This is a genomic window from Streptomyces sp. NPDC048504 (assembly GCF_043200035.1).
Taxonomy (GTDB): domain Bacteria; phylum Actinomycetota; class Actinomycetes; order Streptomycetales; family Streptomycetaceae; genus Streptomyces.
Genome location: NZ_JBICXA010000002.1, coordinates 237,016 through 464,430 on the forward strand (window position 1 = coordinate 237,016; position 227,415 = coordinate 464,430).

At 70.0% G+C, this 227,415-nt stretch carries 206 protein-coding genes, 1 tRNA gene and 3 pseudogenes (1 of these 210 only partly in view); 94 read left to right on the top strand and 116 right to left on the bottom strand.

What is annotated here, in order from left to right:
* Window positions 1-153: 153 nt before the first annotated feature.
* The gene (locus ACGFY9_RS05330) at window positions 154-2,904 is read right to left on the bottom strand and encodes a penicillin acylase family protein (protein ID WP_393752170.1); all 2,751 of its coding nucleotides are present in this window, start codon (window positions 2,902-2,904) and stop codon (window positions 154-156) included.
* A 194-nt stretch (window positions 2,905-3,098) separates the two neighbouring features.
* On the opposite strand from ACGFY9_RS05330, the gene ACGFY9_RS05335 reads away from it, so the two are divergent.
* The 6 genes from ACGFY9_RS05335 to mscL all read left to right on the top strand — a co-directional run bounded on the left by ACGFY9_RS05335 (window position 3,099) and on the right by mscL (window position 8,941).
* Window positions 3,099-4,679 (top strand): potassium/proton antiporter, encoded by a 1,581-nt coding sequence (locus ACGFY9_RS05335; RefSeq protein WP_393752172.1) that lies wholly within the window; start codon window positions 3,099-3,101, stop codon window positions 4,677-4,679.
* A 270-nt stretch (window positions 4,680-4,949) separates the two neighbouring features.
* Window positions 4,950-6,212 (top strand): MFS transporter, encoded by a 1,263-nt coding sequence (locus tag ACGFY9_RS05340; RefSeq protein WP_393752174.1) that lies wholly within the window; start codon window positions 4,950-4,952, stop codon window positions 6,210-6,212.
* Window positions 6,213-6,282: 70 nt separating this feature from the next.
* Window positions 6,283-6,606 (top strand): FmdB family zinc ribbon protein, encoded by a 324-nt coding sequence (locus tag ACGFY9_RS05345; RefSeq protein WP_033285671.1) that lies wholly within the window; start codon window positions 6,283-6,285, stop codon window positions 6,604-6,606.
* A 110-nt stretch (window positions 6,607-6,716) separates the two neighbouring features.
* Window positions 6,717-7,550 carry an S-methyl-5'-thioadenosine phosphorylase gene (locus tag ACGFY9_RS05350; protein ID WP_393752175.1) on the top strand — a complete coding sequence of 278 codons (834 nt, stop codon included), beginning with the start codon at window positions 6,717-6,719 and terminating at the stop codon, window positions 7,548-7,550.
* 173 nt (window positions 7,551-7,723) lie between these two features.
* A complete protein-coding gene (locus ACGFY9_RS05355) occupies window positions 7,724-8,305 on the top strand; it encodes a hypothetical protein (RefSeq protein ID WP_393752177.1) in 582 nt (193 codons plus the stop codon).
* 174 nt (window positions 8,306-8,479) lie between these two features.
* Window positions 8,480-8,941: a large conductance mechanosensitive channel protein MscL gene (mscL, locus tag ACGFY9_RS05360; RefSeq protein ID WP_033285674.1), complete on the top strand. Its 462-nt coding sequence runs from the start codon at window positions 8,480-8,482 to the stop codon at window positions 8,939-8,941.
* A gap of 44 nt (window positions 8,942-8,985) precedes the next feature.
* Here mscL and ACGFY9_RS05365 read toward each other — a convergent pair whose 3' ends face one another.
* Complete coding sequence (locus ACGFY9_RS05365) at window positions 8,986-9,162, bottom strand: hypothetical protein (protein ID WP_366496909.1); 177 nt, start codon at window positions 9,160-9,162, stop codon at window positions 8,986-8,988.
* Window positions 9,163-9,211: 49 nt separating this feature from the next.
* Here ACGFY9_RS05365 and ACGFY9_RS05370 point away from each other — a divergent pair, with 49 nt between their 5' ends.
* The 4 genes from ACGFY9_RS05370 (at window position 9,212) to ACGFY9_RS05385 (ending at window position 14,533) form a co-directional block, all read left to right on the top strand.
* Complete coding sequence (locus tag ACGFY9_RS05370; RefSeq protein WP_393752180.1) at window positions 9,212-10,444, top strand: low temperature requirement protein A; 1,233 nt, start codon at window positions 9,212-9,214, stop codon at window positions 10,442-10,444.
* A gap of 501 nt (window positions 10,445-10,945) precedes the next feature.
* Entirely contained in the window at window positions 10,946-11,974 is a 1,029-nt protein-coding gene (locus ACGFY9_RS05375; RefSeq protein WP_393752182.1) for a P1 family peptidase, read from the top strand.
* A gap of 428 nt (window positions 11,975-12,402) precedes the next feature.
* A complete protein-coding gene (locus tag ACGFY9_RS05380; RefSeq protein WP_393752184.1) occupies window positions 12,403-13,629 on the top strand; it encodes an Ig-like domain-containing protein in 1,227 nt (408 codons plus the stop codon).
* 157 nt (window positions 13,630-13,786) lie between these two features.
* On the top strand, window positions 13,787-14,533 hold the full coding sequence (locus ACGFY9_RS05385) for a DUF6227 family protein (RefSeq protein WP_393752186.1): 747 nt from the start codon (window positions 13,787-13,789) through the stop codon (window positions 14,531-14,533).
* Window positions 14,534-14,545: 12 nt separating this feature from the next.
* Here the strand turns inward: ACGFY9_RS05385 and ACGFY9_RS05390 are convergent, their stop codons facing one another.
* The 8 genes from ACGFY9_RS05390 to ACGFY9_RS05425 all read right to left on the bottom strand — a co-directional run bounded on the left by ACGFY9_RS05390 (window position 14,546) and on the right by ACGFY9_RS05425 (window position 23,261).
* A complete protein-coding gene (locus tag ACGFY9_RS05390; protein WP_393752188.1) occupies window positions 14,546-14,800 on the bottom strand; it encodes a hypothetical protein in 255 nt (84 codons plus the stop codon).
* Window positions 14,801-14,914: 114 nt separating this feature from the next.
* Window positions 14,915-16,978: a fructose-specific PTS transporter subunit EIIC gene (locus tag ACGFY9_RS05395; RefSeq protein WP_393752190.1), complete on the bottom strand. Its 2,064-nt coding sequence runs from the start codon at window positions 16,976-16,978 to the stop codon at window positions 14,915-14,917.
* Window positions 16,979-17,120: 142 nt separating this feature from the next.
* Window positions 17,121-18,068 carry a 1-phosphofructokinase gene (gene pfkB, locus ACGFY9_RS05400; RefSeq protein ID WP_393752192.1) on the bottom strand — a complete coding sequence of 316 codons (948 nt, stop codon included), beginning with the start codon at window positions 18,066-18,068 and terminating at the stop codon, window positions 17,121-17,123.
* Entirely contained in the window at window positions 18,065-18,826 is a 762-nt protein-coding gene (locus ACGFY9_RS05405) for a DeoR/GlpR family DNA-binding transcription regulator (protein WP_393752194.1), read from the bottom strand. The genes pfkB and ACGFY9_RS05405 overlap by 4 nt, the downstream gene beginning before the upstream one ends.
* A 165-nt stretch (window positions 18,827-18,991) precedes the next feature.
* Complete coding sequence (locus ACGFY9_RS05410; RefSeq protein ID WP_393752196.1) at window positions 18,992-19,477, bottom strand: hypothetical protein; 486 nt, start codon at window positions 19,475-19,477, stop codon at window positions 18,992-18,994.
* Between the two features lie 60 nt (window positions 19,478-19,537).
* Entirely contained in the window at window positions 19,538-20,269 is a 732-nt protein-coding gene (locus tag ACGFY9_RS05415; protein WP_393752198.1) for a Crp/Fnr family transcriptional regulator, read from the bottom strand.
* A gap of 2 nt (window positions 20,270-20,271) precedes the next feature.
* Window positions 20,272-20,418 carry a hypothetical protein gene (locus ACGFY9_RS05420; protein ID WP_393752200.1) on the bottom strand — a complete coding sequence of 49 codons (147 nt, stop codon included), beginning with the start codon at window positions 20,416-20,418 and terminating at the stop codon, window positions 20,272-20,274.
* Between the two features lie 1,289 nt (window positions 20,419-21,707).
* Entirely contained in the window at window positions 21,708-23,261 is a 1,554-nt protein-coding gene (locus tag ACGFY9_RS05425; protein WP_393752202.1) for an MFS transporter, read from the bottom strand.
* Between the two features lie 62 nt (window positions 23,262-23,323).
* Here ACGFY9_RS05425 and ACGFY9_RS05430 point away from each other — a divergent pair, with 62 nt between their 5' ends.
* Window positions 23,324-24,304, top strand: coding sequence for a helix-turn-helix transcriptional regulator (locus ACGFY9_RS05430; RefSeq protein ID WP_393752204.1), 981 nt, complete (start codon window positions 23,324-23,326; stop codon window positions 24,302-24,304).
* Between the two features lie 25 nt (window positions 24,305-24,329).
* Here ACGFY9_RS05430 and ACGFY9_RS05435 read toward each other — a convergent pair whose 3' ends face one another.
* A complete protein-coding gene (locus ACGFY9_RS05435; protein WP_393752206.1) occupies window positions 24,330-25,091 on the bottom strand; it encodes a TetR/AcrR family transcriptional regulator in 762 nt (253 codons plus the stop codon).
* A 436-nt stretch (window positions 25,092-25,527) separates the two neighbouring features.
* A complete protein-coding gene (locus ACGFY9_RS05440) occupies window positions 25,528-26,526 on the bottom strand; it encodes a sigma-70 family RNA polymerase sigma factor (RefSeq protein ID WP_329251568.1) in 999 nt (332 codons plus the stop codon).
* A 170-nt stretch (window positions 26,527-26,696) separates the two neighbouring features.
* On the opposite strand from ACGFY9_RS05440, the gene ACGFY9_RS05445 reads away from it, so the two are divergent.
* Window positions 26,697-27,227: a GNAT family N-acetyltransferase gene (locus ACGFY9_RS05445; protein WP_393752208.1), complete on the top strand. Its 531-nt coding sequence runs from the start codon at window positions 26,697-26,699 to the stop codon at window positions 27,225-27,227.
* 27 nt (window positions 27,228-27,254) lie between these two features.
* Here ACGFY9_RS05445 and ACGFY9_RS05450 read toward each other — a convergent pair whose 3' ends face one another.
* Complete coding sequence (locus ACGFY9_RS05450) at window positions 27,255-28,058, bottom strand: dioxygenase (protein ID WP_393752210.1); 804 nt, start codon at window positions 28,056-28,058, stop codon at window positions 27,255-27,257.
* A gap of 121 nt (window positions 28,059-28,179) precedes the next feature.
* On the opposite strand from ACGFY9_RS05450, the gene ACGFY9_RS05455 reads away from it, so the two are divergent.
* On the top strand, window positions 28,180-28,707 hold the full coding sequence (locus ACGFY9_RS05455; RefSeq protein WP_393752212.1) for a MarR family winged helix-turn-helix transcriptional regulator: 528 nt from the start codon (window positions 28,180-28,182) through the stop codon (window positions 28,705-28,707).
* Window positions 28,708-28,818: 111 nt separating this feature from the next.
* Here the strand turns inward: ACGFY9_RS05455 and ACGFY9_RS05460 are convergent, their stop codons facing one another.
* Together ACGFY9_RS05460 and ACGFY9_RS05465 are read right to left on the bottom strand one after the other, a co-directional pair.
* Window positions 28,819-30,381, bottom strand: coding sequence for an MFS transporter (locus tag ACGFY9_RS05460; RefSeq protein ID WP_393752214.1), 1,563 nt, complete (start codon window positions 30,379-30,381; stop codon window positions 28,819-28,821).
* A gap of 129 nt (window positions 30,382-30,510) precedes the next feature.
* Entirely contained in the window at window positions 30,511-31,155 is a 645-nt protein-coding gene (locus ACGFY9_RS05465) for a TetR/AcrR family transcriptional regulator (RefSeq protein ID WP_393752215.1), read from the bottom strand.
* A gap of 321 nt (window positions 31,156-31,476) precedes the next feature.
* On the opposite strand from ACGFY9_RS05465, the gene ACGFY9_RS05470 reads away from it, so the two are divergent.
* Complete coding sequence (locus tag ACGFY9_RS05470; RefSeq protein WP_393752217.1) at window positions 31,477-32,760, top strand: M6 family metalloprotease domain-containing protein; 1,284 nt, start codon at window positions 31,477-31,479, stop codon at window positions 32,758-32,760.
* Between the two features lie 39 nt (window positions 32,761-32,799).
* Here ACGFY9_RS05470 and ACGFY9_RS05475 read toward each other — a convergent pair whose 3' ends face one another.
* Together ACGFY9_RS05475 and ACGFY9_RS05480 are read right to left on the bottom strand one after the other, a co-directional pair.
* Window positions 32,800-33,825, bottom strand: a complete 1,026-nt coding sequence (locus ACGFY9_RS05475) for a CU044_5270 family protein (RefSeq protein ID WP_393752219.1) — start codon at window positions 33,823-33,825, stop codon at window positions 32,800-32,802.
* Window positions 33,822-34,472 carry an RNA polymerase sigma factor gene (locus ACGFY9_RS05480; protein ID WP_393752221.1) on the bottom strand — a complete coding sequence of 217 codons (651 nt, stop codon included), beginning with the start codon at window positions 34,470-34,472 and terminating at the stop codon, window positions 33,822-33,824. The genes ACGFY9_RS05475 and ACGFY9_RS05480 overlap by 4 nt, the downstream gene beginning before the upstream one ends.
* Before the next feature lie 126 nt (window positions 34,473-34,598).
* Here ACGFY9_RS05480 and ACGFY9_RS05485 point away from each other — a divergent pair, with 126 nt between their 5' ends.
* The 3 genes from ACGFY9_RS05485 to ACGFY9_RS05495 all read left to right on the top strand — a co-directional run bounded on the left by ACGFY9_RS05485 (window position 34,599) and on the right by ACGFY9_RS05495 (window position 38,637).
* Entirely contained in the window at window positions 34,599-36,725 is a 2,127-nt protein-coding gene (locus ACGFY9_RS05485; RefSeq protein WP_393752223.1) for an acyltransferase family protein, read from the top strand.
* A 62-nt stretch (window positions 36,726-36,787) separates the two neighbouring features.
* Window positions 36,788-38,470: an IclR family transcriptional regulator C-terminal domain-containing protein gene (locus ACGFY9_RS05490; protein ID WP_393752225.1), complete on the top strand. Its 1,683-nt coding sequence runs from the start codon at window positions 36,788-36,790 to the stop codon at window positions 38,468-38,470.
* Between the two features lie 94 nt (window positions 38,471-38,564).
* Window positions 38,565-38,637, top strand: a tRNA-Arg gene (locus tag ACGFY9_RS05495).
* 229 nt (window positions 38,638-38,866) lie between these two features.
* Here ACGFY9_RS05495 and ACGFY9_RS05500 read toward each other — a convergent pair.
* Window positions 38,867-40,030, bottom strand: coding sequence for an epoxide hydrolase family protein (locus ACGFY9_RS05500; RefSeq protein WP_393752227.1), 1,164 nt, complete (start codon window positions 40,028-40,030; stop codon window positions 38,867-38,869).
* Window positions 40,031-40,132: 102 nt separating this feature from the next.
* Here ACGFY9_RS05500 and ACGFY9_RS05505 point away from each other — a divergent pair, with 102 nt between their 5' ends.
* A complete protein-coding gene (locus ACGFY9_RS05505) occupies window positions 40,133-40,732 on the top strand; it encodes a TetR/AcrR family transcriptional regulator (RefSeq protein WP_393752229.1) in 600 nt (199 codons plus the stop codon).
* A gap of 217 nt (window positions 40,733-40,949) precedes the next feature.
* On the opposite strand, the gene ACGFY9_RS05510 is transcribed toward ACGFY9_RS05505, so the two are convergent.
* The 5 genes and pseudogenes from ACGFY9_RS05510 to ACGFY9_RS05530 form a co-directional block, all read right to left on the bottom strand.
* Window positions 40,950-42,059, bottom strand: a complete 1,110-nt coding sequence (locus ACGFY9_RS05510; protein ID WP_393752231.1) for a DUF475 domain-containing protein — start codon at window positions 42,057-42,059, stop codon at window positions 40,950-40,952.
* 179 nt (window positions 42,060-42,238) lie between these two features.
* A complete protein-coding gene (locus tag ACGFY9_RS05515) occupies window positions 42,239-43,360 on the bottom strand; it encodes a GNAT family N-acetyltransferase (protein ID WP_393752841.1) in 1,122 nt (373 codons plus the stop codon).
* A gap of 149 nt (window positions 43,361-43,509) precedes the next feature.
* Window positions 43,510-43,851 (bottom strand): annotated as a pseudogene (locus ACGFY9_RS05520) (M23 family metallopeptidase); the annotation flags it as partial.
* A gap of 18 nt (window positions 43,852-43,869) precedes the next feature.
* Window positions 43,870-44,685 (bottom strand): hypothetical protein, encoded by an 816-nt coding sequence (locus ACGFY9_RS05525; RefSeq protein ID WP_393752233.1) that lies wholly within the window; start codon window positions 44,683-44,685, stop codon window positions 43,870-43,872.
* Window positions 44,686-45,076: 391 nt separating this feature from the next.
* Window positions 45,077-46,264 carry an MFS transporter gene (locus ACGFY9_RS05530; RefSeq protein WP_393752235.1) on the bottom strand — a complete coding sequence of 396 codons (1,188 nt, stop codon included), beginning with the start codon at window positions 46,262-46,264 and terminating at the stop codon, window positions 45,077-45,079.
* Between the two features lie 72 nt (window positions 46,265-46,336).
* On the opposite strand from ACGFY9_RS05530, the gene ACGFY9_RS05535 reads away from it, so the two are divergent.
* From ACGFY9_RS05535 to ACGFY9_RS05545, 3 genes are all read left to right on the top strand, one after another.
* Entirely contained in the window at window positions 46,337-47,302 is a 966-nt protein-coding gene (locus ACGFY9_RS05535) for an ArsR/SmtB family transcription factor (protein WP_393752237.1), read from the top strand.
* A 136-nt stretch (window positions 47,303-47,438) separates the two neighbouring features.
* A complete protein-coding gene (locus tag ACGFY9_RS05540; RefSeq protein WP_033287308.1) occupies window positions 47,439-47,942 on the top strand; it encodes a glutathione peroxidase in 504 nt (167 codons plus the stop codon).
* Between the two features lie 97 nt (window positions 47,943-48,039).
* On the top strand, window positions 48,040-48,888 hold the full coding sequence (locus ACGFY9_RS05545; RefSeq protein ID WP_393752239.1) for a MerR family transcriptional regulator: 849 nt from the start codon (window positions 48,040-48,042) through the stop codon (window positions 48,886-48,888).
* Window positions 48,889-49,079: 191 nt separating this feature from the next.
* Here the strand turns inward: ACGFY9_RS05545 and ACGFY9_RS05550 are convergent, their stop codons facing one another.
* The 3 genes from ACGFY9_RS05550 to ACGFY9_RS05560 form a co-directional block, all read right to left on the bottom strand.
* Entirely contained in the window at window positions 49,080-49,289 is a 210-nt protein-coding gene (locus ACGFY9_RS05550; RefSeq protein ID WP_327403331.1) for a DUF397 domain-containing protein, read from the bottom strand.
* Between the two features lie 242 nt (window positions 49,290-49,531).
* Window positions 49,532-50,389, bottom strand: a complete 858-nt coding sequence (locus ACGFY9_RS05555; RefSeq protein ID WP_033287311.1) for a helix-turn-helix transcriptional regulator — start codon at window positions 50,387-50,389, stop codon at window positions 49,532-49,534.
* A gap of 374 nt (window positions 50,390-50,763) precedes the next feature.
* A complete protein-coding gene (locus ACGFY9_RS05560; protein ID WP_318016929.1) occupies window positions 50,764-51,516 on the bottom strand; it encodes a GPP34 family phosphoprotein in 753 nt (250 codons plus the stop codon).
* 314 nt (window positions 51,517-51,830) lie between these two features.
* Here ACGFY9_RS05560 and ACGFY9_RS05565 point away from each other — a divergent pair, with 314 nt between their 5' ends.
* Window positions 51,831-55,022, top strand: coding sequence for a D-alanyl-D-alanine carboxypeptidase (locus tag ACGFY9_RS05565; protein WP_393752242.1), 3,192 nt, complete (start codon window positions 51,831-51,833; stop codon window positions 55,020-55,022).
* Between the two features lie 188 nt (window positions 55,023-55,210).
* Window positions 55,211-57,091, top strand: coding sequence for an MFS transporter (locus ACGFY9_RS05570; RefSeq protein WP_393752244.1), 1,881 nt, complete (start codon window positions 55,211-55,213; stop codon window positions 57,089-57,091).
* Window positions 57,092-57,094: 3 nt separating this feature from the next.
* On the opposite strand, the gene ACGFY9_RS05575 is transcribed toward ACGFY9_RS05570, so the two are convergent.
* Entirely contained in the window at window positions 57,095-57,934 is an 840-nt protein-coding gene (locus ACGFY9_RS05575; RefSeq protein ID WP_393752246.1) for a hypothetical protein, read from the bottom strand.
* Between the two features lie 81 nt (window positions 57,935-58,015).
* Here ACGFY9_RS05575 and ACGFY9_RS05580 point away from each other — a divergent pair, with 81 nt between their 5' ends.
* Both ACGFY9_RS05580 and ACGFY9_RS05585 read left to right on the top strand, forming a co-directional pair.
* Window positions 58,016-58,804: an SDR family oxidoreductase gene (locus tag ACGFY9_RS05580; RefSeq protein ID WP_393752248.1), complete on the top strand. Its 789-nt coding sequence runs from the start codon at window positions 58,016-58,018 to the stop codon at window positions 58,802-58,804.
* 135 nt (window positions 58,805-58,939) lie between these two features.
* Complete coding sequence (locus ACGFY9_RS05585; RefSeq protein WP_393752250.1) at window positions 58,940-60,517, top strand: sodium:solute symporter family protein; 1,578 nt, start codon at window positions 58,940-58,942, stop codon at window positions 60,515-60,517.
* 6 nt (window positions 60,518-60,523) lie between these two features.
* On the opposite strand, the gene ACGFY9_RS05590 is transcribed toward ACGFY9_RS05585, so the two are convergent.
* Together ACGFY9_RS05590 and ACGFY9_RS05595 are read right to left on the bottom strand one after the other, a co-directional pair.
* Window positions 60,524-61,645 (bottom strand): ADP-ribosylglycohydrolase family protein, encoded by a 1,122-nt coding sequence (locus tag ACGFY9_RS05590; protein WP_393752252.1) that lies wholly within the window; start codon window positions 61,643-61,645, stop codon window positions 60,524-60,526.
* Window positions 61,646-62,408: 763 nt separating this feature from the next.
* Entirely contained in the window at window positions 62,409-62,834 is a 426-nt protein-coding gene (locus ACGFY9_RS05595; protein WP_393752254.1) for an ATP-binding protein, read from the bottom strand.
* Window positions 62,835-62,947: 113 nt separating this feature from the next.
* Here ACGFY9_RS05595 and ACGFY9_RS05600 point away from each other — a divergent pair, with 113 nt between their 5' ends.
* Window positions 62,948-63,760, top strand: coding sequence for a helix-turn-helix domain-containing protein (locus ACGFY9_RS05600; RefSeq protein WP_393752256.1), 813 nt, complete (start codon window positions 62,948-62,950; stop codon window positions 63,758-63,760).
* On the top strand, window positions 63,757-63,948 hold the full coding sequence (locus ACGFY9_RS05605; protein WP_393752258.1) for a DUF397 domain-containing protein: 192 nt from the start codon (window positions 63,757-63,759) through the stop codon (window positions 63,946-63,948). The genes ACGFY9_RS05600 and ACGFY9_RS05605 overlap by 4 nt, the downstream gene beginning before the upstream one ends.
* Before the next feature lie 17 nt (window positions 63,949-63,965).
* Here ACGFY9_RS05605 and ACGFY9_RS05610 read toward each other — a convergent pair whose 3' ends face one another.
* Entirely contained in the window at window positions 63,966-66,386 is a 2,421-nt protein-coding gene (locus ACGFY9_RS05610) for a tetratricopeptide repeat protein (RefSeq protein ID WP_393752842.1), read from the bottom strand.
* A gap of 178 nt (window positions 66,387-66,564) precedes the next feature.
* Here ACGFY9_RS05610 and ACGFY9_RS05615 point away from each other — a divergent pair, with 178 nt between their 5' ends.
* Window positions 66,565-67,068: a DUF2165 domain-containing protein gene (locus tag ACGFY9_RS05615; RefSeq protein ID WP_393752260.1), complete on the top strand. Its 504-nt coding sequence runs from the start codon at window positions 66,565-66,567 to the stop codon at window positions 67,066-67,068.
* Here ACGFY9_RS05615 and ACGFY9_RS05620 read toward each other — a convergent pair.
* Window positions 67,061-67,612 carry a hypothetical protein gene (locus ACGFY9_RS05620; protein WP_393752843.1) on the bottom strand — a complete coding sequence of 184 codons (552 nt, stop codon included), beginning with the start codon at window positions 67,610-67,612 and terminating at the stop codon, window positions 67,061-67,063. The genes ACGFY9_RS05615 and ACGFY9_RS05620 overlap by 8 nt on opposite strands.
* Before the next feature lie 93 nt (window positions 67,613-67,705).
* Entirely contained in the window at window positions 67,706-70,291 is a 2,586-nt protein-coding gene (locus ACGFY9_RS05625) for a bifunctional FO biosynthesis protein CofGH (RefSeq protein WP_393752262.1), read from the bottom strand.
* A gap of 338 nt (window positions 70,292-70,629) precedes the next feature.
* On the opposite strand from ACGFY9_RS05625, the gene ACGFY9_RS05630 reads away from it, so the two are divergent.
* Window positions 70,630-72,174 (top strand): CehA/McbA family metallohydrolase, encoded by a 1,545-nt coding sequence (locus tag ACGFY9_RS05630; protein ID WP_393752264.1) that lies wholly within the window; start codon window positions 70,630-70,632, stop codon window positions 72,172-72,174.
* 9 nt (window positions 72,175-72,183) lie between these two features.
* On the opposite strand, the gene ACGFY9_RS05635 is transcribed toward ACGFY9_RS05630, so the two are convergent.
* Entirely contained in the window at window positions 72,184-72,996 is an 813-nt protein-coding gene (locus ACGFY9_RS05635) for an endonuclease/exonuclease/phosphatase family protein (RefSeq protein ID WP_393752266.1), read from the bottom strand.
* A 50-nt stretch (window positions 72,997-73,046) separates the two neighbouring features.
* Here ACGFY9_RS05635 and ACGFY9_RS05640 point away from each other — a divergent pair, with 50 nt between their 5' ends.
* Entirely contained in the window at window positions 73,047-73,442 is a 396-nt protein-coding gene (locus ACGFY9_RS05640) for a nitroreductase/quinone reductase family protein (protein ID WP_393752268.1), read from the top strand.
* A 42-nt stretch (window positions 73,443-73,484) separates the two neighbouring features.
* Here ACGFY9_RS05640 and ACGFY9_RS05645 read toward each other — a convergent pair whose 3' ends face one another.
* The 4 genes from ACGFY9_RS05645 to ACGFY9_RS05660 all read right to left on the bottom strand — a co-directional run bounded on the left by ACGFY9_RS05645 (window position 73,485) and on the right by ACGFY9_RS05660 (window position 78,784).
* The gene (locus ACGFY9_RS05645; protein WP_393752270.1) at window positions 73,485-74,960 is read right to left on the bottom strand and encodes an aldehyde dehydrogenase family protein; all 1,476 of its coding nucleotides are present in this window, start codon (window positions 74,958-74,960) and stop codon (window positions 73,485-73,487) included.
* Window positions 74,957-76,678 (bottom strand): amidohydrolase family protein, encoded by a 1,722-nt coding sequence (locus tag ACGFY9_RS05650; protein WP_393752271.1) that lies wholly within the window; start codon window positions 76,676-76,678, stop codon window positions 74,957-74,959. The genes ACGFY9_RS05645 and ACGFY9_RS05650 overlap by 4 nt, the downstream gene beginning before the upstream one ends.
* Window positions 76,679-76,780: 102 nt before the next feature.
* Window positions 76,781-77,899: an LLM class flavin-dependent oxidoreductase gene (locus ACGFY9_RS05655; RefSeq protein ID WP_393752273.1), complete on the bottom strand. Its 1,119-nt coding sequence runs from the start codon at window positions 77,897-77,899 to the stop codon at window positions 76,781-76,783.
* 108 nt (window positions 77,900-78,007) lie between these two features.
* A complete protein-coding gene (locus tag ACGFY9_RS05660) occupies window positions 78,008-78,784 on the bottom strand; it encodes an SDR family NAD(P)-dependent oxidoreductase (RefSeq protein WP_393752275.1) in 777 nt (258 codons plus the stop codon).
* Window positions 78,785-78,984: 200 nt separating this feature from the next.
* Between ACGFY9_RS05660 and ACGFY9_RS05665 the strand changes: the two genes are divergently transcribed.
* Together ACGFY9_RS05665 and ACGFY9_RS05670 are read left to right on the top strand one after the other, a co-directional pair.
* Window positions 78,985-79,719 carry a hypothetical protein gene (locus ACGFY9_RS05665; RefSeq protein ID WP_393752277.1) on the top strand — a complete coding sequence of 245 codons (735 nt, stop codon included), beginning with the start codon at window positions 78,985-78,987 and terminating at the stop codon, window positions 79,717-79,719.
* A gap of 72 nt (window positions 79,720-79,791) precedes the next feature.
* Window positions 79,792-80,586, top strand: coding sequence for a hypothetical protein (locus ACGFY9_RS05670; protein WP_393752279.1), 795 nt, complete (start codon window positions 79,792-79,794; stop codon window positions 80,584-80,586).
* A 39-nt stretch (window positions 80,587-80,625) separates the two neighbouring features.
* On the opposite strand, the gene ACGFY9_RS05675 is transcribed toward ACGFY9_RS05670, so the two are convergent.
* The 3 genes from ACGFY9_RS05675 to ACGFY9_RS05685 form a co-directional block, all read right to left on the bottom strand.
* Window positions 80,626-81,276 carry a response regulator transcription factor gene (locus tag ACGFY9_RS05675; protein ID WP_393752281.1) on the bottom strand — a complete coding sequence of 217 codons (651 nt, stop codon included), beginning with the start codon at window positions 81,274-81,276 and terminating at the stop codon, window positions 80,626-80,628.
* Window positions 81,277-81,372: 96 nt separating this feature from the next.
* Window positions 81,373-82,275, bottom strand: coding sequence for an LLM class F420-dependent oxidoreductase (locus tag ACGFY9_RS05680; RefSeq protein ID WP_393752844.1), 903 nt, complete (start codon window positions 82,273-82,275; stop codon window positions 81,373-81,375).
* 17 nt (window positions 82,276-82,292) lie between these two features.
* Entirely contained in the window at window positions 82,293-83,546 is a 1,254-nt protein-coding gene (locus ACGFY9_RS05685) for an amidohydrolase family protein (protein WP_393752283.1), read from the bottom strand.
* A 210-nt stretch (window positions 83,547-83,756) separates the two neighbouring features.
* Here ACGFY9_RS05685 and ACGFY9_RS05690 point away from each other — a divergent pair, with 210 nt between their 5' ends.
* The gene (locus ACGFY9_RS05690; RefSeq protein ID WP_393752285.1) at window positions 83,757-86,717 is read left to right on the top strand and encodes a BTAD domain-containing putative transcriptional regulator; all 2,961 of its coding nucleotides are present in this window, start codon (window positions 83,757-83,759) and stop codon (window positions 86,715-86,717) included.
* Between the two features lie 267 nt (window positions 86,718-86,984).
* Complete coding sequence (locus ACGFY9_RS05695) at window positions 86,985-87,170, top strand: hypothetical protein (protein WP_393752287.1); 186 nt, start codon at window positions 86,985-86,987, stop codon at window positions 87,168-87,170.
* Window positions 87,171-87,300: 130 nt separating this feature from the next.
* On the opposite strand, the gene ACGFY9_RS05700 is transcribed toward ACGFY9_RS05695, so the two are convergent.
* Window positions 87,301-88,881 (bottom strand): FadD3 family acyl-CoA ligase, encoded by a 1,581-nt coding sequence (locus ACGFY9_RS05700; RefSeq protein WP_393752289.1) that lies wholly within the window; start codon window positions 88,879-88,881, stop codon window positions 87,301-87,303.
* Between the two features lie 113 nt (window positions 88,882-88,994).
* Between ACGFY9_RS05700 and ACGFY9_RS05705 the strand changes: the two genes are divergently transcribed.
* From ACGFY9_RS05705 to ACGFY9_RS05715, 3 genes are read left to right on the top strand one after another with little or no spacing between them, the layout of a single operon-like run.
* Window positions 88,995-90,143, top strand: coding sequence for a lipid-transfer protein (locus tag ACGFY9_RS05705; RefSeq protein ID WP_393752845.1), 1,149 nt, complete (start codon window positions 88,995-88,997; stop codon window positions 90,141-90,143).
* A 6-nt stretch (window positions 90,144-90,149) separates the two neighbouring features.
* Window positions 90,150-90,566: a Zn-ribbon domain-containing OB-fold protein gene (locus ACGFY9_RS05710; protein WP_393752291.1), complete on the top strand. Its 417-nt coding sequence runs from the start codon at window positions 90,150-90,152 to the stop codon at window positions 90,564-90,566.
* Window positions 90,563-91,336 (top strand): enoyl-CoA hydratase/isomerase family protein, encoded by a 774-nt coding sequence (locus tag ACGFY9_RS05715; RefSeq protein WP_393752293.1) that lies wholly within the window; start codon window positions 90,563-90,565, stop codon window positions 91,334-91,336. The genes ACGFY9_RS05710 and ACGFY9_RS05715 overlap by 4 nt, the downstream gene beginning before the upstream one ends.
* 16 nt (window positions 91,337-91,352) lie before the next feature.
* Here ACGFY9_RS05715 and ACGFY9_RS05720 read toward each other — a convergent pair whose 3' ends face one another.
* From ACGFY9_RS05720 to ACGFY9_RS05730, 3 genes are all read right to left on the bottom strand, one after another.
* Window positions 91,353-91,889: a hypothetical protein gene (locus ACGFY9_RS05720; protein ID WP_393752295.1), complete on the bottom strand. Its 537-nt coding sequence runs from the start codon at window positions 91,887-91,889 to the stop codon at window positions 91,353-91,355.
* Window positions 91,890-91,925: 36 nt separating this feature from the next.
* Entirely contained in the window at window positions 91,926-94,265 is a 2,340-nt protein-coding gene (locus ACGFY9_RS05725) for a PQQ-binding-like beta-propeller repeat protein (protein ID WP_393752297.1), read from the bottom strand.
* Between the two features lie 179 nt (window positions 94,266-94,444).
* A complete protein-coding gene (locus ACGFY9_RS05730; RefSeq protein WP_393752299.1) occupies window positions 94,445-95,167 on the bottom strand; it encodes a VOC family protein in 723 nt (240 codons plus the stop codon).
* A 134-nt stretch (window positions 95,168-95,301) separates the two neighbouring features.
* Here ACGFY9_RS05730 and ACGFY9_RS05735 point away from each other — a divergent pair, with 134 nt between their 5' ends.
* Window positions 95,302-95,937: a TetR family transcriptional regulator gene (locus ACGFY9_RS05735; RefSeq protein ID WP_318021707.1), complete on the top strand. Its 636-nt coding sequence runs from the start codon at window positions 95,302-95,304 to the stop codon at window positions 95,935-95,937.
* A gap of 90 nt (window positions 95,938-96,027) precedes the next feature.
* Here the strand turns inward: ACGFY9_RS05735 and ACGFY9_RS05740 are convergent, their stop codons facing one another.
* Together ACGFY9_RS05740 and ACGFY9_RS05745 are read right to left on the bottom strand one after the other, a co-directional pair.
* Complete coding sequence (locus tag ACGFY9_RS05740; protein ID WP_393752301.1) at window positions 96,028-96,492, bottom strand: nitroreductase/quinone reductase family protein; 465 nt, start codon at window positions 96,490-96,492, stop codon at window positions 96,028-96,030.
* Window positions 96,489-97,679, bottom strand: a complete 1,191-nt coding sequence (locus ACGFY9_RS05745; RefSeq protein ID WP_393752303.1) for an acyl-CoA dehydrogenase family protein — start codon at window positions 97,677-97,679, stop codon at window positions 96,489-96,491. The genes ACGFY9_RS05740 and ACGFY9_RS05745 overlap by 4 nt, the downstream gene beginning before the upstream one ends.
* A gap of 77 nt (window positions 97,680-97,756) precedes the next feature.
* Here ACGFY9_RS05745 and ACGFY9_RS05750 point away from each other — a divergent pair, with 77 nt between their 5' ends.
* Window positions 97,757-98,929 (top strand): acetyl-CoA acetyltransferase, encoded by a 1,173-nt coding sequence (locus tag ACGFY9_RS05750; protein ID WP_393752305.1) that lies wholly within the window; start codon window positions 97,757-97,759, stop codon window positions 98,927-98,929.
* Here the strand turns inward: ACGFY9_RS05750 and ACGFY9_RS05755 are convergent.
* The 9 genes from ACGFY9_RS05755 to ACGFY9_RS05795 form a co-directional block, all read right to left on the bottom strand.
* The gene (locus ACGFY9_RS05755) at window positions 98,827-100,005 is read right to left on the bottom strand and encodes an acyltransferase family protein (protein WP_393752307.1); all 1,179 of its coding nucleotides are present in this window, start codon (window positions 100,003-100,005) and stop codon (window positions 98,827-98,829) included. The genes ACGFY9_RS05750 and ACGFY9_RS05755 overlap by 103 nt on opposite strands.
* A 201-nt stretch (window positions 100,006-100,206) precedes the next feature.
* On the bottom strand, window positions 100,207-100,392 hold the full coding sequence (locus ACGFY9_RS05760; protein WP_393752309.1) for a hypothetical protein: 186 nt from the start codon (window positions 100,390-100,392) through the stop codon (window positions 100,207-100,209).
* A gap of 123 nt (window positions 100,393-100,515) precedes the next feature.
* A complete protein-coding gene (locus ACGFY9_RS05765; protein WP_393752311.1) occupies window positions 100,516-100,767 on the bottom strand; it encodes a hypothetical protein in 252 nt (83 codons plus the stop codon).
* 147 nt (window positions 100,768-100,914) lie between these two features.
* Complete coding sequence (locus tag ACGFY9_RS05770) at window positions 100,915-101,094, bottom strand: hypothetical protein (protein WP_393752313.1); 180 nt, start codon at window positions 101,092-101,094, stop codon at window positions 100,915-100,917.
* A 748-nt stretch (window positions 101,095-101,842) separates the two neighbouring features.
* Window positions 101,843-102,532, bottom strand: coding sequence for a pyridoxal 5'-phosphate synthase (locus ACGFY9_RS05775; protein WP_393752315.1), 690 nt, complete (start codon window positions 102,530-102,532; stop codon window positions 101,843-101,845).
* A gap of 10 nt (window positions 102,533-102,542) precedes the next feature.
* On the bottom strand, window positions 102,543-103,421 hold the full coding sequence (locus ACGFY9_RS05780) for a GNAT family N-acetyltransferase (RefSeq protein ID WP_393752316.1): 879 nt from the start codon (window positions 103,419-103,421) through the stop codon (window positions 102,543-102,545).
* The gene (locus tag ACGFY9_RS05785; protein WP_393752318.1) at window positions 103,418-104,017 is read right to left on the bottom strand and encodes a GNAT family N-acetyltransferase; all 600 of its coding nucleotides are present in this window, start codon (window positions 104,015-104,017) and stop codon (window positions 103,418-103,420) included. Before ACGFY9_RS05785 ends, ACGFY9_RS05780 begins: the two co-directional genes overlap by 4 nt.
* A 12-nt stretch (window positions 104,018-104,029) precedes the next feature.
* Entirely contained in the window at window positions 104,030-104,455 is a 426-nt protein-coding gene (locus ACGFY9_RS05790; protein ID WP_393752319.1) for a Zn-ribbon domain-containing OB-fold protein, read from the bottom strand.
* Window positions 104,452-104,904 (bottom strand): DoxX family protein, encoded by a 453-nt coding sequence (locus ACGFY9_RS05795; RefSeq protein WP_393752320.1) that lies wholly within the window; start codon window positions 104,902-104,904, stop codon window positions 104,452-104,454. The genes ACGFY9_RS05790 and ACGFY9_RS05795 overlap by 4 nt, the downstream gene beginning before the upstream one ends.
* Window positions 104,905-105,121: 217 nt before the next feature.
* On the opposite strand from ACGFY9_RS05795, the gene ACGFY9_RS05800 reads away from it, so the two are divergent.
* From ACGFY9_RS05800 to ACGFY9_RS05835, 8 genes are all read left to right on the top strand, one after another.
* Window positions 105,122-106,714 (top strand): subtype B tannase, encoded by a 1,593-nt coding sequence (locus tag ACGFY9_RS05800; RefSeq protein WP_393752321.1) that lies wholly within the window; start codon window positions 105,122-105,124, stop codon window positions 106,712-106,714.
* Window positions 106,715-106,987: 273 nt separating this feature from the next.
* A complete protein-coding gene (locus ACGFY9_RS05805; protein ID WP_393752322.1) occupies window positions 106,988-108,181 on the top strand; it encodes a flavin-containing monooxygenase in 1,194 nt (397 codons plus the stop codon).
* Between the two features lie 145 nt (window positions 108,182-108,326).
* Window positions 108,327-110,552 carry an acetate--CoA ligase family protein gene (locus ACGFY9_RS05810; protein ID WP_393752323.1) on the top strand — a complete coding sequence of 742 codons (2,226 nt, stop codon included), beginning with the start codon at window positions 108,327-108,329 and terminating at the stop codon, window positions 110,550-110,552.
* Window positions 110,549-111,334 carry an enoyl-CoA hydratase/isomerase family protein gene (locus tag ACGFY9_RS05815; RefSeq protein ID WP_393752324.1) on the top strand — a complete coding sequence of 262 codons (786 nt, stop codon included), beginning with the start codon at window positions 110,549-110,551 and terminating at the stop codon, window positions 111,332-111,334. Before ACGFY9_RS05810 ends, ACGFY9_RS05815 begins: the two co-directional genes overlap by 4 nt.
* A gap of 67 nt (window positions 111,335-111,401) precedes the next feature.
* Window positions 111,402-111,893, top strand: a complete 492-nt coding sequence (locus ACGFY9_RS05820) for a nucleotidyltransferase domain-containing protein (RefSeq protein ID WP_393752325.1) — start codon at window positions 111,402-111,404, stop codon at window positions 111,891-111,893.
* Window positions 111,894-112,242: 349 nt separating this feature from the next.
* Complete coding sequence (locus ACGFY9_RS05825) at window positions 112,243-112,848, top strand: flavin reductase family protein (protein WP_393752326.1); 606 nt, start codon at window positions 112,243-112,245, stop codon at window positions 112,846-112,848.
* A 78-nt stretch (window positions 112,849-112,926) separates the two neighbouring features.
* Window positions 112,927-113,478 carry a VOC family protein gene (locus ACGFY9_RS05830; protein ID WP_393752328.1) on the top strand — a complete coding sequence of 184 codons (552 nt, stop codon included), beginning with the start codon at window positions 112,927-112,929 and terminating at the stop codon, window positions 113,476-113,478.
* Between the two features lie 102 nt (window positions 113,479-113,580).
* Complete coding sequence (locus ACGFY9_RS05835; protein WP_393752330.1) at window positions 113,581-113,874, top strand: SCO0607 family lipoprotein; 294 nt, start codon at window positions 113,581-113,583, stop codon at window positions 113,872-113,874.
* Window positions 113,875-113,877: 3 nt separating this feature from the next.
* Here ACGFY9_RS05835 and ACGFY9_RS05840 read toward each other — a convergent pair whose 3' ends face one another.
* Entirely contained in the window at window positions 113,878-115,245 is a 1,368-nt protein-coding gene (locus tag ACGFY9_RS05840) for an MFS transporter (RefSeq protein WP_393752332.1), read from the bottom strand.
* A gap of 72 nt (window positions 115,246-115,317) precedes the next feature.
* Between ACGFY9_RS05840 and ACGFY9_RS05845 the strand changes: the two genes are divergently transcribed.
* Window positions 115,318-116,403: a GlxA family transcriptional regulator gene (locus tag ACGFY9_RS05845; protein WP_393752334.1), complete on the top strand. Its 1,086-nt coding sequence runs from the start codon at window positions 115,318-115,320 to the stop codon at window positions 116,401-116,403.
* A 14-nt stretch (window positions 116,404-116,417) separates the two neighbouring features.
* Here ACGFY9_RS05845 and ACGFY9_RS05850 read toward each other — a convergent pair whose 3' ends face one another.
* The 4 genes from ACGFY9_RS05850 to ACGFY9_RS05865 form a co-directional block, all read right to left on the bottom strand.
* Complete coding sequence (locus ACGFY9_RS05850) at window positions 116,418-117,683, bottom strand: MFS transporter (protein ID WP_393752336.1); 1,266 nt, start codon at window positions 117,681-117,683, stop codon at window positions 116,418-116,420.
* A gap of 98 nt (window positions 117,684-117,781) precedes the next feature.
* Window positions 117,782-118,831, bottom strand: a complete 1,050-nt coding sequence (locus ACGFY9_RS05855) for an alcohol dehydrogenase catalytic domain-containing protein (protein WP_393752338.1) — start codon at window positions 118,829-118,831, stop codon at window positions 117,782-117,784.
* Window positions 118,831-119,985 carry an acyl-CoA dehydrogenase family protein gene (locus ACGFY9_RS05860; protein WP_393752340.1) on the bottom strand — a complete coding sequence of 385 codons (1,155 nt, stop codon included), beginning with the start codon at window positions 119,983-119,985 and terminating at the stop codon, window positions 118,831-118,833. The genes ACGFY9_RS05855 and ACGFY9_RS05860 overlap by 1 nt, the downstream gene beginning before the upstream one ends.
* A gap of 110 nt (window positions 119,986-120,095) precedes the next feature.
* Window positions 120,096-121,007 (bottom strand): SDR family oxidoreductase, encoded by a 912-nt coding sequence (locus ACGFY9_RS05865; RefSeq protein ID WP_393752342.1) that lies wholly within the window; start codon window positions 121,005-121,007, stop codon window positions 120,096-120,098.
* Between the two features lie 95 nt (window positions 121,008-121,102).
* Here ACGFY9_RS05865 and ACGFY9_RS05870 point away from each other — a divergent pair, with 95 nt between their 5' ends.
* Window positions 121,103-122,050 (top strand): cyclase family protein, encoded by a 948-nt coding sequence (locus tag ACGFY9_RS05870; protein WP_393752344.1) that lies wholly within the window; start codon window positions 121,103-121,105, stop codon window positions 122,048-122,050.
* 348 nt (window positions 122,051-122,398) lie between these two features.
* Here the strand turns inward: ACGFY9_RS05870 and ACGFY9_RS05875 are convergent, their stop codons facing one another.
* The 4 genes from ACGFY9_RS05875 to ACGFY9_RS05890 all read right to left on the bottom strand — a co-directional run bounded on the left by ACGFY9_RS05875 (window position 122,399) and on the right by ACGFY9_RS05890 (window position 126,605).
* Window positions 122,399-122,869: an ATP-binding protein gene (locus tag ACGFY9_RS05875; protein ID WP_393752846.1), complete on the bottom strand. Its 471-nt coding sequence runs from the start codon at window positions 122,867-122,869 to the stop codon at window positions 122,399-122,401.
* Between the two features lie 509 nt (window positions 122,870-123,378).
* A complete protein-coding gene (locus ACGFY9_RS05880; RefSeq protein ID WP_393752346.1) occupies window positions 123,379-124,272 on the bottom strand; it encodes an acyl-CoA dehydrogenase family protein in 894 nt (297 codons plus the stop codon).
* Between the two features lie 3 nt (window positions 124,273-124,275).
* On the bottom strand, window positions 124,276-125,409 hold the full coding sequence (locus ACGFY9_RS05885) for an acyl-CoA dehydrogenase family protein (protein WP_393752348.1): 1,134 nt from the start codon (window positions 125,407-125,409) through the stop codon (window positions 124,276-124,278).
* Window positions 125,409-126,605, bottom strand: coding sequence for an amidohydrolase family protein (locus ACGFY9_RS05890; RefSeq protein ID WP_393752350.1), 1,197 nt, complete (start codon window positions 126,603-126,605; stop codon window positions 125,409-125,411). The genes ACGFY9_RS05885 and ACGFY9_RS05890 overlap by 1 nt, the downstream gene beginning before the upstream one ends.
* Window positions 126,606-126,691: 86 nt before the next feature.
* On the opposite strand from ACGFY9_RS05890, the gene ACGFY9_RS05895 reads away from it, so the two are divergent.
* Window positions 126,692-128,209 carry a class I adenylate-forming enzyme family protein gene (locus tag ACGFY9_RS05895; RefSeq protein WP_393752352.1) on the top strand — a complete coding sequence of 506 codons (1,518 nt, stop codon included), beginning with the start codon at window positions 126,692-126,694 and terminating at the stop codon, window positions 128,207-128,209.
* Here ACGFY9_RS05895 and ACGFY9_RS05900 read toward each other — a convergent pair.
* Window positions 128,188-128,700 (bottom strand): EF-hand domain-containing protein, encoded by a 513-nt coding sequence (locus ACGFY9_RS05900; protein WP_393752354.1) that lies wholly within the window; start codon window positions 128,698-128,700, stop codon window positions 128,188-128,190. The two genes, ACGFY9_RS05895 and ACGFY9_RS05900, sit on opposite strands and share 22 nt — an antisense overlap.
* A gap of 167 nt (window positions 128,701-128,867) precedes the next feature.
* On the bottom strand, window positions 128,868-129,257 hold the full coding sequence (locus ACGFY9_RS05905) for an STAS domain-containing protein (protein ID WP_328682391.1): 390 nt from the start codon (window positions 129,255-129,257) through the stop codon (window positions 128,868-128,870).
* Window positions 129,258-129,578: 321 nt separating this feature from the next.
* On the opposite strand from ACGFY9_RS05905, the gene ACGFY9_RS05910 reads away from it, so the two are divergent.
* Together ACGFY9_RS05910 and ACGFY9_RS05915 are read left to right on the top strand one after the other, a co-directional pair.
* Entirely contained in the window at window positions 129,579-130,151 is a 573-nt protein-coding gene (locus ACGFY9_RS05910) for a sigma-70 family RNA polymerase sigma factor (protein WP_393752356.1), read from the top strand.
* A gap of 152 nt (window positions 130,152-130,303) precedes the next feature.
* Entirely contained in the window at window positions 130,304-131,617 is a 1,314-nt protein-coding gene (locus ACGFY9_RS05915) for a zf-HC2 domain-containing protein (protein WP_393752847.1), read from the top strand.
* Window positions 131,618-131,870: 253 nt separating this feature from the next.
* On the opposite strand, the gene purU is transcribed toward ACGFY9_RS05915, so the two are convergent.
* Both purU and ACGFY9_RS05925 read right to left on the bottom strand, forming a co-directional pair.
* Window positions 131,871-132,752, bottom strand: a complete 882-nt coding sequence (gene purU, locus ACGFY9_RS05920) for a formyltetrahydrofolate deformylase (RefSeq protein ID WP_033286536.1) — start codon at window positions 132,750-132,752, stop codon at window positions 131,871-131,873.
* A gap of 137 nt (window positions 132,753-132,889) precedes the next feature.
* Window positions 132,890-133,390 carry a hypothetical protein gene (locus ACGFY9_RS05925; protein ID WP_393752358.1) on the bottom strand — a complete coding sequence of 167 codons (501 nt, stop codon included), beginning with the start codon at window positions 133,388-133,390 and terminating at the stop codon, window positions 132,890-132,892.
* A gap of 117 nt (window positions 133,391-133,507) precedes the next feature.
* Here ACGFY9_RS05925 and ACGFY9_RS05930 point away from each other — a divergent pair, with 117 nt between their 5' ends.
* Window positions 133,508-134,818, top strand: a complete 1,311-nt coding sequence (locus tag ACGFY9_RS05930) for an ABC transporter substrate-binding protein (protein WP_393752360.1) — start codon at window positions 133,508-133,510, stop codon at window positions 134,816-134,818.
* Window positions 134,819-134,852: 34 nt separating this feature from the next.
* Here the strand turns inward: ACGFY9_RS05930 and ACGFY9_RS05935 are convergent, their stop codons facing one another.
* Both ACGFY9_RS05935 and ACGFY9_RS05940 read right to left on the bottom strand, forming a co-directional pair.
* Window positions 134,853-136,634: a hypothetical protein gene (locus tag ACGFY9_RS05935; RefSeq protein WP_393752362.1), complete on the bottom strand. Its 1,782-nt coding sequence runs from the start codon at window positions 136,632-136,634 to the stop codon at window positions 134,853-134,855.
* A gap of 200 nt (window positions 136,635-136,834) precedes the next feature.
* Complete coding sequence (locus ACGFY9_RS05940; RefSeq protein ID WP_393752364.1) at window positions 136,835-138,220, bottom strand: transcriptional regulator; 1,386 nt, start codon at window positions 138,218-138,220, stop codon at window positions 136,835-136,837.
* Window positions 138,221-138,476: 256 nt separating this feature from the next.
* Here ACGFY9_RS05940 and ACGFY9_RS05945 point away from each other — a divergent pair, with 256 nt between their 5' ends.
* The 3 genes from ACGFY9_RS05945 to ACGFY9_RS05955 all read left to right on the top strand — a co-directional run bounded on the left by ACGFY9_RS05945 (window position 138,477) and on the right by ACGFY9_RS05955 (window position 141,601).
* The gene (locus ACGFY9_RS05945; protein ID WP_393752366.1) at window positions 138,477-139,139 is read left to right on the top strand and encodes a bifunctional DNA primase/polymerase; all 663 of its coding nucleotides are present in this window, start codon (window positions 138,477-138,479) and stop codon (window positions 139,137-139,139) included.
* 84 nt (window positions 139,140-139,223) lie between these two features.
* Complete coding sequence (locus ACGFY9_RS05950; protein WP_393752368.1) at window positions 139,224-139,997, top strand: ABC transporter ATP-binding protein; 774 nt, start codon at window positions 139,224-139,226, stop codon at window positions 139,995-139,997.
* Entirely contained in the window at window positions 139,994-141,601 is a 1,608-nt protein-coding gene (locus tag ACGFY9_RS05955; RefSeq protein ID WP_393752370.1) for a transporter, read from the top strand. The genes ACGFY9_RS05950 and ACGFY9_RS05955 overlap by 4 nt, the downstream gene beginning before the upstream one ends.
* Window positions 141,602-141,760: 159 nt before the next feature.
* Here ACGFY9_RS05955 and ACGFY9_RS05960 read toward each other — a convergent pair whose 3' ends face one another.
* Together ACGFY9_RS05960 and ACGFY9_RS05965 are read right to left on the bottom strand one after the other, a co-directional pair.
* A complete protein-coding gene (locus ACGFY9_RS05960) occupies window positions 141,761-142,618 on the bottom strand; it encodes an alpha/beta fold hydrolase (protein WP_393752372.1) in 858 nt (285 codons plus the stop codon).
* A gap of 597 nt (window positions 142,619-143,215) precedes the next feature.
* On the bottom strand, window positions 143,216-143,908 hold the full coding sequence (locus ACGFY9_RS05965) for a metal-dependent transcriptional regulator (RefSeq protein WP_019057324.1): 693 nt from the start codon (window positions 143,906-143,908) through the stop codon (window positions 143,216-143,218).
* Window positions 143,909-144,168: 260 nt separating this feature from the next.
* Between ACGFY9_RS05965 and ACGFY9_RS05970 the strand changes: the two genes are divergently transcribed.
* Window positions 144,169-144,924, top strand: coding sequence for an SIS domain-containing protein (locus tag ACGFY9_RS05970; RefSeq protein ID WP_393752374.1), 756 nt, complete (start codon window positions 144,169-144,171; stop codon window positions 144,922-144,924).
* Between the two features lie 19 nt (window positions 144,925-144,943).
* Here ACGFY9_RS05970 and ACGFY9_RS05975 read toward each other — a convergent pair whose 3' ends face one another.
* Window positions 144,944-146,359, bottom strand: a complete 1,416-nt coding sequence (locus ACGFY9_RS05975) for a PAS domain-containing protein (protein ID WP_393752375.1) — start codon at window positions 146,357-146,359, stop codon at window positions 144,944-144,946.
* Window positions 146,360-146,511: 152 nt separating this feature from the next.
* Here ACGFY9_RS05975 and ACGFY9_RS05980 point away from each other — a divergent pair, with 152 nt between their 5' ends.
* The gene (locus ACGFY9_RS05980; protein WP_393752377.1) at window positions 146,512-147,129 is read left to right on the top strand and encodes a nucleotidyltransferase family protein; all 618 of its coding nucleotides are present in this window, start codon (window positions 146,512-146,514) and stop codon (window positions 147,127-147,129) included.
* Here ACGFY9_RS05980 and ACGFY9_RS05985 read toward each other — a convergent pair.
* Window positions 147,110-147,580: a GNAT family N-acetyltransferase gene (locus tag ACGFY9_RS05985; protein WP_393752381.1), complete on the bottom strand. Its 471-nt coding sequence runs from the start codon at window positions 147,578-147,580 to the stop codon at window positions 147,110-147,112. The genes ACGFY9_RS05980 and ACGFY9_RS05985 overlap by 20 nt on opposite strands.
* 574 nt (window positions 147,581-148,154) lie before the next feature.
* Here ACGFY9_RS05985 and iscB point away from each other — a divergent pair.
* Window positions 148,155-149,510, top strand: coding sequence for an RNA-guided endonuclease IscB (gene iscB / locus ACGFY9_RS05990; protein WP_393752383.1), 1,356 nt, complete (start codon window positions 148,155-148,157; stop codon window positions 149,508-149,510).
* A 275-nt stretch (window positions 149,511-149,785) separates the two neighbouring features.
* On the opposite strand, the gene pdxH is transcribed toward iscB, so the two are convergent.
* Window positions 149,786-150,466, bottom strand: a complete 681-nt coding sequence (gene pdxH, locus ACGFY9_RS05995) for a pyridoxamine 5'-phosphate oxidase (protein WP_393752385.1) — start codon at window positions 150,464-150,466, stop codon at window positions 149,786-149,788.
* 222 nt (window positions 150,467-150,688) lie between these two features.
* On the opposite strand from pdxH, the gene ACGFY9_RS06000 reads away from it, so the two are divergent.
* Window positions 150,689-151,801: a citrate synthase 2 gene (locus ACGFY9_RS06000; protein ID WP_393752387.1), complete on the top strand. Its 1,113-nt coding sequence runs from the start codon at window positions 150,689-150,691 to the stop codon at window positions 151,799-151,801.
* Window positions 151,802-151,876: 75 nt separating this feature from the next.
* Here the strand turns inward: ACGFY9_RS06000 and ACGFY9_RS06005 are convergent, their stop codons facing one another.
* The 14 genes from ACGFY9_RS06005 to ACGFY9_RS06070 form a co-directional block, all read right to left on the bottom strand.
* Window positions 151,877-152,494, bottom strand: a complete 618-nt coding sequence (locus ACGFY9_RS06005; protein WP_393752389.1) for a TetR/AcrR family transcriptional regulator — start codon at window positions 152,492-152,494, stop codon at window positions 151,877-151,879.
* On the bottom strand, window positions 152,482-153,219 hold the full coding sequence (locus tag ACGFY9_RS06010) for an enoyl-CoA hydratase family protein (protein ID WP_393752391.1): 738 nt from the start codon (window positions 153,217-153,219) through the stop codon (window positions 152,482-152,484). Before ACGFY9_RS06010 ends, ACGFY9_RS06005 begins: the two co-directional genes overlap by 13 nt.
* Window positions 153,216-154,784: a 4-coumarate--CoA ligase family protein gene (locus ACGFY9_RS06015; RefSeq protein WP_393752393.1), complete on the bottom strand. Its 1,569-nt coding sequence runs from the start codon at window positions 154,782-154,784 to the stop codon at window positions 153,216-153,218. Before ACGFY9_RS06015 ends, ACGFY9_RS06010 begins: the two co-directional genes overlap by 4 nt.
* 61 nt (window positions 154,785-154,845) lie before the next feature.
* On the bottom strand, window positions 154,846-155,976 hold the full coding sequence (locus tag ACGFY9_RS06020) for an acyl-CoA dehydrogenase family protein (protein ID WP_393752395.1): 1,131 nt from the start codon (window positions 155,974-155,976) through the stop codon (window positions 154,846-154,848).
* Window positions 155,977-156,019: 43 nt separating this feature from the next.
* Window positions 156,020-157,873, bottom strand: coding sequence for an acetyl/propionyl/methylcrotonyl-CoA carboxylase subunit alpha (locus ACGFY9_RS06025; protein WP_393752397.1), 1,854 nt, complete (start codon window positions 157,871-157,873; stop codon window positions 156,020-156,022).
* A gap of 26 nt (window positions 157,874-157,899) precedes the next feature.
* Window positions 157,900-159,498, bottom strand: coding sequence for an acyl-CoA carboxylase subunit beta (locus ACGFY9_RS06030; RefSeq protein ID WP_393752399.1), 1,599 nt, complete (start codon window positions 159,496-159,498; stop codon window positions 157,900-157,902).
* Entirely contained in the window at window positions 159,495-161,222 is a 1,728-nt protein-coding gene (locus ACGFY9_RS06035) for an acyclic terpene utilization AtuA family protein (protein ID WP_393752401.1), read from the bottom strand. Before ACGFY9_RS06035 ends, ACGFY9_RS06030 begins: the two co-directional genes overlap by 4 nt.
* On the bottom strand, window positions 161,219-162,019 hold the full coding sequence (locus tag ACGFY9_RS06040; RefSeq protein ID WP_393752403.1) for a TIGR03084 family metal-binding protein: 801 nt from the start codon (window positions 162,017-162,019) through the stop codon (window positions 161,219-161,221). The genes ACGFY9_RS06035 and ACGFY9_RS06040 overlap by 4 nt, the downstream gene beginning before the upstream one ends.
* Before the next feature lie 1,304 nt (window positions 162,020-163,323).
* Entirely contained in the window at window positions 163,324-164,283 is a 960-nt protein-coding gene (locus ACGFY9_RS06045; RefSeq protein WP_393752848.1) for a DMT family transporter, read from the bottom strand.
* 64 nt (window positions 164,284-164,347) lie between these two features.
* Window positions 164,348-166,387 (bottom strand): ABC transporter ATP-binding protein, encoded by a 2,040-nt coding sequence (locus ACGFY9_RS06050; RefSeq protein ID WP_393752849.1) that lies wholly within the window; start codon window positions 166,385-166,387, stop codon window positions 164,348-164,350.
* A 104-nt stretch (window positions 166,388-166,491) separates the two neighbouring features.
* Complete coding sequence (locus ACGFY9_RS06055; protein ID WP_393752405.1) at window positions 166,492-166,623, bottom strand: hypothetical protein; 132 nt, start codon at window positions 166,621-166,623, stop codon at window positions 166,492-166,494.
* A 248-nt stretch (window positions 166,624-166,871) separates the two neighbouring features.
* Entirely contained in the window at window positions 166,872-167,999 is a 1,128-nt protein-coding gene (locus tag ACGFY9_RS06060; protein WP_393752407.1) for a lipid II:glycine glycyltransferase FemX, read from the bottom strand.
* A 52-nt stretch (window positions 168,000-168,051) separates the two neighbouring features.
* Window positions 168,052-168,813, bottom strand: a complete 762-nt coding sequence (locus tag ACGFY9_RS06065; RefSeq protein ID WP_393752409.1) for a metallophosphoesterase family protein — start codon at window positions 168,811-168,813, stop codon at window positions 168,052-168,054.
* Window positions 168,810-171,737 carry an FAD-binding and (Fe-S)-binding domain-containing protein gene (locus tag ACGFY9_RS06070; RefSeq protein WP_393752411.1) on the bottom strand — a complete coding sequence of 976 codons (2,928 nt, stop codon included), beginning with the start codon at window positions 171,735-171,737 and terminating at the stop codon, window positions 168,810-168,812. The genes ACGFY9_RS06065 and ACGFY9_RS06070 overlap by 4 nt, the downstream gene beginning before the upstream one ends.
* Window positions 171,738-171,992: 255 nt before the next feature.
* Between ACGFY9_RS06070 and ACGFY9_RS06075 the strand changes: the two genes are divergently transcribed.
* The 8 genes from ACGFY9_RS06075 (at window position 171,993) to ACGFY9_RS06110 (ending at window position 179,927) form a co-directional block, all read left to right on the top strand.
* Entirely contained in the window at window positions 171,993-173,720 is a 1,728-nt protein-coding gene (locus ACGFY9_RS06075) for an ATP-binding protein (protein ID WP_393752413.1), read from the top strand.
* Entirely contained in the window at window positions 173,717-174,124 is a 408-nt protein-coding gene (locus ACGFY9_RS06080; RefSeq protein ID WP_393752415.1) for a roadblock/LC7 domain-containing protein, read from the top strand. Before ACGFY9_RS06075 ends, ACGFY9_RS06080 begins: the two co-directional genes overlap by 4 nt.
* Window positions 174,121-174,465 carry a DUF742 domain-containing protein gene (locus tag ACGFY9_RS06085; RefSeq protein ID WP_393752416.1) on the top strand — a complete coding sequence of 115 codons (345 nt, stop codon included), beginning with the start codon at window positions 174,121-174,123 and terminating at the stop codon, window positions 174,463-174,465. Before ACGFY9_RS06080 ends, ACGFY9_RS06085 begins: the two co-directional genes overlap by 4 nt.
* Entirely contained in the window at window positions 174,446-175,123 is a 678-nt protein-coding gene (locus ACGFY9_RS06090) for an ATP/GTP-binding protein (RefSeq protein WP_393752418.1), read from the top strand. The genes ACGFY9_RS06085 and ACGFY9_RS06090 overlap by 20 nt, the downstream gene beginning before the upstream one ends.
* Complete coding sequence (locus ACGFY9_RS06095; RefSeq protein WP_393752420.1) at window positions 175,120-176,325, top strand: cytochrome P450; 1,206 nt, start codon at window positions 175,120-175,122, stop codon at window positions 176,323-176,325. The genes ACGFY9_RS06090 and ACGFY9_RS06095 overlap by 4 nt, the downstream gene beginning before the upstream one ends.
* A 69-nt stretch (window positions 176,326-176,394) precedes the next feature.
* On the top strand, window positions 176,395-177,630 hold the full coding sequence (locus tag ACGFY9_RS06100; protein WP_393752422.1) for a cytochrome P450: 1,236 nt from the start codon (window positions 176,395-176,397) through the stop codon (window positions 177,628-177,630).
* Window positions 177,631-177,726: 96 nt separating this feature from the next.
* Window positions 177,727-178,845 (top strand): phosphoserine transaminase, encoded by a 1,119-nt coding sequence (gene serC, locus ACGFY9_RS06105; protein WP_393752424.1) that lies wholly within the window; start codon window positions 177,727-177,729, stop codon window positions 178,843-178,845.
* A 269-nt stretch (window positions 178,846-179,114) separates the two neighbouring features.
* Window positions 179,115-179,927: an acyl carrier protein gene (locus ACGFY9_RS06110; RefSeq protein ID WP_393752426.1), complete on the top strand. Its 813-nt coding sequence runs from the start codon at window positions 179,115-179,117 to the stop codon at window positions 179,925-179,927.
* Window position 179,928: 1 nt separating this feature from the next.
* Here the strand turns inward: ACGFY9_RS06110 and ACGFY9_RS06115 are convergent, their stop codons facing one another.
* Window positions 179,929-180,114: a DUF397 domain-containing protein gene (locus tag ACGFY9_RS06115; protein WP_393752428.1), complete on the bottom strand. Its 186-nt coding sequence runs from the start codon at window positions 180,112-180,114 to the stop codon at window positions 179,929-179,931.
* On the bottom strand, window positions 180,111-180,980 hold the full coding sequence (locus ACGFY9_RS06120) for a helix-turn-helix transcriptional regulator (RefSeq protein WP_393752430.1): 870 nt from the start codon (window positions 180,978-180,980) through the stop codon (window positions 180,111-180,113). Before ACGFY9_RS06120 ends, ACGFY9_RS06115 begins: the two co-directional genes overlap by 4 nt.
* A 187-nt stretch (window positions 180,981-181,167) precedes the next feature.
* Between ACGFY9_RS06120 and ACGFY9_RS06125 the strand changes: the two genes are divergently transcribed.
* From ACGFY9_RS06125 to ACGFY9_RS06140, 4 genes are all read left to right on the top strand, one after another.
* Window positions 181,168-181,587 carry an ATP-binding protein gene (locus ACGFY9_RS06125; RefSeq protein ID WP_393752432.1) on the top strand — a complete coding sequence of 140 codons (420 nt, stop codon included), beginning with the start codon at window positions 181,168-181,170 and terminating at the stop codon, window positions 181,585-181,587.
* A gap of 402 nt (window positions 181,588-181,989) precedes the next feature.
* A complete protein-coding gene (locus ACGFY9_RS06130) occupies window positions 181,990-182,670 on the top strand; it encodes a hypothetical protein (RefSeq protein ID WP_393752434.1) in 681 nt (226 codons plus the stop codon).
* Window positions 182,667-183,098: a PPOX class F420-dependent oxidoreductase gene (locus tag ACGFY9_RS06135; RefSeq protein ID WP_393752436.1), complete on the top strand. Its 432-nt coding sequence runs from the start codon at window positions 182,667-182,669 to the stop codon at window positions 183,096-183,098. The genes ACGFY9_RS06130 and ACGFY9_RS06135 overlap by 4 nt, the downstream gene beginning before the upstream one ends.
* A 187-nt stretch (window positions 183,099-183,285) precedes the next feature.
* On the top strand, window positions 183,286-183,468 hold the full coding sequence (locus tag ACGFY9_RS06140; protein WP_393752438.1) for a hypothetical protein: 183 nt from the start codon (window positions 183,286-183,288) through the stop codon (window positions 183,466-183,468).
* Window positions 183,469-183,508: 40 nt separating this feature from the next.
* Here ACGFY9_RS06140 and ACGFY9_RS06145 read toward each other — a convergent pair whose 3' ends face one another.
* From ACGFY9_RS06145 to ACGFY9_RS06155, 3 genes are read right to left on the bottom strand one after another with little or no spacing between them, the layout of a single operon-like run.
* Entirely contained in the window at window positions 183,509-184,360 is an 852-nt protein-coding gene (locus ACGFY9_RS06145) for a helix-turn-helix domain-containing protein (protein WP_393752439.1), read from the bottom strand.
* A gap of 23 nt (window positions 184,361-184,383) precedes the next feature.
* Window positions 184,384-184,911: a DUF6879 family protein gene (locus tag ACGFY9_RS06150; RefSeq protein ID WP_393752441.1), complete on the bottom strand. Its 528-nt coding sequence runs from the start codon at window positions 184,909-184,911 to the stop codon at window positions 184,384-184,386.
* Window positions 184,883-185,143: a hypothetical protein gene (locus tag ACGFY9_RS06155; protein ID WP_393752850.1), complete on the bottom strand. Its 261-nt coding sequence runs from the start codon at window positions 185,141-185,143 to the stop codon at window positions 184,883-184,885. The genes ACGFY9_RS06150 and ACGFY9_RS06155 overlap by 29 nt, the downstream gene beginning before the upstream one ends.
* Window positions 185,144-185,398: 255 nt before the next feature.
* Here ACGFY9_RS06155 and ACGFY9_RS06160 point away from each other — a divergent pair, with 255 nt between their 5' ends.
* Together ACGFY9_RS06160 and ACGFY9_RS06165 are read left to right on the top strand one after the other, a co-directional pair.
* Window positions 185,399-185,623 (top strand): DUF397 domain-containing protein, encoded by a 225-nt coding sequence (locus tag ACGFY9_RS06160; RefSeq protein ID WP_393752443.1) that lies wholly within the window; start codon window positions 185,399-185,401, stop codon window positions 185,621-185,623.
* Between the two features lie 144 nt (window positions 185,624-185,767).
* Window positions 185,768-186,238: a hypothetical protein gene (locus ACGFY9_RS06165; protein WP_393752445.1), complete on the top strand. Its 471-nt coding sequence runs from the start codon at window positions 185,768-185,770 to the stop codon at window positions 186,236-186,238.
* An 87-nt stretch (window positions 186,239-186,325) separates the two neighbouring features.
* Here ACGFY9_RS06165 and ACGFY9_RS06170 read toward each other — a convergent pair whose 3' ends face one another.
* The 3 genes from ACGFY9_RS06170 to ACGFY9_RS06180 all read right to left on the bottom strand — a co-directional run bounded on the left by ACGFY9_RS06170 (window position 186,326) and on the right by ACGFY9_RS06180 (window position 189,914).
* Window positions 186,326-187,849 carry a cellulase family glycosylhydrolase gene (locus ACGFY9_RS06170; protein WP_393752851.1) on the bottom strand — a complete coding sequence of 508 codons (1,524 nt, stop codon included), beginning with the start codon at window positions 187,847-187,849 and terminating at the stop codon, window positions 186,326-186,328.
* A 143-nt stretch (window positions 187,850-187,992) separates the two neighbouring features.
* Window positions 187,993-188,904: an ABC transporter permease gene (locus ACGFY9_RS06175; protein ID WP_393752447.1), complete on the bottom strand. Its 912-nt coding sequence runs from the start codon at window positions 188,902-188,904 to the stop codon at window positions 187,993-187,995.
* Entirely contained in the window at window positions 188,901-189,914 is a 1,014-nt protein-coding gene (locus tag ACGFY9_RS06180; protein ID WP_393752449.1) for an ATP-binding cassette domain-containing protein, read from the bottom strand. Before ACGFY9_RS06180 ends, ACGFY9_RS06175 begins: the two co-directional genes overlap by 4 nt.
* 106 nt (window positions 189,915-190,020) lie before the next feature.
* On the opposite strand from ACGFY9_RS06180, the gene ACGFY9_RS06185 reads away from it, so the two are divergent.
* Window positions 190,021-190,848, top strand: a complete 828-nt coding sequence (locus ACGFY9_RS06185) for a TetR/AcrR family transcriptional regulator (RefSeq protein ID WP_393752451.1) — start codon at window positions 190,021-190,023, stop codon at window positions 190,846-190,848.
* On the opposite strand, the gene ACGFY9_RS06190 is transcribed toward ACGFY9_RS06185, so the two are convergent.
* Complete coding sequence (locus ACGFY9_RS06190) at window positions 190,829-191,827, bottom strand: WD40 repeat domain-containing protein (protein WP_393752453.1); 999 nt, start codon at window positions 191,825-191,827, stop codon at window positions 190,829-190,831. The genes ACGFY9_RS06185 and ACGFY9_RS06190 overlap by 20 nt on opposite strands.
* Before the next feature lie 99 nt (window positions 191,828-191,926).
* On the opposite strand from ACGFY9_RS06190, the gene ACGFY9_RS06195 reads away from it, so the two are divergent.
* Window positions 191,927-192,706: an SGNH/GDSL hydrolase family protein gene (locus ACGFY9_RS06195; protein WP_393752455.1), complete on the top strand. Its 780-nt coding sequence runs from the start codon at window positions 191,927-191,929 to the stop codon at window positions 192,704-192,706.
* Here ACGFY9_RS06195 and ACGFY9_RS06200 read toward each other — a convergent pair.
* Window positions 192,665-193,480 carry a Stf0 family sulfotransferase gene (locus ACGFY9_RS06200; RefSeq protein ID WP_393752457.1) on the bottom strand — a complete coding sequence of 272 codons (816 nt, stop codon included), beginning with the start codon at window positions 193,478-193,480 and terminating at the stop codon, window positions 192,665-192,667. The two genes, ACGFY9_RS06195 and ACGFY9_RS06200, sit on opposite strands and share 42 nt — an antisense overlap.
* Window positions 193,481-193,628: 148 nt before the next feature.
* On the opposite strand from ACGFY9_RS06200, the pseudogene ACGFY9_RS06205 reads away from it, so the two are divergent.
* Both ACGFY9_RS06205 and ACGFY9_RS06210 read left to right on the top strand, forming a co-directional pair.
* Window positions 193,629-194,220 (top strand): annotated as a pseudogene (locus tag ACGFY9_RS06205) (Uma2 family endonuclease).
* Between the two features lie 44 nt (window positions 194,221-194,264).
* Window positions 194,265-195,260: an aldo/keto reductase gene (locus tag ACGFY9_RS06210; RefSeq protein WP_393752459.1), complete on the top strand. Its 996-nt coding sequence runs from the start codon at window positions 194,265-194,267 to the stop codon at window positions 195,258-195,260.
* Between the two features lie 210 nt (window positions 195,261-195,470).
* Here the strand turns inward: ACGFY9_RS06210 and thpR are convergent, their stop codons facing one another.
* Complete coding sequence (gene thpR / locus ACGFY9_RS06215; RefSeq protein WP_393752461.1) at window positions 195,471-196,028, bottom strand: RNA 2',3'-cyclic phosphodiesterase; 558 nt, start codon at window positions 196,026-196,028, stop codon at window positions 195,471-195,473.
* Between the two features lie 114 nt (window positions 196,029-196,142).
* Here thpR and ACGFY9_RS06220 point away from each other — a divergent pair.
* Together ACGFY9_RS06220 and ACGFY9_RS06225 are read left to right on the top strand one after the other, a co-directional pair.
* Window positions 196,143-196,785: pseudogene (locus tag ACGFY9_RS06220) on the top strand (transposase); the annotation flags it as partial.
* Between the two features lie 83 nt (window positions 196,786-196,868).
* Window positions 196,869-197,624 carry a hypothetical protein gene (locus tag ACGFY9_RS06225; protein WP_393752463.1) on the top strand — a complete coding sequence of 252 codons (756 nt, stop codon included), beginning with the start codon at window positions 196,869-196,871 and terminating at the stop codon, window positions 197,622-197,624.
* 371 nt (window positions 197,625-197,995) lie between these two features.
* On the opposite strand, the gene ACGFY9_RS06230 is transcribed toward ACGFY9_RS06225, so the two are convergent.
* Window positions 197,996-198,988: a hypothetical protein gene (locus tag ACGFY9_RS06230; protein WP_393752464.1), complete on the bottom strand. Its 993-nt coding sequence runs from the start codon at window positions 198,986-198,988 to the stop codon at window positions 197,996-197,998.
* A 193-nt stretch (window positions 198,989-199,181) separates the two neighbouring features.
* Here ACGFY9_RS06230 and ACGFY9_RS06235 point away from each other — a divergent pair, with 193 nt between their 5' ends.
* Window positions 199,182-199,694, top strand: coding sequence for a GNAT family N-acetyltransferase (locus ACGFY9_RS06235; RefSeq protein ID WP_393752852.1), 513 nt, complete (start codon window positions 199,182-199,184; stop codon window positions 199,692-199,694).
* A gap of 37 nt (window positions 199,695-199,731) precedes the next feature.
* On the opposite strand, the gene ACGFY9_RS06240 is transcribed toward ACGFY9_RS06235, so the two are convergent.
* Window positions 199,732-201,084, bottom strand: coding sequence for an MFS transporter (locus ACGFY9_RS06240; protein ID WP_393752466.1), 1,353 nt, complete (start codon window positions 201,082-201,084; stop codon window positions 199,732-199,734).
* Between the two features lie 149 nt (window positions 201,085-201,233).
* The gene (locus ACGFY9_RS06245) at window positions 201,234-201,671 is read right to left on the bottom strand and encodes a MarR family winged helix-turn-helix transcriptional regulator (RefSeq protein WP_019072529.1); all 438 of its coding nucleotides are present in this window, start codon (window positions 201,669-201,671) and stop codon (window positions 201,234-201,236) included.
* A gap of 154 nt (window positions 201,672-201,825) precedes the next feature.
* Here ACGFY9_RS06245 and ACGFY9_RS06250 point away from each other — a divergent pair, with 154 nt between their 5' ends.
* Window positions 201,826-202,008 (top strand): BrnA antitoxin family protein, encoded by a 183-nt coding sequence (locus ACGFY9_RS06250; RefSeq protein ID WP_262064267.1) that lies wholly within the window; start codon window positions 201,826-201,828, stop codon window positions 202,006-202,008.
* Between the two features lie 19 nt (window positions 202,009-202,027).
* Here the strand turns inward: ACGFY9_RS06250 and ACGFY9_RS06255 are convergent, their stop codons facing one another.
* Window positions 202,028-203,422 carry an NCS2 family permease gene (locus ACGFY9_RS06255; protein ID WP_393752469.1) on the bottom strand — a complete coding sequence of 465 codons (1,395 nt, stop codon included), beginning with the start codon at window positions 203,420-203,422 and terminating at the stop codon, window positions 202,028-202,030.
* Window positions 203,423-203,565: 143 nt separating this feature from the next.
* Here ACGFY9_RS06255 and ACGFY9_RS06260 point away from each other — a divergent pair, with 143 nt between their 5' ends.
* Both ACGFY9_RS06260 and ACGFY9_RS06265 read left to right on the top strand, forming a co-directional pair.
* On the top strand, window positions 203,566-203,892 hold the full coding sequence (locus ACGFY9_RS06260; RefSeq protein WP_393752471.1) for a DUF2530 domain-containing protein: 327 nt from the start codon (window positions 203,566-203,568) through the stop codon (window positions 203,890-203,892).
* A gap of 113 nt (window positions 203,893-204,005) precedes the next feature.
* Window positions 204,006-206,402: an HAD-IC family P-type ATPase gene (locus ACGFY9_RS06265; protein ID WP_393752473.1), complete on the top strand. Its 2,397-nt coding sequence runs from the start codon at window positions 204,006-204,008 to the stop codon at window positions 206,400-206,402.
* Between the two features lie 230 nt (window positions 206,403-206,632).
* Here the strand turns inward: ACGFY9_RS06265 and ACGFY9_RS06270 are convergent, their stop codons facing one another.
* From ACGFY9_RS06270 to ACGFY9_RS06295, 6 genes are all read right to left on the bottom strand, one after another.
* Window positions 206,633-207,580: a hypothetical protein gene (locus tag ACGFY9_RS06270; protein WP_393752475.1), complete on the bottom strand. Its 948-nt coding sequence runs from the start codon at window positions 207,578-207,580 to the stop codon at window positions 206,633-206,635.
* Between the two features lie 227 nt (window positions 207,581-207,807).
* Window positions 207,808-208,587 (bottom strand): calcium-binding protein, encoded by a 780-nt coding sequence (locus tag ACGFY9_RS06275; RefSeq protein ID WP_393752477.1) that lies wholly within the window; start codon window positions 208,585-208,587, stop codon window positions 207,808-207,810.
* A 125-nt stretch (window positions 208,588-208,712) separates the two neighbouring features.
* Entirely contained in the window at window positions 208,713-211,838 is a 3,126-nt protein-coding gene (locus ACGFY9_RS06280; RefSeq protein ID WP_393752479.1) for a sacsin N-terminal ATP-binding-like domain-containing protein, read from the bottom strand.
* A 258-nt stretch (window positions 211,839-212,096) separates the two neighbouring features.
* Entirely contained in the window at window positions 212,097-212,276 is a 180-nt protein-coding gene (locus ACGFY9_RS06285) for a DUF397 domain-containing protein (RefSeq protein WP_393752481.1), read from the bottom strand.
* Window positions 212,273-212,464 (bottom strand): DUF397 domain-containing protein, encoded by a 192-nt coding sequence (locus tag ACGFY9_RS06290; RefSeq protein ID WP_393752483.1) that lies wholly within the window; start codon window positions 212,462-212,464, stop codon window positions 212,273-212,275. Before ACGFY9_RS06290 ends, ACGFY9_RS06285 begins: the two co-directional genes overlap by 4 nt.
* Window positions 212,461-213,330, bottom strand: coding sequence for a helix-turn-helix domain-containing protein (locus ACGFY9_RS06295; protein WP_393752485.1), 870 nt, complete (start codon window positions 213,328-213,330; stop codon window positions 212,461-212,463). The genes ACGFY9_RS06290 and ACGFY9_RS06295 overlap by 4 nt, the downstream gene beginning before the upstream one ends.
* 154 nt (window positions 213,331-213,484) lie before the next feature.
* On the opposite strand from ACGFY9_RS06295, the gene ACGFY9_RS06300 reads away from it, so the two are divergent.
* The 3 genes from ACGFY9_RS06300 (at window position 213,485) to ACGFY9_RS06310 (ending at window position 215,425) form a co-directional block, all read left to right on the top strand.
* Window positions 213,485-213,988, top strand: a complete 504-nt coding sequence (locus ACGFY9_RS06300) for an ATP-binding protein (RefSeq protein ID WP_393752487.1) — start codon at window positions 213,485-213,487, stop codon at window positions 213,986-213,988.
* Window positions 213,989-214,202: 214 nt separating this feature from the next.
* A complete protein-coding gene (locus ACGFY9_RS06305; RefSeq protein ID WP_393752489.1) occupies window positions 214,203-215,081 on the top strand; it encodes a helix-turn-helix domain-containing protein in 879 nt (292 codons plus the stop codon).
* Window positions 215,078-215,425 carry a hypothetical protein gene (locus tag ACGFY9_RS06310; protein ID WP_393752491.1) on the top strand — a complete coding sequence of 116 codons (348 nt, stop codon included), beginning with the start codon at window positions 215,078-215,080 and terminating at the stop codon, window positions 215,423-215,425. The genes ACGFY9_RS06305 and ACGFY9_RS06310 overlap by 4 nt, the downstream gene beginning before the upstream one ends.
* 96 nt (window positions 215,426-215,521) lie before the next feature.
* Here ACGFY9_RS06310 and ACGFY9_RS06315 read toward each other — a convergent pair whose 3' ends face one another.
* Both ACGFY9_RS06315 and ACGFY9_RS06320 read right to left on the bottom strand, forming a co-directional pair.
* Window positions 215,522-216,082 (bottom strand): Uma2 family endonuclease, encoded by a 561-nt coding sequence (locus ACGFY9_RS06315; RefSeq protein ID WP_393752493.1) that lies wholly within the window; start codon window positions 216,080-216,082, stop codon window positions 215,522-215,524.
* 23 nt (window positions 216,083-216,105) lie between these two features.
* Window positions 216,106-217,032 carry a DUF3027 domain-containing protein gene (locus tag ACGFY9_RS06320; RefSeq protein ID WP_393752495.1) on the bottom strand — a complete coding sequence of 309 codons (927 nt, stop codon included), beginning with the start codon at window positions 217,030-217,032 and terminating at the stop codon, window positions 216,106-216,108.
* A 400-nt stretch (window positions 217,033-217,432) separates the two neighbouring features.
* Between ACGFY9_RS06320 and ACGFY9_RS06325 the strand changes: the two genes are divergently transcribed.
* The 4 genes from ACGFY9_RS06325 (at window position 217,433) to ACGFY9_RS06340 (ending at window position 220,914) form a co-directional block, all read left to right on the top strand.
* Window positions 217,433-218,857, top strand: coding sequence for an MFS transporter (locus ACGFY9_RS06325; RefSeq protein ID WP_393752497.1), 1,425 nt, complete (start codon window positions 217,433-217,435; stop codon window positions 218,855-218,857).
* 73 nt (window positions 218,858-218,930) lie between these two features.
* Window positions 218,931-219,395, top strand: a complete 465-nt coding sequence (locus ACGFY9_RS06330; RefSeq protein ID WP_266771202.1) for a DUF2771 domain-containing protein — start codon at window positions 218,931-218,933, stop codon at window positions 219,393-219,395.
* Window positions 219,365-220,063, top strand: coding sequence for a futalosine hydrolase (locus ACGFY9_RS06335; RefSeq protein WP_393752499.1), 699 nt, complete (start codon window positions 219,365-219,367; stop codon window positions 220,061-220,063). The genes ACGFY9_RS06330 and ACGFY9_RS06335 overlap by 31 nt, the downstream gene beginning before the upstream one ends.
* Entirely contained in the window at window positions 220,060-220,914 is an 855-nt protein-coding gene (locus ACGFY9_RS06340) for a 1,4-dihydroxy-6-naphthoate synthase (RefSeq protein WP_393752501.1), read from the top strand. The genes ACGFY9_RS06335 and ACGFY9_RS06340 overlap by 4 nt, the downstream gene beginning before the upstream one ends.
* Before the next feature lie 213 nt (window positions 220,915-221,127).
* Here ACGFY9_RS06340 and ACGFY9_RS06345 read toward each other — a convergent pair whose 3' ends face one another.
* Window positions 221,128-221,511: a cold-shock protein gene (locus ACGFY9_RS06345; protein WP_019057239.1), complete on the bottom strand. Its 384-nt coding sequence runs from the start codon at window positions 221,509-221,511 to the stop codon at window positions 221,128-221,130.
* Window positions 221,512-221,662: 151 nt separating this feature from the next.
* Between ACGFY9_RS06345 and ACGFY9_RS06350 the strand changes: the two genes are divergently transcribed.
* Complete coding sequence (locus ACGFY9_RS06350) at window positions 221,663-221,911, top strand: hypothetical protein (protein WP_327403192.1); 249 nt, start codon at window positions 221,663-221,665, stop codon at window positions 221,909-221,911.
* Here the strand turns inward: ACGFY9_RS06350 and ACGFY9_RS06355 are convergent.
* Both ACGFY9_RS06355 and ACGFY9_RS06360 read right to left on the bottom strand, forming a co-directional pair.
* Complete coding sequence (locus ACGFY9_RS06355; protein WP_393752504.1) at window positions 221,890-222,531, bottom strand: HAD family hydrolase; 642 nt, start codon at window positions 222,529-222,531, stop codon at window positions 221,890-221,892. The two genes, ACGFY9_RS06350 and ACGFY9_RS06355, sit on opposite strands and share 22 nt — an antisense overlap.
* Before the next feature lie 44 nt (window positions 222,532-222,575).
* Entirely contained in the window at window positions 222,576-223,571 is a 996-nt protein-coding gene (locus ACGFY9_RS06360) for a hypothetical protein (protein ID WP_393752506.1), read from the bottom strand.
* A gap of 396 nt (window positions 223,572-223,967) precedes the next feature.
* On the opposite strand from ACGFY9_RS06360, the gene ACGFY9_RS06365 reads away from it, so the two are divergent.
* Complete coding sequence (locus tag ACGFY9_RS06365) at window positions 223,968-226,694, top strand: helicase-associated domain-containing protein (protein WP_393752508.1); 2,727 nt, start codon at window positions 223,968-223,970, stop codon at window positions 226,692-226,694.
* An 8-nt stretch (window positions 226,695-226,702) separates the two neighbouring features.
* Here ACGFY9_RS06365 and ACGFY9_RS06370 read toward each other — a convergent pair whose 3' ends face one another.
* Window positions 226,703-227,185, bottom strand: coding sequence for an NUDIX hydrolase (locus ACGFY9_RS06370; RefSeq protein WP_393752510.1), 483 nt, complete (start codon window positions 227,183-227,185; stop codon window positions 226,703-226,705).
* A 135-nt stretch (window positions 227,186-227,320) separates the two neighbouring features.
* Between ACGFY9_RS06370 and ACGFY9_RS06375 the strand changes: the two genes are divergently transcribed.
* Window positions 227,321-227,415, top strand: the start of a protein-coding gene (locus ACGFY9_RS06375; protein WP_393752512.1) for a DNA repair helicase XPB. 1,549 nt of this gene lie beyond the right edge of the window; 95 of the gene's 1,644 nt are visible here — the first part of the coding sequence; its start codon is at window positions 227,321-227,323; the stop codon falls past the right edge of the window.

Genomic DNA, 227,415 nt, shown 5'->3' on the forward strand with positions numbered 1-227,415 from the left:
CGCCCCCGGCTGGGGGGGGGGGGGCGCCGCCGGGGGGGGGGGGGGGGGGGGGGGGGGGGGGGGGGGGGGGGGGGGGGCGGGGGCCCGCCCCCCCCCCCCCCCCCCCCCCCGGCCCCCCCCCCCCACTTCAGGGGTGTTCGGTAGTTCAACGCGTCACGGTTTCAGCACCAGGGTGTCGCTCGTGCTGCCGTCGACCGCCTTGGACGAGAACGACCAGGGCAGCAGCTCGCCGTCGACCCACTTGCTGGTCTGGTCGGTGTAGTGCGCGCTGAAGGCGTGCCCGGAGGCTCCGGTGAGGTTGATCCACTTGGACTTGTCGAAGTCGTCCAGGTTGACCACCATGCGCATCGACGGCACCCAGACGACTCCGTAGCCGCCTGCCGCGTTCCAGCCGGTCGCGTTGACCGTGGCCTCGCCGCCGCTGAGCTTCCAGGGGCCGCGGTTGAGGGCGTACTGGACGATAGCGGGGCCATCGACCCCCAGGGTCTGGTTCTTCAGGAACAGGCGGTGCAGCCGGCCCCAGCTCCAGGTGTCGATGTCCTTGCCGAGCTTGGCGGTCAGCTCCCAGCGGGCGTCGATCATGGCGCGCTTGAACAGCTGGTTCATGTTGCTCGCACCCGGGCGGTTGAACGACTTGGGGGTCTTCCACCAGTCGCTGGTGGGGTCGTCCATGAGCTTGCGGACGACCTCGAACCAGCGGTCGCCGCCGTCCGGTTGGGCCTGGTCGGCGTCACGCTCGCCGCACTCGCGCACCTTCTGGTTGTCCTCGTCGGCGGGACCGGTGGTGTCGACCGGCGAGACGAACAGGCACTGGCCCTCGACCCGCAGCTCCTTGGGCAGCTTGTTGCCGAACGCGAGCTTGAGGATGTTGCGCCACACCGAGTTGAAATAGGCGGCCGCAGCCGAATCGGCGTCCTGGGTGTAGTCCCAGCCCTCCAGGAGCTTCTGCGCCTCGCGCACGTCCGGGTCGGGCTCGTCGATCTTCAGCAGCTTGGGCACGAGCAGCTTGGCGATCTCGCTGCTGTCGTCGAGCTGCATCTGCCGCATGTCGTCGGTGGAGATCTTCCCGCCGCCGTCGATCTTCGACTGGATCAGATCGGTGATGCGCTGACTGCGCGTGCCGTAGCCCCAGTCCGTGGTGAGCGTGTACGGGTACTTGTCCTTGTCGATCACGGCCTGGTTGGCGGTGACGATGTAGCCGCGCTTCGGGTTGTACTCGTACGGCAGGGCGGCCTGCGGGATGTAGCCGGTCCAGTCGTACTTGGAGTCCCAGCCGGGCACCGGCAGCGAGCCGTCGCCCTTCCCGCGCGTGGGGATCTTGCCGGGCAGCGTGTAGCCGATGTTGTTCTTGGTGTCGGCGTAGACGAGGTTCTGCGAGGGCACGTCGAACTGCGCGGACGCGGAGCGGAACTCGCTCCAGTCGGACGCCTTGTCGATGGCGAAGACGGCGTCCATGGTGTTGCCCGGGTCCTCGGCGGTCCAGCGCAGGGAGATGCCGTAGCCGTCGCCTCTGTCGGGTGCCGCGGTGTCGACGGTGGCCTTCTTGCCGACCTTCACGAGTTCGTCGTCGCGGTCGGACACCAGCGGTCCGTTGTTGGTCTCCCGGACGACGATCTTCTTGGACGCGCCGCCGGCGACCTTGATGGTCTCCGTGCGGGTCGTGAAGGGCTTCGTGGTGCCGTCGGACAGGTAGCCGTCGCCGGAGAGCTTCTCCAGGTAGAGGTCGGTGACGTCGACCCCGGAGTTGGTCATGCCCCACGCGATGTCCTGGTTGTGGCCGATGACGACGCCGGGCATGCCCGCGAAGGTGTAGCCGCTGACGTCGTACTGGCACTTGCTGGAGATCGCGCGGCAGTGCAGGCCCATCTGGTACCAGACGGACGGCAGCGAGGCTTCCAGGTGCGGGTCGTTGGCCAGGAGGGGCTTGCCGGTGATGGTGTTCTTCCCGGCGACGACCCAGGAGTTGGAGCCGATGCCCTGGCCGTTCACGCCGACGGCCGTCGGGAGGTCGTCCAGGACGTTCGAGAGGCCCGCCAGCTGGCTCGTGAGGGCCGAACCGGACGAGGACGACGTCGAGCCCGTCGTGCCGCTCGTGGACGTGCTGGAGGAGCTGTCACCGCCGTCGAAGGTCTTGGTGTACTCGTCGTACTCGCCCTCGGTGACGATCGGCTGGTTGCGGCTGTACGGATACTCCGGGTACAGGTCCGCGATCTGCTGGGGGCCGAGACGGCTGGTCATCAGGGCGCGGTCGATCTCGTCCTGCATGTTGCCGCGCAGGTCCCAGGCCATCGCCTTGAGCCACGCGACCGAGTCGACCGGGGTCCACTTCTGGGGCTTGTAGTCGTTCTTGAAGCCGAGTGCCGCGTACTCCAGGGAGATGTCCTTGCCGTCCTTGCCCTGGAGATAGGCGTTGACTCCCTTGGCGTACGCCTGGAGGTACTTCTTCGTGGAGGCCGACAGCTTGGTGTCGTACTCCTTCTGAGCCACCCGGCCCCAGCCCAGGGTGCGCAGGAATTCGTCGTCCTTCACCTGGCTCTTGCCGAACATCTCGGACAGCCGCCCGGCGGTCATGTGCCGGCGCACGTCCATCTCGTAGAACCGGTCCTGCGCCTGCACGTAGCCCTGCGCCATGAACAGGTCCGCGTCGGAGGACGCGTAGATCTGCGGGATTCCGTAGCTGTCGCGCTTGACGTCGACGGGCCCCGACAGGCCGTCGAGCGTGATCGAGCCCGTGGTCTGCGGAAGCGAGGCACGGACCGTGCTGATCGACCAGTACGCGCCGTAGGCGATGCCCCCGATGATGGCCATTACCAGAACAAGCACCAGTACACGGGCTTTGCGCCCCTTTTTCCTGCCGGACTTGCCGGGCTTATGACCCGATGAGGCGGTGGTGTTGGGGGGCATCGCTGTCCTTGCTGTCCTAACGCGAGCGGCAGGGCGGGCTGTGCTTTTGACTGAGCGCTGGAGCAACCATAGGCGCAGGGTCCCGAGCGACTTGACGCGGAGTCGGGTACCGACGCGGACGGGAGTTCGATCTTGCCTCGCGAAGTGTCAAGAAAGCGTCAAGAGTTAGGTAAGGTAACGAAGTACTTGGATGCATGGCGCCGCAGCCTCGCGTCCCCTGTACAGGTGCTGCCGCTCCGTACGCGCGTCAGCCGAGGAAGGGAAGGCCACTGACTGTCCACCACCTCGACCAGCTGCTGCTCGTCTGCTCGCTCGTCCTGCTCGTCGCCGTCGCGGCGGTCCGGATCTCCTCGCGCAGCGGGCTCCCCAGCCTGCTCGTGTACCTGGGGATCGGCGTCGCCATGGGCCAGGACGGCGTCGGCGACATCCACTTCGACAACGCCGAGCTGACCCAGGTCATCGGGTACGCGGCCCTGGTCGTGATCCTGGCCGAGGGCGGCCTCGGCACGAAGTGGAAGGAGGTCGGGCCGGTCCTGTCCTCCGCGGCCACACTGGCACTGGCGGGGGTGGCGGTGAGCGTCGGCGTCACGGCGGCGGGCGCGCACTATCTGGTCGGCCTGGACTGGCGGCAGGCGTTCATCATCGGGGCGGTGGTGTCCTCGACGGATGCGGCGGCGGTCTTCTCCGTGCTGCGCCGGATCCCCCTCCCCGCGCGCGTGACGGGCACATTGGAGGCGGAGTCCGGCTTCAACGACGCCCCGGTGGTCATCCTGGTCGTCGCCTTCTCCACGGCCGGCCCGGTCGAGCACTGGTACGTGCTGGTGGCCGAGATAGCCCTGGAGCTGGCCATCGGCGCGGCCATGGGCATCGCGGTGGGATGGCTCGGCTCCTGGGGCATGCGGCACGTGGCGCTGCCCGCCTCCGGCCTCTACCCGATCGCCGTCATGGCGATCGCGGTCACCGCCTACGCGGCGGGCGCCCTGGCGCACGGCAGCGGCTTCCTGGCGGTCTATCTCGCCTCGATGGTGCTCGGCAACGCCAAGCTGCCCCACTGGCCCGCCACGCGCGGTTTCGCCGAGGGGCTCGGCTGGATCGCGCAGATCGGCATGTTCGTCCTGCTCGGCCTGCTCGTCACCCCGCACGAGCTGGGTGACGACGTCTGGCCCGCGCTCCTCATCGGCCTGGTGCTGACAATGGTGGCCCGGCCACTCGGCGTGGTGGTGAGCCTCTCGCCGTTCCGGGTGCCCTGGCAGGAGCAGACCCTCATGTCCTGGGCCGGGCTGCGCGGCGCCGTGCCCATCATCCTGGCGACGATCCCCATGGTGAACGGCGTCGAAGGCAGCCGCCGCATCTTCAACATCGTCTTCGTCCTGGTCGTCGTCTACACCCTCGTCCAGGGGCCGACGCTGCCCTGGCTGGCCCGCAAGCTGAAGCTGGGCGAGGGGGCCGAGGCCGCCGACCTCGGCATCGAATCGGCGCCCCTGGAGCGGCTGCGCGGGCATCTGCTGTCCGTCGCGATCCCCGGGGAGTCGAAGATGCACGGCGTCGAGGTCAACGAACTGAGGCTGCCGGCCGGGGCCGCGGTCACCCTCGTCGTACGCGACGGAAAATCGTTTGTCCCGCTCCCCTCGACGGTCCTGCGACGCGGCGACGAACTCCTCGTGGTCGCCACGGACCCCGTCCGCGACGCGGCGGAACGGCGGCTGCGCGCGGTGGGCCACGGCGGCAAGCTGGCGGGGTGGCTGGGCACGGACGGCGCCGGAGCCGGTCGTTAAGGGCACGTTTCGTACGATTCACATGTTCACCAATCACAGGTGAACGCGCGCATGGTGCCCGCTTTCACAGGCCCAGCGGGTCCCATCGCCTGTATGATGAAGGCACATTCTGATCGAACCAACTCTGCCTGACGCAGTGCTGGCGCGACCGTATGGCGGCCGAATCCCTCTCCGCGTGGGCACCGGTATCTACCGCAGTTCCGCGCAAGAGGACAGTGCTCGGCGCCCTCCGCACGGGGCGCGCCACCAGGTGGCAGAAAGGCACGGGCCGTGGCATCCACGGTCACCTCCCGCCCGGGATATGGACAGTTGCTGCGCACGCGTGGCGCCTGGACGTTCCTGCTCCCCGGCTTCGCGGCACGCCAGCCGTTCGCGATGCTCACCATCTCCATCGTGCTGCTCGTGCAGCACACCACCGGCTCCTACGGCGCGGCCGGCGCCGCCGCGGCCGTCACCGGCGTCTCCATGGCCCTGTTCGCGCCCTACAGCGGACGGCTGGCCGACCGGCACGGACAGCGGGCCGTCCTGCTCCCCGGCGTACTGGTGCACACCCTGTCGGGCCTGACGTTCACGGCGCTCGCGCTCGGCCACGCGCCTCTGTGGGCGCTGTTCGTGGCGGCCGTACCGACCGGCGCCTCTGTGCCGCAGATCGGCCCCATGGTGCGTGCCCGCTGGGGCGTCAAGCTCCAGGACTCCCCGCTGCTCAGCACCGCCGCGGCCTTCGAGTCCGTCACGGACGAGCTGACCTTCGTCTTCGGTCCCCTCCTGGCGACCGCCCTGTGCACCACCGTGAACCCGGCCGCGGGCCTGATCACGGAGGCGGGGCTCACCCTGATCGGCGGCCTGCTGTTCGCCGCCCAGAAGAGCACCCAGCCCAAGGCGGCGCTCATCGGGCACGCACGCGTGGAGCACGTTTCCGCACTGGGCATCCCCGGGGTGCGCGTGCTGATCGTGACCTTCCTGGGCATCGGTTCCGTCTTCGGCGGCATGCAGGTCTCCCTGGCCGCCTACACCGAGTCGATCGGCGAACCCGGCCTGAACGGCGTCCTCTACGGCACGTTCGCCGCCGGCAACATGCTCTCCGGGATCGTCTGCGGTGCCGTCGCCTGGAAGGTCGCCCCGCAGCGCCGCCTCCTGGTCGGCTACGCGGCGCTCGCGCTGACCGCGTCCGCCCTGTGGACCGCCCACTCCGTACTGCTGCTGGCCGGCCTCGGTCTCCTGGTCGGCATGTGCATCGCCCCCGCCCTGATCACCGGCTACACGCTGGTCGAGGGGCTCGTCCCGGCCGGCGCCCGCACCGAGGCCTTCACCTGGCTGACCGGCGCGGTCGCCCTCGGCCAGGCCGCCGCCGTCACGGTCGCCGGACAGTTGGAGGACCGCCTGTGGGGCGGCGCCGGTTTCCTGGTCCCGATGGCCGGTACGGTGCTCGCCCTGGGGACCCTGGTGGCCCTCCGGTCGCACCTGGCGACCCGGCCCCACAGCCGCACCGTGGCACGTGGCGTCGGTCACCGCGTGCCGGTGGCAGTGGACTGATCCCCGGGAATACGTCACTATGGACGCTCGTTAGCACTCATTGAGTGAGAGTGCCAGGAGGAAGACAACAGTGCCGACCTACCAGTATCAGTGCACCGAGTGCGGCGAGGGCCTTGAGGCGGTGCAGAAGTTCACCGATGACGCCCTGACCGAGTGCCCCAATTGCGGTGGCCGCCTGAAGAAGGTGTACTCCGCGGTCGGCATTGTCTTCAAGGGCTCCGGTTTCTACCGGAACGACAGCCGCGGCTCCTCGTCGAGCAGCTCGCCGGCCACCCCGAAGCCGTCGACGTCCTCGGACTCGAAGCCGTCCGCCCCCTCGACCTCGTCGTCCTCCTCGGACTCGAAGTCGTCGAGCTCGGGCTCCTCGTCCAGCAGTAACAGCTCCGCCGCGTAGGACTTTTCCGCGGGACCCTGTCGTCGTACGACGACAGGGTCTTCGGCGTTTCCGGAGCCGGTTCCCCCATCCGTTCCTGTGGCTTTTCGACGGCGGCTAGGGTGCTGGCCATGGCGAACGCAGAGATCGGCGTAATCGGTGGCTCCGGGTTCTACTCGTTCCTCGACGACGTGACCGAGATCCAGGTGGACACCCCCTACGGACCGCCCAGCGACTCCCTCTTCCTCGGCGAGATCGCCGGCCGGCGGGTCGCGTTCCTGCCCCGGCACGGGCGCGGCCACCATCTGCCGCCGCACCGCATCAACTACCGGGCCAACCTCTGGGCGTTGCGCTCCGTCGGCGTGCGCCAGGTCCTCGGCCCGTGCGCGGTGGGCGGGCTGCGCCCCGAGTACGGGCCGGGCACGCTGCTGGTGCCGGACCAGCTGGTGGACCGTACGAAGTCCCGGACGGGCACGTACTTCGACGGACTCCCGCTGCCCGGCGGCGCGGTGCCGAACGTGGTGCACGTGTCCCTGGCCGACCCCTACTGCCCGACCGGCCGGGCGGCCGCGCTGAAGGCTGCGCGCGGGCGGGACTGGGAGCCGGTGGACGGTGGCACGCTCGTGGTCGTCGAGGGCCCGCGCTTCTCGACCCGCGCCGAGTCGTTGTGGCACCAGGCGCAGGGCTGGTCGGTGGTCGGCATGACCGGCCACCCCGAGGCGGCGCTCGCGCGTGAACTGGAGCTCTGCTACTCCTCGTTGACCCTGGTCACCGATCTCGACGCGGGCGCCGAGACCGGCGAGGGCGTCTCCCACGACGAGGTCCTGCGGGTGTTCGCGGCCAACGTGGACCGGCTGCGGGGCGTGCTGTTCGACACGGTGGCCGCGCTGCCGGAGACCGGGGCGCGGGACTGCCTGTGCGCCAAGGCGCTGGGCGGGATGGACCCGGGCTTCGAACTGCCGTAGCCGCGGCAGCCGCCGCGGCTGGGGATTCGGAGAGGGCCGGAGCTGCGGAACTTCCCGTTCGAGTGAGGGAGTTGTCCACAACCGGCCGGTAACACACGGGCTCCGGCAGGCCTCGGCGGATTGCCGCATCGTGGGGACCGCAAGCCGATCCCTCGTCGCAGGTGGTGGTCCCCATGTCCCTCTCCCCTCCCTCCCCGCTCTCCTTCACGGGCCCGTCGGGTACGGATTTCTTTCCGCGCCCGTTGGGCACCGACGCTCCGCCCACATGCGAGGTGCCGCACTTCGCACCGGTGCGGGTGCGCGGCGGGCGCTATCAACTGCGCCGACTGCTACGGCATCGGAGGCGGGCCGTGGCCGCCGGGCTGGCGCTGACCGCGGCCGCGCTCGTGGCAGCAGGTCCGCGTGACGCGGCGGAGGCGCGGCACAGCGAGCGGCCTCGCGGGCATCCGGTGATCGATCCGGTACGGCAGCGCCGGGCGGTCGAGTGGGTGTCGGCGCCGGTGCGGATCGCCGACGCCGGCACGGTCCGGCTGCTGCGGGCCGGTGACCGGGTCGATGTGATCGCCGCCGAGGAGTCGGCGGCGGGCGGTGACGCTCACGTGGTCGCGCGCGGGGCGCGGGTGACGAAGGTGCCCGAGCCGCTCGAAGTGGCGGACGGCGGCGGGGCGTTGGTGGTGCTGTCGGTGCCGCGCTCCACGGCGGCGCGGCTGGCCGGCGCGAGCGCCACGGCACGGTTGGCGGTGACGATGTGTTGATCGGTCGGTTGGTCCGTGGGGTGGTCCGTGGGGTGAACCATGCCTTTCGGCGCCTCGGCGACTTGCTGTCAAGTCCCTCGTTCGAGTTACTGAATTGGACAGGGCGGCCGTGCCTTGACGTAGGTTGCGGAGCTGTTGGTTCCACCCCCTGCACGTGCGAGAAGAGGCTCCGAGTTGAGCGAGAAGAAGAAGGAACCGGGCGTCTGGCAGGGCTTCAAGGCCTTCCTGATGCGCGGGAACGTCGTCGATCTGGCAGTCGCGGTCGTTATCGGCGCCGCCTTCACGAACATCGTCAACTCGGTGGTGAAGGGCATCATCAACCCGCTCGTCGGGGCGATCGGCACACAGAACCTGGACACCTACAGCTCGTGCCTGAGCAGCAGTTGCTCGGGCGACAAGGGCATCCAGCTGATGTGGGGCTCCGTGCTGGGAGCCGCCCTCAGCTTCGTGATCACCGCGGCGGTCGTCTACTTCCTGATGGTCCTGCCGATGTCGAAGTACCTGGCCCGGGCGGAGGCCCAGCGCAAGGCCAAGGAGGGCACGCAGGAGGTCATCGAGATCACCGAGCTGGAGGTGCTCAAGGAGATCCGCGACGCGCTGGTCGCGCAGCGCGGCGAGGGGCACCGGGAGCCGTAGCCGACGGCGCTGGGGCGACCGGCGGCTCTAGCGTGGCCGACGGCTCAGATGTGGTGGGGCGGCTTCTCGTCGAGGAAGCGCTTCAGGTCGGCCGCGCTGTCGCCCTCGGGCCGCTCGCCCCACCCGCGGTCCGTGTCGTCCGAGGACGGCCGGCTCAGCGGGTCGTCGAAGACCAGCGCGGGCTTGGGATCGCGCGGCTCGGGTGCGGGGGCGGTACTCATGTCTCTAGGGTACGGCCCCCGGCGGACGTTATCTGCTGTGCTTGGCCCCATGACGTCCGAGACTCACAGTCCCCAGCGCCCCCTAAGACCCCTACGACCCCTGCGCCCGCTCACCGCCCGGGGCCGGGACGAGCCGCACCGGGTCGCCTCGCCGCTGGAGCTGTTCTTCGACCTGTGTTTCGTCGTGGCCATCGCCCAGGCGGGCCTCCAGCTGGCGCACGCCGTCGCGGAGGGGCATGCGGGCGAGGGGGTCCTGAACTACGCGATGCAGTTCTTCTCGATCTGGTGGGCCTGGATGAATTTCTCCTGGTTCTCCTCGGCCTACGACAACGACGACGTGCTGTACCGGGTCGTCACCCTGGTGCAGATCGCCGGCGTCCTGGTCCTCGCGGCCGGGGTCTCGCGGGCCTTCGACCAGCACGACTATGTGGTCGTCTGGCTCGGCTACCTGATCATGCGGCTGGCGATGGCCGCGCAGTGGCTGCGGGCGGCGCGGGCGGCCCGGGGCCCGGAGCGGACGATGGCCCTGCGGTACGCGGGTGGCGTACTCCTCTGCCTGGTCGGCTGGCTGGGGCTGGTGGTCCTGCCGGAGCACGCGCGCGGGTGGGTGTTCCTGGTGATGGTGATCGCGGAGCTGTGCGTGCCGCTCTACGCGGAGAAGGACTACACGACGCACTGGCATCCGCACCACATCGCCGAGCGGTACGGGCTGTTCACGATCATCGTGCTGGGCGAGACGATCGCGGCGGCGACGGTCGCCGTGAAGTCGGGGGTGGACGAGAACGACGCGCTGGGCGAGTTGCTGCCCATCGCGGCGGGCGGCCTGTTGATCGTGTTCGCCGCCTGGTGGATCTACTTCGTGGTGCCGATCCACGGGCACCTTCGCTCCAACCAGCAGGCGTTCCTGTGGGGTTACGGCCACTACCTGATCTTCGCCTCGGCGGCCACGATCGGCTCGGGCCTGGAGGTGGCGGTCACACAGGCGGTCGGCAAGGCGCACATCTCCACGCTGGCGGCGTCCGCCGCGGTGACCCTGCCGACGGCGCTGTACCTGCTCACCGTCTGGGCGCTCCACGCCCGCCACTACAAGGTGGGTATCACCCAGCAACTGGTGCTCCCCGTGGCCGCGTTGCTGGTGATCTGCTGCACGTTCCTGGGGCAGTGGGCGGTGCTCGGGGCGGGGCTGGTGTCGGCGCTGACGGTGGCGGTCGGGGTGACGCTCACGGCACGGATGGCTGCCACCGGGGAGAGCGGGGCCGAGGCGACGGCACCGGTGGACTGACGGCCACTGGCCCGGCCGGGCACGCTGAACGGACCGGCACGGCAACGGCTACGCGCGCTGGGTCGGCCGCCGCCCAAAGGGCCACGCGTGCTGAATCGGCCGCCGCTGCAACGGCCACAGGCCCTGGACGGACCGGCACGGCAACAGCCGCACGCACTGGACCGACCGCCCCCGCAAGGCCCACCCGCACTCGGCCGACCGCCGTCGGATCAGCCAAGCGCACGGGCCCAACTGCCCCTGGCTCAGCGGCGCGTACCGAACCGGCCACCCCCGGATCAGCCGCGCCCGCTGGACCGACCGGCACGGCAACGCCCACACCCGCTGGGCCAGTCGCCACCGCCCACCCGACCCACCGGGCAGGCCGCCACCGGAACAGTCGCCGAAGCTCAGCCGACCCCCACGAGAACAGTGGCCCAAGCCGGGCTGGCTATCCCCGGATCACCGGCGCGCACCGCGCCGACAGTCCCCGAATCAACCGGACGCTGGGCGAGACTGAGCCGCATGACAGTTGACGCGTTGACGGATGTGGCCGGGGTGCGGGTGGGGCATGCGACGCGGTCGGGGGACGGTTGGCTCACCGGGACCACCGTCGTACTCGCGCCGGAGGGCGGGGCGGTGGCCGCCGTGGATGTGCGGGGCGGCGGGCCCGGCACCAAGGAGACCGACGCGCTCGATCCGCGGAACCTGGTGCAGCGGGTCGACGCGATCGTGCTCACCGGTGGCAGCGCGTACGGGCTCGACGCCGCGTCCGGGGTGATGGCCTGGCTGGAGGAGCAGGGGCGCGGGGTGCGGGTCGGCGCGGATCCGGCGCACGTCGTACCGGTGGTGCCCGCGGCCTGTGTCTTCGACCTGGGGCGGGGCGGTGCCTTCCGGGCCAGGCCGGACGCGGCCACCGGGCGGGCCGCCGTAGAGGCTGCCGCGATCAGCGGGCCCGGGGTGCGGGTGCGCGAGGGGTGTGTGGGCGCCGGTACGGGGGCGGCGGTCGGGCAGTTGAAGGGCGGGGTCGGGACCGCGAGTGTCGTGCTGGATTCGGGGATCACAGTGGCGGCGCTGGTGGTGGCCAACGCGGCGGGGTCGGCGACGGATCCCGAAACAGGCGTGCTGTACGGGGAGTTGTTCCGGGGGCGGGTGGAGTATCCCGAGCCGCACGTCCACGAGGCCGCGCAACTGCGCCTCGCCGAGGCCGCCGCGAAGAACGCGCCTCCCCCGCTGAACACCACGCTCGCGGTGGTCGCCACGGACGCCGAACTCACCAAGGCGCAGGCCCAGAAGCTGGCCGGCACGGCACACGACGGCATCGCGCGCGCCGTACGTCCGGTGCACCTGCTGAACGACGGGGACACGGTATTCACGCTCGCCACCGGCTCCCGCCCGCTGGACGCCGAGAACCCCCTAGCCCTCAACGCCGTCCTGGCGGCCGGCGCGGACGTCGTAACCCGCGCAATCGTGCGCGCGCTACGCGCCGCCGAGCCGGTGGACGGACCGGGCGGAACATGGCCGTCGTACGAGGAGCTGTACGGGAGACGGTAGACACCCCGCAGCGACAGACACCCCGCGCTCACCTCACTCCCTGCTCCGCCCCTGCCACCTCTGGAGGCTGGGATCATCTCTAACCAGTCAGATCAGTTACAGTGGTTAGATTTACCCCCAGCTTCCAGCAACCACCCACCCACCGTTGGCCGCTAAGCCCACCCGGCGTGCTGGCGAGACGCGAACGCGCCCCCGCCACACCGGTCGGCAGCACAGTTCAGGCAAGGGATCCCTACCTGGCCACCCATCCCCGCCTCCAGCTCTCTCACCCCTCGCCCCCCGCCCCGCATATGTCCCGGTTCTGTCACCGGACGGCGTTCATGAAGAACGCAGGGAACCCACGCGGGGCCGCGGCCCCTCTTTGTCCACGCATCGCAGCGGATCACGCATCACGCATCACGTACCTCACCACGAACCTGGAGCAGCCCGTGACAACGCCGGACATAGCAGCGCGGCGCGTACTGGGGGCCATCGCCGCCCTGGTGGTCGGCACCCTCACCCTCAGCGCGTGTGGTGGCAACGCCAGCGCGGACGCCAACACCGACAGCAAGGGCGGCAGCAAGGCGACCGCCAGGACGTCCACCGCGAAGATCACCATCTCCGCCAAGGACGGCGCGACGAACGCGTCCATCAACTCCACCGGCGTGCAGGTCAGCGACGGCACGCTGACCGAGGTGAAGATGACGGTCGCGGGGTCAGGGCAGGCCGTGGACGGTGCGATATCCGCGAACGGGAGCTCCTGGAAGCCCAAGGAGCAGTTGGAGCGCGGGACCAAGTACCAGATATCGGCCACCGCCAAGGACTCCAGCGGCAAGACCGCCGCGGCCAACTCCATCTTCACCACCGTCACTTCGAGCAACAGCTTCATCGGGACGTACACCCCGGACAACGGGACGACGGTCGGTGTCGGGATGCCGGTGTCGTTCAACTTCGACAAGGTGATCAGCGACAAGAAGGCCGTGCAGTCGCACATCACGGTGACGTCCAGCAGCGGGCAGCAGGTCGTGGGGCACTGGTTCGGCGCGCAGCGGCTCGACTTCCGGCCGCAGGACTACTGGAAGGCCGGTTCCAAGGTCACGATGAAGATAGACCTGGACGGCGTGCAGGGCGCGAACGGGGTCTACGGCGTGCAGAAGAAGACCGTGAGCTTCACCATCGGCCGTTCGCAGGTGTCCACGGTCGACGTCAACACGCAGACCATGACGGTCGTACGGGACGGCCAGACCCTCAAGTCGCTGCCGATCTCCTCCGGCAGCCCCGAACACACCACGTACAACGGGCAGATGGTGATCTCCGAGAAGTTCACCCAGACCCGGATGAACAGCCAGACGGTCGGCCTGGGCGGGGAGTACGACATCCCGGACGTGCCGCACGCGATGCGCCTGACGTCGTCGGGGACGTTCATCCACGGCAACTACTGGTACAACAAGTCCAACCCGCCCTTCGGCCAGACGGGCACCAGCCACGGCTGTGTCGGGCTCGCGGACGTACAGGGCGCGCAGGGTGCGACGAACGCCGCGTGGTTCTACGACAACTCGCTCATCGGCGACGTCGTCATCGTGAAGAACTCCCCCGACAAGACGGTCGCCCCGGACAACGGGCTCAACGGCTGGAACATGGCGTGGAGCGAGTGGACCGCCGGAAGTGCCGCCTGACCGGCGGGTTTTGACGGAACATCGGGCCGCGCGGGAACATCTCGCGCGGCCCGCGCGTTTTCCGGGCATACGTTTTCTCGGTTCACAGGAATGATGTCCGACCGAGGGGCTACGGTATGCACCCACAAGGTGACATGCAGCAACGCCGGGAGAAGCCTTGAGCGTTCCGTACGACACGGCAGCGTACGAACAACCCGAGTCGCCCGAGTCTCCGGAGGAGCACCTCGCGCGGCTCCTCGGCCGTGCCCTGAACTCCTTCGAGTTGCCGGACGAGACGATACGGCGTCTCGACTGCGCGCTGGCGCACGACAGTTCGCTGCACTCCGCACACCACAGCGCCGGCCTGCACCGGGAGACGTACCGGCACACCTGGCTGCTCCCCGACGGCTCCGCGCTCACCCTGTGGGAGCTCGTCCACAACACCGTGCTGGGCCACGAGACCCAGCACGAGGTGTACGTCGACGAGGACGAGCTGCGCGTCGCGACCGCGCGTCTGCCGCTGCCGCCGGACACCCCGGACTTCGAACTGCCGGTGCTGGTGCAGCTGTCACCGATCCCGGAGCCCCGGCACACGTATCTGGCGGACGACTCCGCGGATCACGCGCGCCGTTTACTGCGCCGGGCGGAGAACGTGGACCGGCCGGACGAGGAGACGTCCGCGCTGCTGGAGACGGCGTTCGCGCACCAGATCACGCAGGCCTTCGGCCGCCCGTTCCGAGCGGGCCGTGCGGCGCTGTGCTTCTCGCTCTACGAGCACGCGTTCCTGCTGCAGGACGGCGCGGAGATCTCCCTGTGGGAGGTCGAGCACACGGCGACGCCGGACGGCCGTCACATGTGCGAGGTGTACGTCAGCGAGGACGCGGCCCGCGACGCGATGGAGCGCCGGGCGGCACAGCTTTCCTGAACGGGGAAGGCTTCAACGCCCGTCGCTGAGCTGTCGTACCAGACCCGCGAAAGCGTCCCGCTCCGCCGGGGTCAGTTCGACGGACTCCACGTGCGGAGCGGTGTGGCGCTGGTTCGGGAGGCCGTGGAGCGGGTGGGCCGCGTGCCACGTGGTGGGCTCCACGAGGGAGCGGCGCAGGACGCGCGTCAGGCCGAACACCCAGGCGACGGTCGCCAGGGCGAGAACGGCCACACCGGTCAGCTGGAGGATCGAGACGTGCTCAGGCATGCGTTCCAGTAGACACCACGGTCCGGGACCGTGGTCCCGGACCGTGACGTATCTCGCAGTTGCCGTGAACACCTCACCATGGCCCAAAAGAGGCCCAACGAGGCCGGAAAGAGCCTAGGCGGCGACCGGCTGCTTCGTGTCCGCCGTAGGGGCGGATATGTCCTCCGGTGCTCCGGGGGCCGCGCTGCCCGCAGGCGACTTGCGCATGCCCTTCAGTACGACGACCAGGGCCGCCGTGACGCACATACCGACCGCGATGGCGATCAGGTAGAGGAACGCGTGGCCGATCAGCGGGACCACGAAGATGCCGCCGTGCGGGGCCCGCAGGGTCGCGCCGAAGGCCATCGACAGGGAGCCGGTGATCGCGCCGCCCACCATCGCGGACGGGATGACCCGCAGCGGGTCGGCCGCCGCGAACGGGATCGCGCCCTCGGAGATGAACGAGGCGCCCAGCACCCAGGCGGCCTTGCCGTTCTCGCGCTCGGTCTCGGTGAAGAGCTTGCCGCGCACGGTCGTGGCCAGGGCCATCGCCAGCGGCGGGACCATGCCGGCCGCCATCACCGCGGCCATGATCTTCATCGCGGAGTCGCTCGGGTTGGAGACCGCGATACCCGCCGTGGCGAAGGTGTACGCGACCTTGTTGACCGGGCCGCCGAGGTCGAAGCACATCATCAGGCCGAGCAGGGCACCCAGCAGGATCGCGTTCGAACCGCTGAGGCCGTTGAGCCAGTCGGTCATGCCCTTCTGCGCCGAGGCGATCGGTTTCCCGATGACCACGAACATCAGGAACCCGACGATCGCCGTGGAGATCAGTGGGATCACCACCACCGGCATGATCCCGCGCACCGCCTTGGGGATCTTCACCTTCTGGATCGCCAGCACCACACCACCGGCGATCAGACCAGCGGCGAGACCGCCGAGGAAGCCCGCGTTGATGGTGGAGGCGATCATGCCGCCGACGAAGCCGGGCACCAGACCGGGCCGGTCCGCCATGCCGTAGGCGATGTAGCCGGCCAGCACCGGGACCAGGAAGCCGAAGGCGACGGCGCCGATCTGGAACATCAGCGCAGCCCAGCTGTCGGTCTGCGTCCACACGAAGTGCTGCATGACGGAGGGCGCGGACTTGATCTCGTAGCCGCCGATCGCGAAGCCGAGGGCGATCAGCAGACCGCCCGCCGCGACGAACGGGACCATGTAACTGACGCCGGACATCAGCCACTTGCGGAGCTTGGAGCCGTAGCCCTCGCCCGCCTCACCGCCGCGCTCGACCGGCGTCGGCGCGGATCCGCCGGCGACCTCGCCGCGCTCCGCCTTGCCGCGGACCTCGGTGATCAGCTCGGCGGGACGGTTGATGCCCGCCTTCACGCCGACGTCGACGGTCGGCTTGCCGGCGAAGCGCTCCTTCTCCCGCACGGGCACGTCGTGGGCGAAGATCACGGCGTCCGCCGCCGCGATCACCGCCGGGTCGAGCCGGGTGAAACCGGCCGAACCCTGCGGCTCCACGACGAGTTCGACACCGGCGTCACGGCCCGCGTTCTCCAGCGCCTCGGCCGCCATGTAGGTGTGCGCGATGCCGGTCGGGCAGGAGGTGACGGCGACGATACGGAACGGCTGCTCGTCGGCGCCGGCGTCCGTGGCGGCCGTAGAAACATCTGCCGTGGAACTGCCCGCCGCGGCGCCGGCGGAGGCCGCCACCGGCGTCGCGGCGGAGTTTTCGGGGGTGCTCGGCGCGGGGGTCTCGTCGCCGCGGATCAGGGCCGCCGCGCTCTCCGCGTCGCCCACCGAGCGCAGGGCGGAGGTGAACTCTGCGTTCATGAGCTGGCGGGCCAGGGCGGAGAGGATCGTCAGGTGGGCGTCGTCGGCCCCGGCGGGCGCGGCGATCAGGAAGATCAGGTCGGCGGGGCCGTCGGGGGCGCCGAAGTCGACGCCCTCGGCGCTGCGGCCGAAGGCGAGCGACGGCTCGGTGACGTACTCGCTGCGGCAGTGCGGGATGCCGATGCCGCCGTCCAGGCCGGTCGGCATCTGCGCCTCGCGGGCGGCAACGTCGGCGAGGAAGCCGTCGAGGTCGGTGACCCGGCCCTGGGCGACCATGCGCTCGGCGAGGGCACGTGCCGCCGCCTCTTTGGTATCGGCGGACAGGTCGAGGTCGACCAGGTCCGCGGTGATCATCTCACTCATCGCGGGCTCCTTCGCACGCGTATCGCCCGGGGACTGCCGTGGGCGGGGGTGGGGACGGGGACGGGGGTACTACGGGACTGCCGGAAGGGGGCGGCAGTTAACGGGGAGCGGGGGTGAGCGGTCGTAGAGACCATGGGCGCACTCATGTCACCGGCTCCGTCAGGACGCGGTCCACCGGGACGTCCGCCGTGACCGTCACCGCCGCCGGGTCCAGGTCGGCCGGGGTGGGCATCACGCTGCCGGGGAGCTGAACAGCGGCCGCGCCGTGGGCGACCGCCGAGGCCAGGGCCTCCGGGCCGTGGCCGCCGGCGATCAGGAAGCCGGCCAGCGAGGAGTCCCCCGCACCGACATTGCTGCGTACGACGTCGACGCGCGCGCTGCCGTACCAGGCACCGGAGCCGTCCACGAGCAGCTGCCCGTCCGCGCCGAGGCTGGCGAGGACGGCGCCCGCGCCCAACTCCCGTAGTTCTTCGGCCGCTTTGACCGCGTCGCCGACGGTGGCGAGGGGGCGGGAGACGGCCTCCGCGAGTTCCTCGGCGTTGGGCTTCACCACGTCCGGGCGTTCGCGCAGGGCCTCGATGAGCGCGGGGCCGGAGGTGTCGAGGGCGATACGGACGCCGACGGCGTGCGCGCGGGCGACCAACTCGGCGTACCAGGACGGCGCGAGGCCGCGCGGGAGGCTGCCGCAGCAGGCGATCCAGTCGGCGTCACGGGACTGCTGCCTGACCGTCTCCAGGAGCAACTCCTGTTCGGCTGCGGTCAGTTCGGGGCCGGGCGCGTTGATCTTCGTGAGGACGCCGTCCGCCTCGGCGAGGGCGATGTTCGACCGGGTGGCCCCGGCGACCGGGACCGGCGCGACCTCGATGCCCTGCGCGTCGAGCAGGTCCGCGACCAGCGCGCCCGGCGCCCCGCCCAGCGGCAGGACAGCGACCGTACGGCGGCCCGCGGCGGCGACCGCGCGGGAGACGTTGACGCCCTTGCCACCCGGGTCCATGCGCTCGCCGGTGGCCCGTATGACCTCGCCGCGGTCCAGCGAGGGGACCTCGTAGGTGCGGTCGAGGGACGGGTTCGGGGTGACCGTGAGGATCATGCGCGCACTACTTCCATGCCGCCGCGCTCCATGGCGGTGGCGTCTTCTGGGCTCAGCCCGCTGTCGGTGATCAGCAGGTCCACGTCGCTCAGGGCGCCGAAGCGGGCGAAGTGCTCCTGGCCGTGCTTGGCGGAGTCGGCGAGCAGCACCACGCGGCGGGCGGCGGTCATCGCCGCGCGCTTGACGGCGGCCTCGGCGAGGTCGGGGGTGGTCAGCCCGTGCCCGGCGGAGAAGCCGTTGGCCGCGACGAACACGACGTCGGCGCGGATCTCGCCGTACGCCCGCAGCGCCCATGCGTCCACGGCGGCGCGCGTACGGTGCCGCACGCGCCCCCCGACGAGGTGGAGCTGCATGCCCGGGTGGTCCGCGAGGCGGGCCGCGATGGGCAGGGAGTGCGTGACGACGGTGAGCTCGGCCTCCAGCGGGATGATGCCCGCGAGGCGGGCGATCGTCGTACCGGCGTCGAGGATCACCGTGCCCTGCATCGGCAGCTCGGCGAGGGCCGCCTTGGCGATCCGGTCCTTCTCGTCGGCCGCCGTCGACTCGCGCTCGGCGAGATCCGGCTCGAAGTCCAGCCGCCCGGCGGGTATGGCACCGCCGTGCACCCGGCGGACGAGTCCCGCGCGGTCGAGGGCCTTCAGATCCCGGCGGATCGTCTCCGCCGTGACCTGGAACTCCTCGGCCAACGACACCACGTCCACCCGGCCGCCGTCACGGGCCAGCCGGAGGATCTCCTGCTGCCGCTCCGGTGCGTACATGTCCGTTCGCCTCCGACCTTTGCCCGAACTTGTGGTTTCGCTCGGAGGCTACGCCCGGATTTCCGGAAAGTAAACAGGTTCGGGCATCAGGTGGACATGAACGGGCAGAGGGGATCTTTTTTGGGGCTGCTCGCGGTGTTCTTTGGGGCCGCTTGCGGTGTGCGGTCAGCCGTGGCGCAGGTCCTTGATCCGCTGCTCGGCGGCGAGGATGGCGTGCGCCAGTTCGTCGCGGGCGGCCTCCTGGCGCATCGCCTGTTCGAGCCGGGCGCGGTGCTCCGGGAGGCCGACGCGTACGGCCGGGCCTTGCGCGGGCAGGGCGGTGGCGACATAGCCCCGCACGCTCTCGACGACCCTCGTCAGCTCGAACCGGACGCCCGGGGTGTGATCTGCTATGCCCGCGAGCATCTTGCCGATCGTGGCGATGTCCTTGAAGTCCTCGGCGACACAGGGCTTCTGGGCGAGGCCGCACTGCGCCTCGTAGAGGTCGGCGAGCCACACGCCGGGCTTGTCGTAGTCGGTGTTCGTCTCGTCCTTGCGGCGCATCTTCCGCGTCCAGGCGAAGACCTGCCTGTGGTGCCGGTACATCAGCACGGCGAGGAAGGCCCCGGCAAGGGCGGACGCGGCGGGCACCAGGAAGGCGCTGGTCATCATGCGGTGATCCGTTCGGGGATGAAGCGCGAGCGGGGAGGGTGAACGGTGCGCCGGGCGGAGTCAGGCCGCGGCGGCGAGGTGGCGCAGCGCGTCGACGTCATGGACCAGGAACTTGCGGTACCGGGCCTCGACGATCCCGTGGTAGCGCAGGGTGCGGAGCGCGTTCTCCGTTGTGGACACAGCGAGTTGGAGCGCGGCAGCGATGTCCTTCTGACCCGGGCCGGTGATGGTGGTGGAGCCCGTCCGGGGGTCGGGGGAACCCGCGGTGTCGGCGAGATGCGCCAGGAGGGTACTGGTGCGCTCCAGGGGCGGCCGGGTGGTCAGGGTGTAGACGAGTTCGTCGCTGCGGTTGCGGTCCTCAAGGCTGCGCAGGAGCGCGAGTTTGATCCTGGGCCTGTTGCTCAGCAGGACGTTGAAGCGGCGCGCGCGACAGGGGATGACCACGGTCCTGGTCAGGCACCGGGTGCGGACGGCGGAGTCGGGGGTGATGAGTTTGGCCTCGCCGACCAGTTGGCCGGCGCCCCGGAACCGGGTGACGGCGGGGGCACCGTCCCAGTCGCCGAGCGGAAAGCGGTCCTGTCGTACGACGCCGTCCCAGATCATGTACACGTTCCGGTCGTCCGACTCCATCGGCAGGTACTCGTCCTGGCCGAAGCTGCGGCCCCGCAGATCGTCCTCCAGCAGAAAGCGCCAGTCCTCGGCCGACAGGCGCCGCAGGAAGCTTCCCGCCGGCTTTTCCTCGTGGCCCATGAGAAGGTCGGTCGGCCGGTTGGTGTCGGCGGTCGAGGGCACGCTCACTCCCCCGCACCGGCGGCCGTGACGGCGCGTGAACCGGCGTACACGCCCTGAGGCGCGCGGTGGTGACGATGCGTCACGAGCAGGGTGCCGCGGGAGCCGCGGCTCGACAGCGGGAATCCGCCGTCGTCGTTGACGGTGCTCATCCAGTCCAATCCTCTTGGCGGTTACGCAGGGGAGCCCCGCTGGTCAGCGGGGTTCCGGTGGTGGGTCCGGAACGTTCCGGGAGGTACGGCACCGCCCGGCTGGTGGGGCCCGGCGGGTGGAAGCGGGTGGAAAGAGTGCGCGGGATAGACCGTACCCCTCGCCACGAGCCAAGAGCCAGTCGTGTTTTCGAAGGCGCGTGTCGAGAATGTAGATCGTTTCGGGAACCCCTGACCGTGGGGCTTTATTACAGAAGATCACGGGTAATTTGGAGGGGAAAGAAATTGCCCTTTACCCATACGTCGATCGCGGCCGCCCCGGTTATCCGCACCCTCCCAGAGGTGCGACCGAGCCCTTCCCCGGGTAGCCGGGATATGACGTCCGCACAAACCGACGGCAAAAACGAGAGGCCCCAGGGCACCACCCCTGAGACCTCCCGAAATGGTCCGGACCCACCAAGGATCAGACCGGTGCCCAGTAAACACCACGGACGCCGTTTGGGTCACTCCCCGCCTGCCGACAATGGGCCCCCGACGGCGGATAGCCAGGCGAAACCCCCTCCTGCGGGGATTGTCACCGACAGCACACCTCTCCGCACACGCCGTCGGGACGCCTCGACGGGCCGCGTTTTTTGTCCCCTTTATCCACACGAGAGCAAGGCGCTCAGGCCTCTCACGGGTACATGACAGCGTTATCAAATGACTGCCATCGATCAGGAGTAAACAGATTCCGCCAACACGAGCCCGGGCGGCCGACTCCACCGCCCAACGGAAGCACGCCCGACAAAACCAGCGGAGCGCGCCGCTCCGGTCCGCCCGATTAACTGGCAGCCGTCGCAGCAATTCCTTTTCTTGAGGCAATCCAGGACGACAGGAAATGCGGTGAGCCCGGGCGGGAGGCGGAATCCTGAACGGAAATCAAGAGTTCGCCGCCGCACATCGTAAAGGTCGACTAATAAATAAGGTCACCGCTCTCGGCGCCGCGCCGACACCCCCGCCGCACACGCCCGGCCCACGCGTCCCACCCGCACCTTACGCACTGTCAGCTTTCTTGTGGCGCAGGCCAGTTGGGCACACGAGACACCCGAAGTCGGCGTGTTCCGCACAGAACAGATCATTCGGGTACGTAGTACGACGTTCGGTCCGCAGTGCGCCGCCGAACCGCCCGGCGTACGCCTCCCCCCGCGCACCGGCGTACGCCATCGCCCGGTCGTTTGCGTCGAGCGCCCCGCCCCCGTACTGCCTCGGGGCGGGGGGCTGTCGTACGACATCTCGTGGGGCGGTGGTCGGCGTCAACTCCCGCTCGGCACAGCCGACTTGTCCGCAGGCGTCGGCATCTCCGCGGCCGCCCCGTTCTCCGCGGCCGCCTCCGTGGCAGCCCGCCCCGCCGCCCGCCCCGGCAACGCGAACATCAGCAGGAAGATCGAGAACATCACCGCAGCCACCCAACCCAGCGCGTTCTGGAAGGCGTTGACGAACGCCGGCCCCACCTCCGCGGGGGTCAGCCGGTCCCCGATCGAGCCGAAGAAGACCACCGACACCAACCCCAGCCCCAGCGCATTGCCCATCTGCTGAACGGTGTTGATGAGCCCGGACGCCGAACCCGCGTGCTCGCGCGGCACCTCGGAGAGGATCGTGTCGGTCAGCGGGGCGAAGATCAGGCCCATGCCGGCGCCCATCACGACGAGCGGCAGCGCCATCTGCCAGGAGGCGATGGCCAGTTGGTACCGGTCCGCCTCCCAGAGGTAGAGCAGCACGCCCGCGGCCATCACCAGCGCGCCGGTCTGGAGCACATTGCGTCCGCCGAGCCGGGGCACCAGCTTCTGCACGGACATCCCGGCCGCCACCGAGACCGCGATCGAGAACGGCACACCGGTCAGCCCCGCCCGCAGCGGGCTCCAGCCCAGCCCGATCTGCATGTACAGCGTCCAGACCAGGAAGAAGATGCCGAGTCCGATCCCGAAGACGGTCTGTACGGCGATGCCCGCCGCGAAGCTCTTCACCTCGAACAGCGACAGCTCGACGAGCGGCGAACCGTCCCGCGACGCCTTCCGCTTCTCGTACGCCACCAGTGCGGAGAAGACACCGATCGAGCCGGACATCGACACGAACCCCCAGGCGGGCCAGCCCAGTTCGTCGCCCCGGGTGAGCGGATAGAGCAGCATCAGCAGGCCCAGCGTGACCAGGGTGACGCCGACGAGGTCCAGCTTCAGGGCGCGCGGCGCCTTGGACTCCGTGATGAAGCGGCTGCCGAGGACCAGGCCGGCGATTCCCACCGGCAGGTTGATCAGGAAGATCGGGCGCCATTCCAGGCCGAAGAGATTCCACTCCGTGAGCAGCGCGCCGAGCAGCGGGCCCGAGACCGCGCCCAGGCCGACGATCGCGCCGAACAGCCCGAACACCTTGCCCCGTTCGTGCGCCGGGAAGGTCGCGTGCACGATCGACAGCACCTGCGGCACCATCATCGCCGCCATCCCGCCCTGCAGGATGCGCGAGGCGACCAGCATCTCCGGGTTCGCGGCGAAGCCGCACAGCGCGGAGGCGAGCGTGAAGCCGCCGATCCCGACGAGGAACAGCCGCTTGCGGCCGTGGATGTCACCGAGCCGCCCGCCGGTGATCAGCCCGGCGGCGAAGGCGAGCGCGTAACCGGCCGTGATCCACTGGATCTGGCTGAACGAGGCGCCCGCGTCCCGCTGGATCGACGGGATCGCGACATTGACGATCGTGACGTCGACGAGGTCCATGAAGGCCGCGGTCATCACGATCGCGAGGGCGAACCAGCGACGCCGGTCACTCGCGGCAACCACGGGGGCTGGGCTGTCGACAAGGGTTTCGGTGGAAGTCATGGCTTGAAGCTATGACCCCATTAGGTCAGATCATGTCCTAGTTCTACGGCATCCTCGAACTCATGACGACGGACACCCCGGCCCGGCTCCTCCAGCTCCTCTCACTGCTCCAGACGCCCCGCGAGTGGCCCGGCGGCGAGCTGGCCGACCGGCTCGGGGTCTCCCGGCGCACGGTCCGGCGGGACATCGACCGGCTGCGCGAACTCGGCTACCCCGTGCAGGCGACGCTCGGCTCCGACGGCGGCTACCGGCTCGTCGCGGGCAAGGCGATGCCCCCGCTGGTGCTGGACGACGAGGAGGCGGTGGCGATCGCGGTCGGCCTGCGCGCGGGCGCCGGGCACGCGCTGGAGGGCGTGGACGAGGCGTCCGTACGGGCGCTGGCGAAGCTGGAACAGGTACTGCCCTCGCGGCTGCGGCACCGGGTCGCCACCCTCCAGGCCGCCACCACTCCGCTGACCAGTGGCGACGGCGCGAGCATCGCCCCCGAGACGCTGACCGTGATGGCCTCGACGGTGGCCGGCCGGGAGCGGCTGCGCTTCGCCTACCGCGCCAAGGACGGCACCGAGTCCCGCCGACAGACGGAGCCCTACCGCCTCGTCTCGACCGGCCGGCGCTGGTACCTCGTCGCCTACGACCTCGACCGCGAGGACTGGCGGACGTTCCGGGTCGACCGGGTGAGCCAACCCTTCGCCACCGGGGCCCGGTTCACCCCGCGCGAGCTGCCGACCGGAAGCGCGGCGGAGTACCTACGGCAGTCGATGCACCGGCGTCAGGAGACGTATGAGTACGCCGTCACCTTCGCCGCCCCCGCCGACGTCGTCGCGGCCCGCATCCCGTCCTGGCTCGGCACCCCGGAACCGCTCGACGAGCACAGCTGCCGTCTGCGCGCCACGACCGGCGACGCGGTGGACTGGCTGGCCGTACGGCTGGCCATGCTGGGGTGCGAGTTCACGGTGCAGGAACCGGAGGAACTGGTGCGGTCCGTAAGGGAGTTGGGGGAACGGTTGAGCCGGGCGGGCAGTGCGGGCGGGCCGCGGGCGTGAGCCTCGGCGGGTACGGGAGCGGAGCTCACACCGTGCCCCGTCCCGTCCCCAGTTCCCCCCAGGGAAAGTCCCGCAGCGCCCGCAGATTCCGCAGCGCCAGTTCCACCGGCCCCGCCACCGAACTCGCACCCTTACCCGCACCCGCTTCCCCGGACGCCCACCCCTCAACAGCCGTACGCACGGCGGCACTTGCCACGGCGGCGGCGAAGCGCACCTCGGAGGACAGCACGGACGGAGCCGGGTCGGTGTCGGCGTCGTCGCCCTCGGGAAGGCGTTCCGCGGTGAGGCGTTCCGCGAGGATCTCGCCCAGAGTGCGTTCCGAGGCCTGGTAGACCTCCGCCCACACCCGGCGCAGGGCGGGGCTGGATTCGGCCATGCCGATCAACGTGCGTACCCAGGTCCAGGAGTTGATGGAGACGCCCACCCCGGGGGTCAGCGTGTAGCGGATCCCGTGTTCCAGGGCCTCCGGCACCGACAGGGCGGCCGGGGCCGCGCGGACCGCCTCCACCCAGCGCTGGGCGCCGGCCGCGTAGAGCGGGGCGACGGCCTCTTCCTTGGTGGCGAAGTAGCGGTAGAAGGTGCGGGGGGCGATGCCCGCGCTCTGGGCGATGTCCTCGGCGCGGGTGGCCCGCAGCCCGTGTCTCACGAAGAGTCCGGCAGCGGCCCGGGCGATCTCCATCCGGGTCTCGGCCTTGCGCCGCTCGGTCAGCGAGAGCGGTACGGAGGAGGCAGAGGAGCCGGAGGTCGAAGCAGGGCTGGAATCCGGTGCTGGGGTGGGGCTGCTCACATCGGCAGGCTATGCCGCTGTGGCACAATCTGCCATTCGGCGGGCCACCCCGGGGTTCAGGTACGGGGTGCCCCGCCGTCCCGGCATGCCGACGCCCCGTCCACCCCGCAGGCGAGAAGAACCGGGCCCCGGCGCCTGGGGGGACAGGCGCCGAAGCCCGGTTCGGGAGAGTCCCGGCGCCGGGGGGGGTATGTGCGTCGGGACTTGGCTCAGGGGTCTCGGAGCATGGCCTCGGACCCGAACTCCTGGGCCCTGAAGTCTTGTTCCCAGGGTCCAGCAGCTTGAAGCGGCGTTACACAGCCATGTTCGCGCGGCCTCCCGCCACCGGGCGTACGCGGTCCGGCACGCAGCTCGTCCGGTACGCGCCCCCGCGTCCACCGGGCCGGAGGCCGGGGGCTCACGCCCCCGGCACAGCTCCCGCCACGCTCACTACCGCTTACGCCGCCGCGTCGAAGCCGGTCTGGCTCGCCAGCTTCTTCAGTTCCAGCAGTGCGTGCTTCTCGATCTGGCGGATGCGCTCGCGGGTCAGGCCGTGCTCCTTGCCGACCTCGGTGAGCGTGCGCTCCCGGCCGTCCTCCATGCCGTACCGCATCTTGATGATGGACGCCGTGCGCTGGTCGAGGCGGCCGATCAGGTCGTCCAGTTCCTCGCTGCGCAGCAGGGTCATGACGGACTGCTCGGGCGAGACCGCGGAGGTGTCCTCCAGGAGGTCACCGAACTGCGTGTCTCCGTCGTCGTCCACCGACATGTTCAGCGAGACCGGGTCACGGGCCCAGTCCAGGACGTTCGTCACGCGCTCCGGGGTGGTGTCCAGCTCGGCGGCGATCTCCGCGTGCTCGGGCTCCCGCCCGTTCTTGCGGTTGAACTCGCGCTGCACCCGGCGGATCCGGCCCAGCTCCTCCACGAGGTGGACGGGCAGGCGGATGGTCCGGGACTGGTCGGCGATGGAGCGGGTGATGGCCTGGCGGATCCACCAGGTCGCGTACGTCGAGAACTTGAAGCCCTTGCGGTAGTCGAACTTCTCGACCGCGCGCACCAGGCCCGCGTTGCCCTCCTGGATCAGGTCGAGGAGGGGCAGGCCGCTACGGGGGTAACGGCGGGCCACGGCCACGACCAGGCGGAGGTTGGAACGGATGAAGACGTCCTTGGCACGCTCCCCCTCGGCGACCAGGGCCTCCAGCTCGGCGCGGGAGGCGTCCGCCTGGGACTTCTCCTCGCCGTCGAGGACCTGGCGCGCGAACACGCCCGCTTCGATGGTCTGTGAAAGCTCGACTTCCTTGGCGGCGTCGAGCAGCGGTGTACGCGCGATTTCGTCGAGATACATGCCGACCAGGTCGCGGTCGGCGATCTCGCCGCCATGGGCGCGAACACTGCGTGCCACGCCGGAGGTCTCGCCGGAGGCGGACTTACGACGGGCGACGGCACGGGTTGCCATGCGTGCTCCCTTGCGATGGTGGGTCAGCAGGTGTTCGTCTGATGCCTTGGCACTCTTCTCGTGTGCCCTGCATCTGATGGAAACAACGACTGGAATCCGGACAGAATTCCCAACCCGCTCCCCTATTTTTCTGATCTTGCAGTACCCTGTCCGGCCACAAGGGGGTAACGATGCCGTCGGAACATACAGAGGTGCAGGTCAGGCCGGGAGTCGAGAGTGACCTCGACGCCCTCACGGACATCTACAACCACTACGTACGCGAAACCCCGATCACCTTCGACACCGTCCCCTTCACACCGGAGGAGCGTCGCCCTTGGCTGCTCTCCCACCCTGAAGACGGGCCATACCGGCTGAAGGTTGCCGTGGACGGGACCTCCCAAGGAAACTCACAGCGAATCCTCGGCTACGCCACATCCAGCCCTTACCGGGCGAAGCCCGCCTACTCGACCTCGGTCGAGGTCACGGTCTACCTCGCCCCCGACGCGGGCGGCCGGGGCATCGGCACGCTGCTCTACAAGGCCCTGTTCGAGGCTCTGGCGGACGAGGACGTGCACCGGGCGTACGCGGGCATCGCACAGCCCAACGAAGCGTCCACGCGGCTGCATGAACGCTTCGGGTTCCGGCATGTCGGCACCTACCGGGAGGTGGGCCGCAAGTTCGGCCGCTACTGGGATGTCGCCTGGTACGAACGGGAGTTGTAGCTCCAGGAGTACGCAGTTCCAGGCGCCTCAGCCGAACTGCACCGACCGCTTCGCCATCCCCATCCAGAACCCGTCGATCACGGAGGGGTTGAAGGACTCCCGCGCGTCCAGGTCACCGCCCGCCTCCGCCGCGCCCATGGCGACGAACAGCGGGGCGAAGTGCTCGGTGCGCGGATGGGCGTAGCGCCCGGCCGGGGCCTTGTGGAGGAAGTCCAGCAGGCCGTCCCAGTCGCGGGACTCCAGTGCCCGCCTGCCCCAGTCGTCGAACTCGGAGGACCAGGTGGGCACTCCCCCGCCGGTGTGGCGCAGCGCGGCGAGGTTGTGGGTGAAGAAGCCGGAGCCGACGATCAGGACGCCCTCGTCGCGCAGGGGCGCCAGCTTGCGGCCGATGTCCATCAGCTTCGCCGGGTCGAGGGTCGGCATGGAGACCTGGAGGACCGGGATGTCGGCGGCCGGGAACATCTCGACGAGCGGGACGTACGCCCCGTGGTCGAGGCCGCGGTCCGGGACGTCCTGGACCGGGACGCCCGGGGCGCGCAGCAACTTCCGTACGGACTCGGCGAGTTCGGGGGCGCCCGGGGCGTCGTAGCGGACCTGGTAGTAGTGCTCGGGGAAGCCCCAGAAGTCGTAGACCAGGGGGACCGGGTCGACCGCGCCGAGGGCGAGGGGGGCCTCCTCCCAGTGGGCGGAGACCATGAGGATCGCCTTGGGGCGGGGGAGGCCGGCGGACCAGGCGGCGAGTTCGCCGGGCCAGATCGGGTCGTCCGCGAGGGGCGGGGCGCCGTGGCTGAGATAGAGGGCGGGCATGCGCTCCGGTGCGGCGGTGGACATGACGGTCACTCCCCTGGTCGAACCTTGATCGAACTGAATGCTTGAACTCTCAAACTTCCTGCGTGAGAGCTTACGCCCCATTTGTTTAACCTTCAAGGAGAGCTCTCGTACAGTGGAGTGCATGAACACGGCACCCGCACCCGCTGACGAAACGGCACCCTCCGACGAACCCCGCTGGCTCACCGCCGAGGAGCAGCACGTCTGGCGTTTCTACATGCACGCCAGCACCCTCCTGGAGGACCATCTGGACCGCCAGCTCCAGCGCGACGCGGGCATGCCGCACATCTACTACGGGCTTCTCGTGCAGCTCGCCGAGGCTCCGCGCCGCCGGCTGCGGATGACCGAGCTGGCCATGAACGCGAAGATCACCCGCTCCCGTCTCTCGCACGCGATCGCGCGCCTGGAGAAGAACGGCTGGGTGCGCCGCGAGGACTGCCCCTCCGACAAGCGCGGCCAGTTCGCGGTGCTGACCGACGAGGGCTACGGCGTGCTCAGCCGGACCGCGCCGGGCCATGTGGCCGCCGTACGGCAGGCGTTGTTCGAGCGGCTGACGCCGGAACAGCAGAAGTCCCTCGGCGAGATCATGGAGATCGTCGCCGAGGGACTTCAGCCGAACGAAGCGGGTGCGGACCTGCCCTGGCTCCGCTGAGCCGCTCAACTCAGGCGAGAACCAGGGCAGTTCCTGGGAGTCGTACCTACGGGGCGTCCCCTTCCCCGTAGGCACGGATGGTGCGAAGGGGGTACGACCGGCCGGGCGTCGTCAGTGGGCGACGACCGGGATCTTGAACTCGTCCTCGACGTCGTCACCGGAGGCGACCGGGTCGGAACCCTGCTTGCCGGCGTTGACGAGGACCCCGACGATCACCGCGGCCGCGACCAGCATGCCGACCGCGAACCAGATGGCGTTGGTGTAGCCGTGCACCTGGCCCTGCAGCGCGACGAGCTGCTGCTGGGTCTTGGAGGTACCCGCCGAGGCGATGTGGTCCTTGATGTACGCGGTCGTCGCGGACGCGGCGATCGTGTTCAGCAGGGCCGTACCGATGGCGCCGCCCACCTGCTGCGAGGTGTTGACCATCGCGGAGGCGACACCCGCGTCCCGGGGCTCGACGCCCAGGGTGGCCAGGGACATGGCCGGCATGAACGCCGTACCCATGCCGAGACCGAGCAGCAGCATCGCGGGCAGGATGATCGAGGCGTAGGACGAGCCGATCTCCAGCTGCGTCATCAGCAGCATGCCGACCGCGGCGACCAGGAAGCCGGGGCCCATGAGCAGGCGGGCCGGCAGGCGGGTCATCAGGCGGGTGCCGATCTGGGTCGAGCCGACCATCATGCCGACGATCATCGGCATGAAGGCGAAGCCGGTCTTGATGGGCGAGAAGCCCTTCACGACCTGCAGGTAGTAGGTGAGGAAGAGGAACGTGCCGAACATCGCGATGATGGCGATGCCGAGCGAGAGGTAGATACCGCCGCGGTTGCGGTCGGTGATCACGCGCAGCGGCAGCAGCGGGGCCTTGACCCTGGACTCGACGATCACGAACGAGACCAGCAGGACCGCGGAAGCGATGAAGAGCGCGATGGTTGAGGAGTCGCCCCAGCCGTCGGTCTCGGCGCGGGTGAAGCCGTAGACGAGCGAGACCAGGCCGAGGGTGGAGAGCAGGACACCCGGGATGTCGAGCGGGTTGCGGTTGCGGCCGCCCTCCGGCTCGCGGATGACGAAGTACGCGCCGAGCGCGGCGACGATCGCGAACGGGATGTTCACGAAGAACGTCCAGCGCCAGTCCAGGTACTCGGTCAGCACGCCGCCGAGGATGAAGCCGACGGCGCCGCCGCCACCGGCGATCGCGCCGTAGATGCCGAACGCCTTGGCGCGTTCCTTGGCGTCCGTGAACATCACGGCGAGCAGGGAGAGCGCGGCGGGCGCGAGCAGTGCGCCGAAGGCGCCCTGGAGGGCACGGGCGCCGAACATCATGGCGCCGGTGGTGGCCACACCGCCGAGGGCGGACGCGGCGGCGAAGCCGGTCAGACCGACGACGAAGGCACGCTTGCGGCCCCACAGGTCGGCTATGCGGCCGCCGAAGAGGAGGAGTCCGCCGAAGGCGAGGGCGTAGGCCGTGACGACCCACTGCCGGTTGCCGTCGGAGATGCCCAGGTCGGTCTGGGCGGACGGAAGGGCGATGTTCACGATGGTCGCGTCGAGCACGACCATCAGCTGGGCGAGCGCGATGAACGCGAGCGCCTTCCAGCGGTTGGAATGGGCTTCGTGCTCGGCGGCCTCGGAGGCCTTGTCGAGAGCGCCTGGGGCGCTTCGAGCTGTTTCAGACATGGTGGTACCCACTTCGGGACTTCGTGACGGAAAAATACGGAAGAAGGACGTGATCGGGGACGGCTCGTCTACGTCGACGAGAGCCGGAAACTTGTTGTTGAGACAGGCGTGATGCTCTGAACTAATCGGTCAGGGCTGCCGGAGATCCTCCATCGTCGCAGCGGTGCCGGGCAGGACCGAGCGGGCCGGGGCCCGCAGTCCGTCCAGGAACAGCTGCAGGTGTCGGTGTACGAAGCGGTCGGCGCTGAGGCAACCGGTGCCGGCCGGCGGCCGGCTGAGCTGGGCCACGGCGACCATCAGGTCGCCGACACCCACGTCGGACCGGAGCTGCCCGGCCCTCCTGGCCCGTTCCATGACCTCGTCGATGAGCTCCTCGACCCGCTCGCGCGCGGCTTCCAGGTCCGGGTGGAACTGGTTGAAGGTGCCGGAGATCATCGGGCACAGCGCGCTGATCCGCTCGTCCGCGGAGACGTGCACGAAGCGCTCCAGAGCGGCGAAGGCGTCGCCGGTCTCGTTGAGCGCCTGCTCTGCGGCCTCCGCCGTACGGTCCATGACCGAGACCACGACCTCGCGAACGAGGGCGTCACGGTCCGGGAAGTTGCGGTAAAGCGTGGCGTTGCCGACGCCGGCCCGGCGGGCGATCTCGTCGAGCGGCACATCGGGGCCGAACTCGACGAACATCTCGCGGGCGGCGGTGACGATCCGCTCCCGGTTGCGCAAAGCGTCGGCGCGCGGCCGGGTCACCTTTCGCTGTACGGGGGTCGCGGTCGTCACGGCGTGCTCCTGAAGGTCTTGGACTGCTGAGGCGATCCGGGGACCGAATCCCCGTTTCGCTCGGACACATGGCTAAACGGGGAGACGCTCCCCGGTTATTTCCACCTCCACGATTGTTCTGATGTGACCTGAGTCACATTCACCGGGATCCCGGTTTGGATCTTCGCCCGGCGCCCCCGCGGAGCTCCCCGTTCGGCCCCCTACCAGCGAGAAACACACGGTCGGTCTCCTCCAGCGCGCGCCCTCGCGGCACACGACACAGGGTGATCGAAAGGGTGCAGCCGGAGACCGGCGGCTGCCGTTGGCGCGAAGGGTCCCTGCATGCAGCCCAGCCGTCGGATACGCCCGCGCCGCGTGGCCGCCCTCGCGTCCGTGACCGTCCTGACCCTCGCGGTCAGCACCTCGGCCGGTACCGGACACCTCACCCCGGGCGCCACGACGGCGGCGGGCCCGGTCGCGCTCGCCCGCACCTCCGCACTCGGCTCCTGCATGATCAACGGCCCCCTCGACGTCCAGATGTCCGAGGGCATCCCCACCCCGGGCGGCTACTCCCGCTCCACCGGCACGGTCCACGCCCTGACCCTGATGGTCGACTTCTCCGACGCCCCCGGCGAGGGCACCGCCATGGACCGGTACCGCGAGTTCTTCCCCAAGACCCAGGAATGGTTCGCCACCAGCTCCTACGGCCGCCTCGACTACCGCCCCGAGACCCCGGTCACCCACTGGCTCCGCATGCCCAAGTCCTTCAAGTCCTACGGCATAGAGCGCGGCGCGCCCTTCGACCCCGGGTACCGGCAGCTCGTCCAGGACATCGTGGCCGCCGCCGACCCGACCGTGGACTTCCGCCAGTACGACCTCCTGAACGTCCTGGTCACCCCGAACGCCGGCCCCTCGGCCCTGGACACGGTCCTGTCGGTGACGTTCGCGGGCAACACGGAGGCCCCGGTCGCGGACGGCGTCCCGGTCTCCAACGCGTCCTTCGTCTACTCCCGCCAGGACGACGGCTCCGGCTCGTACTCCCAGACCGGCTACCGCGTCCTCCCCCACGAGAACGGCCACGTCTTCGGCCTGCCCGACCTCTACACCCAGTCGGGCGGGAGCGCGGTCGGCCACTGGGACATCATGAGCGAGGACTGGGGCGCCAACAACGACTTCCTCGGCTGGCACAAGTGGAAGCTCGGCTGGCTGGGCCCGTCCCAGGTCAACTGCGCGATGAGCAGAGGGACTTCGGAGTACACCCTGACCCCGCTGGAACACCCGGGCACCGCCGGCACCCGGCTGGTCTTCGTCCCGCTCACCCGACGCACGGGCTACGCCCTGGAGCTGCGCACCCGCGAGGGCAACGACGAGGCGGTGTGCCGGCCGGGCGTCCTCATCTACAAGGTCGAAGCGGACGTGGACACGGGCATGGGCCCGGTGAAGGTGTACGACGCACACCGGGACAGCGGGGGCTGCACCCGGAGCCCCAATGTGCAGGCCGAGCTGTCGGACGCGCCGTTCACGGCGGGCGAGAGCTTCAACGACCCGGGGCGGGGGATCCGGGTGGCGGTCATGGGGGCGGATGCGGCGGGGGACTATCGGGTGACGGTGACGCGGACGCAGTAGGGGGGCGCCTGCCAGGGCGGACGCCCCCTGGCGGCTCACTCAGGACGAGCTGACCGGTACCTCACCCGCCTTGTCCGCGATGCCAACTCCCAGGAGAGCGGCGTCGGTTGTGCCGAGGTAGACGAGACTCGACGAGTCGAAGACCCAGGCGTAGCCCTTCGGGGCGCCCTTGAACGTGAGGCCGACGCCCTCCCGCCCCGCGGCGTCCTTGACGTGGTCGACGACGTTCACGCCCGGGAGCTCGGCGGTGGCACGGTAGATCGCGGCGCTGAGGTCGGGGAGCAGGGTGGCCTCGTCGATGATCGCGCCGAGGTTCTCGACCACGACTTCCGTGCGGCGGGCCGCCGTCACGTTCCTGGCGTCGCCGGAGAACTTCTTCAGCAGCGCGTCGGGGTCGGTGGGCAGGGCCTGGAGCTGCCGGAAGGTCAGGTATCCGGTTCCCCTCATGTCCATGGTCATCTTCTGGGAGGGGTCGGCGAGCGCCACGCCCTTCCGCAGACCGTCCCGCCCGCCGTCCACGGAATCCCACTGCTCCTGCCGGACGGCACCCTTGTACGGCTTCGGCGTGAAGGGCCCCTTGTGCTTCGCGAGCTCCTCGGCACTGCTGAAGTCGACGCCCAACTCGGCCGCCGATCCTTGGGACTTGGTGTAGATGTACTGGTCGTCGCGGACCGTGACCGCCGGGCGGTCGGCCGCCGCCAGGGCGATCCGGTCCAGCAGTCGCGTGGCATTCCGACGGTCGGCGGTGACTCCCGCGGCGGCCGTACCGTGCTTGCCGTCCCGCGCGTTGTCGACCGCCACCGCTCCCAGGCCCACGACGGCGGCCAGGGCCAGCGGCGCGGCGACGAGAACGAGGCGCCGGCGGGCGGGGGACGGACGTGAGGTGGTCGTCGTGGCGGACTGCTCGTGGATGGTCTCGTGCTCGTGGGTGATGTACCGCATCAGGTGTTCCCTCAGTACGCGGTGGCGGCCCTGAGCGAGCACCGGACGGCCCGGCGCGGGCAGCAACTCGGCCAGGTCGTGGTGGTCGGCCGGCTGATCGCGTCGTAGCGGGTCGGTGTTCATCGCTTCGTCTCCTGCGTGGACCGAGCCGCCTGATGGCGGCTATCCGGTGACTGTCCGGCCGCGGCCGGGCGTTGCACTTCGCCGTTCCCCGTGCCGCCCCTGCCTCGGAGTTCGAGTTCGGTGAGCCTGCGCAGGCGTTTCCTCGCGCGCGAGAGCCGGGCCCGTACGGTGCCGACGGCCACGCCCAGGGCCTCGGCGGCCGTGGCGGCGTCCAGGCCCTCCCACACGCAGAGCGTGAACACCTCGCGCTCCCCGCGCCGCATCGTGCTCAACGCCCGCTGCGCGGCGGCCAGTTCCTCGGTGTCGGCCAGGCGCCGGGTCACCTCGTCGGCGAAGTCCGGCACGGGGTCGGGCGGCGGAATCCTGCTGAGCGCGGCCTGGTGTCTGCGCGCCGCCCGCGCGGTGTTGCGCGTGACGTTCGTCGCGATCCCCAGCAGCCACGGGCGCAGGCTGTCGTCACCGGGAAGCACCCGCTCGCGCAGCCGCCACGCCTCCAGGAAGGTCAGCGAGACGATGTCGTCGGCCGTGCCCCAGTCGCCGGTCATCCGGACGGCGTGCCGGTGGACCACCGCGGCGTGCTCGTCGAAGAGGTGCCTGAACGCGTCCGGATCCCCGGCTCGCACACGGGCACGCAGTGAGTTCTCCACACCCTCCCCTGTCCGCCGCCGAGACCGCGCTGCGGTGACCCGCGTCACACGACGACCATGCCTGGGATCGGGAGAGGTGTGGCGCGAGTCACTCGAACTCCCGCTGTCCTGCGGACAGTTCCAGGCATGACGCACACTCCCACGACCGCCGGTCCACCGCGCGACACGGCGCCGGACCGGCGCCCCGGCGGATCACCGCCGTACGGACCCGGCCGCCCCGGCCCTCCGCCGAAGCCGCCGCTCCGGCCCGACATCCAGGGGCTGCGCGGCCTGGCCGTCACGCTCGTGGTGCTGGCGCACGCCGAGGTCCCGTACGTCGCGGGCGGCTATGCAGGGGTCGACGTCTTCTTCGTGATCTCCGGGTTCCTCATCACCTCGGGCCTGCTCCGCGAGGCCGACCGCTCCGGATCGCTCTCCCTGCGGCGCTTCTACGCCCGCCGCGCCCTGCGCATCCTCCCCCTGGCGACGCTGGTGTCGCTGGCCACCATCGCCGGCTGCCGGCTCTTCGCCTCGAAGATCCGCTACGCCGAGTTCATGCACGACGCGCTGGCCGGCGCCCTGTACTTCGTGAACGTCGACCTGGCGCGGTCGGGCACCGACTATCTCCGCGAGGGAAGCTCGCCGTCGCCCTTCCAGCATCTGTGGTCGCTGTCCGTGGAGGAGCAGTTCTACCTCCTGTGGCCCGTACTCCTGCTCGTCAGCTGGAAGTCGACACGGCGACGGTGGCTGCGGGCCCTCCCACTGGGCGCGTTGTGCGTGGTGTCGTACGTCCTGGGTGTCCGGGCGACCCAAACCTCCCCCTCCTGGGCGTACTTCGGCCCGCACACCCGGCTGTGGGAACTGGGCGTCGGTGCCCTACTGGCCTTCGGCACAGAGGCGTTGGAGCGCCTTCCCCGTCAACTGGCCGCCGCAGGAACTTGGTTGGGGCTGGCGGGCATCGGCGCGGCGGCGGTCCTGTACGGCGACGACACCCCGTTCCCGGGCCACTTCGCGCTGCTGCCGGTACTCGGTGCGGCCCTGGTGATCGCGGGCGGCTGCCGTGCCCCGTCGGGATCGATCGGGCTGCGCCCCTTGGCCCGGCTGGGCGACCTGTCGTACGGCTGGTACCTGTGGCACTGGCCGCTGCTGATGATCGGCCCCGCGGCCCTGGGCCGGACCGCCGGGCTCCGGCTGAACCTCGCGCTGTGCGCGGCCGCCCTGCTCCTGGCCTGGGCGAGCCTGCGGCTGGTCGAGAACCCGGTCCGGTTCAGCGCCTCGCTGCGCCGCAGACCGACGACGGCGGTGGCCCTGGGCCTCGGCCTGTCCGCGACCGTCGTGTCCGTCGCCCTCGTCTCGACGTCCTTCCCGCCACCGATCAGCTCCACCGTCCGCGTACCCGGGCTGGCCGAGGCCCTGACGACGACACAGGACCCGGAGTCCCGCCTGACCGCCCTCCTCTCCACCTCCACGACCGCGCTGCCGCGCAACCTGACCCCACCACTCGCCGACATCAAGAAGAAGCGCTCGGCCGTCTACCGCGACAACTGCCACGTCGACTACACCGGCACCCGCTCCCCCGCCTGCGTCTACGGCGACCCCGCCGCGGCCGAGACCGTCGTCCTCTACGGCGACTCCCATGCCGCCCAGTGGTTCCCGGCGCTGGAGCGGCTGAGCCGCCGGTACGGCTGGAAGCTGGTGTCGCTGACCAAGTCGTCCTGCAAGACCGCCGACATCACGACCGTCAACGGCCATGGCCCGTACACCTCGTGCGACACCTGGCGGAAGGACGCGCTGGCACGGATCGCCCGGCTGCGCCCGATGCTGGTCCTGGCCTCCTCCTCCGAGGTGGCCACACCCCTGAAGCCGATGAAGGACCCGCGGCGGGACTGGACGGCTGGCTACGCACGTGTCTACGACCGCCTGGCCCGCGCCGCTGACCACGTGGCCGTCCTGCTCGACACCCCCTGGCCGAACGGCGACCCCGTCGAGTGCGCCGCGACCCACCCCCTCCGCCTGGAGAAGTGCGAGCCGGACCAGCGCGACGCGATCAAGGACCCCACCCTCCGGGAGGCCAACCGCCAGGGCGCCCACCACGCCGGTGCCACCGTGATCGACCCCGAGTCCTGGCTGTGCCCCCGCTCGGGCCGCTGCCCCGTGGTCGTCGGCGACACCTTCGTCTACCGCGACGAGAGCCACATGGCGGAAACCTATGCCGGGGCGCTGGCTCCGGTCCTGGGCCAGGAGCTGCGGAAGCTGGGTCTCGTCGGACGGTGACCCCGGGTTCAGGGGCCCGGGGCTTACCGTAGGGCTGCCGAGATTGCCGTACCGGAGAATCGATGCCCACTGACGCCGCTGACCTCACGCTGGTCGATCCTGCCTCCGCCGTGCCCGCCGAGGCGGTCGCGCCGTTGATCCGGGGGGTCGCGGTGGTGCGTCAACTGACCGAGGCGGGTGGGATGTTGAGCCTCAGCGGGCTCGAACGGGCCACCGGGCTGGCCCGTTCCACGGTCGACCGGATCACCGCGACGCTCGCCCGCATGGGATACGTCCGTCTCGACGGCCGGGACGCGGTTCTCACCCCTCGGATCATGGAGCTGGGCAACGCCTATCTCGCCGCCCTGCGCCTGCCCTCCGTCCTGGACGCCCGCGCGGACGCGCTCGCCGACGAACTGGACGAGTCGGTGTCGCTCGCGGTCGCCGACCGGGACGGCATCCGTTTCATCCACCAGGCCACCCGCCGCCGCGCGATGTCCCTCAGCTTCCGCATCGGCGACCTGCTCCCGGCCGAACGCACCGCGCCGGGACCGCTGTTCGCGACGGAGTGGACGGACCTGGAGTGGCGGCACTGGCGGGAGCGCCGGGCGGTGGACCCGAGGGACGAGGGCTTCCCGGCCGTTCCCCAACGGTCGTCGCCGGGGCCCGATTTCGAGCGGTGGGCCGTCCAAGTGCGGCAGGACGGCTGGGCGTTGGACGACCAGTTGATCGAACCGGGGTTGGTCGCGGTGTCTGTTCCGGTGCGGGACCCCCGTACCGGCACCATCGCGTGCGTGGCGAGCGTCGTGAGCCACACGAGCCGGCACACCGCGCAGGATCTGCGGAACTCCCTGCTGCCCAGGCTGCGTTCGGCGGTACGGGCGATGGAGGAGGACCTGGCGGCGGACCTGCGCGAGGCTTCGCGGGGCGAGTCCGTCGCCGCCCCCTCCGGGCTCGCGACCTGGACGGGGGCGTCCAAGCAGGAGCTCGGCCGGGAGTTCGTCGAGTCCCTCGCCCGCGGGCTGACGGTCCTGACGGCGTTCGGCGAGGACCGCGCCGAGCTGACCCTCACGGAGGTCGCCCAGGCGACGGGGCTGGCGCGGGCGACAGCCCGCAGGGCCCTGATCACGTACGAGCACCTGGGCCTGGTGACCCCGTCGGGCGACCGCCGTTTCGCCCTCACGCCCCGGGTGCTGTCCCTCGGCTTCCCGCCCCTCTCCCGTACGACCCTCCCCGACCTGGCGCTCCCCCACCTCACCGCCCTCGCCTCCCGCATCCACGAGTCGGCGTCCCTGGCGATCCTCGTCGGCGACGACATCCAGTACACGGCCCGGGTCGCCACGAGCCGGGTGATGAGCGTGAACATCGCGGTCGGGACGCGGCTGCCGGCGTATGCGACGGCACTGGGCCGGGTGCTGCTGGCGGACAGGCCGCCGGAGGAACGCTCGGACCTGGGCGAGCTGCGCGCGCTGACCCCTCGCACACTGACGGACCCGGCGGCGCTGGCGGCGGCCCTGGAGACGGTCCGTTCGCAGGGGTACGCGCTGGTCGACGAGGAGTTGGAGGCGGGGCTGCGTTCGATCGCCGTACCGATCCGCGACCGTACGGGCAGGGTGGTCGCGGCGCTGAACACGCCGACCCATGTGGCCCGCCGTACGGTCGAGGAGGACGTCCGGGACATCCTCCCCGAGCTGACGGCGACGGCGAGCGCGATCGAGGCGGACGTGCGGGTGGCGGGCCGCTTCACGCGGGTGTCGGCGTCCTGAGCCCGGTGCCCGTCCCCGCCTTGCCCTCCCCCACCGAACCGACTCCCCAAATCCGCTACCCTGTCCTGGACCGCCTTCCGGGGCGATCCGTCCCGCCTTCGTAGCTCAGGGGATAGAGCACGGCTCTCCTAAAGCCGGTGTCGCAGGTTCGAATCCTGCCGAGGGCACTTCACAGATGGTTGCAAGACCGTGATTGGTTTTCATCCCGGTCTTCCCCTTCTGGTGGTCCTTGTCGCGAGCGGCGGCATCCCGTGCCCACGGGATGACCGCCGTTTCGTGTGCAGCCCGCGTCACTGCTTCGATCGTGTCGCCGGTCAGGGTGATACGGCACGCACAGCCCGGCCCTCAGGCCCGTGAGAAGACTCGCTCATTGCCCGCCGAGCTCACGCGGTGGTGTCAGGAACGAAGGGTGCGCAGGCCGGTGCGGATTTCGCTGACCAGGATCTCGGGCTGTTCCAAGGCCGCGAAGTGGCCGCCCTTGCCGGCCTCGCCGTAGTGGATCAGATTGCTGTAGGTGTCTTCGATCCAGCTGCGTGGCAGGCGTGGGATGTCCCTCGGGAAGACGGTCACCGCGACCGGAAGTGTCACCTTCGGGCCGGCGAAGGTGAGCGATCTGTTCTCCCAGTAGATGCGGGCGGACGACGCCGCGCTGTTGGTGAACCAGTAGAGGGATATCGCGTCGAGCATGTCGTCGATGCTGAGGGCGTCCTCGGCGAGCCCGTGGTTGTCGGTCTTGGACTGGAACTTCTCGTAGATCCAGGCTGCCTGGCCTGCGGGAGAGTCCGCCAGGGCGAATCCGACGGTCTCCGGCTTCGTGCCCTGAAGGTGGTTCGACCCACCGAGATCGCCGGTGTAGAGGGCGAGGGTCTCCACGGCGTGGCGCTGTTCGGGCGACAAGGTGTCGGGTATTCGCGTGGGAAAGGCGTACTGGGTGTTCAGATGAATTCCGAGAAGCCCCTCAGGTCGCATGGCCCCGAGGGCGGTGGTGATGACGGCACCCCAATCGCCGCCCTGCGCGGCCCAGCTCGTGTAGCCGAGACGCTTCATCAGCTCCGCCCACGCGCCGGCGATGCGCGGGACGGTCCACCCGGTCTCCGTGGGCTTCTGGGAGAACCCGAACCCGGGGAGCGACGGGACGACGACGTCGAATGAATCGGCGGCGTCTCCTCCGAACGCAACCGGATCGGTCAGCGGGCCGATCAGCTTCAGGAACTCGACGATCGAGCCCGGCCATCCATGCGTGAGGATCAGCGGCATCGCGTGGGGATTCTTGGACCTGACGTGGATGAAGTGGATGTCCAGCCCGTCGATCTCCGTCAGGAATTGGGGAAAGCGATTGAGCTCGGACTCGAAGCGCCGCCAGTCGTAGCCGCGCTCCCAGTGGTCGACCAGAGACCTGGCGTTCTCTACGCGAACCCCTTGCGACCAGTCGTCCACCGTTTCCGGATCCGGCCACCGAGTTCTGGCCAGTCTCTGCTTGACGTCGTCGATCTCCGATTCCGGGATCGAGACGGTGAACGGGCGGACGAGCGTCGAGGCAGGCGGCGTCGGTGCGGTCATCGCCTTCTTCCCCTCTCCTGGGCTTCGAAGCACAGCGCAACCCTCCGCTGCACACGGCTGTACAGTCAATCTCACTGTACAGCAGTGTGCAATACTGGGGCCATGTCCACCGAGTCCGCCCGTGTGCGCTCGACGATCGAGACACGCAATCGCATCCTCGACGTCGCCCTCGATGTGCTGGGAGAGAACGCCGACGCCGGAATGGGCGACATCGCCTCCGCCGCCGGCGTCGTCCGTCGCACGGTCTACGACCATTTCCCCTCGCGCCTCGACCTGGTTTCGACACTCACGGAACGGGCCGTCACCGAGATGACAGCCGTGCTCACCGAAGTCAACGCCTCCGGCGCGGAAGCGGACGCGACGTGGGCCGAATTCATCGCCCGCCTCTGGCCGGTCACGCACCGGTACCGAGTGCTGCTGGCGCTGCGCCGCGGCGAGTACGGCGAGGCGATCCACGGCCTGCTCGGGCCGGTCGACGAGCTCCTCGCCGACCTCGTGAAACGGGGCCAGGACGGCGACGTGTTCGCTCAGCACCTGCCGGCGGACATGCTGAGCCAGGTCGCCTACGGCGTCGTGTTCGCCGTCGCGGACAGCGACCAGTCGAACGGGACCGTCGGCGCCCGAGCGGCGACGATCACGAGCCTGCTGATGCTGGGAGTTCCCGAGACACGCGCAATCGCTCTCGTGGGCGACCGTCCCTGACCCGCGGCACTCAGTATCCGGCGAGAACAGTGTGATCCCGCCGATGTCGGCGGGTCTCCAGTCGCGAAAAGGCCACACTCCGCGCGCTTCGAGGAACACGACAACCCTCGTACGCCGGTGCCGACCGCCAGATCAACAGCCCGGCCATGGCCGTCGCCGCCATGGCCATGGCCGTCGCGCCTCTGTTCCGGAGAGCAAGGTGCCGTGGGGCGAGGGCTCAGGGGACCTTCGCCGTATCCACAGCCTCCGCCGCCCCCTCGGCTTCCGCGAGTGCCTTGTTCCGGCGGACCGAGGACCAGAAGGACCAGCCGATCAGGATGACGCCGACCAGGCCGGTGATGACCTCGTTGATCTGGTACTGGATGGTGACCATGAGGATCACGGCCAGGGCGCCGATCGCGTAGTGCGCGCCGTGCTCCAGGTAGACGTAGTCGTCGAGCGTGCCCTGGCGGACCAGGTACACCGTCAGGGAACGGACGTACATCGCGCCGATGCCCAGGCCGAGGGCCATCAGGACGATGTCGTTGGTGATGGCGAACGCGCCGATCACGCCGTCGAAGGAGAAGGAGGCGTCCAGGACTTCGAGGTACAGGAACATGAAGAAGGCCGCCTGGCCGGCGAGGACGACGGCCGAGCGCTCGCTCTCCCGTTCCCGTTCCTCCTCCGCCTCCAACCGGTCCTCGAAGAAGCCCGAGAGGCCGCCGACGATCATGTAGGTGATCAGGCCGGCGATGCCGGAGACCAGGACCGTCTGGGCCTTGTCCGCGTGGGCGCCGCCGTGCTGGTGGGCGTGGGTCGCGAAGGTCATCGAGGTGATCAGGAGGACGATCAGCGCGATGCAGACCGACAGCATGTCGACCTTGCCGAGCTTGGCCAGGGGGCGTTCCAGCCAGTCGAGCCACTTGATGTCGCGGTCCTCGAAGATGAAGTCGAGGAAGATCATCAGCAGGAACATGCCGCCGAAGGCCGCGATCGCCGGGTGGGCGTCGGTGACCAGCTGTTCGTAGCGGTCCTTGTCGGTCAGGGCCAGGTTGACCGCGTCGTACGGATTGAGCTTCGCGGTGACCGCGACGATCACGACCGGGAACGCCAGCCGCATGCCGAAGACCGCGATCAGGACGCCGACCGTGAGGAAGATCTTCTGCCAGAAGGCCGACATCTTCTTCAGGATCCCGGCGTTGACCACCGCGTTGTCGAAGGACAGCGAGATCTCCAGGACGGCGAGGATCGCGATGACGCCGAACGCCGTCCACCCGCCGTACCAGACTCCTGCGGCCAGGCCGAGCGCGGTGACCGCGAACGACCAGCGGAAGGTCTTCAGAAGCACGGGTTGCCCCTTCCTGTTGTCGCGCGGTCGCCCGCGGGCCGGGCACAACAGCCCTGACCATCATCGGCGTTGTCTACCACGACCGCCTGTCGTACAGGTGACGGGGGAGGCCCGGAGAGCGCGGAAGGGGCCCCGACCTTCAGGTCCAGGGCCCCTCGCCGATGGATCGTGCCGCATCGTCACTTCTTCGTCGGCACCTTGCCCGTCGTACGCAGGGTGCCCACCGTCTTGAGGAGGCGGTCCGCCGGGTCGCGCAGGGACTCGTGGGCCAGGACCGTGTTGCGCAGGCCGCGGACCGGGCGGCGCCACAGGCGGTGGGCCGCCGCGACCGGGTGGGGGCGGGTGGCGAAGCCCTCGCCGACCCGCAGTTCGCGGGTCTTGAGCCAGTCCTTCCACTCCTTGTCGCCGCGCCCCAGGTCCATGAGGCGTACGCCGTGCCGGCCCGCCTCCTCGGCCATCCTGAGGTGCATGATCAACCCCGGTGAGTAGTACCGGAGTTCGGGGTCGTACGCCGTGAACCAGGCGGCGAACAGCGTGCGGGACGTCGGGCCGAAGTGGGCGGCCACGGGGCGGTCACCGGCGTAGAGGACCGACAGGATGCCGGTGAAGTGTTCCTCGCGGACGCGGAACAAGTGGTCCACCAGGTCCACGATCCACTGGCGCGCGAAGCGGTCCATGCGGCCGGTCCTGCGGTACTGGGCCGACTTCCAGCGCATCAGCGTGTGCAGCACCTCGGGGTCGCGTTCGTCGTACACGAAGCGCATCTCGCCGAGGTCGCGGCCGAGGCGGCGTTCCTTCTTCAGGGTCGTCTTGGCGATGCCCGGGTACGCGCCGCGCAGCCACTCGGGGTAGGGGATCTCGCCGTCGCCGTCCTTGAGGTCGATCACCGGGGACGCGAAGGTGCCCGTGACGTGGCGGCCGAACGGCTGTTGTTCCTCGACGAGATGGTCGAACTCGAAGACCGACAGGCCGCAGGCCCGCAGGAGTTGCTGGACGTCCCAGGTGACACCGGGCCGGTGCACCAGAGCCTGGCAGTCGGAGAGGCCCAGGCCGATGGCCCGGCCGACGCCGACGGGGTTGCGCTCGTACGGGAAGAAGCCGACCGGCTCCCCGCCCTCGTGCAGAACCGCCACCTGCGCGCCGCCGCGGTGCCGGCCGACGCCGTCCGCGAACTCCGGTGCCAGGAAAGGGTTCGCGTAGTCCGGCGACTCGTCCATCGCCTTGTGCCAGGCCTGGCGGAGCGTGGTACCGAGCTCCTCCGGTCTGTGGATCGTGATGTCCGCCTTGCCGGCGGATCGCATGGATCGCATGGGCGACCGTCCCCCCACATTTCCCCCACGACGCGTCGTCCGCGTCCTGCCTACGTATCCCAAGGTACGACGAGACACGAACAGTTCGGCAGGGCTCAAACGTCGCGAAACAGTACGGACGCTGTCAAGGATGCCTGTGGTCACGGAAAGGCACGGATCACCCTTCCCCGGTACAGCCGCCCCGGAATCCCCGTGAACCGCAGGTCCAGGCCGACCCCGTCACGCTCCGCGTGCAGGTGGAGGTGCGGCTCGGTGGTGTTGCCGGAATTGCCTGTCTCTCCTATGAGTTGACCCACGCGCACCGTCTCCCCCACGCTCACCGTCAGTGAACCGGCCCGCAGATGGGCCAGTTTGACGATCTCCCGCCCGGTGTCGATGAACACGTGGTTCCCGTAGGCGGGTTGATAGCGAGCGCGCCCGCCCGGCCGCGTGTCCTGGTCCTCGAACGCGTCCTCGGCGGAGACCACCAGCCCGTCGCACGGGGCCCGTACGGCCCGCCGTTAAGCGGCGAACGCGGTCAGTTCGCGGTCGCGGCGCGTACGGGTCCCGTAGCGCCCCAGGCCCACCAGGTCGACCGCGCCCCGCTGTTCGGACACCCGGGCGTGATGGTTGAGCGGCCGGCCGCCGCCCTGCACGACGTACCACTCCCCCTCCAGCGGAAACCGCAGCGGCCGCGAGAGCGGCGCACGCCAGGTGTACGTCCGCGCGACGCCGACCAGCACGAGGAGCGCCACCAGCAGTACGACCCCGCCCGCGAGCCCCAACACCCCGTCCCCCGACGGCAGTCCGGCCGGCCGCGAAGCGGAGCCGAGGGCGGCTACGGCGACTCCCGCCTCGACCGTACGGCGCGGGAGGCGCGGCTGCTGGGCGGGGGCGCCGAGGCCTTCGGCGAGGACGTAGCAGGCGGCGAGGACCGCCAGGTCATTGAGCCAGGCGGTGCGGTCCGGGGCCGTCCAGAGGGCGACGACGTTCCAGAGGACGAGGAGGAGGACCAACAGGCCGTACGGCGGGCGGAGTCGGCGCCTGCGGGGCGGGGGGTGGCGGGCGCCTTCGAGGGACAGGGCGGTGAGTTCACCGTCCGGCGCCGCACGGGCCCAGGCACGCACCTGACCCTCCTCACCGGTCACGAGAAGGCCGTCGGGACTGTCCGTCACGGTGACGGGACGGCCGGTGCGGGTCAGGATCGCCTGGACGATGCGCTCCAGGGGCTCGGCACCGACCGCGTCCGCCACGCGTGGGGCGAGACGGGCTCTCTCCTCCGGGGCAGCCGCGAGGAACCTCAACAGGGCGTCGGCTTCCGGGGGTTGGGTCGTCAACGGGGACTCCCCTCGGCAGGCACGGCGATGCGACGGCTGGCACCGGGAAGCGGGACGCCGCTCCGAGCCCGCCATGGAGACTCCGGCAACGCGCCGGACTCGGGCGGCCGGGGCGACGACGGCTCGGGAATCGACGGGGCTCCCGCGGCAGACCTGGTCATGGGACGGCTCGCGCGGGGAAGTGGGGTCGCGGCTCCGGGGCAGTGGCAGCCGCAGTGGCTCAATGAGGCGTCGGCGCGCGGCTGTTGAGGTGACGAGGAGTGCGGCGGCAACAGGTGCTCCCTCGGCGTGTGCGACTCTGCGACCGACGGTCGGGTAGGGAAAAGGAAGACGACAGGGCGCCCGGCGCGGTTCTTACCCCTCCCGGCGGGCGCCCCAACACCCTGTCCCCTTACGCCGTTTGCACCTCCGGGACCTCACTCCGTACCTGTCGGCCGAGCGCCGCCAGAGCCAGAGTCACCGCTACCGATGCCAGTGCCACCAGGGTCATCGCCGTCGCCGGTGTGGTGAGTTGGGCAATCGTGCCCGCGACGGCCGCTCCCACGCCCTGCATGGTGAGCATGCCCGCGGAGCGCAGGCCGAGGGCGTGGCCCGCGAGTTCGTCGGGGGTGAGTTCCATCAGGCGCTCCTGGAGGACGAGGCTCGCGCCGTAGCCGATGGAGGCCACGCCGACCGCCATGGCGGCCCAGGGCATGCCCGGGCGGAGGGCGAAGAACAGGTACGGGGTGGCCAGGAGGAGGCGGAGGGGGATGTCCAGGCGCGTGCGCAGGGTGCGCGGGACGAAGCGGCCCAGGGTCAGGTCGCCCACGAACATGCCCAGGGCCGCGCTCGCGAACAGCGCGCCCGCGGACCCGGAGTCGTAGGAGACGTAGAGGGATTCGCAGCCGACGATCAGGCCGTTGGGGACCCACATGCCGAGGTAGGTGAGGCGGCGGGGGCGGGAGGACCACAGGAGGGCGTTCGTGCGCCAGGTCGCCGCGACGGAAGGGCGGCCCGCCGCGCGGGGTGGGCGGGCGGTCAGGCCGAGGCGGATGACCAGGGCCGTCGTCGCGTACAGCGCCGCCGACATGAGGAGACAGGCCCTCGGGGAGAGCAGGGCCAGCAGGGCCCCGCCTGTCGCGAAGCCTGTCACCTGCATCAGGCCCGAGGCCATGTTGAAGACCGAACGGCCCAGCAGATAGCCGTCCTTGGGCAGGATCTCGTTCAGCAGGCCGCCGCTCACCCCGCCGCCCAGGGAGGCGATCAGGCCCTGGAGGAACACGATGCCGAAGATCGCGCCGATCGGCAGACCGGGGAGTGCCAGCAGGGCCGTACAGACGGCGAAGGCGGTGTTGATGCCGGTCAGGGTGACCCGCGGGGGCAGGCGGTCGGCGCCGGAGAGGAAGAAGGTCGCGCCCAGCATCTGGGCGAGCTGCGGCCCGAACATGCTCACCGCCGACAGTAACGGGGACTCCGTCGCCTTGTAGACGAGGGTGGCGAGCGCCAGGCCGCTGATCGTCAGGGCCGCGTTCTGGGCGGCGAAGGAGAAGAAGAACGGGGTGTACTCGGGGGTGCGGAAGAGCTCGCGGTAGCTGCGCATTCGGGGAGTCTGCGGGGGTGCGGGTGAGGGTCCTATTCTTTCGCTCGGACGCGAAACAGGGAGGGTGCGCTGATGGGGTTGTGGCAGCTCAACGCGGACACTCTCGCGCGGAGCCGGTTCGTGCTGTCGTCGTTCGCCGAGACCTTCGCCGCGCTGAAACTGCTGCACGCGGGGGTGGGCGCGCACACCGGTGAGCAGGTGTGGCTGCGGGACCATCTGCCGCACTACCGGGGCCTGTTGGCGGCCGATCCGGTCACCGGTCTGCTGGTGCGGGCGGGGCTCGGCCGCACCTGGGGCGCCGACTTCCTCTGCCCGACGCAGACGGACCGGGAGTCGTTCGCCGAGACCGTCGCCCGGGTGCGGGAGACCCGGCCCGAGGACGCGCGGGACGACCTCCGCGTCTCGCTCGCCGGACCGCTCCCCGCCGCCCTGGAACGCGACGATCTGCCCGAGCGGGCGGCCCGGCTCCTGGAGTACGTCTGGGAGGAGACCGTACGACCTTACTGGGCGCGGCGACGGCGGGTGCTGGAGGCCGATGTGGTCGCCCGGACCGCGCAGGTGAGCCAGGGCGGCTGGGCGGCCGTGCTGGACACGTTGTCGCCGGGGCGGACGCGGTGGCTCGGGGAGAGCCGGCTGCAGATCAATCTGCACGCGAATCCGCCGCGGGAGATCTCCGGCGCGGAGCTGCTCCTCATGCCCGTGACGCCGAAGGGCGGATGGGTGTCGTGGGAGGCGCCGGACCGGTACGCCATCGTGTACCCGTGCGCGGGCGTCCTCGCCGACCACGGCGGACGGCCCGTGCCGGAGAGCCTGGGGGCGCTGCTGGGTCCCTCACGGGCGGCCGTGCTGATGCTGCTCGGGTCACCGATGAGCACCAGCCAGCTGACCGCCGTGACCGGGCAGGCGCTCGGCTCGGTGGGGCGGCATCTGCGGGTGCTGCTGGACGCGGGGCTGGTGGAGCGGCGGCGGGCGGGGAGGTCGGTGCTGTATTCGCGGACGGCTGCGGGGGAGGTCGTGGTGAAGGCGGCGGGGCTCTAGAGGCACGGCCGGCCGGTGGAGCTTTGGACGCACGGCTGCCGGCAGACCCGTAAGTCCAAAGGCGCATAAGCCCCTAGACCGGTAGGCACATGGGCCCCGTGGGGAGAACGACATTTACCGGAGTTAGCATCCGGTTATGACGACTACAGAGAACACGGGTCCCCTCGGTGTCGAGATCGGGTCGCTCACGGGCGGCTCGGCGGACCTCTCGCAGTACGCGGGCAAGGCCGTCCTCGTGGTGAACGTGGCCTCCAAGTGCGGGCTGACCCCCCAGTACACGGGCCTTGAGCGGCTCCAGGAGCGGTACGCGGCGCAGGGCTTCACCGTGCTGGGCGTGCCCTGCAACCAGTTCCTCGGGCAGGAGCCCGGCAGCGCCGAGGAGATCGCCGAGTTCTGCTCGGCGACGTACGGCGTGACCTTCCCGCTGACCGAGAAGGTCGAGGTCAACGGGGACGGCCGGCACGAGCTGTACGACCGCCTCGTCGGCTTCGCGGACGGCGAGGGCCACACCGGTGACATCCGCTGGAACTTCGAGAAGTTCCTGATCGGCCGCGACGGCACGGTGCTCGCCCGCTTCTCCCCGCAGACCGAGCCGGAGTCGGCCGAGGTCGTGGCGGCGGTGGAGACGGCCGTCGCCTAGGACTGTCGTAGACAGGTGTTGACCTTGCCCTTGGGGCAAGGCTGAGCGTCCTTGTCGCCGGGCGGACAGAAACCGCCCGGTGACGGAGGATGCGAGGGTGGACGACGACCTGCTGACCATCGGCGCGTTCGCGGCCCGGGCACGGCTTTCGGCCAAGGCGCTGCGGCTGTACGACCGGCTCGGGCTGCTGGCGCCGGCTCACGTCGACGAGGTCAGCGGCTACCGCTACTACCGCGCCGGCCAGGTCGAGCGGGCCCGACTCGTGGCGCTGCTACGGCAGTTGGACATGCCGTTGGCCCGGATCGCCTCGGTGGTGGAGGCCGACGGGAGCGACGCGGCCGATCTCCTCGCCGCGTACTGGACGGACGTGGAGACCCGGGTCGCCGGGCAGCGCACGCTCGCCGAGTACCTCCGTGCACGACTGTCGGGGAGGAGCTCCGAGATGTACGGAAAGTTCGTGGTCGAGACGGTCGAGGTACCGGAACAGGTACTGATCACCGAGACCCGGCACACCCTCGCGGACGAGTTGCCGGCCTGGATCGGCGCCTCCCTGGGGCGACTTGAGGCGGCGGCGGAGGAGTGCGGGGGCGTGAGCGCGGCTCCGTTCGTCGTCTACCACTCCGAGGTGTCCATGGAGAGCGACGGCCCGGCCGAGTCCTGTGTACCGGTCGCGGACGAGGCGGCCGCGCGGGCGTGGGCCGCACGGCAGGGGCGGGCCCGGCAGACGGCGGTCCGGGTGGAGCCCGCAAGGACGCTGGCGTACGCCCGGATCACCAAGGCGCAGGTGGCGCATCCGCAGATCCTGGCCGCGTTCGAGGCGGTGGAGCAGTGGGTCGCCACACAGGGGCTGCGGTACGCCGGGCCGTGCCGCGAGGTGTACTTCGCGGACTGGGAGGCGGCGGGGCCCGGGGACCCGGTGTGCGATGTGGCGTTCCCTGTGGAGTGAGGCACCGGTCGGCGTACGGCGCCCGGCACAAGCCGAGCCCCCTCGGCCAGGACGGCGGGCCAGTCGAGAGGGCTCTTCTTGAAGCGCTTGTACCGCGTGTACCGCCTGTACTGCCTGTACTGCATGTACTGCCTGTCGTGCATGAACTGCACTGTGCTGCTTATGGAGTTGTGAAAGGTGAACCAGCCGCATCAGTGAAGGTCGTGCGCCCCCCGCGCGACATCTGCCACGAAGGCGTTCCACGAGTCGGCGGGGAAGGCCAGCGTCGGACCCCCGTCGACCTTGGAGTCCCGTACGGCCATGGCCGCGAGAACCGGCGACTTGATCTCGACGCATGCGCCGTTACCGGTGGAGTACGAGGACTTGGTCCACATGTCCGCGGCGCCCTGACGAATTGCCATTTTTGCTCCGGTTATGCCAGTTGATGAGTTGCTGTCACCGCGCGTCACGTCCGACCACGAACGCATCGGACGTACAACACGGTTTGCGCCAAAGCCTGTTGCTCGATGGCGTGATCGACGCTACTCGCCAACATCGGCGCGCGAAGCGGCCATTCACTCGACCGGGTGGCATATACCCCTGGTGTCTTCCATCCCGACCGGCGGAAGGTGTATTCTGCGGCACCTTCCGCCAACGGGGCCCCTCAGCGCGCGTATTCCTTCGCGATGTCCGCGATGAACTGACGGGACTGGTCCACGTTCAGGGCCTGCGCCCTCAAGTGCTCGTACATCACGCTGTACTTCTGGACGTCGTTCGCCTTCTCCAGGTACAGGTCGCTGGTGACGCCCTCGATGTAGACGACGCTGGAGTCCGCCGCGTCGGGGAACTCCAGGATCGCGTACTGCCCGTTGAGCCCCGGATGGGCGCCCATGTCGAACGGGATCACCTGCACGGTCACGTGCGGCAGCTGGGACTGCTCGACGAGATGCTCCAACTGGTCCCGCATCAAAGAGCGGTTGCCGACCACGCGGCGCACCGCGGACTCGTCCATCACGGTCCACAGCCGCAGCGGGTTCTCCGGCGCGGAGATCCGTTCCTGCCGGCGCAGCCGCACCTGGACCCGCTTCTCGACATCGGCCAGGGCGGTCTCGGGCAACGCCCCGGTGATGAGCGCCTCGGCGTACTGCCGGGTCTGCAGCAGACCGGGGACGACCTGGGGATCGTAGACGCGCAGGCTCGCCGCGTCCGTCTCCAGCCCGATGTAGACGCTGTACGGGATGTCGCCGAAGGAGTGCCACCAGCCTTGCTGGCGTGAGTCCTTGGCCATCTGCATGAGCGAGTCGACGATGCGGACGTCCTCGACCTCGTAGACCCCGCACAGGTCGCGGACGTCGCGCTGGCTGATGCTGCGCCGGCCGTTCTCCAGCCGGCTGATCTTCGACTGCGACACCAGCAACCGCTCGGCGACTTCTTCGGCCGTCATGCCCTTGAGCTCTCGGAGTCGACGCAACTCCTGGCCCAACCGGCGTCTCCTGACGGTGGGATTGACACTTGACGCCACGGGAACGTGCACCTCCGGCTGCATGCCTCTGCTTGCCACTGCTTACTGCTGCGTACTGCTCACTGCTTGCCACTTGCTTGCCACTTTGCGTATCTGCTGTTGAGCAGACTGCCACCAAGGTGGTTTCTACCGCTGGGAAACGGTGGATATGCGGCAGGTACGAGCCGGGTTCGGGTTGCCCGAGGCGTCCGCGAAGGCGGCCGTAGATGCGGCCGAGCGGGGTGGAGAGACGTTACGTCTACTCCACCCCGCTCGGACCAGCGGCTCCCGAACCGGGTCTTGGGGACTGCGGTGCGGCGTGTACTGCGGTCGTGCGGTGGTGCCGGTCGTGCGGTGTGCCTCCGCGGTGCCGGCGTGTGCCGTGGGACTGCGGCTCAGTGAGCCACGGCGCGCGCCATGGTGCCGCGGTGCGGCTGCATCGGAACACCACGAGCCGGTTCCGGTGGCCTTGATCCGGGCGCGGCCTGACGGCCGGCCGGGGCCGGGCTACGGCGTGGCTGTGCCGCCACTCCGTTCTGGACGTCCATCACGGCGTGCGCCACGAGTCCGCCCATGGGGTCGTGCCTGATCAGGTCCCGCAGCCGGGAGCGGGACGAACGTCCCTCGTTACCCGGATACAGGTGTTTGCCGAGACCGACCGCGTGCGCCAGTGCGGCGAGCGCGGCTGTCCGCGGGTCCGGTGGCACACCGGTGCGGATCGCGGAATCCAGCCGGGCCCTGATCTCCCGGCTGATGTCGTTGTCCGTCGCTTGGTAGCGAGTCGTCGGCAGCACCCCGCACATCTGTCCCGCCACGGCATGCACCATGCCGCACCGCTCCAGATGCGAGAGGTAGGTCTGGCGAAGTCCCAGTCGGGGCCCGCCAATCCAGTTCACTGCACGTACAGGAGCGCCACGCCTTCGCAGCAACTCCAACGCGCAGTCCAAAGTCGGATCTCCGGTCGGCCGTGGTACCACCACGGCGATACGATCCCCGTCTGGGGCTATCCGTCCGGCCAGCGCCAGCTCCACTAGCTGTGCTCCGGCCAGACCGAGGTCGAGCGACTGCGGCTGTGCAGTGGTACCCGTGGCCGGGTCCAATGCCAGCAACAGAAGCTCTTCCGGAAGTGTTCTGCGGCTCCTGCCCATCCATGCCTCCCCGCGTGGATGAATGACAGGGTGACCCCTCTCACATTGGTCTGTCGAGGGTGCGTGACCGCTTCGTAGTGGAACCGGTAGGTATGTCGTTCTCGTCTACCGGTGGGGTTAAGCCCGCACACAGGACACTGGTACATGGTTCGGACAGCGGTGTTGATGCGTTGTCCGGACGACGGGTAAGAGATTTCCCAGCCGACATCCAGCTGGCTTCCAGCTGATTTTGTTGCTGTTTTTGTAGCTAACTCGGTTATCTCGGTCGGTTCGGTTGACGCACGCGGCGCGTGCGGCGCATGGAGGAGGCATCGGTGGCGGGCGAGTCCCCCGACAGGTCGAAGAAGCGCGAGTCGTCGGCAGAACCGACGCCGGGGAGCGCGAGTCCGGTTCCTGAGGCCAGGGGCGAGCGCGATCCCCGGTTGGCGGTGGCCCGCGAGGACGCGACGCCGTCCACGGCTCAGCGCGGGGGCGTGGACACGGCGACGAAGATCTTCTCGATCCGGGAGCTGCGGGAGGAGACGGAGACCGGCGGGTCCGGTGACGCCGCCGACGCCGCTGCCGCCTCCGAGGACGCCGATTCGCAGAACCCTTCCGCCAAGGGCGGGCCGAGCGGATCGGCCGGGCCGGGCGGCTCCGAGGGCGATGCGCGGTTGCGTGCGGCTGTGGCGGCCTGGGTGTCGTCGGGGTCGGACGGGGCGAGGCCGACCGGCACCGAAGGCTCCGAGGACGCGGAGAGGTCTGCCGGGGGCGAGACGGCTGACGTGACGGAGGGCTCGGGGGACGTTGCTACGGCCGAGGGTCCCGAGGACGTGGAGGCGCCGGCCGGGGGCGAGACGGCTGACGTGACCGAGGACTCGGGGGACGTTACTACGGCCGAGGGTCCCGAGGGCGCGGAGACGCCCGCTGGAGCGCCGGAGACGGAGGACGGCGAGGACTCGGGGGAAACTTCCGTCTCCGGCGCCTCCAAGGGCGCTGAGGCCGCTCAGGAGGCCGACACGGGCGAGCGGGCCGAGGGCGCGGGTGCCGGGGTGACTGGCGACCCCGAGGACGCCGAAGCACGCGATTCGGCTGACGCCGAGGGCGGGTCCGAGGACGCCGACGATGACGTGACCGAGGGTGAGCAGGTCGCTGCCGCTGCCGCCGACCCGGAGGACGACTCCGAGGCGGACGGGGCTCCTGCGACCGCGGAAGCCGACGAAGCCGACGAAGCCGACGCGGATGCCGACCCGCACCCGGAGGCCGCCGACAGCGAGCCGGTCTCCAAGGCGGACAAGACCCCCGTGGCCGCGACGACCGGCGAAGCCAGTACGGATGCCGACGCGCGCCCGGAAGCCACCGACAACGAGCCGGTCCCCAAGGCGGACAAGGCTCCCGTGGCCGCGACGACCGTCGATTCCCACTCGGGTGCCGACGCGCGCCCGGAAGCCGCCGGCACCGCCTCGGGCGATGACCCCAAGGCGGGCGAGAGCGCTGAAGCCGGGTCCGCGGAAGCCGAGGTGGACGAGGCCGCGGCCGGCGCCACCCCGGAGTCCGCCGAAGGCAAGACGTCTGCCCGAGCGACCGACGCGAAGCCTGACGGTCGGCCGGAGGAGTCCGCCGAAGGCGACACGTCCTCCGGCGCGAGCGGGCCGGAGACCGATGAGAGCCCGGAGTCAGCCGAAGGCAAAGCGTCGACCGACGCGGGCGGGCCGAAGACCGAAGACCGCCCGGAGTCCGCCGAAGGCAGGACACCCTCCGACGCGACGCCCCCGAGGACCGACAGCCGCCCGGAAGCCGCCGAAGGCGACACGGCCGCGGACCCCCGGACCACCGGCACCGGCACCGGCACCGAAGACGCCGTCCCCTCCGGCGCGGAGCCGAAGGCCGCCGACGGCGGGAAGGCCCCCGAGGGGCCACCCGCACCCGGCGACGAGACCCGCACGGGCGGTGCGGGTGGGAACAGCAAGACGGCCGATGGCGGAGCCGAGGCCGTCGATCACCCGACCACCGTCTTCAAGGCCGTACGACCGCCCAAGCCCGCGGTGGACCAGCCCACCACCATGCTCAAGGCACCCCCGGCTCCGAAGACCCCCGAAACCCCCGCCGAACGCACCAGCAGGTTCGTCGCCCTCAAGCCCCTCGACGAGCCCCGCAGGGAATCGCCCCGCAGGGAAACACCCCCGAGGGACGCCACCCGCCCCGTCCCCCAGGTCGGCCCGGAGCACACCACCCAGCAACCGCTCCCCCCGAAGCCCCCGCTGGACCTCCTCGCCGAACTGACCAACACCCCGCCGCCCCCGGAAACCCCGGTCCGCACAGCGATCCGCAGGGTCAAGATCTGGACCCCGCTGGTCATCCTCCTGGCGATCGTGTTTGCAGTAGTACAGGCCGTACGCCCGCTGCCGACCCCCTCCCTCACCCTCACCGCCGACGACTCGTACACCTTCGCCGGCGCCAAGGCGAGCCTCCCGTGGCCCAGCGAGGGCCAGGGCTGGATGGACGTCAACGGCATCGGCACGATGGGCAGCTTCGGCAAGCAGACCCCGGTCGCGATCGGCTCCGTGGCGAAGGCGATGACCGCGTACATCGTCCTCAAGGACCACCCGCTGAAGGCCGGCGCGGAGGGCGAGAAGATCACCGTCGACGCCACCGCCGAGAAGGAGGGCGGCTACGACAAGGACGGCGAGTCCACGCTCAACACCGTGAAGGCCGGCGACGTCCTCACCGAGAAGCAGGCGCTCTCGGCGATCATGATCCCCTCGGCGAACAACATCGCGCGCCTGCTGGCCCGTTGGGACGCGGGCTCCGAGGCTGCGTTCATCAAGAAGATGAACGACACCGCGAAGTCACTGGGGATGACGAACACGACGTACACCGACGCGTCCGGTCTCAAGGAGACCACCGTCTCCTCCGCCGAGGACCAGGTGAAACTCGGCAACCAACTGGTCAAGATCCAGGCGCTGATGGACATCACCAAGCTGCCGAGCTGGGTCGACCCGTCCGGTCACAAGTGGACCAACTACAACCGCCTGGTGCCGTACAACAACTCGCTCGGCATCAAGACCGGCACCACCACCGCGGCCGGCGGCAACCTGCTCTTCGCCGCCACCAAGGAGGTCGGCGGTGAGACGGCCGTCGTCGTCGGCGCGATCCTCGGCCAGCACACCGCGCCGATCATCGACACCGTCAACGCGGTCAGCAAGACGGCGATGCTCGCGGCGCAGGACGCGATGACCTCGGCGAAGATCCTGAAGAAGGGGACCGTCGTCGGGTACGTCGACGACCAGCTCGGCGGTCACACACCGGTCGTCGTCACCAAGGACGTCGCGGCGGTCGGCTGGGCGGGCCTGAAGGTGAAGCTGTCCTTCGCCCCCGACGCCGTACCGCACACCGCGAAGGCCGGCACCAAGGTGGGCACGCTCACCGTGGGCGACGGTTCGAGCGGTGCCGTCAAGGTGCCGGTCGCTCTCCAGAAGGACCTCGCGGAACCGGCCTTGACGTCCAAGCTGACCCGCCTCGGCTGACCCACGAGGCGCCGCACGTCACCCCACCCCGCCGGCCGGGCACCCGCCCGGGAGCTCACCGGCGGGGTGCGTGCTAGCGTCGCGAATCGGGGCACGTCGCCGGTCGAGCGGGACGCGGCGTCGAACAGGCCGGGAACGGGACGGAACGCGGCCGGGAACAGAAGACGGGACACGGGGAGTGCCTTCAGGTGGCCACAGCGGAGCCGACACGTGCCGACGATGCCGATCCGGGCCCGGTGACCGGCCCGCGAATACGCGTGCCCGCGCACACCGCGCCAGATGACGCGGCGGACAGCGCTCAGCACACGGACGACGGCCGAACCCGTGGGAACAGCACACGCCTGACGCGGTTCGTCGACCGTCTCCGCGCCCCCTTCCTCCGCCACCCGGTGATCGGCTTCACGCTCCTCTCCGGTGTCCTCCACGTCGTCTGGTTCTTCACGTTCGCGAACAGTGGCGGCGACCTCGCGGCGCAGGACGCGTGGGCGGAGTTCGTCGGCCGCCACCCGGACTCGGCGTACAACCTCGCCTGGTACGGCGGCATGCACCCGGTGTCGTACAGCGTGGTCTCGCCGTATCTGATGTCGGTCCTCGGTGTCCGTACGACGATGATGATCGCCGGGACGATCTCGGCGGGCCTGCTCACCATGATCCTGATCCGCAGCCGCTCGGTGAAGAACCCGCTGTGGGCCTCGCTCGCGGGCGTCTTCGCGCTGCTGTGCAACGCGGCGTCGGGCCGGGTGACGTACGGCCTGGGCCTGGTGTTCGGGCTCGGCGCGGTGGCCGTGGTGTTCTGCTGGCCGTACCGCTGGCGCTACAAACGCTGGGCGAAGGCCCTGTGCGCCGCGCCGCTGGCCGCGCTCGCGACCATGTCGTCGCCGGTGGCCGGGCTGTTCGTGGGGCTGGTCGCCGTAGCCCTGTTCCTGCAGAAGCGGCGTCCCGGCGCGTGGGCTCTCGGGCTCGCGCCCGCGGCCGTGGTAGCCGTGTCCGCATGGCTGTTCCCGTTCTCCGGTACTCAGCCGATGCTGTTCGGGTCGATGATCCTGCCGCTGGCGTCCGGGGTGATCGTCTACTTCCTGGTGCCGCGCGAGTGGACGACCGTACGGATCACGTCGGCCGTGTACAGCATCGGCGTCATCCTGGTCTGGCTGGTCAGTTCGCAGATCGGCTCGAACATCAGCCGGCTGGCGATGCTGTTCGCCGGGGTGGCCCTGATCGCCGCGCTGCCCTTCGCGGTGCCGCGCTCGCGCAAGTGGTACGCGATCGCGCTGGCCTTCGTCGGCTTCAACGGGTGGATCGGCTTCAAGTCGGTCGACGACGTCATCAACACCGCCCCGGCCGCGTCCTGGTCGCACGAACTCGCGCCGCTCGTCAACGAACTCCAGACCGTCGGCGCCGAGCGCGGCCGCGTCGAGGTCGTCCCGGCCCGTTCCCACATCGAGGCCTCCGCCCTCGCGCCGTACGTCAACCTCGCGCGCGGCTGGAACCGCCAGGCCGACATGGAGCGCAACCCGCTCTTCTACGACGACACGCTCAACTCCGCCAACTACCACGAGTGGCTTCAGCGTTGGGCCGTGCACTACGTCGTGCTGCCCAAGGACAAGCCGGACGGTGACGGCGGTGAGCGCGAACGGGCCCTGGTGCAGCGGGGGATGCCGTATCTGAAGCAGGTCTGGGGCGACGCGAACTGGCAGCTGTTCCAGGTCACCGACCCGGCGCCGCTCGCCGAGCCGAACGCGGTCGTGGACCGGGCGGAGCAGGGCGAGTTGACCATTGAGGTGAAGAAGAAGGGGCGGATCCTCATCCGTATCCCGTACTCGCCGTGGCTGAGCATCGTCGACGCGAAGGGCAAGAGCCTCAAGCCCCCGCAGGAGACCGACGCGTCCAAGCACCGCGCCGAGGGCACGCCGAAGACGTACGACAACCTCAACGGGTGTCTGATGGAGACGGAGGAGGACTCCAAGGGCGACAAGTGGACGATGTTGCTGGCGCCGAAGACGGGGACGTATCGGCTGGCGGCGCCTTACCAGTTGCCTCGGGGTACTCCGTGTCCGGATGAACTGAAGTAGTGGTCAGCGGAGTTGGTCCACGTACCTGTCCGTGCCCGGCACCGTCGGGATGAAGGGTGCCACCAACTCGACGCGCCCCAGGCCCGATTCGGCCACCGGCGTCTCCAGGTCCGCGAAGTACTCCTCCCAGCAGTCGCGCGGGTCCGCCTCCAGGAACCACAGCAACGTGAGCCGGGTGTCGACCCCCTCGACCTGCTTGACGTAGGTCATGCGGTCGCCCGGCAGTGGGGTCGGCCGGAAGACGGTCACCATCGCGGCCGGTGACCCGGCGAGCCGCTTGGGGAGGTGCCGGGAGCGGAGCCACTCCAGCAACTCGGCGCGCTGCTCGGCCGATTCACTGTCGACGACCTCCAACACCAGCCCGGCGTAAGGGTGGTCGAGGGCGTGGAAGTCCCTCGGTCCTGCCGCGCCGTCGCGGTAGACGGTCGCCTCGTGGTCCTGGAACGCGGTGAAGACGTGCGTACGGTCCTGGTAGACGCGGCCGTCGCGGTTGAGCCGTTTGTTGATGCCGACGGTCCACTTCATGTGGTCGTCGTAGCGGCCTTCGGTGACCCAGTACGTGGAGAGGTAGCAGCCGGCGGTGACGGGCTCGGCGACGGCCGACTTCTCGGGCCGGCGCAGGAGTTGGAGGTCCCGGGTGGCGATCCAGCGGCGGCCTGAGTACATCCAGGGCATGGCCATCGCGCCCGCGTAGTAGTGGTCGTCCTCGTACCAGCGGTTGTAGGCGTACTCGTGGCCGGGATGCGGTTCGACCATGGTGATCAGCGCATGCCCCGGCCGGACTCCGTACGGTCCTACGGCTGCCAGTTCGGCGTACACGTCGCTCCGGGTTTCCTCGCCCACGTCGCTCCCCTTCCGTCCTCCGCCGGTCGCCCATACTCTGACGCCCCGTCAGATAAATCGCCAGACCCCGGGAGGGATCGGATGTCGCTGCTCGCGGGCAAGACCGTCGTCGTCTCGGGGGTCGGTGCCGGACTCGGCCACCAGGTCGCCGCCGCCGTGGTGCGGGACGGGGGGAACGCCGTCCTCGGCGCGCGCACGGAGGCGAATCTCGCCAAGTCGGCCGCCGAGATCGATCCGGACGGCACGCACACGGCGTACCGGGCGACGGACATCACGGACGAGGGGCAGTGCGAGGCGCTCGTGGCGGTGGCGCGGGAGCGGTTCGGGCGGGTCGACGCGGTGGTCCAAGTGGCCGCGTGGGACAGCTACTTCGGCGGGGTCGAGGACGCGGACTTCGCGACCTGGCAGTCGGTGATCGACGTGAATCTGCTGGGGACGCTGAAGATGACACGGGCCTGCCTGCCGGCGTTGAAGGAGGTGGGTGGCGGCTCGGTCGTCTTCATCGGGACGCAGTCGGCCGTCGCCGCGCCCTCACAGGTGCGGCAGGCGGCGTACGCGGCGTCGAAGGGGGCGCTGACGAGCGCGATGTACTCGCTGGCACGGGAGTTGGGGCCGTCCCGGATCCGGGTGAACACCGTGCTGCCGGGGTGGATGTGGGGGCCGCCGGTGGAGGCGTACGTGCAGTTCACCGCGCACACGGAGAAGGTGCCGGAGGCGGAGGTGCTGCAGCGGTTGTCCGACCGGATGGCGCTGCCCGAGCTGGCGACGGACGGGGATGTGGCGGACGCGGCGGTGTTCCTGGCGTCGGACCGGGCGCGGGCGATCACGGGTCAGTCGTTGCTGGTCAACGCCGGTGAGCTGATGCGATGAGTTCACATAGCTGAACACGGAACATCAATCCGAACGATTTTACTCCCCCTTGACCGCACGCTTACTTGTCGTGCTCACGCGCGACCGCCCACGATGAGCCCCGGGCTGAACCGGCTCAATCGTGGGAGGGCGCATATGAACGGGCTCGACTGGGCCGTGCTCATCGGCTATTTCGGCGTGATGGTGGCGATCGGCGTGTGGTCGCACAAACGCGTCGACAACGTGAGCGACTTCTTCACGGCCGGCGGGAAGATGCCTTGGTGGCTGTCCGGCATCTCGCACCACATGTCGGGCTACAGCGCGGTGATGTTCACCGGCTACGCGGGCATCGCCTACACCTACGGCGTCACGTCGTTCATCACCTGGTCGTTCCCGATCGCGCTGGGCATCGCCATCGGCTCCAAGCTGTTCGCGCCGCGCATCAACCGGCTGCGCTCACGGCTCCATGTGGCGTCCCCCTTGGAGTACTTGAAGAACCGCTACAACCTCAAGACCCAACAGGCGCTCGCCTGGTCCGGGATGCTGCTGAAGATCGTGGACGTGGCGGCCAAGTGGGCGGCGATCGCGACCCTGTTGTCGGTGTTCACAGGTGTGTCCCTGAACCAGGGCATCCTCATCACCGGCGCCATCACGGCGGTCTACTGCACGATCGGCGGTCTGTGGGCGGACGCGCTGACCGAACTCGGCCAGTTCGTCATCCAGTTGCTGGCCGGCGTCTCCATGTTCGTGGCCGTCGTACTGAAGTTGAACGACAAGGGCATCGGCTTCCTCGGCGCCTGGGACGAACCCGCCCTCCAGGGCCACGGCAAACCGCTCGTCGGCCCCTACGGCACGGTGTTCCTCCTCGCGTTCCTCTTCATCAAGCTCTTCGAGTACAACGGCGGCATGCTCAACCAGGCCCAGCGCTACATGGCCACCAAGAGCCCCTACGCGGCGGAGCGTTCGGCCCGGCTGTCGGCGGCGCTGTGGCTGATCTGGCCGACGGTCCTGTTCTTCCCCATGTGGATGTCACCGCTCCTGGTCCACGCGCAGAAGCCGGACGGCTCCGACTCCTACGGCCTGATGACCGAACAGCTGCTGCCGCACGGCCTGTTGGGCCTGGTGGTCGTCGGCTTCTTCTCCCACACGATGGCGATGTGCTCGTCCGACGCGAATGCGATCGCGGCGGTCTTCACCCGGGACGTGGCACCGGTGGTCTCCGCCAAGGCCCGCGCGTGGAACGACCGTTCGGGCCTCATCGCGGCCCGCGTGACCACGGTCGTCTTCCTCGGTCTGTCGATGGCGGTGGCCACCCAGGTCAACTCGCCCACGTTCAAGGACATCATCACGGTTGTCATCAAGTGGGTCGCGGGCTTGATGGGCCCGATCGCGATCCCGATGATGCTGGGTCTGCTCCGCCCGTTCCGCAGGTCCGGTCCCACGGCGGCGCTGACGAGCTGGGCGGCGGGCCTGTTCGCCTTCTGGCTGGTCAACTACCCGATCAACTGGGAGGTGGACGGCGGGGTACCGCTCCAGTACCAGGTGTCGATACCGCTGGCGGTCTCCCTCGTCCTCTACATCCTCATCGGCTATGTGAAGCCCGAGGACACCCCGGAACGGGACGCGCTGATCGAGAAGATCAACGGCGGCGGGGACGACGACGGGGAGGCTGCGGCGGTTGCGGTACCGGCGCAGGCGGGCGCGGGAGACGACGTGGTGGGCAGCCAGTCGTAGCTACGGCTACGCGCCTCTGGGGTATCTGGCGATCCAACCGGGGGCGGACCCGGCGGGCCCGTGCAACGCGGGCCCCTGGGTCATCTCCACCGCGAAGTCATCGGCGAGCACGAGCAACGTGGGACGGCCCTCCAGCTCGGCCAGCCAGGCCGGCGGGAGGGCCGTCTCGCCGTGCAACGCCCCGAGCAGCCCACCGGTGAGCGCCCCGGCAGTCCCGGAGGGCCCACCCTGATTGACGGCCAGACACAGCCCGTGCCGTACGTCCTCGCCGACGAGCGCGCAGTAGACAGCCCCCGCGAGCGCCCCGTCCGCGTTCCCCTCCCCCACGAGTTCCTCGACCCGCGCGGAGGTGGGCATGCCCTGCCGTACGGCGCCGAGGGCGCGCTGGAGCGCGACGGAGACGGGCTGATGCCCGGGTCTGGCGGCCAGCAGCCCGAGCGCCCGTTGCACGGCGGCGTCGAGGCTCTCACCGCGGGCGAGCCCATGCACGATGACGGCGTAGGCGCCGGCGGAGAGATACCCGACGGGATGCCCATGGGTCTGAGCGGCACACTCCACGGCGAGCTGCATCACCAGCTGAGGCTCCCAGCCCACAAGCAACCCAAAAGGCGCGGAACGAGCGGCGGCTTCCCCTCCCACCTCGCCAGGATTCTTGGGCGCGTCGAGCGTCCCCATCCGCTCATCGCCAAACCCCAGCAAACAAGCCCGAGTTGGATCGCGCCGCGCATAGAGCCACTCCTCACGCGCAAGCCATCCATCATCCTTACGCCGCTCATCGGGCCCCCAGTCGTGCTGGGTCGCGGCCCACCGCAAATAGGCCCGATGCAGATCGGTAGGCGGATGCCAGGCCCCGGTATCGCGCCGCACCTGCGCCCGAATCAGCCCGTCAACGGTAAAAAGACTGAGCTGCGTGAGATGAGTGACGGCCCCCCGCCGCCCGTACCCGAAGGCGAGATCTACGACGCCCTCCGCACCGTAGGCCTCCCGGATCTCGTCGATCGCCAACAGGTCCACGGGTGCGCCGAGCGCGTCCCCCACGGCGGCCCCGAGCAGTGTCCCCCGCACCCGACTGCGGAAGTCCTGCTGCTCGACCCGACCCCAGACGGCCGCGGTTGCCGTACTCACCAAGGCCTCCTCGGGCTCCGTCTATACGTACGAGTCAGTTCAGCACTGTAATCGAACGGGGACGGTGGGTTGAGGGGGTCGATCGGTATACGCGGAGTTGGACCTACCTGTGTCGGAGACGTGAACGTCGGGCCGCCAGGCACGTATGCCCGTACCTGTACTGCGTTGCGGGCCGGTACGGAGGGGACGCGCTCGCGTCTCGCCAGCACGCCACCTCGGCTCAGCGGCCAACGGTGGGTGGGGGGTTACTGGAAGCCGGGGGTAAATCTAACCACCGTAACGAGCTTTGGCTGGTTAGAAATTACCCCAGCTTCCAGGGAGTGCAGGGTCGGTGGCACGGCGACAAGGAGGGGAAGGGGCCCGGGCGGGGGAGGCGGGTCGGGGAAGTGTGACACTTCCGCCAGGACTGTCACACTTCTGCGGACTGGGTCCCCCAGGGAGAAGCGCTCGTGTCCGTCGCGTCAGTCCCCACCCACTCACCGTTGGCCGCTAAACCCGCCCGGCGTGCTGGCGAGACGCGACCGCGTCCCTCCACACCGGCCAGCAAGACAGTTCAGGCATGGGCCTTCATGCCTGGGCCACCCATCCCTCGGGGCCGCCCGCTCGCTTCTAAGACGGGCTGGAGTGCACCGAGTCAAGGGTGGAGCGAAGCGGAATCGCCGCAGGCGACGCGTAGCGCCCTTTACTCGGGGCGCGGAAGCCCGACACTGGCCAAGAAGCGGGCGGCCCGACGTTCACTCCACAGCTCAGGACCACAGCAACCCCCTCACCTCCGCCCCAACACGAGTTCGGCCCACACGGTCTTGCAGGGGGTGGGTGCCTCATCGACACCCCAACGCTCCGCGTACGCGGCCACGAGCAGCAGCCCGCGCCCCGATTCCGCCCACACCGCGGCCGAGTTCGGGACATGGGGGACCAAATCGCCCCGGGCGTCCGTCACCTCGATACGGAGCGTGCCGAATGCGTCGAGCCGTAGGGCCAGCCTGAAATCGCGCCCGGGTACCCGCCCGTGCAGGACGGCGTTCGCGGCGAGTTCGGCGACAACGTGTTCCGCGGCGTCGGACGGCACTTCCCAGTCGGCGAGTTGACGTTCCGTGAGGAGACGGGCGAGGCGGGCCCCCCGGCGCGTTGCGGACAACAGCACGGTGAAGTGCCGTACCAGGGTGGCGGCTTGGGTGATTTCTTCATTCACATCACTCAGCGTGGCCACTCCTGTCTACCCTGAACAGCGTTCATGTCGGTACGGAGCGCGACTGTCCGGGTGCTGTCCGGGGTCGTCCGGCTCATGCACGAGAGGTGGGCGGTGTGGAGGACGAGGAGTCGGCGGCCGTACTGAAGGCGGTAGGCCGTCAGATCAAGATGTGGCGGGAGGCCGCCGGGCTGTCGCAGACGGAGTTCGGGGTCGAGATCGGGTACAGCGCGGAGATGGTCTCGTCGGTGGAGCGGGGGCGGCGAGCGCCCAAGCCGGAGTTCCTCGACAAGGCGGACAAGGTGTTGAAAGCGGTCGGCAAGATCTCCGCGATGAAGGAGGACGTGGAGAAGGCCCGGTACCCGAAGAAGGTCCGGGATCTGAAAAACCTGGAGGACGAGGCCGTAGAGCTGGGGGCCTACGACAGCCACCAGATTCACGGGCTGCTGCAAACCCCGGACTACGCAAGGGAGTTGTACGTCATGCGACGGCCCGCGTACACGGAGGAGGAGATCGATCGGCACGTCACCGCGCGCGTGGCACGCAAGGCCGTCTTCGAACGCAAGCCATCGCCGCTGCTCACCTTCGTCCAGGAAGAGGTGACGCTACGGCGACCTCTCGGAGGCAGAATGGTGCTGCGGAAACAGCTTGAACACCTCCTGGAGATCAGCAAGTTGCGCCATGTGGAGATCCAGGTGATGCCTACGGACCGTGAGGACCACGCGGGTATGGCGGGCTCGATCCGGCTGCTGAAGCTCCTCGCCGGCAAGACACTCGGGCACTCGGAAGGTCAGCTCCACAGCCGACTAATCAGCGATCCCAAGGAAGTTCAGGTCCTGGAAATGCGCTATGGCATGATCCGGGCGCAGGCTCTCACCCCACGGGAGTCCCTGGCCTTCATCGAGAAAGTAATGGGAGAAGAGACATGACCTCCGCGCTGAAGTGGTTCAAGAGCAGCTACAGCAGCAACGACGGCCCTGATTGCGTCGAGGTCGCGGTAGTCGCCACCGATGCCACAGTCCACGTACGCGACTCCAAAGACACGCAGCGCGCCCAACTCGCCTTCGCGGATGCCTCGTGGACCGAGTTCGTGTCGTTCGCCGGAGTATCCCGGTAATTCGATTACCCCGAAGCTCAGTTGGCAGCGGAGCGGTGATCATCGGGCCCGTCGTTCGAGGTGGGCGCACCGAGTCGCCGGCACACGGTCGTCCGCCACTCCGCGGCCCAGGCGTACGAGGGTTTGAGTTCCAGAGCCCGGTCCAGGTCGGCGAGCGCCTCCTCGTCGCGGCCCAGATTGGACAGGCTCGCGCCGCGGCTGGCGTACGCCGACGCGTAGTCAGGGTCGAGGGCGAGGGCACGGTCGTAGTCGGCGAGCGCCTCCTCGTCGCGGCCGGCCCTACGGAGGGCGTCACCGCGTTCGCAGAGGCCCCAGGCCCAGTCGGGTTGAAGCGGGAGCGCGCGGTCGAGGTCGGCCAGTTGGCGTTCGTGGTCGCCGAACGCCCGCCACACCCGTGCCCGGCGGGCAAGTGCCCAGGCGTAGTCGGGCTTGAGTTCCAGCGCACGGTTCAAGTCCGAGAGAGCCATGTCGAGTTCGCCGAGGAAGAAGCGGGTGGCGCCTCGGGACGCCCAGGCGAAGTCGCTGGTCGGATCGAGGCGGATGCCCTCGTCCAAGTCCCGCATCGCCTCGGCATGGTGGCGTGCGATGCGGTGGTGTTCACCGCGCAGGATGATGTTGTACGCGTTGTCCGGCTCCAGGGCCACGACCCGGTCAAGGTCACGGAGTGCGGCATCGTAGTCGCCCATTCCACCTCGGGTCACCGCCTTCGCCCGGTGGGCTCGCACGAGGTCCGGGTCGAGCGCGAGGGCACGGTCGTAGTCGTCCAGAGCCTGCTCGTAGTCACCGGCCCGGCCGAGGGCGTCGCCTCGGTGCGCCCACGCCTCCGCTCGCCACCGTTCGTCCCCGCGCGTGCGGCTCAGCAGCGACTGGAGCAGACCGGCCACCCCTCCGTCCGCGAACGCCTCCGTCAGGGCGCGCCCATACGTCCGTACGGCTTCCGCGTCCGTGTCCTCACCCGCATCGGCCACGAGCCGTACCCAACGGCGCACCACGTCCTCCCCGTTGGAGCAGGCAGTGACGATGTCGGCGGACACCGTCGCGGGCGCGGTCCGAGGCAACGCGCACATGGAGTGGTAGGACTCGGCCAGCCGCAGTTCGCGCCACTCCTCGTCCGACCGGAACTCGTGGGGTTCCCTGGTCTCTTCGGACTCTTCGCGCCACCTGGCGAAGACCTCGGCGAGCCGTGCGTGCCGCTCGGTCCAGCCGCGTGGGGAGCGGCGGCGCTGCAGGCGGAGCATCGGCTCGCGCACCAGGTGGTGATAGCGGACGCGGTCGCCCCGGTCATCCACGAAAGGCAGCCCGCGCAGCCAGGTGAACAGCGCCTCCGCCTCCTCGTCCGGGCATTCGACAGCGGCCCGGAACACGTCCATGTCCAAGCTCCGGGGCAACGCGCACGCGAGCGCCACCGCCCGGCGCACCGGGTCGTGTTCCCATCTCAGGAAGCGTTCGACCGCCGTGGCGCTGGGGTCGCCCACGTCGTCCGGATCGGCAGGACGCTGTTCGGCCAGCGTCGACACCAGCACCGGCAGTCCGCCCGTGAGACGCAGCACCTCCTCGACCACGGGCTCGGCCACGACCCCTTTGCCGGCGAGCAGTCCCCGGGTCTCCGCCTCCGTGAACGGGCCGAGCGGCACATCGGCCACGAAGTCCGCGAAACCGCCCCAGCGAGCGGTGTCGAAGGAGTGCTGGCCGGCGGTCACCATGACGACCGTGGCCGGGAGGAAACCGTACAGGTCGCTCGTCATCACCTCATGCAGCCAGCCGTCGAGAAACGGCCCCGTCCGCTCGTACGTGTCGAAGAACAGGACGATCCAGGGGACCCGGGACGCCACGTCGGCGAGTTCGCCGAGCATGACCGGCGTGAGGACGCGTTCCGGTGACAGAACCAGTTGCACGTCCTCCTGATTGCGGAAGCTCGCGCTGAGGCCCGCTCTCAACCGATCTGCCCCCTGGGCGAGTTGGGTGGCGTCGAACGCACCCGCGAAAGCGCCGGCCCCCGGCACCATGCCGAGTCCGACCAATCCGGCCCGCGCCGCCACCATGCTGCTCGCCGACGGCCCGTCCGGCGCCGGTTCGAGCATGGCTACGACAGCCGCCTCCGCCTCATGCCGTCGCTCTCGATGCGCGGCGAGCAGTCGCTCCAGCTCCTTGAACCGGTGTCCCTGCACGGCGAACTGACGACTGATCACCGCCATCGCCTCCGGCACACTCCCGACACTCTCGTCGACGTACGCCGTCAGCGCGCCCACCTCCCGCGCGACGTGTTCCAACTCCCGCACCAGGAACGTCTTCCCGACTCCCGCATTGCCGTGCACGTGGAAGAGGAACCGGTGCCGCTCGTCCTCGGGCGCGATCCCGAAGTTGGCCCGGAACGCGGCCCGTTCAACACCCCGCCCCACGAAACCGGCCCGCCTGCGCTGCCGGATCAGCTCCTGCATCGACGGCCGCGCCTGCGCCACCCGTACGCCCCCTCGTCAGCCCGCCCACCGGAGTCCGTGCGGCACCATTCTCGCCCAACGACCGCGCCCCCGCCGGACTGTCGTGACAGTGGGACGGGCCAGAGTTCCGAGTGGGAGCAAGCGGTGAGCATCTCTCCGCACGGGGAAGGAAACTGCCATGACCACCCCCACCTCGCGCACCGCAACCCGTCTCGCCGCCACCCTCCTCACCGCCACCGTCGCCCTCTACATCGCCCTCGTCGCCTTCGGGAACATCACCGACTTCGGAACCAATCAGCAGTTCGTGCGGCATGTGTTGGCCATGGACACGACGTTCAAGGACGACGATCTGATGTGGCGGGCGGTGACCAGCAAGGGGCTGCAGGACGCGGCTTATGTGGTGATCATCGCGTGGGAGACCCTTGCCGCGCTCGTGCTGATCTACGGGACCTGGTTGTGGGTTCGGCGTGATGACGAGCGGGCGCGGCGGTTCTCCACGTACGGGCTGCTCATGCTCATGGTGTTGTTCGGGGCCGGGTTCATCGCCGTCGGGGGCGAGTGGTTCTCGATGTGGCAGTCGAAGGACTGGAACGGGCTGGAGGCGGCGACCCGGGTGTTCCTGTTGAGCGGGGTCGTGCTGGTCGTCGTTCAGCTCACGGAGGGCCGGACGGCGACTACTTGACCACGATGACCTTCGTGCTCGTCGTCCCGAACGTCCACAGTGCCGCGCCGTCCGCCTTGCCCATGCGGACGCCGCCCGTTTCCTTGCCCGCCGCCGGCGGGGGCGAGGAGCCGTCCAGCGCGTTGGAGAAGGCGATGTTGAGGCCGGACTTGGTGGCGAAGTAGACGATGTTCTCGATCTGGACGCCGTCGGAGCCCGTCGTGGCGTCCTTGCGGACCGACACCGTGTACGTGCCCGGGTCCGGGCTCACCGTGCCCGGCCAGACCGCGAACGTACGGCCCGCCTTGTCGCTCGCGTCGACCAGCCAGACCCGTTTCTGGCCGACGGCGTAGACGATGCGCCGCCCGGTACCGGAGGAGGCCGGTACCGCGGCGGCCGTCGCGTGCGGCTTCGGGGACGTGGACGCGTGTGCGGACGCCGAGGCGCTCGGGCGGGCGGCGGACGCCTTCGGGTGCGGGCCCTTGTCGGCCTGGACGGCCAGGACCGTGACCGCGGCGATCGCTCCCACCGTCAGACCGGTCACCCAGACCTTGGAGGCAGGCACGGGCACGCATCTCCTCAGCTACTCACAGCCCCCACATCCCGATCGAACAGGGGTCGGATCATCGTACCGGCCCCCGTCCAGCCCTCCTCCCGCTCAGTCCAGCACCGGCAGCAGCTCCGGCAGGTGTCCGTCCGAGACGGAAGCGGCCCGCTGCCGCTCCTCCGACACCTCGCCGTAGAGGGTGGTGCGCGGCCTCGCCGGGCGGCCCGCCAGCTCCGCTACGGCCACCAGGTCCCGCACCGACTTGTACGAGCCGTACGACGAACCCGCCATCCGCGAGATCGTCTCCTCCATCAGCGTGCCGCCGAGGTCGTTCGCCCCGGAGCGCAGCATCTCCGCCGCACCCTCCGAGCCCAGCTTCACCCAGCTCGTCTGGATGTTGGGGATGTGGGGGTGGAGCAACAACCTCGCCATCGCCACCACCGCCCTGTTGTCCCTCATCGTCGGGCCCGGCCTCGCGATCCCCGCCAAGTACACCGGCGCGTTCGTGTGGATGAACGGCAGCGTCACGAACTCCGTGAAGCCGCCCGTGCGTTGCTGGATACCGGCCAGGGTTCGGAGGTGGCCCAGCCAGTGGCGCGGCTGGTCCACGTGGCCGTACATCATGGTCGAGCTCGACCTGATGCCCAACTCGTGGGCCGTCGTGACTACTTCGATCCACGTCGCCGTCGGCAGCTTGCCCTTCGTCAGGACCCAGCGGACCTCGTCGTCGAGGATCTCCGCCGCCGTACCGGGGATGGTGTCGAGGCCCGCCTCCTTCGCCGCCGTCAGCCACTCGCGGATCGAAAGGCCGGTCCGTGTCGCGCCGTTGACGACCTCCATCGGGGAGAAGGCGTGGACGTGCATGCCGGGGACGCGTTCCTTCACCGCCTTCGCGATGTCGAAGTACGCCGTGCCGGGCAGGTCGGGGTGGATACCGCCCTGCATGCAGACCTCAACTGCCCCTACCTCCCAGGCTTGTTGGGCCCGGTCCGCCACCTGGTCCAGGGAGAGCGTGTACGCGTCCGCGTCCGTACGGCGCTGTGCGAAGGCGCAGAAACGGCAGCCCGTGTAGCAGACGTTGGTGAAGTTGATGTTCCGCGTGACGATGTACGTCACCTCGTCGCCGACCACCGACTTCCGTACGTCGTCCGCGATCCGCGTCAGCGCGTCCAGCACCGGGCCGTCCGCGTGCAGCAGCGCGAGGGCCTCCGCGTCGGTGAGCTTCGTCGGGTCGTCGGCCGCCGTCGCCAGTGCCTGCCGTACGTCAGTGTCGATGCGCTCGGGGACCATGCCGGGCGCCGCCGCCTCGCGCAGGGCGCCCCAGTCGCCGTAGACCTCGTCGAAGTCGTCACGGCGGTCGGACGTACGGCCCTCCGTGTCGATCGTCGTGTGGAGATCCGTACGGCCCGACGCTACGAACGCCTCCTCCGGCTCCTGCCACGCGTGGCCCTCGACCACCGCGTCCTCACGGGCGAGTCCCGTCTCCGGGTCCGCCAGTGCCCGTACATGCGGCAGCAGGCGCGGGTCCAGCCAGGGTTCGCCGCGGCCCACGAACTCCGGGTAGACGCAGAGGCGTTCGCGGAGTTCGAAGCCCGCCTCCGCCGACTGTTCCCGCAGCAACTCGATCTGGGGCCACGGGCGTTCGGGGTTCACGTGGTCGATGGTGAGAGGCGAGACCCCGCCCCAGTCGTCGATGCCCGCGCCGATCAGACGCTTGTACTCGGAGTCGACGAGGTTGGGGGGTGCCTGGATGCAGGCCGCCGGGCCCATGATGTGCCGGGCCACCGCGACCGTCGCCACCAGCTCGTCCAGTTCCGCGTCCGGCATGCCGCGCATCGCCGTGTCCGGCTTGGCGCGGAAGTTCTGGATGATCAGTTCCTGGATGCCGTGGTAGGAGCGGGAGATCTTGCGGAGTGCGAACAGGGAGTCCGCGCGCTCCTCGTACGTCTCGCCGATGCCGATCAGGATGCCGGAGGTGAAGGGGACGGACGAGCGGCCCGCGTCCTCCAGCACGCGCAGCCGTACGGCCGGTTCCTTGTCCGGGGAGCCGTAGTGCGGGCCGCCGGGTTCCGACCAGAGCCGGGTCGCCGTCGTCTCCAGCATCATGCCCATGGACGGGGCGACCGGCTTGAGGCGCTGGAAGTCCGTCCAGGTCATCACCCCGGGGTTGAGGTGCGGCAGCAGGCCCGTCTCCTCCAGGATGCGGATGGAGATGGCGCGGACGTACGCGATCGTGTCGTCGTAGCCGTGCGCGTCGAGCCACTCGCGCGCCTCCGGCCAGCGGTCCTCGGGCTTGTCGCCGAGGGTGATCAGGGCTTCCTTGCAGCCGAGGGCCGCGCCCTTGCGCGCGATGTCGAGGACCTCGTCCGGGGACATGAACATCCCGTGTCCGGCGCGGCGGAGCTTGCCGGGGACGGTGACGAAGGTGCAGTAGTGGCACTTGTCGCGGCAGAGGCGGGTGAGGGGGATGAAGACGCTCTTCGAGTACGTGATCATGCCGGGGCGGCCGGCCGTCGCCAGGCCCGCGTCGCGCACCCGGGCGGCGGACGCGGTGAGGTCGTCGAGGGCCTCGCCGCGCGCCTGGAGCAGCACCGCCGCTTCCGTGACGTCGAGGGCGACGCCGTCACGGGCGCGTTTGAGGGCGCGACGCATGGAGTTCTCGGTCGGGCCGGTTCCGGAGCTCGCGGGAGTCGTCATCCTTCGAGCATACGATCGGTCTGATCAGGCCAAAGAGGGACGGCCGATTCGTTCCTGCCGGGCAGTCGTCACACAGTGTCACTTGCAGAGGGGCGGCCGTGCCCCGTAAGGGGCGCGGGGACTGCGCGACAAGCCCCCACCGGCCCGCAGGTTCACTACGGCGCTTCGACCGGAGACAACCCCGCCCCGACTCCGTCCCCTGCCGACTCCGGTTTCCCGACACCCGCCGATTCCCTGCCCTTGCACGGGAGTTCACAGCCGACTATCAGAGTCGTACGGGTCACCTCCGCTCACCTCCGCGCCATCCCTGTCACTCACGACACCCCGGGAGCAGCAGCATGTGCGACGACGACCACGGAAACGGCGATCACGACTTCGGGATGAACAGACGCGCGCTGTTCGTGACGGGCGCCACCGCCGCGCTTACGTTGGGAAGCGTGACCTTCGCGAGCGGTGCGGCGACCCCGGCGAGCGGCGCCCAGGAGACGCGGACGGTACGGGGCACGCTCCCGACCGGTTCGCCCGACTTCGTGTACGTGCCCGTCGAGGTCCCCACGGGGGTCAGCGAGATCAAGGTGGCCTACACGTACGACAAGCCGTCCGTCCCGGCCGGCACCCAGGGCAACGCCCTCGACATCGGCATCTTCGACCAGCACGGCACGGACCTCGGCGGCAAGGGTTTCCGGGGCTGGTCGGGCGGGGCCCGCACGGAGTTCTTCATCCGGGTGGACGACGCGACGCCCGGCTACATCCCCGGCCCGGTGCGCGCCGGCACCTGGCACGTCGCGCTGGGCCCGTACACCGTCTCCCCGCAGGGGCTGTCGTACGAGCTCACGATCACGCTCACCTACGGCGAACCGGGCGTCGCCCCGCGGCCGGTGTACCCGCCGGAGCGGGCGAAGGGGCGCGGGCGGGCCTGGTACCGGGGTGACTGCCACCTGCACTCCTGGTACTCCGACGGGCGCCGCACCCCCGCCGAGATCGCGGCGCTGGCGCGGGCGGCGGGCCTGGACTTCATCAACACGTCGGAGCACAACACCCAGTCCTCGCACCCCCATTGGGCCTCGGAGGCGGGCGACGACCTGCTGATCATGCTGGGCGAGGAGGTCACCACGCGTAACGGTCACGTCGTCGCCCTCGGCACCGAACCCGGCACGTTCATCGACTGGCGCTACCGAGCGCGCGACAACCGCTTCGGACGGTTTGCCCGCGAAATCCGGCGCGCCGGCGGCCTGGTCGTCCCCGCCCACCCGCACGCCACCTGCATCGGCTGCGCCTGGAAGTTCGGCTTCGGCGAGGCGGACGCCGTCGAGGTGTGGAACGGCCCCTACACGCCCGACGACGAGGTCGCCCTCGCCTCCTGGGACGCGACGCTGGTGGCTTCCGTACGGGAGAACCGCGAGTGGCTCCCGGCGATGGGCAACAGCGACGCCCACCGCGACCCCGACGCGATCGGCCTGCCCCAAACGGTCGTCCTGGCCGACGACTTGACGAGGGACGCGATCCAGGACGGCCTCCGTGCGGGCCGTTCCTACGTCTCCGAGTCCAAGAACCTCTCCCTCACCTTCACCGCGTCCGGCGGCCGGGCCCAACACGCGGGAATCGGCGAGCGGTTGAGGGTCGACGCGGACACCCCGGTCACGCTACGGCTGGAAGCCACCGGCGCCCCGCGCTGCACCGTCCGCTTCGTGACCGACCAGGGGGTGCTGTTCACCAGCGATCCGCTGTCGGTGAGCGGGGCGGGGACCGTGGAGTGGCACACGACGGCGTCCTACGCGGCTTACGTACGGGCCGAGTTGAGGCACGAGACGGCGGCGGGAACGGTACCGGGGGCGCTGGCGGCGTTCACGAACCCGATCTTCCTGGGCGAAGCCGCGCGGTGAACCGGTGAACTAGGTGCCCAGGTCCACGACGACGGCCGCGTGGTCGGTCGGCCACACCCCGCCGACCGGCCCGTCTCCGGCCCGCCGTACGCCCCGCACATGCCCGAGTCCGCCCTTCGCGGTCGGTTCGACGAAGACGTAGTCGATACGGACGCTCGGCCCGAACGTGCCCGCCACGTAGGGATTCGCGAGGTCCCAGGTGGCCGAGGGCGCCCCCGGCTCGGCGAAGTCCCAGGCGTCGATGAGGACTTGGCCGCCCACGGCCGGCGCGGTCCTGTACCCCCCGAAGAGCCGCACCTCGTCCGAGTCGGGCCAGGCGTTGAAGTCGCCGGTGACGACGGCAGGGAAGGGCCCGTCGCCACGGTGGGCGGCGACGAACTCCGCGAGGGCGGTGACCTGTTGGCACCGTACGGCAGAGGCGTCGGTGGCGGAGGAGAGGTGGACGGTGAAGAAGGGGACGTGGTGACCCGGCGCGTCCAGCCCCGCGTACAGCGCGAGCCGGCCGCCGTCACCGTCCCCGGGCGGCAGCGGCAGCACGGCCCGCTCGGCGACGGGCCAGCGGCTGAGGACGGCGTTGCCGATCCCGACGGTGGGGTCGCCGAGTCTGCGCTGCCAGAACCCGGGGTCGTGGGAGGCTCCCCAGGTCCAGTGCATACCGAGTTCCGAGGCGAGCCAGCCGGCGAGGTTCTCACCCTCGGCATCCCACACCTCCTGCAACCCGACGACATCGGGCCGCAGTTCACGCAACACGGCGAGAATCGCCTTCTGCCGGGCCTCCCAGGGCCCGTACCGCCACCACAGGTTCCACGTCACGACGCGCACGGGATCATTGAAGTCCACGCCCCGTCCGATCAGCAGGAGATCCGAGAAAGATGCCGACACCGAACCCCGAGGCCAAGTACCGCACCATCAGCCGCATCCAACGCGTGCTGAACGCGGTCACCCGCCACCTCCCCACCCAGACCGTCCTGGAGACCACCGGCCGGGTCTCCGGTCAACCGCGCCGCACGCCGCTCGGCGGCCGCCGCGTCGGCGACACGTTCTGGCTGGTGTCGGAGTTCGGCGAACTCTCCCAGTACGTCCGCAACATCAAGGCGAACCCGCAGGTCCGGGTCCGCATCATGGGCCGCTGGCACACCGGCACGGCCCACCTCCTCCCCGACGACGACCCCCAGGCCCGCCTGCGCAGCCTGCCCCGCTTCAACAGCGTGGCGGTGAAGGCGATGGGGTCGAGTCTGCTGACGGTGCGGGTGGATCTGGACAGGTGACAGTGGGCGGGGGATGCGGCCCGGCGGGCGGGGGGCCTGGCGTCACCCCGGCCACACGATCGCCTGTACCTCGCTGTACGCGTGCAGCGCGTACGATCCGACGTCGCGCCCGACCCCGCTCTTCTTGAAGCCCCCGAACGGCGCCTCCATGTTGCGCCCCACGGTGTTGACCCCCACCCCACCGGCCCGCAGCAGCCGCGCCACCCGGAACGCCCGGGCCACGTCCCCCGACCACACGTAGTCGATGAGGCCGTAGTCGCTGTCGTTGGCGAGGGCGATCCCTTCCTCCTCGGAGTCGAAGGGGACGACCACGACGACCGGCCCGAAGATCTCCTCGCGGACGACCCGCATCTCGGCACCGCAGTCGGCGAGGACGGTGGGTGCGACGAGGAACCCGGGCCCGTCGGACGGCCGTTCGCCGCCCGCGACGACCACCGCGCCCTCCTTCCGGCCCAGTTCGACGTACGACTCGACGCGCTCCCGGTGTGCCGCCGAGATCACCGGCCCGACGACCGTGTCCGGCGAGCGCGGGTCGCCGACCTTCAACGCCCGCGCATAACCGGCCAGTTGCTCCACGACCCGCTCGTACACACCGCGCTGCGCCAGCACCCGTGTGGGCGCCGTACAGATCTGCCCGCTGTAGAAGGAGAACGTCGTACCGATCCCGGACACGGCGGAGGCGAGATCCGCGTCGTCGAAGACGACAGCCGCGCCCTTCCCGCCCAGCTCCATCAGCTGCCGCTTCATCCCCCGCCCGCACACCTCGGCGATCCGCTGCCCGACAGCCGTGGAACCGGTGAAGCTGACCATGTCGACGTCACGGGACTCGACCGCGGCCTCCCCCACCTCCACCGACTGCCCGTTGACGACGTTCACGACCCCGCGCGGCACCCCGGCCGCCTCCAGCGCCTCGGCCATCCGGTAGACGGACAGCGGGTCCTGCGGCGCCGGTTTCACGACGACCGTGTTGCCCATGGCGAGGGCGGGGGCGATCTTCCCGGCGGGGTTCGCCCAGGGGTTGTTGTACGACGTGATGCAGGCGACGACACCCACCGGCTGCCGCACGGCGAGCGCGCCCATGACGGCCGCCCGCCCGAACGGCCCCGCCTCGTTGACCTGCGGCGCGATCGCCCACTCGGCCGGTTCGACGGTCGCGTACCGCCGGAACCGGGCCGCGGCGACGCCCACTTGCATGCCCCGCGCGGTCCCGGTCGTGGCGCCGGTCTCCGCCTGGGCGAGTTCGGCGTACGACACGAGCCCGCCCCGGATGATGTCCGCGGCCCGCCCGAGAATCGCCGCACGCTCCTCGGCCGGCGTACGCGACCACGGCCCGAAGGCGTCCCGGGCAGCGGCGGCAGCGGCGAACACCTGCCCCCGCGAGGCCTCCGGCGCCCACCCCACGGTCTCCTCGGTAGCCGGATCGACCACGGCATAGTGGCCACCGTCCGGCTCGACCCACTCCCCGCCGACGAACAACCGCTGCCCGTCCGCCACTTGGGAGTTCGCCTCGGAACTCACCTGGTGCTCACCGTCCTGGTGTCCCGCCCCGACCGCAACACCCGCCCCGGCACGTTCCCGCTCACCACCTCGTCCCGGATGGCCTCGACTCCGTTGACCCACACGGCCCGTATCCCGATCGCCTTGGAGTCGAGACGCGGACTGTCACCCGGCAGGTCGTGCACCAGGGTGGCCTTGCCTGCGTCGATCCGCTGCGGGTCGAAGAGCACCAGATCCGCATGCCACCCCTCCCGCACCTGCCCCCGCTCCCGCAGCCCGAACAACCGAGCCGGATCATCGGTGAGCATCTTCACGGCCTGCTCCAGCCCCACCAGCTTCCGCCCCCGCACACAGTCCCCGATGAACCGGGTCGTGTACGGCGCCCCGCACATCCGGTCCAGATGCGCCCCGGCATCGGACCCGCCGAGCAACACGTCCTCGTGCTGCCAGGTCTCGGCCCGCAGCGCCCAGGAGGCGGGATCGTTGTCGGAAGGCATGGGCCAGAGAACCGTACGGAGTTGATCAGCCGCGCAGATCTCGACGAGACACTCAAAGGGCTCCTGACCACGCTCGGCGGCGATGTCCTTGACCACCCGCCCGGTCAGCCCGTCGTTGGCGTCGCTGTACGTGTCCCCGATCACATACCGCCCGAAGTTCGCGAGCCGCCGGAAGACGCCCGCCTCCTTGCTGTTGGCGCTCCGCAGCATCTCGGCCCGTACGTCCGGCTCCCGCAGCCTGGCGATCCGCTCGGACACGGGCAGGCTCAGGATCGGCCCCCACCCGGGTATCAGGTTCAGCGCGCAGAAGGTGCCGAGGGACATGTTCATCGGCGTGAGGATCGGCATGGTCAGGGCGACGACCCGCCCCCCGGCCTTCCGACCCCGCTCACTCGCGAACAACTGCCGGGGCACGCGCTCAGGCACAGCGGCATCGATGGTCAGCACGTTCCAGTTCAACGGCCGCCCCGCCACCGCGCTCATCTCGACGAACAGATCGATCTCGGCATCACTGAACTGATCGAGACACCCGGCGACGATGGCCTCGATCTGCGTACCCTCGTGCTCCCCAACAGCCCTGGAAAGCGCGAGCAGTTCGGCGGGCAGCGCATGCCGAGAGGCAACGGCCTTCCCGTCACCGTCCGAGTGGCTGGAGGACTGGGTGGTGGAGAACCCCCACGCCCCCGCGTCCATCGCCTCGTGCAACAGCCGTACGATCTCGGCGAGTTGCTCCTCACTCGGCTGCCCACCCACGGCATCCGGCCCCATCACATACCGCCGCAGCGCACAATGCCCCACCATGAACCCGGCGTTGACGGCGATCCGCCCTTCGAGCGCGTCCAGATACTCCCCGAAGCCCCGCCAGCTCCAGGGCGCCCCCTCCTCCAGCGCGACCAGCGACATCCCCTCGACCCTGGACATCATCCGCCGCGTGTAGTCGGCATCCTCCGGCTTCAGCGGCGCGAGAGTGAACCCACAGTTCCCGGCGGCGACAGTGGTCACCCCGTGGTTGAGGGAAGGCGTCGCGTACGGGTCCCAGAAGAGCTGGGCGTCGTAGTGGGTATGGGGATCAACAAACCCCGGCGCGAGCACGAGCCCACGCGCATCCTCCGACGTCCGGGACTCCTCAACCACCGTACCGATGACGGCGATCCGCCCGTCCCTTATACCGACGTCGGCGACAAACCCGGCGGCCCCCGTCCCATCAACGACGGTGACACCTTTAATGACGTGATCGAGCACGGGCCCAGCCTCCTCAACTCCGTTATGTGCGATGCCCCTTGCTTTTAGGGGCGCGGGGAACTGCGCGACCAGCCCCCACACGCCCGCAGCCGCCGTACAACCTCAGGCCGTCTCCCGGAACCGCGTAGTCCGGTGAACAGGATCCGTATCGATCTTCGGAACCACGTGCTCCCCGATCAACCGAATCGTCTGCAACGTCTCCTCCTTCGGCACCCCCACCGGCAACCCGAAGCTCAACTGATCCGCCCCGGCCTGCTCCCACCGCTTGCACTGGGTGAGCACCTCATCCGGGTCACCGCAGATCAACAGCTCCTCCTCCACGAGGAGTTCGACAAACTCCGGCGTGTACTCGGGCAGCGTCTCCGGCCACACCGGGAACCCCTCAGGCCGAGGAAACGTGTCGTGGTACCGGAACACCAGCGAGGGCAGATAGTGCAGCCCCCCACTCGTGGCGATCCGGATCGCCTCGTCATGGGTCGGCGCACAGATCGCCGTCGTGGTCACCATGACGTTGTCGTTGACGAACGCCCCGACCGGCTCGGCGTTCACGATCGCCGTCTTGTACTGCTCCAGCACCCACTCCATGTCGGACACCTTCTGGATGCTGAACCCGAGGACGCCCAGCCCCTTGCGCGCGGCCATGGCGTACGACGGAGGCGACCCGGCGGCGTACCACATCGCGGGGTGCGCCTTCCCGTACGGCTTGGGGAGGATCTTCCGCGGCGGCAGCTGCCAGTGCTTGCCCTGGAAGCCGACGTACTCGTCCTGGAGCCACATCTTGGGGAACTCGGCGATGGTCTCTTCCCAGATCTCCTTGGTGTAGTTCATGTCGGTCACCCCCGGTATGAACCCGAGGATCTCGTGCGAACCGGCACCGCGCCCGCTCCCGAACTCGAAGCGGTTGTCGGTGAGATGGTCGAGCATGGCGACCTTTTCGGCGACCTTCACCGGGTGGTTGACCTGGGCGAGGGGGTTGAAGATGCCCGACCCGAGGTGGATGCGTTCGGTGGCGTGGGCGAGGTAGCCGAGGAAGACGTCGTTGGCCGAGAGGTGCGAGTACTCCTCCAGGAAGTGGTGCTCGGACGCCCAGGCGTACTTGAAGCCGGACTTGTCCGCCTGGATGACGTACTCGGTCTCCTCCATCAGCGCCTTGTGCTCGGCCAGCGGGTCCGTCTCGGCACGCTTGCCCACGTATCCCTGTACAAAGAGCCCGAATTCCAAGGAGGTTCACCGTCCCCAGTCCAGATGGTTCCTATGAGTGCTACGACTTTCTGACGCTGCGTCAGATTCGTCAATAGATGACGCCCTGTCAGATGACGTCGGATGCCGTCAGATGACACTGACCCCGGCCAGCCAGCCCCCGTCGATCACGAACGGCTGCCCGGTGATGTACGACGAGTCGTCCGACGTCAGGAACAGCGCCAGCCGCGCCACCTCGTCGGCCCGCCCGATCCGGCCCAGCGGCACGAGCTTGCGGTACAGCTCGTCCAGCGCCCGGGTCATCTCCTCCGGGTCCACGTCCGGGTCGAGCCGCGCCGGGTTGGACATCGCGGTGTCCACGGCCCCGGGGCAGACGGCGTTGACCCGGATCCGCCGGCTCGCCAGCTCCAGCGCGGCCACCCGGGTGAGCCCGAGGATCGCGTGCTTGGTGGCGGTGTAGGTCCCGACCGCGGCCATCCCGGTGACCGCCGTGTACGAGGCCGTGTTGACGATCGTCCCGCCGTCTTCCATCGCCGCCGCCACAGTCTTGATCCCCAGGAAGCAGCCCACCTGGTTGACCCGCACGACCTGCATGAACTCCTCAAGCGGCGTGTCCACAAGGGAGTTGAACCGGAGGATCCCGGCATTGTTGACCAGCCCGTCGATCCGCCCGTACGCCTCCTTGGCGGCCCCCACGGCGGCACGCCAGTCCGCCTCCTCGCCGACATCGAGATGGACGTAGGACGCGGTGGCGCCCAACTCCTTCGCCAGCGCCTCCCCTTGCTCGTCCAGCACATCCGCTACGACGACTTTCGCGCCCTCGGCCGCGAACAGCCGTGCCTCCTGCTCCCCCTGCCCGCGCGCCGCCCCGGTGACGATGACGACGCGCCCGTCCAGCTTGCCCATGCGGGCCTCCTCGGGATCGGTGGATGCGGGGCATCGTAGCGCCGTATCTGACGTAGCGTCAGATGGAGGAGGCGGACTCCTTGCACAGAAGAGAGGCCTTGCACAAGCACACTTCGAGTGCGCAAGCACACGTCAAGTGACCGTGGAGTAGGGACATTTGACCCTGTCCATACCTCGTCTTGGCTCGAAGAATGCCGGACATGGCAAAGAGGAGATTGCGCAACAGGAAAGTCAGGTACGTGGCGATCGGCGCGGCACTCGCCACCGGCGGGGCCGTCGTCGCCCTGCTGCCGTCGGCGAACGCGGCCGAGGCGAAGACGCCGGACCAGATCATGACCATGTGCGAGAGGTCCGCGGTGGTCAACGGCGAACAACGGACCGTGGAGGATTTCGGCGGCGCCTTCGCGGACGGTTTCCAGGCCGACAACTGCGATTTCGTCGAGACGAACTTCGAGACCTTCGACGGACCCACCGAAAAGGCGTCCGTCGACTTCCCGAACTGCGAGCCGAACGCCACCGATCCGGCCAAGGTATCCATCACCTGGTCGTCGACCGCGGCCCAGGGTCAGGGCAAGTACGTCTCCACCCAACAGGGCGCCGCAGGCGGCCTCTTCGGATTCCTGAGCGGGTCCTGGACCAAGCACAAGGGCACCCTCGACATGACCGTGAAATCGGCGACGGCCGGCGACACGGAGGCGCGGGACGTGCCGGTCGGCAAGGTGCTCCACATGGAGTTCACGCCGAAGCTGCAGCGCATGACCGGTGAATGGCGGGTGCGTATCGACGCCGATCCCGGCAGCTTCGCCGTGAACCCTTCCCCCGAACAGAACTTCGTGGCCCCGGACGTCGTCGAGGGCCCCGTCATCCTGCCCGGCGCCGCAGGTGCTCCCGGTGTCGTGGACGGCACCTCCAAGGCGGTCCTGGAGGACTGCTGAGCTTCCCGAAGATCGTCAAGTAACACCAGTTCACGGCCACTTCAGCTCACCTCACCCCCACTGGAGACACCCATGACCCGGACCAGCCGCACGAGAAGCCACCGGAGCAAGAAGAAGCGCATCACCCTCGCCCTGGCCCCCGTGGCGGCACTCGCGGTGATCGTCCCGCTGATGAACCAGGCGAATGCCGCCACCCCGTCCGAAGTGAGCGCCGACTGTTCCGCTGACTCCGACCGACTGGCCAACTGCGAGTTCGTGGACGTGCAGTTCAAGGCGAACAGCCTCGGTCCCAATGAACGCGTCTCCCCGGTGTCCGACAACTGCGGTTCCACGAGCACCGCGACGAAGACCTTCAACGTGAGTACGTCCGTGACGAGAACCCTTCAGGTCGAGGAGGGAACCGTCACCGAGGCCGGTACGAAACTCGGTAGCTCGCTCTTCGAAGTCGGCCTGGAATTCAGCACGTCGACCATCAACATCACGCGCGACGACAAGACGACCACCCTCGCGTTCAGCCGCACGGACACCGTGCAGCCGGACAGCACCGCCTTCTTCATGTGGTCCGCCAAGCGCACCGATGTCAGCGGATTCCTGAAGGCGACGTACAAAGAGGCACAGGACGGTCAGACGGTGTTCTTCGCGCCGAGCGAGGGCGCGGCGACCGTGCATGTCTTCTATCCGCAGATCCTGAACAACGGAACGCCCGACGGGCGCCTTTGGCTGCGGAACGTGACATGCGAAACCACCGCTGCCGACGCCGTCCCGAACTCCACGAAGGCCCTCCAGTCCGAAGAGGCCGGATTCGGTCAGGGCGGCGCCGATGTCACCGACGTGGAAATACCGCTGTCGGAGGTCCCGGCGCCCTGATCCCCGGAAAGGGATTCCGGCCGGGTTCCCGGTTTGTTCTCAGGTGCGAAGCACGGGCGTGGCTCCCAGCCACCGCAGGACCGCGTCCGTGCCGCTCCTGGCGTCCAACTTGGCATAGATGTTGCTGAGGTTGTTGCGGACGGTCTTCTCGCTCAGCCGTAATCGCCGCCCGATCTGCTGTGCGCCCAGCCCGGTCGACAGCAGTTCCATGATCTGCTGCTCGCGCGGCGAGAGCAGGGCACGCAACCGCTCCGTCGTCTCGTCGCTCGCGGTCATCCGACGGGCCCCTTCCCGCAGGGCGGCGGTCGCCGACGGCGAGAGGTAGGTGTGCCCGACGGTGGCCGCCACCATCGCCGAGGACATCATCTCGGGGCAGTGGTCGCCCTCGACCAGATAGCCGGCCCCGGCCCGGAACACCTCGACGACCGCTTCCGTGTCCCGGCGCGGACTGACCACGACCGCCGGGACACTCCGGGTGCGGAGAACCTCCAGCAGCCCCGGAAAGGACACGGCGGGATCCTCGCAGTGCAGCACGACGACGTCCGCCGTGGTCTCCGCCAACCGGTCGTGAGGCGGGGCGACATGCACCACACGGTCCACATACGGATCGTCCGGGGGCGGCCAGTCCGCGTGCGGCCAGGTGACCCCCACAGAGGCCACGGCAACCACGAGTCGCTCGGAGGATCGCACTTCGGGGGTCCTTCCGCCGGAGCCATGACGTCCGTACGTCCGTACATACGCGGCGCGGCGTAACCGTGTTCAAACAGGTTGTGATCACAGGCGTGATCAGAGCAGCGGCCCCACCTCGGTCCCGAACTCGCTTATCTGGTCGGTGAGTTCGACCCGGTCCCGACAGCGGAACCGCACCTGGATCTGGTCCACGCCCATCGCCCGGTAGGCGCGAAGGGACTCGGCGAGGACCTCGGGCGCTCCGGTGAGCGTGCGCCGCCCGACCTCCCACCCCGGATCGCCGACGTACAGCGGCTCGGTGATGGCCCCGAACACGAACGGCCCTTCTGCGGCGGCCTCTTCGCGCAGCCGCCGTATCCGCTCGATCTGCGCGGGCAGCCGGTCCCGCGGGTCGCCCTGCGGCAGCCACCCGTCCGCCTTGAGCGCGGCCCGGCGTACGGCGGCGGGGGACGATCCGCCGACCCAGAGGGGGACGTGTTCCTGCGCGGGCCGGGGCCGCTGCCCGAGCCCCTCGAAGTCGTACAACTTGCCGTGGTGCTCGGGGAATTCGTCCGGCCCGAGCGCGGCACGCAACGCGTCGATCGACTCGTCGAGGACCGGCCCGCGCCGCTCGAATTCGACCCCCAGCGCCTCGAACTCCTCCTGTACGTGCCCGGCACCGACCCCGAGGACCAGCCGGCCCCCGCTCAGGTGGTCGAGGGTGGCGTACTGCTTGGCGGTGAGCAGCGGGTGCCGTAGGCCGACGACCGCGACATGGCTGAGGAGTCGGACGCGTTCGGTGACGCCCGCGAGGTAGGAGAGGGTGGCGACGGGGTCGTACCAGATCGTGCTCATGGCGGCGGCGAGGCGGCGCGGGACGCCGACGTGGTCGCAGCCCGCGATGTAGTCGAAGCCCGAACGGTCGGCGGCCCGGGCGATCTCGACGAGGTCGGCGGGACCGGCGTCGGCCTCCCAGGGCTCGGCGTAGATGGTGCTCTGGGACTGGACGGGCAACTGCATCCCGTAGGCGAGGCCGCTCACTTGGGGCCCTCCCACAGGCCGTCCGGCGTCAGGCCCAGCAGCTCGATCGCGTTGCCTCGTACGATCCGCTCGACCACGTCCGGTGCCAGGTGACCCATCTGCGCCTCGCCGACCTCGCGGGACTTGGGCCAAGTGGAGTCGGAGTGGGGGTAGTCGGTCTCGTAGAGGACGTTCCCGACGCCGATCGAGTCGAGGTTCTTGAGGCCGAACGCGTCGTCGAAGAAGCAGCCGTAGACGTGCTCGGTGAAGAGTTCGGACGGCGGGCGGTGGACCTTGTCGGCGACGCCGCCCCAGGCGCGGTTCTCCTCCCAGACCACGTCGGCGCGCTCCAGGATGTAGGGGATCCAGCCGATCTGGCCCTCCGCGTACATGACTTTGAGGTCCGGGAAGCGTTCGAACTTGCCGCTCATCAGCCAATCCACCATGGAATAGCAGCAGTTGGCGAAGGTGATCGTCGACCCGACGGCGGGCGGCGCGTCGGCGGAGGTGGAGGGCATACGGCTGCTGGAGCCGATGTGCATGGCGATGACCGTGCCGGTCTCGGCGCAGGCGGCGAGGAACGGGTCCCAGTCGTCGGTGTGGATGGAGGGCAGGCCGAGGTGCGGGGGTATCTCGGAGAAGGCGACGGCGCGGGTGCCGCGGGCCGCGTTGCGGCGGACCTCCGCGGCGGCCAACTCCGGGTCCCACAAAGGGATGAGGGGCAGTGGTATCAGGCGGCCGTTCGCTTCCGGGCCGCACCACTCCTCCACCATCCAGTCGTTGTAGGCGCGGACGCAGAGCAGGCCGAGTTCGCGGTCGGCGGCCTCCGTGAACGTCTGGCCGCAGAAGCGGGGGAAGGTGGGGAAACACAGGGCGGACTGGACGTGGTTGACGTCCATGTCGGCGAGCCGGGACGGGACGTCGTACGACCCCGGACGCATCTGCTCGTAAGTGATGACTTCGAGCTTGATCTCGTCCCTGCTGTAGCCGACGGCGGTGTCGAGGCGGGTGAGGGGGCGGTGCAGATCCTCGTAGACCCACCAGTCGCCGATGGGTCCGTCGTCGCCGGGCTCGCCCATGACGGGCTTGAACCGGCCGCCGAGGAACGTCATTTCCTTCAGTGGCGCGCGGACTATGCGAGGGCCGGTGTCCAGGTACTTCTTGGGCAGCCGGTGCTGCCAGACGTCGGCGGGCTCCACGGTGTGGTCGTCGACGGAGATGATCAGAGGGAGGGTCGCCTGGTCGGTTTGCCGGGGGTTCTGGGTGTCCATGGCGCTCACGGTAGCGCCGATCTGACGACCCGTCAGCTAGCTGGATCCGGGTTCGGGGTGCTCGGTTGTGTGCGGGTCTGTGCGGAGGCGGTGTGAGGGGCTTGTGATATCCCGCGCGGCCACCTGTGAGCGGTGTGTCCGAGAGCTGACGCATCCGCCATGGACAAGGCAAACTGTCGTAGTGAACAGGCTTGCCTAGGGGGAACGGCGATGGACGGTGGACCGCGAGTACCGGAGCAGCGGCGCCCCGGGTCCGGCTCGGAGGAGTCGACCGCGCTGCGCTTCAGCGTGCTCGGTCCGGTACGTGCCTGGCGGGGCCCTGTTTCGCTGAACACGGGCTCGCCGCAGCAACGCGCCCTGCTGGCCGCGCTGTTGCTGCGCGAGGGCCGGACGGCGACCGCCGGTGAGCTGATCGATGCCCTCTGGGGTGACGACCCTCCGTCGCAGGCGCTGGCCGCGGTGCGCACGTACGCGTCCCGGCTGCGCAAGGCGCTGGACGCCGGGGTCCTGGTCAGCGAGTCGGGCGGGTACGCCGTACGAGGGCTGCCCGAGGGCGCGTTGGACGTGGCCGAGGTCCAGGACCTCGCGACCGGGGCGGAGAAGGCGAAGTCGGCGGGTGACCTGTGCCATGCGCGGGACCTGCTGGGCCGGGCGCTGGCCCTGTGGGACGGCGAGCCGCTGGCCGGGCTCCCGGGCCCGTACGCGGAGGCGCAGCGCGTCCGTCTGGAGGAGTGGCGGCTCCAACTCCTCGAATCCCGCCTCGACATGGACCTGGAGCAGGGCTGCCACGCGGAGGCCGTCAGCGAGTTGACCGCCCTCACCGCGGCCCACCCGCTCCGCGAACGCCTCCGCGAGCTGCTGATGCTCGCCCTGTACCGCTCCGGCCGCCAGGCGGAGGCCCTGGCCGTGTACGCGGACACCCGGCGCCTGCTCGCCGACGAGCTGGGCGTGGACCCGCGCCCCGGCCTGCGCGAACTCCAGAACCGCATCCTCCAGGCCGACCCGGGCCTCGCGGAGCCCTCCGCACCGGCGGCGGAGACCGTGGCGACCCCGGTCCGCCCCCACCAACTCCCGGCGACCGTCCCGGACTTCACCGGCCGCGTGTCCTTCGTGTCCGAACTGAGCGACGTCCTGGCCTCGGCGGAGGGCCGCGTGATGGCGGTGTCGGCGCTGGCGGGAATCGGCGGCGTCGGCAAGACGACCCTCGCCGTCCATGTGGCCCACCAGGCCCGATCCGCCTTCCCCGACGGCCAGTTGTACGTCGACCTCCAGGGCGCCGGCTCCCGGTCCGCCGAACCGGAGACCGTACTGGGCGCGTTCCTGCGGGCGTTGGGCACCCCGGACTCCGCGATACCGGACTCCCTGGAGGAACGGTCGGCGCTGTACCGGTCGGTGCTGGACGGCCGCCGGGTGCTGGTGCTGCTGGACAACGCGCGGGACGCGGCCCAGGTACGCCCCCTCCTCCCCGGCATGGAGGGCTGCGCGGCGCTGGTGACGTCCCGCGTACGGATGGTGGACCTCGCCGGAGCACATCTCATCGACCTGGATGTGATGTCCCCCGAGGAGGCGCTGCAGCTCTTCACAAAGATCGTCGGCGCCGAACGGGTCGCCGCCGAACGGGAATCGGCCCTGGACGTGGTAGCGGCGTGCGGCTTCTTGCCCCTCGCGATCCGCATCGCGGCATCCCGCCTCGCGGCCCGCCGTACGTGGACGGTCTCCGTCCTCGCCGCCAAACTCGCCGACGAACGCCGGAGGCTGGACGAACTCCAGGCCGGCGACCTCGCCGTGAAGGCCACATTCGAGCTGGGCTACGGCCAGTTGGAGCCGGCCCAGGCACGAGCCTTCCGGCTGCTGGGCCTCGCGGACGGCCCGGACATCTCCCTCGCGGCGGCCGCGGCTGTGCTGGACCTCCCGGTCGAGGACACGGAAGACGTGCTGGAATCCCTCGTAGACACGTCACTTGTCGAATCGGCGGCTCCCGGCCGCTACCGGTACCACGATCTGGTGCGGCTCTACGCGCGTGCGTGCGCGGAACGGGACGAGTCGTCGCCCACGGAGCGGGGGGCGGCGCTCTCGCGGTTGCTGGACTTCTATCTGGCGACGGCCGCCGGGGTCTACGGCATCGAGCGCCCCGGCGACCGGCTGGTCGACCACTTGGAGGAGACCGGCGTCGACGGACTGGTCTTCCCCGATCGCCGCGCCGCCCAGGACTGGCTCTACGGCGAGGCGATGCCGCTGCTGGCCTGCGTACGGCAGTCGGCGGGCGGTACGACGCTGCGGCGGGCCGTCGACCTGCTGTGGGCCGCGGTCGACCTCGCGGAGTCCGGGGCGAACTTCAAGGAGTACGAGGCGGCCGGCGCCCTCCTGCGCGACGCGGCGCGCGAGGCCGCCGACAGCCGGGCGGAGGGCCGGGCGATCCTGGTGCTGGCCAACGCCCGCCATTTCTCCGGGCAGTTCGAGCAGGCCTACCAGGAGGCACGGCAGGCACTCGCCCTGTCGGAGGCCTCCGACGACGCGATGCCGTGCTGCTGGGCGGCGAACCTCATCGGCATCTACTCCTTCTACCAGGGCCGCTACGACGAGGCCGAGGAGTTCCTGGAGCGGGCCATCGCGACCTGGCGCGCCAGCGGCGACCTCTCCGGCGCCGCGTCGGCGCTGTGCAACCTCTCCCGCCTGCACCTGCAGACGGAACGCGCCGACAGCGCGGTCGGCCTCGCCCGCCAGGGCACCGAGATGTACGAGGAACTCGGGCACACCCTCAAGGCGGCCAACGGCCACTACGCCCTCGGGCTGGCCCTCGGCAAGAACAGCCAGCCGGCCGACGCGGTCGCGCATCTCAACCAGGCGCTGACCGTCTTCCGCACGAGCCGGCAACGCCTGTGGGAGGGAATGACCCTCTTCCGCCTAGCCGAGGTGGACCTCCTGGCCCAGCGTCCCGCCCAGGCGGCGGCCAACGCCGAGATGGCGCTGACCCCGCTCCGGGAGATCGGCGGCGAGTGGCGGCGCGGGAACGTCCTCACCGTCCTCGGCAAGGCCCTGGACGGCATCGGCCAGTCCGGCCGCGCCCAGGTCTGCTGGACCGAGGCGCTGGAGATCTACGAGCGGCTGGAGTCCCCGGAGGCGGCGGAGGTCAGGGCGCTGCTGACGCGCGCGGGGGCGGACTGCGCCTGAGGCGTTGCCGAGGGGGTCGCGGGCAGCGTTGCCGGGGGTGTCGCGGGGGACGTCTGCCGGGGCCGGGGGCGTTCATCAATCGTTTATCGCCGCACGGCACTCTTCTGGGTATCGGGCCGTCGCGTCGGGGGGCAGACGGACCGGCGGTGAGGCCGCCACTTCCGAGATCTAGAGTGGCGGCTCCAGCGGCCCATCCGGTCATCCTCGGGGGAGTGACCGGATGGGCCCGCGACAGTCTGAACGCGATCTCCAACGAGGGGCAGCACGATGAGCGACACCACGAACGACGACGGCACGGTCACGCCCGACAACACCCACATCACCGACACCAAGCTGACCGGCGACCTCAAGCCGCTCAACACGCACATCACGGACGTCGAGAGCGTCGTGGCCGCGGACGACGACGGCACGGCCACACCGGACAACACGCACATCACGTCCGACCCCAGCTAGACCTTCTCCCAGCACGGGGGATCGGCCGCGACGGCCCAGGGGGAGCCGTCGCGGCCGATGTGTGTCCGGACGCGGTCCGGGACTCCCGAACCGCGCCGCCCTGACGGGAGGCGCCGAGGGGGATGATCCCTCACCGCCCCCGCAGCTCCCCCTTGACCACCTTCCCGCTCGCGTTCCGGGGCAGCTCCCCCACGAACTCCACCTCCCGCGGCACCTTGTAGTTCGCCATCTCCCGTCGCGCCCAGGCGATCAGGTCGTCGCCGGTCAGCGTCACGTCCGGACGCCGTACGACGTACGCCTTGCCGACCTCGCCGAGCCGTGTGTCCGGTACGCCGATCACCGCCACGTCCGCCACGTCGGGATGGACGCCGAGGAGCTGTTCTATCTCCGCCGGGTACGCGTTGAAGCCGCCGACGATGAACATGTCCTTGAGGCGGTCGGTGATGCGGAGGTTGCCCTCGTCGTCCAGGACGCCGACGTCGCCGGTGCGCAGCCAGCCGTCCTCGCCCAGCACCTCGGCCGTGGCCGCCGCGTCCTCGTAGTAGCCGCGCATGACGTTGAAGCCCCGGACCAGTACCTCGCCCGGGGTACCGGGAGCCGCCTCCACCCGGACCTCCGTGCCCGGAATCGCGCGCCCCGACGTCGACGCGATGACCGCCGGATCGTCCCCCCGCCGGCACATCGTCACGATGCCGCTGGCCTCCGAGAGGCCGTACGCCGTCAGCACCGTCCCCACGCCCAGCTCGCCCCGCAGCCGTTCCACCAGGCGCAACGGCACCACCGCCGCGCCCGTGACCACGAGCCGCAGCGCCGAGAGGTCGTGCGCGTCGCGGGCGGGGTGGTCGAGGAGGGACTGGTGGAGAGTGGGCGGGCCGGGGAGGACCGACACCCGTTCCGCAGCGATGTTCGCGAGCACCGTGTCGACGTTGAACACCGGCTGCGGGATCATCGTCGCGCCCCGCATGAGGCAGGCGATGACGCCCGCCTTGTAGCCGAAGGTGTGGAAGAAGGGGTTCACGATCAGGTAGCGGTCGCCCTGCCGCAGCCCCGCGAGGTCGCTCCAGATCTCGTATCCCCGCAGCGTCTGCGCGTGCGTGATCACCGCGCCCTTCGGGCGGCCCGTCGTACCGGACGTGAAGATGATGTCCGAGACCGACGAACCGTCCAACTCTTCGGCCCGCGACCACACTTCCGGCTCGCCCACCCCCTCCCCGCCCGCCAGGAAGTCCTTCCAGGTACGGAAGTCGGCGGGCGCGTCATCGGCCAGCACCACCACCTGCTCCAGCGCCGGAAGTCCGGGCAGCGGACCGTCCCCGGGCCCCTCCCCCGCCGCGCGCCGCAGCGACGCCACGTACGACGTCCCGAGGAACGTCCCGGTCACGAACAACAACCGCGCCCCGCTGCTGCGCAGCACATATGCGGCCTCGCTCCCCTTGAAGCGCGTGTTCAGCGGCACGAGCACCGCGCCCGCCGACACCGCGCCCAGCGCCGAGACGATCCAGTCCGTCGAGTTGGGCGCCCAGATGCCCACCCGGTCGCCGGCTTCCACGCCACTGGCGACACAGGCGGCCGCCGCCCGCTCCACCCGCGCGCCCAGTTCGGCGTACGAGATCCGTGTCCGGCCCTCCACCACCGCCTCGGCGTCCGCGTACCGTTCCGCGGCCGAGCGCACCAGGCCCGGGACGGTGTCCCACTCCACGTCTCCGCCCATGAACGGCCTCCCCACACCCGCTAGCTGACTACCCGTCAGATTAGCTGTAGCCTGACGCCCTGTCAGCAGCCCCGGTGTCACGCGGAGGTGCACAGAGCATGGCCGGACAGCGCATGGCCGGACTGAAGGACGCGACCGCGATCGTCGGCATCGGACAGACCTCCTTCGCCAGGCAACTCCCCGAGGACGAACGGACCTTGGCGTGTCGTGCCGTACTCGCCGCCCTCGACGACGCGGGCATCGCCCCGAGCGAGGTCGACGCCCTCGCCTCCTACACGATGGAGGAGACGGACGAGGTCGAGCTGGCGAAGGCGGTCGGCTTCGGGGACCTGACCTTCTTCAGCAAGGTGGGGTACGGGGGCGGGGGTTCATGTGCGACTGTCGCCCACCTCGCCACCGCCATCGCCGCCGGCCAGGCCACCGTCGGCGTCGCCTGGCGGTCCCGGAAGCGCGGCAGCGGGGCGAGACCGTGGACCGACACGACCCGCCAACTCCCCACCCCCGCCCAGTGGACCCGCCCCTTCGGGCTCCTCCGCCCGGCGGACGAAATAGCCATGCTCACCCGCCGCTACATGTACGAGTACGGCGCGACCCGGGACCACTTGTTCAACGTCGCCCTCGCCTGCCGGAACAGGGCCAACCAGAACCCGGCGGCGATCATGTACGACCGCCCCCTCACCCGCGAGATGTACATGACCTCCCGCTGGATCAGCGAACCCCTCTGCCTCTTCGACAACTGCCTTGAGACGGACGGGGCGTTGGCCTGCGTGGTCGTCTCCCGCGAGCGCGCCCGCGACTGCCGGCGCACCCCCGTGTACGTCCACTCCGCCGCCCAGGGCCTCCCCGCCCAGCACCACGGCATGGTCAACTACTGGAACGACGACCCCCTCACCGGCCCCGCCTGGACCGCCGCCCGACACCTGTGGAAACACGCCGACCTCACCCCGCAGGACGTCGATGTCGCCCAGATCTACGACGCGTTCACCGCCCTCGTCCCGCTCTCCCTGGAGGGCTACGGCTTCTGCGGACGGGGGGAAGGCGGCGCCTTCACGGAGGGGGGTGCCCTGGAGATCGGCGGCCAACTGCCCCTGAACACCAGCGGCGGCGGCCTCTCCGAAGCGTACGTCCACGGCTTCAACCTGATCAACGAAGGCGTACGGCAGTTGCGCGGCACCAGCACCGCCCAGGTCCCGGACGCCGCCACCTGCCTGGTGACGGCGGGCGAGGGCGTCCCCACCTCCGCCCTGCTACTGAGGAGTTGACCCGCCATGCTCGCTCCCCTCACCGACGCCGACGGCGCCCCCTTCTGGCAGTACGCCCGCGACGGCGAACTCCGCGTCCAGACCTGCGCCGACTGCGACGAACCCCGCTTCCCGCCCCGCCCCTGCTGCCCCCACTGCCACTCCTTCGCGAGCGAGTGGCGGCAGGTCAGCGGGCGGGGGCGGGTGTGGTCGTACGTCTTTCCTCATCCACCGCTCCTTCCCGACTACGCCGCCGTCGCGCCCTACAACGTGATCGTCGTCGAGCTGGTCGACGCCCCGCGCATCCGGCTGGTCGGCAACCTCGTCAGCGAGGCCGGGGCCGCGCTCAACTCCCTTGCCCCCGGCCGGATTCGGATCGGTGCGCGGGTGCAGGTCGTGTTCGACGAGGGCGGGCTTCCGCAGTGGGTTCTGGAGCGGGCATGACTCTCAACGTCTCCGTCGACAAGGACACCGGCGTCGCCGTCGTCACCCTCGACCGGCCGCGCAGGCTCAACGCCATCGACCTCACCACCGCCGCCGAACTCAGCGCCGTATGGCGGGAGTTGCGGTTCGACGACTCCGTGCGGGCCGTCGTCCTCACCGGGGCCGGGGAGCGCGCCTTCTGCACCGGGCTGGACCGGGACGCGGTCGTGCCGCAGCCCAGCTCGCCGTACATGCAGGACGATCCGCTGCTGCACATCGGCCCGAAGGCCAACGACCTCTGGAAGCCGGTGATCTCCGCCGTGCGCGGGATGGCCTGCGGCGGGGCCTTCTATCTGCTGGGCGAGAGCGAGTTCGTGGTCGCCGACCCGACCGCCGTGTTCTTCGACCCGCACACCACGTACGGCATGGTCAGCGCGTACGAGTCGGTGCTGATGGCGCACCGGATGCCGTACGGCGAGGTCGCGCGGATGATGCTCATGGGGACGGCCGAGCGGATCTCCGCGCGGCGGGCGTACGAGCTCGGGCTGGTCTCCGAACTCACCGAGCCCGGGCGGGCGTTGGAGGCCGCCGTGGCCTGCGCGACCGTCATCGCCGGGTATCCGACCGAGGGGGTCCAGGGGACCGTACGGGCGTTGTGGGCGGCGAAGGAGGCGGCGCGGGCGCAGGGGTACGCGCAGGCGCCGCCGCTCATCGCCCTCGGCAACCTCCCGACGGAACGGCAGGCGGAGTTGTTCGCCGACCGGCGGAACGGCGGCTTCCGGACCCGGTGAGCGGCGCTGAGGCGCATCACCGATCGGCCGTGGCCCGCGGATCGACCTCGCAGTGATCGAGCCGGTCCAGGGCCCCCGTACTGGCGGCGGCCATCCGGAGGGTCGCCCTGCCGTTCGCGGGCACCGACACCTGGCTGCCGGCGTCGGCCATGGTGAACCCGGTCCTGTCCTTGTACGCGACCTTCACGGTGAAGAGCGCCTCGCGCCCGTTCGGGTTCCTGACCTCGACAGTCGTGTACGGGTCGGCAACGCTCGCGCACCGCTTGAGCACCGCGGTGCCGTCCTTCAGAGGCCGGGCGGTGACGGACGAGGTCGCCGTGGGGGTGGAACGGTAGGTGGGCCGCGAACGGTGCGTCGAGCCGCCCGTCGAACCGCCCGACGTCGATGACGTCGACGTGTCGTGGTCCTGGCTGGAGCTGCTGCACCCGCCCCCGCCACCGCTGCTCCCGTGACGGCTGCTGCTGTGGTGCCGTCCGGTGGAGAAGCCGGTGAGGGTGAGAACCGTCAGTGCCAGTACTGCCGTGAGTTTGAGCCTGCGCCCCCGCGTATGCATCCGATCATGGTACCCACCTGGGCCAACGGGCGCCGCTCACGCGGTCCTTGCGGTGCCCGTGCCCTTCTCCGCGTCGAGGGCGTACACGCAGCGGTCCTTGCTGCAGGCGTACACGACGCCGTCCCTGACCACCGGTGCGCCGGTGATCTCGCCGCCGGTCGCGAGCTTCCAGCGGAGGCGGCCGTCGTCGGCCTTGAGGGTGTAGAGGAGGTGGTCGGTGGAGCCGAAGTGGATGCGGCCCTCGGCGACCGCGGGGGTGCCCACGATGTCGCCGCCGGCTTGGAAGCGCCACTTGGGTGTACCGGTGACCGCGTCGAGCGTGTAGAGCCCTTTGCCGCTGCCGACGTGGACGTGGCCGGCGGCGACGAGGACGGGTTCGATCGACGCCCGGGACTCGGTCGCGATGCGCCAGCGGTCGCGGCCGTCGGCGGCGTCGAGGGCGTAGACCGTGCCGAGGTAGTCGGCGAGGTAGATGCCGCCGCCCGTGACCGCGGGGCCGGGGGCGAAGGTGGGCGGACAGAGGAAGACGGCCGGGGCCTCGAAGTGCCAGCGGACCCGGCCGCTCGCCGCCTCGACGGAGAGGACGCGGGTGCCCGCGGCGACGTACACCTGACCGTCGGGTGCGGCGCTGATCCGTACGGGGACGCCCCCGCAGGAGGCCGCGTCGCCGATCGGGTACGCCCAGCGCTCGTCGCCCGTCCGGGCGTCCAGGGCGCGCAGCCGGGCGTCCTGCCAGACGTAGACGGTGCCGTCGTGCAGCGCCGGGCCCGCCTCCGGGGACTCGAAGTCGGTCTGCGCGCCGGTCAGCTGCCACAGCTTCTGGCCGGTGGACGCCTCCCAGGCCTGCACTCCGCCGCCGCGCGTGCCGGTGACGACGGTGCCGCGCTCGGCCTTCAGCGAGTACACCCAGGCATCGGTGGACAGCCGCCACAGGTCACCGCCCTCGCGGGCGTCCAGGGCGAAGAGGGTGGGGCCGTCCGAGGCGTGGATACGGCCGTCCGCGACCGCCATCGACCAGGCGACGTCCCGGGTCTTGAAGGAGCGGCGGCCGGTCTGCACGTCCAGGGCGTGCACCTCGAAGGAGGTGACGTAGACGAGGTCGCCGGCGACGGTCGGGGTGCCCCAGACGTCGTTCGACATACGGAACCGCCAGGGGCGCCAGCCGGCGGCCGTTTCCGGCGGCAGCGCGGGGGGCGGGGGTACGGCGGCGGGGTCGGCGCCGTTGACGCCGGGGCGGGGCCGGGACCAGGAGGCGACCAGGCCGGCCTCCGGAGGGGGCGCCTTCACGGCGGCGGCGCGGGCGTCGGCGACCCGGGGACCGGGGCCGATCGGGACCGGGGCGCCGGCCAGTCGTACGGGTCCGGTGTCGGGGGCGCCGGCCGGGACGGGCACGACGGGGTCGTGGGAGGGCGGCGGCGGTACGGGAACGCGCCCGCCACCGCCGCTGCGGCCGGCGGTGGGCGTCGGTTTCACGGGCGGACGGCCGCCGCGGCGGGTCTCGATCAGGGTCACCGCGCGCTCGGGCAGCCAGGCCGAGGCCGTACCGCTGTCGTCGGAACCGGAGCCGAAGAGGTGCGGGGCGAGCTGGGCCTGGAGGTCGGCCGGGTTGGGGCGGCCGGTGGCCTCCATCTGCATGCAGGACTCGATGAGGGGGCGCAGTTCGTCCGGGAGGCCGGCGAGGTCGGGGCCCTCGCGCAGCAGCATGAAGACGGTCTCGACCGGGTTGGCGCCGTGGAACGGGGGGTGTCCGGTGGCGGCGAAGACGAGCATCGAGCCGAGCGAGAACACGTCGCTCGCGCCGGTGACGCTGCGGGAGTCCTTGGCCTGCTCGGGCGACATGTAGGCGGGCGTACCCACCGCCACATTCGTCATAGTCAAACGGGTGTTCGATACACCCGAGGCGATACCGAAGTCGATGACCCGCGGCCCGTCCTCGACCACGAGCACGTTGGACGGTTTGAGGTCACGGTGGACGAGACCCGCCCCGTGGATGGACTGCAGCGCCTCCGCGACCCCCGCCGCGAGCCAGCGCACCGCCTGGGCCGGCATCGGCCCGCATTCGTTCACTATCTCTTCGAGGGAGGGCGCGGGCACGTACGCGGTGGCCAGCCACGGCACGGCGGCCCGCGGATCGGCGTCGACCACGGCGGCCGTGTAGAAACCGGAGACCGCGCGCGCCGCCTCGACCTCGCGCGTGAAGCGGACCCGGAACAACTGGTCCTCGGCGAGTTCCGTCCGCACGGTCTTGATCGCCACACGGCGGCCGGACGCCGAGCGCGCGAGATAGACCAGCCCCATGCCGCCCGCGCCCAGCCGTCCCAGCACCTCGAACGGCCCGATCCGCCGCGGATCGTGCTGCGTCAGCTGATCCACCACTTGCCTGCCACCTCCCCGTACGGGCCACGCCACCCACATATGTACGCGACCCCGTGCAGCGTCTCACCACCGCACCGCCATGACGGCGCGCACCCTGATTCTTCCTGGCCGGGCCACAGGTTGCGAACCCGGCGACTAATCGGGGTGTCTCGCCATATCTCCGGACAAACGTCCAGGTGTCAGCGTTGCAGCAGTGCGAACGACGCCCCTTGATTGTCCGTGACGACCGCCACTTTCCCGTACGACGTCTCGAAGAGCGGAACCTGCACCCGCCCGCCGAGCCGGTGCACGGCCCCCAGGACAGGCTCGATGTCCTCGACCCGGAAGTGAACGAGGAAATGCGGCGGCATCTCGACCGGGAAGACGTCGGAGACGGGAGCCCGCCCGAAATCGGGGGCGGCATCCGGTCCGAAGAGGGCGTCTGTGAAAAGTCCGCCGTAAAAATTGTTGGCGGCCTCCGTGTCGCGGGCGTACAGCTCGGCCCAGCCGAAGGTGCCGGGCTTGTGCCGGGTGCCGAAACCGGGGTGCCGGGCCGCCTGCCACAGCCCGAAGACGGCCCCTTCGGTGTCAGCGGCAAGAACGGCGGTGCCCAGCTCCCCCAAGGAAACCGGCGCCATGACGACCTGCCCGCCCGCCTCCCGGATGCGCCCGCTCAGCCGCACCACGTCCGGCGTCGCGAAGTACACCGTCCACACGGTCGGCATCCGCCCGTCCGCCTTGTGGGCGAGCGCCGCGACGGCCTCGCCGTCCTTGCGGGCCCATACGGAGCCGCCGTACGCCTCCTCGAAGGTCCACCCGAAGAGCTCACCGTAGAACCGCCTGCCCGCCGCCAGGTCCGGAAGCTGCGCGTCCACCCAGCAGGGGACGCCCTCTCCGTACGCGGATGCCCTGTTTTCGGCCATACCGTCAAAGTAACGGCGACGCACGCACCCCGCAGACCAGGCACACCACCCTCTGGACCCTCGTGCACCCCATTTGCAGTCGGCCGAATCGCGCTCCGATCACCCCTCGGTAAGCTGACGGCATGACAGGACAAGTGCGTACCGTCGACGGCCGCGTGGCCGGCCGGCGTGGGCAGGCGACCCGGCAGAAGCTGCTCGACTGCCTAAGCGAGATGCTCAGCTCCTCCCCTTACCGGGACGTCAAAGTCATCGATGTCGCCCGGAAGGCGGGGACTTCACCCGCGACCTTCTACCAGTACTTCCCGGACGTCGAAGGTGCCGTCCTGGAGATCGCCGAGCAAATGGCCACGGAGGGCGGGCAGTTGACCGAACTGCTGGCCGGCCGGTCATGGGTCGGCAAGGCGGGTTGGCAGACCTCCCAGGAACTCGTGGACGGTTTCCTGGAGTTCTGGCGCAGGAACGACGCGATCCTCAGGGTCGTCGATCTCGGTGCCGCCGAGGGAGACAAACGGTTCTACAAGATCCGGATGAAGATCCTGAACTCCGTGAACAACTCCCTCTCGGACGCGGTCGCCGAGTTGCAGTCCAAGGGCAAGGTCGACAAGGACGTGAACCCGGCGGCGGTCGCCGGTTCACTGGTCGCGATGCTCGCGGCCGTCGCCTCGCACCAGAAGGGTTTCCAGACATGGGGCGTCAAGCAGGCTGAACTCAAGCCGAACCTGGCGCTGTTGGTCCACCTGGGCGTGACCGGCAAGAAGCCGACGAAGTAGGAGCGGTTCCTGCTTCCAGGTCCCAAGTCCTGTCTCGCGGGCGGTGGTTCACTCCGGTGGACCACCGCCTGCCCTGCATCCACGACGAGTTCAGCGCCGCACGACCCGGAACAGCCGGATCTCCCGCTCCACCCGTTTCTGGTACGTGGCATACGGCGGCCAGAAGACGAGCGCGGTCTTCCACACCTCCGCCCGCTCCTCCCCCTCCAACAGCCGTGCGGTGACCGGGATCTCGGCACCCTTCCAGCTGATCTCGGCGTCGGGATGGGCGAGCAGGTTGTGCGTCCAGGCGGGATGACCGGGACGTCCGAAGTTGGACCCGACGAGCACCCAGCCGCCCTCCTCCGGCATACAGGCGAGGGGACTGCGCCGCGGCTGCCCGCTCCTCGCTCCGGTCGAGGTCAGGATCACCCCCGGCAGCATCTGGGCACTCAGCAGCACCTTCCCGCGCGTGAGCCGGTGCACGGCCCGGTCCATGGCGGGAATGAGATGCGGGGCGATACGCGCGAACGCCCTGGTCGACGAAACCTTCTGCACCGCACGCACACCGATCACACCGTCACCTCGCGGCTCTCGAAAAGGTGCGCACCTTCGGCGGCGTGGGCCCGCACCCGGTGCACCGGCCCGAATAGCAGCTCGTCCCCGGCGGCACGCTTGAAGTAGAGATGGGCGTCGTGCTCCCAGGTGAACCCGATCCCGCCGTGCAGCTGGATCCCCTCGGCGGCGGCGGTCCGCAAGGCCTCCAGAGCCTGCGCGAGGGCGAGCCCACCGGCCCGCTCCCCCTGACCGGTCGCCCAAGCGGCGTAGTAGGCAGCCGACTTGGCGGCCTGCACCTGCACATACACATCGGCCAACCGGTGCTTCACCGCCTGAAACGACCCGATGGCCCGCCCGAACTGCTCACGCTGCCTGACGTAGCGGACGGTCCGCTCCAAGGCCCGGTCTGCGGCCCCGACGGCTTCGGCGGCGAGCACGGCGGCGACGGTGTCGCCGGTGGCGGAGAGCTCCCGCAGAGTCTGCTGACTGTCATCGGCGCCGAGCAACTCGGCTTCTACATCCCGCAGTTCGAGCCGAGCCTGCGGCCGGGTCGCGTCGAGGGAGGTCTGCCGTACCCGCACGAGCCCGACGGCATCCCCCGCCACCAGGAACAGCAGGGTCCGCGACCGGGCGAAGCCTCCGGCATGGGCGGCGACGAGCAGCAACTCCGCGCTGTGCCCGTCGAGAACCTGCGCGACCTGCCCGTACAGCCGCCACCCGGAGTCTCCGACTTGCCGGGCCTGCACCCCGCCGGCACGCCCGCCTCCCGCCCATTCCCCGCCGTTGGCGCCGGTGAGGGTGAGGGCGGTGGTGAGGGCGGTGCCGGGTACGGCGAGGGCGGCGGTCAGGGAGCCGGCGGCGATGCGGGGCAGCAGCCGGGCGCGCTGGGTCTCGGTGCCGAGGGCGAGGACGAGGGGCGCGGCGAGCACGGCGGTGGCGAGGAGCGGGGAGGGCGCCAGGAAACGGCCCGTCTCCTCTGCCGCGAGGGCGAGTTCGATCGCCGAGCAGCCGACACCGCCGTAGGACTCGGGTAAGGCGAGTCCGGGCAGGCCGAGTTGCTGGGCGAGGGCGGTCCAGAGGGTGGGGTCGTGTCCTGCGGGGGTGTCGACGGCGGCGCGCAACTCGGCGGAACCGCACCGCTTTTGGAGCAGTTCGCGGAGGGTACGGCGGATCTCGTCCTGCTCGGCGGTGAAGCTGGCGTCCATGGCACTTCCCTCCAGATCTGACGGTCCGTCATATTAGGAGTCCGGGCACGATATGCACAGAGGGAGGAGGCCCCCTCATGCCAGTGGGGAGCCGCAAGGTCGCCGTGGTGGGCGTGGCCCTGTCCAACTGCGGACGGGTCGAGGACACGACCCCCTACGCCCTGCACGCCCAGGCGGCCCGCCGCGCACTGGCGGACTCGGGCCTGGCCAGGGGGGTGGTGGACGGCTTCGCCTCGGCGGGCCTGGGCACGCTGGCCCCGGTGGAGGTGGCCGAATACCTTGGTCTGCGCCCGACGTGGGTCGACTCCACCTCGGTAGGCGGCTCGACGTGGGAGGTCATGGCGGCCCACGCGGCGGACGCGATAGCGGCGGGCCACGCGAACGCCGTACTGCTCGCCTACGGCTCGACGGCCCGAGCCGACATCAAGGCGGGCCGCCGGACCGGCAACCTCTCCTTCGGCGCGCGGGGCCCCCTCCAGTTCGAAGTCCCCTACGGCCACACGCTGATCGCGAAGTACGCGATGGCCGCGCGCCGCCACATGCTCGAATTCGGCACGACGATCGAGCAGTTGGCGGAGGTGGCGGTACAGGCCCGCGCGAACGCCGCCCTGAACCCCGAGGCGATGTTCCGCGACCCGATCACCGTGGACGACGTGCTCTCCGGCCCGATGATCGCCGACCCGTTCACCAAACTGCACTGCTGCATCCGGTCCGACGGCGGGGCGGCGGTGCTGCTGGCCGCCGAGGAGTACGTACGGGACTGCCGTACGGCACCGGTGTGGGTGCTCGGCACCGGGGAGCACGTCTCGCATGCCGCGATGTCCGAGTGGCCGGACTTCACGGTGTCACCGGCGGCGGTGAGCGGTCGACTGGCCTTCGAGCGGGCGGGAGTCGGGCCTGAGGAGATCGACTTCGCGGAGATCTACGACGCGTTCACCTACATGACGTTGGTGACGCTGGAGGATCTGGGGTTCTGCGCGAAGGGCGAGGGGGGTGCCTTCGTGGAGAAGGGGCGGTTGCGGGTGGTCGGCGGGGAGTTGCCCGTGAACACGGACGGGGGCGGGCTGTCGGCCCAACACCCCGGAATGCGGGGACTGTTCCTCCTGGTGGAGGCGGTGCGGCAGTTGCGGGGGGAGGCCGGGGCTCGTCAAGTGACGGGCGCGGACGGCGACTTGCCGCGACTCGGAGTCGCCTCCGGGACGGGCGGTTGGTTCTGCTCCTCGGGGACGGTGGTGCTGGGGCGGGACTGAACCATCAGGGACTTCCAGGACCGGTTCCGCTTGAAGGGCAGTTCGAAGATCTGGGAGAAGCACCATGCCGTCAGCACCGAGACGGGCAGGCCCACGAGAAGGGTGAAGCAGAAGGTGTGCAGCCCGGGCGCGACGAAATGCGGGGCCACTCGGCGGATCACGACCAGGACGATCGGCAGGTGGATCAGGTAGAGGCTGTAGGAGAAATCGCCGAGGCGCTGAAGGGGTCGCGTGGTCAACAGCCGTACGAGGAAGGCAGGTTGGCCGGTGGCGACCGCGGCGATCAGCATCGTCATGGCGGGAGCGACGGCGAGGTCGATCCAGAAGTAGTGGCGCACCGTCCAGACGGAACCCTGGACGAAGCAGAGCGCCAGCACGGGCAGGGCGGCCAGGACGGCGAACCACCCCCACGGCAGACGACGAACCCGCTCCGAGGCGACGACGATGCCGGCACCGACCACTCCCGCGACGAACACAGGGGCGAGATGCGGTGCGAGCCAGTTGTCGCCCTCGACCGGGTTCGCGCCGGGGGCCATCAGTCCGCGGACGATCACCGGGAGCGTCACGCACGCGACCACGGCGGCCGCGCCGAACCGTCGCCGGACAAGAAGGATGAGGGGGAAGAGGAGATACAACTCGGCCTCCACCCCGATCGACCAGAACGCGCCGTTCGGGGTCGGGGCGAAGAACACATCCTGAAGGACGAGGCCGTAGACGAGAATTGACGATCGGTCAGGTGGCCCGTAGTGCGAGGCCGGGACCACGAACAGCGAGATGACGAGGCTCATGGCCAACGCCGCCCAGTACGGGGGCAGGATGCGCCAGGCGCGTCGGCGCAGGAACTGGGCGACACCGCCCGAGCGCCAGCCGTGCCGGGCCGGGGAGATGGCGAGCGAGAAGCCGGACAGCACCAGGAAGAAGACGACGGCGATACGCCCGAACATCAGCACGTCCAGCACCCGGGGCGCCGAACTGTCGGGATACCCCGGGAAGGCGTACAGCCAGCAGTGGAACAGCACCACATACAGCGCCGCCAGGCCGCGGAGACCGTCCAGCCCCAGCACCTGCCGTCGCACGGGTGCCGCGCTCGCTCTCACATCCACTGAAACTGAAATTGCTCGGCCCTTCCTTCGACGCCACCCTCGGTGACTGGTACGTGGCGTCCGGCCGGGCAGTTCAATGGCCGGGGTGGACCGTGATGACGGCCTTGTCGTTGCCCGGGTCCGGGTCGCGGTCGCCGACGTACCAGTCCTGGGCCAGTTTCCTGTCCTGGAGGGTCAGGGCTCGTATGCGTCCTCGTCGTACTCCTGCAGGGGCTGCTTCACCATCTCCATGCCGAGCGGCGGGCTGAACACGAGCTGCTCCGTGGCGCCGGCGTCGGCGGGGCCGCTGTTGCGGGCGGTGAGCTTGAAGGTCCGCTTGGTGCCGGGGGCGCCGTACAGGACGGAGGGCCGGACCGTCACGGTGGTCCCCACCGGCCATGACGCCCCCGTACCCCGGCCCCATGTCGAGCGCCCGGGCCTCGCTGTTGAAGGAGGCGTACATCTGCGTCTTGGGTGTACGGAGCCGGAGCGCGGGCTGGAGGGTCACGGTCTGCCCGGGCGCGATGCGGAGATCCGGGAACCCGCAGACCGCGATGTGGCCTTGTAGAACCCCGGATAACGGCAGTTGGCGTTCCGCTCCTCGAACTCCAGCCGTTCGAGGCCGACTTCGAGCACCAGTCCCCTGACCGGCACCTCGCCGGTGTTCCGCACCACGATCGGCTCGCTCAGCGCGGCCCCCGGACGAACTCCCCCGAGTGACTTCGTTGTCAGCACCTCGACCACCGGCTCGCCCACGACAGCCTTCGTCCGCGCCGTGACCTTCTTCCCGCTCCGGTCCGTGTACCGGGCTTCCCCCGCGTCCCCCGGCTTGCTGCCCTTGGCCGCGACCAGGGAGAAGTGGAACGGGTCCTTGTCATGAGGGCCGGACCTGTCGCCGACGGGTCACAGGTAGAAAACCTCCGGCGCGGTGATCGAGGGCGCCTTGTCGGTTGCCCCGCTGCCACAGGATGCGACCGCCGCGAACAGGAAGGTGACGGCTGCTCCGACGCCGGCCGCGCGTTTCGACCGACGACGCCCGTTCACATTCCCCCCCGCCTTCTCCCCGATGAGCTTGGGGATCAACGTACTCCCTGCCTGTGACTCGACGACGACGGGATTAGGGCGCTCACCAGTGGACGTTGGGCCACTCGCTTCTTGGCCAGTGTCGGGCTTCCACGGCCCGAGTAAAGGGCGCTCCCTGCGGTCGCGTCGGCTACGCCGATTCCGCTGCGCTCCACCCTTGACTCGACCCGCTCCAGCCCGTTTCAGAAGCGAGCGAGCGGCCCGGAAGGATGGGTGGCCAGGCACGAATCCCCTTGCCTGAACCGTGTTGCTGGCCGGTGTGGTGGGGCACGCGTTCGCGTCTCGCCAGCACGCCACCTCGGCTCAGCGGCCAACCCCCGGTGGGTAGTTGCTGGAAGCCGGGGGTAAATCTAACCACCATCACGACCTTTGACTGGTTAGAAAAGAACACAGCCTACGGAGGGTAGTGGGGGGAAGTCCGGCGGGGAGGAGCAGGCGGGGCGGGTGCCAGTCCCCAACCGCACTCCCCACCGGGCGTTGGCCGCTGAGCCGACCCGGCGTGCAGGCGAGACGCGAACGCGCCCCCTCACCCCGGCACCGAACGCAGCCCACCCGACGGGAGGCATGCCTGGCCACCCATCCCTCCGGGCCGCCCGCTCGCTTCTCCAACGGGCTGGAGCGGCCCTAGTCAAGGGTGGCCCGCAGGGCCATCGCCGCAGGCGACGCGACCGCAGGGAGCGCCCTTTACTCGGGCCGCGGAAGCCCGACACTGACCAAGAAGCGGGCGGCCCAACGGTCACTTCACAACTCAGGGCCAGAGCAACCCCTTCGACCAACCCCGCTCCGCCCGGACATAGCTCAGGCGCACGTGTCGTCGTAGTGCGTCGCCTTGGAAGAACTCGACCTCGTCCGGGAACACTCGGTACAGGGTCCAGGACGGGGCAGGGGTTTCCGGTTCTCGTTGTGCCAGTTCCCAGGCCGCTTCCGATGCCTGCGTCAACTCGTCCAGGGAGGAGAGGGGTTCGCTCTGGTGGCCGGTCAGGGCTGCCGCCAACGCACCCGTCGAGTGGGCGTGCAGGTCGGCCTGGGATTCGGTCGGTGTCGCCGGGCTGACGGGGCCTCGTAGGCGGACCTGGCGGCCCAGGCGGGGCCAGTAGAAGGCGAGGGCCGCGTAGGCGAAGCCCTTCAGCTGGTGGCCTTTGCGGCTTGTGGAGTGGGTCGCGAAGGACCAGCCCTCGTTGTCCGCTCCGTGCAGCATCACCATCCGTACGTCCGGGAGGCCGCCGCCCTCGGTCTCCGGGTCGCCGTCCCGCGTCGCCAGCGACATCACGTGGGGTTCGAGCTCGCCCGCTGCCACCGCCTCCGCGAACCAGGTGGTGAAGAGGACGAGGGGGGTGTCCGGGGTCGTGGTCGGGTCGAGGGGTGGGAGCTCGGTCAGCTCGGGGGCCCATACCCGTAGTGACTTCAGTAGTTCGTGGAGGTCCGTTCCCGTTGCCATGGGGTGAGTATCACCTCGGGGCCGGGGCGGGGTGGAAGTCGTAGCCCGCGAAGTCCTCCACCGGGCGGTAGCCGATGCGCTGGTACAGGGCGTTGCTCGTGGGGTTGGCCAGGTCCGTGAACAGGAGTACCTCGTCCGCGCCCGCCGCCCTCGCCATTCCGCTGACCTCCGCCGTCGCCGCGCCCGCGTAGCCCCGGCCCCTGAGGTCCGCCGGGGTGTAGACGGGGGCCACTCGGACCTGGCCGGCCACCTTCGTCGTGAGCCCGGCCATGGACACCGGCGTACCATCCGGGGTTTCCCACAGCGTGATCCCGCCGTAGGCGATCCGGGAGTCGGCCCACTCGCCGGGGTCCTGCGAGGTGCCGCTCTCGCCGATCACCCTGGTGAACTCGACGTACCAGCGCATGAGTTGTTCGCGGTCGTTTGCAGTCGCGACTCTCGGGCGGCCCGCTGGGGAGGGTTGCGGGATCGTCAACTCGCCCAGGCGGTAGAGGCGTTGGCGTGCGTGGAGTTCGGAGAGGGCGCCCGTTCGGCTTGCCCATGCCTCCGCGAACGTCGATGCCGTGTCCAGTTCACCCATGACTCCCGGCAACTCGTTGCCACGCAAGGCCAGATGGGCGGCCAGCTCGATGGCCTCCGCTGCGGAGAGGGGCGTCAGCATCAGGCGGCCGGGAGGTGTGCGGAAGAAGGCGGCCCGCACTTCGCCGTCTCGTTCCAGTGCGCCGAACACCGGGTCGCCCTCGCCGTACATGCGCAGTCCTCGGCTGCGCAGCGCCGCCGTCACCGTCAGGTGAACCGTGTGCAGGGCGGGGCGCGAACGCAGGAACTCCCCTGCCCGGGTGAGGAATTGGTCCAGGTCCCCGGTGATGTGCCAGTCGTCGGTCGTCACAGCTGGACCTCCGGGTCCGTCGCCAGCCGGCCGTGCAGGTGAACGTCACGGAACGCGTCCCGCCGGCCCGCTTCGAACATCGCCCCGCGCAGCGTCCCCTCCGCCGGGAACCCGCAGCGCTCGGCGATACGGCAGGACGCGTCGTGGCCGAGGGCGTGGCCCAGTTCGAGGCGGTGCAGGCCCAGGTCGGTCAGGGCCCAGCGGGCAGCGACGGTGAGGGCGCGGGTGGCGACGTTGCGGCCGCGGGCCTCGGGGAGGGTCCAGTAGCCGACGCGGGCGACCCGGATGACGTGGTCGATGTCGTTGACGCCGATGTGCCCCAGCGTCGTACCGCTGACCGCGTCCGTGACACAGAAGGACGCGCTGACGCCGTCCTCCGCGTTCTCGGTGCGGGAACGCAGCGAGTCGCGGGCGCTGGTGACGTCCGTGATCGGCCGCAGTGGGGTGTTCCAGCGCTGGAACTCTGGGTCGGACACCCCGCGCAGCCAGTCCGTCACATCGGTGTCGTCGTCGGCGTCCCAGGGGCGCAGCCGAAGTCCATGACCGTTCAACTCGGGGAAGGGGTGCTGGAGAGACCGCTCGCGTATGTGGGCCATCGCGTCATTGAATCAAGCGTCGCGCGCCCCGGGTACGTCATTTTCCCTCGGGCTGAACACCGGCACCCCGTCCCGGAACGCCACCTCGACCGCCATCCCCGCGCACAGTTCGGCGGGCCCGGCCTTCACCATTTCCGTCATCATCCGCGGGCCCTCCGCGAGATCGACGACCGCCGCCACGTACGGCACCCGTTCCCCGAAGGGCGGCAGGTCGTTGCGGTGGACGACGGACCAGGTGTAGAGCGTGGCGTGGCCGCTCGCGGGCTCCCAGGCAACGTGCTCGCTCCAGCAGTGGGGGCAGAACTCGCGGGGGTAGTGGTGGGCCCGGCCGCAGTCCGCGCAGCGGCGGAGGAGCAGGCGGCCCCGCGCCGCGGCCTCCCAGTAGGTGCGGGTGAAGGCGTCGGGCTCGGGGATGTCGTAGCGCGGGGAGGCGGTCATGAGAACCATCCCAGGGCCGTGTCCACCGACCACACCTGCCAGGACATCGCGAACAACGCCACCACCGAGATGAGCGCCATCATCGCGTTCTGCCCCTGCTCCGCCCAGTCGTGGATCATGAGCGTGAAGTAGAGGACGTTGAGGAGCAGGCCGCCGACGAGCGCGGCCGGGGTGAGGAAGCCCACGACCAGGCCGAGGCCGACCGCCAGCTCGGCGTAGACGACGACGTACGCCATCGTGCGCGGGCGCGGCGCGACCATCACGTCGAAGCCCGAACGGACCGCCGTCCAGCGGTGTTTGGCGGCGACGTCGGCCGCCCAGGCGATGCCGGTGCCGCGCTCGAACCAGGCCTTCTTGTCCTTGTGCCGCCAGCTCTCCAGCCACCACAGCCCGAGTCCTATGCGGAGGACCGCGAGCCAGTCCGCTCCGCTGAGCCAGATCGCATCCATGAATCTGACGGTACGTCAGAAGCTGAAGAAAGCCGAGAGCCGGCCATGAAAATCCTGTGTTCCGGCGGTGCCGCTGTGGGTCCCCCATGAATCCCCGCAGATTGTTGACGATTTTGTTCAGACCCGATTACGTTCGCAAGCGCAAGGCCAAGGAGCGGTCGGGAAGACGAGAGGCAGCACGGTGAAGCACAGGGCAGTCAAGCGCAGGACGGTAGTCATGGGCATCGGCACGACCGCGGGTGTCGCGGCGGTCGGCGGCATCGCGCTCAGCGCGAACGCGTCGAGCGACTCGAAGTCCTCCTCCTCGGACACCCTGGTCTTCGACCCGGACGCCTACACGAAGCTGACGAAGTCGATCACGGACACCGCCGGCACGAAGCACACGGTCGTCTACCACTTCTGGAAGGCGATCACGTACGTCGCGAACCCGGTGGACGCCACCTACCAGTCCCTGATCGTCAGCTCCCCGGTGGAGATCGACGGCAAGGCGGTCGACGCGAGCAACGCCCCGATCCTGCTTGCCAACTCCGTCGGCGGCTACCTCCCCGCCTCCGTGGCGACCGCCACCGAGGTCGGCGGCGGCGGTTCGGCGATGGGCGGCGGCACGGCCCCGAGCGGTGACCCCAGCTCTTCAGCCTCCGCTTCAGCCAGCGCCTCCGCCCCCGGCGCCAACGGCAACACCAACGCCACCGGCGGCGCCACCTCCAGCAACCAGCTCCTCGCGCTGGCCGCCGGCTACGTCGTCATCGAGCCCGGCGCCCGCGGCCGTACCCTCAAGAACTCCAGCGGCGAGTACTACGGCACCGCCCCCGTCGCGATCGTCGACCTCAAGGCCGCCGTCCGCTACATCAAGTCCAACAAGGGCCGCATCCCCGGCAACGTCGAGCGCATCGTCTCGGCGGGGACCAGTGCGGGCGGTGCGCTGTCGTCCCTGCTGGGCGCCTCCGGCGACAGCCCGATCTACGACAAGTACCTGAAGGCGCTGGGCGCGGCCGACGCCTCCGACGCGATCTTCGCGACCGGCGCCTGGTGCCCGATCACCGACCTGGAGCACGCCGACGGCGCCTACGAGTGGAACTGGGGCGCCAACGACCTCAGCACCGGCAAGCTCGTCGACCAGACGGTCTCCAAGGCGCTGCAGGCGCAGTTCGCCGAGTACCAGGCCGGTCTGAAGCTGCGCGGGCTCGGCGGCTTCGGTCCGCTGAACGCCCGCAACCTCGACGCGTACATGGTCGAGCAGTACCTGGAGCCGTCGGCGACCACGTATCTCGCCGCTCTCTCGGACTCCGCCCGCGCGACCTATCTGAAGGCCAACACCTTCATCACCTGGTCCGGCGGCAAGGCCACCTTCACCTGGGCCGACTTCCTCACCCACGTCGGCGCCCGAAAGAAGGACGCCCCCGCCTTCGACGCCTTCGACCTGTCGGCCGGCGAGAACAACGAGTTCGGCACGGGCACGACCCTGGCCCGCCACTTCACGGCGTACGGCGCGAAGAACGACTCAACGGGCCTGAGCAGCAAGCGGGTTGCGAGTGACATCCCCGCGAAGCTCGACCTGATGAACCCGATGTACCACCTGGTCGAGAAGGTCAACCCGAACCGTTCCAAGCACTGGTGGATCCGCCTCGGCACCAAGGACTCGGACACCGCGCTGACGGTCGCCGCCAACCTCGCCGCCCGTCTCGACAACCTGGGCGACGACGTGAACCACATCTACTACTGGGACGAGGGCCACGGCGCCAACACCGACCCGGGCGACTTCATCACGTGGATCGCCCAGGTGACGGGCCACCAGGCCAAGCGCCGGTAAGCCCCCCTCCCCTCGGACGCGGCACCGGTCTCCCGTCATACATTCCGGTCGCCGCCAGCACGACGCCGAGCCCCACCGCGCACGGTGCGGGCTCGGCGTCGCGCGCATGTCCGGACCCGCGGCCACACCCATGACCACGCCCCCACCTCCCTCCCACAACCAGAGGCCCTACGCCACCGACCTCACCCACTCCTCCACACCCGTGATCGATCCGCAACCAATTCCGGGCTTGACCGAGACCCATCAACGTGGGACGTGATTACGCTCGCGCTCATGGCCGACTCCACAGCGTCCCCGAACCCCGCGGCGCAGAACCACGCAGACCGCCCCGTGTACGTCATCGGCGGCGGCCCCGGCGGTCTCGCCGCCGCGTACGCGCTGCGCGCGCAGGGCATCCGTGCCGTCGTGCTGGAGAAGTCGGACCGGATCGGAGCGTCCTGGCGCAGGCACTACGACCGCCTGCATCTGCACACCACCCGACGCCTTTCGAGCCTGCCCGGGCTCACGATGCCGCGCCGGTTCGGCCGCTGGGTCTCGCGGGACGACGTGGTGCGCTATCTGGAGAAGTACGCCGAGGTCCACGAACTGGAGATCGTCACCGGCGTCGAGGTCTCCCGCGTCGAACGCTCGGCCGACGGCACCGGCTGGCTGCTGCACGCCACCGGCGGCCGCGAACTGACCGGCAGCGCGGTGGTCATCGCCACCGGCACCAACCACACCCCCCGCATCCCCGACTGGCCCGGCCGCGACGCCTACACCGGCCAACTGCTGCACGCCGCCGACTACCGCAACGCCCAGCCCTACGCCGGCCAGGACGTCCTGGTCGTCGGCATCGGCAACACGGGCGCGGAGATCGCCGTGGACCTGATCGAGGGCGGCGCGTCCCGCGTCCGCCTCTCCGTCCGCACCGCCCCGCACATCCTGCGCCGCTCGACCGCGGGCTGGGCGGCCCAGTACACAGGCGTTCTCGTACGACGGCTGCCGGTCGGCCTGGTCGACCGGCTCGCGGGGCCGGTGTCCAAGGTCAGCGTGCCGGACCTGGCGGCGCAGGGGCTGCCGCGCCCCGACACCGGGCTGTACAGCCGGGTCAAGGAGGGGTCGATCCCGGTGCAGGACGTCGGGCTGATCGACGCCGTGCGCGAGGGGCGGGTCGAGATCGTGCCGGCCGTGGAGAGCTTCGAGGACGGCAAGGTGGTCCTCGCCGACGGCGACCGCGTCGGCCCGGACGTCGTGATCGCGGCGACGGGCTACGTCCGCTCTCTGGAGCAACTCGTCGGCCACCTCGGCGTGTTGGATGCCCGCGGCAAGCCGGTCGTGAACGGGGCCCGCACCCCGAAGGACGCGCCCGGCCTGTACTTCACCGGCTTCACCAACCCCATCAGCGGCATGCTCCGCGAACTGGCCATCGACGCGGAGAGGATCGCGAAGGCGGTCGGCAAGGCCGTACGGAAGGGCCAAGTCGCTTAGGGATCACGCGTCGCGAGCCGGGGCATCTGCGTTCTTTGCGTGCACGACAGTTCCTGACGGACTGTCAGTTCGTTAATCTGACACTGCGTCAGTTAATTGCGCTGTCACGACTGTCACGACTGTCACACAGGAGCGGGGCGGACCGATGCTTGGATCAACCCACGGCACCCTCACCACCGACTCCCGCCGGGCCCGGGTCATCGCCTGCGGGGAGCAACCCGGCCCCGCCGTCCACGGCAGGCCCGCCGACGTCGACGATCTCGACGTCAGCGGGCGGCCGTTGTACGCGGGCGTACCCGACCTGGACCGTTTCTTCCGCCCCGAGTCGGTCGCCGTGATCGGCGCCTCGGACGCGGAGGGCCGTCCGAACACCGGCATCACCCGCCAACTCATGGCGTGGGCCGCCCGAGTCGGGGCCCGTCTGCACCCGGTGCACCCCACCCGCGCCACGGTCTTCGACGTCCCCTGCTTCCCCTCCGTCGCCGACCTCCCCGAACCGGTGGACCTGGCCGTGGTGCTGGTGGCCGACCCGCTCCCGATGATCGAGCAACTCGCCGAGGCGAAGGTGAAGTTCGCGGTCGCCTTCGCGTCGGGCTTCGCGGAGACGGGCGAGGAGGGCGCGCTGGCACAGGCCCAACTCGCCGCCGCCGTAGGCCGATCCGGCCTCCGCCTCCTCGGCCCGAACACGAACCTCAACGCCTTCGAGAACTTCCGCGAGGACCTCGAAGGCCCCGCGATCGCGCTGATCACCCAGTCCGGCCACCAGGGCCGCCCGGTCTTCGCCCTCCAGGAACTCGGCATCCGCCTCTCCCACTGGGCCCCCACCGGCAACGAGGCCGACCTGGAGACGGCCGACTTCATCTCCTACTTCGCCGAACGCCCCGAAGTGGGCGCCATCGCCTGCTACGTGGAGGGCCTCAAGGACGGCCGTTCCTTCCTCCTGGCCGCCGACCGGGCCGCCCGCCGCAAGGTCCCGGTGGTCGCGGTGAAGGTCGGCCGCACGGAGACCGGCGCCCGTACGGCCGCCTCCCACACCGGCAAACTCACCGGCGCGGACACGGTGGTGGACGCGGCGATGCGCCAGTACGGCGTGATCCGCGTCGACGGCCTGGACGAACTCCAGGACACGGCGGCCCTGTTGGCGCGGGCGAAGGCTCCGGTGGCCGAGGGGGTGGTCGTGTACTCGATCTCCGGCGGCACCGGCGCCCACTTCGCCGACCTGGCGAGCGAGGCGGGATTGCAGTTGCCGCAGCTGTCGTCGGCCAAGCAGTCCGAACTGCACGAGTGGATACCGCCGTACCTGAGCGTGGCGAACCCGGTGGACAACGGCGGTCACCCGGTGGGCGACTGGCGCGGCCGGAAGATCATCGACGCCATCCTGGACGACCCGGAGGTAGGGGTGCTGGTCTGCCCCATCACGGGCCCGTTCCCGCCGCTGAGCGACAAGCTGGTGGAGGACCTGGTGGCCGCGGCGGAGGAGACCGACAAGCTGGTGTGCGTGGTGTGGGGCTCACCGGTGGGCACCGAACCGGCTTACCGCGAGCGGCTGTTGGGATCGTCCCGGGTGGCCACCTTCCGCACGGTGGGCAACTGCGTCACAGCACTCCGCGCCTACTTCTCCCACCACCGCTTCGTCCACGCCTACCGCTCCCCCTTCGACGAGGCCCCCCGCGCCGTCTCCCCCTCCTTCCGCAAGGCCCAGGCCCTGATGCGCCCGGGCCAGCAGTTGAGCGAACACGCGGCGAAACAACTCCTGCGGGCCTACGGGATCCGGGTCCCCCGCGAGCAGTTGGTGACCAGCGCGGCGGCTGCCGTACGGGCTGCGGGACTGGTGGGCTACCCGGTGGTGATGAAGGCGTCCGGCGCGCAGATCGCGCACAAGACGGAGCTGGGCCTGGTGAAGGTGGGCCTGACCTCGGCGAGCCAAGTCCGGGACGCGTACCGCGAGTTGACGGACATCGCCCGCTACGAGGACGTGACGCTCGATGGTGTCCTCGTCTGCCAGATGGTCGAACGGGGCGTCGAGATGGTCGTGGGCGTCACCCAGGACGAACTCTTCGGTCCGACGGTGACGGTGGGGCTGGGCGGGGTGCTGGTGGAGGTCCTGCGGGACGCGGCCGTGCGGGTGCCGCCGTTCGGGGAGGAGGCGGCGCGCGACATGCTCGGCGAGTTGCGCGGCCGGCCGTTGCTGGACGGGGTACGGGGACGCCCCCCGGCGGACCTCGACGCCCTGGTGGAGGTGATCCTGCGCGTGCAGCGCATGGCCCTCGAACTGGGCGATGTGCTCTCGGAGTTGGACATCAACCCGCTGATGGTGCTGCCCAGGGGACAGGGCGCGGTGGCGTTGGACGCGTTGGCGGTGTGCCGATGACCGAGATCGTGTACACAGTCTCCGGCCAGGTCGCGTACGTCACGCTCAACCGCCCCGAGGCCCTGAACGCGATCACCCCGCCCCAACGGGACCGCCTGATAACCCTGTTGGGAGAGACCTCGGCGGACCCCTCCGTACGGGCGGTCGTCCTGACGGGCACCGGCCGGGGCTTCTGCGCGGGCGCGGACCTGCGGGGCGGCGGCTCGTCCGGGGAACGGGTGGCCGGTGACGTCGCCCGGGTGATCCGCCTGGGCGCGCAACGCCTGATCGCCGCCGTCCTGGACTGCGAGAAACCGGTGATCGCGGCGGTGAACGGCACGGCAGCCGGCCTGGGCGCCCACCTGGCCCTGGCCTGCGACCTCGTACTGGCCGCGGAATCGGCCAGGTTCATCGAGGTCTTCGTACGCCGCGGCCTGGTCCCGGACGGCGGCGGCGCGTATCTGCTCCCGCGCTTGATCGGCCCACAGCGCGCGAAGGAGCTGATGTTCTTCGGCGACGCGGTGAGCGCGACGGACGCGGAACGACTGGGCCTGGTCAACAGGGTCGTACCGGATGAGGAGTTGGAGAAGACGGCCCGCGACTGGGCGGAACGCCTCGCCACCGGCCCGACCCGAGCCCTCGCCCTCACCAAGCAGCTGGTGAACGCGTCCCTGGACAGCGACCGTACGACCGCGTTCGCGGCGGAGGCGGCCGCGCAGGAGATCAACATGACGACGGAGGACGCGCGGGAGGGCGTGGCGAGTTTCGTGGAGCGGCGGAGTCCGGAGTACCGGGGGCGGTGACCCGTGTCGAAGGGGCGTTCAACGGGTTCGCTTGTCCGGGGCGGTCGCTTCTGACGTGGCTCAAGTGATGAGTGCCGATGACGTGTTGGTCGTCCTGGAGTCGCTGCGGCGCGCGGAGGCCGACGCCTGGATCGGCGGCGGCTGGGGAATCGACGTCCTGATCGGCGAACAGACCCGGGACCATCGCGACCTGGACCTGATGCACCGCCGGGAGCAGGAGGACGCGGTACTGGCCGCCCTCGGCGCCGAGGACTTCGTCGAAAGCCTGGACCGGCGGCCGGTCCGCTTCGTCGTGACGGCTCCGGACGGGCGCGAGATCGACCTCCACCCCCTGGTCTTCGCCGCCGACGGCTCAGCGACACAGGCGTCACCCGAACCGGAACACCCCTTCGCCTACCCGTCCGCGTGCTTCGGGACGGGCACGATCAGGGGGACGTCGGTCCCGTGCCTGTCCGCCGAGCGGCAGGTCTACTTCCATCAGGGCTACGAGCCGACGCACCGCGACCGGCACGACATGGCCCAACTGCGCCGCGTTTTCGGAATCACCACACACTTCTGACGCACGCCCGCCGTCCCGGTCACGTCGCCGATCACGAGCGTCAGGGCGAGGCCGGCGACGGCGGCCACGAGTCCGCCGCGTGCGGTGAGACGGTTCATCGTGTGGGTGCTCCTCAGGTCACGGCGCCCACCGGTGATGTGGCGGTGGCGGTCGTTCCGCAACACTGCTGGGGGTTGGCGTGCGGGAGGTGACCCGGGAGGTCCCTGGGGTGACGTGACACCCATAATCCGACCGGCAGCCTGTGAATTGGCCCAGCACAGAGCCCATGTGGACCGGTCCGCGATACCGGATGCCAACAGGCCCGTACCCCTTCCTATCTGATGAACCGTCAGCTTCAATGAGTGATGTGATGGGACACGCAGGGGCGGCCGCGGCCGCCGTCCGGTACCTCAGGTCGGCCGGAAGCGCTCCGGCCGCGCAGCCTGTCGAGGCGCTGCCGCGGCCGGAGCTTCGGTGCGTCACGGACGACGAGCGGGCACCGGTCGACCAGGGTGAATTCCGGCGCGTGCTGGGCACGTTCGCGACGGGCGTCACCGTGATCACCGCCCCCGCGGCCGAGGGCGAACCGGGTCCCGCCGGTTTCGCCTGCCAGTCCTTCTCCGCCCTCTCCCTCGATCCGCCCCTCGTCGTCTTCATGGTCGGCCGTACGTCGACGACCTGGCCGCGCATCGCCCGTGCCGGCGTTTTCTGCGTCAACGTACTCGCCGCCCACCAGGGCGAGTTGTGCCGCGGCTTCGCGGTACCCGGCACGGACAAGTTCGCGGACGTCCCCTACGACGCCTCCCCGGTCTCCGGCTCCCCCCGCCTCACCGACGCCGCGGCCTGGATCGACTGCACGATCCACGCGGTGCACACCGGGGGCGACCATCTGATCGTGGTGGGACGGGTGGACGGGCTGGGGGCCGACGAGGGTGAGGGAGCACCCCTGTTGTTCCATCGGGGCCGCTTCCTCTGATCGCCAGTAGGACAGGAACTGACCTACCCCGCCCCTATCGTCGCCCCTGAAACCCGGCAGCGACGAAGGGACCCGACGATGCCCCAGCAGACAAATTCCGCCCCGGAGGGCTACACCACCGTCTCCCCGTGGGTCGTCACCGACGACACGGGAGCCTTCCTCGACTTCGTCGCCGCGGCGTTCGGCGGGAAGGAACTCGGGCGGGTGGTGACCGAGGGCGGGGCGATCGGGCACGGTGAGATCCGGGTCGGCGACACGGTCGTGCTGGCCTTCGACCGGGCCCCGGACTGGCCCGTCATGCCGAGCCTGCTCCGCGTGTTCGTACCCGACGCGGACCAGGCGTTCGCCCGGGCCGTCGACGCCGGCGGCCGCGTCGTCACCCACCTGGCGAACGACGCCTTCGGACAGCGCGGCGGGCGGATCAAGGACCCCTTCGGCAACATCTGGTGGGTGGTCGCCCACGTGGAGGACGTCCCCGAGGACGAGATGTGGAAGCGGCTACGGCAACCCGAGTACGCCGAGGTCATGCGTGTCGCCCAGGAGACGTTCGACGCCGAACTCAGCGGCCGGGACCGCGGGCGCAGCAGCGCGCCGGTGCGGACGGCGGTTCCTCCGAGTGCTCCTGAGTAACCCGCGCTCCGATCCTGAGCCCACGTACTCATGAAGGTCCGCTCCACCTCCGACAGCCTTGCTCCCAGACCGATTCGAGCATCCGACCGGGGGACCCCAACCATGAGCAAGCGCACGCGAGTCGCCGTTCTCACGTCCGTCCTGATATCCGCCGCCGGGCTGCTGTCCGCCTGCTCGTTCACCACGGCGGACGCCATGTGCAGCTCGGGCGAGTACCCGGTACTGGCCGTGGGCAGCACCTTGGGCGGCGCCTGTGTGAAGAACGGCGACACCCCGCCGAGCGGATATGCGCGCTACCCGGAGGGGAAGGTGCCGCAGCACGTCGACGACAAGTGGGACACGTACTGGCAGACCCACACCGTGGACGCGAAGGGGAACATCGCCTCCGCGCCGTAGGCCTCACGCCACCGCGACCGCGCTCATCTTCAGGACCGGCCGCCGCCGGATCACCAGCGCCATCAACGCCGCCACCGCGCACAACGCCCCCGACAGGTACCAGACCATGTCGTACGACCCGAACGCGTCCCGGGCGACCCCGCCCAGGAAGGCGACCAGGGCCGCGCCGATCTGGTGGGAGGCGAGGACCCAGCCGAAGACGATCGCGCTGTCCTCGCCGTACTGCTCGCGGCACAGGGCGAGGGTCGGGGGGACCGTGGCGACCCAGTCGAGGCCGTAGAAGACGATGAAGAAGAACATGGGCGGGTGGACGGTGGGAGCAAGCAGCATGGGGAGGAAGAGGAGGGAGATGCCGCGCAGGGCGTAGTAGACGGCGAGCAGGCGGCGCGGTTCGAAGCGGTCGGTGAACCAGCCGGAGGCGATCGTGCCGACCACGTCGAAGACGCCGATCACCGCGAGCAGCGAGGCCGCCGCCGTGATGGGCATGCCGTGGTCGTGGGCGGCGGGCACGAAGTGGGTCTGGATCAGGCCGTTCGTGGACGCGCCGCAGATCGCGAAGGTGCCGGCCAGCAGCCAGAACGGGCCCGTGCGGACCGCCTTGAACAGGACCGTGACCGTACGGCGGGCCGCACCCGTCACCGGTTCCGGCTTCGGCACGAACTCCGCCGCCCCGTACGGCTTCACGCCCACGTCCGCCGGATGGTCCCGCAGCAGCAGCCAGACGAAGGGGACCACCGCGAGGGCCGCGAGGGAGACCGTGACAGCGGCCGGGCGCCAGCTGTGCTCCTCGACTATCCAGGACAGCAGCGGCAGGAAGATCAGCTGGCCGGACGCCGAGGCCGCCGTCAGGATGCCGGTGACCAGGCCCTTCCGAGCGGTGAACCAGCGGTTGGTGACCGTCGCCGCGAACGCGAGCGCCATCGAACCGCTGCCGAGACCCACCAACAGGCCCCAGCACAGCAGCAGTTGCCACGGCGCCGTCATCCACACCGTCAGGCCGGACCCGAGCGCGATCACGGTCAGCGCGACCGCGACCACCCGCCGGATGCCGAAGCGGTCCATCAGCGCCGCCGCGAAGGGGGCCGTCAGCCCGTACAGCGCGAGGTTGATGGACGCCGCCGCCCCGATCGTGCCGCGCGACCACCCGAACTCCTGGTGCAGCGGATCGATCAGCAGCCCGGGCAGCGAACGGAACGCCGCCGCCCCGGTGATCGTCACGAACGTGACGGCCGCGACGAACCATGCTCGGTGCAGTGACACCATGCGGCTCCGCCGCGGGCGGGTACGACTACGACGGCTACGGCCGCTGGGCGCGGGGCCGGGCTCCTCGGCGGTGCCGGGACCGGGCGTGGCATCGGTTGTCTGCGTCACGTCAATGAGCTTCCGGCATGCCGCCCCTCCCGAGCCACTGGCCCGAAGGACAGCATTCGCTAGAATCGGGCCATGAGCCGAGAGTCCGAGCCGGAGTTCCGCCCGCACCGCGTCGTCGTCCTCGCCCTCGACGGCCTCCTCCCCTTCGAGCTGGGCATCCCGCACCGCATCTTCGGCCGCCCCCGGGACGCCGAGGGGCGGCTGCTGTACGAGGTCGTCACCTGCTCGGTCCGCCCGCCGGGCCCGGTCGACACCGACGCCGACTTCGCCATCCACGTTCCGAACGGCCCGGAGGCCCTCGCCACCGCCGACACCGTGATCGTCCCGGCGTCGTACGAACTCGGCCCGGTCTTCGAGGAGGGCGTCCTCACCCCCGAACTCGCCGCCGCCCTCGCCCACATCCGCCCCGGCACCCGCCTCGCCTCCATCTGCACCGGCGTCTACGTCCTCGCCGCCGCCGGTCTCCTAGACGGCCGCCCCGCCACGACGCACTGGGCCGACGCCGAACGCTTCCAGGAACTGTTCCCGCAGATCGAGGTCGACGCGGACGTCCTGTTCATCGACGACGGCGACGTCCTCACCTCCGCCGGTGTCGCCGCCGGCATCGACCTGTGCCTGCACATGGTCCGCCGCGACCACGGCACCGCCGTCGCCAACGACGTCGCCCGCCGCACCGTCGTACCGCCGCACCGTGACGGCGGCCAGGCCCAGTACATCCACCGCCCGGTCCCGGATCCGCAGGTGGCGACCACGACCGCCGCCCGCGCCTGGGCCCTGGGCCGTCTCCACGAGCCCATCCAGCTCCGGGACATGGCCGAGCAGGAGGCGATGTCCGTCCGCACCTTCACCCGCCGCTTCCGCGAGGAGGTCGGCATCAGCCCCGGCCAGTGGCTCACCCAGCAACGCGTCGAACGAGCCCGCCACCTCCTGGAATCCACCGACCTCTCCATGGACCAGGTCGCCACGGACGCCGGCTTCGGCACGGCCCAGTCAATGCGCCAGCACCTCCAGACGGCCCTCGGAGTCACCCCCACCGGCTACCGCCGCACCTTCCGCACGGGAGGAGCAACGGCAGCGACAGGGGCCAACACCGGCTCCGAACCCGACCGCACCACCGCCGACTCCGACCGCCACGGCACGGTCGGCGCCCTCAACTGACCTGGCCCCACGGCTCACTTGGCACCCTCAGCACCCGCCCCTGCCACAACACCCCCCAGTTCCACGGCACCCCGGCCGTTCCCCTCGGCACGCTCAACCCGTCGCGCCCGCCGCACCTCTCCCCACCACCCCACGCCGGTCATCGCCGCGGTCAGGGACACCCCCGCCAGAATCGCCGTAGACGGTGCGGCCACCTTCAACAGAGCACCGGCCAGTGACCCCGTCGCCGCGTACCCCGCCCCCGACGCCGCGTACATCACGGAGTACCCCGCGGCCAACGCACGCGGCGGCAACACCTCCCGCAGCGAGAGATTCCGGGTGAGCATCGCCCCCGACTGAAGCGTGCCGCCCATGACCAACGCGACCGCGATCCCCACCGTGGCCGGTATCAGCGCGGCCAGCGCCACACACGCCGAGGTGCCGGCCATCAGCACCACACTCCGGGTGCGCAACAGCCCCGGCCAGCCGCGCAAGCCGTAGACGAAGGCACCCAGCCCACCCCCCACCGCCATCCCGGTCAGCAGCGGACCCGACCAGCCGACGCCGATGCCACGCTGTTCGAGCAGAGCCGGGAGGACAAGCTCCGACAGCCCGAGCAGGGCGAGGCTGGCCGCGCCCACGACAAACACGGGCCAGGCCCCGACCAGCACCCGAAGCAGCGGAGCACCGGCCCCACCCTCTCCGTCGCGCTCCCCGCCCGCGTCACCCGCGCCCCACCGGGCCGGCAGCAGCCACAACCCCGCGACCGACCACGCCATCAACCCGGCCGCGAGCAACAGAGGAACTCTCGGGGCGACACCGAGCGCCAGCCCTGCCACCGCCGCCGGAGACACGGCCCACACGCCCGCCGTAAGGATCGACTCGACGGACAATGCCTGCGCCACGGAGCGCGCCGGCACCAACTCGCTGAGCAGCGTGCGCAGTCCACCGGTGGCGGCGGCCGGCGCGCCCCCGGCGACGAACGCGAACCCGGCGAGCACGACAGGATGCGCCCCCGGAAACACCCCGAGCCCCAGAAACCCCACCGTCCCGACCGCGAGCCCGACAGCCAGCTGAACCCGGGCCCGCTCCGGCCGCAACCGCATCCCGAGCACCGGCGCCCCGCCGATCTCCCCCAGGACATAGGCCGCCGCGAGGATCGCGCCCAGCGAGTAACCGCCCGGCCGCTCGCGCACCAGGAAGACCAGGGCCAGCGGCGCCATGGCCACCGGCATCCGGGCGCCTAGGGCGGTGCAGGCCCAGGTCAGAACCTGGCGGGAGACCACATCGCGGTACGTCATGCCAAAACGCTACGGGCCGCGACTGACAACGCCCCCCGATTTTCCACGCCTGTGGATAACTCCAGCCATGCAACCGTCAAACACGCCCGACGCCGCCGTCAGAACGTGAGAACCCCGCGTGCCACCCGTCCCGCCTCCGCGTCCCCCGCCGCCTTCTCGAAGTCCTCGACGGGATACGTCTCGGTCACCAACTCGTCGAGCAGCAACCGCCCTTCGCGATACAGCTGGGCGTACAGGGCGATGTCCCGCTGCGGCCGGGACGATCCGTACCGGCACCCGAGAATCGACTTGTCCAAATACATGGACGAAACGAGGAAGGACGCCTCGGCCGAAGCAGCCGGCACTCCCAACAACACCGCCTGCCCATGCCGGTCCAGCAGATCCACGGCCTGCCGTATCAACTCCACCCGCCCCACGCACTCGAAGGCGTGATCCGCCCCGTTCGGCAGAATCTCCCGCACACCCTCGGTCGACGTGAGGAAGTGCGTGGCCCCGAACTCCCGTGCCACAGCCTCCTTCCCAGGGTTCGCATCCACCGCGACGATCGTCAACGCCCCCGCGATCCGGGCCCCTTGAAGAACATTGAGCCCAATGCCACCTGTCCCGATGACGACGACACTGTCCCCGAGACCCACCCGCGCCCGATTGAGCACAGCACCGACCCCGGTCAGCACCCCGCACCCGATGAGCGCGGCGGACGGCATGGGGATGTCCTTCGGAATCCGCACGGCCTGCACGGCTTTCACCACGGTCCGCTCGGCGAAGGCGGAGTTGGAAGCGAACTGGTACACCGACTGGCCGCCCCGCGTGAACGGTTTCCCCGGCCGCCCGATGGCCTGCCGGCACATGGTCGGCCGTCCCCGGTCGCACTCGGCGCACGTACCGCAGTTGGCGAGCGTGGACAGGGCGACATGGTCCCCAGGCCCGACATGGGTGACGCCCACACCCACGGCCTCGACCACCCCGGCACCCTCATGCCCCAGCACCACAGGTACGGGGAAAGGTATGGTCCCGTCCACCACAGAAAGATCGCTGTGGCACAACCCGGCCGCCGAGATGGCGACCAGTACCTCACCGGGCCCCGGTTCCCGTACCTCCAGATCGTCCACGACCTGGATCTGCTTGCCGTCGAAGACCACACCGCGCATCAGACGACCCCCTTGGGTTCCCTGGGCAGACCGAGCACCCGCTCGGCGATGATCGTGCGCTGAACCTGGTCCGAGCCGCCGTAGATCGTGTCGGCCCGCGAAAAGAGGAACAGGTGCTGGAGCAGGTCGAGTTCGTACGTCAGGGACGGCGTCCAGTCGACCGGCCCGACCGCCGCCGCGGCCCCCCGCACCTGCATCGCCAACTCCCCGAGCCGCTGATGCCACCCGCCCCACAACAGCTTGGCCACACTGGGAGCCCCCGCGTCGCCGGCCCGCCCGAGGGTCCGCAGGGCGTTCCACCGCATGGCCTTCAACTCGGCCCACTGCCGCACGAGTCGATCACGCAGGACGGGATCACCAACGGCCCCCGAGGCAACGGCAGCCTCAACAACGCGCCCCAACTCCCTCGCGAACCCGATCTGTTGGGCCAGAGTCGACACCCCCCGCTCGAACCCGAGCAGGCTCATGGCGACGGCCCACCCCTCGCCCTCCCCGCCCACAAGGTGCTCGGCACGCACGCGTGCCCCATCAAAGAACACCTCGTTGAATTCGCTCGTCCCGGTCAACTGCCGTATGGGCCGTACCTCGACACACCCCGGCTGATCCATCGGCACGAGCAAAAAGCTCAACCCCCGATGCCGCCGCGACCCCACCTCGGTCCGAGCCAACACAAAACACCAGTCGGCCTCATGGGCGAGCGAGGTCCATATCTTCTGCCCGGTAACCCGATAGGACCCGTCCCCCACATCCCGCACGGCAACGGTACGCACCCCGGCCAGATCGGACCCGGCCCCGGGTTCGCTGTATCCCTGACACCAGAGTTCGTCCCCAGCAGCAATGGCGGGCAGGAAACGGGACTTCTGCTCGTCGGTCCCGTGCGCGATGAGGGTAGGGGCGAGCAGATTCTCCCCGATATGCCCGGACCGAGGCGGCGCATCCGACCGCGCATACTCCTCGGCCCAGGCGACCTGCTGAGTAAGAGTCCCCGTCCGATTCCCATACCCGGACTCCGACCAACCCAGCCCGATCCACCCGCTTTTGCCAAGTGTCCGCTCCCACACCCGCCGATCCTGACCCGCCTCGGCATGCGCAAGAAGCCAAGCCCGAGCCTCAGCCCGAAAAACTTCATCCTCGGCAGCAAACCCAAATTCCACAGGGGCTCCTAATAAAACACCGTCCAGGCCAACTCCCCCAGGGGCGCGGGGAACTGCGCGACCAGCCACAACAAGCCCGCACCCGCCCGACAACCGAACCGCCCACCCCACTAGGCGTTAGGCCGACTCCCCTCCCGCGCAGCCCTCTCCATCTCCTGCAACCGAGAAAGCATAGGCATCGGATCCACCCCAACAGACCCCGGCAAAAACTCAGCTATCTTTTCAGCCGTCCAACCGCCGGAGGCATACGCCGCCCGCAATTCCCGAGGCTGAGCCCACACCGCGATCTTCTCCCCGGCAACGGTATAAACCTGCCCGGTAATCCCAGCCTCCCGAGCCCGCTCGGACAACAAATACACAACAAGCGCCGCCACATCCTCCGGCGACCCAATCTCCGCCAACTCCACAGGTACGTTCGCAGACATCCGCGTACGAGCAACAGGCGCCACCGCATTTGCGGTAACCCCATACTTGTTCAAGCCCAGCGCAGCGCTCCGCACCAGCGAGATAATCCCACCCTTGGCCGCGCTGTAATTGGCCTGAGAAACCGACCCTTGATGATTCCCACTGGTGAACCCGATCAACGTCCCCGCCCGCTGCTTCCGCATCACAGCAGAAGCCGCCCGAAACACAGTGAACGTCCCCTTCAGATGAGTGGCGAGAACGGGATCCCACTCCTCCTCGGACATATTGAAAAGCATCCGCTCCCGAAGAATCCCGGCAACGCACACCACTCCATCGATCCGCCCGTACGAAGACACCGCGACATCGACAACCCGCTGCCCCCCAGCCATCGTTGAGATGTCATCGGCAACGGCAGCCGCCTCCCCACCCGCGGCCAAGATCTCCTTGACGACCCCCTCCGCGATCTCACTCGTAGGCGACGCCCCGTCCATCGAGACCCCGTAGTCGTTGACGACAACCCGCGCCCCCTCGGCGGCAGCCGCCAGCGCAACGGCCCGCCCGATCCCCCGCCCCGCCCCCGTGACAGCGATGACCTTGCCAGCCAAGAAGTTCCCCATGTCCGGCCCCTCCCGCGGTTTCTGACGGCCCGTTAGATTCGACTCAGATTCTACGACCCGTCAGATACCTGGAGACAAGCCCTGGGGAGGCCCCGATGTCAGCGCAGACGTCACCGCCGTCACTTGGTCCGGAGTTCCACGACATCGCCAAGCGCGTGAATAACTGGGGCCGTTGGGGCTCGGACGACGAGATCGGCACGCTGAACCTGATCACCGACCACGTGATCCAAGAGGCCGCCGCCGAGATCAGGACCGGCCGCCGCATCCCGCTCGCGCTGCCCCTCCAACAGGACGGCGTCCAGACGGGGTTGATCCCCGGCCGGATCAACCCCCTGCACGCGATGGTGCAGATCAACCAGGAACTCTTCGGCCCGGGAACGGTGGCGTGCAGCGACGACGCCGTGACGATGGGACTGCAGGCCGGCACCCACTGGGACGCGCTGACCCACGTCTCGCACTCCGGGAAGCTCTACAACGGCCGCCCGGCCGGCACCGTGACCCCGCACGGCGGCGCCGAGTTCAGCGGGATCGACAAGGCCCGGCACATCGTCTCGCGCGGGGTCCTGCTCGACGTGGCACGCGCGCGTGGCGTCGATCGACTGGAGGGCGGGCACGCCGTCACGCCGGAAGACCTCGAAGCCGCCGAGGAGTTCGCCGGCACGCACGTCCGCGCGGGCGACATCGTGCTCGTACGGACCGGGCAGGTGCAGGTGTATCTGGCCGGCGACAAGCACGGGTATGGCTATCCGTCACCCGGGCTGTCGGTCCGTACGCCGGAATGGTTCCATGCGCGTGATGTTGCGGCGGTCGCCAACGACACCCTCACCTTTGAGATATTTCCGCCGGAAATAGACGACTTGTGGTTGCCGGTGCACGCTCTCGATCTGGTCGAGATGGGGATGCCGCAGGGCCAGAACTGGAATCTCGAAGAGTTGTCCACAGCCTGTGGACAAGAGAGCCGCCACGCGTTCTTCCTGTCGGCGATGCCCGAACCTTTCGTGGGCGCAACGGGAACCCCGGTGGCCCCTGTCGCCATCCTCTAGGACAGTCCGGTTTTGACGAGGGCCGGACTTACGGTCGGATGGCGGCGCGCTGCTGCCCGCCCCGAGCACGGCACCGCGTGCCGCCATCCGACTCCGGCGCCCCGTCCTGGCCCCCGGCCCCGAGGGGGCCCACGCCGAACACGACCCACACTCGCCGAGGGCTCCCGTCACCGGAGCCCTCGCCGTCCCCTCGCGGCGAATCGCTGCCCACAAGCGTGACCACATGGTCACTTCGCGTCAACGTCCATCCGGGGATTTGTTCCATAAAGGCCATTTGTCACAGGGCGCGCACGGAAGCACAGCCCGGCGCATCTCCGCCCGGCACTTGCAGGCAGCACCTACACGGCCCTACACGGCCTCGTACGCGAAGCCCTCGAACTCGAAGCCCTCGTACGCCGCGACACCGCCCCCGCACGCGAGCTCCCGGGGTTCGCTGTCCCGGTCGATCTCGCACCAGATGCGCTTGCCGGTGCCCTCGGCGCTCCAGCCCCAGCGGTCGGCGAGGCCGTCCACCAGGGCCAGGCCGCGGCCGCCGGTCTCGTCGCCGTCCGCGCAGCGCGGCACGGGCGCCTTGCAGCTGGTGTCGGCGACCTCCAGGCGTACGGTGGCCGACTCGGTCGCCACGTCCGGGAGGGAGAGCCGCAGCACGGCCGGACAGCCGGTGTGCACCACGGCGTTGGTGACCAGCTCGGAGACGAGCAGGATCAGCGTCTCCGCGAGCGGTTCGTCGGCCTCTATCCCGGACCCCGCGAGCCGGGAGCGCGCCCACCGTCGGGCTCGCCCCACCTCAGCGGGGTCGGGCCGGATCTCCAGCTGCACTTGAAGCACCTGCACCGCTCACACCATCCGAACCGGCGGACACTTAGCCTCGCGCCTCACGAGGGCCACGATCGTAGCCATTTCCTGCATGACCAGAACAACGGCCAGCACAAGGGTCACGGAACGTGAATCCCTTGCGAGACAGCATGATTGACGTTCAGTCACCCCAACAAGCGCTTCGGGCATATTCCAGCGCGAAGGAGTACGAGTGCGGGATACTGTGCGACGCTCGCCGCGGGGAGTCGAACAGGCAGGGGCGAAAGCCCGTTCTGCCGTGCGAGCGGCGGCGCGCACCGCCCGCTGCGGGGCCGCCTCACAGGCAACTCCGGCATGGCTCGTACCTTGAACCACTCGCATCCCACACAAGGTACCGGAGCCCGCAGACGACTCCAGGCCGTGACAAGTCACGCGTAGGACACAACCCGATATCAACGCTCCGTGATCCCACCGTGCCACGATCCGCGACACCGTTGTCGGCCCCGTCCCGGTCCCCGCAGGCAGGCACGCCGCTAGCCCGCACAAGCCACCAGATCCGCCGCGAGCACCTCCTCACTCTCCGTGCCCCCACCACCACGCCGAGCACGCACCCACGCCCGTTTCAGATGCAGATGAACCTCGGACTCCCAGGTGAAGCCCATCCCGCCATGCACCTGCAGACAGTCCCGCGCCCCCCGCACAGCAGCTTCATCGGCGAGCAACCGAGCCGCCGCGATGTCCACCGCGTCCCCGGTCACAGCCGCGGCGTACACCGCGGCCCGCGCCACCTCCACCCGCACCAACGACTGCGCACACAAATGCTTGACGGCCTGAAACCCCCCGATCGGCTGCCCGAACTGCTCACGCGTCCGGGCGTGTTGCACCGCCAGCCCGCACACACGCGCGGCCGTACCGAGCTGCTCGGCGGCAGTGAGCAGAACAGCAACAGGCTCGGTACGTGCCGGAGCCGGCACCCGATGCAACGGCGTCAACGGATCCACCGACCGCAGCGCTACGGCCCCGGAGGCATCCCCAATCACCACGTCGGCCGCATCCAGCCACTCCACGAACCCATCGTCCACGGCCGCCACAACCACCTCTCCGGCAGCCGCCCCCGGCACGACCCCCGCCGCGAGATGGGTGGCCACCAACGGCCCCGGCACCAACGCCCACCCAAGCTCCTCAAACACCAACACGGCTTCGGGAAGCCCGAGTCCAGCCCCGCCATCAGCTTCGCCCAACCGCAGAGAGAACACCCCAAGCTCTCCAAGGGCCAACCACAAACCCCGGTCCAGCCGAGGAGCGCCCTTTAGGGGCGCGGGGAACTGCGCGACCAGCCCCAACGCGCCCGCAGCCGACGAACGACCGACCACATCCCGCACAGCAGCCCGCAACGCCTTCTGCTCCCCGGTCAGTTGAAACCGCACCGCTCACCGCCCCTTCGGCAACCCCAAAATCCGCTCAGCCACGATGTTCTGCTGAATCTGCGACGTACCGGCCGCAATCGTGTACGACAGCGAGGACAACCGATCCAGCACCCAAGCCCGTTCCAGATCAAGAGAGTCGGGCCCAAGGACGTCCGCCGCCGCGTCATACAGCTCCTGACGGGCGTGCGAGTAGCGGAGTTTGAAGACCGAGCCCCCCACACCCGGTACGCCGCCGGAAGCTTCCGCCTCACTCACATTCCACTGAGTAAGCCGCCACAACGCCCGGAACTCCGCGTTCAACCGCCCCAGTTGGCGCCTGAGCACCGGATCGTCCCAACGCCCGTTCCGCCGAGCCTCCACCGCCAGCTCCCCCAACACCCGCCGACAGGCGACGACCTCCCCCACAAAGGCCGTACCGCGCTCGAACGACAGCGTCACCATCGTCACGCGCCACCCGTCGTTCTCGTTCCCCACCCGGTTGCCGACAGGCACCCGCACCTCGTCGAGAAACACCTCGGCGAACTCCGCGGACCCGGCCAGCGTCCGCAACGGCCGCACGGTGATCCCCGCCGCGGACATCGGCATCGCGAGCCAACTGATCCCCCGGTGCTTGGGCGCCGAAGGATCCGTCCGGACCAACAGCTCGCACCAGTCGGCGACTTCGGCGTGCGAGGTCCAGATCTTGGAACCGGTCACTACGTAGTCGTCGCCGTCCCGCCACGCGCGCGTGCGCAACGCCGCGAGGTCGGACCCGGCGTCCGGTTCGCTGAAGCCCTGGCACCACACCTCGTCGCCGCGCAGCACCGGCGGCAGCCACCGCTCCCGCTGCTCGGCCGTGCCCTCCGCGGCGATCGTCGGCCCGGCGTGCAACAACCCCACGAAATTGGCCCCTACGTAGGGCGCGCCCGCCTTCTCCGTCTCCTCCAGGAAGATCAGCCGGGTCGTCGGGGACGCGTCCCAGTGCACATGGCCGTACCCGGCGTCGTACAACATCCGCTGCCAGCCGAGGTCGTAGGCACGGCGGCCGGGCCAGTCGTCCGGGGACGGCTTCGAGGGCAGGGTGGGCAGCACCTTGGCCAGCCACTCCCGCAGGCGCGCGCCGAACTCCTCCTCCTCGGCCGTGTACGAGAGGTCCATTACCGGTCGAGGTCCAGGCCCAGCATGCGGATCGCGTTGCCCCGCATCAGCTTGTAGACCGTCTCGTCGTCGAGGTCCTTCACATGGTCGAGGGCGACCTCCTTGGTGTGCGGGAAGGTCGAGTCGACGTGCGGGTAGTCGGTCTCGAACGTGGCGTTGTCCCGGCCCACCACATCCAGCGAAGCGACCCCGTGCTTGTCGCGGAAGAAGCAGCAGAACATCTGCCGGTAGTAGTACGTCGACGGCGGCTCGGGGATCAGGTCGCGCACCCCGCCCCACGCGCGGTGCTCCTCCCACACGTCGTCGGCGCGTTCCAGGGCGTACGGGATCCAGCCCATCTGCCCTTCGGAGTAGGCGAGTTTGAGGGTCGGGAACTTCACCAGGACCCCGCTGAAGAGGAAGTCCATCATCGAGGCCATCGCATTGTTGAAGGACAGCGAGGCCTGTACGGCGGGAGGCGCGTCCGGGGATGCGGCGGGCATCTGGGAGCTGCTGCCGATGTGCATGTTGACGACCGTGCCCGTCTCCTGGCAGACGGCGAAGAACGGGTCCCAGTAGCCGGAGTGGATGGACGGCAGTCCGAGGTAGGTGGGGATCTCGGAGAAGGTCATCGCGCGCACCCCGCGGGCCGCGTTCCGGCGGATCTCCTCCACGGCCAACTCCACGTCCCACAAAGGGATCAGGCACAGCGGGATGAGCCGGCCGCCGCTGTCTCCGCACCACTCCTCGACCATCCAGTCGTTGTAGGCGCGGACGCAGGCGAGCGCGACCTCCTTGTCGTGCGCCTCGGCGAAGGTCTGGCCGCAGAAGCGCGGGAAGGTCGGGAAGCAGAGCGAGCCCTCGACGTGGTTGAGGTCCATGTCCTTGAGCCGCTCGGCCGGGTCCCAGCAGCCCGGGCGCATCTGCTCGCGGGTGATGCCCTCCAGGGTCATCTCGTCGCGGTCGAAGCCGACGGCGGCGATGTTGCGCTTGTACGGGAACTTGAGGTCCTCGTAGATCCACCAGTCGGTGGGCGGGCCGTCCGGGTCCATCGTGATCTGGTACTTGCCCGCCACGTAGGCGAGTTCGCCGATTCCGGCGGTGAGCGGCTGGGGGCCGCGGTCGCGGTATTTCTTCGGCAGCCAGGTCTCGAAGAGGTGCGCGGGTTCGATCACGTGGTCGTCGACGCTGATGATGCGGGGCAGTTCGGTGGCCATGGGTTCCCCTCCGCCGGGACGGTACTTATCTGATGACCCGTCAGATAGCATGTCACCTGACGAGTCGTCAGCCAAGGAGGGGGACCATGAACGAGACGCCGCACTCCCTGAGTTCCTCCCGCACTCTGTGGGAACTGGTCGCCCGCCGCGCCGACTTGACCCCCGACCTCCCGGTCCTCCTCCAGGACGACCGGGCCCTGAGCTTCGGGGAGTTGCGCGACCGGTCGGAGCGCGTCGCGGCGGGTCTGTACGGCATGGGTGTCCGCCCCGGCACGGTCGTCGCCTGGCAGCTGCCCACCAGCATCGAGACGGCCCTGCTCTCCTTCGCGCTGGCCCGCCTGGGCGCCGTACAGACCCCGGTGATCCCCTTCTACCGCGACCGCGAAGTCGGCTTCGCGCTACGGGAGTCGAAGGCCGAGTACTTCGCGGTGCCGGGTGTCTGGCGCGGCTTCGACTACGGGGAGATGGCGCGCCGGCTCGGCGCGAAGGGGATCTTCGAGGCGTACGACAGCGCTCAACTCCCCGACGGGGACCCGGCCTTGCTGCCGCCCCCACCCGCCGACGGCACCTCCGTCCGCTGGATCTACTGGACCTCCGGCACCACCTCCGACCCCAAAGGCGTACTGCACACGGACCGTTCACTCATCGCGGGCGGCTCGTGCCTCGCGCACGCGCTCCACCTCACGGCGGACGACGTGGGCTCGATGGCCTTCCCGTACGCGCACATCGCGGGGCCCGACTACACGGTGATGCTGCTGCTGTACGGCTTCCCGGCGGTGATGTTCGAGCAGTTCGCGCTGCCCGACGCGCTGGAGGGATACCGCAAGCACGGGGTGACGGTGGCCGGCGGCTCAACTGCCTTCTATTCCATGTTCCTTGCCGAGCAGCGCAAGCAGCCGGGGACGAAGGTCATCCCCTCCCTACGGCTGCTCGCGGGCGGCGGCGCTCCCAAGCCGCCGGAGGTCTACCACTCCGTCGTACGCGAGATGGGGGTCCAGCTCACCCACGGATACGGCATGACCGAGGTGCCGATGATCACGATGGGGGCGCCCGACGACACCGTAGAAAATCTGGCGACGACCGAGGGGCGGCCGCCGGAGGGGATGGAGATACGGATCGCGGAAGGCGGGGAGGTGCGGTTGCGCGGGGAGGCCGTGTGCCAGGGGTACTTGGACCCGGCGCAGACGGCGGAGGCGTTCGACGCCGACGGGTTTCTGCGGACCGGGGACCTGGGGCAAGTCACCGCGAGCGGGCATCTGATTCTCACCGGGCGGCTGAAGGACGTGATCATCCGCAAGGGGGAGAACATCTCGGCGAAGGAGATCGAGGATCTGCTGGCCGCGCATCCGGACGTCGGGGACGTGGCCGTCGTGGGGCTGCCGGACGCGGAGCGTGGGGAGCGGGTGTGCGCGGTGGTCGAACAGCCGCCGGGGGCGGGCGGGTTGAGCCTGTCCGCCGTGACGGACTATCTGCGCGCGGAAGGGCTGTCCGTGCACAAGCTGCCGGAGCAGCTGGAGATCGTGGACGCCCTTCCGCGCAACGAGACCCTGCGCAAAGTGCTCAAGTACAAGCTGCGGGAGCGCTATTCGGGGACGGTGAAGTAGCGGGCGAAGGAGGAGACGATCTCCGCCTCGCCGACCTTGCCGTCGCTGTCCGTGTCGAGGGCGTCGGCGGCCATCGCGGCGATGTCGTCGGGCACGCCGAGGGCCTTGAGGACGCGCACGGTGTCGGCGATGGTGGCCGAGCCGTCGCCGTCCGGGTCGGCGACGTCGAGGGCCGCGTGCAGGAAGGGGCGGCCGATCTCGGCGAAGCGCTCCGGGTTGTCGCGCAGCCGCTTGACCGCGCCGTTGACGAACTCCTCGCGGCTGACGCGCTGGTCGCCGTCCCGGTCCGCGATGCCCGCCATGCCCTGCCAGAACGCCTCCGCGCCGATGTACAGGGCCTGGCCCTTGTCGGAGCGGGCCGCCGTACCGAACTCCGCGAGCAGCGCCTTGGCCGCCGAGTTGAAGTCCTCCCGGTCGATGAACCCGTTGCCGTCCTGGTCGAAGGTGGCGAAACGGGCCGCGATCCGTCGCTCGTACTCGGTGCTGACCATGTCTTTCGGGCCGCCTTACTCATGTGGGGTGCGCTTGGCAGGGAGCGTACGACGCCGGGGCGGGTCCGGGAGCGGAAAACGACGCTTGTACCAAGACCGGGGAAATTCCGAAACAACGACGTCACGCCGGAAACCGACGTGTCACGCGGAGAGGGCTCCGACTCGTCTCACGCCGAGAGGGGGTCCGCCTCGTCCTCGGGTTCGTCCTCTGTGGCGGTCATCACATCGGGGTAGACGTCGAAGAGGCGGCGCACCCCGAGGGCACCGAGGACCCGGTTGACGTGCGAACCGTCGACCGCGCCCTGCGCCGGCAGCACCACGCGCAGATGGCCCTGGCAGGAGCGGATGAGGCGGCGGGAGGCGATGAGCACGCCGACGCCGCTGGAGTCGCAGAACAGCACCTCGGAGAGGTCGAGGACCAGGCTGTGCCGCCCCTCTGCCACCACGTCGTGCACCCGCTGGCGCAGCACCGGCGAGGTCACCAGGTCCAGTTCGCCGGACACGAGGAGTACGGACCAGCCGCCGCGCTCACCGTCGTTCACTTTGAAGGCCACCATCGCGCCTTTCGCTAGCCGGAACTCCCGGAGACCGTCCGGAAACGGAAGCCGTACCTACGCTTCCTTGCAGCGCGGCTGCCCAGCGGCGGTTCCCTGAAACACGGCGGCAGAAACGGAAACCGTCCGGAAGAGGCTTGTTTTAGTCGCCTTCGATCCTGTTCGATCAGATGTGGGTGAGGTAGGCGCAGATCCGTTACCACTCGCGGCCCTTCGGGGGCGTGCAATTGCAGAATGGGGGGTGCGCTGTCAGACGTGCCCACTACATTCGAAGAAACGGTGAGCGCACGCTTGACTTGGGCACGGACAGGGTGAGGGGGTCGCATGGCGACGAATGACGCACCGCCCCGTTGGGACCGCAAGATGCAGCAGCGGCTGGCCCGCGGCGAGGCGGCGGCCCTCGGTGAGCTGTACGACCGCTTCGCCTCCCTCGTGCACTCCCTCGCCCACCGTGTCCTGGGCGACGAGCGCGCCGCCGACGGCATCACACGCGAGGTCTTCGCCCAGGTCTGGGAGCACCCCGACGCCTACGACCCCAGGCAGGGCCCGCTGCGTTCCTGGGTGGCCGCGCTGACCCACCGCCTCGCCGTGCAGCGCCTGCGCGCCACCGAGACCGTCGCGCTCGCCCACAGCGGCGAGGGCTCCACGGAGGAGCTGGAGCGCAAGGTCCGCCGCGCCTCCGTCGCCGCCCGCGCCGACTACATCGTCACGTCCATGCCCGCCCCGCTGCGGGCCGCCCTGGAGCTGGCCTACTTCCAGCGCCGTGACTACCGCCAGACCGCCGTCGACCTCGGCGTCACCGAGGACGAGGCCCGCCGCCGCCTCCGCCTCGGCCTCCAGCTCCTCTCCACCGCCCACGACGCCGGCGCACCGCCGGGAGCGGGGGGTGGGACGTGAGCGACGCGTGGCGGGAGGGTTCCGAGGGGCACGGCGAAGGGGCCGGGGAAGGTGAGGAGGTCGTGCCGGCGCAGGGTGGGACGGATGGGCCTGAGGACGGGCACCCCGTGAACGACGGCTCCGGGAACGGCGGTTCGGTGAACGACGACGGCATGCGGGATGAGCTGGGCGGCGGTCCTGGCGGCGATGCTTCCGGGAGCGGTGACGGCTCGTACGGCGGGCCTGGCAGTCCCGACGGCGACTCCGCGAGCGGTGAGGGGGAGCCGCCGCGGATTCCGATGCCGCGTGCCTCCGTGGAGGACACCGGTCGCCCGCTGCCCGAGCTCGGCGCGGCCGAGTCCCGGGCCGTGCCGCTGGTTCTGGAGCACCGGGTGCTGAAGGCGCTGCTCGGCGCGTGGGCGCTGGCCGCGTGCTCGGCGGCGGAGACGGCGGCCGTGGAGGAGCACCTCGGCGAGTGCGGGGCCTGCGCGGACGAGGCGCTGCGGCTGCGCGGCGCGGTCGGACTGCTGCACCCCGTCGAACCCCTCGACCTCGACCCCGGCCTGCGCACCCGCGTCCTGACCAGCTCCTTCGACCGCCGGCCACCGCGGATCCCGGTGCCGGAGTGGGCCACGCCGTACGACGCCGAGACCGCCCGCCTGGACGCCCTGCTGCAGGACATAGGTGACGCCGAGTGGCACGCGCCCGTGCGGCTGCGCTGGTTCGAGGGCGACGGGCCGACGAGCCGTCGTACGACTGTCGCCGGGGTCATCGCGCATCTGCTGACCGTCGACGGCCTGGTCGCGGCGGCGCTCGGCCTCGACGACCCGCTGACCGGGGAGACCGTGAAGCCGTCGACGCCGGCGTCGCGTACCGAGGCGTACTGGAAGTCGTCGCACTTCCCGCCGACCCGGTCCATCCGCGCACCCTGGCGCGAGCAGAGCCACAACATCGTCCGCACGGTGTCGTTCACCGGCGGCAGCACCGGCAAACTGGCCGTCTCCTACGGCGACTTCGAGCTTCCGTTGCACGATGCGATGCTCGACCGGGCCTTCGAGTGCTGGGTGCACGCGGGTGACATCGCGGAGGCGGTGGACTACCCGTACGATCCGCCGTCCCCCCGCTACCTGAACCGGATGATCGACCTGGCCGCGCGGATGCTTCCCGTGGTGCTCGCTGATCGGCGCCGGCATGGGCTGGCTTCGCCGGGGAGCGGGCGGCACCTTGTCGGTGTCGGGGAGCCTGGTCGTAGCCTTCGGCTGGAGATCGAAGGGCACGGCGGGGGTGAGTGGTTGATCGCCCTCGACTCGCCCGGGGCAGTGGGGTCCGCGGAACGGGAGGTCGCCCATATCGCCCTGGACGGCGTGGAGTTCTGCCACCTGGCCGCGGGGCATGTGTCACCGGAGGAGGCGGCCGCGGGGCAGCTCGGTGACCGGGAGGCGATCCGGGATGTGCTGTTCGCCACGGCGTCGTTGAGCCGGATGTAGGGGCCCGTTCGGTTTTCGTCGGCGGGTGCGGGTGCGTGGGGGCTGGTCGCGCCCACGCGGCGGAGCCGCATATAGACACAGCCCCGCGCCCCTGAAGGGGTTCGGGTTCGTTGCCGGGTGCGGGTAGTTCGTGGTTGCTCGCGCAGTTCCCCGCGCCCCTTCGTAACTCGCGGTTCCTTTAAGGGGCGCGGGGAACTGCGCGACCAGCCCCCACGCACCCGCACCCGCCCCTCAAAGGCGAACCCCCGAGCTCCTAGGCGAACACCACAGTCCGGCGCCCGTTCAGCAGAATTCGGCGCTCGGCGTGCCACTTGACGGCCCGCGCCAGCGCCTGGCACTCCACATCGCGCCCGATCGCCACGAGCTGGTCCGGCGTCACGTCATGCCCCACCCGCTCGACCTCCTGCTCGATGATCGGCCCCTCGTCGAGGTCGGCGGTGACATAGTGCGCAGTCGCCCCGATCAGCTTCACGCCCCGCAAGTGAGCCTGGTGATACGGCTTCGCGCCCTTGAAGCTCGGCAGGAACGAGTGGTGGATGTTGATGATCCGCCCGCTGAGCGCCTTGCAGAGGTCGTCGGAGAGAACCTGCATGTACCGGGCCAGAACGACGAGTTCGACGTTCTCCTCGCGGACCAGGTCGAGCACCCGCGCCTCGGCCTCGGCCTTGTTGTCCTTCGTCACCGGGATGTGGTGGAAGGGGATGTGGTACGACTCCACCAGCTCGGCGAAGTCCGTGTGGTTGGACACCACCGCCGCGATCTCCACCGGCAGCGCCCCGATCCGCGCCCGGAACAGCAGGTCGTTCAGACAGTGGCCGAACTTGCTGACCATCAGCACGACCCGCATCCGGTCCGCGGCCCGGTTGATCTGCCAGTCCATGTGGAAGGAGTCACCGATCGCCGCGAAGCTCGCCCGCAGCTTCTCCACCGTCACCGGCGACTCCGCCGAGAAGTGGACGCGCATGAAGAACAGTCCCGTGTCGTGGTCACCGAACTGCTGGCTGTCCTCGATGTTGCAGCCGGTCATGAAGAGGTAGCTCGACACGGCGTGCACGATGCCCTGCTTGTCGGGGCACGACAGGGTGAGGACGTACTGGTCGGCGAGTGCCGCGGCTCGGGTGGACTGCGCGTTCATGCAGGACAGGGTCCCATATCCCCCCGAACGAAGGCACCGCCGTCCGCCACGCGGACCGGCTTACGCGGACGGGGGCCCACAACGTCTACCAGCCCTACGCGGACCGGCCCCGGACCAGCCGCGCACGCGACCCCGCCTTACGCGGACCGCGTGATGATCTGCAAAACCTCAAGCGTCCGCGGCGGCGTATCCGGATCATCCCCGTCACTGACCGCCATCCGCACATGCGCGTCCCGCGCCGCCCGTACCGCGTCCGGCCACGCCTCGTGGTCGACGTACACGGAGACATGGGCGTCCGGGCCGACCTGGTGCATGATCCGCAGGACGCGCAGGACGGCGGTGTCCACGAGGGCCGCCTCCTGGGAGTCGCGGAAGATCGTGCCGACGTACTTCTCGGCGGACCAGTTGTCGAGCCAGGTGTCCTCGACGAGGCGGTAGACGGCGTCGGTGACGTCCCCGTACCCGTCGACACCGGCCAGCCAGACGTTCTGCTGGAACGCCGGATCGGAGAGCATGTGCAGCGCGGAACGCACGTTGCTGCGCCAGCGCCACCAGGGCATGTCGTTCAGTGGCATGCCGCCCATGGTGGAGGAGCGACGGGGGCGACGGGAAGAGTTCTCCGGAGCTTGCACGGTCATCGATCGTACGTTCCTCGTCACACACACAGGAATGCCCCCTGTAATTCACCTCCACGTCACCATCTGTTGACTCCGAGTCACACCCCGGTTAGTGGCGTGACGGAAGCGTGTCTGTCCATGACAGGCAGGCGACGCAACCGCAGCACCTTCCTCCCCACCTTCATCCGGCCCGTCAGAGCGACCGTCCTGTCGGCGGCGGCTCTGGGGGCGTGTGCGTCGCTCGTGGCCGGCTGCGGGGTCATCCCCGGCACCACGGGGGGCTCCGCGGACAACTCGATCACCGTCATGACCTGGGCGCCGTGGGACACCAGCGCGACCAACAAGCCCGGCATGCCCGCCATGGCGACGGCGTACGCGAAGTGGATCAACAAGCACGGCGGAATCAACGGCCGCAAGCTCAAGGTCCTGACCTGCAACGACCACAACACGAACGTGGCCGCCGCGAAATGCGCCCGGCTGGCCGTGCAGAAGGACGTCGTCGCGGTCGTCGGTTCCTACAGCGAGTTCAGCGACTCGTACTTCGCCCCGCTGGAGGGCGCCGGCATCCCGTACATAGGCGGCTACGGCGTGACGACCGAGGAGTTCACCCGCGCCCTGTCCTACCCCGTCAACGGCGGCCAGCCCGCACTCCTGACGGGTCTCGGCAAGGAACTCGCCTCGACCTGCGGCCCGGTCACCCTCGTACGGCCCGACTCCATCGCCGGCGACGACCTGCCCCCGCTGCTGAACGCCGGGCTCGCGGCGGGCGGCCACGCGGCGGCGACCGACCAGCTCGCGGCCGACGACGCCACCGAGTACTCGGCCCAGTCGACGCGCGCCCTGGAGAGCGCGAGCGGCGATTCCGAGAAGGAGGGCTGTGTGGTGCCCTCGCTCGGGGACCGTACCGACACCTTCATGGACTCCTTCCGGCGCGACCGCCAGGACTATCCCGCGGTGCACGCCGCGACCGTGCTCGGCAGTGTCGACCAGACCGAGATCAACTCCACGGGCGGGCAGTCCGGGCCGTACGAGGGGTCGTACATCACGGGCTGGTACCCGGTCGCGAGCGACGCGCGCTGGGACCCGATGAAGAAGGCCGTCAACGAGGTGGCCTTCGGCGACAACCGCATCGATCCCGCGGACGCGGGCGTGCAGACCACCTGGATCGCGTACACCGCGTTCAAGACCGTCGTGAACTCGCTCGGCAACGGTGACATCACCGCCGACACCGTGCGCCGCGCCCTCGACGACGGCGTGAAGGTCAACACGGGCGGGCTCACACCGACGCTGCAGTGGAGCCCCCGCGACGACAACCTCGCCTCGGTCGGTCTGGCCCGGCTGGTCAACGCGAACGTGACCCTTCAGGTCGTACGGAAGGGCGTTCTGGTGTCCGCGAAGAAGGGCTTCTTCGATATGACGAGGACACTGGACAGCGCGGACCTCGACTGAGATCCGCGCCGTCGGGAGTGCCTGTCGGGAGTGCTCAGAGCTGGGTCGGCTGGCGCTGGGTCAGGCCGTAGGTCTTCGCGATCGTGTTCCAGAGGGCGGAGGCCTTGACCTTCTGGTTGCTGGCGACGCCGCTCGCCGCGTTGCCGGCCGCGGTCTGGCCGGTGGTGCGGGCCTGGCCCTTCTTGCAGCCCTTCTTGCCGGCGGCCTGGTCGGCCCAGGTCGCGTAGTGGTTGTCGGCCGACGCGGACGCCTTCCACGCGTTGGTGAGCGCGGTCGTCAGTGCCGCGTTGTCCGGCAGCTTGTCCACCGTCAACTGCGAGAGCTTGGTGACCAGTTCGGCGCGCTGCTTGGCCGCGTCCCGCAGGTCGGAGGCGGACTCGCCGAGCTTGTTGCAGGCCTTCACATTGCCCACGGCGTTGATCACCGAGGCACGGCTGCTGCCGCTGTCGGCGAGCAGCTTGTCCAGGGCGACGGCCTGTTCCTTCGCGGCATCGGTGCCCGCCGACGAGGAACCGTCCGTCGCGGCCGAGGTGGCGGCGACCGTCTTGTTGTTGTCGTCGCCCTTGCTGCCGCCCCCGCTGAGCAGCGCCCCGGCGCCGACCCCGAGGATCGCGATGCCGACCCCGATCCCGGCGATCAGCGGCACCCGCGAACGGCGCCCGCCCCGGCCGCCGTCATCGTCCTGAGCGCCACGTCGGCCGCCGCCGTCTCCCGGCGGGGCGTACGAAGGCTGTGCGTACGCCTGCTGCGCGTACGGCGGTTGGGCCTGGCCGTAGGCCTGCTGCCCCTGCTGCTCGGCGCGCGGCGGCTGCTGGAAGCGGGGCATCTGCTGCGTGGACGCGGCGGGCTGCTCGCCCCCGGCGTCGCTGCGGAAGAGGTTGTCGAACTCGGCGGGCGGCTGCCGGTCGTCCGGCCCGCCCGGCCGCGCCCCGTACCCGGGAGCGGCGCCCTGCGCGGGCACCGGCGGCAGGAACTGCGTGGGCTGCGCGTCGGGGTGCGAGGCCTGCGGCATCGGCCCGGCGGCCGCGGGCATCTCGGGCGGCAGCGCCCCGGGCCCGACGGGCGGGATGAACTGGGTCGCGCCCTCGTCCATGGGGGCGGCGGGCACCGGCGGCAGGAACTGGGTGGCGCCCTCGTCGCCGGGCATGTTGACCACCGGCGGGATGTACTGCGTCGCGCCCTCGTCGGCGGGCGGCAGCGGGGCACTGGGGAACGCGGGGGCCGCGGCCGGGAGGGGGGCGGCACCGGACGGCTGCTGGTGCGCGTCGGAACCGGAAGTGCCGTATCCGTAGCCGTAGTTCTGCGCGGCCGCCTGGGGTACGGCGGGCGACTGGTCGGAGGCGTAGCCCGCGCCGACGTACCCGGCGGCCGGCTCCTGGGCGTAACCCGACGGGTACTCCTGTGCGTACGACTGCTGCTGCACGCCGTAGGCCGCGTGCTGGGCGCTCTCCTGGGGCAGGGCGCCCGGCTGGCCGGGGATGCCGTCCTGGGCGCCCCACGGGGCCGGAGCGGGCTGCTCGGGGGCGCCGCCCCACTGCTGCGCTTGCTGTTGCTGGTCTCCCCAGCCCTGGCCCGGCGGCGGGGCCGGGCTCTGGTGCTGGTGGTGATGCTGCTGGTCGTGCTGGTCGGGACCCCACGGCCGGCCCCAGGACTGGCCACTGGTCGGGGGTGCTATCGACGGCTGTCCGCCCGACTGCTGGTCACCGCGTCCGCCCGTCATACCCGGCAGGAGGGGTGCGCCTCCGTCGGAGGGCAGCACGATGCCTTCGCGCGCGGGCCGCGCCGAGGGCTCCTCGCCCTGTCCACTCTGCGTCACCGGGACTCCTACGAATGGGGGACCTTCGGGATCGTCGGCTCACGCTACCGGGTACCCCGAGCCCGGTGCCACGCAGCACTGGACTGGACCTGCCCTCTTGTGACGGCGGTAACAGTCCCGGACCCGCGTCCGCTCCAAGTGCCGCTGTCCGCACTCCTTTCCGCACCGGAGCGGTGTTCACCTGCTGGTCCCCCCGCCGTTCACGCGGCGGCCTGCAACTCCATCCGCGCCCCGAACTCCCGCACCACCGGCTCGTCCCGGTACGGCTCCAGGCGCTGCTGGAAGTCGTCCAGGTACTCGGCGCCCCGGTTGGACCGCAGCGAACCGAGCAACTCCACTGCTTTCAGGCCCGTGTTGCAGGCCTGCTCGATCTCGCGCTGCTGCACCTGCGCGCTCGCGAGAAGGACGTATCCGATGGCCCGGCGGCGCGCCCGCGACTCCGGGTGCCCGTCCAGGGACTCCTGCGCGGACCGGGCCGCCGCTTCCGCCTGTCCCAGATCCCGGTGGCAGTGCGCCAACTCGTCGGCGAGATACGCCTCGTCGAAGTGCGCAATCCACGCCGGGTCGTCCCCGGTCGACGGATCCGCCGCGTCCAGCGCGCTCACCGCGCGCCCCGACGCGAGCTGCGCCGACCGCGCGTCCCCCATCAGGGCGTGCCCGCGCGCCTCCGCCGCGTAGAACATCGCCTCGGCCCGCGGGGTCACCCGCCCACGCGCCCCCTCCTGCGCCGCCCGCGCCAACTGCGCGATCTCACGCGGGTTTCCGAGCTGCGCGGCCAGGTGACTCATGGAGGCGGCGAGCACATACCCGCCGTATCCCCTGTCCCCCGCCGCCTGGGCGAGGCGCAGCGCCTGGATGTAGTACCGCTGCGCCAGGCCGGGTTGACCCGTGTCCACGGCCATGTAGCCGGCGAGTTCCGTCAACCGGGCGACGGCGGCGAACAGTTCACGCCCCACGGCCTCCCGGTACGACCCCGCCAGCAGCCCGGAGACGACACTGTTGAGGTAGTGCACGACGACCGGGCGCACATGCCCGCTGCCGTACTGGTGGTCCAGCTCGCTCAGCGCCTGCGTCATCGCGCGCACGGCCGCCACGTCGGACGGGCCTACCCGCGGCCCCGCCGCGCGCGCGACCTGGGAGTCCGGTGAGGAGATCAGCCAGTCACGGCTCGGCTCGACCAGCGCGGACGCGGCGACCGACGAACCGGACAGGAAGTCCCGGCGCCCCACGTCACTGCGCCACAGCTCACACACCTGCTCGATGGCCCCGAGGACGGTCGGCGAGAACTGCAGGCCCACGCCCGACGCGAGGTTCTTGCCGTTGGCCATGCCGATCTCGTCGATCGTGACCGTACGGCCCAGCTTGCGGCCCAGTGCCTCGGCGATGATCGCCGGAGCCCGCCCGCGCGGCTGCTGTCCCCGCAGCCAACGGGCCACGGACGTCTTGTCGTAGCGGAGATCGAGACCGTGCTCGGCACCGCACATGTTGACCCGGCGGGCCAGCCCGGCGTTCGAGCACCCCGCCTCCTGGATGAGCGCCTGCAGCCGTTCGTTCGGCTGCCGCGCGACAAGTGGCCTTGCGGCCATGGCGTACCCCCTGGGAACAACCCCTGAAGCGAAAAGATCCGGCCGTGAAGATCAATGCCCAGCGAACATGGCGAAAATGCGAAGCATGCGAAGAATGCCGGGGTAAAAGCTGGTGCTCGCCCCACACCTGGCTACCCAACTCCCGCTGTCGTTCCTCCCGCGCGCCCCCGCACATGCATCCATGCGCCCCAGTTGCGGAATCGATGCCCCTCCCTCGCGCGCGCTACGCCCGTAACTCCAGGTGGGTGCGGGAGTTGTGTTGGGCGTGGAAGAGACGATCGCGGGCACCGAAGCCGCTCAGATTCCGAAGCAGCGCGGGGAATCGCTGCTGGAGACAGCCGTACGCTACGCCGAGGAGCGCCACTGGGACGTCTTCCCCGGCACCTGGCTGGAAGCCGTCGACGGGGTGCAGCACTGCTCCTGCGGCGACCCCGCGTGCGCCGCACCCGGCGCACACCCGGCGCGTGAGGACTGGGCGACGCAGGCGACGGGCAGCGCGACGGTTGCGCGGCGGATGTGGCAGAAGCAGCCGGCGTCTTCGATTCTGTTGCCCACGGGGCGGACGTTCGACGCGATTTCCGTCCCGGAGAGTTCGGGGTTTCTCGCGCTGGCCCGGATGGAGCGCATGGAGTTGACGCTGGGGCCTGTGACGTTGACTCCGTCGCGGCGGATGGAGTTCTTCGTGCTGCCGGGGGCTTCGGTGAAGGTGCCGGATCTGGTGCGGAAGATCGGGTGGTCTCCGGCGTCGTTGGATCTGGTGGTGCTGGGTGAGGGTGCGTATGTGGCTGCGCCGCCTACGCGGTTCGGGTCTCGGGGGGCTGTGCAGTGGGCCTGCCGGCCGACTGCCGCGAACCGGTGGTTGCCGGATGCGGAGGAGTTGATCTCGCCGCTCGCCTATGCGTGTGGGAGGGATCGGTAGCGCTGGCGAGTGCGGGCCGGTGGGGGCTGGTCGCGCAGTTCCCCGCGCCCCTTAGGTGGGGCACCTGACCGTAGGGTGCAAGGTATGACGTCAGCCGCCGTTCGCGTACACGGGCTCTGGAAGCGGTTTGGGCAGCAAGTTGCCGTGGCCGGGATCGATCTTGAGCTGCCCGCTGGGAAGTTCATCGGGCTGGTCGGGCCCAATGGGGCCGGGAAGACCACCACCCTCTCCATGGTGACCGGGTTGTTGCGGCCCGATCAGGGGAGCGTCGAGGTCGTGGGCCATGACGTCTGGCGGGACCCCGTGGCCGTGAAGGCGCGGATCGGGGTGTTGCCCGAGGGGCTGCGACTCTTCGAGCGGCTCTCGGGGCGTGAACTCCTCGGGTACAGCGGGCGGTTGCGGGGGCTGCCCGGTGCCGAGGTCGACAAGCGGGCCACGCAGCTTCTCGACGTGCTCGACCTGGCCGGGGCGCAGCACAAGCTCGTCGTCGACTACTCGACCGGGATGCGCAAGAAGATCGGGCTCGCCGCCGCTCTCCTCCACAACCCCGAAGTCCTGTTCCTGGACGAGCCGTTCGAGGGCGTCGACCCGGTCTCCGCGCAGACCATCCGGGGCGTCCTGGAGCGCTACACCGCCTCCGGCGCCACCGTCGTCTTCTCCTCCCACGTCATGGAACTCGTCGAGTCCCTCTGCGACTGGGTGGCCGTGATGGCCGCCGGCCGCATCCGCGCCCAGGGCACCCTCGCCGAGGTCCGCGGCGCATCCCCCACCCTCCAGCAGGCGTTCCTGGAACTCGTCGGCGCGGGCGCCCGCGACCACAGTTCCGACCTCGACTGGCTGGGCGGCGGCACCCGATGAGCGAGAGCAGCGCGACGGCCTCGATCACACCCGTCGTCGTACGCCTGAAGCTGTCCCTGCTCCGCAATGGTCTACGGCAGTCCGGTGGCCGGCGGGCCGCGTACGTCGCGTCGGCGGTCGTGGCGCTGCTGTTCGCCGCGCTCCAGCTGCTGGGGCTGATCACGCTGCGCGGGGACACGCACGCGGTCTCCGTGGTCGTCCTCCTGGTCGCGGTGCTGGGGCTGGGCTGGGCGGTCATGCCCCTGTTCTTCCCGTCCGGCGACGAAACCCTCGACCCAACTCGCCTGGTGATGCTGCCGCTTCGGCCCCAGCCCCTGGTACGGGCGCTGCTGGCGGCCTCACTGGTGGGCATCGGCCCCCTGTTCACACTGGTGCTGCTGGCGGGGTCCGTGATCGCGGTGGCGCACGGACCCGCCGCGTACGTAACGGCCGTTTTCGCCGTCGCCCTCGGGCTGCTGATCTGCGTGGCCCTCGCGCGGGCGGTCGCCGCGGCCAACATCCGGCTGCTGACCAGCCGCAGGGGCCGGGACCTGGCGGTGCTGAGCGGGCTGGTGATCGCGGTCGGGGCCCAGTTGGTCAACTTCGGTGTTCAGCGCCTGGGTTCGACCGGGCTGTCCCAACTCGGCCCGGCGGCAGAGGTGTTGCGCTGGGTGCCGCCCGCGTCGGCGGTCGGCGCGGTGGACTCGGTGAGCAAGGGCTCGTACGGCCTGGCGGTCACGCAACTCGCCCTGTCCGTCGGCGCCTTGGCAGCCCTGCTGCTGCTTTGGTCCCGCAGCCTGACCAAGCTGATGACCGCGCCGGACGGCTCGACGCTCCAGTCCGCGGAACCGGCGGCGAAGGACCGGACGTCCACCGGCGGCCTGGCCCGCTTCCTCCCGTCCGGGCGCACGGGGACGGTCATGGAACGCAGCCTGCGGTACATCTGGCGCGACCCCAAGACCAAGGCCGCGTGGGTGACTTCGCTGGCGATCGGTCTGATCGTGCCGGTGTTCAACGCGTTGCAGGGCACGGGCTCGGTGTACTTCGCGTGCTTCGCGGCCGGGATGCTCGGCATCCAGATGTACAACCAGTTCGGCCAGGACACGTCCGCGTTCTGGATGGTCGCGATGACGATCTCCACGACGAAGGACGCCTACGCCGAACTCCGGGCCCGCGCCCTGGCGTTGCTGGTGATCACCCTGCCGTACGCGGCGCTCGTGACCGTCCTGACGACAGCGCTGCTCGGCGACTGGTCCCGGCTCCCGGAGGTCCTCGGCCTCTCCTTCGCCCTCCTCGGCGCGATGCTCGCGACCGGCGCGTGGACCTCGGCCCGCTTCCCCTACTCCATCCCCCAGGGCACCCACAAGAACGTCGCCCCCGGCCAGGCCGGCCTCGCCTGGATCTCCATCTTCGGCGGCATGATCTCCGCGGCCCTCCTGTGCGCCCCCGTCATCACCCTCACCATCTGGGCGAACGTCAGCGCGGACGGCGACCAATGGAGCTGGGTACTGCTGCCGGCGGGGGCGGGGTACGGGGCAGCGCTCACATACGCGGGCCTACACCTGGCAGCACCGGGAACGGCGAGACGCCTGCCGGAAATCCTGGCGGCGGTGAGCAAGGGCTGACTTCTCAGCTCCGGGTCGGGCGATCCCCTCAGGGGCGCGGGAGCGGCGCCTTTCAATCCCGGGGGAGCCACGTCTTTCAGGGGCGCGGGGAACTGCGCGACCGGCCCCCACGGACCCGCACTCGCCACACAACCGAACCCCCCACCCCACTAGGCGCTCTCACACCAGCACCCCATCAAGAAACGGCTCGATAGCCGCCCGCCAAGCCTCCGGCTGGTCGTAATGCACCAGATGCCCGGCATCGGCAACCTCCGCATACTCCCCGCGCGGCAGCACCCGCACCATCTCCTGCGCCTCAGCCCGCCCCAACTCCCCGTCAAGCCCCCGCACCACAAGAGAAGGACACTGCACCTGAGCCAACTCCTCCCAGTGCGCGTCGTACACCCACGTCTCCCGCGACTTCAGCATCTGCCCAGGCTCGAACACCGGCCGCCACCCGTCGGCAGACTCGTGCATGACCTCGGCGTAGAACTCCCCCCGGGACGGATTCGGCCGCTCCACCCACGGGTCGTCCTCGCCGAACCACTTACGGACATCCGCGAGCGTGGCGAAGGGAACGGGCCACGACTCGAACCAGTCGGCCCACTCCCGCTGCGAGGCCGCGCCCAGCGCGGACGCCCGCATGTCGCAGATGATCAACCCCCGCACCAGATCGGGCCGTTTCGCCGCGAGCTGCCACGCGGTGAGCGCGCCCATCGCGTGGCCGATGAGGACGACCGGAGCGAGCCCCAGCTGCTCCAGCGCGGCCTCCGCGTCCTCGACGTAGGCCTCGCGGGTGAAGGCCGCCTGGGGCGGCTTGTCGCTCTGGCCGTGGCCGCGCTGGTCGAGGGCGACGGCGCGGTGCCGTTCGGAGAGCCAGCGGGCGGTGGACGCCCAGTGCGAGGCACGGCCCATCAGGCCGTGCAGTAACAGAACTCCGGGTGCCCGCTCGATCTCCCCCGACTTGGGCGGGTCCGCGAACTCCCATGCGGCCAGGCGTACGCCGCCTGCTCCGGTCACGTCGATGCGCCGCGCCATTGGTCCTGGCACCCCCCTAGCTCCGCACGGACCGCTCGCTCCCGCTTCGAGCCCATCGGTCCTGTGAACCACGCTCTGCCGCTCGTGCCGTTTCTTGTTGCTTCGGTCTCTTTTCCTGCTCGTCTCTTCCTACAGCTCGTGCCCCGCAGGTTTCATCACCCACAGGTTATCGAATACAGATTCGAAAATACCGTCCGCGGCCGCAACACCCCTCGTTCGAGTGACCCGGCCCCGGGAATGATCGCCGCTGCCGGGGGGAGATCTTCAGCGGGAGGCGGACCGCTCGGGGAAACCGGTCCGAAGGGGATGACCTTGAGAGCTCGGGGCTCCGGGTCAGCACAGGGGAGGACAGGCCCCGGCGCCGTGCGGCGCCGGGGCCTTCTCCACGTCTGCGGCACATCCTCCCGCCCCCCTCACGGTCATATGCCTTACGCGACAGACTGGCACGCGCAGCGCCCGAGCGCTGCGATTCAGCGCACTGAATCTCGGATTCGCCGAGTTCGCCGACGGCCTCTCCGAAGCGCCACAACTACCCCTCCCACCCAGCGAGTTGGACGACCCGCAGCTCAGCGCCCGGCCCGCCCCTCGCCCCTCGGCTCAGCGCTTGGCCACGAACACGTGCGAGGCGATCTCCGACTCCAGCTCGGCCGCCTCGCCGCCGCTGCCCACCAGCACCCCGCCCGCCGACTCCGTCACACTCACCACCGAGCCGGGCTGCACGCCCGCGCGGCGCAACGTGTACATCAGCTGCGCGTCCGTCTGGATGGGCTCGCCGATCCGCCGTACGACGACGGTCTTGCCGTCCACACCCGGGTCGAGGTCGGCCAGCGACACCATGCCCTCGTCCAGGAACGGGTCGGCCCCGTCCTTCTCGCCCAGCTCTTCGAGCCCGGGGATCGGATTGCCGTACGGCGACTCCGTGGGGTGGCGCAGCAGCTCAAGGACGCGGCGCTCCACGGCCTCGCTCATCACGTGCTCCCAGCGGCAGGCCTCGGCGTGCACCTGCTCCCACTCCAGGCCGATCACGTCGACGAGCAGACACTCGGCGAGCCGGTGCTTGCGCATCACGCGGGTGGCGAGCCGGCGGCCCTCGTCGGTCAGCTCCAGGTGACGGTCACTGGCCACGGCCACCAGGCCGTCGCGCTCCATGCGCGCCACCGTCTGGCTCACCGTGGGCCCGCTCTGGTCGAGCCGCTCGGCGATGCGGGCGCGCATGGGGACCACACCTTCCTCCTCAAGCTCAAGGATGGTGCGGAGATACATCTCCGTGGTGTCGATCAGTCCGGACATACGTGCCCCTCGATTACCTCTGCCCGAAGCTCGACGGCTCCGCGGCGCGTGCGCTGGCCCTGGACTCAATTCTGACGCATACCACTGACAACCGTGCCGCGCCGCTGAAACCAGCCGGTTACGACCACCTGTGGGCCCCCGCACGGCGGCCCGCCACCCGGGTTCCCCGGCCTTGCCCGCCGTATTGACAGCGCACTGGTCCAGACCGCACGGTGATCCGCGACACAGCCGCATGGCAACCGTACCGAAGGGGCTTCCGCATGAGCGACCGTACGCCGGCCGGCCAGTTCTTCGACGCCGCGATCACCCTCCTCCAGCGGGTCCGCGACGAAGAGGCCGAGCCCGTCCGGGCGGCCGGCACGCTCCTCGCGGACACCGTCGCCGACGGCGGGCGCCTCTTCGCCTTCGGCGCCGGGCACTCCTCCCTCGCGGCCCAGGACGTCGTCTACCGCGCGGGCGGGCTCGCCCTGATGAACCTGCTCACCGTCCCCGGAGTCGTCGGCGTCGACGTCATGCCGGCCACGCTGGGCTCCGCCCTGGAGCGCGTCGACGGCCTCGCCAGCGTCGTCCTGGAGACGTCACCGCTGCGCTCCGGAGACGCCCTGGTGATCATCTCGCTGTCCGGGCGCAACGCGCTCCCCGTGGAGATGGCCATGAAGGCCCGCTCCCTCGGCGTCCGGGTCATCGGCGTGACGTCGGTGGCGTACGCCTCGGAGACGACGTCACGGCACGTCTCCGGGACGTACCTGAAGGACCACTGCGACGTCGTCCTCGACTCGAAGATCGCGATCGGTGACGCGGAACTCACCCTCGACACCATCCCGGCCCCCTTCGCCCCCGCCTCCACGGCCGTCACCACGGCCCTCCTCCAGGCGGTCATGGCCACGGCGGCGGCGACCCTGGCCGACCGCGGCATCGAGCCCCCACTGCTGCGCTCCGGGAACGTGGACGGCGGCCACGAGTGGAACGGCCGGGTGTTCGAGGAGTACCGGGACCGGATCTTCTACCAGTACTGAGCGCCAGCCCCGTAGTGACTCACTTCTCGCCCGCCGCCTCCGCCAGGTCCAGCGCCGCCGCGATCCGTACGGCCACGTCCTCGGCGTAGATCGAGTCGGACCGTTCGAACTGGCTGCGCCCTGCGCCCCGTAGGAACGTCACGACGCCCAGGGTCCGCCCCCGGCTGCGCAGCACCGCGCACAGGGCGTGCACGGCGTCCGTGGGCCACTGCCTGACCCGGGCCCACTCGCGGGCCTGTTCGGGCGGGGCGGTGCCGATGCTGGCCCGCACGGAGCCGACGCGTTCGACGCACTGCAGGGCGGGATGCCCCTCTCCGTAGCGCACGGGCAGCCCGGCGGCGCCGGTGAGCAGGCTGGGGCCGGGTGCGCCCGTGGGCGTAGCGGCGACGCGGATCAGTCGTACGGCCGTGGCACGTACCCCGTCACCATCGTTCAACGATCCGCCGGGGACCCGGTCGATGAGGGCGTGGTCGGCGAAGCCGGCGAGGGCGAAGTCGAGGTGGACGGTCGCCGCGTCGCGCGGGTCCTCGCACTCGGCGGCGGCGCGGGCAGCGCGGTGCAGTTGCTGGGCGCGGAAGCGCAGCAACGAGGCCTCCTGCTCCAGTTGCTTGGCCTCGGTGACGTCCTGGAAGAGCCAGCCGACGCCGAGCGGCACCGGTTCCTCGGTGAGCGGCGAGGCCAGCCGCAGGAACCCGCTCCGCCAGCAGCGCCGCAGGTTGCCCTCGGGCGTCCGGACGCTCACCCAGATCTCCGCGGGCGCCGGCGGCGCACCCTCGGCGAGCACATGCGTGAGCGCGGCCTCCAACTCCTCGACGCCCTGGGCGAGCAACTCACCAAGGGGCCGCCCGAGCACGGAGGTGCGCCCGGTGCCGAGCGCACGAGCGGCATGCGAGTTGACGACGGCGGGCCGCAGATCGGCATCGACGAGCACGACTCCCCAGGAGGCGTCCTCGAACAACGCCTCACTCAGGGCGATCGACCGCTCAAGGTCGATCTGGGCGTGCACTTCACTGAAGGCGCAGTAGACCCCGGCGGGCTTCCCGTCGGGCCCGCGCACGGCGGCGGACTGGGTCCGCACAAGCACCCGCCCACCGTCCTTGGTCAGCAGCGCGAACTCATTGACCTGCCGCCCGGGCGCCTGCATGGCGGACATGAGCCGCCCCTCGACCTCCTCGGCGTCCGCACTCCGTACGGCCCACCCGGCCAGCCCCTGCCGCCCCACGGCCTCGGCCGCGGTCCAGCCCAGGATGCGCTCCGCCTCGCGGTTCCAGTGCGTCAGCACCCCGTCCGCGTCGAAGGCACACAGCGCCGCGTCCATCCCGTCCAGCAACGCGGCCAACAGATCGGACCCACCGACCCCTTCGGGCCCACCGTCCCGCTCGGGCTCGTCGGGACCCAATTCGTCGGTGGTCCCACTACGCCGGGAAGCACTCACCTGGACCCCCTGCAGGCTGCGTCCGCGGACACGACGCGTCGGTTCACTCACTCCCCCTCATTCAACTCGAACGTGACGCAGCACACACCAAGTTCCCGCAAGATTGAAGGAATCGTTGTACGACGCCGGCTCGCTCCCGGCACACTCGACCGATGCCGGCCCGCCTCCCGCTCGACGAACAACTCACCGCGCTACGGACGACATTGTCCCGCAACGAGGTCCTCCTGGAGATCCTCGACCGCACCGCGGCCCTCGGCCTCCCGAACTGGTACCTGACCGCGGGCTGCCTCTTCCAAACCGTCTGGAACGTGGTCACGGACCGTCCCCCGACCCACGCCATCAAGGACTACGACGTCTTCTACTACGACGACACGGACCTCTCCTGGGAGGCCGAGGACAAGATGATCCGCGCAGGCCGCGAGGCCTATGCCGACGACCTGTCCACCAAGCCCGAGGTCGAGATCCGCAACGAGGCCCGCGTCCACCTCTGGTATGAGCAGAAGTTCGGCACCCCGTGCCCGCCGTACGACTCCGTAGAGGCCGCGATCGACTCCTTCGCGGCGACGACATGCTGCCTGGCCGTACGCCTGAAGGAGGACGGCGACTGGCGCGTATACGCCCCGCACGGCCTCTCCGACATCTTCGACCTCGTCGTACGGCCGAACCCGGTCCTGGCCCCACGAGAGGTCTACGAGACGAAGGCGGCCCGCTGGCGGGAAGCCTGGCCGGAGTTGACGGTCCTGCCCTGGCCTACGCCAACCGCAAGGTGATCCACAGGTCGGTCTCGCCGTCCAGCACATAGCGCTCGGTCTCGACGAAACCCCGTGCCTCGGCGAACCGGACCCCGTCCGTGTTGGCGGCCAGGACGACGGTCTCGATCGCACCGGCGCCGAGCGCACGCGCGCGTGTGAGGCCGTTTTCGTAGAGGGCGACTCCGTAGCCGCGCCGCCGGAACTCGGGCAGCACGCGCGCGATGACGGTCACCACGCCGTCCTCCGGGGGACGCACGGTGGAGCAGCCCACGAGCACGTCCCCCAGGTACGCGTTCTCCAGCCGGTTCCGCCCGCTCCGCTCCCGCACCTCGTCGAGAGACATCGCGGCGGGCGGCACGATCAGGTTGTGGACGTGCCGCCAGTCCCGGAGCGCGTTCTCCGCATCCGGTTCCACCGGTTCGATACGCAAATCGGTCACCGTTCGCCGCTCCGCAGGCTGTTCTGTCATGGCAGGACGCTAGGCGAGCAGACCCGCCTCTGCGCGTGAATAACAGGAAGATCGGCTACGCGTTCGACGAATTCGGCCTGTTCGCACGAACGGGCGACTTCTGTTGGATCAAGCCCCGAGGGCAGATCCCGGTCTCTAGCATCGATCGCACACTTCGGAAAGGAGGCCACTCGCTCCCCAGGCATCGACCGGAGTCCGCGCCGCCCCGGCGGACGGACGCAGAGTGGCCAGCCCCAGTCATCGCGATCGCAGGGATCAGGGAGGTACCCCGATGACTACGTTTCCCGTAGGCGAGCAGACCCACCAGGCCGTGCTTCCTCAGCGGCCTGCTCTGGAATCCGTGGGCGCAGACACCCCTGGGAGCAGGGACGAAACGGCTCACGGACTCCCCGCCACCGCGCGGGGCACCGTCGGGGAACATCGGCGAGGGGAGACCGGCGGGCGCGGTACCAGGGCCCGTCGGCGTCACGCCAAGAGCGCTGCCACGGCGGCGAAGGCGGCAGAGAACCGGAGCGGTGACGCTCCCGCACACCACCAGTCGTACACGGGCGGGGTAGGCGCGAGCAGGGTCTTCGTGCTCGCCAGGGACGGACGACCTCTCATGCCCTGCCATCCGGCCCGTGCCCGCGAACTCCTGGGAAGGGGGCGGGCCGTGGTCGCCCGGCAGGTGCCCTTCACTATCCGGCTGAAGGACCGTACGCTCGCCGACTCGGAAGTCGACGGAGTGCAGTTGCGCATCGACCCCGGCTCGAAAGGCACCGGGCTCGTCGTCACCGACGAGAAGAAGGAAGTGAGCCAAGAGGGCGCCACCGTCACCGTCAGACGCGGGCTGGCGTCGATCGAACTCCGGCATCGTGGGGATCAGATCCACCTGTGCATGCGGCAACGCGCCGGTTACCGGCGCAGACGCCGCTCGGCCAACTGCCGCTACCGAGCGCCTCGTTCGGACAACCGGCCCCGTCCCGCAGGATGGCTGCCACCCTCCCTGCGCCACCGGGTCGAGACCGTCCTCTCCCTCGCGACGCGCCTGTGCCGCTACGCCCCCGTCGGCGAAGTCCACATCGAACGCGTCGCGTTCGACACCCGTTCCATGAGTGCGGAAAGGCCCCTGTCCGAAGCCGAGTACAGGCAGGGCCCGCTCGCCGGAGCCACCGCCCGCGCCTACCTCCGTAACAAGTGGAACAGCGCCTGCGCCTACTGCGACGTGCGCGGCCTACCCCTGAACATCGAGCACCTCAGACCCCGCAGCCGCGGAGGCTCCGACCGCGTCTCGAACCTCGTCCTCGCCTGCGTCCCCTGCAACGAGGCCAAGGGCAGCACCCCGGTGGAGACCTTCCTCGCCGACCGGCCCGACCGCCTCGCGAGAATCCTCGAACAGGCCAGGGCACCGCTCCACGACGCCGCCGCCATGAACGCGACCCGTTGGCAGCTCCTGGAGGCTCTGGGCACCCTCGGCAGGCCCGTACGCGCCTGGTCGGGCAGGCGCACGAAAGGCAACCGCAGCGCCATGGGCCTGACCAAGACACACACCCTGGACGCGTTGTCGGTCGGACGTCTGAACCACGGGTACGGCGACGCGATCGTGCGGTACCCGGAGCGGGTGCTTGTCGCCAAGGCCGCCGGGCGCGGCTCCTACGCCCGCACGACTCCGGACCGGTTCGGCTTCCCCCGGCTCCGCCGTGCTCGTACCAAGCAGCACTTCGGGTACGTCACCGGGGATCTCGTACAGGCCACGGTGCCTTCCGGCAAGTGGGCGGGCACGTGGACCGGCCGTATCTCGGTCCGGGCCAGAGGCCAGCACAGCCTGGCGACGCCGAGAGGCCGCGTGAACGTCTCTCACCGGAATCTGCGGCTCCTCCAGCGGGGCGACGGATACGGATACGGCGGTCGCCCGGAGCCGACGCCGTCAACATCCCGAAAAAGCGGTTGATCCGTCGCCGACCGGTTCCTAGTGTGTGGTGCACACGAGAAAGGAGGTGGTTCGGCAGATGTATGAATACCGGACGCGTGAGGTGACTGCGGGCTAGCGGCCCGTCGCCACACCCAGTGCGGTGCCGGACCCGCACGCGAGACATGCGTGCAGCCGGCCCAATCTCCAGCAGTCACCCGACCCGCGAGCTCGCCGGTACGTCCGGCCGGCTCCCCCGCTGTGAGGCGGAGGGACCTGAGCTCGCGGGTCGTCTGTGTTTCCGGGGCCCCGTGAGGTCAGGGGCTCAGGCGGTCCACTCGCCAGGTGCCTGCCGGTTCCGCGGTGTAGCGGAGGCGGTCGTGGAGGCGGTTCTCCCGGCCCTGCCAGAACTCGACCGTCTGGGGGGCGATGCGGAAGCCGCCCCAGTGCGGGGGGACCGGGACCTGTTCGCCCTCGGGGTAGCGGGCGGTCAACTCCTCGTACGAGGACTCCAGTTCGGTGCGGGAGGGGATCACCGCGGACTGGGTGCTGGCCCAGGCGCCGAGCTGGGAGCCGTGCGGGCGGGTGCGGAAGTACGCGGCGGTCTCGTCGCGGCCGGTGCGGCGGGCGGTGCCGGTGACCAGGACCTGGCGGGCCATCGGATGCCAGGGGAAGAGCAGCGAGACGTACGGGTTGGCGCCGAGTTCGCGGGCCTTGCGGGAGTCGTAGTTCGTGTAGAAGACGAAGCCCTGGCCGTCGTAGTGCTTCATGAGGACCGTGCGGGAGCTGGGGCGGCCCTCGGCGTCGGCGGTGGAGACGATCATGGCGTTCGGCTCGTAGACCAGGTCCTGGAGCACTGCCTCCTCGAACCAGCGGCTGAACTGTGTCATGGGGTCGGCTGCCAGGTCGTTCTCGTCGAGGCCCTCCACGCGGTACTGCTTGCGCATCGCGGCGGGGTCGAGGCGGGGATCACGGTCGGTGGGATCGCGGTCGGTCACACGATCATCCTGCCGTACGGCGGTGTGCGGGCGGGTGCGGTTGCGTGCGGTCGTCCACGGTCGCGTGCCGTCGTGGGCCGTCGTGGGCGGCCGCGAGTTCGGGTGGCACTCAGTGCCGTAGACCCTCCCCTTGTGTGGCACTCGGCGTTATGGTGCTGATGTCTCTATCTTCGGCCCGCGAGTCCGCCGTGACCGTGGAGCCACAGCATGAGGAGCCGCCTGATGTCCGACTTCGACCCCTCCTTCGTACCTGGACTCGAAGGAATCGTCGCGTTCGAGACGGAGATCGCCGAGCCGGACAAGGAAGGCGGCGCCCTGCGGTACCGGGGCGTCGACATCGAGGATCTGGTCGGTCACGTCTCGTTCGGCAACGTCTGGGGGCTGCTCGTCGACGGCGCCTTCAACCCCGGACTGCCGCCCGCAGAGCCGTTCCCGATCCCGGTGCACTCCGGGGACATCCGGGTCGACGTGCAGTCCGCGCTGGCCATGCTCGCGCCCGTGTGGGGCCTCAAGCCGCTCCTCGACATCGACGAGGAGCAGGCCCGCGACGACCTCGCCCGGGCCGCCGTCATGGCCCTGTCCTACGTCGCCCAGTCCGCGCGGGGGCAGGGGCACGCGATGGTGCCGCAGAGCGAGATCGACAAGGCGCACTCGGTCGTCGAGCGGTTCATGATCCGGTGGCGGGGGGAGCCGGATCCCAAGCATGTTGCCGCCGTCGACGCCTATTGGACTTCTGCTGCCGAGCACGGCATGAACGCGTCCACGTTCACGGCTCGCGTCATCGCCTCCACCGGTGCCGATGTCGCCGCCGCGTTGTCCGGGGCCGTGGGGGCGATGTCCGGGCCTCTGCATGGAGGGGCGCCGTCTCGTGTGCTCGGGATGATCGAGGAGATCGAGCGGACCGGGGATGCGGATGCGTACGTTCGGCAGGCGCTCGACAAGGGTGAGCGGTTGATGGGGTTCGGGCACCGGGTTTATCGGGCCGAGGATCCTCGGGCGCGTGTACTGCGGCGTACTGCGCGGGAGTTGGGGGCGCCGCGGTTCGAGATCGCGGAGGCGTTGGAGAAGGCCGCGCTCGCGGAGTTGCACGCTCGGCGGCCCGACCGGGTGCTCGCGACCAACGTCGAGTTCTGGGCGGCGATCGTGCTGGACTTCGCTGAGGTGCCGGCGCACATGTTCACGTCGATGTTCACGTGTGCGCGTACGGCGGGGTGGTCGGCGCACATTCTTGAGCAGAAGCGGACGGGGCGGCTTGTGCGGCCGTCTGCTCGGTATGTGGGGCCGGAGTCTCGTGGGCCTCAGTCGATCACGGGGTACTCGGATATCGCCCGCTGAAGAGGGGCCTGAGGTGTGTGGGCGACTGCGGGCCGGATGTGGCTGGTCGCGCAGTTCCCCGCGCCCCTAAGAACCTCACCCCAAGGCGTGTTCCAGGAGTGCTGCCCATTGGGCTACCACCCTCTCCCGCCTGGCCCTGTCGTCCGTGAGCAGGTTGGCCAGGCCCAAGCCCCTTGCCATGTCCAGGAGGCCCTGGACTGTTTCGCGCACGCCCTGTCTCGACTCGTCCGCGTTCAGCAGCTCCACCGCGATCCGGTGGGTCTCCCGGCCCACCTTCGCCTCCAACTCCGTTACCCTGGGGCGGAGTTGCTCCTCGTTCGACGCGGCTACCCAGAGGTGCAGGGCTGCGCGGAACAACGGGCCCGTGTAGAGGTCGACCAGGGCCTCGATCACTGCTCGTCGGTCTGCGGCGCCCTCCGGGAACAGGGCTCGGAGAGCCGTGGAGCGTTCCTCGGCGACGTACTCGACCGCCGCCGTGAACAGGTCCTCGCGGGTGGGGAAGTGATGTTGGGCGGCGCCTCGGGAGACGCCGGCTCGTTCGGCTACGACGGAGACCGTGGAGCCTGCCCAGCCGTGTTCGGCAAGGCAGGACACGGCGGCTTCGAGGAGGCGTTGCCGGGTGGCCCTGCTGCGGTCCTGCTTGGGTCTGCGGTCGACCGCGCCCGGCGCCGTCGTCGTGCTCACACCACCCATGCGGGATCCCGTCGTTCGAGGAATGCTGTCATCCCCTCGCGGGCCTGCGCGGAGCCGAACAGCCGTGCCGAGAGCGCGGTCAGGTCGGCCGCGTCCCGGTCGAAGGTCTCCAGCACCCTAGCTGTGAGCAGCCGTTTCGTCTCGGCCAGGGCCTCGGGAGCGGCTCGGCGCAGGCCGTCGAGGATCGGTGCGAGTGTCTTGTCTACGTCCTCTCCCGCCAGCGTCAGCAAGCCTGCGCGGGTCGCTTCCGTCGCGTCGAAACGCTCGCCGGTGAGGTAGTAGCGGGCCAGGGCTCGCGGGTCCGTGCGGGGCAGGAGGGGGAGGGAGATCACCGCCGGGGCGACCCCGATCCGTACCTCTGTGAACGCGAAGGTGGTGGATGTGGTCGCCGCTGCCGCTATGTCGCAGGCCGCCAACAGGCCTACGCCGCCTGCCCTTACGTGGCCTGTCACTCTCGCCACCACCGGCTTGGGGAGTTCCACGATCTGGCGGAGTACGGCCACCAGGGCGTCCGGGGGTGGTGGGTCCCGTAGGTCCGCGCCCGCGCAGAACGTGTTGCCGGTGTGGGTGAGGACGACCGCCCGTACGTCGGCGTCCTTCGCGCACTCGGTCAGCGCCTCCGCCAACTCGCTTACCAGGGAAGCCGACAGGGCGTTCCTGGTGTCCGGTGAGTCCAGGCTCAGGGTCTCGATGCCACGCGCGCGTGCACGGCCGATCAGCGTCATGCGCGGCCTCGCAGTTCCCGGCGCAGGATCTTGCCGGAGGCGGCTCGTGGGACGGCGTCGATGAAGGTGACGATGCGGACGCGTTTGTACGGGGCGACGCGTTCGGCGACGTACATCAGGACCTCGCTCCGGGAGAGGTCGGGGGCGGTGGGGTGGCGGACCACGTACGCGTGCGGGACCTCGTTGTTGTCGTCGTTGTACTCGCCCACGACGGCCGCGTCGGCGATGCCGGGGTGGGTGAGCAGGAGGGCCTCCAGTTCGGCGGGGGCCACCTGGAAGCCCTTGTACTTGATGAGTTCCTTGACGCGGTCGACGACGAACGTCCAGCCGCCGCCGTCCACGTAACCGACGTCCCCGGTGCGCAGCCAGCCGTCCGGGTCGATCATCGCGGCGGTCTCGTCGGGGCGGCCGAGGTAGCCCTTCATCACCTGGGGGCCGCGGATGAGGAGTTCGCCCGCCTCGCCGATGCCGAGGTCCTTGTCGGGGTCGTCGAGGGAGACGACCCGCATCTCGGTGCCGGCGATGAGTTTGCCGACGGTTCCCGGGGGTGCGCTGGGCATGTCCCGTACGGGGACCACGTGGGTGCCCGGGGACAGTTCCGTCATGCCGTACGCCTGGCCTACGGGTGGCAGGCCCAGGCGCTGTGAGCAGGCGGCGGCGAGGTTCGCGTCGAGGGGGGCTGCGGCGCTGATGATGTATTTGAGGGACGAGAGGTCGTACTGCGCGACCGCGGGGTGCTTGGCGAGGGCCAGGACTATGGGCGGGGCCACGTAGAGGCCGGTGATGCGGTGGTTCTCGATGGCCGCGAGGAAGGTCTCCAGCTCGAAGCGCGGGAGGACGACGACTGCGGCGCCCTTCCTCAGGGGGGCGTTCATCAGGGCCGTCAGACCGTAGATGTGGAAGAAGGGCAGGACGGCGAGGATGCGGTCGCCGGGGCCGGTGGGGACCGCGGGCTCCAACTGGGCAAGGTTTGTCGCTATTTGGCGGTGGGTGAGCATCACGCCCTTGGGGCTGCCGGTCGTGCCCGAGGAGTACGGGAGGGCCGCCACGTCCGTCACCGGGTCGATGTCGACCGTCGGCTCGGGAGCTGTGGAGCCGAGCATGTCGGCGAGGGAGCGGTGACCGGGCGCGCTGTCGCAGACGAATATCTCCTCGACGCCGCCCGCGAGTTCGGCGGCACGGCGTGCCGTGTCGACGAGGGGGGACAGGGTGACGATCCAGCGGGCCTCGGAGTCGCGCAGCTGCTTGGCGAACTCCTCCGGGGTGGCGAGCGGGTGCACCGTCGTGACGGAGGCACCCGCGCGCGTGGCGGCGTAGAACGCCAGGGGAAAAGCGACCGTGTTGGGGCTGTGCAGGGCGAGCACGTCCCCCTTGCGCACGCCCGCGTCCGCGAGGCCGGCCGCGATCCGCCGGTGGAACGCGTCGAGTTGGGTGTACGTGAGGGTGGTGCCGTCCGTGCCGTCGACCAGCGCGGGTTCGTCGCCGAACTCGGTGGCCCGGGCCAACACCGCGTCGTGGATGGGAAGTTCGACGGCCGGTACGTCTGCGTACTCGCTGCGGAACATGGTTCCTCCTAGCGCGGACTGGCGCGGGGCTTCGGGTGGGCTTCAGGCCTCGGGACCCGGATCAGTACGACTTGGGGAGGCCCAGGGTCTGATGGGAGACGTAGTTGAGAATCATCTCCCGGCTCACCGGAGCAATACGAGCCACGCGCGCGGCGGTTATCAACGAAGCGAGCCCGAATTCCCGCGTGAGGCCGTTGCCGCCGAGGGTGTGCACGGACTGGTCCACGGCCCGCACGCAGGCCTCGCCGGCCGCGTACTTGGCCATGTTGGCGGCCTCGCCCGCGCCCACGTCGTCGCCGGCGTCGTACAGATGCGCCGCCTTCTGCATCATCAGGCGGGCGAGTTCGAGGTCGATGTGCGCCTGCGCGAGGGGGTGTGCGATGGCCTGGTGGGCGCCGATGGGGGCGTCCCATACCGTGCGGTCGCGGGCGTACTCGATCGCTCGGGCCAGCGCGTAGCGGCCCATGCCGATCGCGAAGGCGGCGGTCATGATGCGTTCGGGGTTGAGACCGGCGAAGAGTTGGAGCAGGCCCGCGTCCTCGTCTCCTACGAGTGCGTCCGCCGGGAGTCGTACGTCGTCCAGGGTCAGCTCGAACTGCTTCTCCGCGGCCTGGAGTTCCATGTCTATCTGGCGGCGGGTGAAGCCGGGTGCGTCTCGCGGGACGATGAACAGGCAGGGCTTCAGGCGGCCTGTGCGGGAGTCTTCCGTGCGGCCGACTATGAGGGTCGCGTCGGCCAGGTCCACGCCGGAGATGAAGACCTTGCGGCCGGTGAGGAGCCAGTCCGTGCCGTCTTTGCGTGCCGTGGTGGTGATGCGGTGGCTGTTGGAGCCGGCGTCCGGCTCTGTGATGCCGAAGGCCATCGTTCGGGTGCCGTCCGCCAGGGCGGGGAGCCAGGTTTGTTTTTGGGCTTCTGTGCCGAAGCGGGCGATTACTGTGCCACAGATTGCTGGTGACACGACCATCATCAGGAGGGGGCAGCCTGCTGCGCCCAACTCCTCCAGGACGATGGAGAGTTCGGAGATGCCGCCTCCGCCGCCGCCGTATTCTTCGGGGACGTTGACGCCCAAGTAGCCGAGTTTTGCTGCCTCGGACCAGAGTTGTTCTCGGTCGTAGGTGCGGCCGTGGCGTTTGCCCAGGGCGGATACGGCTGAACGTAGGGCCTTGTGTTCTTCGGTTTCGGTGGTGGGCATGTGGCTCCCTCGTTGTGGCTGGTCGCGCAGTTCCCCGCGCCCCTTAGGTGGGCTCTACTACCGCCAATAGGGCGGCGAGCTGGATCTGTTGGCCAGGTACTGCGTTCAGGGCCGCTAGCTTTCCCGTGACCGGGGCTGTGATCTTGTGTTCCATCTTCATTGCCTCTAGCCACAACAGGGGCTCACCGGCTGATACTTGGGCTCCTACGGCCAGGCCTTCCGCCACCCTCACCACCGTGCCCGGCATCGGTGCCAGCAGGGAGCCGGGGGCCAGTTGGGCGGTGGGGTCGGGGAAGCGGGGTAGGGCTGTCAGGGTGGTCGCGTTCACGTACACCTGGTCGGTGCCGTAGCTCGCGACCTCGAACTTCCGCCGTACGCCGTCCACTTCGAGTACGACGAGACGCGCGTCGGCGTGTATTACGCGTACCCCGTCCGCCGTCAGGCCTTCCCTCGTGTGGCGGTACTGGACCTCGCGCTCGGTGTCGCCCATGGCGTAGCGCTTCACCTGTGGCTGGGACGGTAGGTTGCGCCAGCCGCCGCCTCCGAAGCGGGAGCGGCCGTGGGTGTCGGCCAGGGCTGCGGCGAGGGGGGCGTGCGGGTCGGGGGTGGTCTCCGTGAGTTCCGGGAGGTGGCGGTCGTAGAAGCCCGTGTCCATGTGGGCCGTCGTGAACTCCTTGTGGCGCAGGGAGTTGACGAGGAGGGCGCGGTTCGTGATCGGGCCGTGGATCGTTGCCTGTTCGAGGGCTCCGGCGAGTTTGCGGAGGGCCTCCGCACGGGTGGGGGCGTGGGCTACGACCTTGGCGAGCATCGGGTCGTAGTGGATGCCTATGTCGTCGCCGTCGGTGTAGCCGGTGTCGAGGCGGACGCCGGTCGGGACGGACAGGTGGTGCAGGGTGCCGGTCTGGGGGGTCCAGTCGTGGGACGGGTCTTCGGCGTAGAGGCGGGCCTCTACGGCGTGGCCGTGCGGGTGCGGGGGTTCGTTTTCCAGGGGCTCGCCCTCCGCGATGCGCAGTTGCAGAGCCACCAGGTCGATGCCGAACACGGCCTCCGTTACGGGGTGTTCGACCTGGAGGCGGGTGTTCATCTCCAGGAAGTGCGGCCTGTTGTCGGAAGCGACCAGGAACTCGACCGTTCCGGCGCCCTCGTAGGCGACCGCGCGGGCGGCGTGTACCGCCAACTTGCCGAGTTCCTCCGCCAGTTGATCTGGCAGGCCCGGTGCCGGGGACTCCTCTATCACCTTCTGGTGGCGGCGTTGGAGGGAGCAGTCGCGGGTGCCGAGGGACCAGACCGTGCCGTGGGTGTCGGCGAGGATCTGTACCTCGACGTGTCGGCCGCCTTCCACGTAGGGCTCGACGAAGACCTCGCCGTCGCCGAAGGCGCTGGTCGCCTCGGCGCGGGCGGCCGTCAACTCGGCCTCCAGGTCTGCGAGTTGGCGTACGACACGCATGCCGCGGCCGCCACCGCCCGCCGCGGCCTTCACCAGGACCGGGAGGTCGTTCTCGGTGACGTTTTCCAAGGGGGCGATGCCCATCAGTTGCTTGGCGCGGGTCTTGGAGGCCATGGCCTCGATCGCCTCGGGCGGGGGGCCGATCCAGAGCAGGCCGGCGGCCTGGACGGCGCGGGCGAAGTCGGCGTTCTCGGAGAGGAAGCCGTAGCCGGGGTGGACGGCGTCCGCGCCCGCCGCGACCGCCGCCTTCACGATCAACTCCCCGCGCAGGTACGTCTCCGTGGGCGTCGAGCCTGGCAGCCGTACCGTCGCGTCGGCCACGCGTGCGTGGAGCGCGTTCTCGTCGGCGTCCGAGTGCACGGCGACCGTCCGGATGCCCAGCTCGCGGCACGTGCGGAAGATCCGGCAGGCGATCTCGCCCCGGTTGGCGACCAGTACTGTCGAAATCACGTGGCCCCTCACATCTGTCATGGCCGTCACATCCGGAAGACGCCGAAGCCACCGCGCGCGCCCTCGTAGGGCGCGGTGTGGATGGCGGACAGGCACAGGCCGAGGACGGTGCGGGTGTCGCGCGGGTCGATGACACCGTCGTCGTACAGCCGCCCCGACAGGAACATCGGCAGGGACTCGGACTCGATCTGCTGCTCCACCATGGCGCGCAGCGCCGCGTCCGCGTCCTCGTCGTAGGGCCGCCCCTTCGCTACGGCCGACTGGCGGGCGACGATCGACAGCACGCCGGCGAGCTGTTGGGGGCCCATGACGGCGGACTTGGCGCTGGGCCAGGCGAAGAGGAAGCGGGGGTCGTAGGCGCGGCCGCACATGCCGTAGTGGCCGGCGCCGTACGAGGCGCCCATGAGGACGGACAGATGCGGTACGCGGCTGTTGCTGACGGCATTGATCATCATCGCGCCGTGCTTGATGATGCCGCCCTGTTCGTACTCCTTGCCGACCATGTAGCCGGTGGTGTTGTGCAGGAAGAGCAGCGGGATGTCGCGCTGGTTGGCCAACTGGATGAACTGGGCGGCCTTTTGGGACTCCTGGCTGAAGAGGACGCCTTGGGCGTTCGCCAGGATGCCGACCGGATAGCCGTGCAGGGTCGCCCAACCCGTCACCAGGCTCGTGCCGTAGAGGGGCTTGAACTCGTCGAAGTCGGAGGCGTCGACGAGGCGGGCGACGACCTCGCGGGGATCGAAGGGGGTCTTCAGGTCCCCCGGGACGATGCCCAGCAGCTCGTCCTCGTCGTACTTGGGGGGTGCCGCCGGGGCCGGATCGCCGTACGCCTTGCGGTGGTTGAGGCGGGCGACGACGCGGCGTGCCTGCCGCAGGGCGTCCTGCTCGTCGACGGCGAAGTGGTCCGCGAGCCCCGAGACGCGCGCGTGCATCTCGGCGCCGCCGAGCGACTCGTCGTCGCTCTCCTCACCGGTCGCCATCTTCACGAGCGGCGGCCCGCCGAGGAACACCTTCGCGCGCTCCTTGACCATGATCACGTGGTCGGACATGCCGGGGATGTACGCGCCGCCGGCGGTCGAGTTCCCGAAGACGACCGCGATGGTGGGGATACCGGCGGCCGAAAGCCGGGTCAGATCACGGAAGATGGCGCCGCCCGGGATGAAGATCTCCTTCTGGGACGGCAGATCGGCACCCCCGGACTCCACGAGGCTGATGCAGGGGAGGCGGTTGGCGAGGGCGATGTCGTTGGCCCGCAGGGCCTTCTTCAGCGACCAGGGATTACTGGCTCCGCCGCGCACGGTCGGGTCGTTGGCGGTGATCAGGCACTCCACGCCTTCCACGACCCCGATGCCGGTGACGAGCGAGGCGCCGACCGCGTAGTCGCTGCCCCAGGCGGCGAGCGGGGAGAGTTCGAGGAAGGGGGTGTCGGGGTCGAGGAGCAGCTCGATGCGCTCGCGGGCGAGCAACTTGCCGCGTTTACGGTGCCGTTCGACGTACTTCGGCCCGCCACCCGCGAGCGCTTTCGCGTGCTCGGCGTCGAGTTCGCCGAGTTTGGCGAGCATGGCCTCGCGGTTGGCCGTGTAGTCGGAACCGTTGGTGTCCAGGGCGGTCGGGAGGACGGTCACAGGAGGACCTCCGGTATGTCCAGACGACGGGAACGCAGCCATTCGCCCAGGGCCTTGGCCTGCGGATCGAAACGGTGCTGGGCGGCGACGCCCTCGCCGAGAATCCCCTCGACGACGAAGTTGAGGGCGCGCAGGTTGGGAAGGACGTGCCGGGTGACACCCAACTCGGCGGTCTCCGGCAGGAGTTGCTTGAACTGCTCGACGGTCAGCGCATGGGCGAGCCAGCGCCACGCCTCATCCGTACGCGCCCACACCCCCACGTTGGCGTTCCCTCCCTTGTCACCGCTACGGGCCCCGGCGACCAGACCAAGGGGCGCCCGCGTCGTGGGCCCGTCCCCCAGAGGCTCGGGGAGGGCCGGCTGCGGAAGGTCTTCCAGTACGCGGGTGTCGTGGGCTGGGGCCACAGCAACCCGGCGCCCGTCATGGAGGACGGCCACATGGTCGACGGCCCCGTGGGGGACATACACATCATCGAAGACGCCATAGGGCGCTCCCTTTCCAGGTGGGGTCAGCACATGGAAGCCGGGGTAACTGGCCAGTGCGAGCTCGACGGCGGCGGCACTCAACGCCCGCCCGACGAGCTCCTGATCGGGATCCCGCACGACGAGCCGCAGCAGTGCGCTGGCGGTCTCCTCGGTGGAGGCGTCCGCATGGTCGGTACGGGCGAGATCCCAACGGAGTTCACCTGGCCGGGACTTGGCGTTCCCCTCGCCGAACGCGGCCTCCATCTGCTCCCGGACTAGCGTGGCCTTGCGCTCGATGTCGAGCCCGGTGAGGACGAAGGTGACCTCGTTGCGGAAGCCGCCCAGCCGATTGAGCCCGACCTTGAGAGTCGGCGGTGGAGCTTCCCCCCGCACGCCCTCGATCCGCACCCGATCGCCCCCACCCCCGTCCCCGGTCCCGTCCTCGCTGAGCCGCACGGTGTCGAGGCGGGCGGTGACATCGGGACCGGCATAGCGCGCGCCGTGCGTCTCGTAGAGGAGCTGCGCGGTGACGGTACCGACGTCCACGACTCCCCCCGTGCCGGGGTGCTTGGTGATGACGCAGGAGCCGTCGTCATGGATCTCGGCGAGCGGGAAGCCGGGGCGGCGGAGCTTCTCCGGTGCGTGCTCGGTGAAGAAGGCGTAGTTGCCGCCGGTCGCCTGGGTCCCGCACTCCAGCACATGTCCGGCGACCACGGCCCCCGCGAGCCGGTCGTGGTCGCCGGCACCCCACCCGAAGTGAGCGACGGCAGGCCCGGTGACCAGGGCGGCATCGGTGACCCGCCCGGTGACCACGACGTCGGCCCCCGCATCAAGGCAGGCGGCGATCCCGAAGCCACCGAGATAGGCGTGCGCGGCAAGGGCATCCGGATACCGCCCGGCGAGATCGTCCCCCTCCACATGCGCGACCCGTACGGCTATCCCGAGCCGACCGGCCAACTTCCTTACGGCGTCGGCGAGTCCGGCGGGATTGAGCCCCCCGGCGTTGGTGACGATCCGCACCCCACGCTCCTGGGCGAGCCCGAGACTCTCCTCCAACTGCTTGAGGAAGGTACGGGCGTACCCGGCGCCGGGGTCCTTCAGCCGGTCCCGACCCAGGATGAGCATGGTCAACTCGGCGAGGTAGTCACCGGTGAGGACGTCCACTTGGCCGCCGGTGAGCATCTCGCGGAGGGCGTCGAACCGGTCGCCGTAGAAGCCGGAGGCGTTGCCTATGCGGAGGGGGGCGACGGTGGAGGTCACTGTCCGGCACCCTTCGTCTTCGGCGGGCGTCCGGCACCGGGTGGCCCCGCGAAGGCCTGGGCGATGTCGAGCCACCGATCGGCATCGGCGCCGACCGCCTCCACCGCGAGGTCGGTGCGGTGGGCGCGCTGGGTGACGAGGAGGCAGAAGTCGAGGGCGGGGCCGGTGACGCGTTGCGGGGCGCCTTCGGGGCCGTAGACCCACAACTCACCGGAGGGAGCGCGGAGTTCAACACGGAACTCCTCGCTCGGCGGGGTGAGCCCGTGCACACCAAAGGCGAAGTCACGTGCGCGCACACCGATGCGCACCACATGCCGGAGCCGGTCCGTAGGTGGCCGGACCACACCAACCGCGTCGGCGACATCCTGCCCATGGGCCCAGGTCTCCATAAGCCGACCGGTGGCCATGGAGGCGGCCGACATGGGTGGGCCGTACCAGGGGAAGCGGGTTCCTGTGGGCGCGGCGTACAGGGCCGCCAGGAGTGCGGCCCGCCCGGCCCGCCAGTCGGCGAGAAGCTGGGCGGGTGTCTTCGCGGCCCCTTCCTGCGCCCCCTCGTCCACGAACGTCTCGGGAGTGGCGAGCGCCTTCTCGACCAACGCCCGGAACGCTTCCTCGTCCGTCACGGCGAGCAGGGCGGAGTGGTCGGTCCAGGCCAGGTGGGCGATCTGGTGGGCGACGGTCCAGCGGGCAGCGGGCGTCTCGATGGCCCAGCCCTCCGGCCCCAACTCGGCCACAAGCCGGTCGAGTTCCTCGCTCTCCTCACGCAGGTCGTCGAACACGCGCGTCGGATCGGACATGGGGGGAGCATGGCAGGGGCGCCAGAAACAATCAAGCGTGCTTGCATTATTAGGCGGGGGGGGGTGGGGTGAGGGCGGGACGGGGAGTGCTGTGGGCCTGAGTTGTGAGGTGACCGTTGGGCCGCCCGCTTCTTGGTCAGTGTCGGGATTGCGGGAGCCGAGTAAAGGGCGCTCCCTGCGGTCGCGTCGGCTACGCCGATTGCGCTGCGCTCCACCCTTGACTCGTCTCCCGCAATCCCGGTTGAGAAGCGAGCGGGCGGCCCCGAGGGATGGGTGGCCAGGGAGCCGTCCCCTTGCCTGAACTGTGCTGTCGGCCGGTGCGTGGGGGCGCGTTCGCGTCTCGCCAGCACGCCGCCTCGGCTCAGCGGCCAGCGGTGGGTGGGTGGTTGCGGGAAGCCGGGGGTAAAGCTAACCACCGTCGCGACCTTTGACCGGTTAGAAATGACCCCGGCTTCCAGAGGAGGCGAGGCTGGTGTGGTGGGCGCGTCGGCGTCTCGCCCGCACGCCGGGTCGTCTCGGCGGCTGCCTGCCGGTGGGGACTTGCTGCACAAGAGGCTGACAGGCTGAGTGGCTGAGTGGCCAAGAGGCAGGGGGGGGTGGGGAGTTCGCGGCCGGAGGGTGAGGGGATGTGCTCGCGTCTTGCCTGCGTGCTGGGTGGGTTGGCCGCTTCCGGCCGGTGGTGTGCGCGGGGGCCGGCCTCGCCCCCGTAAGCAGCAGGTCAGGGGCAACGGGTAGTGGTGGGTGGTGGGTGATTGGCGGTTGTGGGCCGTGGGCGTGGGTGATGGCCTGGGTGGTGACCGCCCCCGTCTGTCAATTGGCCCTCCCCGGGGGGCATCCCGCGCCGCCGCTCGGCCCGCCCGCCCCCTCCACCCCCTGCCCTGGCCCTGGCATCTCTGAAGGCCGGGGTCTTTTCTAACCGGTAAAAGGTCGCTACGGCGGTTAGATTTACCCCCGGCTTCCCGCAACCACCCACCACCTGGGGTTGGCCGCTGAGCCGACCCGGCGTGCTGGCGAGACGGCAGCGCGCCCCCCACCGGCGGGCAGCCGCTGAGCCCACCCGGCGTGCTGGCGAGACGCGGACGCGCCCCCACCACACCGGCCGGCAGCACAGTTCAGGCAAGGGGATGGCTCCCTGGCCACCCATCCCTCCGGGCCACTCGCTCGCTTCTGAAACGGGCTGGAGCGGCCCTAGTCAAGGGTGGAGCGCAGCGGAATCGCCGCAGGCGACGCGACCGCAGGGAGCGCCCTTTACTCGGGCCGTGGAAGCCCGACACTGGCCAAGAAGCGAGTGGCCCAACGGCAACCTACGCCTCTACTTTCGCCTTCCCCCGGCCCACCTGTGTCCGCACCGCCCCCATACTCGCCGCGATGACCAGCGCGATAGCCATGGCCTCAGGAACGGACAGCGCCTGGTGGAGGATCAGGAAGCCCGCCGTAGCCGCCACGGCTGGTTCCAGGCTCATCAGGATGGCGAAGGTCGAGGAGGGGAGGCGGCGCAGGGCCAGGAGTTCGAGTGTGTAGGGGAGGACCGAGGACAGAACCGCCACTGCGGAACCGAGGGCGATCGTCGTCGGGTTCAGCAGCTTTGTGCCTGACTCCGCGACGCCCAGCGGCAGAAACACCACCGCCGCCACGACCATCGCCAGCGCCAAACCATCAGCTTGTGGAAAGCGACGCCCCGTACGAGCACTGAAGACTATGTACGTTGCCCACATGGCGCCTGCCCCCAGGGCGAAGGCCACGCCTACAGGGTCCAGACTGCTGAAGCCTCCGCCGCCGAGGAGGAAGACGCCTGCCAGGGCAAGCCCCGCCCATACCGCGTTCAGCGCGCGCCGGGATGTCAGGACGGAGAGGGCGAGTGGACCCAGCACTTCCAGCGTCACCGCCGGTCCCAGGGGGATGCGGGCCAGTGACTGGTAGAAGAGGCCGTTCATCGCGGCCATGGTGATGCCGAAGACGACGACCGTGCCCCAGTCCGCGCGTGAGTGACCCCGCAGGCTCGGGCGACAGATCACGAGGAGGACCACCGCGGCCACCAGCAGCCGTAGCGTCACCACGCCCAGGGCCCCCACCCTGGGCATCAGCGTCACCGCCAGCGCACCACCGAACTGCACCGAGATCCCCCCGGCCAGCACCAGCCCCACCGGCCCGAGCGAACCCGTGCGGCGCGGGGCGGTGGTCGGAGTGGCCACGGGGGCGGTGGTCGACGTACTGGGGATGCTCACGGGGGCTTCCAGGGCTCGGCTCAGCGCGCATTCGTCCATCACGATGCACTGCTCGGTCCATGGTAATGGACTTCGACAGGTGTGAGAACCCTTTATGCAACTGTCACTGGGCCTGGTCCCGGAACAGGGGCCGACCGTCGGGGAGGGTGGTGGGCATGGGGCCGAAGAGGGGATCGGAGTACAGGGGATCGGAGTACTCCGGGTACTCGCTCTGTGGGTAGGTCGGTTGATACGTCGGCTCGTATGTCGGCGCGTACGTCTGCGGCACCCAGCTCTCGACGAAGACCGGTGCCGAGGAGTGCCCGTAACCCACGCCCGCCTCCGCGAACGACGGCAACCGCAGTTCCCCGGTGTCCATCACCGCGTTGTTCTGCGAGCGGTGCAGTCGCGAGTACGCCCCGCCCCGCACCATCAGCTCCTCGTGCCGGCCCGTCTCCACGATCCGGCCCCGGTCCACGACCAGGATGCGATCGGCGTCGGGGGCGAGGTTGAGGTCGTGGGTGATCATGATGGTCGTACGGCCCGCCATCAGTCGCCGTAGGGGTTTTACGACCCGGCGGGCGGCCATCGAGTCCAGGCCGGTCGTCGGTTCGTCGAGGACCAGGACCGGGGCGTCGCGCAGGATCGCGCGCGCGATCGCGAGGCGCTGGAGTTGACCGCCGGACAGGCGGGCCGAGTTGGGGTCAATCTTCGTGTCGTAGCCGTCGGGGAGGCGGAGGATGAACTCGTGGGCGTCGGCAGCGACAGCCGCGTCCATGATCGCCTGCTCGCTCGCGCCGGGGCGGCCGCAGGCGATGTTCGCGCGGACGGTGTCGTGCAGGACCAGGGTCTCCTGGGGGAGCAGGGTCACGTACTCGCGCAGGCGGGCGAGGGGGAGGTCCCGCAGGGGGACGCCGTCGAGGAGGACATCGCCGGCGTCGGGGTCGTAGAAGCGGAGGAGCATTTTGGAGACGGTGGACTTGCCGGCGCCGCTGGGGCCGGTGACGATCACCAGCTCACCGGGGTTGACGGTGAAGGAGAGGCCTTCCAGGGCCGCTCGGTCGGCGCCGGGGTAGCTGAAGGTGACGTCGCGGAGTTCGACCGTGCCGTCGGGGCGGCCGGTCTCGGAGTCGCGGGCGGGGTCGGCGACGGACGGGCGTACGTCGAGGATCTCGATGAGGCGTTCGGCGCCCGCGGTGGCGGCGGTGATGGTCAGGCCGAGTTGGGCCAGGCCGCGGACGGGCGGGTAGAGGTAGCCCAAGAAGGCGGAGAACGCGAGGAGTTGGCCGAGGGTCATGCGGCCGGTGGAGATCTCCCAGGCGCCGATGCCGATGACGGCGAGCACGCACACGGTCTCGATGACGGCGACGAGTTGCTCGTACGCCTCGTTCAGCCGCGTCGAGCGGACGGAGGCCCGGAACCAGGCGCCGGCCTCCTCGTTGAGGCGGCGGCGTTCGGCGTCGCGGCGGCCGTAGGCCTGGGTGAGGACGATGTTGCCCAGGGACTCCTCGACGACCGAGGTGATCGCGCCGTCGGCGACCCGGCCCTCGCGTGAGACGTCCTTGATGGAGCCGGAGAAGCGGCGGGCCGCGAGCCAGAAGAGGGGGGCGAGGACGAAGGTGGCGGCGGCCAGGTCCCAGCGCAGCCAGAACGCGGCGGCGGCGTAGAAGAGGGCGGAGAAGAGCGCGGAGGCGGTGCCGATGACGCCGGACACGACGAGGGTCTCGATCGCCTCGACGTCGCCGGTCAGGCGGGACAACAGGTCGCCCTGACGGTGCCGTTGGAAGAAGTGCGGGGGCAACTGCTGTACGTGGTCGAAGACATGCTCGCGCAGTCTCATCACGAAGCGTTCGGTGGCCCACGCGGCAAGGGAGTTGCCGGCGTACGAGACGAGCGCGCCGACGATCGCGACGCCCAGCCACTTCGCGGCGGGGCTCCAGAACGCGCTCAGCGAGCCCTTCGCGAGGGCTCGGTCGGTGAGGTCGGCGAAGAGGAGGATGGCCTCGGTCTCGGCGAGCGCGCCGATCACCGTGCATATCCAGACGAGGACCAGCCAGCGTCTGAGGCCCTGAGTGAGCGGCCAGAAGCGACGGAAAGCCGTACGGGCGGGAATGGTGGGAGTTTCGTCGTCCTCGTATTCGAGGTCTTCCTCATCCGTATCCATGTCCACCATACGCTCGCTTTCCGTCATCAGAATTCCTTGGGTTTTCGAATTCAGGAAAGAAAAGAGGGCCGACTGCGTGGGTCGGCCCTCCCTCTACTGCCGGTTCAGCTGTCCTGGCCGGGCAGCGGCTTCGGCAGAGGCTTCGGCTGGTGCTTCTTGCGCGGCTTCGGGGGCGGCGGGGGCGGCAGCTGCTGCTTCTTGGGCTTGGGCAGCGGGGCGAGCTTGTTGAGGCCCATTCCGAACTCCTAGGTTGTGCAGTGGAATGTGTGTGTCAAAGTCGGGCGTGTTACCGCCCGGGGAATTCCCGACACCCAGAAACGTACACGGCCCTGTAGCCAAGTCGCAGCAAAGTCGTCGACCGAACGGCAAACACAGGCTGTGAATACCTTTGCGAATCCTGAGTTACGGCCGCCAACCTGAGATTTCTCTGATAAACCTGAGAGCAGCCTTAATGAACCTGTGCTTCCGCCCTCAAGCAAGACCCTCAGCGGCGCGCCATGTAGAGGTCCAGCGCCTTGTGCAGCAGCCGGTTGAGGGGGAAGTCCCACTCCCCCAGGTACTCGACGGCCTCTCCACCCGCGCCGGCCTTGAAACGCAGCAGCCCCAGCAGGTGGTTGGACTCCTCCAGGGTGTCGGTGATGCCCCTGAAGTCGTATACGGACGCGCCGAGTTGGTGGGCGTCGGTCATCATGCGCCACTGCATCGCGTTGTTGGGCTGCACCTCGCGCCTGCGGCTGGTGGAGGCGCCGTAGGAGTACCAGACGTGCCGGCCGACCGTCAGCATCGTGGCCGCGGCGAGGATCTCGCCGTCGTGGTGGGCGAGGTAGAGGCGCATGCGGTCGGGGTGTTCGGCGGTGAGGGCGGTCCACATGCGCTGGAAGTAGGGCAGCGGGCGCGGAATGAAGCGGTCGCGCTCGGCGGTCTCGGCGTACAGCTCGTAGAAGGCGGGGAGGTCGTCGTAACCGCCCTGGACCACCTTCACGCCGGCCTTCTCGGCCTTCTTGATGTTGCGCCGCCACTGCTGGTTGAGCCCGCGGTGGATCTCGTCCAACGACCGCCCCTCGAACGGGACTTGGAACACGTACCGGGGCTGTCCGGCCGCGAAGCCGTCCTCTCCCCCGGGTTCCGTCTGCTGCCAGCCCGCGCGGCGCAGCCGGTCGGCGACCTCGTAGGCACGCGGTTCGTACGACGTGGGCGCGGCATCCTTCAGCCGCCGCGCGTCCGGGTCGGCGATCGCGGCCTTCACCGCGTCCGCGCTCCAGCGGCGTACGACCACGGGCGGGCCCATCTTCACCGTGAACGCGCCCTGCGACTTGAGGTGGGCGAGCATCGGGTCGAGCCAGCGGTCGAGATCGGCGGCGTGCCAGTCGATGACCGGCCCCTCGGGCAGGTACGCGAGGTACTTCTTGAGTCTGGGCACGGGCCGGTACAACACGAGCCCCACCCCGACCAGTTGCCCACTCGCCTCCTCGAACCACCCCAGACTCTCCGCCCGCCAGTCGGGCTTCACCGCACCCCACGACGGCACCTGCATATGGCTGGCGGAGGGGCGGGCGGCGATGAACGCGAGGTGTTCGGCGGGGGTGATGGGGCGGAGACGGAGGTGGGTCATACGCGGGCTCCCTGGCGGATCGAAACCGTGGTCGAACGGCCAGCCTAGGCAGTCACCCGCGCCCGTCCCGGGGGCCGAAGGTCTCCAGCGCCTCCGTGTCCGACGCCCGAGCCTTGAGGAAGTAGTCCGCCCACTCCCCGATCTCCGGGTAGCCGGACTCGCGGGTGAGGCGGGCGATCGCCGCCGGGATGTCGTACGGCGTCACACGGAGGTCCGTGCCGGGGCCGAGCAGGCACCAGTGGGCGCCGGTGCGGCCGTACGGCATGCCGACGCTGCCGGGGTTGACGATCAGGCGGCCGTGGGCGAGGCGGACGTACGGCATGTGGGTATGGCCGCAGACGATCGTGCGGATGTCGTCGTCGAGGCCGGTGAGGACCTCCGTCCAGCGGGCGGGGCGGGAGTCGACCAGGACGACTTCCTCGTCGTCCCGGGGAGTCGCGTGGCAGAAGAGGACCCTGCCCAGGCCGCGGATCGGGAGCGTCAGCGTCTTGGGGAGGGTGGCCAGGAAGTCGACCTGGTCGGGGCGGAGGGCGGTCGCCGCGTACGGGGCGATGGGGTCCGGGATGTCGTCGCGTTCGCCTCTGCGGTACTCGACCAGTTCGCGGTCCGCGTTGCCCGAGATCCACAGGACTCGGTCGGCCTCGGCTCTCAACAGATCTACGACTTCCGCCGGTTGGGGGCCCGCCGTGATGTCGCCGGTGAGGACGATGCGGTCGGCGGCGGCCACCTCCGGTTCGGCGAGGACCGCTTCCAGGGCGGGGAGCACTCCGTGGATGTCGGAGAGGACGGCGACTCGGCCGAGTTCGTCGGTCACTTCCCCTCTCCCTCCAGCGCGTCCGCCAGTACCTCCGCGAGGTGTCGGCCCCGTACCCCCGCCAGTTGCTCCAGCTGTGTACGGCACGAGAAGCCGTCCGCCAGGACCAGCGCGTCCTCCGGTGCCTGGCGTACCGCCGGGAGGAGTTGTTCCTCCGCGCACGCCGTCGACACCTCGTAGTGGCCCTTCTCGAAGCCGAAGTTGCCCGCCAACCCGCAGCAGCCGCCCGCCAGTTCGCCCGTCAGGCCGGCCGCCTCGCGCAGGCGGCGGTCGGGGGCGTCGCCCAGGACCGCGTGCTGGTGGCAGTGGGTCTGGCCGACCGTCGGGCGGTCGACGCGGGGCGGGGTCCAGTCGGGAGCGAGACGTTCCAGGGCCTCGGCGAAGGTGAGGACCGAGGCGGCCAGGCGGGCCGCCCGGGGGTCGTCGGGGAGGAGTTCCGGGAGGTCCGTGCGGAGGGCTGCCGCGCAGCTCGGCTCCAGGACGACGATGGGCGCGCGGTCGTCGTCCAACTCCGGGACGAGGTGGGCGTCCAGCAGGTCGAGCGTGCCGCGCAGCACCTCGCGGGCGCGGTCGAGCTGCCCCGTCGAGGTGTAGGTCAGGCCGCAGCAGACGCGACCACGGCGGGACAGCCATGGATTCCCGCCGACCGACGAGATGTCGCCCTCGGCCGTCCTCTTCACCGTCATGCGCACATGCGGCGTCAGCATCACGCCCAGCCCCGCCGCCTCCAGCACCCGCACAGCCGCCTTCCCCACGGACGGCGCGAAGTGTTCCGTGAACGTGTCTGGCCAGAGCTGGACGACATGGCTGGGACCCCCGGCCCGCTCGCCCGCCTTCCACGCGGCGAGCGACTGCCTCAGCTGTTTCCTGAACCTCCGCGACCACCACCTGGTGAACGTCTCCCCCGCCACCCCCGGAATCCCCCGCTCCCCCGCGATCCCGCCCAGCCGCTTCGCCAGCGCCGCCAACGGCCGTACTGAGGCAAGGGAGTTGACCAGCCAGGCCGTACGCGTGCGCTCCACCAGCCGGAGCCAGCGCGGCAGCCGGCCCATCGCGTAATGGGCCGCGGGCCTGCGCCGCCCCTCGTAGTGGTGGTGCAGGAACTCCGCCTTGTACGTGGCCATGTCGACGCCGACCGGGCAGTCCGTGCGACAGCCCTTGCAGGACAGGCACAGGTCCAGCGCGTCCCGGACCTCCGTCGACTGCCAGCCGTCGGTGACCAGTTCGCCCGCGAGCATCTCGTGGAGGAGTCGGGCACGCCCGCGCGTGGAGTGCTGCTCGTCTCCCGTCGCGCGGAACGACGGGCACATCACCGAGGACCCGTTCGCCTCTGTCGTACGGCACTTGGCCACCCCGACGCAGCGCCGTACCGCCGCCGAGAAGTCTCCGCCGTCGGACGGGTAACCGAACACCACGTCCACCGGCTTGCGCGGGAGCACCGAGAAGCGGAGGTTCGTGTCCAGCGGGGCGGGCCGCACCAGCATCCCGGGGTTGAGGAGGTCGTCCGGGTCCCAGACTCCCTTGACCCGTTCGAACAGGCTCACCATCTCGGCGCCGTACATCTTCGGCAGGAGTTCCGCGCGTGCCTGTCCGTCCCCGTGCTCTCCGGAGAGCGAGCCACCGTGGGCGGCCACCAACTCGGCCAGCTCCTCCGAGAAGTGGCGGAAGCGGGCCACCCCCGGCTCCGTCAGCAGGTCGAAGTCGATGCGGACGTGGATGCAGCCGTCCCCGAAGTGGCCGTACGGAGTGCCCCGTAGGCCGTGCGCGACCAGCAACCCCCTGAAGTCCCGTAGATACGCGCCCAGTCGGGCCGGTGGCACCGCGCAGTCCTCCCAGCCCGGCCATGCCTCCGAGCCGTCCGGCATCCTCGTCGCCGTACCGCTCGCGTCCTCGCGGATGCGCCACAGGGCCCGCTGACTCGCCGCCTCCGTCACCACCAGGGCGTCGAGGACGTCCGCCGCGCGGACGATGGTCTCCGCACGCGCGCGTGCCTCCGCCTCCGTGTCGCCGCCGGTCTCGACGAAGAGCCAGGCGCCGCCCCGGGGGAGGTCCGCGGTCGAGCGCACGAGGTCGGCCGCCATCCCCTCCACCGTCAGCGGCCCATGGATCAGCAGGCCCGCCGCCGCCTCCGCCGCCGCGCTCTCGTCGGCGTAACCGAGGACCGCCAACGCACGCGCGCGGGGTGCCTCGACGAGTCGTACGACCGCCTCCGTGAGGATGCCCAGCGTGCCCTCGCTGCCGCAGAAGGAGCGGGCCACGTCCGCGCCGTTCTCGGGGAGGAGGGCGTCCAGGGCGTAGCCCGAGATACGGCGGGGGAGGTCCGGGAAGCCGGTGCGCAGGCGGGCCAACTCGGCGTCCACGAGCGGCCGTAGGCCCTCCGGGGCGCCCGCCCAGTCGCGGCCGGGGCGCAGAAGATCTCCCCGCGCGGTGATCACCGACAGCTCGCTCACGCTGTCCGCCGTCGTGCCCCAGGCGACCGAGTGGGAGCCGCAGGAGTTGTTGCCGATCATGCCGCCGAGGGTGCAGCGGCTGTGCGTCGAGGGGTCGGGGCCGAAGCGCAACCCGTGGGGGGCGGCGGCCTGTTGGAGGCGGTCGAGGACCAGGCCGGGCTGGACGACCGCCGTGCGGGAGGCGGGGTCCAGGGACACCAGTCCGTTCATGTGGCGGGTGAAGTCCAGGACCACGCCCGTGCCCGTCGCCTGGCCGGCGATGGACGTGCCGCCCCCGCGTGCCACCACGGGCACCCCGTGTGCCCGGCAGGCCGCCAGCGTCGCCGCCACGTCGTCGGCGTCACGGGGCGCGACGACGCCCAGCGGGACGCGTCGGTAGTTGGACGCGTCCATCGTCATCAGCGCCCGGGACGTGACGTCGAAACCCACCTCGCCCCGGACGGTCCTGCGCAGCTCCGCCTGAAGATCCGCCATGCCTCCAGCATGCACCCGACCACTGACAGTGACCGATTTCCGTTCCGGGAAACTTCGGGCCCGGAGTGAACCGATTCTGTAAACGCATCCAGAACCTCCCCAGTTCGATCACTAACTCTCATATAGTGACCGCCAGTTGAGCACCCGGAGTCGCTTCTCGCCCAGGAACCCGACGAGCACCCCCCGAGGACACGACCGAGGACGACTGAGGACCACGACCAAAGACGCCCGAGGACCCGACCGAGGACCCCCTTCATGACCGCCCCCATACTTCCCGGCGAACGACCCACCTTCCGCACCGTCGCCCCCGTCCCCCTGTTCACCGCCGTACTGGCCGGGCTCGCGGTCGCCGGCGCGGTCTATGTGACACCCGGCTCGAAGCGCCTCGCGGTCGCCTGCGGCGCCGGTGCCGGCGCGCTGCTGCTGTGCGCGGCCGTCGCGCTCGCCACGCACGCGTACCAGACGGCCCGGATCACCCGCCGCCGTCTTGAGGCCGTCACCCTGGACGCGGGGCGGCTGCTGCAGGAACGGGCCCGGCTGAGCTCGGACTTCGACCGGGAGCGCGTGCAGCTGACCGAGGAGCTGACCCACGAGCGGGCCCGGCTGACGGCCGAACTCTCCCAGGAACGCGCCCGGTTGACCTCCGACTTCTCCCAGGAGCGCATGCGGCTCACCACCTCCTTCGCGGAGGAACGCGGCCGCCTCACGGAGGAGAACGAGCTGGAGCGCGCCCGCCTCACCGCCGAGAACAAGCAGCTGGCCGAGAAGGCCCGCCGCGACTCCCACGAGCGTGCCGCCGCGCTCTCCGCGACCGCCAACGCGGCGGGCCGGATGCAGGCGTTGGCCACCGGCATGCTCGCCGACCTGCGCGCCATGGAGGATCGGCACTCGGACGAGGACGTCCTCGCCGACCTGCTCCACCTCGACCACCGCACCGCGCAGGCGGGCCGTCTCGCCGACTCCGTCGCCGTCCTCACGGGCGCGCGCTCCGGGCGCCGTTGGGCCCGTCCCATCGCCATGGAGTCGATCCTGCGGGGCGCGATGGGCCGTATCAGCGGCTATCAACGCGTGCGCGTGCACTCCGCGAGCGACACCGCCGTCGCCGGGCACGCGGCCGAGGGCGTGATGCACGCGCTCGCCGAACTCCTCGACAACGCCGCGAGCTTCTCGCCGCCGAGCGCCGAAGTGCATGTCTACGTAGAAGAAGTGCCCGCCGGGGTCATCCTCTCGGTGGAGGACAGCGGCCTGGTCATGGGCGACATCCAGCTGCGCCGCGCCGAGCGCGCCGTCTCCGGCGACTCCGCCGAACTGGGCGGCCTCACCGGCACCCGGCTCGGCCTCGCGGTCGTCGGGCGGCTGGCCCGCAAGTACGGCCTGAAGGTGTCGTACCGGCCCTCCGCGCGGGGTGGCACCGGCGTCCTGATGCTCGTACCGCAGGACATCCTGGTGCCCCAGGACGCGCCGACACCGCAGGTGCCCCTCGACCTTCCCGAGCCGTCGCCGTCGGTATCAACACCGGTGGATCCGGAGGCAGTTCCCGAGCCCGCGCCCTCCGTCCGGGACCATCCGTGGATGTCCTACGCCGCCGGGCGCACCCTCGCCGATCTGGACCCGGACCCGGTGCCCACGCACGAGTCGCCGGACCGGGGTGCCCCGGCCGATGCCGTGACGGACGCGGCGAACACGTTGCCCGAAGGCCTGCCCAAGCGTCGCCGGGGTCAGGCACTCGCGGAAGCCGAGCGCTCACGCGCGCGTACGGAGTCCCCGGTGCCCGAGACGACCCGTCCCGCCCCCTCGGCCGACGACACCCTCGCCCGCACCGCCCGCTTCAACAGCTTCCGCCAGGCCGTACGCGAGGCGGCGACCGACCAGGGCACGCGCGCGTCCGGCACCGACGCGGACAGCCCCGTATCAGCGGACAGCCCCGTATCAGCAGAGCCCACCCCCTCCCTCTCCCACTCGGAAGGCAACCCCACCTCATGACCGGCACGACGACCGCCGACGAGAAGCTCACCTGGCTCATCGAGGGCCTCCTGGAGCGCACCCCGGGCGCGCGCCACGCGCTCGTGCTGTCCCGGGACGGCCTGAAGCTGTGCCGGACGCCCGAACTCTCCGTCGACCAGGCCGACCAGCTCGCGGCGATCGCCGCCGGCATCCAGTCGCTGTCGCACGGCGCGTCGGTGGAGTTCGGGGACGGCAGCGGGGGTGTGCGCTCCGCGATGACGGAGTTCTACGGCGGGGTGCTGTTCATCGTCGAGGCGGGTGAGGGCGCGCACCTGGCGCTGGTCACCACCGAGGACGCGGACGCGGGGCTGATCGGGCACAACATGAGCGAGCTGGTCGAACAGCTCGGCGAGCACCTGCGCGCGGAACCCCGCGCGTCATGAGCCGCCCCGGCAGGGACGACTCACCCGACCGCCTCTACACGCTCACCGGAGGCCGCGCCCGTTCCGGCCCGGACAGCCCGTTCGACCTGGTGACCCTCGTGGTCGCCGAGTGCGATCCGGCGACCGGGATGCAGTCGGAGCACGCGGCGATCCTGCGGATCACCGAACACCCCACGGCCGTCGTCGAGTTGGCGGCCGAACTGAAGCTTCCGGTGAGCATCACCAAGATCCTCCTCTCCGACCTTCTCGCGGCCGGCCGGGTCAGCGCCCGCCATCCGCGCAAGGCCGATCTCGATCCCGACGTCCTGGAACAGGTGCTCGTTGGACTCCGCAACCTCTGACGCGCGCACCCCCTTGGGTGCCTCCGCCGACAACGGCCTGAAGATCGTGGTCGTCGGCGGCTTCGGCGTCGGCAAGACCACGCTGGTCCGCTCGGTCAGCGAGATACGTCCCCTCAACACCGAGGAGACGATGACGAAGGCCGGCGAGGCCGTCGACGACATCAGCGAGGTGCGCGGCAAGTCCGCGACCACCGTCGCCTTCGACTTCGGCCGCATCACGCTCGACGCCCGCAATGTGCTGTACCTGTTCGGCGCCCCGGGCCAGGAACGGTTCTGGTTCCTCTGGGACCGGCTGTTCTCCGGGACGCTCGGCGCGGTCGTCCTCGTCGACACCCGGCGGATCGGCGACTCCTGGTACGCCATCGACCGCCTCGAACACCACGGCACCCCCTTCATCGTGGCCTGCAACGACTTCGGCGGCACCCCCTACGCCCCGCAGCAGATCCGCGAGGCCCTCGACCTCGACCCGCACGTCCCCCTCGTGGACTGCGACGCCCGCTCCCGCGCGTCCGCGAAACGGGTGCTGATCACCCTGGTCGAGCACGTCAAGAACGAACACACCAGGGGCCGTTACGACGGCCAGGACCCCGGTCGCCACGACGGCCAGGGCGCCGCCCGCCCCCAAGCCCCGTCCCCCCACCAGGAGTTGGCCCTGTGATCGCGCCCGTACCGCTGAGTGGACCCAGGTTCCAGACCGAACCGGCGCAGCTGTACCGGGAGATGCGGCGCGAGCACGGTGCCGTGACCCCCGTGGTGCTCGACGGCGACATCCCGGCCTGGCTGGTGCTCGGCTACCGCGAGCTGCACCAAGTCACCGGCGATCCGGTCCTGTTCAGCCGTGACTCCGACCTGTGGAACCAGTGGGACGGCATCCCCGACGACTGGCCGCTGCTGCCGATGATCGGCCGGAAGCAGCCGTCGATCCTCTACACGGTCGGCGAGCGGCACCGCGAGCGCGTCGGCATGATCAGCGACGCGCTGGAGGCCGTCGATCCGTCCGAACTCCGGTCGTACACCGAGAAGTTCGCGGACGAGCTGATCGACGGGATCTGCGCCAAGGGCGAGACGGACATCGTCGGCGACTACGCGATGCTGCTGCCGGTACGGGTCCTGGCGCGGCTCTACGGCTTCCGGGACGAGCAGGGTCCCGGCCTGGTGACCGCGCTCAACGACATGATCGACGGACGCGAACGCGCGATCGCTGGGCAGACCCATCTGGCCACGTCCATGGGGCAGTTGCTGGCCGACCGGAAGGAAGAGCCGGCCGACGACGTCGTGTCGCGGATGCTGATGCACGAGTCCGGCTTCGACGACATCGAGATCGCCCAGGACTTGATGGTGATGATGGCGGCGGGCCACCAGCCGACCGCCGACTGGATCGGCAACTCGCTGCGGCTGATGCTGACCGACGACCGGTTCGCGGCCTCCCTCTTCGGCGGCCGCAACAGTGTCGCCGAGGCGATGAACGAGGTCCTGTGGGAGGACACCCCGACGCAGAACGTGGCCGGGCGCTGGGCCTCCCGCGACACCCAGCTCGGCGGCCGCCGCATCCGCGCCGGCGACCTGCTCCTCCTCGGCCTCCAGGGCGCCAACTCCGACCCCCAGGTCCGCACCGACGGCTCCGCGCTCACCGGCGGCAACAGCGCGCACTTCTCCTTCGGGCACGGGGAGCACCGGTGTCCGTTCCCGGCGCAGGAGGTGGCCGAGGTGATCGCGCGGACGGGGATCGAGGTGGTGCTGGACCGGTTGCCCGACATCGACCTGGCGGTACCGGCCGAGTCCCTCACGCGCAGGCCCTCGCCATGGCTGCGGGGCCTGACCGCACTGCCGGTCCGGTTCACGCCCGTCGCCGCGCTCTGAGTTCCGACCCTTACGGCCCTGCCCCTGCCCTTCCTCTGAGCCCAGCCCTGCCTTTGGAGGCACTCCCGCATGAGCACCGGTACCGAAGAGACCCGTATCGTCCTCGACCCCTTCGTCGGCGACCTGGACGGCGAGAGCGCCAGGCTGCGTGCGGCCGGTCCACTGGCCGCCGTGGAACTGCCCGGTGGCGTGCCCGTGTGGGCGGTGACGCGGCACGCCGAGGCGAAACAGCTGCTCACGGATCCGCGGCTGGTGAAGGACATCAACGTCTGGGGTGCCTGGCAGCGCGGTGAGATCCCCGCGGACTGGCCGCTGATCGGGCTCGCCAACCCGGGCCGTTCGATGCTGACCGTGGACGGCGCGGACCACCGCCGGATGCGCACGCTGGTCGCGCAGGCGCTCACCCCGCGCCGGGTGGAGCAGATGCGGGAGCGGATCGCGAAGCGAACGGAGGACCTGCTCAACGGAGTTGAGTCCGTCGAGGGTGAAGTCGTGGACCTGAAGGCGGAGTTCGCGTACCCGCTTCCCATGTACGTCATCGCCGACCTGATGGGCATAGCGGAGTCCCAACTCCCGCGCCTGAAGGAGCTGTTCGAGAAGTTCTTCTCGACGCAGACGCCGCCGGCGGAGGTCATCGCGACGCTGACGGAACTCGCAGGCATCATGGCCGCGACGGTCGCGGCCAAGCGTGCCGAACCCGGCGACGACCTGACGTCGGCGCTGATCGCGGCGTCCGAGAACGGCGACCACCTCACCGACGAGGAGATCGTCTCCACGCTCCAGCTGATGGTCGCGGCCGGCCATGAGACGACGATCTCGCTGATCGTCAACGCGGTCGTCAACCTGTCGACGCACCCCGTCCAGCGCGCCCTGGTGCTGGCCGGCGAGGCCGACTGGTCCTCGGTGGTCGAGGAGACCCTGCGCCACTCGACGCCCACCTCGCACGTCCTGATCCGCTTCGCCACGGAGGACGTCCAGGTCGGCGACAAGGTCCTCCCGGCCGGGGACGCGCTGATCGTGTCGTACGCCGCGATCGGCCGCGACGAGGAGGCCCACGGGCCGACGGCGGGCGAGTTCGACATCACCCGCACCAGCGAGAACCGCCACATCTCCTTCGGCCACGGCCCGCACGTCTGCCCGGGTGCGGCCCTCTCCCGCCTGGAGGCGGACGTGGCGCTCCCGGCGCTCTACGAGCGTTTCCCGGCCCTGGACCTGGCGGTCCCGGCGACGGAACTCCGCAACAAGCCGGTGGTGACGCAGAACGACATCTTCGAGCTGCCGGTAAAGCTGACCCCGGGCGACTGATCCACTTGTCCACGGGCCGGAGAGACCATCTCCTCGGTCGTCTCATCGAACGGACGCGTTTCCGTCCGGTTTCACCGAGGGGATACGCTCCGGCTCGTGGCTGATATCGAGATTCCCGCTGACATCAAGCCCGCCGACGGACGTTTCGGCGCTGGCCCCTCCAAGGTGCGGACGGAGGCGCTGGACGCGCTGGCCGCCACCGGTACGTCTCTGCTGGGTACGTCCCACCGCCAGGCCCCGGTCAAGAACCTGGTCGGCAAGGTGCGTGAGGGCGTCTCCGCGCTGTTCTCGCTCCCCGAGGGCTACGAGGTCGTCCTCGGCAACGGCGGTTCGACGGCCTTCTGGGACGTCGCGACCCACGGCCTGATCGACAACAAGTCGCAGCACCTGACCTTCGGCGAGTTCAGCTCGAAGTTCGCGAAGGCGGCCAAGCTGGCGCCGTGGCTGGCCGAGCCGACCGTCATCTCCTCCGGCCCCGGCACGCACCCGGAGCCGGCCGCCGAGGCGGGCGTGGACGTGTACGCGTACACGCACAACGAGACGTCGACAGGCGTCGCGGCCCCCATCAAGCGCGTCGCGGGCGCCGACGAGGGCGCGCTGGTCCTCGTGGACGCCACGTCGGGCGCGGGCGGCCTCCCGGTCGACATCGCCGAGACGGACGTCTACTACTTCGCCCCGCAGAAGTCCTTCGCCTCCGACGGCGGCCTGTGGATCGGCGTCTTCTCCCCGGCCGCGATCGAGCGCGCCGAGCGCATCCACGCGTCCGGCCGCCACGTCCCGGAGTTCTTCAGTCTCCCCACGGCGATCGACAACTCCCGCAAGAACCAGACGTACAACACCCCTGCCCTGGCCACCCTGTTCCTCCTCAACGAGCAGCTTGAGTGGATCAACGGCCAGGGCGGCCTGGCGTGGTCGACGGCCCGCACGAAGGACTCGTCGAGCCGCCTGTACAGCTGGGCGGAGGAGTCGAAGTACGCGACCCCGTTCGTGTCCGACCCCACCAAGCGCTCGCAGGTCATCGGCACGATCGACTTCGCCGACGAGATCGACGCGGCGGCCGTCGCCAAGGTCCTGCGCGCCAACGGCATCGTCGACACCGAGCCGTACCGCAAGCTCGGCCGCAACCAGCTCCGCGTGGCGATGTTCCCGGCGATCGACCCGGCGGACGTCGAGGCGCTGACGAAGTGTGTCGACTACGTCATCGAGAAGCTGTAGTCGTTTCGCCTACGGTTCCGGTTCTACGACGACGAAAGGCGCCCCGCGGCTGATCCGCGGGGCGCCTTTCGTCGTCGTAGGGCAATGCGGGGCAGCCTGCGGCCGAAGTCCAGGTGAACCAGCAACCCGGACAAAACAACCCCTTGCCACAGCCGCGTAACAGCGAACACACAGGGGACAACTCCCGCCGCACCCCGCCGGTCGAACCGGTTGCGTCGCACACCTGCGGCGCAACTCCTCGATTCCCGACCGAAGTTGGAGTTGCCTCCATGCCCAGGAAGTCCGTCCCGACGCGGCTCGCCGCCACCGCCGCGCTGCTGCTCGCCGCCGGCGCCCTGTCCGCACCGGCCGCCTCCGCGGCACCCTCGGACGCCGAGCCCGGCGACGCGTACGTGCTGACCGTGACCACCAACCCGGCCAGCACCAACTACCAGGAACGGCACGTCGACGTCACCGGCACCGTCACCAAGGCGGACGGCACCCCGGCGCCGAACATCCCCGTCACCCTCCAGGAAGTCGTCCAGTTCACCACCTGGAACCCGTGGGGCGACCCGATCGACCCCAACTACTACGAGCCGCGCGACCTGGGCAAGCCGGTCACCGACGCCACCGGGAAGTTCACGATCCCGGACGTCGACATCGACCACTCGGGCGGCAGCAGCCTGCTCAACGTCCAGCACGACGTGCACATCACCGCCCTCTACGACGAGGACGGCGACCTCAACACCCCGCAGGACGGCTACTTCGCGGAGACCACGGTGGCCGCCAACACCCGTTCCAGCTCGCTCAGTTACTCGGTCAACAAGAAGAAGGTGAAGGCCGGCGACATCCTCACCGTCCAGGGCAAGGTCACCCTCCCCACGGGAGTTGAGCCCCAGGGCACGGAGGTCTTCCTCCAGACCTACTGGGAGCAGGAGTACCACGTGAAGGTGACGGCCGAGGACGACGGCTTCTTCGTGATGTCGGTACGCGTCTCCAGCTACGACGACACGTTTACGCTGCGCACGGCTCCGACGGACTTGTACGTGGCCGGGGCTGTACAGAAGCTCCCGATCACCAACACGTCGTTGCCCCGCGGGTAGTTCAGAGGTACTGAACGAAGCTGCGCCAGGCTTCCCGGGAGACGGTGAGGAGGGGGGCGCCGTCTCCCGGGTGCTGCTTGCTGTCGCGGACGGCGCGGCCGTGGGCGGCGGTGTGGGCGACCTCGACGCAGGCGTTCTCCTGCCCGGAGTACGAGGACTTCCAGAAGGGGCTTACAACCTTGGTCACGATGTGTCTTCCTTCAAGCTCCGCAGTACGCCCCGGATGAGCTTCGCGCTCGCGTCCGGCGCCAACGCTGACGATCGTAGTAGGTCGTATGCATTGGCGTAAGCGGCAAGCTCCTCGGCGCCTTCAAGGACCGAGGTGCCTCGCAGGTTGTCCATGGCGACGGCTTCGACCGTCGGTTCCTCGTCGAAGCTGAAGGAGTAGAAGGCGGAGGAGTAACCGGCCAGGACTCCGGCGCTGAACGGCAGTACCTGCACGGTGACGTTCTTCCGCTTTCCGATCTCAAGGATCGCGGACAACTGCTCCCGGTGAACCCCGACGCTCACCAACGGGTGCACGACGACGCCCTCCCAGAGAATGACCGTGTACGACGCCCCGCCCTCGTCGATCTTCGCCTGCCGCCCCATCCGTACCTTGACCAGCTGGTCGACCCTTTCGGGCTCCAGGTAGTGGGGACCGCCAGCGATAACCGACTCCGCGTAGGCCGGAGTTTGCAGGAGCCCCGGCACGGTAACCGGCTGCCACTCGCGGATGTAGGTCGCGTCATCCTCCAACGCGATGTGGTCGACGTAGTCCGGCCGCAGGTGTGCGGCATGCTCAAGCCACCAGCCCCGGTTCTTCGAGTTCTTGGCCAACTCCTCCAGCTTGACGCGTACTTCCGGGTCCTTGACGCCGTACGCATCCAGCAGCAACCGCACCTCGATGACACGCGGCGTCGCATGCCCACTCTCAACGCGGCTGATCCTCGCCTGACTTGACGCGATGATCTCGGCAGCCTGCGGTTGATCGAGCTTGGCGGCCAGCCGGTACTGCTTGAGTGCCGTGCCCAATCGCCTGCTACGTACTGTCGGCCGTCCACCTGCGGGCATGGGCCCTCCCCTCTTCTGCGGCAACGATGCCACACCGAGCGTCAACCTCAGGGCTGCATCGCTCGATCGAGTGACACTCACGCATATATTCGCTGATTCGGATTGCGCGGATCGCGAATCCGCCCCTAGCTTCATGAAGGCGCCGCAGCGCAGCCCAACTTGACGCCACGTCAGGACGGAGTCCCCCATGCCCGCGTCCGAGAGTTTCCGCATTCCCAAACACCGAAGCCACGTCCCCGTCGCCCGCCAACGCGTCCGCAAGACCCTCGCGGACTGGGGCATCACCGACGAACTGGCCGACGCAGTCACCCTGTTGGCCAACGAACTCGTCACCAACGCCGTGACCCACTGCCGGGTCTCCCACGCCCAGGTCAAGGTCGAACTCACGCTCAACGGGACGGAGTTGATCCTTGAGGTCTCAGACCCGGACCGGGACAGACTCCCCCGACCTCACGACTCGACCCCGGACGAGGAAGGCGGACGGGGCCTCGCGCTCGTCGCCGCGCTGGCCGACGACTGGGGGTGCCGGCAGGAGTCGTACGCGAAGTGCGTGTGGGCGAGGTTCGGACTGGAGGGGGTTCAGGCTCATGTTCCGGCGACTTTATGAGGCGACGACCCGCCTACTCACACCCAGAACTCCCCGCACTCCACACGATCCGCACGCTCCCCGAACCCCCTTGCCCGACACGGACCTTGGGGGAGAAGTCCGCACGCCGGACCCGTACGTATGGCGACTCCCCACCCCGCACGACGCCCGCTGGAAGCGCTGGCACAAACGCTCCCGCGCGGCCGGCCGCCACTTGCCCTTCCCGCTCGACGAACCCTGCTGGCAACTCCCGCCCGAGCCCCGACAACCGCCCAGGCAAGCCGAGTACGACCCGGTACGCCCCTACCTCCCTGCGTCACACTCACGTAGGACAGACATCGCCCACACCCTCGAACGTGTCTGTTAGCGTCCGCGCGACCCCTCGAAGATCCGCAACTCGAAGACCCGCGACAGGAGACGCAGATGCATATCGCCCTCATCCTCGCGAGCGGCATCGCCTGGACGATCGTGTACATCGAAGCGATCCGCATCGGGTTCCGCGAACGCACCTACGCCATGCCTGCCGTAGCGCTGGGGCTGAACTTCGCGTGGGAGTGGACGTACGCGGTGCACAACCTGGCCTTCGACCCCTCGGTGCAGGGCGGCATCAACCTGGTGTGGGGCATCGCCGACGCGGTCATCGTGTACACGTTCTTCCGGTACGGCCGCGCCGAGTTCCCGTCGTTCGTCACGCCACGGATGTTCGCCGGCCTGAGCGTGCTGCTGTTCGGGATGTCGTTCGCCGTGCAGTGGCTGTTCCTGGCGAAGTTCGGCGCGGAGGACGGGGCCGGCTACTCGGCGTTTCTCCAGAACCTGCTGATGTCGGGCCTGTTCATCGCGATGTTCGTCGCGCGACGCGGGCTGCGCGGGCAGTCGGTGACGATCGCGGTGGCCAAGTGGCTCGGCACACTCGCGCCCACGATCCTCTTCGGCGCCCTTGAGGATGACGGCGGGTTCCTGCTCGGCCTCGGCATCATGTGCAGCGTGCTCGACCTCGTCTACGTCGGGCTGTGCGTCCAGGCGAAGCGAAACGGCGGCGTGGGTGACGTACCCGAGCCCCTCGCCGTGACAAATCGGGCCGACAGTGCATCCATGGAAGCATGACCAGTTCGAGCAGCCCGAGCACGAGCCCCCAGCTCGATCCCTTCGTCAAGCAGTACGCCGTCCTGCTCACCACCCACAAACGGGACGGCACGGGCGTCGGCACCCCCGTGAGCCTGGCCGTCGAGGGTGACCACGCGTACTTCCGCACCCCGGGCAGCGCCTGGAAGGCCAAGCGGATCCGCAACAACCCGGAGGTGGAACTCGCCCCCGCCACCGTCCGCGGCAAACCGACCGGTCCCGAGATCCACGCCCGCGCGCGCCTGCTGGACCACGGCACCCCGGAGGACAAACACGCGGCGAAGCTACTGCGCCACAAACACCCTTTCCTGCAAGGGGTGTTGGTACCGCTGGCACACAAGGCGATGCGGACGCCGACGTTGCACTATGAGGTGCGGCCTGTGGACGGGAACGGTAACGGGACGATCTAGCGTCCAACGGAGTCATCTCCTCCTTGGTCCAGTCGCCGTACTGCTGGCGCCTCAGGTTGGGACTCAGCTCGGTACCGGCGGCGGTCACCAGGCCGGCCATCGTGGGGATGAACCCGGGTGCATCAACGGGCCTGCGGGGCACGGCTGTTCGTGCTGCTCGGGCTGTCCTGATGGTTGGATCTTGCACATGGACGACATGCTGTGGAACAGACTGCCGGCCGAGGCACAAGCAGAGGTGGACGAGCTCATCGCCGCCGGCCGCAATATCCAGGCCATCATGGTGATGCGCGAACGCACCGGTCTGCCGCAGCCCGAACTGCGCGAGTGCATCGATCTGCTGGCGTGGCGGCACGGGGCGCTGCGGGAGTAGGGGGTGCGCGCCGTGTGGTCGGGCGGGCGCCGCGCCCGGATCAGCACAGGGCGTCTATCGCCTTCACGATCAAGGCCCGGGCATCCGCCCCGTACACGGCCATGCTCCGGAGTTGCTCGAAGGCGCTCAGGTAGAGCGCGATCTCGGAGGGCTGGGTGACGCGGACCCGGGCCGACAGCAGTTCCACCGAGACGAGTGTGTCGTCGTAGATGTGGAACAACTCCTGCGGCCACAACACCCGTTCAGGCGTCGAGTCGGGGATGATACCGAGAGACACCGACGGCAACGCCCCAGCCGTGAGCAGATAGCCGAGCTGCGCCGCCATCGCATCGGCGTCGCCCAACTGGTAACGCAGCACGCCCTCTTCGATCAGCATGACGAAACGGTGCCCCGAGTCATGGATGACCTTCGAGCGCTCGACACGAGCCACCGACGCCTCGTCGGAGTCATCAGGGATGCCGAGCAGTCGGGCATTGGCGGAGAGCAGGGCACGCGCGTACCCCTGGGTCTGAAGAAGACCGGGGACCAAGGTGGGTGAGTAGATCCGGAACAGCTCGGTGGAACGGTAGAGCTCCACGTAGCTGTCCTGAAGGCGCTTCAGGCCGACCCGTACCTTGCGCCGCCACTCGCCGTACTGTGACTCGGCGTCCCGGGACTCGGCGATGATGTCCGCGGCCTGACCGTCGGCACCGCACGCGGCACACCAGCGGCGTATGTCGTCGGGCGTGGGGGGTGTGCGGGCGTTCTCCAGACGGGAGGTCTTCGGATGGGTCCAGCCGCAGCGCTCGGCCAGCTCGCTCCCGGTGATGCCCGCATCCGCACGCAGATCCCGCAGCCGCTGCGCGACCCGTTCGCGCGCGGCCTGCGCTGAGGAGGAGGGGGAATTGGGCACGAGCCGACCGTACGCCTTACGCGCTAGCTGATCTTGTAGTCCTGGTGTGGGATTGCTCGCGCCCACACCGCCTCGAACGCCTCGGCGCACAGTTTCGCCGCGGCCGGATCCTCGCTGATCTCTCCGCCGCCGGACGCGCCGTCCCCGGTGAAGTGATTCCAGCGGATCAACCGGTCGTCCAGGAGCCAGAAGTCGTTGCCGGGCAGCGCGATGTCGGAGGCCTGCCGACGCGGAAGCCACCGCACCTGCTCACCGGCCGCGACGTTGATCGGCGTGCCCGCGTACTCGTAGCGGATGTAGTCGCTGACCGGTTCCGACACGATGCGTGCTCGCCGCACGACCACACCGCGGGCCACCGTACGACGGATAAGGCTCGTCCATGAACCCCAGTACGGCGACTCCGGGTCGGTGTCGCGTTGCCCTGTCCGCTGCCAGTGGGCGAAATCGTCGGCCTCGCCGACGACTCCGTATGCGTCGCGCATCTCCAGGTGGACGGCCGATCGCTGGGCGCCGTCCAGGAGTTCAGCGAAGCTCGGCACGTTCTGCGGCATCGCATGCCTTCCTCAGAATCGGCACCATGCGTGCCGGGACGCGGACAACTGCTTCGTGGTCAGGAATTCCCACCGCGTGGCCAGGCGCCTCGAACGCGGCGCACTGCACTTGGATCTGACGATCCGGTTTCCATCCCTGGATGACCAATTCGTTCCTACTCTCGTCGACCCACACAGTGGGGCTCTCGCCGGTGCCTGTGTTGGGGTCGATCCCGATGAACCGTAACGCCATAGCCGCCTCCGGCATGCTGGTCGTTCGTAGATGTGCACCACATTGATGATGCCGAGAGGTCGCGTCAAGAAGGCAAATCGGCCACGGCCAGGTCAGATGTGCTGGTGTGAACATTCATGAACATCACTGGAGACGGCGACCATCAGGGCCCTAGCGTCGAGACCGGCAACGAAACCCCGGCGAGGCAGCGAACCCTTCCGAAGCACGGCTCGCCCTCTGCAAGCAGGCCCCTCCAACCGACAGGAAGGCACCCCCATGCTCAACGGCACCGACCTCTACGAACTCGACATCACCGCCGCCTCGTTCACGCAGGCCTGCGGCGGCCCCTGCACGGAGGGTTGCGTCACCCTCGCCCGGATCGGCCACGGCTTCTGGGCCCTCGGCGACAGCAAGCGCCCCGACAAGGAGCCGTTGCGCTTCACCACGGAGGAACTGGGCGTGGCCGGCATCGACCCCGCCCGCTTCGGCCTGACCATCTGAGCCGCACAAGCCCACAAGCCCACAGGCTCACAGACTCACAGCCCCACCCATCCCGGTCGGCCCCGGCGTGGCCCCAACTCACCCCGCCCGGCCGGGATTTCACCACCGCCGAGACCAAGACCTCCCCGAACAGGACGCCCACCGGTGCACCACCACGCCTACCTGTGGACCGGACCGAAACCCCGCTTCGACCAGGAAGCCCTGCGCCGCCCACCCCACCCCGAACCACCCCCACCCGGCAGCCGCCCCGAGTTGATCCAGCGCTACCGCGAAGTGGCCGCGGAGTTCCCCACCTCCGACCTGCCCCCGCTGGAAACGGCGTACTGGCTCCTCAAGCCGCGCTCACTGGTACAAGGAACATGGCCCGCCCCGACCGACGCGGCAGCCTGGCTCGCGGACCAACTGGCCACGCATGCAACCCGGTTCGCCTCAGATCTGCAACGCGATGCCAGCCACCTCTCCCGGCTCCTCGCCGCCGTCGCCGAACGGCTCACCTCCGGCGGCGACGCGTCGTACGGCTTCTACCTCGAACGCCCCTCGTTCATCTCCCTCGCCGTAGTCACCTGCTCCCCGAACCGCACGAGGCCCGACCTGCCCTGTCCCCTGGAGAGTTGAGCAACGGCCAGGAGGACAGGCAGGCAGCAGGAGATCATCGGCTCGGCCCCGACCCCGTCCCCTCAATCCCCTCGGACCGTCAGCCCCTCACCCCGCCGTACAGCTAAGGCTCGGCACACCCCCACCCCCCGGAGCTCCCCCGAACCCGAAACTCGCCGAACCCCCCACCCCCACACTCCCGTTGTGATCCGCGTTCACCGCGGTCACACTCGCCCCGCTCTGCGTGTACGTCGCGTTCCACATGCTCGTCACCTGCTGGGCGCCGGACCAAGTCCACTTCACCTGCCAGGACTTGAGGGCCGAGGTCCCGGAGTTCTTCACCGTCACATCTGCGTTGAAGCCGGTGCCCCAGTCGCTGGTGACGGTGTACGTGGCGGCACAGGTGGCCGTACTGTCTCCTCCCCCTCCCCCACCCCCACCCGTCCCCGTGCTCGGAAACCCCGCCGCCTTGACGCTCGCCAGATATCCGTCCTTCACCGTGTCCACCGTCACCCAGTCGTCCTTCAGGATCCCGCCCGTGTCACCGGAGTTGGGGTTCCACGACCAGAAGGTCCACTGGAAGGAATCCGCTCCGTACGTCGAGGTCGGGCGGAGGTAACTCACCAGCGCCGCAAGCCACTTCTGGTCCACCGTCGATGCCAGCGTCGTGCCGAACTCGCCCACCCACACCGGCGCGATGTTCTGCCGGAAGAGGTAGCCCCAGTACTTGTCCCACACCCCGGGCATGTTCGCCGGGAAGGCCGGATCGCTGAACCAGGGCTGTTGGGCCACGCTCGTCGCGTAGTCGTGCGCGGAGTACACGACCCGGTTCGGCACGCTCAGCTCCACCGGGTACTGGCCCGCGCCCATCAAGTTGCCGCCCCACCAACCAGATGCGCCGGCGTACGTCTGCACGCCCTCCACGAAGATCAGCAGGTCGGGGTTGGCCGACAGCACCGCGTCGCCCGCGCGCTCCGCCGCCAGGCGCCAGTCCGTCGCCACGTCGCCGCAGCCCCAACACGCCGGATCGTGGGGCTCGTTGTGGAGGTCGATGCCGATGACTGTCGACTGGCCCGCGTAACGGGTCGCCAGGGAGCGGAGGTTGGCGATCCACGTCGACTCCGGTACCGATGACGTGTACCAGAGCGCCGACTGGGCGGACGCGTCCGGGCGGTGCCGGTCGAGAATGACCTTCAGGCCGTCCTGGCCGGCGTAGGCGACGAGTTTGTCCATGATCTGCAGCGAACTCAGGCCCTGGAGGTCCGCGTTCTTGCCGCTGGAGAAGTCGATGCTGTTGGGGACTGTGCCGGACTTGAAGATGTCGTCGCTGTAGGGGAGGCGGATGGTGTTGTAGCCCAGCGACTTCATCTGGTCGATCATGCTCTTGTAGTCGCGTGACCAGAGGCCGTGCACAACATAGTTGGCGGTCTCGAAGCCGAACCAGTTGATCCCGGCGATACGGACCGGCTGACCCGCCGCGTCCAGGATCTGGCGGCCGCTGGTGTGCCAGTAACCGGCTCCGGGGGCACTCGCCGTATCGGCCGCGTGAGCGACGTGGATGCCGGCCAGCGGCAGAAGGAGCACCGCGGCAACAGCGCACAGCGCTCTTCTCAAGGCGCGGAACAGGAGCATTGAAGACATGAGGGACACCTCGCTGCTTCCTCTCGGAGGCGCGGGCCCGGAACCGGTGGGAGCGCTCCCACCACCCTGCGCCTCCCATGGAAGCCACATCACGTGAACACGTCAAGGCAACGGACACCGACAGTCGTCCACGCCTATCGGCTCAGCCTGCGGAACCTCCGCACCGCCAGCGGAAGGAACAGCAGCGTCAGCGCCGCCGGCCACGCCCCCGCGAGCAGCAGCGCGTGTTGCTCCGGCCAGGACGTGCCCTGGCCCGTCGGGGCGCCGAACAGCGCTCGCGTGGCGCCCGCCGTCGACGAGAGCGGGTTCCAGAGCGCGGCCTGGCCGAGCCAGTGGGGCATCTGGGTCGGGGAGACGTAGATGCTGGAGATCATCGTCAGGGGGAAGACGATCGCGAAGAGGCCGCCCACCTGTTCGGGGCCCGGGAGCAGCAACCCCAGCCACACGCCCACCCAGATCAGCGCGAAGCGGAGCGCCAGGAGCAGGGCCACCGCTTTCACGAAGTCCAGGCCGAGGCCGACGTCGACGCCGAGGCCCGCGCCCAGGTCGGGGCCCGCGCCGAACTCCGGGCGCCAGCCCATGCCGTACGCCGTGGCCATCATGATGCCCAACTCCGCGCAGGCGACGATGAGATCGGTCGCGCCGCGCCCCGCCACCACCGCCGACGGCGCCATCGGCATGGAACGGAACCGGTCGATGACGCCCTTCTTCGCGTCGTTCACGAAGATCGTCGCCGTGGAGACGAACCCCATGGCCACCGTCATCACGAACATGCCCGGCATCAGGAACGCCTTGTAGTCGCCGCCGCCCGGCACCCGCATCGCCTTGCCGAAGACGTACCCGTACAGCAGCACGGACAGGATCGGGAAGCCCAACTGCCAGAGGATGCTGACCGGTTGGCGGCGGTAGTGGGTCAGGCCGCGGCGGACGACGTTCCAGCAGTCGGCGATCGTCCAGAAGACGCGGCCGTGCTGGGGGCGTCTGCGGTACGTCCGTCCGGTGCCCTCGGAGGCGGACGCGGGCGCCGTCGACGCGCCGCCGCTCATGCCGCCGCCCCCTCGGTCTCAGGGACCTCGAACTCCGGCTCCTGGGCGGTCGGTTCTTCTTCCGTACGGCGGCCCGTCAGCCGGAGGAACACGTCGTCCAGGCTCGGGCGGCGCAGGCCGATGTCCTCGACCGGGATGCCGTAGTGGTGGAGGTACCGGGCGACCTCGGTCAGCGACCCCACCCGGTCGGCCACCGGCGCGTGCACCCGCAACTCCCCCATGTCGGCCTCCGGTTGGCCGCCGTGGGCCACCCTCGCGACCGCCTGCAACGCGTAGGGGATGTGGGCCGGTTCGCGCAGCACGACCTCGATGCGGTCGCCGCCGACGCGGTTCTTGAGGCCGTCGAGGGTGTCGTCGGCGATGGCCCGGCCCTGGTCGATGACGGTGATGCGGGAGGCCAGCCGGTCGGCCTCCTCCAGGTACTGGGTGGTCAGGAGGACGGTGGTGCCCTCCTGCACCAACTGCCGTACCGCTTCCCAGACTTCGCCCCGGCTGCGCGGGTCCAGGCCGGTGGTCGGTTCGTCCAGGAAGAGGACGGCCGGGGCCAGGATCATCGACGCGGCGAGGTCCAGACGGCGGCGCATGCCACCGCTGTAGCCGCCCGCGCCCTTGTCCGCGGCGGCCTCCAGGTCGAACTGGCGCAGGAGTTGGGACGCCCTCAACTTGGCCCGCCTGCGGCCGAGATGGAAGAGACGGCCGAACATCTCCAGGTTCTGCCGGCCGGTGAGGATCTCGTCGATCGCCGCGTACTGGCCGGTGAGCCCGATCCGGGTGCGGACCTGGCGCGGCTGGCGGGCCACGTCGAGACCGGCGACCGTCGCCCGGCCGCCGTCGAGCCGGACCAGCGTGGAGAGGATGCGGACTGCGGTGGTCTTGCCTGCGCCGTTCGGGCCGAGCAGCCCGTGCACGGTGCCCTCGCGGACGGCCAGGTCGAAGCCGTCGAGGGCGTGCTTGTCGCCGTAGCGCTTCTCCAGCGCCTCGGCCTCCACCACGTACGAGTCACCACCCATGGGTCCTCTTCCCTCCCTCCTGTACCGGGCGTTCGAACTGCGTGCACCGTATCCGATTGCGCGTACGGTGTACTCGGTTTTCGCCCGGCGACCTAGACTCCCCCACATGACGAGCAGGCCCTCCAACTCGACCTCGAACTCGGCGGAGTCCAGCGGCAGCGGTGACATCGGCCGCACCCTCGAACTGCTGTGGGACGCCGGCCCGCGCCCCAGCCGCGGACCGAAACCGGGGCTGTCCGTCGACCGGATCGTGGACGCGGCCATCCGCATCGCGGACGAGGAGGGGCTGGACTCCGTCTCCATGCGGCGGGTCGCCACCGACCTCGGCACCGGCGCGATGTCCCTGTACCGGTACGTCCCCGGCAAGGCCGAACTCCTCGACCTGATGCTGGACCGCGTCCGCTTCCCGGACCTCCCCGACGACGGTGCGGGCAGCGGCAGTTGGCGCTCCGCGCTGGAGGCCGCCGCCCGCGACGCCCTCGCCGTCCACCGCCGGCACCCCTGGCTGCTGCGCGTCAACCAGTCCCGCCCGCTGCTGGGCCCCCGCGCCCTCGCCACCCTGGAACACCTGCTCGGCCGCATCCGCCCGATGGGCCTGACCGACCCGGAGCTCGTCTCGACGGTCGTCATGATCGACGGCTACGTCGTCGGCGCCGCCCGCACCCAGGTCCACCAGGAGGAGGCGGCCCGCAGCACCGGCCTGACCGACGCGGAGTTCTACGGCGCCCAGGTCCCGGCGCTGGAGAAGGCGATGGCGACGGGCGCGTACCCGACGCTCGCGTCCCTCTCCCCCGACACGTTCACCGCCGGCTTCGACCACTTCGAGTTCGGGCTCGGACGCATCCTGGACGGGCTGGAGGTCATGGTCCACCAGCGCGGCGAGGGCGGCCAACAGCCGGGTGAGAGGGGCGAGTTCAGCTCCTACGACGCGTGATGCGCCGTAGGCCGAACAGCGCCCCGCCGACGACCACGACGGCCACGGCGCCGATCTTCACGTTGCTCCCCGAGCCGCCGCCGCTGTCACCGCTCGCGGAACTCCCGCCCCCGGAGGGCGACTTGGAGGAGTCCGAACTCCCCCCGGGAGCGTCCTCCGCCTGCACGGGACTGTCGGCGCCCTCGCTCCCGTACAACAGCTTGGTCCCGTCGGCGGAGTAGCTGACGGACTCCCCCTGCCCCTGCAACGGCACGTCGAGGCGCCCCTCGCGCTTGATCCTGCCGCCGTTCCAGTCGTAGTAGATACCACCCAAGTAGCCGCGTACGGCGAGTTGTTGGCCGTCGGGCGAGAAGGCGGCGTCGGTGGCCCAGAGGTCCACGGCGGCGATGGGCTTGAAGTAGTTGGTGCCGGAGGAGGAGAGCGTGGCCGGGCCTTCGAAGAGGTGCCCGCCGTCCTCCTTCTTGTCGATGATGTACACGCGCCCGGTCTTGGGGTGGACGACCAGCGACTCGGCGTTGCGGGCGCCGTCCGAGTACTTCACGACGTACTGCGTGGCCCGGATCGTCTGGTCCTTGAGCACCTTCGGCTCGGGCAGCTTGTAAATCCAGACGTAGGGCCAGGTCCCGTCGAGGTTGTCGCCGATGTCGCCGACGTAGATCTCGTTGTGCGGGCCGATGGAGATCGCCTCGACGTCGCGCGGTTTGCCGACCCCGCTGAACGTGACCGTGGCGACCGTCTTGCCGGTGCTGCTGTCGACGGCGTAGATGTACGGGCCGTCGTTGCTGTCGTTGTGCGTCCAGTAGATGCCGGGGTGGAGGTGCGAGGCGGCGAGCCCGCTGGACTCGGTGATCCGGGAGTCGGTGATCGTGAACCCCTTGTCGCCCTTGCCGTCTCCGTCGTCGGAGGGTGCAGCGGCTGCGGGCAGGGCGAGCGCGCCGACGAGGAAGCCGGCGCCGAGGAACGCGAGGAAGCGACGCATGCCCCCAGCCTGCCATCCCCCGCGGGCCGGCCGTCGGCGTGGTGGGCCTCACACCCCGCCCGTTCCGTCGACGGGTGGTTGATCGTCCATCATGAGCGGATGCTCAGGTTCATGCCCGTAGGCGACTCCATGACGATCGGGAGCGCGGGCGAACACACATGGCGCTACCGGATGTGGCAGCACCTGCGCGCGACCTACGGCGGCCCGTTCGCCGTGGTCGGCCCGCGCGAGACGCTGTACGACAAGGCGACGGACACGCCCACGTCGTACGAGTACGCCGACCCCGACTTCCCGCACTTCCACCTGGCCGGCTGGGGTGAGGGCTGGCTGCACATGGCTCCGCTGATCGGCGAGGCGGTCCGCGCGCACCGGGCGGACGTGCTCCTCGTCTCCCTCGGCCTGATCGACCTGGGCTTCTACACGAACGCGGCGCAGACGGCCGACAACATGCGGTCCTTCGTCGCGGCGGCCCGCATCGTGAGACCGTCCGTCCGCATGGTGTTCCTCCCGGTGATCCCGAACGTCCGCGCCCAGACCGACGCCCCCTTCGCCACCGAGGTCGCCCTCTTCAACGAACTCCAGGCGAAGGCGGTCGCCGACCTCGACGACCCACGCTCACCGCTCCTCCTGGCCTCCCTCCCCGAGTCGTACGACGTCACCCACGACACGTACGACGGCACCCACCCGAACGCGGCGGGCGAGCACAAGATCGCGGGAGCGTTCGCGGGGGCGATGCATCAGGCGTGGGGGGTGGGCGGGGAGTACGGCGACGAGGACGGTGACGATGACGACTCCGGGTCCTTCGCACCTTCGGTGTCCTCGATGCCCCGGCGCCGGTCAGCTCAACGAGTCGGGCGCCCTCCGCACGAGGGGCGGTAGCCGGTACCGGGCGATCCACTCCTCGTTGAGGCGGCCGGCCTGGCGGTGGTGGCTGGGGGTGAGCTGCTGCCCGGCGGGGAGGGCGGGACTCAGGCCAAGACCGAGGTGGTCGAGGACGCCGTAGGTGACGGCGGACGGATCGGCGGAGAGGTCCTCGTAGCGGATGCGGTACGGCTGGATGCCGTAGGCCTCGAACCAGCGCTCCCATCCGGCGTTGTGCTCCTCGATGGTCCGCATGACGCGGGTGATGGCGTCACGGTCGAAGTGCGGGCGCTCACCGGCGACTTGGCCTCCCCCTCCGCTGATCTCACCCCTCCCGCCGACGAACCAGACCCCGGTCTGCTCGGCGCGCAGCCAGGAGACGGCTTGGGCGAGGGTGTCGTCCCGCCGCACATGCACGAACCGGACCTGCCGTCCGAACTCCCGCTCCAGCAGCCGCAGTTCATCCCCGGCAAGCTCAGGGTGCAGGGCCGCCAGCCTGCCGGCGAGTTCGGCGTGCGTGCCCCACATGAGCTTGGCCCCGAAGACCCCGTTGCCGGTCCGTCCTGCCCGTAGCGCGGCCCGCACGAACTCGCCGTAGTCCAGGGCGTGTTGGGATGTGTGCGGAATCCCCCACCGCTCGGCCCACGCCACCTCGTCCGGCGCCCGGAAGTACGCCTGGGGGTGCCCGGCGACCCCGCTGGAGTCGAGGAGGCCGAGGAGGAGGGAGCTGCCGGTCCGGGGGGTGGCGCAGATGAAGTAGGTGTCCGTGTCCTTGTCCGTCGGCTGGGTCACGGGAACCAGGGTCGGGGGTGCGGGACGGCGCGGGCAACCGGATATCGACGGCGCCGATGGCGTGATCACTACGCATCCCGGTCACCGTGCGTATCGTTGTACTGCGCGGCTGCACTCGTGTGGAGGGCGGCCGGGGAGGAGCGCCACGATGACCGTCCTTGAAGACAGGATCGCGATGGCCGAGGTAAGCGGCGAGCTGACTCTTGATGTCATGTTCGAATGGCTTGAGAAGATGCCCATCCCCGAGGGAATCAGGGTCGAGATCGTCGGGGGGAACATCTTCATGTCGCCGCAGCGGGACACCCACTGGGAGATCATCCGTAGGGTCGTACGAGCGTTGGAGGACAGGTTCGGCATGATGGCGAAGGTCTTCTCCGACGTGCGCATCGACTTTCCCGGTCCCCTCAACGGCTTCTGCCCGGACGTCGCGAAGCTGCGTGAAGGCGCGCAGAAGAACTCCGAGGGACACTGGCAGTACGAGGACGTCGAGTTCGTCGCCGAGGTCATCTCCAAGGGCACCGCCGCCAACGACTACGGTCCGAAGAAGGCCCGCGTATGCCAAGGCCGAGGTCCCTGTATACCTAATCGCCGACCCCTACCAGGGGCGCTGCCACGTCTACACCCACCCCAAGGATGACGACTACGCGACCGAGACGAAGCTCGCTTTCGGAGAAGAGGTGGACCTCACCGACACGGTAGTAGGCCTCACCCTCAAGACCGCCGACTTCCCCCGCGACTGACCCCCCTTGCATAGAGCGCACTCAAAGTCGTTGGCTAAGTACTCATGAAGTACACGCAGCTCGGACGCACAGGCCTCAAGGTCAGCCGACTGGTCCTCGGCACGATGAACTTCGGACCGCAGACGAATGAGCCGGACAGCCACGCGATCATGGACGCGGCGCTGGACGCGGGCATCAACTACTTCGACACCGCCAATGTGTACGGGTGGGGCGAGAACAAGGGCCGTACCGAGGAGATCATCGGCAACTGGTTCGCGAAGAGCCCCGACCACCGCGACAAGACGGTCCTCGCCACCAAGATGTACGGCAACATGGGCCCCGAAGGCGTCCCCGCCTGGCCCAACCACGACAAGCTCTCCGCCCTCAACATCCGGCGGGCCGTGGACTCCAGCCTCAAGCGGCTGCAGACCGACTACATCGACATTTACCAGTTCCACCACGTCGACCGTGCCACCCCCTTCGAGGAGATCTGGCAGGCGATCGACACCCTCATCCAGCAGGGCAAGATCCTCTACGTCGGTTCCTCGAACTTCCCCGGTTACAAGATCGCCCAGGCGAGCGAGATCGCCGCGCGCCGGGGCGGCACCATCGGGCTCGTCAGCGAGCAGTGCCTCTACAACCTCGCCGAGCGCCGCGCCGAGATGGAGGTCATCCCGGCCGCGCAGGAGTACGGCCTCGGGGTCATCCCCTGGTCCCCGCTCCAGGGCGGACTCCTCGGCGGGGTCATCAAGAAGGAGGTCTCGGGCGGGCGCCGGGCGAGCGGCCGGGCCGCCGACACCCTCGCCAACCCGACCTCCCGCGCCCAGATCCAGGCCTACGAGGACCTCCTCGACAAGCACGGCATCGAGCCCGGCGAGGCCGCCCTGGCCTGGCTCCTCACCCGCCCCGGCGTCACCGGCCCGATCGTCGGCCCGCGCACCGCCGAACAGTTGGAGTCCGCGCTGCGCGCCGTAGAACTGGAACTGAGCGAGGAGATCCTGACCTCGCTGGATGAGATCTTCCCGGGCCCTGGGCCGTCCCCGGAAGCCTTCGCCTGGTAGACGCCTCAAGGGCAAGCGCCCCTTCTTTTAGGGGCGCGGGGAACTGCGCGACCAGCCACACACAGCCCGCACCCGGCAACGATCGCGCAGTCCCCACGCCCCGTCCGCCCTCACTTACCGAGCGCAGCCGCCAGCCCCACGACAACGAACAACAGCACAAGCACACCGGCCATGATCCGGTTCCGGGTTTTCGGGTCCACGTACCCGAGCCTAACCGGCCGCTCCCAGCGCCCAGCGGGCGACCGCCTCGTACCGCGGCTGTTCCCCCGGCACCCCGGACCTCGGCAGGTCGCTGCGGACGAGGACCAGTTCGTCCACCGTCCACTCGCGGCCCGCGAAGTCGTCGAGACGGTCGAGATACGGCCGTACATCCATGGCCTCCCGGCTGCGTGCCACCGTGAGGTGGGCGCGGTACCGCCGGTGTTCCCCCGTCGCCGCGGCCTCCTCGCAGCGCTCCGCGAGCTGCCGCAGGGCCGCCACATCGCCCTTCACCCCCGCCCACAGCGCGCGCCCGTCCCCGAACTGCCCGCCTCCGCGCACCGCCAGCCCGAACGGTTCGGTCCGGCGCGCGGTCCGCTCCAGGCCGGCCGACAGTTCGGGTACGACGTCCTCGGCGACCTCGCCGTAGAAGGCGAGCGTGAGGTGCCAGCCCGGGCGGCTCGTCCAGCGGAGCGCGTCGGCACCCGGGAGGCCCCGCAACTCGTCGACGGTGACGCCGAGTTGGGCCAGCACGTCCTCGGGCGGCAGCAGTGCCGCGAAGAGTCTCATGGGGGCAGCCTTCCACCACCGCTCAGCTTGGTGTTCAACCTCGGTCGTTCACCTGACCCGCTGATCTTGGTTCGTTCCCGGGACAACAGGACGGCCGTTCTTCACGCGTGCGACACCACCCGCTACGGCACGGCCGAAGCCCTCGCCTGGGACCGGATGCACCCCCGCTTGCAGGCTCGTGGCCCCTGGCTCGACCACTGCGGCGAACTCCCTTTGATCCACGGCACGTTGATCCGGCTGAAGGTCGAGTACCTGCCCTGTGACCGCGACCCGAAACCGGTGTGGCTGTGGTCCTCGCGCACCGGCATGACCGGCGCGGACGTCGGCCTTCGCTGGCAGGCGTTCCTCCGCAGGTTCGATCTGGAACACACCTTCCGGCTGTTCAAGTAGACCCTGGGCTGGACCGTCCCCAAGCTCCGCGATCCGCACACGGCCGACCTGCGGACCTGGCTGATCATCGCCGCCCACACGCAACTCCGCCTCGCCCGGCCCCTCGCCGAGGACCTCCGCCGGCCCTGGGAACGGCCCGCCGAGCCGCGTCGGCTCACCCCCGCCCGGGTCCGCCGGGGGGTTCCGCCACCTCCGCGTGAAGACAGCCCGTCCCGCCGACGTGCCCAGACCCTCCAAGCCCGGACCCGGACGCCCACCCGGCTCGAAGAACCGCAGGCCAGCCCCACGTCACGAGCCCGGGAAGACCGTGAAACGAATCGAAACCCTCACCGAACACGTCCGCCTCAAACAGCAGCGAGGTAAATGATCAAGCTGAGGGTGTTGTGCCGTTAGCTCAGGTCGGGCGAGCCGCCGGCCGACCCATCCAGGAGGGGCTGCGGTTACAGGCCCATGGAAAAGATCGTCACCCGCAGGGAGGACATGAACGCCGAGAATGCATTGGTATGCGATGTGAAGGCCGAGAATCCCCGTATGACTTCCTTCCCCAGTCGCCGCCGTCTGCTCGGCCAGGCCGTGGCGGCCGCCAGTGGTGCACTGTTCATGGGCGAGGCCGGCCGTGCCTTCGCTACCTCGCAGTCGACCACACGAAGGGGGCCGTTGCCGGCCATCGGGCAGACCATCAACCTCAGCCTGAACGCGTTCGGGACCACGCTGGTCGTGAACCTCCCACCGCCCCTGCCCACACTGAACTTCATCGGCTCCACGGTCGTGAAAGTCCTGACCGGAGGCCCGGACTTCGTACGTCTGCAGATGCTCGAGTTCACGGCTGAGTCGGCTCACCCGCGGTTCGGGAAGATCACCCTCCGTCTGCCAGACATCGATGTTGCCCCCGTCGGCATCCTCAAGCTCGGCCCTGGCGGGCTCAGGGAGACGTGGCTCCAAACCTTCGAGGCCATCTTCGAACGACAGGGCGACACCCCTGGCCCGTTCACCTACCAGACCCTTGAGCCGGCGAAGTGGGCGGCGAACCTCACCTCGTATCCGCCACCGCCCCAAGGGGCGAACCCCGACGGCTCACCCACCGGGGGCGCCTTGTTCAAGCTGCAGGCTCCCATCCGCTTGGGGACCATCGACGGCCCTCGGGTCAAGACCGAGTTCGCCCAATTGCGGGGAATGAACATCAACGTAGGCCAGGTGCTGGCCTAAGTGGCGAGGCGATTCCGGCTGGGACGTGAGTCGCGCCGCCAGCCGGACAGACGGCCGTCGTCGCCGACCTAGGTCGTCAGTCGCATGCCGGGCAGGTCGCTGGCACTGTTGTGGGCATCGATCTGGCACATCTCGCGTCCGTCACGGGTCTTGGCCTGTTTCAACCTCGACGTTTGTCGTTGCGAGAAGAGATGACTTCGTGTCCGTTCGCCACGTCCACCTCACGGGCGGACTGGCCGTGGCGAGTCGACTGCCGCACCTGACCGTCCGGGGTTTCGGTACGCCGACGGTCTACAGGTCCTTCGCGCATGGGTTCCGAAGCCCTGTAGGCGTCGTGGTCTTGGGTGGATTCAACGGCTGCATGCGCCATGTCACTGCATGTTCTGCACATGCGGGTGGTCGTAGGAGGCCGTGCACACGTACAGCTGGAGGCTGTAGCCACGGCCGATGTTGAGCTGCGTGGCATTGGCCGGGCCGAGGAAGTGCAGGCCGGTGTAGCCGGCATCCTCGACCGGCCGCCAGCTCCCGCTGCCGCCGTCCCACTCGCTGCCGTCGATGGTGAGCAGCGGCCGGACGTCCGAGCCGCACTCGGTGCAGACCATGGGGAACGGGTCGGAGAAGCTCCACGGGGCGTGGCCGCCGACCTTGCAGCCCGGGGCGACGCCGAGGTCGTACTGGTAGTCGAAGTCGTGCTGGTCCTCCCACGTCTCGATCCGCTCCGCCACCTCCTCGGGCAGCTCGTGCGGGGCCGGATACTCGGTGACCGTCTCGGGGTGCAGCACGCACGGTTCAGGCAGGTAGTCGTCGTTGCCGATCACCGACGGCTGCGGGGCAGCGCCGAGCGGGTCGGTGACGTCGGCGGCGGTCCGCCAGCGCAGTTCCGTTCGGGGCAGGTAGTCCCCGTCGTGGTCGAACGGGCACCACAGCAGCTGCAGCAGATCAGTGCCGTCCGGGCGCGGCAGATCGGGCACGTCCGCGGCGTAGAGCTGGGCCATCGGCACCATCGGGACCGGGCCGTCCTGGGAGATCCGCGAGCTTTTGCTGATGCGGTCGACTGTCGCGCGTTCTTCCGCGCTCAGCAGGTCGGCGCCTTCCACCTTGGGCCGACCCCACGCCTCGGCGAGAATCCGTCGCCGCAGCCGTACATCCTCGGGCGCAACGCCGCGCTGCCAGGGGCCACCGTGCTCCGGACAGGTGGGCCACGGTTCCCGTGCCGGCCACAGCAGCGGGCCGCCGATCGAACTGTCCGTCGTCGCCGGGGCGCCGGCGCGGGGGTGCAGCCGTACGGCGGTGCGGGCCAGCGGTGCCAACTCGGGGAAGTACACGGTGACGTCGACCGGCCGGGGCGGAGTGGTGCGGAGCATGCACGAGAGGCTATGCCCCACCGGTGACCTCGCCGTGCACGGGTCCGAGAGTCGGTACAACCCGCCATGTCGAGGTTGAAACTCAAGCTCAGGGTGTGTGTCCTGGACTAACCGGTCTGGCGGTCTCAGACGGTTAGTTCAGCGCACAGCCTGTTCGGACCCCTAGCCTGCTGCCATGCGGACCGACACCAGCATCAGCATCAGCATCAGGGACGGCGGCCCCGACGACATCCCCGCGATACTCGGCATGTTCGACAGCGCGGTGGCGTGGCTCGTCGCGCAGGGGCGTACCGGGCAGTGGGGCAGCACGCCGTGGTCGGAGAATCCGAAGGCCGTGGCGATGGTGGAGCGGTATGTGGCGCAGGGCTCGCCCTACATCGCCGAGGTCGACGGCGTCCCCGCCGGCACGATCACCCTCACCGACTCCCCCGGGTCGTACATCGACGCCGTCGACGAGCCAGAGCAGTACGTCCATCTCCTCGCCTCCAACCGCCGGTTCAAGGGCCACGGCGTCGGCAGCGCGCTGCTCGCGCACGCCGCGGAGGTGACACGGCGGGCCGGGATCTCCCTGCTGCGGGTGGACTGTTACGCGGGGGACGACCGCAAGCTCGTCGCCTACTACGAGAGCAACGGGTTCACGGCCACCGAGGCGTTCGTCGTCGGGGAGGACCGGTGGCCGGGACAGGTGCTGGCCCGGAGGGTGTGACACGCACGCCCTCCGGGCCGGTCGACCCGCACAACTCTCAGGCCGCCGTTGCCAGTTGCTCCCGCTCGCGCGGGACGAAGGCCACGGTCGGATGCCCGTGGTTCCAGTCGAACGACAGACGCAGGCCGCCGATGCGGGCCAGGATCACGCCGATCGTGGCCGCGGCGACGGCCGCGATGACGCCGCCCAGGGCGAAGCTCACCCGGGGGCCGTAGGCGTCGGTGATCCAGCCGACGATCGGTGCGCCCACCGGCGTACCGCCCATGAAGACCATCATGAACAGGGCCATGACGCGCCCGCGCATGGCCGGGTCGGTGCCCATCTGGACGGCGGTGTTGGCCGTGACGTTGACCGTCAGGCCGGCGATGCCGATCGGGATCATGAGGAGGGCGAACAGCCAGTAGGAGGGGGCCACCGCAGCCACCACCTCAAGGAGGCCGAAGGCCGCCGCCGCCGCGATCAGGACACGGAGGCGGGTGGTTCCGCGGCGGGCGGCGAGCAGGGCGCCGATCAGGGAGCCGACCGCCATGAGCGTGTTGAAGAGGCTGTACGCGCCGGCGCCCGCGTGGAAGATGTCGTCCGCGTAGGCCGACAGCCACACCGGGAAGTTGAAGCCGAAGGTGCCGATGAAGCCGACTAGGACGATCGGCCAGATCAGGTCGGGGCGGCCGGCGACATAGTGCAGGCCCTCGCGGAGCTGGCCCTTGCCGCGCGGGGCGCGCTTGACGGCGTGCAGGTCGCGGTTGCGCATGAGGAACAGGCTGGCCAGGGGCGCCACGAACGACAGGCCGTTGAAGAGGAACGCCCAGCCCGTGCCGACGCCGGTGATCATGACGCCCGCGACGGCGGGGCCGACCAGGCGGGCGGACTGGAAGTTCGCCGAGTTCAGGCTGACCGCGTTCTGCAGCTGCTCGGGGCCGACCATCTCGGAGACGAAGGACTGGCGGGCCGGGTTGTCGACGACCGTCGCGAGACCCACGGCGAAGGCGGCGACGTAGACGTGCCAGACCTGGACGTGGCCGGAGAGCGTGAGGAAGGCGAGGGCGAGGCCGGTCAGAGCCATCGCGGACTGCGTGACGAGCAGGGTGGGGCGCTTGGGCAGCCGGTCGACGAGGACACCGCCGTAGAGCCCGAAAAGCAGCATCGGCAGGAACTGGAGGGCGGTCGTGATGCCTACGGCGGCGGAGGAGCCGGTGAGGCTGAGGACCAGCCAGTCCTGGGCGATGCGCTGCATCCAGGTGCCGGTGTTGGAGACGACCTGGCCGATGAAGAACAGTCGGTAGTTCCGGATCTTCAGCGAGCTGAACATCGAGGACTTGCGCGGGGGTGCGGACAGGGAGTCGGGGATGGCTGGCGCGGGTGCGGAGTCTGCTCCGGTTCCCGAACTCAAAAGGTCGCCTCCTCTTTCTTTTGCTCGTTCGCCTACGGGGCGCTTTCTGCCGGTGTCGAGAGCCCGACCGTGCTCGACCCTTCGGGCCTCCGCGCGCTCGACCTCTCGACACCGGCGCGCCCCTACGGCTCACTCGCGCATAGGGGGATTTACAGGTGTGCGAGTTTCTCCAGCACGGGGGCGGCGGCGACGATCTTCGCCCACTCGTCCTCGTCGAGGCCGTCGACCAGGCCGGCCAGGAACGCGTTGCGCTTGCGGCGGCTCTCTTCGAGCATCGCCTCGGCCTGGGGGGTCTTGGTGACGACCTTCTGGCGCCGGTCCTCGGGGTGCGGCTCCAGCTGGACCAGACCCTTCGCTTCGAGCAGCGCCACGATGCGGGTCATCGAGGGCGGCTGCACATGCTCCTTGCGAGCGAGCTCGCCAGGGGTCGCGCTGCCGCAGTTGGACAGGGTGCCGAGCACCGACATCTCGGTGGGGCTCAGTGACTCGTCGACCCGCTGGTGCTTGAGTCGACGGGACAACCGCATCACGGCTGATCGCAAGGAGTTCACGGCGGCAGCGTCGTCGCCATGGGTTAGGTCCGGCATGTTCTTTAGCGTAACTCATTACTCTCTCTAAAGACCAACGGCGACACGCCGAGATGCCCGTGACCCTGGCCACTGAACCCTTCCGTCACCCATATGAGTGATCCGGGCGCGGAACGTCACCCGCCGCCGGGAACCGCCCCGGACCCTCGTCTACATGGGGACCAGCGTGCTCAGCCTGCGGATAGACGGGGAGCTGCTCGAACGGCTCCGACACCATGCGGCGAAAAGGGGAATGAGCGTCCAGGACTACGTGGTCCAGACGCTCATTCGGGACGACTTCGACGAGCGGTTCCAGACCGCGGTCGAGGAGACGGAGAAGTTCTACGGGGTCACGTGACCCGTCCGGTCGGGTCAGGTCAGGTCAGACCCAGCGCCGGCATCAGATAGTAGAACCCGAACACCGCCGCGACGACGTACATCGGCACCGGGACCTCCCGGCCCCGGCCCGCCACCAGCCGCAGCACCACGAAGGTGATGAAGCCCATGCCGATGCCGTTGGTGATCGAGTAGGTGAACGGCATCATCACCATCGTGATGAAGGCCGGGATCGCGATCGTGTAGTCGGCCCAGTCGATCTCCTTGACGGAGCCCGCCAGGATCAGGAAGCCCACCGCGAGCAGCGCGGGGGTGGCCGCCTGGGACGGGACCATCGTGGCGATCGGTGTGAGGAACAGCGCTACGGCGAAGAGCGCGCCCGTGACGACGTTCGCGAAGCCCGTGCGGGCGCCCTCGCCGACACCCGCCGTGGACTCCACGAAGCAGGTGGTCGCGGACGAGGAGCTGACACCGCCCGCGGCGACCGCGATGCCGTCGACGAAGAGGACCTTGTTGATGCCGGGCATGTTGCCCTCGCCGTCGGTCAGCTTCGCCTCGTCGCTGATGCCCATGATCGTGCCCATCGCGTCGAAGAAGCACGACAGCAGGACCGTGAAGACGAAGAGGACGCCGGTCAGCACGCCGACCTTGGAGAAGCCGCCGAACAGGCTGAACTTGCCGATCAGGCCGAAGTCCGGGGTGGCGACCGGGTTTCCGGGCCACTTCGGGGTGGTCAGGCCCCAGGAGGGGATCGTCGCGACCGCGTTCACGATCACCGCGAGGACGGTCATCGTGACGATCGAGATCAGGATCGCGCCGGACACCTTGCGGACGATCAGCGCGAGGGTGAGCAGGACGCCCAGGATGAAGATCAGGACCGGCCAGCCGTTGAGGTGACCGTCGGCGCCGAGCTGGAGCGGGACGGTGGTCTGGGCGGCGTCCGGGATGCGGGAGATGAACCCGGAGTCCACGAGCCCGATCAGCATGATGAACAGGCCGATACCGATCGAGATGGCCTTGCGCAGTCCGTACGGCACCGCGTTCATCACGCGCTCGCGCAGCCCGGTGGCGACCAGCAGCATCACGATCAGACCGGCCAGCACGACCATGCCCATCGCGTCCGGCCACGACATGCGCGGCGCGAGCTGGAGGGCGACGACGGAGTTCACGCCGAGTCCGGCGGCCAGCGCGATCGGTACGTTGCCGATGACACCCATGAGGAGGGTGGTGAACGCGGCCGTGACCGCCGTGGCGGTGACCAGCTGGCCGTTGTCCAGGTGGTGCCCGTACATGTCCTTCGCGCTGCCCAGGATGATCGGGTTGAGCACGATGATGTACGCCATCGCGAAGAAGGTGGCGAAGCCGCCGCGGATCTCGCGGGGGAGCGAGCTGCCACGCTCGGAGATCTTGAAGTAACGGTCGAGCGCGGTCGGCATTGGATGTTCCTACGAGCAGAAGTGGACAGACGGAAACCGTTTCAGTATGAACATATGAAGACGTCAGGCGCTATCTCCGCGCGTAGACCAGCGTGGAGCGGAGTGTCCGCCGAGCGCCTTGTGCCGCCTCGTAAGCTGGGGGCATGGCGAAGTGGACACCGACACACGAGGCACCGGAGCCCCTGGAGGGCCCGATCGTCCCGACCATCATCGGCGGCACGATCCTCTGGTTCGTCCTCTTCCTGGTACAGCTCCCCTTCTACGGCTGGTTCGACGACCACGGCCATCTGTGGTGGGTGTGGACCTGCCTGGCCGGGGCCGGGCTGGGGCTGATCGGCATCTGGTACGTCCGGGGGCGGGACGCGGCACTCAAGCGACTGGCGGCCGAGGCTGCCGCTCCGACCGCTTCGACCGATTCGGCCGCGTCGACCACTTCGGCTACGGAGACCCCCTCCTCTGCTGCGGAGTGATGAGGCTTCTCTCCACCCGGGGCATCAGCCCGCCCCGCCCGCCGTCCTCCCCTGGTCGGATCTTCCGGGCACTCGGCGGGTGAAGCCGTAAATCCGCACGTACCGTCGAATGCATGACGCACACCGACGCGGGCGCCGAACTCGATCCTGTGCACCCCGTGCCCGTCCCTCCCGCACGGGCCCGTGGGCTCACCGCCGCCGGGGTCGCCGAGCGGGTGGCGCGCGGGGAGGTCAACGACGTCCCGGTGCGCAGCAGCCGTTCCCTCGGCGAGATCGTCCGCGCGAACGTGTTCACCCGGTTCAACGCGATCATCGGCGTGCTCTGGCTGATCATGCTGTTCGTGGCGCCGGTCCAGGACAGCCTGTTCGGGTACGTGATCCTCGCCAACACCGGGATCGGGGTCTTCCAGGAGTGGCGGGCGAAGAAGACGCTCGACTCCCTCGCGGTGATCGGCGAGGCGAAGCCGACGGTACGGCGCGACGGAGCCGCGGTGGAGGTGAGCACCTCCGGGATCGTGCTGGGTGATCTCATCGAGATCGGGCCCGGTGACAAGGTCGTGGTCGACGGGGAGTGCGTCGAGGCCGACGGCCTGGAGATCGACGAGTCGCTGCTCACCGGTGAGGCGGACCCGGTGGTCAAGCGGCCGGGGGACGCGGTCATGTCGGGGAGTTTCGTGGTCGCCGGCGGTGGCGCGTTCGAGGCGACGAAGGTGGGGCGTGAGGCGTACGCGGCCCAACTCGCCGAGGAGGCCTCCCGGTTCACGCTCGTCCACTCCGAGCTGCGGACCGGTATCTCCACCATCCTCAAGTACGTGACGTGGATGATGATCCCGACCGCGATAGGCCTGGTCATCAGCCAACTGGTCGTCAAACAGCACGGGTTCAAGGACTCGATCGCCCGGACGGTGGGCGGGATCGTCCCGATGGTCCCCGAGGGGCTCGTGCTGCTCACCTCGGTGGCCTTCGCGATCGGTGTCATCCGGCTTGGCCGGAAACAGTGCCTCGTCCAGGAACTTCCGGCCATCGAGGGCCTCGCCCGCGTCGACACGGTCTGCCTCGACAAGACGGGCACGCTGACCGAGGGCGGCATGGACGTCACCGAGCTGCGGCCGCTCGGCGGGGCCGACGAAACGTACGTACGCAAAGTCCTGGGCGCGCTCGGGGAGTCGGACCCGCGGCCGAACGCGTCGCTCCAGGCGATCATCACCGCCTATCCGGACAGCGGGGAGTGGCGGTGCGTGGAGTCGCTGCCGTTCTCGTCGGCGCGGAAGTACAGCGGGGCGTCGTTCAGCGAGGGGAACGGGGAGTCGAGTACGTGGTTGCTGGGCGCGCCCGATGTGCTTCTGGGTGCGGATGATCCCGCGCTGGAGGAGACCGGGCGGCTGAACGAGCAAGGGCTACGGGTGTTGTTGCTGGCGCGGGTCTCGGGGGAGCTGGACGATCCCGGGGTCGTGCGGGAGGCCTCGGCGACGGCGCTGGTGGTGTTGGAGCAGCGGTTGCGGCCCGACGCGGCCGAGACGCTCGCCTATTTCGCCGAGCAGGACGTGCACGCGAAGGTCATCTCCGGGGACAACGCGGTGTCCGTCGGGGCGGTGGCCGGGAAGCTGGGGCTCAGCGGGCAGGTCGTGGACGCCCGTCAACTGCCGTCGGATCAGGGGGAGATGGCCAAGTCCCTTGACGAGGGCACGGTGTTCGGGCGGGTCACGCCGCAGCAGAAGCGGGACATGGTGGGGGCGTTGCAGTCGCGCGGGCACACCGTCGCGATGACCGGGGACGGGGTGAACGACGTCCTCGCCCTGAAGGATGCCGACATCGGGGTCTCGATGGGCTCCGGGTCCGAGGCGACCCGAGCGGTAGCGCAGATCGTGTTGCTCAACAACAGCTTCGCGACGTTGCCTTCGGTGGTCGCGGAGGGGCGTCGGGTCATCGGGAACATCACGCGGGTGGCGACGCTGTTCCTGGTGAAGACGGTGTACTCGGTGTTGTTGGCGGTGCTGGTGGTGTGCTGGCGGGTTGAATATCCGTTCCTGCCACGGCACTTGACGCTGTTGTCCACGTTGACTATCGGGATTCCGGCGTTCTTTCTCGCGCTGGCGCCGAACAAGGAGCGGGCGAAACCCCATTTTGTGCGGCGGGTGATGCGGTACTCGATTCCGGGTGGGGTGATTGCCGGGGCGGCGACCTTCGTCACGTATCTGATCGCTCGTCACGAGTACACGGGGAAGGGGTCGTTGGCGGCGGAGACCAGTGCGGCGACCTTGACCCTGTTCCTGATCTCCATGTGGGTGCTGGCGATCATCGCGCGGCCGTATACGTGGTGGCGGATCACCCTGGTCGCCTCGATGGGGGCGGCGTTCGTGGTGGTGCTGGTTGTGCCGTGGCTTCAGCATTTCTTCGCGCTGAAGTTGGTGGGGGTGACCATGCCGTGGATCGCTGTGGGGATTGCGGGGGTGGCGGGGGTTGCGTTGGAGCTGGCGTGGAGGCTGGTTGATCGGCGGGGGGCGGCTTGAGTGGTCGGGTGGGTGCGTAGTTCGTTCGGGTGCGGGCCGGTGGGGGCTGGTCGCGCAGTTCCCCGCGCCCCTAAAAACAGACCGCCGCGCCCTGTTTTTAAGTCCGCGCCCCTGAAAGCAGCTCGCCGCGCCCCTGTTTTAAGCTCGCCCCTGTTTTGAGCCCGCGCCCCTTAAAAGCAGCTGCCGCGCCCCTGTTTTCGGGGCGCGGCAGCTGCTTTTAGGAACTACTACTACTTCACGTCGACGTAGTCGCCCGTCGCGTTGATCGGGGCGGTGGTCGCCGTGCCCGCGAAGCTGTAGCGGAAGTAGCCGTCGACCGTGGCCTTGACCGTGGTCTTCAGGGCTCCCGTGGAGCTGGTCTTGATGGTCTTGACCGTGGTGTACGTGGTGGAGTTCTTCTTGCGGAACTGGAGCTTGACCGGCTGGGTGGAGTAGCCGGTGTAGTTGTTGGCGTCCCAGTTGGCGCGGGTCAGCTTGCCGGTGACCGTGATGGTCTTGCCCTTCTTGACGGGCTCCGGGGCGGCGTTGACCGTGAGCTTCGACAGACGGGTCACGTTCGGGGAGGCGAAGCCGGACTGGTCGGCGTAACCGACCTTGGTGACGTCGAAGGTGCTGCTGGTGGGGTCCTGGCCGTTCCACGCGACGGCCTCGGCGCCGGCCTTCCAGGCGCCGGCGTCGGTGTTCGACAGGTCGCCCTCACCCGGGTAGATGTCGAGGGAGCCCTTGCAGGAGGCGACGGTCGCCGAGGTGGCCGTGCAGGTGGCCAGGTCGTCGTCGAAGATCATGTTGTCCGGCTCGGTCGCCGAGCCCTTGTACAGGTACAGATCGGTCCAGAAGTCCGACGCGGTGATGTCGACGTCGGCGCCGTGCGTCAGCGTGTACGTGACCGGCACGGAGACGTGGGCGGCGGCACCGACCACGATCGGCTTGGCGCTGTGCACCTTGATGTTGGAGAAGGTGACGTTCAGGGCGTACGGCTCGTCGTCGGCCGGGGTGGCGACGGTGGAACCGGAGAGGGTGGCCTTGCCGGAGGCGGTGTGGGCGGCGGCCTCCCGGATCTTCGCGATGTCCGAGCGGTACGAGCCGGCGTCGGAGCCCGCGGCCTGCGCGGCCGGTACGGCGAAGGCGGAGAGGACCAGGGCGCCGGAGACGGCGGCCACGGTGGCGCTTATGCGCATGCGTTCCCCAAGTGGGAAAGGGGGCCCCGACGCGCTGGTCGTTCCGAACGGCTCGTCGTCGGCGCCGGGGCCCAAGTGATGGCGGAGCCTGTTGGCTCACGTGTTCTGATTCGCGACAGGTGGGGCAGGTTGTACGGCGGATCGAGACTTTGTGCGGGTATTGCGAACTGATGGTGAAGTACGGAGACTTCGCCGGTCGGCGGGGGCCGCGTGGGCCGCGTCAGGTGTTACTTCACGTCGATGAAGTCACCCGCGGCGTTGACGGCCGGGGTGGTCGAGGTGCCGGCGAAGCTGTAGCGGAAGTACCCGTCCACGGTCGCCTTGACGGTGGTGCTCAGGTTGCCCGTCGAGTTCGTCTTGACGGTCTTCACCGTGGTGTACGTGCTGGAGCTCTTCTTGCGGAACTGGAGCTTCACCGGCTGGGTCGAGTAACCGGAGTAGGTGGCGGCGTCCCAGTTCGCGCGGGTCAGCTTGCCGGTGACCGTGATGGTCTTGCCCTTCTTGACGGGCTCCGGGGCGGCGTTGACCGTGAGCTTCGACAGGCGCTGGACCTGGAAGGTCTTCGCGTTGTCCTTCTGGACGTAGTCGCTGTCCTTGCCCCTGGCGACCGCCCAGACCTTCCAGCCGCCGGCCACGGAGTTGATCAGGTTGGAGCGCGGCGTCAGGTCGAAGGCCGACTTGCAGGTCGACGTCGTGGCGTTGACCTTGGTGCAGGTGGCGCGGCCGTCGCTGCTGTTGGCGACGGCACCGCTGTCCGCCGAGTCGATGTCGGCGCCGTGGTACAGGATCGCCTGCGCCCAGTCGACGCCCGAGGCGTCCTTGACCGTGAAGCTGACGGTGATGGTCTTCTTCGCGGTCGCGCCCACGACGACCGGCTTGCCGCCGTTCACCACGACGGTCGAGATCGTGGTGTCCCCCCGGCCCTCGTCGGCCTGCGCGGCGGGCACGGCGAGAGCGGAGAGGGCCAGGGCGCCGGTCAGGACGCCGAGGGTGGCACGCATGCGCATGGGTTCCCCAGGTAGAGAAGTGATCGTGGAGCCTGTTGGCTCAGGTGATCAGATTCACGACGAAAGGGAATGGTTGTACGACTCGTGAACTTTTTTCGGAACGGCCGTGAAGATCGTCGACCCGCTCAGTCGAACCACCGGTCCCGAGCCAGTTCCTCCGTCCGCGACGGGTCTTCCAGCAGCGCCGCCACCTCGAAGCGGCGGGGCCACTGCCCGGCCGCCCAGGCCAGGCCGGCCGCCACGCCCTCCAGGGTCGAGGCGTGCAGCACGCCGTCCCGGGTGCGGCGCCAGTCGATCTCGACGCCGTCCACGACGAGTTCGTCGTGTTCGACGTAGGTCGCGGGGGTGAGGGGGCCGAGGAGGGTCCGGACGGATTCCGGTACGTCGTGTTCGGTGCCCTCGGAGGTGACCTCGCCGGTGACCGACTCGCTCAGGCGCCGGACCTGGAAGAGTTCGGCCAGCTCGGCGGCCCTGGACGGGCGTACGGGCAGGAGCGGGGTGCCGGAGGTGAAGGGCAGCAGGTCGGGTGAGTCGACGACCACGGCGTCCGCCGCGTCCACGACCGTCACCTCGCCGTCGACCACGGCGCGCAGGTCGTCCGGGAGGGTCACCTGTTCCGGGTCGAGGTCGGCCAACGCGCTGTACAGGGCGTGCAGTTGGGCACCGCCGACCTCGCGGTCCGGGTCGGCGAGGCGGTCGAGGAGTTCGGCTGCGCCGCCGGGCTCGTCGAGGAGGGCGGCGACCGAGGTGCGGACGCCGAGTGCCCGGAGTACCTGTTCGTCGTCGAAGCCGGTCGCGTCGGCCTCGTCGTAGAGGCCGCGCAGGAGCGGGTCGCCGCCGGCGGCCAGCAGGCCGGCCGGGCGGCGGCCGTCCAGTACCGGGTGGCCGCGCAACCACCAGGCCGTGTAAGGCCGTACGACCTCGTGGGTGCCGTCCGGCAGCAGGATGCGGACCTGTTGGGTGATCGCGTCGCGGAGCGGGGGCCGGGCGAGGAGGGCGAGGGCCTGGGGCCAGCGGTCCTCGTCGACGAGGTCCAGGTCGCGTACGGCGACGAGTTCGGTCGCCACGGGGGGTACGGGGCTGTCGGGGAAGCGGTCGAGGACGTCCTCCGACCACACGTCCACGGAGTCCAGGAGGCCCGGGTCGTCGGGTTCCGCGAAGTCGCTGTCGCGGGGCTCCAGTTCGTCCGGGTCGAGGACGACGTCGGTGGCGCGGACCAGGGCGAAGGTGGCGAGGACTCCGCAGGCGGCGAGGGGCTGTTCGCCCCAGCGGTCGGCCAAGTCGGCTTCCACGAAGGCCAGTTCGTCGTCCCGCATCACCTGGGCGAACGGGCTGCCGGGCAGCACCAGTTCGCCGGCGGGGGCGAGTTCGCCGTCCTCGTCGGGCAGGGCGAGGGCGCCGAGCCAGGGTTCGTCACCGGGTTCCAGGCCCGCGTCCCGGACGAGGGCGAGGACGGTCTCCGCCAACTCGTCGCTGTCCGGGGCGACTTCGTCCCACATGGCCCCGCCCTCCTCGTCGAGGGAGGCGGCCACGGCGGCCCGTACCTGGGGTGTCGTCAGCACCGCGCGGGGCGTCGCGGGCAGCGCGCCGAGCTTCTCCAGCAGGGGATGCGCGGCGTCCGGGTGGGCGACCTTGAGGCCCAGCCGGGCGAGGACTTCGGGCTCGACCTGGGCGGAGTCGGGGGCGGGGAGGAGGACCTGTCGTGGCCCGATCGTCGTCCTGCCGTCCGCGAGCGGGACGGGCAGCCCGGTGAGCCGGTCGGGGTCCACGCCCGCGAGGCTGTCGTAGAGCCGTCGCCACCAGTCGGGGTTCTTCTCCAGGCCGGCCAGGCGGTCGACGGCGTCGGTGAGGGGGACGCGGGCGACGCCCAACGTCCGTAGTTCCACGCGGCGTTCGAGGCCGGCGGGCAGGAGGGTGGGGAGTACCTCGGCGAGGACGCGCACGGTGTCGGCTCCGGCGCCCTCGACGACCTCGGCGTCCCGGGGCCGTAGCGACTCGGGCAGGTCGGAGTCGTCGCCTGTGGGCTCGATGGCGGGCGGGAGGAAGGACGTTCGCGGCAGGCGCTTCAGGATCGCCTGCCTCAGCGTCCCGTCCAACTCCCCCTTGCCCAGCGGGCCGGGGACGAGGTCGATGATGCCGCTGGTCACCGGGCGCCAGGCGGCGAGGAGTTCGACGTACGCGTCCGCCGCGCGCTCCACGACGAAGTCGGTCAGCGGGCCGGGGGCGGCGTGCCGACGGGTGGTGTCGAGGGGGAGGGAAGCGATCAACAGGGCGGGTACGCCCAGGGGTTCGTCACTGGGGGTGGGCGCGTGGACGACGGGGCTGGTGCGGGGCCGGGCCGGAGTGCCGTCCTCGTCGACGGGCACGGCCCAGGTCACGGACCAGTAAGGGCGCAGCCGCTCCTCGACGGGCCGGTCCGCGAGGAGTTCCTTGGCGAGTTCCCCGTGCGCGGCGGCCGTACGCCAGCGGGTGGTTCCGTCCCGGCTGTCGTCCACGACGGTGTCGGCGCGGTCGGTGCGGCGGGTGAGGGTGCGGGGTGCCTGGTCCCCTACTTCGACCACGACTTCGGTCAGCCCCGGGAGGGCGAGGAGCAGCGCGTCGTCCACGGCGCCGAGGAGGCGCTCGGCCAGGTCCTCGGCGGCGGTGTCGCGCAGGGGGAGGATGACGACCGTGTCGTAGGAGTCGGGGGCGGTGCCCTCGGCGGCGAACGGGAGGCGCAGCAGCGGGATGTGGCCGTCGCGGCGGCGGATCTCGGTGCCGAGGCCGGGGCTGTGGCGGGCGGTGTCGTCGGCGAGGGTGCGGGCCTCGGCGAGGGACCAGCGGACGCCGCCGTGCCGTCCGACGACGGCGGGTTCGTCGGTGACGGCGACGACCGCGGCGAAGCCGACGCCGAACCGTCCGACGGCACTGTCACCGGCATCGCGTTTCGCGGAGGCGCGGAGGGTGGAGAGGGATTCGACACCGGCCGCGTCGAGGGGGACGCCGGTGTTGGCGGCGCAGAGGACGCCGTCGCGGAGGGTGAGCCGGAGCCGGCCTGCCACACCGGCGCGGGCGGCGGCGTCGGCGGCGTTCTGAGCGAGCTCGACGACCAGCCGGTCCCGGTACCCGCCGAGGACGAGATCTTCCTCGGCGTTGGCGTCCTCCCGGAACCGGGCCGGACTGGTCGCCCAGGCATCGAGCACCCCACGCCGCAGACGGGCGGTCCCGAACGGGTCGGCACCCTCGGCAGCGGGCCGCACGAACTTACTCACGTACGTTCACTCTCCTCATCGACGTCGCGATGAAGGTACCGCGCGGAGGGGGGTGCGGTTGCCGGGGAGGGTGTCCGGTGGGTGGGGTGCGGGGGGTCGCTGGAGGCTGGGGGTAAATCTAACCGGTGTGCGTCCCGGTGACGGGTTAGAAAAGACCCCAGCCTGCGGGAGGGTGTGGGGGGCGGGGGGATGCGGTCGTGTACCTAAGCTCGGTTCACGGACATTCGCGGCATCGATCCCCGTGCCTGGCCGACCCGTTCACCGACGCGTGACGAACTCCGTCCAGGCGGCGGGGGTGAGGGTGAGGCGGGGGCCGTCCGTGTGCTTGGAGTCACGGACGTGGACCGTGCGGGGCGCTACCGCGATCTCGACGCACGACTCGCCGTTGGTGCCGCCGCTGTAACTGCTTTTGAACCAGGTCAGTTCGGGTGACGTCATGCTTCTCCCAGCTGGTGCACGAACCCCGTCCAGGCGGCCGAGGTGACGGTGAACCGAGGGCCCTCGACGGTCTTGGAGTCACGGACATGGACGGTGCCGGGGGCTACGGCGATCTCAACGCAGGAGTCGCCCTCGGTGCCGTCGCTGTAGCTGCTCTTGAACCAGGCCAGTTCGGGCTCGCGGATCATGTTTCTCCCAGCAGGTGTTCGATGAAGACGAGTGACTCCCCCGGCGTGAGAGCCTGAGCCCGGATGGTGCCATACCGCAGTTCGAGAACGCGGAGTTCCCTCGGCTCCGAAGTCGGACGGCCAGCGAAGGCCCCGTCGGAACGCCCCACGGCCGTGCCATCCGCGAACTTCAGTAACTCGATCTTCCCATCCACACCGGGATGCGCGCCCGTCTCTGTGGGCATCACCTGGAAGGTGACGTTGCGCAACTGCCCCACCTCCAGCAGATGTTCGAGCTGACCACGCCTCACCATTGTGCCTCCGACGTGACGCCGCAGCGACGCCTCCTCCTGCACAAAGCTGATCGACGGCACGGACGTCCTGCCGAAAACCGCCTGCCGCGCCATCCGCAAGGCCACCAAGCGCTCGATCTCCGCGTCCGGGTAGGGCGGCTGCCGCGCCTCGAACAGTGCCCGCGCGTGTTCAGGTGCCTGGAGCAACCCGTGGATGCTGAGCCCGACGTAGACCCCGATCTCTACCGCGCTCGCCTCCAACTCGGCGATCTTGCGCAGCTTCTTGGGGTACCGGACCTTGGCCACGTCCTCCTTCATCGCCGCGATCAGCCCGTCCGCCCGCAGCACCTCTTCGGACTTGTCCAGATACTCCGGTCGGGGAATCCGTTTCCCACCCTCGACCTTGTAGACCAGGTCCTCGCTGTACCCGATCGCCACCGCGAAGTCGGCGGCCCGCATCCCCACCGCCTCCCGGCGCAGCCTCAACTGGCGCCCAACTGTGGCGATGACCGCCAGACCCCACTCGTCGTCCGGGTCGACCTCCCAACCTGGTTCATCCGCCTCGGTCTTGAGCTGACCCTCGTCCACCGACATTCCGCACCCCTCCGTCGTACGACCGTGCCGCGACGCCCCTACCCGCGCGCACCGTCCCGACAGCCCGGACACGACCGGACAAGCCGCGGACAGTCACCCTACGTACCGGCAACGTCACTGGTCACGGTAGGCACGCGCGGCCACGCTGAGTGACGTGATCCAAGAAACCACCGCCTCCGAAGCCCAGCCCAAACCCCAACTCGGCAACCCCGTCCGCAACTTCACGGTGCAGCTGTCCCCCACCCGACGCGGCGCCCGCCTCGCCCGTCTCCTGGCCACCGAACAGCTCCGCGCCTGGGGAATCCTGTTGGACCCGGCCCGCCAGATCGTCGCCGAACTCGCCACCAACGCGGCCACGCACAGTCGCGTACCGGGCCGGGATTTCAGACTCACCCTCTACGTCGTCGCAGGCATCCTGCGCATCGAGGTCTCCGACACCCGGGGTGACTGTCCGCCCTGCCCCCAACACCCCACGCGGGACGAGGAGTCGGGCCGGGGCCTGCTGATCGTCGAGGCACTCGCCGACCGCTGGGGCTGGGACCCGGGACCTCGCCCCCGCAAGACGGTCTGGGCGGAACTGGTACTGGACCACGCACCGAAGCCCGGAAACCCGAACTCCGGTGCGAGGGGCGCCTTTTCCCAAGAACCACGACGGTGAAAGAACCCCCACCAAGCCCCACCCCACCCTCCCGGCAGCCAGGCTCGCCATTCACCCATCCGGGTGAACATCATCAACTGGGCTGGATTCCGGGCAGGTTGCGTGATCTACGCTCAGCGCGACACAACCGCAGACAGCGGACATACGACGGCCCTCGCCGGGACGGCAATCCCAAGGCGAGGGCCTGACCACCTAGGAAGTAGCACCCTTCCCGATGGATACGTACGACATTAGCGCGCCTCCGCGCGCCCAGTCCCGGCACACCGCCAACCCTCACGCGAACCACCCGAACCGGCGGCCCAACGGTCACGGCGGGCTCACGCACGACAACGCCCGCCACACCACCCGCTTCACGGTGATCGGCAACCATCTCGCCCAGCACCCGGAGTTGTCGGCCCTGGCAATCGGACTCGGCGTCCACATCCAGTCCCTGCCCGCGGACTCCCGCGTCGACATCAAGACCCTCGCGGCCCGCTTCCCGGAGGGCAGGGACCGAATCGCCGCCGCGCTACGGGAGTTGGAGACCCACGGCTATCTCCGCCGCGAACGCCACCGCATCCCCGACGGCCGCATCGTCACCCGCACGATCTCGTGCAACCAACCCGGCAGCGGCCGTAGGGACCCCCACGCCCCGGCAACACCGAAGAAGCCGAAGAAACACACACCCCGCAAGGCACTCCCGCCCGTACCGCGCCCGGCGTACCCCTCCCCCGCGCTCATCCAGCAGGCCACGGACCTCCTCACGGGCCTCCGCCGCCACGATCCCCGCCTGCTCCTGTCGGCCTGCGACACGGCCCACCTGGCCCCGGGCGTCGCGGCCTGGCTGGAGCGGGACGTAGCCCCCACGGCCGTACGCCACGCACTCACCGCGGACCTGCCGCCCGACCCCCTACGCCGCCCCGCAGCCCTCCTGGCCCACCGCCTGAGCGCCCAACTCCCGCCCCCACCACCGTTCCGGGCTCCGGCACCACCACCAGCCGTACGGCACCCCCTCCAGAACTGCGAAGGCTGCGACCGCGCCTTCCGCTCGCCGATCCCGGGACATTGCCATGACTGCCGTACTCCGGTTGCCACCCACTGGAGGACACCATGAGCACTCAGGCCGACCACGGGCACGAGCTGATCCCCCGTCCCGAGCTGACGCCCGATGCCCTGCGTGCCGCCCTTGCCGTCGTCGCTCCGGGTCGGCTGGACGAGATGCGGGCCATGAAGGACGACGCCTTCGCCAAGGCAGTCGAGTGGCAGTCCCTCGGCCCGGTGCAGAGTTGGGTCCTGATCTGGGCCAGGGAGATCGAGATCGCCCGCCGCCCCGATCTGTCGACCCGCTACGCCCGCGCGGAGAGCAATCTGGAGCACGAGGATCCTGCCGTCGCGCGGGAAGCTCTCGGGGAGCTGAGCGCGGTCCTCGACGAGGCCATGGAGGCTGTTCGCGGGTGAGCTGGAAATGGGAGTACGTCTTCGGTGCCGAAGAGGCCGCCCGCACAGCTCCCGCCGATTTCCTCGCCGCCGTGGAAACGCAGGCCGCTGAACTGGTCAGCGAACGTCCGCCTCGGACTCGGGCTCCGGAAGCGGGAGTTGGTCGAGGTCGAGGGTGAAGGTGCGGCCGTCGGCCAACGGGATGGGGAGCTTGCCGGTGCCGTACTTGTGGGTGTGGGCAGCGATGTAGCCCGTGCCGGTCGGCTGGGTGTGGAGGACCACTTCCCGTGCATAGGGGTCCACGACCAGGTAGACGGGGATGCCGTAGCGGCCGTACTTCGCGGTGCAGTCGTCGTAGTCCTTGCGGACGGACGAGGTCGAGACGACCTCGGAGATCAGCAGGACGCCTTCGAAGCTGTAACGCTTGCCCTTCCGGTGGGCGTCCTCGCGGAGGATGGCCAGGTCGGGGGCGGAATTCTCGTCTGCGGGGAAGTCGATGTGCACGTCGGAGGCGACTTTCGCGCGACGGCCGAGGGATACGGCCGTCGCGTACTGCATCGACTTGATCGTGCTGGAGTGCTCGTAGCTCCGCGGGGTCAGGATGATCTTCCCGTCGATTCCGAAGAGGATCGCATGCCCTTCGGGAAACTCGGTACGCACGATCGCGTCGGTGCTCACAGCGTCACCCCGCCCACAGAACCCTACGAGTGCCCCAACTCCGCCGATTCCTCGTCCGCCCCCACAGACACCGACCCCGAATCCGCGGAAGGCCGCAGCGGGAACGGGTCGACCATCGTCTCGTCGATCACATGGGCCGGGGGCTGGGGCGGTTTGGGCATGATGGCTGCTTCCGAGTGGCCGCCGCAGCCGTAGGACAGGGACACGACGTGGCCGTCCGCCGGGGAGAACTCGTTCGCGCAGACTCCGAACGCCTGGCCCAGGGAGCCGCCGATCGCGACCAGGAAGCCACAGCTGACGCAGGCCGCCGGGGCCGCCTGGGCCATCGGGGTCTTGGGGCCGAAGCCGTCCTCCCAGCGGTCGGCGGCGACGTGGAGGCCGTAGCGGGAGAGGACCCGGGCGCGGCGGATGCCCAACTCCTCCGCCACCGCGGCGATCGAGCCTCGGGTCGGGGCGACAGGCAGAGCGGACGGCGCTCCCGCCGTCACCTCCGCGTCCTCCGACTCCACCAGCTCCGCCATCTCCTCGGAGACCGCGGAGTTCGGCGGGGGCTCGTCCTCGCCCGTGTAGCCGGGCTCCAGGCGGAGGTCCTCCGCGTCGGTGGGGAGCAGGTCGCCGGGGCCCATGTCGCCGGGGCGGAGGCGTTCGCTCCACGGGACCCATTCGGGGGCGAGGAGCGAGTCGGGGCCGGGGAGCAGGACGACCTCGTCCAGAGTCACCAGCTTCGCGCGGGACGCCCTCGCGACCGTCACCGCCCAGCGCCAGCCCCGGTAGCCGAACTCCTTGCATTCGAAGAAGTGCGTGACCACCCGGTCGCCGTCGGATTCGAAGCCGGCGTGCTCGCCGACCACGCCGGGTGCGGCGGCCTCCTCGGCTGCGGCACGGGCGAGGTCGACGGCCTCGGCGCACAGGCGGTCGGGGGTGCGGCTTCGCGTGGTCGCTGCGCTCACAGGTATCGCTTCTCTCCTACGCCGTCTCACGGGTGCGCCTGGTGTGGCGAAGGGAGCGGACGGAGCGGCTGAAAGACATGTACCAGGCCCTTGGGGGCACTGGTGGAGGGCCGCGTCGACGTCCGCGCCCGATCGCGCTCGGGCACGCCTACACCATCCATTCTGCGGGATGGCCGAGAGGCGCGCGGCCGAGAACAATCGCCACGGCGCGCTACGCACGCTACCTTCTCCCGCGCCATGCGCCCACACCGACGGCCCCTCGGGCGCTGCGCGGCGGTCATCCGGAAACCCGTAGGACGGTCGGCCGGAGACCTGTGGAACGGCCCAGAATCCACTTCCGTACGCCTCCATACGTGCGGTAACCGCACTACTCGCGCCGTTCTCGGGGCACTATGACGGGGTGGCAGCCGCGAGGTCGCCCCAAGGCGCCACCGGGATCGGTGGCACGAAGGGGAACATCCGAGGTGGCGGTTCGGGCCGGGTGAGCGGTTCCGTCCGCGCGATGGGTCGCGCCCTGCACTTCCCCGTCACCGGTACCGCCCGCGGCATCCGCAAGGCCACCCACGCGCACGGCGCGGGCGAGTCGGGCCTCGGCCGGCTCATCGAGCTGCACGCGGTGAACGGCGCAGGCGATGTCATGATCACCGTCGCCCTCGCGTCGACCGTCTTCTTCTCCGTCCCGACCGACGAGGCCCGGGGGCGGGTCGCCCTGTATCTGGCGATCACCATGGCGCCTTTCACTGTTCTCGCCCCCGTGATCGGGCCCCTCCTCGACAAGCTTCCGCACGGGCGCCGCGCCGCCATGGCCGCAGCGATGCTGGCCCGTGCCCTCCTCGCGCTGATCATCTCCGGCGCGGTCGCCAGCGGCAGCCTGGAGCTGTATCCGGCGGCCCTGGGCGCCCTGGTCGCCTCGAAGGCGTACGGCGTCGTCAGAAGCGCCGTGGTGCCCCGGCTGCTGCCACCCCGCATCTCGCTGGTGAAGGCGAACTCCAGAGTCACCCTCGCCGGGCTCCTCGCCACCGGCGTCGCCGCCCCGATCGCGGGCGCCCTGCACGCCATCGGCGACCCCTGGCCGCTCTACGGCGCCTTCGTGATCTTCGTCGGCGGTACGTTCCTGTCGTTCTCGCTGGACCCCAAGGTCGACTCGGCCAAGGGCGAGGACACGGCGCTGCTCGCGGCGGACGCGGACCATCTGCACGGCCCGCATCCCAGGGAGGTCAAGCGGCCGGGGCTGCGCACGGTCGGCATCGCCGTCACCCACGCGCTCGGCGCCAACGCGGCGCTGCGCTGGCTGTCGGGCTTCCTGACCTTCTTCCTCGCGTTCCTGCTGCGCGAGCATCCGATGACCGGGCAGAGCGCGGCCGTGTCGCTGGGCATAGTCGCCGTCTCGGCGGGCGTGGGCAACGCGCTCGGTACGGCGGTCGGTTCCTGGCTGCGGCAGCGGGCGCCGGAACTCATCATCGTGACGGTGATGGCGGTCGTGCTGGGCGCGGCGGTCACGGCGGCGATCTTCTTCGGCGCGGCCCTGGTGGCCTGTCTCGCCGCCGCGGCCGGGTTCTGCCAGGCGCTGGCCAAGCTGTCCCTGGACGCGCTGATCCAGCGGGACGTACCCGAGCTGGTGCGCACCTCGGCGTTCGCGCGCTCCGAGACGATGCTCCAGATGGCCTGGGTGCTCGGCGGCGCGATCGGCATCGTCATGCCGCTGAACGGCGCCCTCGGCTTCACCCTCGCCGCCGGAGTCATCGCCCTGGGCTGGCTGACCACCCTGCGCGGGCTGCTCTCCTCGGCACGTCACGGGGCCGGCGGACGCCCGCGAGTGGCCTAACCCGCACCACCCGGCCCGCCGCGCCGCACCCCACGTGGGGGGAGGACTGGACGGGCCCGATAGCCTTCGCCCCATGACCATGCAATCCGCTGTGCGACGCCGCCGCGCCGTCGCCGCCGCCGGCGCCGTTTCCGCCGGACTGCTCGTCCTGTCGGCGTGCGACAAGCCGACGCCGATCTCGACGATCACCGTCGGGAGGAACTCGGTCCACACGGAGGCCACCTGCTACAACGACGGCGACGCGGTGAAGACCGCGGACCTGCCGAAGTGCCTGAAGGCCTCCACGTCGATCTCGGTCGACCCGGACGACACCGTGCGCTTCGGTGTCGACCCGAAGATCGCCGACAACGGCTGGACGATCCTGATGAACGGTCAGCCGCTGACCGACTCCAGCAAGAAGACGTACCGCACGATCCCCGGCAGCGTGTTCTTCAACACCCAGTACGGCGCGACCGGCAACTCGACCGTCGTCTCCATCAAGGAGGGCGACAAGACGGTCAAGGGCCTGTGGTCCTTCAAGTTCAAGAAGGACTCCTGACCACGTCCGCGTCTACGCCGTCCTCCGTACGGATCCTCGTCGCCACCGCCGTCCCCGCCGAACGGGACGCGGTGGCACGGGCATTCACACATGACAGCCGGGTCGATGTCATCGCCGCCGGGGTGGGTCCCGCCGCTGCCGCCGCCGCTACGGCCACCGCCCTCGCCGGCACCCCGTACGCCCTTGTCGTCTCCGCCGGGATCGCCGGCGGCTTCCAGCCCGAGGCGCCCGTCGGCTCCCTCGTGATCGCCGACGAGATCACCGTCGCCGACCTGGGCGCGGAAACCCCGGACGGCTTTCTCCCGGTCACCGAACTCGGCTTCGGCACCGTCACCCACCGTCCGCCGAATGCACTCGTACGAGACCTCGCGGCCGCGGCCGGCGCCCGCACCGGAGCCGTACTCACCGTCTCCACTGTGACCGGAACGGCCGCCCGCGCCGCCGAACTCCGCGCCCGCCACCCCCGGGCCCTCGCGGAGGCGATGGAGGGCTTCGGCGTCGCCGAGGCCGCCGCCGCCCACGGCATCCCCGTCCTGGAACTGCGCGCGGTCTCCAACCCCGTCGGCCCGCGCGACCGCGCCGCCTGGCGCATCGGCGACGCGCTCGCGGTCCTGACCGAGGGATTCGGGAAGTGCGCGCCCGTACTGGAGAGTTGGAGACAGGTATGACCCCGTTCACCGAGCCTCTGCGGATCGCCTACTCCCCCTGCCCGAACGACACGTTCGTCTTCGACGCCTGGGCCCATGGCCGGGTGCCGGGCGCGCCCGCGCTCGACGTGACCTTCGCGGACATCGACATCACCAACGGCATGGCCGAACGCGGTGAGTTGGACGTCCTGAAGGTGTCGTACGCCGTGCTGCCGTACGTCCTCGACGAGTACGCGCTGCTGCCGTGCGGGGGTGCGCTGGGGCGGGGGTGCGGGCCGCTCGTCCTCACCCGGGGGGCGGACGTGGACCTCACCGGTCGTACCGTCGCCGTGCCGAGCGAGCGGTCGACGGCGTATCTGCTGTTCCGACTGTGGGCTGCGGACACCATCCCCGGCGGGGTCGGCGAGATCGTCGTCATGCCGTTCCACGAGATCATGCCGGCCGTGCGGGACGGGAAGGTCGACGCGGGGCTCGTCATCCACGAGGCGCGCTTCACGTACCAGAACTACGGCCTGCACAAGCTCGCGGACATGGGCGAGCACTGGGAGGCCACGACGGGGCTGCCGATCCCGCTGGGCGCGATCATCGCGAAGCGGTCGCTGGGCGCGGACGCGCTGAACCTCCTCGCCGGCTCCATCCGTACGTCGGTCCGGGCCGCCTGGGACGATCCCGAGGTATCCCGGCCGTACGTCATGGAGCACGCCCAGGAGATGGACCCGGCCGTCGCCGACCAGCACATCGGGCTGTACGTCAACGAGTTCACGGCGGATCTGGGGGACGACGGGTACGCGGCGATCCGGGGTCTGCTGACGCGGGCGGCGGCGGAGGGGCTGGTGCCGGCACTCGGCCCGGACGCGCTGACGTTTCCCTGAGCTTCCCGTTGCCCTGAACTGGGGTGCCGTCCCTGGGGGCTGCGCCCCCAGACCCCCATCGGCCCTGAAGGGGCCTCGTCCTCAAACGCCGGACGGGCTGATTTTGCGGGCCCGTGCCCCCCACGCCACGGGCCGAGAGGCTGGTGTCGCCCCTCGGCCCGGACCTGCTCGAATTTTCCTAGAGCCTCGAACTCCGCTGAATCTCCCGGACTTCTACACGTCCAACTGGTCGGCGACCGCGCGCAGCAGCCCCGCGATCTTCGCGCCCGCGGGCTTGTCGGGATAGCGGCCGCGTTCCAGCATGGGCGTGATGTTTTCCAGGAGGGTCGTCAAGTCCTGGACGATGGACGCCAGTTCGTCCGGCTTCTTGCGCTGGGCCGCCGCGACCGACGGGGTCGGGTCGAGCAGGGTCACCGAGAGGGCCTGGTCGCCGCGCTGACCGGCGACGACCCCGAACTCCACGCGCTGTCCGGGCTTCAGGGCATCAACTCCGGCGGGCAGAACCGAGGAATGGACGAAGACGTCACCGCCGTCGTCACGGGAGAGAAAGCCGAAGCCCTTCTCGCTGTTGAACCACTTGACCTTGCCGGTAGGCACGTCTGTCCTCGTCCTCGTACTCGTCGGAAAACTGCTTCGGATAGCAGACCGGCGGGTCGTCGGGACCCGCCGGTACCAAGGCTAATGGTCTTCAGGCCGGTGACAAGACGTCGCCCGCTTGTTCCTTCGCGCTGGGAACTACCCTGGTCCGGTGCGTGACAAAACCCAAACGAATTCCGCCGCGGCCGGTGACCGACTGATCCGTGCCGGTGCCATCGTCTTTTTCATCGGTGCGGTGGCCACACTCGTCACCGTGGTACCGCTGTTGCTCCACACGACGCCTTTTCCGACGTACATGTACCTCTTGAGCATGCTCATGGGCGTCGGATTCCTGCTGGCCGCCGGAGGCGTGCTCCAGTCGGTCGCCGCGGGCCGCCGTCAGGCGCGCGCCGAAAGGTAGTCCGAAAGCCATCGCGGGAACTCGGTGAGATCGCCGAGGACCACGTCCGCCCCGGCCGCGCGCAGTTCGTCCGCGTCGCACGGTCCGGTCGCCACCGCGACCGACAGGGCCTCGGCGGTACGGGCGCCGCGCACGTCGCCGACATGGTCGCCGACATAGACGCTCGCGCCCTCCTCGCGCAGCGCCTCCGCCTTCTGCTCGGCCCACAGATTGCCGATCACGGCGTCGGCGTCGATGCCGAGGTGTGCGAGGTGCAGCTTCGCGTTGGGCTCGTACTTCGCGGTGACCACGATGGCCCGCCCGCCGGCCGCCCGCACGGCCGCGATCGCCTCGGGGGCGCCGGACATCGCGGGGGTCGCGGCAATGGCGATCGCCGGGTACATCTCGCGGTAGAGGTCGGCCATGGCGGGCAGCTCCTCCGCCGGGAACCAGTTGATCAACTCGTCCGCGAGCGGCGGCCCGAGCCGGGTGATCGCCAGATCGGCGTCGATGTACGTCCCCGTCCGCTCCGCCAGCGCCAGATAGCAGGCGTGGATACCGGGCCGGGAGTCGATGAGGGTCATGTCGAGATCGAAGCCGACGGTCAGGGCGGGCTCAGGGTGCGGGCTCATATGGGCCATTGTGCCCAGTCGCTACGACAATCCCACCGGGCCCACCGACTGCTCTACCGCTGTCTTTGCGACCGCCATACCAGGTACAGCGCCGACGCCACCGCCGCGCCCCGCACCACCCACGGCCAGGTCTCGGCGATCGCGTCGCTCATGTGACCCTGCGCGATCGGAGCGCCCCAGCGGCCCTCGTTCCTGCCCCACAGCCAGACGATGCCGGCCGCGACGGCCGCCGTCGGCAGGCCGATCACCGCCGCCTTCGTCTCGGCGTCGGTCAGCCGCCGGGAGGCGTACGCGATGAGCCAACCGAGCAGCAGGGCGAACCAGTTGCCCAGTACGGCGCCCACGACGAGCAGCGCGGCGGCGATCAGCAGGAGGGGGTTGGACCAGCGTCCGGCGGGGAGGCGCGGGACCATGCGGCGCCGGCGGGCCGGGGTTTCCGGCGCCTGCTCGATCACCGGTGCGGCCACCGGCTCCGGTGCCTTCGGCGTCTCCTTCGGGGGCTCCTTCGGCGGCGGGGGCTTGAGGAGTTCGGGGATCTCGACCCCGCCGGTGAACCCGGGCACGCTGTCGCCGAGCGCGAACCCATTGCCGTTCTCCGGCCGCCACCAGTCGGGCTGCAGGACGCTCGCGCCGAGGTCGGACGCGCTCGCGAGGTGCGGTGCGGAGGCGGAGTTGTCGGGCTCGGGGTCGGGGGTGGGCGCGGACTTGGTGAGGCGGGTGCGCGGCAGCGGTACGACCCGGCGCAGGCCCTTCGGCCGTAGATCGTCCTCGTGGTCCCGTTGTGCGGGGACGGAGGTGGTCGGGAACTGGGGGACGCCGGCGCCGGTGCCGGCCGCGGCGACGATCTCGTCCGGGGTGCCGAGGCCCTTGAGGATGCGCTGGACGGCGGCCGGTGTGTCGACGGTGGAACCGGCACGCCGCCGGTCGATCTCGTTGCGCAGCTCGGACACGAGCCGCATGCGCGTGACCGAGGGCAGCTGCCGTTGCTGCGCCACGTCGCCGACGCGGCTCAGATACTCGTAGACGACCTGGTCGCTCTCGATACCCACGAAGTCCCCTCCGGGGCGGGTGCGTTGGATACCCCGCCGGAACGACCGTAGCGCAGGTCGGGACTCGTGTCGGCCCGCGCATCGGGGTGTACGGCGGGGCCGGGTGAGGGCGGGCGCTGTACGGGGGCGGGTTGTTCGCGGGCCGAGCGGCATGCGATCGCCGTACGCGCAAGGGGCCCCGACCGGGGAGGGGGTGGCCGGCGTGGGCGAGCGGGGCGTTGCCTGGCGCGCGGTGAGGAGGCGATCGCCGCCCGTCGCGGATTGTCATCGGCTCAGGGCGCGAGGGATCGCCGCCGCCGCACGGGTGCTCTCGGCCCCGGATGCGGGGCGTCGTCGGGCGGTCACTGTCGGGCGGGCGACACCGGCCCGGCCGCCGTACCCGCTACCGTGGGTCGGATGAGCACCCCGGCCACGCCGCCCCGTTCGCTCGCGGAGGCACTCCGAACCAGGGACGACGCGTCCCTGGCCGCGCTGCTGCGCAGCCGCCCCGACCTCATCACGCCCGTGCCCACCGACCTCACCCAGCTCGCGACCCGGGCCGGTACGCGCGGGTCGGTCGTGCGGGCGCTGGAGCGGCTGGACCGTTTCGCGCTGCAGACGGCGGAGGCGCTGGCCGTGGCGGGAGACCCGGCGTCGTACGACGAGTTGGTCGGGCTGATGGCAGGTGACGCCCGAGACGCCGTCGTCGTGCACGCGCTGCCGCGCGCCCTCGCGACCCTGCGCGAGCAGGCACTGGTGTGGGGTGCGGACGACCGGCTGCGGCTGGTGCGGACGGCGCGTGAGCTGCTGGCGCCGTCGCCGCAGCATCCGTCGCCGACCGGCCTCGGGCCTACGGTCGCGGAGGCCACGGCGGGGATGTCGCCGGGGCGTATTCAGGAGATCGTGACGGCCGCCGGGCTGCCCTCCACGCATGACTCCGTGTCCGCGGTGGCAGCACTGACCAAGCTGTTCACGGCCCGGCGGCGGATGAAGGCGCTGCTCGGCCGCGCCCCCGAGGAGTCCCTGGAGGTGCTGAACCGGCTGGTCTGGGGGCCGCCGTACGGCCAGGTGACCGCCGAGCCCGCGGCCCGGCTGCGCTGGCTCATCGACCGGGGGCTGCTGCTGCCTACCGCGCCCGGCACGGTCGTACTCCCGCGTGAAGTGGCCCTGTACCTGCGGGCCGGGCGCGCGCACCGCGAGACGGAGCCGCTGGCGCCTGCGGTCGAGGCGAAGGCGACGCACCGTCCACAGGTTGTGGACACGACGGCGGCCGGGCAGGCGTACACCGCGCTCGCGACGGTCGAGGAGCTGATGAAGGACTGGGACGAGGGCGGACCTACGGTGATGCGGGCGGGGGGTCTCAGCGTCCGTGATCTGAAGCGGACCGCCGTCGCGCTGGACGTGGCGGAGCCCGTCGCCGCCTTCTGGGTCGAACTCGCTTATGCGGCAGGGCTGTTGGCCTCCGACGGTGACGCCGACGAACGGTACGCGGCCACCCCGGCCCTCGACGAGTGGCTGGAGCTGCCCGCCGCACAGCGCTGGGCCCGGCTCGCGGAGGCGTGGCTCACGGCGACCCGGACGTCGGGGCTGGTCGGGGGGCGGGACGCGAAGGAACGGACCTTGTCCGCGCTGGGGCCGGGGCTGGACCGGTCGGCGGCTCCGGAGGTTCGGCACCGGGTGCTGGGTCTGCTCGCGGGGCTCCCTGAGGGGGCCTCGCCGTCTGCCGAGTCCGTGTTGGCCCGGTTGCGCTGGGAGCGGCCGGTTCGGGGGGCCGGGGGTGCGCAGAGGAGCACAGAGGGCGCTCCGGCGGGGGCTCAGGGGGGTGCTCAGGGGGACGACGATCTGCGCAGTCGCCTTGCTCGGTGGACGTTGAGCGAGGCGGAGATGTTGGGGGTGACGGGGCGGGGGGCCTTGTCGTCGCAGGGGCGGGCGTTGTTGGGGCCGCGGGCTGCGGCGCCGGTTGGCACTGACAGAGGCAGAGGTGCGGAGGGCGAGGACGGCGGGGTTGCGGCGGGCAGGGGCGGCGGGGTTGCGGCAGGCAGGGGCGGCAGGCTTGCGGCGGCCGGCTCCCCGGGTGCCTCGGGTGCCTCCAACCCCTCTGATCTCTCAGCCCCCTCCGATCCTTCCGGCCCCGGCGACAAGCTCCCCGTCCATCACCATCACCACCGCCCGCCCACTCCCCCCGAACCCCTCTCCCCCGCCGAGCAGGCAGCCGCAAGTGCCGCCGCCGCTCGGCTACTTGCCCCGCTTCTCCCCGAACCGTTGGACCACGTCCTCCTCCAGGCGGACCTGACGGCGGTGGCGCCGGGCCCGTTGGAACGGCCGTTGGCGGACATGCTGGACGTGCTCGCGGACGTGGAGTCCAAGGGCGGGGCGACGGTGTACCGCTTCACGCCGGGGTCGGTGCGCCGGGCGCTGGACGCGGGGCGGTCCGCCTCCGACCTGCACGACTTCCTCACCGCGCACTCCCGTACTCCGGTCCCGCAGCCCCTCGCGTACCTGATCGACGACGTGGCCCGCAGGCACGGGCATCTGCGGATCGGCGCGGCCTCGGCGTACGTGCGCTGCGACGACGACGCGGTGCTCAGCGAGATCCTGGCCGACAAACGGTCGGCGGTCCTGCGCCTGCGCCGCCTCGCGCCGACCGTACTGGCGGCACAGGCCGATCCGGCGGCTCTTCTCGACGGGCTGCGCGCGATGGGCTTCGCGCCGGCCGCCGAGTCCGCCGACGGCGATGTCGTCATCACCCGGGCCCACGCCCGCCGCACCCCGCCCCGCACGGCCCCCGAACCGGTACCGGACGGCCCGCCGACCCCGGACACGACCCTCCTGTCGGCGGCGATCCGTGCGATCAGGGCGGGCGACCGCGCCTCCACGACGCCCCTGAAGACGACCCCTTCGCCCACCGGTGACCTCCCCCGCACCAGTTCCGCCGAGACCCTCGCCACCATGCAGGCCGCCGTCCTCACCGGCGACACCCTCTGGATCGGCTACGTCAACGCCGAGGGCGCCGCGAGCCAGCGCGTCATCGCCCCCATCCGCGTGGAGGGCGGCTTCGTCACGGCGTACGACCACACGGCGGACGAGGTACGGACGTATCCACTGCACCGGGTGACGGGGGTGGCGGAGTTGGCGGAGGGGTAGGGCGGGGGTCAGTTCAGGTAGTGGTCCAGCGCCTCCACCGCGTCCGCCACGAACGTCGGGCGCCGGGCCATCTCGCGCAGCTCGTCCTCCGTGACCCACGCGTGCCAGGCGATCTCGTCCGGGTCGGGGGTGATGTCCGTACGGATGACCGCGTCGTGGACGCCGAGCCAGTAGGGGCTGATCTCGCCCCGGCACAGGTACTTGAAGGCGAACCGGACCGGTACCCGCACCCCGAGTTCCTCGGTGAGTTCGCGGGCCGCCGCCTCCTCGTAGGACTCACCGGCTTCCGCGGCGCCGCCGACCATGAAGTTGTACTGACCCGGGAACCGGGACATGTCCGCCGCCCGCCGGTGCACCAGGACGCGGCCCTCCCCGTCCCGGCAGACGATCGTCGCGACGCGGTGCAGCCAGTGGTGCGTGATGGCCTCGCCCCGGTCCACGACCCCGAGCACCCGGTCCTGTTCGTCGACCCGGTCCACCAGTTCTCCCATGTCCCCACCCCTCAGCTCGCCCAGGGCCACAGCCTCGCAGAGCGCAACCGTGATCACCGGCCGGTAGTGCACACTGGACGTTTGGCCGTCCCGAGTCCTCCAGGCCCGGCGAGCCCCGCAGAAAGGCAGTCGCGCGTGAATGGCCCCCTCATCGTCCAGTCCGACAAGACCCTTCTCCTTGAGGTCGATCACGAGCGAGCCGACGACTGCCGGCGCGCCATCGCGCCGTT

Coding starts and splice junctions, on each gene's coding strand:
- purU (WP_033286536.1), bottom strand. CDS start 132,752: ATGAACGCGCAGTCCACCCGAGCCGCGGCACTCGCCGACCAGTACGTC.
- ACGFY9_RS06355 (WP_393752504.1), bottom strand. CDS start 222,531: ATGGCCCATATGAGCCCGCACCCTGAGCCCGCCCTGACCGTCGGCTTC.
- ACGFY9_RS06330 (WP_266771202.1), top strand. CDS start 218,931: ATGACCATGCAATCCGCTGTGCGACGCCGCCGCGCCGTCGCCGCCGCC.
- ACGFY9_RS06260 (WP_393752471.1), top strand. CDS start 203,566: ATGGCGAAGTGGACACCGACACACGAGGCACCGGAGCCCCTGGAGGGC.
- ACGFY9_RS06015 (WP_393752393.1), bottom strand. CDS start 154,784: ATGTTCCGCAGCGAGTACGCAGACGTACCGGCCGTCGAACTTCCCATC.
- ACGFY9_RS06040 (WP_393752403.1), bottom strand. CDS start 162,019: ATGTCCGATCCGACGCGCGTGTTCGACGACCTGCGTGAGGAGAGCGAG.
- ACGFY9_RS05700 (WP_393752289.1), bottom strand. CDS start 88,881: ATGGGCGGAGACGTGGAGTGGGACACCGTCCCGGGCCTGGTGCGCTCG.
- ACGFY9_RS05685 (WP_393752283.1), bottom strand. CDS start 83,546: ATGGACACCCAGAACCCCCGGCAAACCGACCAGGCGACCCTCCCTCTG.
- ACGFY9_RS05445 (WP_393752208.1), top strand. CDS start 26,697: ATGCCGTCGGAACATACAGAGGTGCAGGTCAGGCCGGGAGTCGAGAGT.
- ACGFY9_RS05730 (WP_393752299.1), bottom strand. CDS start 95,167: ATGGCCGAAAACAGGGCATCCGCGTACGGAGAGGGCGTCCCCTGCTGG.
- ACGFY9_RS06265 (WP_393752473.1), top strand. CDS start 204,006: ATGACGCACACCGACGCGGGCGCCGAACTCGATCCTGTGCACCCCGTG.
- ACGFY9_RS06225 (WP_393752463.1), top strand. CDS start 196,869: ATGGAAAAGATCGTCACCCGCAGGGAGGACATGAACGCCGAGAATGCA.
- ACGFY9_RS05630 (WP_393752264.1), top strand. CDS start 70,630: ATGTGCGACGACGACCACGGAAACGGCGATCACGACTTCGGGATGAAC.
- ACGFY9_RS05460 (WP_393752214.1), bottom strand. CDS start 30,381: ATGTCTGAAACAGCTCGAAGCGCCCCAGGCGCTCTCGACAAGGCCTCC.
- ACGFY9_RS06110 (WP_393752426.1), top strand. CDS start 179,115: ATGCCCAGGAAGTCCGTCCCGACGCGGCTCGCCGCCACCGCCGCGCTG.
- ACGFY9_RS06120 (WP_393752430.1), bottom strand. CDS start 180,980: ATGCCCGCAGGTGGACGGCCGACAGTACGTAGCAGGCGATTGGGCACG.
- ACGFY9_RS06000 (WP_393752387.1), top strand. CDS start 150,689: ATGTCCGACTTCGACCCCTCCTTCGTACCTGGACTCGAAGGAATCGTC.
- ACGFY9_RS06245 (WP_019072529.1), bottom strand. CDS start 201,671: ATGCCGGACCTAACCCATGGCGACGACGCTGCCGCCGTGAACTCCTTG.
- ACGFY9_RS05710 (WP_393752291.1), top strand. CDS start 90,150: ATGCTCGCTCCCCTCACCGACGCCGACGGCGCCCCCTTCTGGCAGTAC.
- ACGFY9_RS05805 (WP_393752322.1), top strand. CDS start 106,988: ATGGCCGACTCCACAGCGTCCCCGAACCCCGCGGCGCAGAACCACGCA.
- ACGFY9_RS06270 (WP_393752475.1), bottom strand. CDS start 207,580: ATGCGCATAAGCGCCACCGTGGCCGCCGTCTCCGGCGCCCTGGTCCTC.
- ACGFY9_RS05910 (WP_393752356.1), top strand. CDS start 129,579: ATGGCGACGAATGACGCACCGCCCCGTTGGGACCGCAAGATGCAGCAG.
- ACGFY9_RS05745 (WP_393752303.1), bottom strand. CDS start 97,679: ATGGACGCCAGCTTCACCGCCGAGCAGGACGAGATCCGCCGTACCCTC.
- pfkB (WP_393752192.1), bottom strand. CDS start 18,068: ATGATCCTCACGGTCACCCCGAACCCGTCCCTCGACCGCACCTACGAG.
- ACGFY9_RS06160 (WP_393752443.1), top strand. CDS start 185,399: ATGCTCAACGGCACCGACCTCTACGAACTCGACATCACCGCCGCCTCG.
- ACGFY9_RS06175 (WP_393752447.1), bottom strand. CDS start 188,904: ATGAGCGGCGGCGCGTCGACGGCGCCCGCGTCCGCCTCCGAGGGCACC.
- ACGFY9_RS05835 (WP_393752330.1), top strand. CDS start 113,581: ATGAGCAAGCGCACGCGAGTCGCCGTTCTCACGTCCGTCCTGATATCC.
- ACGFY9_RS05660 (WP_393752275.1), bottom strand. CDS start 78,784: ATGGGCAAGCTGGACGGGCGCGTCGTCATCGTCACCGGGGCGGCGCGC.
- ACGFY9_RS05485 (WP_393752223.1), top strand. CDS start 34,599: ATGACGCACACTCCCACGACCGCCGGTCCACCGCGCGACACGGCGCCG.
- ACGFY9_RS06140 (WP_393752438.1), top strand. CDS start 183,286: ATGGACGACATGCTGTGGAACAGACTGCCGGCCGAGGCACAAGCAGAG.
- ACGFY9_RS05845 (WP_393752334.1), top strand. CDS start 115,318: ATGAGCCGAGAGTCCGAGCCGGAGTTCCGCCCGCACCGCGTCGTCGTC.
- ACGFY9_RS06295 (WP_393752485.1), bottom strand. CDS start 213,330: ATGTCGGTGGACGAGGGTCAGCTCAAGACCGAGGCGGATGAACCAGGT.
- ACGFY9_RS05970 (WP_393752374.1), top strand. CDS start 144,169: ATGAGCGACCGTACGCCGGCCGGCCAGTTCTTCGACGCCGCGATCACC.
- ACGFY9_RS06170 (WP_393752851.1), bottom strand. CDS start 187,849: ATGCTCCTGTTCCGCGCCTTGAGAAGAGCGCTGTGCGCTGTTGCCGCG.
- ACGFY9_RS05665 (WP_393752277.1), top strand. CDS start 78,985: ATGGCAAAGAGGAGATTGCGCAACAGGAAAGTCAGGTACGTGGCGATC.
- ACGFY9_RS05820 (WP_393752325.1), top strand. CDS start 111,402: ATGAGTGCCGATGACGTGTTGGTCGTCCTGGAGTCGCTGCGGCGCGCG.
- ACGFY9_RS06080 (WP_393752415.1), top strand. CDS start 173,717: ATGACCGGCACGACGACCGCCGACGAGAAGCTCACCTGGCTCATCGAG.
- ACGFY9_RS05715 (WP_393752293.1), top strand. CDS start 90,563: ATGACTCTCAACGTCTCCGTCGACAAGGACACCGGCGTCGCCGTCGTC.
- ACGFY9_RS05350 (WP_393752175.1), top strand. CDS start 6,717: ATGGCGAACGCAGAGATCGGCGTAATCGGTGGCTCCGGGTTCTACTCG.
- ACGFY9_RS05390 (WP_393752188.1), bottom strand. CDS start 14,800: ATGCCTGAGCACGTCTCGATCCTCCAGCTGACCGGTGTGGCCGTTCTC.
- ACGFY9_RS06255 (WP_393752469.1), bottom strand. CDS start 203,422: ATGCCGACCGCGCTCGACCGTTACTTCAAGATCTCCGAGCGTGGCAGC.
- ACGFY9_RS06155 (WP_393752850.1), bottom strand. CDS start 185,143: ATGGCGTTACGGTTCATCGGGATCGACCCCAACACAGGCACCGGCGAG.
- ACGFY9_RS05410 (WP_393752196.1), bottom strand. CDS start 19,477: ATGATGACCAGCGCCTTCCTGGTGCCCGCCGCGTCCGCCCTTGCCGGG.
- ACGFY9_RS05530 (WP_393752235.1), bottom strand. CDS start 46,264: ATGCGCAGCTACCGCGAGCTCTTCCGCACCCCCGAGTACACCCCGTTC.
- ACGFY9_RS05505 (WP_393752229.1), top strand. CDS start 40,133: ATGTCCACCGAGTCCGCCCGTGTGCGCTCGACGATCGAGACACGCAAT.
- ACGFY9_RS05850 (WP_393752336.1), bottom strand. CDS start 117,683: ATGACGTACCGCGATGTGGTCTCCCGCCAGGTTCTGACCTGGGCCTGC.
- ACGFY9_RS05535 (WP_393752237.1), top strand. CDS start 46,337: ATGGGGTTGTGGCAGCTCAACGCGGACACTCTCGCGCGGAGCCGGTTC.
- ACGFY9_RS06085 (WP_393752416.1), top strand. CDS start 174,121: ATGAGCCGCCCCGGCAGGGACGACTCACCCGACCGCCTCTACACGCTC.
- ACGFY9_RS05800 (WP_393752321.1), top strand. CDS start 105,122: ATGGGCATCGGCACGACCGCGGGTGTCGCGGCGGTCGGCGGCATCGCG.
- ACGFY9_RS05775 (WP_393752315.1), bottom strand. CDS start 102,532: ATGGCAACGGGAACGGACCTCCACGAACTACTGAAGTCACTACGGGTA.
- ACGFY9_RS05865 (WP_393752342.1), bottom strand. CDS start 121,007: ATGGGGAACTTCTTGGCTGGCAAGGTCATCGCTGTCACGGGGGCGGGG.
- ACGFY9_RS05900 (WP_393752354.1), bottom strand. CDS start 128,700: ATGGTCAGCACCGAGTACGAGCGACGGATCGCGGCCCGTTTCGCCACC.
- ACGFY9_RS05855 (WP_393752338.1), bottom strand. CDS start 118,831: ATGCGCGGTGTGGTCTTCGACGGCAAGCAGATCCAGGTCGTGGACGAT.
- ACGFY9_RS06125 (WP_393752432.1), top strand. CDS start 181,168: ATGCCCGCGTCCGAGAGTTTCCGCATTCCCAAACACCGAAGCCACGTC.
- ACGFY9_RS05615 (WP_393752260.1), top strand. CDS start 66,565: ATGACCACCCCCACCTCGCGCACCGCAACCCGTCTCGCCGCCACCCTC.
- ACGFY9_RS05895 (WP_393752352.1), top strand. CDS start 126,692: ATGAACGAGACGCCGCACTCCCTGAGTTCCTCCCGCACTCTGTGGGAA.
- ACGFY9_RS06305 (WP_393752489.1), top strand. CDS start 214,203: ATGGATACGTACGACATTAGCGCGCCTCCGCGCGCCCAGTCCCGGCAC.
- ACGFY9_RS05985 (WP_393752381.1), bottom strand. CDS start 147,580: ATGACAGAACAGCCTGCGGAGCGGCGAACGGTGACCGATTTGCGTATC.
- ACGFY9_RS05395 (WP_393752190.1), bottom strand. CDS start 16,978: ATGAGTGAGATGATCACCGCGGACCTGGTCGACCTCGACCTGTCCGCC.
- ACGFY9_RS06100 (WP_393752422.1), top strand. CDS start 176,395: ATGAGCACCGGTACCGAAGAGACCCGTATCGTCCTCGACCCCTTCGTC.
- ACGFY9_RS05815 (WP_393752324.1), top strand. CDS start 110,549: ATGACCGAGATCGTGTACACAGTCTCCGGCCAGGTCGCGTACGTCACG.
- ACGFY9_RS05420 (WP_393752200.1), bottom strand. CDS start 20,418: ATGAGCACCGTCAACGACGACGGCGGATTCCCGCTGTCGAGCCGCGGC.
- ACGFY9_RS05930 (WP_393752360.1), top strand. CDS start 133,508: ATGACAGGCAGGCGACGCAACCGCAGCACCTTCCTCCCCACCTTCATC.
- ACGFY9_RS06005 (WP_393752389.1), bottom strand. CDS start 152,494: ATGGGTGGTGTGAGCACGACGACGGCGCCGGGCGCGGTCGACCGCAGA.
- ACGFY9_RS06275 (WP_393752477.1), bottom strand. CDS start 208,587: ATGCGCATGCGTGCCACCCTCGGCGTCCTGACCGGCGCCCTGGCCCTC.
- ACGFY9_RS05355 (WP_393752177.1), top strand. CDS start 7,724: ATGTCCCTCTCCCCTCCCTCCCCGCTCTCCTTCACGGGCCCGTCGGGT.
- ACGFY9_RS05365 (WP_366496909.1), bottom strand. CDS start 9,162: ATGAGTACCGCCCCCGCACCCGAGCCGCGCGATCCCAAGCCCGCGCTG.
- ACGFY9_RS05540 (WP_033287308.1), top strand. CDS start 47,439: ATGACGACTACAGAGAACACGGGTCCCCTCGGTGTCGAGATCGGGTCG.
- ACGFY9_RS06230 (WP_393752464.1), bottom strand. CDS start 198,988: ATGCTCCGCACCACTCCGCCCCGGCCGGTCGACGTCACCGTGTACTTC.
- ACGFY9_RS06190 (WP_393752453.1), bottom strand. CDS start 191,827: ATGCGTCGCTTCCTCGCGTTCCTCGGCGCCGGCTTCCTCGTCGGCGCG.
- ACGFY9_RS06020 (WP_393752395.1), bottom strand. CDS start 155,976: ATGCCCACCACCGAAACCGAAGAACACAAGGCCCTACGTTCAGCCGTA.
- ACGFY9_RS05440 (WP_329251568.1), bottom strand. CDS start 26,526: ATGGCAACCCGTGCCGTCGCCCGTCGTAAGTCCGCCTCCGGCGAGACC.
- ACGFY9_RS06290 (WP_393752483.1), bottom strand. CDS start 212,464: ATGATCCGCGAGCCCGAACTGGCCTGGTTCAAGAGCAGCTACAGCGAC.
- ACGFY9_RS06370 (WP_393752510.1), bottom strand. CDS start 227,185: ATGGGAGAACTGGTGGACCGGGTCGACGAACAGGACCGGGTGCTCGGG.
- ACGFY9_RS05490 (WP_393752225.1), top strand. CDS start 36,788: ATGCCCACTGACGCCGCTGACCTCACGCTGGTCGATCCTGCCTCCGCC.
- ACGFY9_RS06150 (WP_393752441.1), bottom strand. CDS start 184,911: ATGCCGCAGAACGTGCCGAGCTTCGCTGAACTCCTGGACGGCGCCCAG.
- ACGFY9_RS05430 (WP_393752204.1), top strand. CDS start 23,324: ATGACGACGGACACCCCGGCCCGGCTCCTCCAGCTCCTCTCACTGCTC.
- ACGFY9_RS05890 (WP_393752350.1), bottom strand. CDS start 126,605: ATGGCCACCGAACTGCCCCGCATCATCAGCGTCGACGACCACGTGATC.
- ACGFY9_RS05940 (WP_393752364.1), bottom strand. CDS start 138,220: ATGGCCGCAAGGCCACTTGTCGCGCGGCAGCCGAACGAACGGCTGCAG.
- ACGFY9_RS05825 (WP_393752326.1), top strand. CDS start 112,243: ATGGGACACGCAGGGGCGGCCGCGGCCGCCGTCCGGTACCTCAGGTCG.
- ACGFY9_RS05335 (WP_393752172.1), top strand. CDS start 3,099: ATGGCGCCGCAGCCTCGCGTCCCCTGTACAGGTGCTGCCGCTCCGTAC.
- ACGFY9_RS06210 (WP_393752459.1), top strand. CDS start 194,265: ATGAAGTACACGCAGCTCGGACGCACAGGCCTCAAGGTCAGCCGACTG.
- ACGFY9_RS05580 (WP_393752248.1), top strand. CDS start 58,016: ATGTCGCTGCTCGCGGGCAAGACCGTCGTCGTCTCGGGGGTCGGTGCC.
- ACGFY9_RS05670 (WP_393752279.1), top strand. CDS start 79,792: ATGACCCGGACCAGCCGCACGAGAAGCCACCGGAGCAAGAAGAAGCGC.
- ACGFY9_RS05455 (WP_393752212.1), top strand. CDS start 28,180: ATGAACACGGCACCCGCACCCGCTGACGAAACGGCACCCTCCGACGAA.
- ACGFY9_RS05790 (WP_393752319.1), bottom strand. CDS start 104,455: ATGACCGCCTCCCCGCGCTACGACATCCCCGAGCCCGACGCCTTCACC.
- ACGFY9_RS05405 (WP_393752194.1), bottom strand. CDS start 18,826: ATGTACGCACCGGAGCGGCAGCAGGAGATCCTCCGGCTGGCCCGTGAC.
- ACGFY9_RS05640 (WP_393752268.1), top strand. CDS start 73,047: ATGCCGACACCGAACCCCGAGGCCAAGTACCGCACCATCAGCCGCATC.
- ACGFY9_RS05785 (WP_393752318.1), bottom strand. CDS start 104,017: ATGGCCCACATACGCGAGCGGTCTCTCCAGCACCCCTTCCCCGAGTTG.
- ACGFY9_RS06130 (WP_393752434.1), top strand. CDS start 181,990: ATGCATATCGCCCTCATCCTCGCGAGCGGCATCGCCTGGACGATCGTG.
- ACGFY9_RS06365 (WP_393752508.1), top strand. CDS start 223,968: ATGAGCACCCCGGCCACGCCGCCCCGTTCGCTCGCGGAGGCACTCCGA.
- ACGFY9_RS05965 (WP_019057324.1), bottom strand. CDS start 143,908: ATGTCCGGACTGATCGACACCACGGAGATGTATCTCCGCACCATCCTT.
- ACGFY9_RS06185 (WP_393752451.1), top strand. CDS start 190,021: ATGACGAGCAGGCCCTCCAACTCGACCTCGAACTCGGCGGAGTCCAGC.
- ACGFY9_RS06050 (WP_393752849.1), bottom strand. CDS start 166,387: ATGGATACGGATGAGGAAGACCTCGAATACGAGGACGACGAAACTCCC.
- ACGFY9_RS05450 (WP_393752210.1), bottom strand. CDS start 28,058: ATGTCCACCGCCGCACCGGAGCGCATGCCCGCCCTCTATCTCAGCCAC.
- ACGFY9_RS05705 (WP_393752845.1), top strand. CDS start 88,995: ATGGCCGGACTGAAGGACGCGACCGCGATCGTCGGCATCGGACAGACC.
- ACGFY9_RS05515 (WP_393752841.1), bottom strand. CDS start 43,360: ATGCGATCCGCCGGCAAGGCGGACATCACGATCCACAGACCGGAGGAG.
- ACGFY9_RS06135 (WP_393752436.1), top strand. CDS start 182,667: ATGACCAGTTCGAGCAGCCCGAGCACGAGCCCCCAGCTCGATCCCTTC.
- ACGFY9_RS05690 (WP_393752285.1), top strand. CDS start 83,757: ATGGACGGTGGACCGCGAGTACCGGAGCAGCGGCGCCCCGGGTCCGGC.
- ACGFY9_RS06340 (WP_393752501.1), top strand. CDS start 220,060: ATGACCCCGTTCACCGAGCCTCTGCGGATCGCCTACTCCCCCTGCCCG.
- ACGFY9_RS05905 (WP_328682391.1), bottom strand. CDS start 129,257: ATGGTGGCCTTCAAAGTGAACGACGGTGAGCGCGGCGGCTGGTCCGTA.
- ACGFY9_RS05475 (WP_393752219.1), bottom strand. CDS start 33,825: ATGAACACCGACCCGCTACGACGCGATCAGCCGGCCGACCACCACGAC.
- ACGFY9_RS05585 (WP_393752250.1), top strand. CDS start 58,940: ATGAACGGGCTCGACTGGGCCGTGCTCATCGGCTATTTCGGCGTGATG.
- ACGFY9_RS05885 (WP_393752348.1), bottom strand. CDS start 125,409: ATGGACCTCTCGTACACGGCCGAGGAGGAGGAGTTCGGCGCGCGCCTG.
- ACGFY9_RS06070 (WP_393752411.1), bottom strand. CDS start 171,737: ATGGCGGATCTTCAGGCGGAGCTGCGCAGGACCGTCCGGGGCGAGGTG.
- ACGFY9_RS05470 (WP_393752217.1), top strand. CDS start 31,477: ATGCAGCCCAGCCGTCGGATACGCCCGCGCCGCGTGGCCGCCCTCGCG.
- ACGFY9_RS05625 (WP_393752262.1), bottom strand. CDS start 70,291: ATGACGACTCCCGCGAGCTCCGGAACCGGCCCGACCGAGAACTCCATG.
- ACGFY9_RS06045 (WP_393752848.1), bottom strand. CDS start 164,283: ATGGACGAATGCGCGCTGAGCCGAGCCCTGGAAGCCCCCGTGAGCATC.
- ACGFY9_RS05330 (WP_393752170.1), bottom strand. CDS start 2,904: ATGCCCCCCAACACCACCGCCTCATCGGGTCATAAGCCCGGCAAGTCC.
- ACGFY9_RS05750 (WP_393752305.1), top strand. CDS start 97,757: ATGCCAGTGGGGAGCCGCAAGGTCGCCGTGGTGGGCGTGGCCCTGTCC.
- ACGFY9_RS05375 (WP_393752182.1), top strand. CDS start 10,946: ATGACAGTTGACGCGTTGACGGATGTGGCCGGGGTGCGGGTGGGGCAT.
- ACGFY9_RS06195 (WP_393752455.1), top strand. CDS start 191,927: ATGCTCAGGTTCATGCCCGTAGGCGACTCCATGACGATCGGGAGCGCG.
- ACGFY9_RS05830 (WP_393752328.1), top strand. CDS start 112,927: ATGCCCCAGCAGACAAATTCCGCCCCGGAGGGCTACACCACCGTCTCC.
- ACGFY9_RS06055 (WP_393752405.1), bottom strand. CDS start 166,623: ATGGGCCTCAACAAGCTCGCCCCGCTGCCCAAGCCCAAGAAGCAGCAG.
- ACGFY9_RS05560 (WP_318016929.1), bottom strand. CDS start 51,516: ATGGGCAGGAGCCGCAGAACACTTCCGGAAGAGCTTCTGTTGCTGGCA.
- ACGFY9_RS05425 (WP_393752202.1), bottom strand. CDS start 23,261: ATGACTTCCACCGAAACCCTTGTCGACAGCCCAGCCCCCGTGGTTGCC.
- ACGFY9_RS06310 (WP_393752491.1), top strand. CDS start 215,078: ATGAGCACTCAGGCCGACCACGGGCACGAGCTGATCCCCCGTCCCGAG.
- ACGFY9_RS05695 (WP_393752287.1), top strand. CDS start 86,985: ATGAGCGACACCACGAACGACGACGGCACGGTCACGCCCGACAACACC.
- ACGFY9_RS05610 (WP_393752842.1), bottom strand. CDS start 66,386: ATGCAGGAGCTGATCCGGCAGCGCAGGCGGGCCGGTTTCGTGGGGCGG.
- ACGFY9_RS05925 (WP_393752358.1), bottom strand. CDS start 133,390: ATGACCGTGCAAGCTCCGGAGAACTCTTCCCGTCGCCCCCGTCGCTCC.
- ACGFY9_RS05980 (WP_393752377.1), top strand. CDS start 146,512: ATGCCGGCCCGCCTCCCGCTCGACGAACAACTCACCGCGCTACGGACG.
- ACGFY9_RS06285 (WP_393752481.1), bottom strand. CDS start 212,276: ATGACGTCACCCGAACTGACCTGGTTCAAAAGCAGTTACAGCGGCGGC.
- ACGFY9_RS05370 (WP_393752180.1), top strand. CDS start 9,212: ATGACGTCCGAGACTCACAGTCCCCAGCGCCCCCTAAGACCCCTACGA.
- ACGFY9_RS05605 (WP_393752258.1), top strand. CDS start 63,757: ATGACCTCCGCGCTGAAGTGGTTCAAGAGCAGCTACAGCAGCAACGAC.
- ACGFY9_RS05870 (WP_393752344.1), top strand. CDS start 121,103: ATGTCAGCGCAGACGTCACCGCCGTCACTTGGTCCGGAGTTCCACGAC.
- ACGFY9_RS05810 (WP_393752323.1), top strand. CDS start 108,327: ATGCTTGGATCAACCCACGGCACCCTCACCACCGACTCCCGCCGGGCC.
- ACGFY9_RS05550 (WP_327403331.1), bottom strand. CDS start 49,289: ATGGCAATTCGTCAGGGCGCCGCGGACATGTGGACCAAGTCCTCGTAC.
- thpR (WP_393752461.1), bottom strand. CDS start 196,028: ATGAGACTCTTCGCGGCACTGCTGCCGCCCGAGGACGTGCTGGCCCAA.
- ACGFY9_RS05795 (WP_393752320.1), bottom strand. CDS start 104,904: ATGGATGCGATCTGGCTCAGCGGAGCGGACTGGCTCGCGGTCCTCCGC.
- ACGFY9_RS06060 (WP_393752407.1), bottom strand. CDS start 167,999: ATGACCCACCTCCGTCTCCGCCCCATCACCCCCGCCGAACACCTCGCG.
- ACGFY9_RS06010 (WP_393752391.1), bottom strand. CDS start 153,219: ATGACGCTGATCGGCCGTGCACGCGCGCGTGGCATCGAGACCCTGAGC.
- ACGFY9_RS05915 (WP_393752847.1), top strand. CDS start 130,304: ATGCGGGATGAGCTGGGCGGCGGTCCTGGCGGCGATGCTTCCGGGAGC.
- ACGFY9_RS05680 (WP_393752844.1), bottom strand. CDS start 82,275: ATGCAGTTGCCCGTCCAGTCCCAGAGCACCATCTACGCCGAGCCCTGG.
- ACGFY9_RS05950 (WP_393752368.1), top strand. CDS start 139,224: ATGACGTCAGCCGCCGTTCGCGTACACGGGCTCTGGAAGCGGTTTGGG.
- ACGFY9_RS05960 (WP_393752372.1), bottom strand. CDS start 142,618: ATGGCGCGGCGCATCGACGTGACCGGAGCAGGCGGCGTACGCCTGGCC.
- ACGFY9_RS06250 (WP_262064267.1), top strand. CDS start 201,826: ATGGGGACCAGCGTGCTCAGCCTGCGGATAGACGGGGAGCTGCTCGAA.
- ACGFY9_RS05720 (WP_393752295.1), bottom strand. CDS start 91,889: ATGCATACGCGGGGGCGCAGGCTCAAACTCACGGCAGTACTGGCACTG.
- ACGFY9_RS06180 (WP_393752449.1), bottom strand. CDS start 189,914: ATGGGTGGTGACTCGTACGTGGTGGAGGCCGAGGCGCTGGAGAAGCGC.
- ACGFY9_RS05500 (WP_393752227.1), bottom strand. CDS start 40,030: ATGACCGCACCGACGCCGCCTGCCTCGACGCTCGTCCGCCCGTTCACC.
- ACGFY9_RS05955 (WP_393752370.1), top strand. CDS start 139,994: ATGAGCGAGAGCAGCGCGACGGCCTCGATCACACCCGTCGTCGTACGC.
- ACGFY9_RS06075 (WP_393752413.1), top strand. CDS start 171,993: ATGACCGCCCCCATACTTCCCGGCGAACGACCCACCTTCCGCACCGTC.